The organism is Streptomyces sp. NBC_01264 (assembly GCF_026340675.1).
In the GTDB taxonomy this organism is placed as follows: domain Bacteria; phylum Actinomycetota; class Actinomycetes; order Streptomycetales; family Streptomycetaceae; genus Streptomyces.
On record NZ_JAPEOX010000002.1, the window covers coordinates 916464 to 1140231 of the forward strand.

Sequence of the window (223768 nt, forward strand, 5' to 3'; positions counted from 1 at the left end):
TTCGGGCGGCGCCGGATCTTCGTGCTCGGGGTGGTGTGGTTCGCGGCAGGCTCCCTGCTGTGCGGGATCGCGCCGAACGCCGGGGTGCTCATCGCCGCCCGCGCCCTTCAGGGCATCGGCGGGGCGCTGCTCACACCCGGTTCCCTCGCGCTGATCCAGGGGTCCATCCATGCGGACGACCGGGCCCGGGCGGTGGGCCTGTGGTCGGGGTTCGGCGGGGTGGGCGCCGCCGTGGGGCCGTTCCTGGGCGGCTGGCTGGTGGACGGGCCCGGCTGGCGCTGGGTGTTCCTGCTGAACGTGCCGGTGGCCGCGCTCTGTGTCCCGGTCGCGCTGCGGCACGTACCGGAATCGCGGGATCCGGCGGCGCACGGGCGGTTCGACGTGGCCGGGGCGGTCCTCGGCGCGGCCTCGCTCGCACTGGTGACCTATGCGCTCATCGAGGCCCGGTCGGGCACCGCGCTCGTGGCGGGCGCCGCCGTGGGCGGCGTCCTGCTGGCCGGGATCTTCGTGGTGGTCGAGCGGCGGCGGGCCGATCCGATGGTCCCGCCGGACATCTTCTCCTCGCGCCAGTTCACCGCCGTCAACCTGGTCACCCTGTGCGTGTACGCGGCCTTCGGCGGGTTCTTCTTCCTCGTGGTGCTCCAGCTCCAGGTCGTGTCCGGGTACTCGGCCCTGGCCGCCGGGGCCGCCCTGCTGCCCACCACGGCCCTGATGCTGCTGCTGTCGGCCCGCTCCGCGCAGCTCGGGGAGCGGATCGGCCCCCGGATCCCGCTGACCGCGGGGCCGCTGCTGTGCGCGGCGGGGATGCTGCTGATGCTGCGGGTGGGCCGGGAGGCCTCGTACGTGGGGGACGTGCTGCCGGCGCTGCTCGTGATGGGCCTGGGCATGGCGGCCCTGGTGGCCCCGCTGACGGCGGCCGTGCTGTCCTCGGTGGACGCCGGGCGGGCGGGTCTGGCCAGCGGCATCAACAACGCGGCGGCGCGCGCCGCCGTGCTCCTCGCGGTGGCCGCGCTGCCGCTGCTGGCCGGGATGGGGCCGGACGCGTACCTCTCGGCCGGCGCCTTCGACTCGGCCTTCGGGCGGGCGATGTTCTGGTGCGCGGGGGTGCTGGTGGCCGGAGCGGCCGTGGCCTGGGCGACCGTACGATCTCCCGCGCCCTGGGCCTGTCACCCGCAGTGCCGTACGAACTGCGCGGTCACCGCTCCGCCGCTCGAACCCCCGGGAGCGGCGGAGCGGTGATCAACCGGCGCCTACCAGGGGCTCGGCGCCGGCGGGGCGACGACCGGCGGGCGGTCGTCGCAGGTGATGGTGTTGGGGAGTTCCCAGCCGGCCAGCCAGGGGCCCGTGGTACCGCCGCCGTCGTTGCCGCCGCGGTCGACGAGGGTGAACTCTGAGCCGGTGGCGGGGAAGTTGAAGGAGCCGCAGTTGTTGACGCCGACGGCGCCCACGTTGCGGGCGTCGACGTTCTCGAAGCTCGCCGAGCCGGCCACCCGGGCGCTGACCACGGAGGTGCCGGTGCCGTCGACGCGGACGTCCTTGAAGTGGACGTTCTCGATGCTGACCTTGTCCTTCACCGGCCAGTCGCTGACCAGCATGATCGCGTTGTAGGTGCTGTCCAGGAAGGAGTTGCCGGTGACCTGGATGTCGGCCTGGTCGATGCTGCGGTCCAGGGCGTAGAACCAGATCGCGCCGAGGCCGATCTTCCAGTTGAGCTCGTACGTGCCCGCGCGCACGGTGGTGTTGCCCTCGATCCGCAGGCTGCCGGTGAAGGGTTCGGCGCCGAAGCGGGAGCCCACGTGCAGGGCGCTGCCCTCGCGCACCGGATCGGCCACGAGGTTGCCGGTGACGGTGGTGTCGGCGCCGCCGTAGATCGCGATGCCGTTGGCCAGGGTGGGGCTCTGCACGGTGTTGTGGTCGAAGGTGTTGCGGGCGTTCGTGGTCTTCTCCGCCCACATGGCGAGGCCGTCGTCGCCCGTGTTGCGGACGAAGTTGTCCTGGACGAGGGAGTCGGTGACTCCGGTGTGGAAGTTCAGGCCGTCGGCGATCTGGTCGGTGATGACGTTGCGGGTGACCTTCACGTTGCTCATCGGGCCGTCGAACCAGAGGCCGACCTTGGTGTGGTGGATGTAGAGGGAGTCGACGGTGGAATCGCTCATCGCGCCGCCGACCCCGTTGACCTGGTCGGTGTCCACGCGTTCGCGGACGTCGCCCTCGATGGCGAAGCGGGAGAGGTGGACGTTCCGGCTGCCGCCGTCCGCGGCCTCCTTGCCGTAGAAGCCGACGCCCTTGCCCTTGACGGTGGTGTACCAGCTGCCGGCCCCGGTGACGGTGACCCCGTCCACGATGATGTGGCGGTTGACCTGGTAGGTGCCCGGCGGCAGGTAGACCGGGAGCCGGTGGCGCTTGGCGAAGGCGATGGCCCGGTCGATGGCGTCGGCGGAGTCCCGGCGGCCCGTCGGGTCGGCGCCGAAGAGGAGGGCGTTCGCGGCGGCCGCCTCCACGTGCGGGGCGCCGACGCGCTGCGAGTCGAGCAGGTCGATCACCGTCCAGGCGGCGGGGCTCCCGGCCGGGACGGTGAGGCGGACCTTGTCGCCCGCCCGGTAGGTGCGGCCCAGGAGCAGGCGCTGCTCGTCGTACATGTGGGTGGGCCGGAAGGGCTTGGCGATGACCGGGGCCGGGGTCGTGGCGGCCGGGACGCAGCCGCACTCGGTGATCCACCAGTCCGGGTGCAGGAGATCGGCCTGCGGGTCGTTGGTGAAGGGGTACTGGTTGTACACCCAGGAGTACTGCGAGGTCAGCGTCATGGAGCGGCGGTTCTTGCCGTTGACGGTGACGTCGAGCGGGGTGGTGATGCCACCGCCGGCCGGGGCGTCGGGGATGCTGTAGCGGACGGTGACCGCGTCGGCCGCCGCGGGCAGGGTGAACTCCACGTACTGGCCCGGCGCCAGCTTCACCGCCTTGCGGCCGGAGGCCTCGGCGGGCAGCGAGTACGCGGTGCGGTCGGGGCCGATGAGCGTGCCGGAGGTGGCGGCGTTCTCCGCCTCCTGCTCGGCGAAGTCCACCCGGGCGCCGCGGCCCTCGGCCAGTGCGGGGTCGAGGGCGGCACGGGTGACGGCCGTGGGCGGCGCGGGGTCCGCGGCGGCGGGACGGGCCTGCGCCGCGCCCGCGCCCAGGGCGCCGAGGCCGAGGGCGGACGCGGTGAGCGCCGCCAGGACGGCGGCGGCCCGTGCGGGGGCGGCTCTTCTGCTTGCTGCGCCGGCTGCGGCTCGGCTGGCGGGGAGGCTTGCGGCTCTTCTTGGGGGCATGGCCGGGACAGTAGAACCCCGCACACAAACACGGCAAGAGTCGTGCAGGATCCTTCTCCATCTTGTCGAGTTTTTCCATTGTTCCGTGGTGTGGCAGACGTCGGCACCTCGATCTACCGTGGGATCGGGAGGGCCCCATGTGCTGGAGCGCGACGGCCGATCTGACGGCGGGTACGGTCATCACCGCCGTCGGGATCGCCTGCCTGGCCCGCACCCGGCGCGCCCGGGACCTGCCCGTCGCGGCGCTCCCGCTGATCCTGGGCGCGCACCAGCTGATCGAAGCCGCCGTCTGGCGCTCCGGCGGCGGCTGCGGCCCGGCCACCACGGCCTGGGCGGTGATCGCCCTCCCGCTGCTGCCCGTATGGGTGCCGCTCGGGGTGCTGCTCGCCGCTGCGCCCGAGCTCAGGCCCCGCCTGCTCCTGCCCGTCGCCGCCGGACTCGCCACCGGCGCGTACCTCGCGTACTGCCTGGCGACCCGCCCGGTGAGCGCCGAGATCCGCGGCCACACCCTCGGGTACGGCGTGAACGTTCCGTGGATGCCGCTGGCCCTGGCGGGCTATCTGTTCGCCACACTGGGCGCCCTGCTCCTCTCGGGCGACCGCCGGCTGCGCGTCCTCGGCCTCCTGCTGGCGGTCGGGGCCCTGGTCTGTGCCGCGCTGTGGAGGCTGGAGTTCGCCTCCACCTGGTGCGCCTTCGCGGCGGCCGCATCGACGCTGATCCTGGTCTGGACCGGCGGCCGCGCGCGTTCCCCTTCTGTACGCGAGGGCGCCGGACAGGGCGCGCCGCACCTGTAACACCGGCCCGGGCGCCGAACAGGAGCGTCGGCCGAAGGTAAAAAGATTCGGCCGCCGATCACGGGCCCACCTTGCGGTTTGTCGCTTTTCGGCCTGGGGGCCCACGGGATGCAGCCACGACGGAGTGGCTGGGTGCGCGCCGGGCCCCGGCGGCCCGCCGCAGCGCGAGGTTCCGTAACGCGTTCGACTTCTGACGTGGCGGATTCGAGCGCACGCACCTCGCCCGCGAACCTCTCGACCGGGCCTCGGCAGTCACTCCGGGATGACCGGTCATCCACAGCGGGTGGTCGTTCCCAGCGTCCGATGGGACCTTCACGCCGCTTCCGGGAGCCGCGATCCAAGGCGGCCCGCGGCCGTCGCCGACGAAATACGCCTTGACGTATCTAGTGACTTCGCAAGCACTCGGCAGTAGAACTCGTTCTCATTCCGCCTAGAGTGAGGAAGCTCACATGAGCGACAAAGGCCTGCACAAAACGAACCAGAACGGCGTCTCCCGCCGAGGATTTCTCGGTAGAACTGGTTCCATCCTGGGTGCAATGGCCCTCGCCGGTCAGATCGCCCCGTCCCAGGCCCAGGCCGCCACGGCCGGCGCGGCCGCCGCCGGCCCGATCGACAACGGAGCACACGTACCGGCCCTCGTGATCGGTACCGGGTACGGCGGCTCCGTCGCCGCCCTGCGGCTCGCCCAGGCCGGGGTCGACGTCCACATGATCGAAATGGGCATGGCCTGGGACACCCCCGGCTCGGACGGCAAGATCTTCTGTAACACGACCAAGCCGGACTACCGCGCCTACTGGCTCCGGACCAAGACCAAGGCGCCGCTCAGCAACTTCCTCGGCTTCCCCATCGACTCGGCCGTCCCGCGCTACACCGGCATCCTGGATGCCGAGGAGATGGGCGGGATCATCGTCTACCAGGGCCGCGGCGTGGGCGGCGGATCCCTGGTCAACGGCGGTATGGCGGTCACCCCGAAGCGCGAGAACTTCGGCGCCGTGCTCCCGACCGTGAACGCGGACGAGATGTACAACACCTACTACCCGCGCGCCAACGCGGGTCTCGGCGTCGGCCTCATCGACCCGGCCTGGTTCGACACCGTCGACTGCTACCAGTTCGCCCGCGTCGGCCGCAAGCACGCCCAGCGCGCCGGATTCCCCTTCGTCTTCGTCCCGGACGTATACGACTGGGACTACATGAAGCAGGAGGCGGCCGGGACCGTCCCCAAGTCCGCGGTCGCCGGGGAGATCCTCTACGGCAACAACGCCGGCAAGAAGTCCCTCCAGAAGACCTACATCGCCCAGGCCAAGGCCACCGGCAAGGTCACCATCTCGCCCCTGCACAAGGTGACTTCGGTCTCCCCCGCATCCGGCGGCGGGTACACGGTCGTCATCGACCAGATCAACACCACGGGCGACACCGTGGGCACCAAGACCGTCGTCGCGGACAAGGTGTTCTTCGCGGCCGGCAGCGTCGGCACCAGCAAGCTGCTCGTCCGGCTCAAGGCCACTGGCGCCCTGCCCAACCTGAACAACGAGATCGGCAAGGGCTGGGGCGACAACGGCAACGTCATGTGCGGCCGGGCCAACCACATGTGGGACGCGACCGGCAAGGTGCAGGCCTCCATCCCCTGCGGAGGCATCGACAACTGGGACGCCGGCGGCGCGTTCGCCGAGGTGGCCCCGCTCCCGACCGGCATCGAGACCTACGCCTCGTTCTACCTGTCGATCACGAAGAACCCGAACCGCGCGGAGTTCACGTACAACGCCGCGACGGGCGGGGTCGAGCTGAACTGGCAGACGGCGTGGAAGCAGCCGTCCATCGACATGGCGAAGACCATCTTCGACAAGATCAACAAGAAGGAGGGGACGATCTACCGGACCGACCTCTTCGGCACCAACAAGATCTGGGGCGACCACCTCACCTACCACCCCCTCGGCGGCGCCATCCTGGACAAGGCCACCGACAACTACGGCCGTCTGCACGGCTACACGGGCCTGTACGTCATCGACGGCGCGCTGATCCCCGGCAACACCAGCGTCAACCCGTTCGTCACCATCACGGCGCTCGCCGAGCGCAACATCGAGAAGATCATCGCGACCGACCTCTAGGGGCGGCGGACAGCACGAAGGCCGGGGCCGTCGGATTCTCCGACGGCCCCGGACCCGTGTGCCCACCGCACGCGCTCCGCGCACGGTGGACCGCTCTCAGTGGCCCGGCAGCACGCAGACGCTGTCGAGGCCGAGCACGTGGTTGAGCCGGCCGAAGGCCAGCCAGGAGCCGATGCTCATGGTCAGCTCCACGATCTCCACCTGGCTGTAGCGTGCCGTCATCCGGTCCCAGAACTCCTCGTCCAGGCCGTGGTGGTCCAGGCAGTACCGCTCCGCGTACTCCGCCGCGAGCCGGGTGCGCTCGTCGAAGCGGTCCGTGGTGCGCCACTCGGTGACGGCCTCGGGGAACTCGTCCTCGACCTTCTCCCCGTCCCTGTCGGTGCGCCAGTCCAGGCAGAGGATGCAGCCGTTGATCTGCGCGACGCGCAGCCGCGCAGCCTCGAACTCCCGCAGCCCCAGGGTGGTGTGGGCGTACACCGAGAGGGAGAAGTTGGCGGCGGCCATGCCGATGCCGGGTACCAGGTCGCCCCACACGTACTCGATGGGGTGCTGGCCTTCGGGTATGTCGATCCTCATGGCAGTTTCCTTCCGAGTTTGCCGACGGCGGGGCGCAGGGGGACGTCCAGGGCGTCGTAGAGCCCCGGTTCGGCCTCGACCAGCCAGTCGATGGCTCCGACGAGGCGTCCGACGGCGGTGGCGTTGCCGCCGGCGGAGCGGTTCTCGCCCTCGTCGGTGGCCTCGATGGTGACCTCGATGTGCGGGCGGCCCTCGATGACGACCCGGTGGGCGCCGTCGCCGCCGTCGGGCGGGCTCGGCCAGTCGGGGGCGCAGGAGGCGTGGATGCGGGTGACGTGCTCGATGACGATGCGGGGTTCGCCCTCGACGATCCCCTGCACCTCGAAGCGGATGGCGCCCTGGGTGCCGCCCTCGAACTCGCCCATCGTGCGCGTGGTGACGGTGGTGTCGAGGGCGCGGCGCTCCACGGTCTCGCGGATGTCGTCGAGTTCGACGCCCAGCGCCCGGGCCATCATCCGTATCTGCCCGCCCCACACCATGCTCGGGATCGACGGCATGAGCATCATCGGCTCGTAGTCCATGGGCTGGCCCATGCCGATGAGGTAGCGGACGGAGTCCGGCTGGTCGTAGGTGGAGTAGTCGAAGATCTCCTGGCAGCGGATGACGTCGATACGGGTGCCGAGCCCGCTGAGCAGCAGCGGGAGCACGTCGTTGCCCCAGCCGGGGTCGACGCCGGAGGCGAAGAGCGAACCGCCGCCCTCCGCGACCGCGGCGGTCACCGGATCGAGGAACTCCGGTGGGGCGCTGCGGTAGTCGTAGAGCGGATAGAGGGCGGGGCTCACGACGACGGCCCCGGAGCGGATCGCCCGGGTGATGTCGGCGAGCGCGTCGTCGGGGCGGATGTCGCCCGACGCCGCGTAGACGACCGCCCGCGGACGGGCCGCGAGCACCGCCTCGATGTCGTCGGTGGCCGCTACGCCCGTCTCGTAGTCGAGTTCGCCGAGTTCACCGGCGTCGCGGCCGACCTTTTCCGGATTGTGGACGATGACGGCGGCCAACTTCAGCGCCGGATGGGCCTCTACGGCACGGATGGCCAAACGGCCGACGTTGCCGGTACCCCAGACAACCGTGGAAATCATGCGCGGAGGGTAGCTTCAGGACCTGTAGGTTCCTAGAGCCGTGTACGGAAATTCCGGCCCGCTGTCACTGGTTTTGCGCACCCAGCACGAACAGCAGGTAGACGAAGAACGCGAACAGGTGACCTACGAACAAGTAGGCGATGAGCCGGATGATGAGACCGCGCGGAAACTTCGACTGCTGGGTCTGCGGGGTTTGCTGGGGCTGCGGGGTTGGCTGGTGCTGCGGGGTCTGTTGCGCCTGCTGGGTCTGCTGCGTCTCGGGCATGGCGTACGGGCTCCTCGCCTATCGGTGGTGTGTGGTCGTACCGGTCCCGCCGCCGAGGCACAGACCGGCCAGGCTGCTCTGCAGCAGGGTGTGGACGAACAGCAGCTCCGCCCCGGCGGCCGAGGCCGCTCCGATCCGGTGCGCGGTGAGCGAGTCGAAGTGCGCGCTGTCCCCGGGCTCCAGCAGGTACTCGGTCTCCCCCAGGTGCAGCCGCAGCCGCCCCTGCAGCACGTACAGCCACTCCTCCCCGGGATGTACGCGGACCAGCTCGCCCTGGCTGCGGCCGTGGGGGACGTGCACGCGCAGCGCCTGCATCCCGCGGCCGGAGCCGCCGGCCTGCCAGTACGTCCAGCCGTCCGCCTCGCGGGCGCCCGGACCGCCGGCCCGTACGATGGGATCGGCTACGGCCGGGGTCTCCCCGAGCAGTTCCGAGACGGTGGTGCCGTAGGTGCGGGCGAGTCCCAGCAGCAGCGGCAGTGAGGGCTGGCGGCGGCCGGTCTCCAGCCGCGACAGGTGCGCCGGCGAGAGCCGGGCCCGGGCGGCGGCGGCCTCCAGGGTGAGTCCGGCCCGGCGGCGCAGATCGCGCAGCTGTGGGGCCACGGTGGGCAGCTCGGCTTCGGGGGCGGGGCCGCCCGGGGCGCCGGGGTCGGGAGCGCCGGGGTCTGGGTCGGCCGCTTCGTCGGGGCCGGGGGCAGGACCGGTTGTCATGCCCCGATTGAGCCAGACCTTTACCTCTCTGGCAATCCGCCTTGCCTCTGAGGCAAATACCCCCCCCCCCCCCCCCCATCCACCCTCACTCCGTGCCGAGCACCGTCTCCACGGTGTCGGCGTCCTGCGCCCGCTTGTCGGGGCGGTGGCGCAGGACGCGGGCGAAGCGCAGGGCGACCCCGGCCGGGTAGCGCGGGGAGCGCTGCAGGCCGTCGTAGGCGATCTCCACCACCAGTTCGGGGCGCACCCGGACCGTGTAGCCGTCGTCCTCGACCGCGAGCTCTCCGAGCCGCCCGGTCTGCCAGCGCAGCATCTCGTCGGTCAGGCCCTTGAAGGTCTTGCCGAGCATCGCGTAGCCGCCGTCGGCGGTCCGGGCGCCGAGGTGGAGATTGGACAGCAGGCCGGTGCGGCGGCCGTGGCCCCGCTCGACGGCGAGCACCACCAGGTCCAGGGTGTGCACCGGTTTCACCTTGAGCCAGTGTTTGCCGCGCCGGCCGGCCGCGTAGGTGGAGTCGAGGGCCTTGAACATGACGCCCTCGTGCCCCCGGCCCAGGGTCCGCGTCCAGAACTCCTCCGCCTCGGCCGCCTGCGCCGCCGGGTCCTCGACCACGAGCCGGCCGACCCGGAACTCCTCCGGTACCAGGGCGGTGAGCGCCGCGTACCGTTCGCGCACCGGCAGGTCGAGCAGTACGCGGTCCCCCGCCACCAGCACGTCGAAGAAGTAGGGGACGACCGGCAGGGTCCGCCGGGCGGCCTCGACGTCGGTGCGGGAGCCCACCCGGCTCGCCACCTCCTGGAACGGCACCGGCCGCCCGTCCGCCGCGGAGCGCCCGATGACCTCGCCGTCGAGGATGAACCGCTCCCCCGGAAAGGACCGGGCCAGCTCGGCCACCTCCGACAGCCGGTCGGTGATCTCGTCGAGGGAGCGCGTGTACAGCCGTACGTCGTCCCCTTCGCGGTGGACCTGCACCCGGATCCCGTCGAGCTTCTCCTCCACCGCGCACGGCCCGAGCGCGGCCAGCGCCGCGGCGACCGACTTGGCGGTGTTCGCCAGCATGGGCTGTACGGGCTGCCCCACGCGCAGAGTGACCCCGCGCAGGGCCGCCTCCCCGTCGGCGAGCACGGCCGCCGCCACCCGGGGCAGGGACCCGTCGAGCATCGCGGCCCGGCGCAGGGCGGCGGCGGGCACCCCGGCCGCGGCGGCCACCCCTTCCAGGGCCACGGCGTCGAGCGCGCCCTGGCGCACCTCCCCGCCGAGCAGGCTGCGCAGGAACCGCTGCTCGTCCGCGGTGGCGGCGCCGAGCAGCGCGTCCAGGATCCGGCGGCGTTCGGCCTGGGAGCCGGCCCCGGCCACGGCGGCGAGCCGGGTGACGGCCTCGTCGACGGCGGTCACGGTCAGGGTGGGTCCGGCGGCCGGTTCGACCTCCCCGGCGAGCGCGCGCCACCCGATCCCCGGACGCCCCTGCGGAAGCCTCCCGGCCAGGTAGGAGACGACCAGCGCCGCTTCCTCGGGCGACGCGACGGCGAACAACTCCGCGAGCCGCCCGATCTTCCCCGACCGGGCGGAGGTCCCGGCAACCTCCCGCGACACCCGCGCAACCTCGACCAACAGCATGCGGCCATCCTCCCGCCCCACCCCGACCACCGCAGCCCGGGGGCCCGAGTCGGGCTCGGCCGGTGGGCCGGGTCGGGTCGTGTACCGCAGGTGCGGTATGCCGACCGGACGGTGTAGTCCTTCAGGACGTCCGCAGTTCAGCCTGGGGGAGCGCGGCCACCGGCGGCCTGGCGCTTAGGGTTCCCGTATGAAGCTCCGACTGCCCCGGCGCCGCCGAAGCCGCCTGCTCGCGGGCGCCGCCGCGCTCGCCGTCGTCGCGGGGGCGGGCACCCTCACGGCCACCGCCGCGGCCGGCGACGCCCCGTCCGTGCGCCGCGAGGACAAGGTCCTCGACATGCCCGGCGCCGGGATCGACATCTCGTACTTCACCAGTGGGGACACCTCGGGGGACGGTGGGGCGAAACGTCCCGCCGTGCTCCTCGCCCACGGTTTCGGCGGCAGCAAGGAGGACATGCGCCCGCAGGCCGAGCGCCTCGCGCGCGACGGCTACGCCGTACTGACCTGGTCCGCGCGCGGATTCGGCCGCTCCGGCGGGAAGATCGGCCTGAACGACCCCGAGTACGAGGTCAAGGACGTCTCCCGGCTGATCGACTGGATCGCCGCCCGGCCCGGGGTGCGGCTCGACGCGGCGGGAGATCCGCGCGTCGGAATCGCGGGCGGCTCCTACGGCGGGGCGATCTCCCTGCTCGCGGCCGGCAACGACCCGCGCGTCGACGCCATCGCCCCCTCGATCACCTACTGGAACCTCGCGGACTCCCTCTTCCCGAACGGCGTCTTCAAGAAGCTGTGGGCGGGACTCTTCTTCACCACCGGTTCGGCGAGCGGGCTGCAGCCGGGCGCCTCCGCCCAGGGCGCCGCCCCGCGGGCGACCCCGCAGGCGACCCCGCCCGCACCAGGCTGCGGACGCTTCCAGCCGGAGCTGTGCGCCATGTACGAGCGGGTCGCGGTGGCCGGCAAGCCCGACCCCGAGGCCCGGGCACTGCTGGAGCGGCGCAGTCCCTCGGCGGTCGGCGGCGCGATCAAGGTGCCGACCCTGATCACGCAGGGCCAGGACGACTCCCTCTTCCCGCTGGACCAGGCCGACGCGATGGCCCGGGCCATCGCCGCCAACGGCGCGCCCGTCTCCGTGGACTGGGCGGCCGGCGGCCACGACGGGGGCATGCGCGAGGCGGACCGCGTCGAGGACCGGACGAAGTCCTGGTTCGACCGGTACCTGAAGGGCGACACGTCCGTGGACACCGGTACCGCCTTCCGCGTCTCGCGCTCCGGCGGCATCGACTCCACCGACGGCCAGGTCACCCTGCGCGGAGCGAGCGGCTCCACCTATCCCGGGCTGGTGTCCGGGCCGCGCGAGTTCGCGCTGACCGGCCGGGAGCAGACCTTCGCCAACCCGGCCGGCGGGGCCCCGCCCGCGCTGTCCGCGCTGCCCGGCATCGGCGGGCAGCTCGCCGCCCTCGGAGGCGGCCTCTCGCTGGACTTCCCCGGGCAGAACGCCCGGTTCGACTCGGAGCCGCTGACCTCCGAGACCCGGATCACCGGGACCCCGACCATCACCCTGAAGGTGAGGTCTACAGCTGCGGACGGTTCGGCCGTCCTGTTCGGCAAGGTGTACGACGTCAGCCCCGACGGACGCCAGCAGGTGCTGCCGAGCCAGCTGGTGGCCCCGATCCGGGTGGAGGACGCGCAGCAGGACAAGACCGTGGAGCTGCGGCTGCCCGCGATCGACCACGCGGTCGAGGCCGGGCACCGGCTGCGGCTCGTCGTCGCCGCCACCGACCTCGGCTACGCCTCCCCGGCCGCGCCGGCGACCTACACCGTCTCGGCGCAGGGCCCCCTGGCCGTGCCCGTCGCGGGCGGGGTGCGCACGGCGTCCTCCGGGCTGCCCGCCTGGACCTGGTGGATGCCGCTCGGAGCCGCGCTGCTGGCCGCGGCGCTGGTGGGGATCCGCAGGACCGGCGGCCGCCGGCCGGGCGGCACGCCTAAGGGCGGGGCACGGGCGGGCGCGGCGCAGCCGGACCCGGCGCTGGCCGACGTACCGCTGGAGATCACCGGGCTGACCAAGCGCTATGCGAAGGCGCAGGACCGGTACGCCGTACGGGACCTGTCCTTCCGGGTGGAGAAGGGCCAGGTGCTCGGCCTGCTCGGACCCAACGGCGCGGGCAAGACCACGACCCTGCGGATGCTGATGGGCCTGATCACTCCGGATGCCGGGGAGATCCGGGTCTTCGGACACCAGGTGCGGGCCGGCGCGCCCGTGCTCTCGCGGGTCGGGGCGTTCGTGGAGGGTGCCGGCTTCCTGCCGCACCTGACCGGGCGCGCCAACCTGGAGCTGTACTGGCAGGCCACGGGCCGCCCCGCCGCCGACTCCCACATGGAGGAGGCCCTGGACATCGCCGGGCTCGGCGACGCGCTGGAGCGGGCGGTACGCACGTACTCGCAGGGCATGCGCCAGCGCCTCGCGATCGCGCAGGCCATGCTCGGCATGCCGGACCTGCTGATCCTCGACGAACCGACCAACGGTCTGGACCCGCCGCAGATCCGCGAGATGCGCGACGTGATGATCCGGTACGCGGCCGGCGGGCGGACGGTCATCGTCTCCAGCCACCTGCTGTCGGAGGTCGAGCAGTCCTGCACGCACCTGGTGGTCATGGACCGCGGCCGGCTCGTCCAGGCGGGCGAGGTCGCCGAGATCACCGGCGGCGGGGACGTCCTGCTGGTGTCGCTGGCGCGGCCGGTGGACGAGTCGGCCGTCGGGAAGATCGCCGCGTTGGAGGGAGTGGAGTCCGTGGCGCGCGCCGAGGACGGTCTGCTCGTACGGCTGGACGGCGCGAGCGCCGCCGAGCTGATCGCCGAACTCGTACGGCTGGAGGTGCCGGTCTCTGGAGTGGGGCCGCACCGGCGGCTCGAAGACGCGTTCCTCACCCTGATCGGAGGCGCGGCATGAACACCGTGACGGATGTGGACGCGAACGGGAACGGGAACGGGGCCACCGGCGCGGCCTCGCCCGCGAACGGCGACGTGACGCCGGACGGCATCGGCCGCGAGGTCGCCCACGGCTACCGGGCGAACCGGACGCTGCCGCTGCGCGTGGAGGCGCTGCGGCAGTGGCGCCGACGGCGGACGCTGGTGATGGGCGGGATCCTGGCCGCGCTGCCCTTCATCCTGATGATCGCCTTCGCGGTCGGCGGCGGCCCCGGCAGCCGCGGCGGCGACGACGGCCGGATCACCCTCATCGACACGGCGACGGCCTCGGGCGCGAACTTCGCGGCCACCTGCCTGTTCGTGTCGGCCGGGTTCCTGCTGGTGGTGCCGGTGGCGCTGTTCTGCGGGGACACGGTGGCCTCCGAGGCGAGCTGGTCCTCGCTGCGCTACCTGCTGGCCTCCCCCGTGCCCAGGGCACGACTGCTGTGGAGCAAGCTGGTGGTGGCCCTCGGGTTCAGCCTGGCCGCGATGGTGCTGCTGCCGCTGGTGGCGCTCGCCGCGGGTACGGCGGCCTACGGATGGGGTCCGCTGGAGCTCCCCGCGGGCGGCTCGCTGCCGGCCGGGGACACGGTCGGGCGGCTCGCGATCGCCGTGGCCTTCGTCTTCGTGTCGCAGCTGGTCACGGCCGGGCTGGCGTTCTGGCTGTCGACGCGGACGGACGCGCCGCTGGGTGCGGTGGGCGGGGCGGTCGGGCTGACGATCGTCGGGAACGTGCTGGACGCGGTGACGGCCCTGGGCTCCTGGCGGGAGTTCCTGCCGGCGCACTGGCAGTTCGCCTGGGCCGACGCCTTGCAGCCGCAGCTCGAATGGGGCGGGATGATCAAGGGAACGGTGGTGTCGGTGTCGTACGCCGTGGTGCTGTTCGCGCTGGCGTTCCGCGGGTTCGCGCGCAAGGACATCGTGTCCTGAGGCTGCGGGACTGCGGCCGCGGGACTGAGGCCGCGTGCCTGAGGCTGCGCGCCGGAGGCCGCGGCTACCGCCGAACGGGACCGTGCTCCGACGCGCGGTCCCGTTCGGCCGTCGGGTGCCAACTCGGACGGCCCCGCGTGAGCCTGCCGCCCCTGCGGCCCGTACCCCCCAAGAATCGCCCTCGGTCAGGACGTACGGACGCGTCCGAACGGCACCGAGGGGTACGACCCGATGGACAGAGCAGGACTTCCGCCTCGCAGGTTCGTGCTGACGGGAGGCCTCACGGCCGCCGCGGCCCTGCTCACGGGATGCTCGGCGAAGAGCACCCCGAAGCGGACGACGACGGCCGCGCCGGAGCCCAGGCCGAGCACCCCCGAGGGCGCGTACAGCCGCCTGATGGAGGGCAACAAGCGCTGGGTGAGCGGCAGCCTCAACCACCCCGACCGGGATCCGGACCGCCGTGAGCTGGTGGCGCAGGCGCAGGATCCGTACGGCGTGATCCTGGCGTGCATCGACTCCCGGGTGCCGCCTGAGCTGCTCTTCGACACCGGGCTCGGCGACCTGTTCGTCCTGCGTACGGGCGGGCAGGCGGTCGGCCCGGTGGTGACCGGGTCGGTGGAGTTCGGGCCGATGACGGCGGGCACTCCGCTGATCCTGGTCCTCGGGCACCAGCGCTGCGGGGCCATCGACGCCTCGTACAAGGCGTTGCGGGACGGCGACCCGCTGCCCGGCAACCTGCGGGCGATCGAGAAGGCGCTGGTGCCGGCGTACGAGCTGACGGTCAAGGACCCGGGCTCCGACCCGGTCGACACGATGATCCGCAACCAGATCAAGGTGACGGCGGACGAACTGCGGGCCAACGCGGATCTGGCCCCCCTGGTGGCGAAGGGCTCGCTGGCCGTGGTCGGCGGCTACTACTCGCTGGACACCGGCCAGGTGGAGGTCCTGTCCGGGGCGCCGACGGGCACGGCTTCCGCCAGCCCGTCGGCGAGTACGTCGGCCTCGGCATCGGCGTCCGCGTCCGGATCCGCGTCCCCGTCGGAGTCCGCTTCCGGGAGTCCGTCGCCCGACGCGTCCTGAAGGCGGGACCGAGGCAGGACTCCGGTCAGCCGGCGGTAGCCGCCGCGACGGCGTCGACCTCCGCGAGGAGTTCGGCGTCGAGCGGCCGGTCGGCGACGGCCGCGTTGGCCCGTACCTGCTCGGCGGAGGTGGCGCCCGCGATGACGGAGGCGCAGCCGGGCTGGGCGGAGAGCCAGCCGATGGCGAGTTCCAGCACGGTGCGGCCGTGCTTGTCGCCGAGCGCCACCAGGGCTTCCACGATGTCGAGGCGCTCGTCGGTGAGGTAGGCGTCGCGGCCTTCGAGGCGGGAGCCCGCGGGGACGGGCGCGCCCCGGCGGATCTTTCCGGTCAGCAGCCCGTTGGCCAGCGGGAAGTACGGCAGCACGCCCACTCCGTAGTGGAGGGCGGCCGGGACGAGCTCGCGCTCCGCCGACCGCTGGAGCAGCGACCATTCGTTCTGGGCCGACACGAAGGGCGCCGCGCCGGTCTCGCGGGCCACGTGGGCGGCTTCGGCGAGCTGCCATCCGCTGAAGTTGGAGTGCCCGATGTAGCGGATCTTGCCCTCGGTGACGAGATCGGTGAGCGCCGCGAGCGTCTCGGCCATGGGAACGTCCGGGTCGGGGCTGTGGAGTTGGTAGAGGTCGATGTAGTCGGTCCCCAGGCGGGTCAGGGACGCTTCGACCGCGCGCCGGATGTAGGCGCGGCCGGCGCGGGAGCCGGCGGCGGGTCCGTAGCCCATGTCCACGCCGGCGAAGCCGAACTTGGTGGCGAGGACGACCTGGTCCCGGCGCCCCTTGAGGGCCTCGCCGAGATGGCTTTCGGAGCCTCCGGCGCCCCCGTAGATGTCGGCGGTGTCGAGGAGGGTGATGCCCGCGTCCAGTGCGGCGTCGACGACGGTACGGGTGGCCCTGGCGTCGAGGCGGCCGCCGAAATTGTTGCAGCCGAGCCCGATCGCCGAGACCTTGAGACCTGAACTGCCCAGGGTGAGATGGCGCATTCTTTCGTTCCTCCGCAGTCGTCCGGCACGTGATCGGCAGGACGGCAGTGTAGATCGCCGCAGGGCCCCGGAACGGGAGCGGGCATCCGCGGGGGCTCCTCCAAGCTCCGCCTCCAGCGCCGGGGAAGGTCCCGGGCGGGTGCCTTCAGAAGAGGTCGGCGAGCCGCTTTCCGATGGCCCGGCCCCTCGTCCACGGAGCAGACCGCGAGGTCCCGGTCGGCCGCGACGGCCGCCTCGCCCGGTTCGGGGGTGGCGTAGAAGTTCACGCGATCGCAAAAGACCTCGCGGATGTCGGCGCCGGTGGCCGGAGATCGAGGAACCGGGCGAGGCCACGTCGACCGGATTCGATCGAATCGATCGTTTCGGCTTTCTGTGGTGGAATCGAGCGGCACGCGCACCACGGACCAGGCACCACGGACCAGGCACACCGCAGGGGGATCCTTGAGACCACATGTCGACCAGCGCCAGGCCCGGGTGCTCGCCCTCGTCCGGGCGCGGGGCAGTGCCCGGGTGGCTGAACTCGCCGGGGAGCTGGGCATATCCCCCGTGACCCTGCGGCGGGACGTCGAGGCGATGGCGGCGCGGGGCGAGATCCGGCGGATGCACGGGGTGATCAGCCGACTGGAGGCCGACCCGGCGGGCGCCGAGCTCCGGACCCCGGCTGACGTGAAGACCGGCGCCGCGGACACGGGCACGGAACGGGGCGCCGCCGGGCTGGTGATCGGGATGGTCGTGCCGACCACCGAGTACTACTTCGCGGACGTGGTCCGGGGGGCCCGCGAGGCGGTCGAGGCAAGGGGCGCGCGGCTCACCGTAGGACTGACCCGGTACCTCGTGGGCGAGGACCGCACGCAGGCGGACCGGTTGCTGTCGACGGGGGCCGACGGGCTGCTCCTGACCCCGAACTGGCAGGCCGGATCGCCCGGCCCCGGCGAAGGGGCGTGGACGGCCGAACTGCCGGTGCCCACCGTCCTGGTGGAGCGGTGGGCACCGCCTGGGCATCCGGCGGCCTCCCTGGACCGGGTCGCTTCCGACCACGCGGACGGCGCGGCGCGAGCCGTACGGCACCTGTCGGAACTGGGCCACAAGCGGATCGCGCTGGCCAGCCGCGAGACCCCGACGTCGGGGCGGCTGCGGACGGGCTTCGCGGCGGCCGTGGCCACCCTCGGGCTGGAGCCGGCCCCTGCCTGGCCCGCCGCCGGGACGGCGCCGCTCGCCGAGGCCGAGGCCTTCGCGCGGACCCTTGACTACTTGTGCGCGGCGGTGGCCGAGGGTGGTGTGACCGCCGCCCTGATCCACAGCGACACGGACGCGATCATGCTGATCCCGCGGCTCCAGGCACGGGGGGTGCGGGTGCCGGAGGACCTGGCGGTGATCACGTACGACGACGAGGTGGCCGAGCTGGCCGACGTCCCGCTGTCGGCGGTGGCTCCGGCCAAGCGCGAGGTGGGGGCTCGGGCGGCCGGAATGCTGCTGGACCGGCTGGAGGACCGCGGGGCGGGGCGCGAAGGGCCGCGGCAGCATCTGGACCTGCTTCCCCGGCTGACCGTCCGCCCGTAGCCCGGGATCCGCATCGGATCCTGCGCTGGTTCCCCTCTCCCCTTGCCAGATGTGCGTTTTGAGTGTGCGTTTCGATCGAATCATCGATGCGCCCTTGACGACATGATCGTCCGAGCAAAAGGATGAGGCTCGCGAACAACTCCGGGGCCGCCTCTTTGGGGAGTGGCGGCCCCGGGGCCCTTCGCCCGTGGGGCCCGGCTCGCTCCCGCCCGCGTACCGTCCCGCCCCGTGGCGCCCCCGTGTCGTTCCCGGCGCCGCGGCCGGGGTTTGTGACCATCGGGACTCCGGATCTCACCGCAGGAGCCGTCAAGTGACCCACCCCGCACCCGACTCCGCCCCCTCCTCCCCCTCCTCTCCTCTCTCCGCGCCGCCCCGCCGGCCGGTCACCGTGCTCGCCATGAGCTCCGGTACCCGGGCCGCCGTCCTGGGCGACCGGATCCTTCCGGAGCTGGTCCGCGTCGCCGATGTGGACCCCGCACTCCTCGTCACCGACTTCGGCCCGGCCTGCTCCGAGGAGGCCCTGCGCCGGCGGCTGGCCGTGGCGGAGGTTCTGTTCACCGGGTGGGGTTGCCCTCCCCTGGACGCGCGGGCGCTGGAGCTGATGCCGGAGCTCCGGGCGGTCGTGCACACCGCCGGAAGCGTCAAACACCATGTCACCCCGGCCTGTTGGGAACGTGGGCTGCTCGTCTCCAGCTCGGCCGCCGTGAACGCGCTACCGGTCGCGGAGTACACGCTCGCCGCCATCCTCTTCTCCAACAAGCGCGTACTGGACTCCGCACACGCCTACCGGGTGGACCGCGGCCACATCGACCCGCTGCGCCACTACCCCGCCGTCGGCAACTTCCGCCGTACCGTCGGCCTGGTCGGCGCCTCCCTCATCGGCCGGCGCGTGCTGGAACTGCTGCGCCCCTTCGACCTCCGGGTGCTCGTGCACGATCCGTACGCCGATCCGGCCGGGCTCGACGCCCTCGGTGCCGAGGCCGTCACCCTGGACGAACTGCTCTCCCGCAGCGACGTGGTGAGCCTGCACGCCCCCGAACTGCCGCAGACCCGCCATCTCCTGGACGCGTCCCGCCTGGCCCTGATGCCGGACGGGGCCACCCTGGTGAACACCGCGCGCGGCTCGCTCGTCGACACCGCGGCGCTGACCGCGGAGCTGGTCTCCGGCCGGCTGCACGCCGTGCTCGACCACACCGAGCCGGAGGTGCTGCCCGCCGACTCTCCGCTGTACGACCTGCCCAACGTGCTGCTCACCCCGCACATGGCCGGTTCCCTGGGCGGAGAACTGGACCGACTGGCGGCATCGGCCGTCGAGGAACTCGCCCGCTACGCCCGGGGCCTCGACTTCCACCACCCCGTCGACCCCACCCGGCTCACCTACTCCGCCTAGGCCGTCTCGCACTCCGCCGCGCGGACCAGTCGCTCCAAGTGCTCCCGGCCCGGCCCGAGCCGCTCCGGGAGGTCGGTGGCGCCGGGGTACCAGCGCTTTTCGTACTCCCAGCAGAGCCAGCCGTGCCGCGGTGCGAGGGCCGCCGCCTCGGCGAGCGGTAGTGCGCCCTCGCCGAGCCCCAGCGGGGTCAGCTCCTGCGCTGACGCCACGTCCTTGACCTGTACGTACCCCAGGTGCCCGGCCAGGGCTCCGCTCGACTCGGCCGGGGACTCGCCCCCGAGCCAGGTGTGCAGTACGTCCCACAGTGCGCCCGCGCCCGGATGCCCGACCCGGTCGAGGACCCGGGCCGTGGCGGCCGCGGTGCGGTGCGAGTCGTGGGTCTCCAGCAGGATCCGCACCCCGTGCCGCTCGGCGAACGGCGCGGCGGCCCGGAGCCTGCGGACCGCGTGGTCGTCGGCGTCGGCCGGGGGCTGGTCGCCGCCGCCGGGGAAGACCCGTACGTAGGGGGCTTCGAGGTCGGCGGCGAGCTGGACCAGCGCCTGGATCTCGGCGAGGACGGGCTCGTCGGGGCCGGGCGCGGCCACCCGGGCGTAGCCCGCGACGCCGAGGACGGCGACGCCCGCGGAGGTCAGGGTGCGCAGGCCGGCGGCACGGTCGGCGGCGGAGCTGGCGGGGTGCAGGGGCTCCTCGGGGTGGGCCCGCAGTTCGAGGCCCTGGTAGCCGTGCGCGGCGGCGAGGCCGGCGCTGCGCTCCAGCGGGGTGCCGGGCAGGCCGAGGGTGGAGAAGGCGTACCTCACGGGCGGCCCCCTTCGGCGGTGACGGCGGGCGGCGGCGCGGTGGAGGCGCGCACCGTCAGTTCGGCGGGGAGCGTGGTGATGCCGCCCGGGGGCAGCGCTCGGCGGCCCGTGACGAGCTGGGCCGCGAGCACCCCGGCTTCGCGCAGCGGCAGCCGGACGGTGGTGAGGGCGGGGGCGGTGTCGACGCAGACGGGCAGGTCGTCGAAGCCCGCGACGGAGACGTCCTCGGGTATCCGCAGGCCGGCCTCGCGCAGGGCCGCGGCGACGCCGGTGGCGACGGTGTCGTTGGCGGCGGCCACGGCGGTGAAGGGCGCTCCGCGGCGGAGCAGTTCACGGGTGGCGTCGTATCCGGCGGAGCGCTCGAACCCGGCGTGCACGGTGAGCCCGGCGCAGTGCGCGGGCAGCGCGGGGTCGTGCTCGCGCAGGGCGTCCTGGTGTCCGGCGAGGCGCTCCCGTGTGGTGCTCAGTCCGGGCGGGCCGGCCACGTAGGCGATGTGCCGGTGGCCGAGCGTGAGCAGGTGTTCGGTGAGCCGGAAGGCGCCGCCCCGGTCGTCGAACATGACGGTGGCGACGGGGAGTCCGGCGGGCATGGGCAGCGGGGGCCGTCCGCACAGCACCACCGGGGCGCCGGTGGCCGCGATGCGGGCCAGGCGGGCGGCGAGCGCCCGGGTGTGGTCCGGCTCCTCCACGGCGCCGCCGGTCAGGACGACCCCGCCGGCCCGCTGGCCCTCCAGGAGGGCGAGGTAGTCGAGTTCGGCGGCGGGGGCGCCCTCGGTGTTGCAGACGACGGCGAGCCGGCGCGGGCCGCCCTGTCCGCCGGGGGCCAGTGCGCTCTGCAGGGATCCGGCGAGGATCCCGAAGAAGCTGTCGGCGACGTCGTGGACGAGGACGCCGATCAGGTCCGAGGTCGCGGCGGCGAGGGCCCGCGCGGGGCCGTTCGCGATGTAGCCGAGGTCTTCGACCGCCCGCTCCACCCGGGTCCTGGTGCCGCCCGCCACCGGGTATCCGCCGTTGAGCACGCGCGAGACCGTGGCGGGCGATACGCCCGCGTGCGCCGCCACTTCGGCGAGTGTGACCGCCATCATCCCCTCCTTCCGATCCGTCCCGGGTCATCGTCTCACCCGGTGGGTGCATCTCCATAGTCGCCGAGGAGGAAAGCGCTTTCTATCACCCGTTAGAGTCTTGCGACCCGGCTGGCGGCGGCTCTAGCCTGATCTCAGAGAAAGCGCTTTCTATCCGTTTTCTCGGCAGCTCAGCACAGGAACACGCAACAAGACGAAGGAGGGGACACCGTGCAGCGCAGGACGATCAAGATCGCCATGAACGGCGTCACCGGGCGGATGGGATACCGCCAGCACCTGGTCCGCTCCCTGCTCGCACTGCGCGAGCAGGGAGGGCTCGACCTCGGCGACGGCACGGTGCTGTGGCCGGAGCCGGTGCTGGTCGGACGCCGCGAGGAGGCCCTGCGGGCCATCGCGGAGCGGCACGGCCTGGAGCACGTGAGCACGGACCTGACCGCGGTGCTGGCCGATCCCGAGGTCGAGATCTACTTCGACGCCCAGGTCACCAGTGCCCGCGAGGCGGCCGTGCGGCAGGCCGTGGCGGCCGGCAAGCACGTGTACTGCGAGAAGCCCACCGCCCTGACCTTCGAGTCCTCGCTCGAGATCGCGCGACTGGCCGACGCGGCCGGCGTCAAGCACGGGGTGGTACAGGACAAGCTGTTCCTGCCGGGCCTGCTGAAGCTCAAGCGGCTCATCGACGGCGGCTTCTTCGGCGAGATCCTGTCCGTGCGCGGGGAGTTCGGCTACTGGGTCTTCGAGGGGGACTGGCAGTCCGCCCAGCGTCCCTCGTGGAACTACCGCTCCCAGGACGGCGGCGGCATCGTCGCCGACATGTTCCCGCACTGGGAGTACCTGCTGCACGAGCTGTTCGGCCGGGTCCGCACGGTGCAGGCGCTGACGCGCACCCACATCGGCCGCCGCTGGGACGAGGAGGGCAAGCCGTACGAGGCCACCGCGGACGACGCGGCGTACGGGATCTTCGAGCTGGAGGGGGGCGCCGTCGCGCAGATCAACTCCTCCTGGGCGGTGCGGGTCAACCGTGACGAGCTCGTGGAGTTCCAGGTGGACGGGACGCACGGCTCGGCGGTCGCCGGGCTGCGCGGCTGCCGGATCCAGCACCGCGCGGCGACTCCGAAGCCGGTGTGGAACCCGGACCTGCCCCTGACCGAGACCTTCCGCGACCAGTGGCAGGAGGTCCCGGACAACACCCCCGCCGACAACGGCTTCAAAGCCCAGTGGGAGCTCTTCCTGCGCCATGTCGTACGGGACGAGCCCTGGCAGTGGGACCTGCTGGCCGGGGCCCGCGGCGTGCAGCTGGCCGATCTCGGGCTCCGCTCCTCGGCGGAGGGCCGGCGGCTCGAGGTCCCGGAGGTGGCGTTGTGAGCATCCGGCTCCCCTCGGCGGACGGCGGGCTGCGCCTCCACGCGCCGGTCACCGCTCCGCTGGCGCCGCTCACCTGCGGCCCGGCCCGCAGCCGCACCTTCTACTCGGCCGCGCACGTGGTGGCCGACCCCCTCGCCGCCTCGGCCGAATCCGGACCGGTGATCGACTGGGAGTCCACGCTGGCCTTCCGGCACACGCTGTGGGCGCAGGGGCTCGGGGTCGCCGAGGCCATGGACACGGCGCAGCGCGGGATGGGCCTGGACTGGCCCGGCGCGGCGGAGCTGATCCGCCGTTCGACCGCCGAAGCCCGGTCGGTGGGCGGCCGGATCGTCTGCGGGGCGGGCACCGACCAGCTGGCTCCGGACACCACGCATTCCCTGGCCGCCGTCACCGCGGCGTACGAGGAGCAGCTGGCGCACGTGGAGCAGTGCGGAGCGACGGCCGTGCTGATGGCCTCCCGGGCCCTGGCCGCGGCGGCGCGCGACCCGGAGGACTACCTGGAGGTGTACGGGAGGCTGCTGCGGCAGAGCTCCCGGCCGGTGGTCCTGCACTGGCTGGGGCCGATGTTCGACCCCGCGCTGGAGGGGTACTGGGGGCACGCCGATCTGGACGAGGCCACGGACGTCTTCCTGAAGATCATTTCGGAGTGTCCGGAGAAGGTCTACGGCATCAAGGTCTCGTTGCTCGACGCGGGGCGCGAGGTGGACATCCGGCGGCGGCTACCCTCGGGCGTGCGCTGCTACACGGGCGACGATTACCACTATCCGGAGCTGATCGCCGGGGACGGCGAGCTGGCCAGCGACGCCCTGCTGGGGATCTTCGACCCGATCGCCCCGATCGCGGCGCGGGCGGCGCTCGCCCTCGACCGGGACGACACGGCCGGATTCCGGGAGCTGCTGGATCCGACGGTGGCGCTGTCCCGGCACCTGTTCGCTCCGCCCACCCGGTACTACAAGACGGGTGTCGTGTTCCTGGCCTGGCTCGCGGGACACCAGGAGCACTTCGCGATGGTGGGCGGGCTGCACTCGGCCCGCTCGCTCCCCCATCTGGCCACCGCCTACGAACTGGCGGACGACCTCGGCCTGTTCCCTGACCCGGAGCTCGCCGAGGCCCGGATGCGACAGCTGCTGGCGCTGCACGGGGTCTCCTCGTGAGCCCGGCGCCGGCGCCCGCCCGGTTCAGCCTGAACCAGGAGACGATCCGCCAGTGGTCGCTTCCCGAGCTGGTGGCCGGGTGTACCGCGGCCGGGGTCGGCGCGGTCGGGCTGTGGCGCGATCCCGTCCAGCGGTTCGGGGTGCGGGAGACCGCGAAGCTGGTCGCCGGGGCCGGACTGCGCGTCAGCTCGCTGTGCCGGGGCGGCTTCTTCACCGCCGCCGATCCGGTCGGGCGGGCGGCCGCCCTCGAGGACAACCGCCGTGCCGTGGAGGAGGCAGCCGAGCTCGGCGCCGACACGCTGGTCCTGGTGTCGGGCGGCCTGCCAGACGGCGACCGGGACCTGGTGGGTGCCCGGCGGCGGATCGTCGACATCCTGGGCGACCTGGTCCCGTACGCCGCCGGGCTCGGGGTGCGTCTGGGGATCGAGCCGCTGCACCCGATGTACGCGGCGGACCGCTGCGTGGTCTCCACCCTCGGTCAGGCCCTGGACATCGCCGAGGAGTTCCCGGCGTCGCGGGTGGGCGTGGTCGTCGACTCCTACCACCTGTGGTGGGACGAGCGGCTGCCCGCCGAGGTCCGGCGGGCCGGAGAGGCCGGGCGGATCGTGTCCGTCCAGGTGGCCGACTGGGTGACCCCCCTGCCCGAGGGCGTGCTGCTGGGGCGGGGGCAGCTGGGCGACGGCTCGATCGATCTGCGGGCCTTCCGGGAGCTGACCGACTCCGCGGGGTACCAGGGGCCGGTCGAGGTCGAGATCTTCAATCCCGGACTGTGGGCCCGCGACGGCGCAGAGGTGCTGCGGGAGGTGATCGACCGCTACCGCGAGCACGTCGCATGAGGTGAAGGGGGGGTGCGTGACCGAAGTAACCGAAGTAGCCGAATTACACGGGGGCCGCCGCGTTTCGGGCGAATCAGCGTTTCAGTCAAAGGAGACTGTGATGACAGATGTGTGGAGCCGTCGTGCCTTCCTCACGGCGGTCGGCGGCAGCGTCGTGCTGCTCGGTAGCCCCGTCCTCCCGGCGACCGCCGGGACGGTGACCTCGGTGCACGCCGCCATGCGCGCGGTGTGGCAGGGCCTCGTCCTGGGGACCGTGTCCTCCCCCACCGCGGAGCCGTTCCGCACCCGGCTGGCCGCGCTGGGTGCGCAAGCCGGGCAGTGGCGTTCCTCGATGGCCCCGGCGACCGGTTCGCTCTGGCCCGACCAGGTCTTCACCACCGACCCCGAGTGGATGGCCCAGAGCTACTACCGGCTGCGGACCATGGCCGAGGCCTACGTCAGACCGGGGACGGGGCTCACCGGTGACGCCGCGCTGCGTACGGCCGTGCTGACCGGGCTGGACCATCTCCACGCCCAGGTCTACAACGCCAACCAGACGCGGTACGGAAACTGGTGGTGCTGGCAGATCGGCGCCCCCCAGGCGCTGCTCGACACCGTCGTCCTGATGTACGGCCAGCTCTCGGCGGCCCAGCTCACCGCCTACTGCGCGGCCGTGGACCACTTCGTACCGGATTCCTCGGTCGGCTCGTACACGGGAACCAGTACGGGAGCGAACCGGGTGGACCTGTGCCGGGTGCTCGCGCTGCGCGGTGTGGTCGGCGGCGACGACGACGCGAAGATCGCCCTGGCCCGGAACGCGCTCACGCCGGTGTTCCCGTACGTCACCTCAGGCGACGGGCTCTACTGGGACGGCTCCTTCATCCAGCACACCTACGTCGCGTACACCGGCTCGTACGGCTCGGTCATGCTCGGCGGACTGGGCATGCTGTTCGGCCTGCTGAAGGGAACGGCCTGGGAGGTGACGGACCCCGGCGCTCAGATCGTCTTCGACGCGGTGGAGCACGCGTGGGCGCCGTTCCTCTACAACGGGCTGATGATGGACGCCGTATCGGGGCGGGCCCCCAGCCGGGGGGTCCAACTGGCCGATCCCCTGCAGGCGCAGCTCGACGACCACACCCGCGGGCACTCGGTCCTCGCCGCGATCCTGCTCCTCGCCGAGGGTGCGTCCGCCGCCGAGCGGACGCGCTGGCGCGGACTGGTGAAGGGCTGGACGGCGCGGGACTACTACAGCCCCCCGCTGACGGACGTCACCCAGAGCCTGTCGGCCCTGGCCCGCCTCGCGGAGGTCGCGGCGGACGGCACGGTCGCGGCGGCGCCCGAGCCGGTGGCGCACCGGCTGTTCCCCTCGATGGACCGGGCCACCCACCGCAGGCCGGCGTGGGCGGCCTCCCTGTCCATGGCCTCGAAGCGGATCACGCACTACGAGACGGGCAACGGGGAGAACCTGCGCGGCTGGCACACGGGCAGCGGCATGCTCTCCTGGTGGGGCTCCACGTCCGGGAACGGCCAGTACTCGGACGCGTTCTGGCCCACGGTCAACCCCTACCGGCTGCCCGGGACCACCGTCTCCCGCAAGGCACTGGCCGACGGAGCCGGGGGCGACTGGGGCGCCTCCCGGCCGGACGCCACCTGGGTCGGCGGCACCACCGACGGGGAGTTCGCCTCGGTGGGCCAGCACCTGAAGGGGCTGGGCAGCACCCTCACGGCCCGCAAGTCCTGGTTCTTCCTCGACGACACGGTCGTCTGCCTGGGCGCCGGGATCAGCTCCACGGACGGCGCCGCGGTCGACACGGTCATCGACAACCGGAATCTGGGTGCGACGGGCGCCCACGCCCTGACCGTGGGCGGCACGGTCCAGCCGGCCACCCTGGGCTGGACCGCCTCCTTCCCCGGGCCCGGCTGGGCACATCTGGCGGGCTTCGGCGGCTATGTGATGTCGGGTTCGGGCACCTTCCGGGCGCTGCGCGAGGCCCGCACCGGCCGGTGGAGCGACATCAACCGGAGCGCTTCCACCACGGCCCTCACCCGGCGCTATCTGACCCTCTGGTACGACCACGGGACGAACCCGACCGCCGGCGGCTACGTCTACCAGCTGATGCCGGGCGCCTCGGCCGCCCAGACCTCGGCGCGGTCCGCCGCGACGGGATGGCTCACGGTGCTCGCCAACAACACGACCGCCCAGGGGGTGACGGTGGGCTCGCTCGGCTTCACCGGGGTGAACTTCTGGCAGCCCGCGACGATCGGCGCCCTGCAGGCGAGTGCGCCGTGTTCGGTCACGGTGCGGGAGCCCGGCGACGGCACGGCCGTGGTCTGCGTCTCGGACCCGACGCGCACCCTGTCGGGACTGACCCTCGTGTGGAACCGGCCCGTCACCCAGGTGCTGTCCCAGCCGGGGAGCGTGGTCTCGGCGAGCACCGGGGCCTCGCTCCAGCTCGGCTTCGGCAGCCTCACCGCCCTGGAGGGGGCGAGCCAGGTGGTGAGGGTGAAGCTGGGGTGACCCGCAGGCCCGGGCCACCTGACCCCCGGTTCGGTCTGATCCCCGGGCGCCCGCGGGGCGGCAAAAGCTGAGCCCACAGGGTGACATAGCGTGCCCTGTATGGATCAGGAGCACATATCCGGGGACGGCGAAGGCGCGGGAAGGCGGCGGTTCCTCGCTCTGGCGACGGGGGCCGCGGCCACCGCCGCCGGGCTGGGGGCCGTGGCCGGCTGCGCGAACGGGGACGCCGGGAAGCCGGACGGAGCGGGCGGTACGGACGGGGCGGGGCCCGGCGGGAGCCGGGAGCCGTCCGGCCCCCCGGGGGAAGAAGGAGGGGCCGCACGGCTTCGATGTCCGGGCCGAGAACGCCCGCCCGGGGAACGCCGACTGGCAGGTCTCCAAGGCCGGCCCGGCCCGCGCCGTCGAGGGCTTCGCCGACCGGGTCAGCGTGCTGCCCGGCGAGTCCTTCGGCCTGTACGTCTCCACCACCGCGCCCCGGTTCACCGTCTCCGCGTACCGCATGGGCTGGTACGGCGGCGCCCGGGCCCGCCTGATCTGGCGCTCCGAGGCCCTGCCCGGGGTGCGCCAGCCCGACCACACGGTGGACGCCTCGACCCGTACGGTCCGCACCCGGTGGGCCCGTAGCACCACCGTGGAGACCAAGGACTGGCCCGAGGGCTGCTACCTGCTGCGCCTCGACGCACAGGGCGGCGAGGGCCAGCGGTTCGTCCCGGTCACCGTGCGGTCCGCCGCCACGGCCGGACGTACCGTCGTGGTCAACGCGGTGGCGACCTGGCAGGCGTACAACCGCTGGGGCGGCTAAGGCAGTTACGACGGCCCCAGCGGCGGATACGCCTCGCGCTCGCTCGCCGTGACCTTCGACCGGCCCTACGAGTACGACGACGGCGCAGGTCTCTTCCTGGTGTACGAGGCTCCGCTGCTCGCGCTCGCCGAGCGGCTCGGCATCCCCCTGGCGTACACGACGACCACCGACGTGGCCCGCGAGAAGCGGCTGCTGGAGGGCGCTTCGGCGGTCCTCTCCCTCGGCCACGACGAGTACTGGTCGCCGGAGCAGCGGGCCCACGTCACGGCGGCCCGGGACGCGGGCACCAACGTCGCGATCCTGGGCGCGAACTGCTGCTACCGCCGGATCCGGCTGGAGGCCTCCGAGCTCGGGCCGGACCGTACGGTGGTCTGCTACAAGTCCTCCTACGCGCAGGATCCCGGCGTCAAGCGCGGCCACCCCGCCACCGTCGACTTCCGTTTCCCGCCGGGCGCCGACGCGGAGAGCTCGCTGCTCGGCGTGATCTACGACGGCTACCCGGTGGACGCCCCGTACGTGGTGACCAACCCGGGCCACTGGCTGTTCGAGGGCACCGGCGCGAAGGCCGGCGACAGCTTCCCGCACCTGGTCGGCGTGGAGTACGACAAGGTCGACACCGGTTTCACGACTCCGCGCCCGATCGAGATCCTGGCCCACTCCCCCGTGGTCTGCGAGGGCCGTCCCAGCCACCAGGACACGGCGTACTACACGACGCCGAACGGCGCCGCCGTCTTCGCGACGGGGACGATGCGCTGGGTGGAGGCACTCGACGCGAAGGGCGACGGGCGCAGCGGAGCCAACCACGGTCTGGACGCGCGCTCGGGCGCCCTGACCACCCGGGTGACGGAGAACCTGCTCCGCGCCTTCGCGGCCGGCCCGGCGGGGCGGACGCATCCGGCGCGGGACAACGTGAAGGCGGTGTACGGGGGGTAGACCCGGACCCGGACCCCGCGCCGAACGCACTGGACTCCACCCGTAAGGGATGTTTAGGATCATGTCGCGGCATCGCGTGTCGGTCACCGGCCGGGTGAGGCATGGAGGTGCCGAGATGTGCCTTTCGGAGGCATCCATTCATGACGGTTCAGCTCAACCACACGATCATCCAGTCCCGTGACCGCCGGGAGTCGGCCGAATTCCTGGCGTACCTCCTCAATCTGGAGGTCGGAGCCCCCTGGGGCCCCTTCATCCCGATCGAGATCGCCAACGGCGTCACCCTGGACTTCGCGAACATCCCCGCCGAGTCCATCACCCCGCAGCACTACGCGTTCCTCGTCTCCGAGGCCGAGTTCGACGAGGCCTTCGAGAAGATCAAGCGGGCGAGGATCACCTACTTCGCCGACCCGCACGGGCAGCGCCTCGGCGAGATCAACCACAACGACGGCGGCCGCGGCGTCTACTTCGAGGACCCCTCGGGCCACGGGATGGAACTGATCACCGTCCCGTACGGCGGCTTCAAGAAGTAGGCCCGCCCCGCCCAGCCCCCGGCGCTCCGTTCAGTCGAGCATGCGCCGCATGACCCACTCCGGCAGCGCCGGGTTCCGGGCCGCCGCCCGGGCCGTCTCCTCGTCGGCGAGCAGCCCGGCCAGCGCGGGCACGGGGAGCCACGGATGTTCCGCGGCTTCCCGGCGCACCGACGGGGACGGGTCGCCGAGCAGCCGCAGCGCCGACTCCCCGGACAGCCGGGGGTCGGTCGCCGCCCGGGCCCGGACCTCCTCGTCCTCGTCCCGGCTGAAGCGTTCCACCAGCTCCGCCGTGGAGTCGGGGTCGTCCAGCGCCAGCTGCCGCAGCCGCCGGTCGGGGTCCTCGGTGTAGCGGAGCAGGTTCCGGCCGGGGAAGTTCGGGTGGCCGTAGGGGCGGTTCGGCGTCGAGAAGCTGCCGGTCCACCAGGTGAACACCTCCAGCAGCATGTCCGCCGGGGCGTCGTCGCACCGCTCGGCGAGGAACAGTCGCACGGTCCGGTCCTCGTCCCGGGCCAGCCGTTCCACCACGTCGGCCGGCAGCCGCCGGGCCATCGCCACGCTGCCGCGCAGCACGGGGTGGACCGAGCCGGCGAGCCGCCGCATGGCCTCGGGATCACCGTGCAGGGCCGTCACCCACGGGGCCGGGCGGAGCATGCCGTCCGGTTCCAGTCCCGCCAGGAGGCCGGCCCGCTCCTCCTCTGTCAGCTCGGGCCTCACCGATACGGCGAGGCGTACGGCGTGCTCCGGATCGGCGGCGAGTGCGGCGACCTGCCCGGGGTCAGGTACGGGTTGCGCGCGAGGCAGCAGCGCCAGGTGGTGTCTTTGTCGGCGCCGAGGCGGAGCACCAGTTCCGGTGCCAGCCTCCGGGTCTGCACGAGTTCGAAGGTCAGCCGTGCCCGGTCGAAGAGCGCGCAGGTGACGGGGATCTCCTCGTGCCGGGCCAGGCCCACCGCGGTCCGCACGGCTTCCGCGGGGTCCGCGGCCAGGCGGGCGCGGACCCCGTCGTCGAAGCCCGCCCAGCCGGCCTCCACCGCCGCCGCGCGCACGCCGGCCGCCGGGTCTTCGGTCAGGGCCCGCAGCAGCCGCTGCGGCATCGAGGCCAGGCTCGCGGCGGCCGCCCGCACCTCGTCGGAGCCGGCCGCGGCCAGCGCCTCGTAGACATCCGGCGCGGGCCGTCCCCCGGCGGCCTCCGCCGCGTACGCCAGCTGGTACCGGCGCCGCTCGGACGGCTCTCCCCGTACGAGCCGGGACCACTGTTCGGTGGTGAGCGTGACGCAAGTCCGGGTGCCGGTCCGGGAGAAGCGCAGCGTGGTGCCCCGGTGCTCGGCCAGGCCGGCGCGCACGCCCCAGGCGGGGTGTGCGATCGCCGCCTCCACCACCGCCTGCGGCAGGTCCGCCCGGTACAGCAGCTGGTCACTGATGCCGAGCATCGCCACCAGGATCCCGTCGGGCGCGGCGCGGTTCATGCTCAGGCCCTCCAGGCGCTCCTGGCGCAGCCGTGGGCCCACGGCCTCCCCGAACTCCAGCCCGTCCCGGCCCGCCGTCACGCCACTACCCCGTTCGCTCCCCATCCTCAGGAAGGTAGACGATGTTCGGCGCGCCCGTCGTCGGGTGGGTGCCGATGCGGGTGCGGACCCCGTAGACCTCGGCCAGCAGGGATTCCGTCAGCACCTCCGCCGGGGTGCCGGAGGCGACGACGCGGCCGTCCGCCAGGACGTACAGGCGGTCGCAGTACATCGCCGCCAGGTTGAGGTCGTGCAGGACCAACAGGGCGGTGGCCGGCAGGGCACGGACCAGGCCGAGGATCTCCAGCTGGTAGCGGATGTCCAGGTGGTTGGTCGGTTCGTCCAGGGCGAGCAGGCCCGGGTCCTGGACGAGGGCGCGGGCCACCAGGGCCCGCTGGCGCTCGCCGCCCGAGAGCCCGTCGAAGCGGCGGCCCACGAGGGCGGCCGCGCCGACGGTCTCCAGGGCCCGCGCCACGCGGCGTACGTCGTCGGGTCCGTCCTGCTCCCAGAACCGTTTGTGCGGGCTGCGCCCCATGGCCACCACCTCGCGCACGGTCAGCCCGAAGGTGCCGGCCGCGTCCTGGGGCACCACCGCCACCCGCCGGGCGCGGTCCTTGACGCCCAGCGAGGCGGCGTCCACCCCGTCCAGCAGGACGCGTCCGCCGGTCGGGCGCAGGGTTCCGTAGACGCAGCGCAGCAGGGTCGTCTTGCCACTGCCGTTGGGGCCGACGACTCCGACCGTCTCGCCCGGGCGGGCGGTGAGGTCGATCCCGTGCAGCAGCGGCCGTCCGTCGATCTCGTACCGCACGCCCTCGACGGCGAGGTCCGTCGCCTCCGCCTCCATCCTTGCCCCCGCCATCGGACCGGCCGGCCGTCGCGCCCTCATCCCACGACCCCTTCGGTACGGGTGGACCTGCGCAGCATCCACAGGAAGAACGGGCCGCCGACGAGCGCCGTGACCACGCCCACCGGTATCTCCTCCGGTGCGGCGGCGGTACGGGCGATCAGGTCGGCCAGGGTCAGGAACACCGCCCCGCCCAGCGCGGCCACGGGCAGCAGCGCCCGGTGCCCGGCGCCGACGACCATCCGGGCTGCGTGCGGGACCATCAGCCCCACGAAGCCGATGGCCCCGCTGTAGGCCACCAGTACGCCGATGACGAGCGAGGCGAGGACGAAGACGGCGGCCCGGAACCGGGCCGTGTCCAGGCCGAGCGTGCGGGCGCCCTCCTCCCCCGCGAGCAGCAGGTCCAGCGGCCGGGCCAGGGCGACGAGCAGTCCGGTGCCCAGGAGCAGCGCCCCGGCGGGCAGGGCCAGTTCGCTCCAGCGTGCCCCGCCGAGCCCGCCGAGGGTCCAGAACAGCACGGTGCGCACCTGGTCGGGATGGGCGGCCAGCACCAGGACCAGGCTGGTCAGGGCGGACAGCACGTACTGGACGGCGACTCCGGCGAGGATCAGCCGGCCGGTGGTCATGGTGCCGCCGCGCCGGGCCATCGCGTAGACGGCGACGAGTGCGCCCATCGACCCGGCGAACGCGGCGAGCGGTACGGCGCTCCCGCCCGCGAAGCCGAGGAATCCGGCGCCGAGGACGATCACCAGCACCGCCCCGGCCGAGGCCCCGGAGGAGGCCCCGAGCAGGAACGGGTCGGCGAGCGGATTGCGTACGAGTGCCTGCAGCACGGTTCCCGCGACGGCGAGCCCCGCACCGACGACGGCCCCGAGCAGGACGCGCGGTATGCGGACGTCCCACACGATCGCCCCGAAGGCGCCCGATCCGGCCCGGGGCCCCGGGCCGGCGAGCACGATGTCGAGCACCCGGCCCGGGGGGATCCGTACGGGCCCGAGGACGAGCCCCGCCAGGGCCGACGCGGCCAGGGCGGCGGCGAGCAGGGCCAGTACGACCGGGGTACGGGTGAACGCGCGGGCGGCCCGGAGCCTCACGCGGCGTCGGGGTGGAGCTGGCCGCCCAGCGATTCGACGGCGTCGGCGACGCGTACGCCGAGCACGGCGGAGGACAGCGGCAGCACGACGAACCGCCGGTTCCTGACCGCGGGCACCTGCGCCAGCGCCGGGTCGTTCAGCAGGCGCTGCTTCTTGGCTTCGACGGTGGTGCCGCCGTAGTCGTAGATGAGGACGACCTCGGGCTTGCGCTCGATGACCTTCTCCCACGACACGTCGCCGAAGGTGTCGTCGAGATCGGCGAACACGTTCGTCCCGCCCGCGAGCGCGACGATCTCGTTGCCGATGCCGTTGCCGCCGGAGGTGAAGGCGGAGGCCTCGCCCGAGTCGTAGACGAAGACGGTCGGCCTGGCCTTATCCTTCACGCGCGCGCTGACGGCGTCGATGCGGCGCCGTTCGTCCGCGATGAGCTTCTCGCCGCGCTCGGGCACGCCGAAGGTCCGTGCCACCTCGGTGATTTCGGTCCTGAGCTGGTCGAGGCCGACCTTGCCCTTGGTGCAGTACTCCACGCTGAGGCGGGAGTTGATGCCGGACTGCGCGAGTCCCTCGCGATCGCGGCCCTGCGCCTTGTCGAAGGCGCTGGAGTAACCCCCGTACACGAAGTCGGGGTTGGCGCCAAGGAGGACCTCCTTGGAGGGGTACTCCTTCGCCAGCACCTTGATCTTGTCGTACGCGGGCCGGTAGGCGGGCAGTACGGCGTCGTCCAGGTAGGCCGTCCCGACCGTCCTCCCCTCCAGCCCGAGGGCCAGGAGGATCTCGGTGGCGTGCTGGTTCATCGCGACCGCACGCTGCGGCGGTGCCTGATAGGTGCTGGTGACACCGCAGTTGGTGACCGAGTACGGAAATCCGGGCGCGGAGCCCGCGCCGGCGTTCGCCTTCGCGTCCTGCGCCGCGGGGGATCCTCCGCACGCGGCCAGCGGTATCAGGAGGGGGACGGGCACGAGCGCGCGCAGCAGCGCACGGGGGTACGAAGGCAAGGTGGAGCCTCTCCGGGGGATCCGCGTCCCCTGGTCGAACCGAAAGAGGCGGTGCGTCAGTGTCTGACTCCCGGGTCCCCGCGCGGGGACGTCCGGTCACAGTGGCGGGACCGCACCGGATTCGCACCGGTTTCCTGTCCTGCACCGCCTGGATGACCCGGCCCAGTCTGCCAGACGGGTGAGGTCAGTGTTTCGCGCGCGACGCGCCGGCCGTCCGGGAGGCGAGGGCCCGCAGCGCCTCGTCCGAGGGGGATCCGGGCTCCGCCGTGTAGAGGTAGAGGGTCTGGGTGGGGTCGTCCGGGAAGGTGAGGTTTTCGTATTCCAGGGCCAGTTCGCCGACGAGGGGGTGCCTGAACCGCTTGGTTCCGTGGGTGTGTTCGAGCACGTCGTGGCCGGCCCACCAACGCCGGAAGTCCCTGTCGAGCGCGCTGAGTTCCTCGACGAGCGGACCCAGCCCGGGATCGTACGGGTGCCTGCCCGCGTAGAACCGCAGCGCGGCGACGGCTCCGCGCGCGGCGCCCTCCCAGTCGGCGAGGAGCTCGCGTGCGGCGGGGTCGCGGAAGAGGAACCGCGCCAGATTGCGGCCGCGCCGATCCGGCGCGCCCGGCTCCGGGGTTGGGGGCTCCGGAGTGTGGGGCTCCGGGGTGTGGGGCTCTGCCGCGCCGAAGCCGGTGTACAGGGCCTCGGCGAGCCGGTTCGCGGCCAGGACCTCGAGCCGGCGCCCCACGATCATCGCCGGAGTGCCGTCGTCCAGGGCGTCCAACACCCGGTGCAGCCCAGCCCGCACCAGCTGCGGGCCGACGGCCTCAGCGGGGCCGCGGGCGCCGTCCGGCTCACCGGCCGCACGCCCGGGACCGGGGGCCGGCGCCCGCTGGGACCGCGCCAGGTCGAAGAGGTGGGACCGCTCGGTGGCATCGAGCCTGAGCGCCCGCGCCACGGCGTCGAGGACCTCGTCGGAGACGTGCAGGGTGCGCCCCTGCTCCAGCCGCGTGTAGTAGTCGACGCTGACCCCCGCAAGCTGCGCGACCTCCTCGCGCCGCAGCCCGGGCACCCGCCGCCTTCCCGGGTGGGAGGCGGCCCCCACCTCCTCGGGACCGATCCGGGCGCGCCGGGAACGCAGGAAGTCCCGCAGGTCGGAACGGGGCTCGCGCCCAGCGGTAGCGGTCATCCCCCCAGGCTAGGCCTTCTCCCCGGCTTCCTCCGGCACCTCCGGCACCTCCGGCCCCTCCGCACCGGGCCGCCACCACCCGGCGGCCCCACGCCCGCTGCGCACCGTGTCACAGCCCGGTCACAGCGGCCCCACAGGACCCGGCCCCGGGCCACCATGGCCCGATGCGCAGACACCACGTGATCATCGCCCTCTCCGCCGCCGGCATCCTCGCCCTCACCGGGTGCGGCAGCGACTCCGGGGCACCGAACGCCGACAAGCCCTCCGCCTCGACCGTGCCGAGCGCCGCCCCGAGCAGCAGTCCCAGCGCCGATCCCAGCGCGGCCCGCCCCGACAGCGGCCTCCCGCCGAGCCCCGCACCCGCGCAGCGCGCCGCCTACCTGGCCGCGCTGAACGCCATCGACCCCGAGATCGTCAACGGCAAGGACGACAAGGCCGTCTCGCGCGGCCTCGACCAGTGCCAGTCCATGAAGGGCGAGAAGGACCCGGCCGAGCGGGTGTCCGGCGCGAACCAGCGCTTCATCGGCCCCAACCACCCGAACGGCTTCGGCCCCGTGAAGTCCGGCCTGATCGTCGCGGCCGTCCAGACCAACCTCTGCCCCACGTACTGAGCCCTCCTGCGGCGCGCACCCCGAACGGGCCCGAGGAGCCACAAGGGGCCGGAGCTTGGCCCGGACCTGTCCCGTTGTCAGACCCCCGCCCTAGGTTGCTCAGGTGATGATTCCCGATGCGTTCAGCCGCCGGGTCGCAGAGGCCGCGGCTGCCGATGTCCGGCTGGCGAGGGTTCGGCTCGACGGTGCCGGTCAGTGGTTGACCACCATCGGCCAGGTGGCCACGGCGCCGCTCGCCGCGGAGGTCTGGGTCTTCGACGAGGATCTCGCCCGGGTGCTCCTGGTTCGTCACCGGTGGCGCGGCTGGGTTCCGCCGGGCGGGCGCGTCGAGCCGGGTGAAACGCCCCGGGAGGGAGCACGTCGCGAGCTCTTCGAGGAGACCGGCATCGCGGTGGAGCTGCTGCCCGAACCCGCGGCGGCGACGGTGCGTTCCTACGGTACGGAGTGGGCGGCGACTCTCGGGCTGTCGTTCGCCGCGATCGCGAGTGCGGCAACGCCTCTGGTCACGGAGCGCGGACAGCCGGCGGCCTGGACGCCCTTGAAGGAGGAGTGGTCCGGCTACTTCCCCGGGGACGCGTCACGGGTCCGGCAGCATGCCCGATGGCTGAGCGGGACGACAGCCATCGGGCATTGATCAAGGCGTGTCCGAATCCGACGTGTCTTCTTCGGCCTTGAAGGTACGAAACCCACGGCGGTGGTAGTTGGGCAGCGCGTTCGGGCTGTCCGCCGACGACGTGTGCAGCCACACCCGGCGCACGCCCGGCACCAGATTCCAGCCCTGCCGGATCGCGAGCGTCAGCGCATGACCGCCGAGCCCCTTCCCGGTGAACTCAGGCAGGAGCCCGAACGACCTGATCTCGACGTCGGCACCCGGGTGGAGGTCGTAGCAGACCATGCCGGCCGGCTCGTCGGCCAAGGTCAGCAGCCAGCAGGTCCGGTCCGGACGCTCGGTGAACCACGCCTGCCACTCCTGTGGGCTCCGGCGGGCGCTGCGCCACTGGTACGGCGCGCCGATCCTGGCCATCAGGCCGGGAACCAGCGACAGGTCCGCGCCCACCGCGGCGAGCGCGAGTTCCGGTACCGGAACACCGGGCACGAGTTGACCGGGGTCCGTCATCGCTACATACGTCACGGTCTTCGTCACCCGAGGCAGGCTACGCGCGGGAAAGACGAGAGGGACCCCCGGAGCGTTCTCCGGGAGTCCCTCTTCCATGAAGTACCTGGTCAAGCTTGGCAAGGGTGGCAGGGCTCGAACCTACGACAACCGGTTTTGGAGACCGGTGCTCTACCAACTGAGCTACACCCCTTCGGTGAGACCAACCATGCCACGGCGTACATCGAAGATCCACTGAATTCGGTGGTCAACCGCCGGGAATCTCGTCCCGGGTCCGCCCCGGCCGCCCCGGCCGCGGTGCGGGTCGCGAGCGGCGCGTGCGCGGAGGATCGTGGAGGGGGTGAGGAAGGGTGCGGCGTCATCAGGTTCGGTCCGGCGCCGACCGGCACGACCGGCCGGGCGGCGCCCGCGCGGGCTCGCCGCGCTCGCCGTGCTGACGGCCGCGCTGCTCCTCGGGCCCGCCCTCCCCGGCGCCGGCGCAGGTCCGGCCGTCGCCCCGAGGCCGGGGGCCTCCGGCGAGACCGTGTCCCTCACCGGGAGCGACCCCGGCGAGCGGCTCGACGTGACGCTGACCGGGGTGGCCGACCCGGCGGGGCCCGCGCCCGGCGGCGCGGACCGGCTGGTCTCCGTAGAGCTGCGTCTGGAGAACACCGGGACCGCCGTGTACGAGGACTCCCCGGCCGCCGCGACTCATCTGCTGGACTCCGAGGGGCGCCGGTTCACCGGCCTGAGCGCGTCGGCGGAAGCCGGTGCGGCCGGGGCACCCGACGCGGCCGACGCGGCCGGGGCCGTCTTCCCCGACACCGTCACCCTCGACCCCGGCTCCACGGCGACCGGATCCGTCGCCTTCCGGGTACCGGGGGACGCGGGCCTCGCCGCGGTCCAGTTCGCGCTCGACGGCGGCCTCGCCAACGATGTCGGGCAGTGGAGCCTGTCCTGATCCGGGCGAGTCGAACACCCTCCCGTCCGGACCGAGTTGCCCCACCCCCTTGACCCGCTGTGGTCCAGACCAATAGTTTCCGCATGCACAGCGCACGCGCCCCGGCACCACTCACCGCATCCGCAAAGGAAGCCCATGCGCCGCAGCATGCTCGGCAGGCTGGCCGTCGCCGCCTGCTCCCTCTCCCTGCTGACCGCCTTCGCCCCCGCCCATGACGGATCCGGGCACGGACGCTCGTACAAGAAGGTCGGCTACTTCACCCAATGGGGCGTCTACGGACGGGACTTCCAGGTCCAGGACCTGGAGAAGAACGGCAGCGCGAGCAAGCTCACGCACATCAACTACGCCTTCGGCAACATCAGCGCGGACGGCAAGTGCTTCACCGGCAACATCCCCGGTGAGGCCGACGCGTGGGCCGACTACGTCCGGCCGCTGGACGCCGAGAACTCGGTCGACGGCGTCGCCGACGACTGGGTGCAGCCGCTCGCCGGCAACTTCAACCAGCTCCGCGAGCTCAAGGCCAAGCACCCCGACCTCAAGGTCCTGCTCTCCCTGGGTGGTTGGAGCTGGTCCACGCACTTCTCGGACGCCGCGCTCACCCCGGCCTCCCGCAAGGCCCTCGTGTCCTCCTGCATCGACCTGTACATCAAGGGCAACCTCCCGCAGGACGGCACCCGCGGCGGTGCGGGTTCGGCCGCCGGGATCTTCGACGGGTTCGACATCGACTGGGAGTGGCCCGGCTCCTCGGGCGACACCGACACCACCTACCGCCCCGAGGACAAGAAGAACTTCACCGCGCTGGTGAGCGAGTTCCGCACGCAGCTCGACGACTACGCGCGCAGCCAGAAGCGGAAGGCGAAGTACGAGCTGTCCGCCTTCGTCCCGACCGCCCCCGCCAAGATCGACGCGGGCTTCGACGTCCGCCGGATCATGCGCGACCTGGACTTCGTGACCCTCCAGGGCTACGACTTCCACGTCTCCGGCGAGGCGACCACCGCCCAGCAGTCCGCGCTCTACGCGAGGAACGACTTCAGCGTCGACGGCACCGTGGACGCCTGGGAGCGGCGCGGCGCGCCCGCGCACAAGCTCGTGATGGGCATGCCGTTCTACGGACAGGGCTGGACCGGCGTCAGCGGTGGCGGGGACGGCATGGGGCAGCCCGCGACAGGGCCGGCTCCGGCCGCCTGGGCCAACGGGTACGCGGACTACAAGGAGCTCAAGCAGCTCGCGGCTTCGGGTAGTTACAAGCTCCACCGGGACCGCCGCAACGGCAGTGCCTGGCTGTTCGACGGCACCACCCTGTGGACGTACGACGACCCGCAGGTGCTGCGCACCAAGACCCGGTACATCCGCGAGGAGGGCCTCGGCGGCGCGATGTTCTGGTCGCTCGACGCGGACACCGCCGACGGTGAGCTGATGACCGCGGTCGACGAGGGCCTGCGCGGCCACTGACGTCCCCGCTCCCGAACAGCGCCGCCGGACCGCGGAAAACGACCCGGTCCGGCGGCGCCCCAACCCTTACGCTCCCCCGAATGAAGACGAAAACGGTAGGGGCGGTCAACGCGCTCACCTCCCGCTGGGCCGGACACGCGGCGGCGGACGGCACGGACACGGTGTTCACCGCCGCCGGGGTCTGGCCGCTGCTGGCCCTCCTCGCGGACGGCGCCGCCGGCCCCGCCCGGACCGAGCTGGAGCAGGCCCTCGGCATACCCGCCGACACCGCGGCCGAGGCCGCCCGGGAACTGCTGACCGCCCTGGACAGCGTACGGGGCCTGCGCGCGGCCACCGGCCTGTGGACGCGGCGGGACCTTCCGCTGGAGGCGGCCTGGTCGGCCCGGCTGCCCGCCGGGACCCGGGCCACCCTCAGCGGAGACGAGGACACCGACCGCAAGGCCCTGGACGCCTGGGCCACCGAACGCACCGACGGCCTGGTCGAGAAGATGCCGGTCCCCGTCGACGAGGAGACGCGCTTCGTGCTCGCCTCCGCCCTCACCCTGCGCACGCGGTGGATCCAGCCCTTCGAGGCCTGGACGACCGAGATCGGCGAAGGCCCCTGGGCTGGGCGGGAGGTGCAGGGCCTGAGCCGCAGTACGACCCTCCTCGACCGGGTCCGCGTGGCCCGGGCGCCCGGCGGCCCGGTGACCCTGCTGGAGGTGGTGGGCGACGGCGGGGTGGACGTCCACCTCGTCCTGGGCGAGCCGCAGGCCCCGCCGGGCCCCACCCTCCAGGCGGGCATCGCGGCCGTCACCCGGGCGATCCCGTCCACGGGCGCGAGCCTGCTGCCCGAGGGGAACCCGGGGCCGGGACTGCACATCCGGAGCGTCCGTTCGGAGAGCCGCGAACACCGGCTGCGGATCCACACGGTGGCCTTCGAGGTGGAGGCGGACAACGATCTCCTCGACCCGGCCCGGCTGTTCGGCCTGGAGAGCGCCCGCTCCACTCGGACCGGCCACTTTCCGGGCATCAGTGGCGAACCGCTCGCCGTCGGCTCCGCCGGGCAGTCGGCCGTGGCGCGCTTCCACTCCGAGGGTTTCGAAGCCGCCGCCGTGACGGCGTTCGCGGCGGCCGCCGGCTGCGCGGAGCCCCGGCTGAGGTACCGGGTCAGGCAGGCTCAGGTGGCCTTCCACCGCCCCTTCGGCTTCCTCGCCGTCCACCGGACCTCGCGCCTGGTGCTCGCCGCGGGCTGGGTGGCGGACGCCCTGCCGCCCGAGGAGTGGGACCACGAGGCGGAGGAGGCTGCGTACTGGGCGAACCTCGATGCCGAGAAATCGGATTGAGGAACAGGATGGACGGGACGGACGGGACGGAACGGTCCCGCTCCGCCCCGCCCTTCCCCGTACGCTCCGTTCCATGGACAACTCGACGGTGGAGGCGGTCAACCGCCTGACGGCACGGTGGGCGGCACAGTGGTCCGCGCGGTCCGAGGACGGGGCCGCGGCCGAAGGCACGGTCTTCACCGCCGCCGGGGTCTGGCCGCTGCTGGCCCTCCTCGCGGACGGCGCCGCCGGCCCCGCCCGTACCGAACTCCGGGAAACCCTCGGCATCCCCGCCGACACGGCGGCCGAGGCCGCCCGCGCGCTGCTGACCGCCCTGGACGGCGTACGGGGCCTGCGCGCGGCCACCGGCCTGTGGGCGCGGCGGGACCTTCCGCTGGAGGCGGCCTGGTCGGCCCGGCTGCCCGCCGGGACCCGGGCCACCCTCAGCGGAGACGAGGACACCGACCGCAAGGCCCTGGACGCCTGGGCCACCGAGCACACCGGCGGCCTCGTAGAGCGGATGCCGGTCGAGGCCGGTCCGCACATCCAGCTGGTCCTCGCCTCCGCGCTCGCGCTGAACCTGACCTGGGAACAGCCCTTCTCCGAACGGCAGGTGCGGCCGGCGCACGGCCCGTGGAGCGGGCGCGACCTGCGCGGGCTGGCCGTCACGCACGCCTTCCCCGAGCGGCTCCGGGTGGCCCGGGGGCCCTCCGGCCCGGTCACCCTGCTCCGCGTTCCCGGCGGTCCCGGCGCGCACGGCGCCCTCGGCGTGGACGTGCACCTGTTGCTCGGGGAGTCCGGGGCCGCGCCCGGGGACGTTCTGACGACCGGGATAGCCGAGGTCACCGGCGCGCTCGCCGCCTCGACCGCGAGGGAGCTTCCCGACGGCGCCGCGGGTCCCGGACTGTCGCTCAGCACCGTGGACTCCACCAGCCCCGACCCGGTGGCTCGGATCGCCACGGTGGCCTTCGACATCCGCGCCGAACACGATCTGCTCCTCCACTCCGAGCTGTTCGGGCTCACCTCCGCGGCCGCCCGCCCCGGCCACTTCCCCGGCATGTCCGCCGTCCCGCTCGCGGTCGGCTCCGCCCGCCAGTCGGCCGTGGCCCGCTTCCACGCCGAGGGGTTCGAGGCCGCGGCCGTCACCGCCGTCGGCATGTTCCGCGGGGCCGCGCGGGTGCGCTCGTACCGGGTCCGGCAGGCCGAGTTCGAGGTGGACCGGCCCTTCGGCTTCCTCGCCGTCGACCGGCGGTCCGGTCTCGTGCTGTTCGCGGGCTGGATCACCGACCCCGATATCCTCACCCGATGACTTCCGACAAGATCACCGCAGCCGACTCCGGCACCTGGCTCCTCGGCGACCTCCCGGTCCGCCGCATCGGGTTCGGAGCGATGCGTCTCACCCACCTCGCCGACGGCTCCCCCAGCGACCGGGACCGGGTGACCGGGGTGCTGAGGCGGGCGGTCGAGCTGGGCGTCAACCACATCGACACGGCCGCCTTCTACTTCTCCGCGACCCGCTCCGCCAACGAGCTCATCAACCGGGCCCTCGCCCCGTACGGCGACGAGCTGGTCATCACCACCAAGGTCGGGCCGGGCCGCGATGCCGCCGGCGACTGGTGGTGGGCCGCGCCCGGGCAGCTGCGCGGGCAGGTCGAGGAGAACCTGCGCCAGCTCGGCCGCGACCACCTGGACGTGGTCAACCTGCGCGTCCCGCGCCAGGCGGAGACCGGTTCGATCGCCGAGCACTTCGGCGCGCTCGCCGAGCTGCGCACCGCCGGGCTGATCCGGCACCTGGGCGTGTCCAACGTACGGCCGGACCACCTCGCCGAGGCGCGGGCCATCGCGCCCGTGGTCTGCGTGCAGAACGCGTACGGGATCGGTTCGCCGGCCGAGGAGCACGCCTTCCTCGACGCGTGCGGCGAGCAGGGCATCGCGTTCGTCCCCTTCTTCGCGATCGCGGGCGCGGGCAAGGAGGCCGGAGGGGTCACCGAGGAGGGTCCGGAGGTACGGGATCTCGCGCGGGCCCACGGGGTGTCCCCGGCCCAGCTCCGCCTGGCGTGGACGCTGAGCCGGGGCGCGCACGTCCTCGCCATCCCCGGCACCGGGAACCCGGACCACCTGGCCGAGAACGTCGCCGCCGGCGCCCTGCGGCTGTCCGCCGAGGACACCGCCCGGCTCGAAGCCGCGTAGGCCGTCCCTTTCGGATCCTGCCGGGCGGCGTCCCGCTCCCTACCGCTCGTGGACCGAGCCGTCGGCGAGGGTGTCGGCCCGGTGGGCGGCCGCCAGGGCGGCCGTCTCGGTGAAGTGCGGGACGCGGCCGGTGCCGCCGCGGCCGGACACGGAGAGGGAGGCGGCCGCCATCGCGTACGCGACGGAGTCCGCGAGGCTGTCGCCGAGGGCGAGCCGGGCGGTGGCGGTGCCGGTGAAGCAGTCCCCGGCGCCGGTCGCGTCGACCGGATCGGGATTGACCGGAACGGGGAGGTACGCCGCCCGCGTGCCGTCGTCCAGCAGCAGCCGGTCGGCGCCCGCGGTGACCGCGACGGTTCGGGCGCCCAGGGCCCGGTAGCGGGCGGCGGCCTCGGCCGGGTCGTCGGTGTCGACCATGGCCAGCGCGTCGGCCGGGCAGGAGGTCTTCAGCAGCCCGGCCAGCGGGGCGATGCGGGCCAGCAGTGTCCGGGCGTCGTCCCGACCGGTCAGCCGGGAGCGGAAGTTGGGATCGTAGGAGAGGTGCCCGCCGGCCGCGTGCACGGTCTCGGCGGCGAGCAGGACGGCCTCGCGGCTGCTGGGCGACAGGGCGCCGGTGATGCCGCTGGTGATGAGGGCCTTGGAGCTCGTCAGCAACTCCCGCCAGGACTCCACGTGTTCCACCGAGAGGGTGGATCCGGCGCTGCCGGTGCGCCAGTACACGAACTCGCGGTCGCCCTCGGTGTCGGCGCACAGCAGATAGGCGCCGTTCGGGCGCGGGGAGCGGCGTACGTGGGAGACGTCCACGCCCAGTTCGGCGGCGCGGGCCAGCAGCGGGACGCTCAGCTCGTCCTCGCCGACCACGGCGAGCAGGGCGGTGCGGGCTCCGGCGGCGACTGCGGCGGCCGCGGCGTTGAGGGCGTCCCCGGAGAAGGAGACACGGGCGGGGGTTCCGTCGGCGGCGTCCCGCAGGGCCGTCCCGGTGTGGATCTCGACGAGGACCTCGCCGAGGACGAGGACGTCGTACCCCTGCGTCCCGCTCGTGGCCACGGCGGCCCCGGTCCCGATGCCGGCCCCGCTCACGGCCGGGGCTCCGTGCCCGCGCAGGAGCCGCAGCAGGGCTGGGCGAGGTCGGTGAAGACGGCGGCCAGTTCGCCCGGGTCGGCGGGCAGGCCGCTGCCTATCCCGACGGCGGCGGCCCCGGCGGCGAGCCAGTCGCGGACCTCGCCCGGCGCGATCCCGCCGGTCGGGATGATCAGGGCGTCGGGGAGGACCGCCTTGAGGGAGCGGATGAAGGCGGACCCGCCCACGTGGGCAGGGAACACCTTCGCCGCGCCGCCCGCACGGACCGCGGAGGCGATCTCGCCGGGGGTGAAGCCGCCCTCGATGAAGACGGCCCCGCGCTCCAGGGCGACCTCGCGGACCTCGGGAGCCGGGTACGGGGAGATGAGGAAGGCGGCGCCCGCGTCGAGCGCGGTCCGCGCGGCCACCGCGGTGGTGACGGTGCCGACTCCGATGACGGCGGGCCGTCCCCGCGCGTCGGTGAGCGGCACGGTGCGGGCCACGGCCTCGGCCCAGCCGGGGGTGGAGGTGGTGAGTTCCACGGCGCGGCAGCCCGCGGCGAGCAGGGCGGTGGCCTGGCGGACGGCCTCGTCCGCGTCGGCGTTGCGCAGGACCGGCAGCAGGCGCTGCGCGGTGATGGCCGCATACGGGTGACAGGACAAAGCAGCCTCCATTTGTTCCACCTAATGGAACTTGGTATCGTGTAACGGAACTTATGATGCAGACCATACCCACCTCGGGAGACCCGTTGTCCATGGATGGAAGGCCCGAGAACCCGGAGGGCGAAAGCCCGGCCCGCGGAGGCCGGACCTCCGCGGCGGGTACGGCGCTCGAGAAGTCGATGCGGATCCTGGAGGCCGTGGCCGCGCCCGGCGGCCCGCACCGGCTCACCGATGTCATGGCGGCGGCGGCCGTGCCGAAGTCGAGCACCTTCCGCATCCTGGCCTCGCTGATCGAGCAGGGCTTCGTACGCTCCGAGGGCGAGAGCCGCTACGGCGTCGGCCCCCGGCTGCGCGGGCTGTCCGCCCTGGTCAGCGGCGGGGAGCCGGCCAGCATCGAGCAGATCCTGCGGGAACTGCAGGAGGCCACCGGACAGGCGGTCCACCTCGCGCTGCACAGCGGGGAGACCATCACCTACATCCGGAAGCTGGAGAGCGAGCAGCAGCCCTTCCAGACGACCTCGCGGATCGGCATGCGGATGCCGCTGCACACGACCGCGATCGGCAAGAGCATCCTGGCCGCGCTCCCCGCGGCCGAGGCCCGCGAGCTGGTCGCGGCGGCCGGGCTGCCCCGGCGCACGCCCCACACGCTCACGACGCGGCGGGCCCTGGAGGCGGAGCTGGAGGGGGTGCGGGGGCGGGGTTTCGCCGTGGACGACGAGGAGAACGAGGCGACCATCCGCTGCATCGGCGCCGCGATCCTCGACACCGGCGGCCGGCCGATCGGCGGAGTCAGCATCACCACCGTCACGTTCCTGGTCTCCCGCACGGAGATCGAGGCCTACGCGCCCGCCCTGCTCGCCGCCACCCGGGCACTGGCCCCGCTGCTCTAGGCCCGGTCGGCGGTACGAGCCCGGCCGGCGGCCCGGTCCAGCAGTTCCCGGGCCGTCCGCAGGTGCCGGTGGCCCGGTTCCAGGACGGACTCGGCCCGCGCCAGGGCGCCGGTCAGTACCTCCGCGGCCTCGGGAGCCCGGTCCCGGGCGAGCAGGGCGCGGGCCCATTCCAGGCGGGAGTAGAACGCGTGCGGGTGGTCCTCGCCGAGCACCCTGGTCCGGTCCGCGGTGAGCTCCGCCCAGGCCTGCGCCGCCTCGGCGGTGCGCCCAGCACGGGCAGCCAACGCCGCCATGCTGCTCCGGACGGCGAGGGTGTGCGGATCGTCGGGCCCGATCCCCTCGGCGGCCTCCGCCTCGGCCAGCAGCTCCCCCAACGCGGCTTCCGCGGCAGCCGGTTCCCCCGGCCGGAACCAGATCAGACTGCGCCGGGTCGCCAGCACCTGCGGGTGCCCGGCGCCCTGGACCCGCAAGCGGTCGGCCAGCAGCCCTTCCAACTGCTGGGCTGCCGCGCGGGGGTCGCCGCCCTCTCCGGTGAAGTAGGCGAGCTGGTGACGCGCCGCCAGGGTGTCCGGGTTGTCGGGCCCCAGTACCTCCAGGGCATCCACGAGCAGCTCCGCGAACTGGGCCGCCGCGGCCAGGTGGTTCCCGGACTCTCCTACGAAGAAGGCCAGTTGATGCCGCGCTGCCAAGGTGTCGGGGTGCGTGGGCCCGAGCCGGCCGGCACGCCGGCGGGCGATCCCGGCGAGATCTGCGGCGGCCCGGCGCGGTTTCCCGGAGTCCCCGATGGCGGTGGCGAGCGGGAGTTCGGCGCCGGGGACGCCGCCGCGCGAGGCGAGGCCGAGGGCCTCGACGGCCCGCGCGAGGCGGCCGTCCTGATGGGCGACGAGCCCCATGTCGTAGGCGTCGGCCGGTTCCACCAGGGCGAGCAGCCCGCGCCACAGGTGGTCGGGCACCGGACCACTGCCCGGCGCGTTCAACAGGTAGTCGAACGCGGTGAATCCGGCTCCGAAGTTGCCGATGAGCAGTCCGCTCGTGGCGTAGGCGGCGGCGCAGGCCCACTCCATGGCCTCGGCGAACGGCTCGGGCTGGAGGTCCCCGCCGCCGCGGGCCGCCAGGTAGGGGGCGTGCAGCTCGCGCAGCCACGCGCGGCTCACCGGGCGGCGCAGTCCGGCCCGGCGGCAGTCCACCGCCGCCGCGACCACGGCCGCGCCGCGCGGATTGGCGCCCGGGGCCCAGGCGTTCTCCCAGGCCGCCAGGAGTTCCGGTCCGGCCGCCAGCACCTCGGCGACCCCGAACCGCTCGCCCGCGCGCAGCGCGGCCCCGATGCGCGGATCGCCCCGGTGGGCGGCGGCCCGGCCGCGCTCCGCGCTGGACCAGTGCCGGGGCAGCCGGATGACTGCCGCCTGGTGGAGCAGGTCGCGCTGGGCCCGCCAGGCATCCCGGTCGGATCCGGTGAGCCGGCTCTCCTCGCGGGCGTCGTAGCGCCGGTACTCCTGGACCCGCATGGTCGCGATGACCACCGCCGTGCGCAGGGAGGCCAGTTGCGCGGCGTTGAGGCCGCCCGCGCCGAGGTGGTCCTCCAGGTCGTCCAGCCACAGCACGGCGCGGCGCCGCCGCCCGGCGATCCGTACGGCTTCGGGCAGTGCGGCGCGGGAGAGCGGGCGGACGAAGGCGTGCCGGGGGTAGCGGGTGCGGGCCACCTCGTAGGCGAGCCGCGTCTTGCCCGCCGTGGACTCCCCCACCACGAGGACGAACCGCGTCCGGTCCAGGGCCGCGCGCAGCCCCGGTTCGGCGTCGCGCCGGATGTACGCGGGCGGGTCCGCGGGGGCCTCCGCCGGGTGGGCTCCGGCCAGTTCGGGGCGGTCCACCTGGCGCAGCAGCGGAATCCGGCCCGCCGCCGTGCGCAGCAGCTGCCCGGCGGCCCGGGGGTCGGCACCCTCGCCGGGAGGCCGCATCCGCTCGGCGGCGAGTCCGGACAGCGTGGTGACGGCCGCGCCGATCCCGGCGGCCCAGGGCCCCGAGGTCCACACCGCCGCCAGCGCCACCGCACCTGCTCCGAGCCCTACCGAACCGAGGTATCCGGCCCAGCCCCTCGCCCGGCCGGATCCCCTCAAGAGCAACGCCGACATGCCGCCCCCAACACGTCCCGTGGGACCACATTGTGCCCCGGACCCGGCCGGGGGAACCCCAACGGGATGACGGGCGGCGGATGTTCGTCAGTACGTGACGAAGACGCGGCGGGCCGGGCCGTCCACCCGGACCCGGCCCCCGACGGGGATCACGAGCTGCGGGTCGGTGTGCCCGAGGTCCACGTCGAAGACGGCCATGGTGCCGGGGGCGTAGTCGGCGAGGGCCCGCAGGACGGCCTCGCGCTGTTCGCGGCGGTAGCGCTCCCGCTCCTCGGCCCCGTGGGGCTTCTCGAAGGACCAGCTCTTCGCCCGGCCCATCAGAAGGGCGGGGAACTGCCGGAGCAGTCCGCGCTCCCCCATGCCGCGCAGGATCCAGTAGACCTCTTGGGCGCGCGGCATGTCCTCCGAGGTCTCCAGGAACTCCTCCCGGAGTCGGCGCAGCCCCAGTTCGTAGGGCTGCGGGAAGAGCCCGGGCAGACCGGCCGAAGGCGAGAGCACCGCGACGCGGTCTCCGGGGCAGGGCTTGGCGGGGTAGCGGGGATCCTTCATCCGATGATCCTACGAGGGGTCCCGACCGCAGCCGAACCGGTCTTCCCGGGGCCATGGCCCCTCTCGCCCTCTCACCCCCGCGCCCCCTCGCCCCTCTCACCGGAGGCGGCCGTGTGATCGAATCGGTGGCATGACCACCGAGTTGATACCCGTCGCCGATGGAGGCCGCATCTGGGCCGAGCGGGCCGGCGACGGCCCCCCGCTCGTCCTGCTCCACGGATCGGTCCACGACAGCCGCCTGTGGGACCGCGTCTTCGCCACCTTGGCACGACACCGCACCGTGGTGCGTTACGACGCCCGCGGCCATGGCCGCTCGACGCCTCCGACCGGGCCCTTCCGTTACGAGGACGACCTGCTGGCGGTCCTGGACCGGTTCGACTTCCGGACCGCGGGGCTCGTCGGGTTGAGCATGGGGGGCGAGGTCGCGCTCGACTTCGCCCTGGAACACCCGGAGCGGGTCCGGTCGCTGACGCTGATCGCGGCGTCCGCCGGTGGGCACGAGTGGCCCCGGAGTCCCGAGACGGACGCGTACGCCGCGGCACGCCGCGGATCGGTCGGCCGTCGCACCGCCGAGCTGGAGCTAGCGCTCTGGGCGAGCCTGGGCGACCGGGCCCCCGGTTTCGAGGTCATCGAGCCCATGGTGCGGGAGAACGCCGAAGCCGGAGCCGCCGCGGAGAAGGGACACGCCCTCGACCCGGCCGAGGACGCGGTCGGCGGTCTGGACCGGATCGGGGTTCCGACCGTGGTCGCCGTCGGTGATCACGACCACCCCGAGATCCGCGTCATCGCCGATCGCCTCGCCGACGGCATCCCCGGCGCGCGGCTGGAGGTGGTCGTCGGCGCCGATCACTACCTGCCGCTGCGGGCTCCCGGGCGACTCCTCGAACTCCTCCTCCGGATTCCCCAAACTTCCCTATCAGAAGGCATCCTCACCTCTTAGGGTAGGATCCGGATGTATGAGTGACGAAGGACGCGAGCTCTACTCGGTCGGCGAGGTCGCCGAGCTGCTCGGGCTGCACGTGCGCACCGTCCGGAACTACGTGCGCGACGGCCGGCTCAAAGCCGTCCGGATCGGCAAGCAGTACCGGATCAGCCGGGCGGACTTCGAGGCCCTGACGAGCCGCCCCGCCCCCGCCGCCGCCGAGGATCCCGGTGCCACCGGGGAGACCCCGCGGCGGCACGTGGAGGTGTCGAGCATCGTGCAGATCGACGCGATCGGCCCCGACGCGGCGAGCCGGCTCGCGAACCTCGTCACGGCGAGCGCGCAGTCCCCGCGGGCCACCCCGGCGGCCCTGCGCGTCCAGACGGTCTACGACAAGGAGCGGGCCCGTATGAAGATCGTGATCCTCGGCGACGCCGCCACCACCGCCGATCTGCTGAACCTGGTCGATGGGGTGCTCGGCCCGGGCAACGGCATGGGGAACGACCTCGACACCCACGACGCGGCGGGGGCGCACCATGGCTGACCTCCTCGTGGAACACCACGGCGTGCCGGTCCTGGTCTGCGCCGCCGACGGCCCGCCGGTCGCCACCGAGCAGGACGCGCTCGACCAGCTCATCGGCGGCGCCTTCTACCGGACCGACATCGTCGCCGTCCCGGTGGAACGCCTGGACGCCGGCTTCTTCGACCTGCGCAGCGGGCTCGCCGGGGCCATCATGCAGAAGTTCGTGAACTATCACGTCCGCCTGGTGGTCGTGGGCGACCTCTCGCACCACCTGGAGGCCAGTACGGCCCTGCGCGATCTCGTACGGGAGTCGAACGAGGGCCGCCACATCTGGTTCCTGCCCGACCTGGACGCCCTGGCCGCCCGCCTCGCCCCGGCCGGCGAAACGGGCCCGGGCACTCCGGATTCCGCATCCGCGGAATCGTTCGGCGGATAAGCGTTATCGAAGTCCCCCTCGACGGTCTCCCAGGTATTGGGCATCATCGAGCGCCGGTACGGACAGGGACTTTTCTATGAGCACTCAGCACACGGCAGCGCTGGTCGCCGCGGCCCGCGCGGGCGACCCCCGCGCGCAGGACGACCTGGTCAGCGCCTATCTGCCGCTGGTCTACAACATCGTCGGGCGGGCCCTGAACGGGTCCGTCGACGTGGACGACGTGGTCCAGGACACGATGCTGCGGGCACTCGACGGGCTGGGCGGCCTGCGCGACGACCACAGCTTCCGGTCCTGGCTGGTCGCGATCGCCATGAACCGGGTCCGCGCCCACTGGCAGGCCCGGCGCAGCGCCCCCGGCGAAAGCGGCCTCGAAGCCGCCTGGGAGCTCGCCGATCCGGGCGCCGACTTCGTGGACCTGACCGTCCTACGGCTCCAGCTGGAGGGCCAGCGGCGCGAGACGGCCCGTGCCACGCGCTGGCTGGAGCCCGACGACCGGGCGCTGCTGTCCCTGTGGTGGCTGGAGTGCGCCGGGGAGCTGACGCGCGCGGAGATGGCGCAGGCCCTGGAGCTGTCCCCGCAGCACACCGCGGTACGGGTGCAGCGGATGAAGGCACAGCTGGAGGCGGCCCGGGTGGTGGAGCGGGCGCTGGGCGCCCAGCCGCCCTGCGAGGAGCTGCGGGCGATGGCGGGGAGCTGGGACGGCCTGCCGTCGGCCCTGTGGCGCAAGCGAATAGCCCGCCACGCCCGAGAGTGCCTGCACTGCGCCGGTCTGTGGAACGGCCTGGTCCCGGCCGAAGGGCTGCTGGCCGGGCTGGCGCTGCTGCCGGTCTCGGCGGCGCTGGTCGCGGGCGTACGGGCCGCCCTGGACTCCGGCTTCACCTCCGCGGGCCTGGCCACCACGGCTTCGGCGTACGGCGCTGGCGGTGGAACGGGCGGGGACGGGACCAGTGGCACAGGCGGTGACGCGAGCGCCGGAGGCGGCGAAGCGCAGTTCGCCGTCACCCCCGGCCCCGGCGACGGGCGTGCCTCGCTGCGCAAGTTGCGGCGCACCCGCGGCCGGCGCCGGGTGATCGGCGGGGCGGTGCTCGCCGCCTGTGTCGTGGGAGGCGGGCTGACCTACCTCGGCACCCGGCCCGGCACCGACCCCGTCGAGGCACCTCCGGCCGCGCTCGTGGCACCGGAATCGGGGACCGCGCTGTCCCCGGAGCCGGCCTCCCCCACCCCGAGCCTCTCGGTGTCCGCCTCCCCGAGCACCTCGGCGAGCCCCGGCCCGAGCCCCACGCCGACGCCGAGTCCGACGCCCACGCCCACCCCGAAGCCCAGCCCGAAGACCACCCCGCCGAAGAAGCCCGCTCCCGCCCCGCCGGGCGGCAGCACCGCCGCCCAGGTGATATCCCTGGTCAACTCCGAGCGCGCGAAGGCCGGCTGCGGGCCGCTCAAGGAGGACGCGCAGCTGCGTACGGCCGCCCAGGGACACTCCGACGACATGGCGCGGCGGGACTTCTTCTCGCACACCAACCCGGACGGCGCGGACCCGGGCAAGCGGACCACCGCCGCCGGGTACCGCTGGTCCACCTACGGGGAGAACATCGCCCTGGGCCAGCGGACCGCGGCCCAGGTGATGGATTCCTGGATGAAGAGCCAGGGCCACCGCGAGAACATCCTCAACTGCTCCTTCAAGGACATCGGCGTGGGCATCCACCAGGGCGCCGGCGGCCCGTGGTGGACGCAGAACTTCGGCGCCCGGATGTAGCACCTCCCGGCCCGGCCCCGCTGCCCCGCACCGCGCTCCACCGCGTCCACCACCCCCGCCCACCCGATCTCCCCGCAATGATTCAAAATGGGGGCAAGATAGGAGCTGGAAGCAAACCGGCAGATCACGGCGGAGGTGGGGCGCATCAGCAGGCAGAAGCTCCGTCCGCACCAGCGCGAGGCCGTCGACGCCGCCGTGCGGGCGCTGGAACTGCCCGCCGGGCGCAGGGTCCCACGGACCGGGCTCCGTACGCAGGTCATCATGGCGACGGGCTCCGGCAAGTCGCTGGTCGCCGTGCACACGGCCGAGGAACTGCGGGCCGGCCGGGTGCTGGTGCTGGTGCCCTCGCTGGACCTCCTCGTGCAGACCGCGGCGGCCTGGCGCGAGGGCGGCCGCACCGGCCGCGCCTTCGCCGTGTGCTCGCTGCGCGCCGAGGACGCGGGGGTGCCCACCACCACCGACCCGGCCGAACTGGCCGGCTGGGCGGGCCCGCCCGTCGTCCGGGTCACGGTGTACGCCACCTACGCCTCGCTCGGCCTGGGCACCATCGAGCGCGCGCACCGCGAGGGGCTGCCCGGCTGGGACCTGGTCGTGGTCGACGAGGCGCACCGGACCTCGGGACGCATCGGCAAGCCCTGGGCGGTGGTGCACGACAACGTCCGGATCCCCTCGGTCCGCCGGCTGTACATGACGGCCACGCCCCGGGTCTGGCAGGACGGCGAGGATCCCGGGTCCGCCGAGGGCGAGGAGCCCGGCGAGGGCTCCGACCGGCCGGAGGCGGTGCGCGGCCGGGGCGACCTGGTGGCCTCCATGGAGGACGATCCGGACGGGCCGTTCGGCGCGCGCTGCTACACCCTGACCCTCTCGGAGGCCGTCGACCGGGGCATCTGCGCGCCCTATCGGGTGGTCTGCGTGGACGTCAGCGATCCGGAGTTCCAGGCGGCCGTGCTGCTCGGCCCGGACGGGCGCTCCGACGCCGTGCGCGGGGTGCGGCTCGCGGCGCTCCAGACGGCGCTGGTGACGGCGGCCGTGAAGCAGGGGTTCCGGCGCACGCTGGTCTTCCACCACCTGACCAAGGAGGCCGAGGCCTTCGCGGCCGGTCTGCCGGCGGTCGCCGACCGGCTGCGCACGGCGAGTTGGGCCCCGCGGCCGGTGTACCCCCGTACCGTCTGGGCGGACTGGCTGTGCGGGCAGCACACCGCGGCGCACCGGCGCCGGGTGCTGGGCGCCTTCGCGGACGAGCGGATCGCGGACAAGGCCTTCCTGGGCAGCGTCCGGGTGCTGGGCGAGGGGGTGGACACCAAGGAGTGCGACTCGGTCTTCTGGGCCGACGTGCGGGGTTCCATGCCCGACCTGGTGCAGGCCGTCGGCCGGGCGCTGCGCATCCGGCCCGGGGAGGGCAAGGTCGCCTCGCTCGTGGTGCCGGTGCTGCTGGGGCCGGGCGAGTCCCCCGAGACGATGCTGACCTCACGGGCGTACGGGGACCTCGCGCGGCTGCTGGAGGCGCTACGGGCCCACGACACCCGGCTCGTCGAATCCCTGGCGCAGCCCCAGGCCCCGAGCCGGCGCACGGCGCAGGGCGCGGCGGAGGCCGTGGGCGGTTCCGGTCTGCGCGGCGGCGCGCAGTCCCTGCTGAGCTTCTCCACCCCGCGCGACCCGGCGCTGCTGGCCGCCTTCGTCCGGCTGCGCGTCCTGCACCCGGAGCACGAGCACTGGCGGCGCGGGGTGGAGGCCGCCCGGATCTACGCCGGGCTCGCCGGTGACCTCAAGGTGCCGTTCGCGTTCAAGGTGCCCGCGGACGGGGGCGCGGGGGCCGACACGCCCGCGCCCGCGGACGGGGGCACGGAGGCCGAGACGCCCACGCCCGCCGCGGAGGACCGGGAAGCCGGGGCCCTGTGGCCGCCGGGGCTGGCCCGGTTCCCGCTCGGCCAGTGGATCGCGGATGCCCGGCGCACGTACCGCCGCGGGGCGCTCGGCCACCGCCGGGTGGCGCAGCTCGACGAACTGGGCATGGTGTGGAGCCACTTCGACGTGGCGTTCGAGGGGGGGCTCGCGGCGGCGAGCGGCTGGGCGGCCGAGCACGGTCACCTGCTGCCTCCCGTGGACGCCACCTGGCGCGGCGCCCCGGTCGGGGTCTGGGTCAAGAACCAGCGGGCGGCGGCCCGCCGAAAGGGCCCGGGCGCCCTGTCCGAGGAGCGCCGGGAGGCCCTGGAGGCCGTCGACGCCTCCTGGTGTCCGTCCTGGGAGATCTCCTGGCAGCGGGCCTTCCACCTGACCCGGGTCCACCTGGACGCGGGCGGCCGGCTCCCGGCGCGCCCCGGGGAGGCCGTGGTCCAGGGCGAGGACCTCGGCGTGTGGCTGCGCGGCCAGCGCGCGTCCTGGGAGCGCCTGGCCTGGGCCCAGCGCTGGCTGCTGGAGCACACCCTCGGGGTGGTCCCGGCCGAGGGCGCGGACCGGCCGAAGCCCCGGGTGGCCCATGCCGACGCGTGGGCCGCCCATCTGGAGGCGGCCCGGCGGTTCCACGAGCGCGAGCGGCACCTGCGGGTGCCCCGTACGCACGTGGAGCGGGTCGGCGACCGGGACCTGCGGCTCGGCTCCTGGATCGCCAACCAGCGCTCCCGCGCCGCGTCCCTCACCCGGGAGCGGACGGCGGCGCTGACGGAGCTGGGGATGCGCTGGTCGGCGTCCTGAGCGCCGGACCCGTCCCGTCGGCCGTCAGTGGTGGAAGCCGGACCGGGGCGGCGCCGCGGGCGTGGGCTGCGGGTGCGCGACCAGGTGTTCCACGGCGCCCCGCAGGTCGGAGACGAGCAGTGCGATCTGGTCCCGGGTCACCCCGTGCCGGATCAGGACCCGCTGGATGACCGTGTCGTCGCGTTCGGCGGGCAGCGGGTACGAGGGCACCTGCCAGCCGCGCATGCGGAGCCGGTCGGAGAGGTCGTAGAGGGTGAAGCCCGCTCCCTGCGGATCGGTGAGCCGGTAGGAGACGGCGGGCAGCGCGCCCTGGCCGTCGTAGAGGAGGGTGAAGGGGCCGATGGTCTCGATCTCCCGGGCCAGGTACTGGGCGGTGTCGGCGCAGGCCTGCTGGACCCGGCGGTAGCCGCCCCGGCCCAGTCGCAGGAACAGGTAGTACTGGGCGATGATCTCGCCGCCCGGCCGGGAGAAGTTGAGGGCGAAGGTGGGCATGTCCCCGCCGAGGTAGTCCACGGAGAAGACGAGGTCGGCCGGCAGCAGATCGGCGGTGCGCCAGACGATCCAGCCGACGCCCAGCGGGGCGAGGCCGTACTTGTGCCCGGAGGTGTTGACGGAGGCCACGCGCGGCAGCCGGAAGTCCCAGACCACGTCGGGGTGGAGGAAGGGGGCCACGAAGCCGCCGCTGGCGGCGTCCACGTGGATCGGGATGTCCCAGCCCCTCTCGGCCTGGATCCGGTCGAGTTCGGCGGCGATCTCGGCGACGGGCTCGTAGACGCAGGTGTAGGTGACCCCGAGGATGGCGACGACGCCGATGGTGTTCTCGTCGACGTTCGCGGCGAGCTGCTCGGGGCTCAGGCCGGTGGCTCCGGGCAGCAGGGGGAGCTGGCGGAGCTCGACGTCGAAGTACCGGGCGAACTTCTCCCAGCAGACCTGGACGGGCCCGCACACCAGGTTCGGCCGGTCGGTGGGCAGTCCGGCGGCGCGTCGGCGCTCGCGCCAGCGCCACTTGAGGGCGAGGCCGCCGAGCATGGCGGCCTCGCTGGAGCCTGTGGTGGAGCAGCCGGTGCCGGTGGTGCCGGAGGGGGCGTTCCACAGGTCGGCCAGGATGTTGACGCAGCGGGCCTCGATCTCGGCCGTCTGCGGGTACTCGTCCTTGTCGATCATGTTCTTGTCGAGGCACTCGTTCATCAGCCGGTGGACCCCGTCGTCCGACCAGGTGGTGCAGAAGGTGGCCAGGTTCTGGGCGGCGTTGCCGTCGAGGAGCAGCTCGTTGTGGAGGAGCTCGTAGACCACCTCGGAGGGCGAGTGGTCCTCGGGCATCCGGTACTTGGGGAGGATCTCGCCGCTGAGGACGGACGCGAACACGTCCGTCTCGGCGTCGCGGGCACGCAGGTCCTTCGTCTCATGGAGAGCCATATCGGGACTATAACGGGATGGATAGGGATCTAACCTGACAGATCATCCTGAAGTCGTCTTCAGGATGCTTCAGGGAGGATTCAGGAGGGCCTCCGAGAGTGGAGTCATCACCAGCCGGTGAGACAGCCGCTCGGGAGGGCCCCATGAACGTCCGCACGACCGCCACCGCGAAGACCCCGGCCACCGCCCGCCGCCGCCTGCCGGCCGCCGCCCTCGTGGCCGGGGCCCTCGTCCTCTCACTGACCGCCTGCGGCGGCGCGGGCTCCGACCCCGGCGTGGACAAGGCCCGCGCCGCCGGCAACGCGGCCCCGGCCGCGGCCGCGGCCGCCGTACCCCCCACCGCCCCCGAATCGCCCGCGACGGCTCCGGAGCGGGGCCCCGCCGAACAGGGCGGGCCCAAGACCTCCCGCGCCCAGGCCATGGCGACCGCCGAGAAGGCGGTGCCCGGCGGCAGGATCACGGACGTGGAGCTGGAGACCGAGGACGGCACCCAGGTCTGGGAGATCGACGTCATGACCGCCGAGCCCCGCGTGCACAACCTCACCGTGGACGCGGCCACCGGCGCGCTGCTGGGCAACCGGGCCGACCGGATGCCGGATCGCGCGCGCCAGTACCTGGAGATCCCGCTCGCCGAACTGGACGCCGCGAGCGTGGACCGGGAGGACGCCGTCCGCACCGCCGTGGCGAAGGCCGGCGGGGGCTTCGTCCGCGAACTGTCCATCGAGGGCACCGAGGCCAGGCCGCTGTGGCAGATCGAGGTCAGTGACGGCTCCGTCCGGCACGAGATCGACATCGACGCGAAGACGGGCGAGGTGACCAGCCACCAGAAGGAGTCGAAGTGACCCCTCACCAATAGGTAGGATCCGGACAATAGGCAGCATATTGATCGTCGAGGACGAGGTCTCCCTGACCTCCGTCCTGCGCCGCGGATTCGAGGCCGAGGGGCTCCGGGTCGACGTGGCCCACGACGGGCACGAGGGCCTGCGGCTCGCGCTCACCGGCGCCCACGACGCGATCGTCCTCGACGTGATGCTGCCCGGCCTCGACGGACACCGCGTGTGCCGGACCGTACGGGCCGCCGGTCTCTGGACGCCGATCCTGATGCTGACCGCCCGGGACAGCGAGTACGACGAGGCCGAGGGCCTCGACACCGGCGCCGACGACTACCTCACGAAGCCCTTCTCCTACCTGGTGCTCCAGGCGCGCCTGCGCGCCCTGCTGCGCCGCGGGGGCGCCGCCCGGCCGGCCGTCGTCGAGGCGGGCGACCTCGTCCTGGAGCCCGACAGCAAGAGGTGCACGCGGGCCGGGCCGAGATCCCGCTCACCGCCAAGGAGTTCGACCTCCTCGCGGTGCTCGCGCGGCGTCCGGGGGTCACGGTCTCCAAGGGCGCACTGCTGGAGGAGGTCTGGGACCTGCCCGCGGACAGCGATCCGAACGTGGTGGAGGTGCACGTGAGCGCGCTGCGCCGCAAGCTCCAGGACCCCTTCGGGGACACCGCGCCGCCCCTGCTGCACACCGCCCGCGGGATCGGCTACCGCCTCGTCCCGCGGCCCGCCGCGACCCCGTGAAGCGCCGGCGGCGGCGACTGCCCCGACTCCCCGGATTCTCCCGGCTCCCCGGCCTCCCCCGGTCCCCCCGGCTTCCCCGATTCCGGCTCCCGCTCGGCTCGGTCCGTGTGCGGACCACCCTCGGCGCCGTCGCCATCGTCACCGTCGCCCTGCTCGCCGCGTGCGCGGGTCTGCTCGGCGTGATCCGCCACGGGCTGGTGGGCTCCGCCGAGCGCACCGCGCTGACCCGCGCCGAGGCCGTCGCCGCGGTGACCGGGTCGGGGCGGCTCGTCGACCGCCTCGCCGTACCCGAGGGTGAGGACAGCCTGCTCCAAGTGGTCACCGACGACGGCCGGATCCTCGCCGCGAGCCACAATCTGGCCGCCCGCGGCCCCGTGGCCTCCTTCGAGCCCGCCGAAGGCCACGACGCGGCCGCCCGCAGCCTGGACCTGGCACTGCGCCCCGATCCCCGGCCCCACCCCTTCCGGATCGCCGCCGTCCGGGCGGCGACCGCCCACGGCTCCGGGGCCACCGTGTACGCCGGCACCAGTCTGGAGACCGCCCGGTACACCCAGGACCTGATCCTGCGTTCCATGGTCCCCGGCATCCCGCTGCTGCTCCTGCTCGTGGCCGCCGTCACCTGGCGCTCCACCGGCCGGGCCCTGCGTCCGGTGGAGGCGATCCGCACCGAGGTCGCGGAAATCACCGAGCGGGACCTGGGCCGCCGGGTACCGGTCCCGGCCTCGCGCGACGAGGTCGCCCGGCTCTCCCGGACGGTGAACTCCACGCTGGACCGGCTGGAGGAGTCCATATACCGCCAGCGCCGGTTCATCGCCGACGCCTCGCACGAGCTGCGCAATCCCATCGCCGCGCTGCGCGCGCACGTCGAGGTGGGGATCGCCCATCCTCGGCTCCTGCACGGCGGTGAGCTGCTGGACGACGTGATCCGGGTCCAGCAACTCGCCGACGACCTGCTGACGCTGGCCCGCCTCGATGCGGGCCGGGCCCCCGAGCGGACCGTCCTCGATCTGCGCGAACTCGTACGGGACACCGTGGCGCGGCGCCCCGAGGGGCGGGTGCCGGTGTCGGTGGAGGCCACCGGGCCGGTCCTGGTCCGCGGCAACCGGGGGCAGTTGGCCCGGGTGCTGGACAACCTCCTCGACAACGCCCAGCGGCACGCCCGCGAGGCCGTCGCGGTGACCGTCGACGCCGGGCCCGCCGGGCCCGGCGGACTCGGCGGACTCGGCGGACTCGGCGGACTCGGCGGACTCGGCGGACTCGCTGAGCCCGGTGAGCACGGTGAGCCCGGCAGGCCCGGAGAGCCCGCCGGGGTCCTCCTGGAGGTCCGCGACGACGGCGCCGGGGTCCCGGAGGCGGACCGGGAGCGGATCTTCACCCGCTTCACCCGGCTCGACGCCTCGCGCAGCCGGGACGCGGGCGGGACCGGGCTCGGGCTGGCCATCGCGCGGGACATCGCCTCGGCGCACGGGGGCACGCTGGACGCCGGACCGGGCCCCGGAGGGCGGTTCACCCTGCGGCTTCCGGCCGACTCCGCGATGTGACCCCTCCCATAGCCACCCCGTGCGACCGAAGGATTTCCGGTCAGTTAAGCTTTTTCACGCAGGTCTTCCCGTCCGGGTGGTTGGAGCCAGTCCGGACGGGAAGATCATCCAACTAGTTCGACCGGCAACTTATCCGCGCATGTCTGGATAACAGCCCTCCGTTCTCCGCGCCCTGATACCTCTTCAGGCCATGAACAAGATCACCCGCCGACAGGCCTTAAGCGCCACCGCCGGCGCACTCACCGCCCTCGGCCTCGCCGGCGCCACCGCGCACGCAGCCGTCACCGGATCCCGTACCGCCGGCCCCGCAAGCCCCGCGGGCACCATCGACGAGGTCTACCAGGGCCGCCGCATACGGATCGTCCCCACCTCGGGCGGCGGGGACGGCCACGGTGGCCACCACGGCGGCCACCAGTCCCCCGGCCAGCCGACCGTCCTCATAGACGGCCGCGAACTGCACGTGATGCGGAACGCCGACGGCAGCTGGATCAGCGTGGTCAACCACTACGAGACCTTCTCCGGCCCGCTCCCGCTCGCCCGCGCCGCCGTGCGCGAGCTCCAGGGCGCCACCCTCGTCCCGATGGGCGGCATGTGATGACGATCCGCAAGAACCAGGCCACGCTCACCCCCGAGGAGAAGCGGGCGTTCGTCGCGGCGCTCCTCGAACTGAAGCGCACCGGCCGCTACGACCGCTTCGTCACCACGCACAACGGCTTCATCATGAGCGACACCGACTCCGGTGACCGGGTCGGCCACCGCTCCCCCTCCTTCCTGCCCTGGCACCGCCGGTTTCTGCTGGAGTTCGAGGCCGCGCTGCAGGCGGTGGATCCGTCGGTGGCCCTGCCCTACTGGGACTGGACGGCCGACCGGACCGCCCGCTCCTCCCTCTGGGCCGCCGACTTCCTCGGCGGCACCGGACGGGCCCGGGACGGGCAGGTGCTCGACGGACCGTTCGCGTACGCGGCGGGCAAGTGGGAGATAGCCGTACGGGTGGACGGGCGCTCGTACCTGCGCCGCGCACTCGGCACCGGCGTGGCCCAACTGCCGACCAGGGCCGAGGTGGACTCCGTCCTCGCGATGCCGGTGTACGACGCGGCCCCGTGGAACAGTTCCTCCGGCGGCTTCCGCAACAACCTGGAGGGCTGGCGCGGGGCCAACCTGCACAACCGGGTGCACGTGTGGGTGGGCGGCCAGATGGCCACCGGGGTCTCCCCCAACGACCCGGTGTTCTGGATGCACCACGCCTTCATCGACAAGCTGTGGGCCGACTGGCAGGCACTGCACCCGCAGTCGGCCTACCTGCCGGCCGCGGGCACCCCGAACGTCGTGGACCTGAACGACACCATGCGGCCGTGGAACGACGTGACCCCGGCCGACATGCTGGACCACCGGAAGTTCTACACCTTCGACACCGAGCCGGCGGCGGCGGCCGCCGGGGCCGCAGCCAGCCAGCGGTAGTGCAGTTCGGGGCGGCCGACCTGGCCGTACCGGGGGGTGCGGTCCGCGCGGCCGGTGTCCACCAGGTGCTCCAGGTACCGGCGGGCGGTGATCCGGGAGATCCCGGCCGCCTCGGCCGTCCCGCCCGCGGTCAGCCCCTCGGGGGCCGCCCGCAGCAGCGCGGCGACCCGCTCCAGGGTCGGGCCGCCGATCCCCTTGGGCAGTTCGGCCGGCCGGGGTGAGCGCAGGGCCGCCATCGCGCGGTCCACATCGTCCTGGCCGGCCGCCTCGCCCGCCGCGGTCGCGCGGAACTCCGCATAGCGCAGGAGCCGTTCGCGCAGGGTGGGGAAGGCGAAGGGCTTCAGTACGTACTGCACCACCCCGAGCGAGACGCTCTCGCGGACGACCCCCAGGTCCCGCGCCGAGGTCACCACGATCACGTCCGCCGGGTGCCCGGCGGCGCGCAGGCCGCGCGCGAAGCGCAGCCCGTGCCCGTCGGGCAGGGTCAGGTCGAGCAGCAGCAGGTCGATCCGGGTCCGGTCCAGGACGCGGGTGGCCTCGGCGAGGGAGTGCACGACCGCGACGGCGGTGAAGCCGGGCACCCGCCCGACGTACAGCGCGTGCGCGTCGGCGGCCACCGGATCGTCCTCGACGACGAGGACCCGCACCTCGGGCGTGCTCATGCCTCCCCTTCCCCGCGCGGCTCCCTGCGCGCCGGCAGCCGTACGGTGAACCGCGCGCCCCCGTCGGGCAGTTGCTCGGCGTCCGCACTTCCGCCGTGCCGGTGGGCCACCTGCCGCACCAGCGCGAGGCCCAGGCCCCGCCCCTCACCCTTGCCCGACCAGCCGCGCCGGAACACGTCGGCGCCCTCGGGAAGTCCGGGACCGTTGTCCGCCACGCCGATCAGCACCCCGCGCCCGTGGGGGCCGGTGGGGCCGTCGGGGCCGATGGTGACGGAAATCCGGCCGCCGGGCACGCCGGTGAGAGCGTCGACGGCGTTGTCGACGAGGTTCCCCAGCACGGTGACCAGGTCCCGAGCGGGCGGGCCGCCGGGCCCGGCGTCGATGGCTCCGCTGTCCGGGGTGACGACCAGCTCGACCCCCCGCTCGTGGGCCTGAGCGGCCTTGCCGAGCAGCAGGGCGACGAGCACGGGCTCGCCGACGGCGGCGATCACCTCGTCGGTCAGGGCCTGGGCGAGGGACAGTTCGGCGGTGGCGAACTCCACCGCTTCGCGGCTGCGGCCGAGTTCGATGAGCGAGACCACGGTGTGCAGCCGGTTGGCCGCCTCGTGGGCCTGCGCGCGCAGCGCCCGGGTGAATCCGCGTTCCTGGTCCAGTTCCCCGGTCAGCGACAGCAGTTCGGTGTGGTCGCGCAGGGTGATCACGGTGCCGCGGCGGCCACCGCCGGCGACGGGCGCGCTGTTGAGCACGAGCACCCGGTCCGCCGTCAGATGGACCTCGTCCACCCGGGGCCGGTCGGCGAGCAGGGCCCCGGTGAGCGGGGCGGGCAGGCCGAGGTCGGCGACCCCGGTCCCCTTGATCTCCCCGCGCAGGCCGAGGAGTTCGCGGCCGGCGTCGTTGACGAGGGTGATCCGGCGGCGGCCGTCGAGCATCAGCAGCCCTTCGCGGACCCCGTGCAGGGCCGCCTGGTGGTAGTCGTACATCCGGCTCAGCTCGGCGGCGTTCATCCCGTGGGTGTGGCGGCGCAGCCGGGCGTTGATGACGTAGGTGCCCGCCCCGCCGAGGGCCAGGGCCCCGCCGGCCATCCAGGCGAGGGCGGAGAGCCGCGCGGCGAGGCGGGCGCTGACCGCGCGGACGGTGATGCCGGCGGCGACCATGCCGATGACCCGGCCGTCGTCGGTGATCGGGGTGACCACGCGGAGGGAGGGGCCGAGGGTGCCGGTGTAGGTCTCGCTGAAGGTCTCGCCCCGCAGGGCGGGGGCGGTGTTGCCGAGGAAGCGTTCGCCGATGCGCATCGGGTCGGGGTGGGTCCAGCGCCGTCCGTCCGGAGCCATGATCGTCACGAAGTCCACGCCCGCGTCCACGCGGACCCGCTCCGCGTAGGGCTGCAGGACCTCGCGACCGCTCCCCCGCGCCGCGTCCCGGACCGACGGGGAGTCCGCGACCGCGCGGGCCACCGCTCCGGTCTGGCGCCGGGCGGCCTCCTCGGCCTGGTCGCGGGCGGTCGCGTAGGCGAAGACGGCGCACCCGGCGACGACCGCGGCGACCAGCACCACCTGCATGGCGAAGAGCTGGCCGGCGAGGCTGCGCGGCGGCCGGAGGAAGCGGAACATGGCGCTCAGTGTGCACCCGGGCGTGAACTCAATGAACGCAAGGGTGACCGGGGTCACAGGGCGGGCGATGGTCCTCCCGGGACGCCTTCGCCATCAGGGAGGCGAAGGGCACTACCAGGAGGCATCGTGGCCGCCAGACGCGACAAGACGCATTATCTGTACATCGCGGTGATCGGGGCGGTGCTGCTCGGCATCGCCGTCGGCTTCGCCGCACCCGGCACGGCCGTGGAGCTCAAGCCGCTGGGCACCGGGTTCGTCAACCTCATCAAGATGATGATCTCGCCCGTGATCTTCTGCACGATCGTGCTGGGCATCGGCTCGGTGCGCAAGGCCGCCAAGGTCGGCGCGGTGGGCGGGCTGGCGCTCGGCTACTTCATGGTGATGTCCACGGTGGCGCTGGCCATCGGGCTGCTCGTGGGCAACCTGCTGGAGCCCGGCAGCGGGCTGCACCTGACCGAGGCGGCCCGGCACGCCGGTGAGGCGCAGGCGAAGGCGGGCGGAGCGGAGAGCACGGTCGAGTTCCTGCTGGGGATCATCCCGACCACGCTGGTGTCCGCCTTCACCGGGGGCGAGGTGCTCCAGACGCTGCTGGTGGCACTGCTCTGCGGGTTCGCGCTCCAGGCCATGGGCACGGCGGGCGAGCCGGTGCTGCGCGGGATCGGGCACGTGCAGAAGCTGGTGTTCCGCGTGCTCGCCATGATCATGTGGGCGGCGCCGGTGGGCGCCTTCGGCGCGATCGCGGCGGTGGTCGGGGCGACCGGGATGGACGCCCTCACCTCCCTCGCGGTCATCATGATCGGGTTCTACACGACCTGCCTGCTGTTCGTCTTCGTGGTCCTGGGCACGCTGCTGCGCCTGTGTACGGGGATCAGCGTCTTCTCCCTGCTGCGCTACCTGGGCCGGGAGTTCCTGCTGATCCTGTCCACCTCCTCCTCGGAATCGGCGCTGCCCCGGCTGATCGCGAAGATGGAGCACGTGGGCGTCTCGCGGCCGGTCGTCGGCATCACGGTCCCGACGGGCTACTCCTTCAACCTGGACGGGACCGCGATCTATCTGACGATGTCCTCGCTCTTCGTCGCGGAGGCGATGGGCAAGCCGCTGGCGCTGGGCGAGCAGATCTCCCTGCTGCTGTTCATGATCGTGGCCTCGAAGGGTGCTGCCGGGGTCACGGGCGCGGGACTGGCCACGCTCGCCGGAGGACTGCAGTCGCACCGGCCTGAACTCGTCGACGGCGTCGGCCTGATCGTGGGCATCGACCGGTTCATGAGCGAGGCCAGGGCGCTGACGAACTTCGCCGGCAACGCGATCGCGACCGTGCTGATCGGCACCTGGACGAAGGAGTTCGACCGGGCCCGGGCCACCGAAGTCCTCGCGGGACGCCTGCCGTTCGACGAGAGCACGCTCACCGACGACGGGCACGAGCAGGCCGCGGACCTGCCCGCCCAGCCGGGCGTCGCCAAGGACGGCGTCCCCGTCTGACGGGAACGTCCGGCGGACCGGCCGGACAGGGCTCGCCCCCACGGTGCCCAGCCCGGCCGGTCCCGACACCTCGGGCGGGAGTCTTTTTTCAGCCAAGATCGCATCAACCGTCTAGCTGTAAAAGGTACTTCCATATCGGGGCACGCTTCTGACATCTTGCGTCCACCACTCGTTTCGTACGGCCCGGTAGGTGCCACCCGCACCGCCGGGCCGTCTTCGGAGGACGCATTGATACCCCACATATCCAGCCGACCTCGACGCACCCTCGTACTGGCGGCCGCCCTGGCCGCCCTGGCCTTCGGGGCCCCGGCCGCGATCGCCGGCACGGCGCCCGTCTCCCCGGCGGGCATCCCCGGCACCTCCGCCCCCGCCAAGGCTCAGGCCCCGGCGCCGACTTCCCAGAGTGCGACCTGGGCTGCCGGCACCCGCGCCTACGTGGTGATCACCGCCGCGGGTGACAGCTCCGCGGTCCGTTCGGCCGTCACGGCGAACGGCGGCACGGTCTTCTCGTACTACGACCAGATCGGCGTGATCGTCGCCCACTCGACCTCCTCGACCTTCGCCGCCACCATGCGCGGGGTCAGCGGGGTCCAGAAGGTCGGCGCGACGCGCACCTCGGACGTACCGGCCGACGCCTACAACCCGGCGCTGCCCGCCAACCCGTCCCAGTCGACGACCCCCGCGGGCGAGCCCGTACGGGCCGACATGAGCCAGATCAAGGCCGACCAGGCCTGGGCCGTGACCACCGGCTCGGCCTCCGTCAAGGTCGGCATCCTGGACACCGGCGTCGACGACCAGCACCAGGACCTGGCGCCGAACTTCAACGCCGCGGACTCGGCCTCCTGCGCCTACGGCAAGGCCGACACCCGGGCCGGCGCCTGGCGCGACGTGGACACCCACGGCACGCACGTGGCCGGCTCCGTGGCCGCCGCGAAGAACGGCAAGGGCGTCGTCGGCGTGGCCCCGGGCGTGAAGATTTCCTCGGTCCGCGTGGCCGAGCCGGGCACCTCCTTGTTCTTCGCAGAGAACACCATCTGCGCCTTCGTGTGGTCCGGCGACCACGGTTTCAAGGTCACCAACAACAGCTATTACACGGACCCGTGGCAGTTCAACTGCCCGGACAACATCGACCAGGCCGCGATCATCGAGGGCGTCAAGCGCGCCCAGGAGTACGCGGAGAGCAAGGGCTCGCTCCAGGTCGCCGCGGCGGGCAACGAGAACTACGACCTCGCCAACAAGACCACCGACTCGGCGAGCCCCAACGACTCGACGCCGACCACCCGGACCATCACCAACGCCTGCCTCGACATCCCGACCGAGCTTCCGGGCGTGGTCACGGTCGCGGCCAACGGCACCGGGACCACCAAGGCCTCGTTCTCCAACTTCGGCCAGGGCGTCATCGACGTCGCGGCGCCGGGCAGCAACGTCTACTCCACCGCTCCGGGCGGCGGTTACAGCACCAAGAGCGGCACCTCGATGGCCACCCCGCACGTCGTGGGCGTCGCGGCGCTCATCGCCAGTGCCAACCCGACCTTCACCCCGGCGCAGATCCGCACCGCGCTGGCCACCCAGGCCAACGACACCGCCTGCCCGTCGGACACGCGCTGCAAGGGCACCACGGCCAACAACGGGTTCTTCGGCGAGGGCCAGGTCGACGCGCTGAAGGCGGTCGGCGGCTCGACCCCGCCTCCCGGCAAGTACTTCGAGAACCTTAACGACGTCGCGATCACCGACAACGCGACCGTGAACAGCGCCATCACCGTCAGCGGGGTGACCGGCAACGCGCCGGCCACCCTCAAGGTGGGCGTGGACATCAAGCACACCTACATCGGTGACCTCAAGGTCGACCTCGTGGCTCCGGACGGTTCCGTCTACGTCCTCAGCAACCGGGCCGGCGGCAGCACGGACAACATCATCCAGACCTTCACGGTCAACGCCTCCTCCGAGGTCGCGAACGGCGTCTGGACCCTCCGTGTGAACGACAACGCCAACTCGGACACCGGCAAGATCGACGCCTGGAACCTGACCTTCTGATCCTCGGGCCCTCCGGCCTTCCGATCAGTGGCGCCACGGGGGCCATCGGGGAGCGGTACGCCGCACCCCGGTGGCCCCTTGGGCCCGTCGGCGGCCTACGTGGTCCGCAGGACGCAGTCCCCGCACAGTCCGCCGCCGGGCACCTTGTAATAGAGGCAGCAGCTGCGGCGCACGAACGCCACCCCGAGGCCGGGTTCGTGGACGAAGGTGCCGGTCCCTCCGAGCGGACCCCCGTCGGCGAGCAGCCCGGCGGCCAGCAGCGCGGCCGTCTCCCCCGGCACCCGGTCCGTGAGCACCCGGACGGCGCCGACCAGCCCGGAGGCGGCATTGCCGCGCAGCACCTGCGGCGAGACGCCGAACCGCTCGCGCAGCGCCGTGTCGAGCACCGCGAGGTTGCCGAGCACGGAGTCCGCGAGGGCCCGCTCCGGGGTTTCCCCGGGGAACTCGGCGGGCTCGGGCAGCCACAGCTCCAGCGACCCCGCGCCGGGCAGCCGCCACCACAGGCCGCCGGGCCCGAGGTCCGGCACCCGCCCCGACAGCACGGCGCAGCCGAGGGCGAGCGACCAGAGCCGCGGGACGATCCCGAACTGCGCGGTCGAAGCCGCCACCCGGCCGGGTCCGGTCCCGATCCGCCGCCCGACCTCGCCGACGTAGGCCTCCAGCTGGTCCCCGTACAGCTCGTCGAGGGGCCGGAAACCGGGCCCGGGCGGTTCCTTCCCGTACGCCACGGTGAAGAAGGGGCCGACGGAGCGCAGCTCCCGCAGTACGCCGTCCACCTCAGGCTCCGTAGCCGTCGTCGGGCAGGCTCGGGTCCGGCTCCGGACAGGAGCGGTGGTGCAGTCCGTACGTGCCCGCCTTCTCCATGGGCCAGTCCGCCGTGGCCGGATCCTCGTCGTCGGGCGCGAGGAAGACGAACTCGGCGACGATGCCGGGAGCCGGGTCGGTCAGGAGGGTGCGCTGGTCCGGCAGTGTGGGCGACCACTGCGTGCGCCAGGTGATTCCGGCGGCCGTGAGGGCGGCGGTGAACCGCGATTCGGTGACCGGCGCGGTCACGCCGTATCCCGGTGCGCGGCCGGTCCCCGGGATCTCCAGCCCGTCGCGCCAGACGGGTACGAACATCCGGTCCAGCAGCCGGCACCGGCAGAAGACGATCTCCAGACCGCCGTAGCCGAACCAGTGGGGCCAGCGCTGATCGGCCTGGATCCGCCCCGACCACTCGGGCTCCCCCTTCGCCGCGATGAGATCGGGCAGCCGGGCACCGACGAAGAAGTCGCCGAACCTGCCGGTGGCGGCGAGGCGGGCGAGGTCGGTCGACAAGGGATCCATCCGTGCATGATCCCAGGCCGCCCGCGCGCGTCCCGGGCCGGGGAGCGGTGGGGTCCTGCGGGGGCGGCGGTGCGCACATGCCACGGCCCGCGGGATCCGGAGGATCCGCGGGCCGTGGGGTCGGCTTGCCGGGGCTCAGGCCTGGGTGAAGGCCGCGACCTCGAAGTCGGACATGTCGAGGCCGCCCTGCTTGGTGTCGTCGTTGGCGAAGACGAAGGACTCGATCGGGACGTCCCGCTCGGCGCTGAGCTGGGCCACCAGCTCCTGGAGGACCACCGTCTCCAGGACCACCCGGACCGCGTCCGGGACCTCGGGGAGGCGGACGACCGACAGGCTGTCCGCGGGCTCCACCTCGGCCGTGGTCATCAGCAGCGTGAGGTGGCCGGCGCCCGCCAGCGAGCGGGCCAGCTCGATCTCGCGGCCGTCACCGTAGACGAGGTGGAGGGTATTGCCCGCCGACTCCATCTCGCCGTGCAGGTAGTTGCGGGTCGCCGAGTGCGCCGCGGTCATCCGCACCACCTCGCGCAGCAGCAGCGAGCCCTCCTCGGCGGAGGCCCGGGAGGCCCCGGCCGCCACGCCGTCGGAGGCGATGCAGCGGGCGCCGCGCTCCCGCAGGCCCGCCACCACCTCGGTGGCCTGCGAGTGGATCGCAGTGGTCTGCTCGGCGATCTCGCCCCACGGGTCGCCCGCGCGGCCCGCGACGGCCCCGGCGATCAGGTCGAGGGCGACGATGGTGCCGGTGTAGCCGATGGTCGAGGCGTACGAGTCGGGCTCGTTGCCGAGGTCCACGGTGAGGTCCGCGAGGTCGCCGAGCGGCGAGGGGACCACGTTGAGCAGCGCGGTCTTCGTGATGCCCGGGGCGGCGCACTCGAAGGCGGCGATGGTCTCGGAGCTGCGGCCGCCCTGGGAGACGGCGATCAGGCAGTCGGTGTCGAAGCCGGCGGTGCCGGTCTCGATCTCGCTGGACAGCACGCGCTGGGTGACGATCCCTGCTTCGCGGAGCTGCTGGACGGGGACGGCGAGGGCGGCGTACGAGGCTCCGATGCCGGTGAACAGGGGGCGCTCGGCGGCGCGCAGCCCGGCGAGCTCCGGGGAGGCGAGCTGGGTACGGACGCGGTCGGCGATCCGGGCGAGGGCTGCGCCCTGGTCGGCCTGGCCTTCGAGGAACGTGATGCGGGATCCGGACATGGTGGGGGGTCCTTAGCGGAGTGTGCGGGTCGCGGGCCCCCGCCGGTTCGGGCGGGCGGGGGCGGGCGATCGGGCGGGGCGGTCGGGCGGAGCGGGGCCGGTCGGCCGGCCGGCCGGCCGGGGGGAACGGCCGGCCCCGGCTCAGGAGGCGTGGGCCTTGCTCAGGAGGTGCGGGCCTTGCTCAGAGGCGTGGGCCCTGCTCAGGAAGTGGGCCCTGCTCAGGAGGCGTCGGCCTTGGTGAGCGGATTGCCTTCCTCGTCGCGTTCGCGGCCCGGGGTGGGAAGGTCGAACTTCACGATCGCCCAGCGGAAGAGCACGTAGTAGATGGCGGCGAAGGCCAGGCCGATCGGGATGAGCATCCAGGGCTTGGTGGCGATGCCGTAGTTCACGATGTAGTCAATGGCGCCGGAGGAGAAGCCGAAGCCGTCGCGGATGCCGAGGGCGTAGCAGACGGCCATCGAGACGCCGAAGAGGAAGGCGTGGATCGCGTAGAGGAGGGGAGCCACGAACATGAAGGCGAATTCGATGGGCTCGGTCACGCCGGTGACGAAGGAGGTCAGGGCGACCGAGATCATCATGCCCTTGACCATGGTCCGGTTCTCGGGGCGGGCGGTGTGCGCGATGGCCATGGCGGCCGCCGGGAGCGCGAACATGTAGATCGGGAAGCCGCCGGTCATGAACTGGCCCGCGGTCGGGTCGCCGGCGAGGAAGCGGGCGATGTCCCCGTGCACCTCGGTGCCGGTGGTCGGGTTGACGAAGGAGCCCGCCTCGAACCAGGGGAAGACCGAGAAGAAGTGGTGCATGCCGATCGGGATGAGGGCCCGGACGACGAGGCCGAAGAGGCCCGCGCCCCAGGCGCCGGTGCCGACCAGCCACTCACCGAAGTGGAAGAACCAGCCGCCGACGGTCGGCCAGACCACTCCGAATACCACTCCCATGCCGACACCCGCGAAGGCGCTCAGGATGGGGACGAGGCGGCGGCCGCCGAAGAAGCCGAGCCACTCGGGCAGCTTGGTCCGGCTGAAGCGCTGGTAGAGGAGGGCCGCGACGATGCCCATCACGATGCCGCCGAGGACCTTGGCGTCGAGCGGCTCGCCGTCCACGCCCTTGGGGAAGGCGGGGCTGGCGAGTACCGCCTTGAAGACCAGGTAGCCGACCACGGCGGCGAGTGCGGTGGAGCCGTCCGACTTCTTGGCGAAGCCGATGGCCACGCCGACCGCGAAGAGCAGGGGCAGGTTGGCGAAGACGGTGTCGCCGGCCGCCGCCAGGACCATGGCGAGCTTCTGGATGAGCACGGGGAAGTTCTCCCGGCCCAGCAGGTCGGCGCCGCCGAGCCGGGTCAGCAGGGCCGCGGCCGGCAGCGTGGCCACGGGCAGCATGAGGCTGCGGCCGATGCGCTGCAGGACCGGCATGACCCGGCCCGGCTTCTTTCCGGCTGCCGGCGCGGTGGCCGGGACTGTGGCCGTACTCATCTGGTGCTCCTCGTCGAGCGGGGTGGTGGGGACGACTCGAAGGTAACCAGTGGTTTTGGATTGGTCAACGGTGGTCTCTTGTGGTCTTTAAGAAAATATCAAGATGAGGTCGTAGGTCCCGGATCAGCAGGGACTGAAGCCGAATCAAAGTGGTAGTAAGTGGTATGGTTTGCCCCATGACCGACGACGCTGCCATCGCCGACGCTTCCTCCTCGATCGCGGCGAACTCCCGCGCCGCGGACCCCCTGTGGGCCCAGGCCGCGGACCGCATCCGCGAGGAGATCGCCCGCCGCGGGCTGTCCGAGGGCAGCAAGCTGCCGCCCGAGCGCGAGCTGTGCACCCGGCTGGACGTCTCGCGCGTCACCTTGCGCCGCGCGCTCGCCCGGCTCGTCGAACAGGGCCTGGTCACCGCGTCCCACGGGCGCGGCTGGTTCGTCGCGGCGCCGGTGGCCCCCACACCCGCCCGCGAGTGGCCCAAGGACCTGGAGTCCTTCACCGCCACCGCGCGGCGCAAGCACATGCGCGCCAGCTCGGTGGTCCTGCGCCACGACACCGTCACCGCGTCCCTGGACGACGCCGACCGACTCGACGTGCCCGCCGGCACCCCGCTCCTGCGCCTGGAGCGGGTCCGGCTGCTCAACGACGTCCGGATCGCCGTCGACCGGACCCTGGTCGTCGCCGAACTCGCGCCCGACCTCGCCCGCGCCGACTTCCGCGAGACCTCCCTCTTCGAGGAACTGCGCCGCTGGGGCGTCGAACCCGACCGCGCCGAGGCCACCATCGAGGCGCGCAACGCCGACGGGGAACTCGCCGACCACCTGGGCATCGCCGAGGGCGCGCCCGTACTCGTACTCGACCAGACGGTGTACACCAAGGACCAGCGGCCGCTGCTGCTGTCCACGGTGGAGTACAGCGGGGACCGCTACCGGCTGCGCACCACCCTGCAGACAGACTGACACCGTCCGGCCGGCACGCGGTAGCCCCGTTCGTCACCCACCGGGAGCCCCCTTCGGCACCCCCCCGGGAGCCCCGTTCGACACCCGTCGGGGCAGCCGAAAGCCCCGGCCCGGGGCGGTCGTCCGCCCCCGTCCGGGGCCCGGTGGTGCCGCGGGTCCGCTCCCGGCCCGCGCGTGCCGGTCAGATCCCCGCGAGGAACTCCAGCAGCGCCCGGTTGAAGGCCTCCGGCTGTTCCACGCCCGGCAGGTGCCCGGCCCGCTCCACCACGGCGAGCACCGAGTGCGGGACCAGCGCGTGCAGGGACTCGGCCTCGGCCACCGGGGTGTAGACGTCGTCCCGGCCGACCACGATCAGGCAGGGCACCTCGGCCGGCAGCCCCGCGAGCACCGGGGCGTAGTCGGGCCGCTCGGCCCGCCCGCGCAGGGCGGCGGCCGCGCCCTCGGGGTCGGTGGCGTACATCATCGCGGCGACCCGGGCCGCGGCCTCCGGCAATCCGGTCACGTTGTACGGGGCGAGCATCTTGTCGATGACCTCGTCGGTATAGGGCTTCATTCCCTCCGCGAGGAGCCTCTCGGCGAGTCCGAGTCGGAAGATTTTGCCGTCTTCCGTTTCCGGCGGGGCGGAGGTGTCGGAGAGGACGAGGGCCCGCACGCGACCCGGGTGGCCGAGCCGCATCTCCATGGCGATCTGGCCGCCCATGGACACACCGCCGACGACCGCTTGTTCGACGTCCAGATGGTCGAGGAGAGTCACCAGATCGTCGGCGAAGTCCGCGAGCAGCGTCTTGCCCGGGAGCACCGGGCTTTCCCCGTATCCCCGCAGGTCAGGGGTAATCACGCGGTAACCGGCCGTGGTCAGTGCGGCCGTCTGGGGGGCCCACATCGAGTGGTTGAACGGATGTCCGTGGATCAGGATTACGGGGGTCCCGTCGCGGGGACCCAAGTCCTCGAAAAAGAGTGTCACGCCATTGCCAATTTGGGGGTTCATGGAAGGACTCTAAGGGGCTACATTGAGCCACTCGCGTTCACCTGACAGCCCGTTGCCTTTCACCCGTGTTTTGCACTGGGGGCGACGTCAGGGACGCAGACTGTGCAACCACCCCACCGCCTAGAAGGACCGAAGGCTCCGTGCCCGTACCCGTACTCCTCGCCGGCCGCTCCGTGCGGCTTGAGCCCCTCGCCCCCCACCACACCGAGGCCTTGGCCCTGGCCGGGGCCGAGGATCGTACGACTTACGCCTTCACCCCCGTACCGCACGGGTTGCAGGCGTCACACGAGTACATCGACCGTGCCCTCGCCGATCAGGCGGCGGGTCGATCGCTCCCGTTCGTGGTGGTCAGAGCCGCCGACGGCCGGGTCGTCGGTTCGACCCGGTTCCTGGAACTCGACTACTGGCAGGGGCCGCTGGTGTGGCCCGCCGTGCCGGGAGTCCCGTTCGGCGATCCGGCGACGGCGATCCCCGATGCCGCCGAGATCGGCAATACCTGGCTGTCCCCCGCGGCCCAGGGCACCGGCATCAACACCGAGGCGAAGCTGCTCATGCTCCGCCATGCCTTCGAGACCTGGGGGGTCCGGCGGATCTCGCTCCGCGCGGACGCCCGCAACGGACGCTCGCGCGCCGCGATGGAACGGCTCGGGTTCACCAGCGAGGGGGTCCGCAGGGCCCATTCGCGGGGTCTGGACGGTGCCGTGCGCAGTACGGCCTTCTACTCGATCCTCGACGAGGAGTGGCCGACCGTGCGGTCGGTCATCGAGCTGCGGATGTCGGCCGCGGCGCAGCGCAAGCGGCGCCGCAAGACCCTCATCCCGGCGTAACGCTCCTTCTCGGGCCTTCCCCGAGAATCCGAGCGCCCCTGCCCCGCCCCCTCTTCCCGGTGTCAGCCGAGGAAGGCGGGGGCGAGGGCCGAGGTCATCAGCCGGGCCGGGGCCCCGCCGCCGTCGGCGGGCAGGGAGTACAGGTCGGCGCCGAAGTCCCCGGGCAGCGAGTAGACGACCGTCTTGTCGTCGGCCCACACCACCTGGTCGTCGACGCTGCGCTCCTCGGCGAGCGGTGCCTCGGCCATCGTGGCGAGGTCGAGGACGTACAGCCGCCACGGAGCGTCCGGCGACAGGCCGGGCACCCGCTTCTTGAACACCAGCCGGGTCCCGTCGGGCGACAGGGACGGGCATTCCAGGTTCTCGCGCAGCGTGGTCACCGTGCGCGCCGCGAGGTCGCCGCGGACCAGGTGGGTCCGGCCGCTGGTGGCGAGCGTCGCGTAGAAGGTCCGCTCGTCGGCGGCGAAGGTGACGCCCCAGAAGTTGACGTCCGCGTTGCGGTACGTCTTGCCGTCCTTGTGAATGGTGAAGTCCTCCAGCGAGGCGTCGTACGTCCCGCTGCGCAGGTCCAGCAGGGAGGTCCGGGTCGAGAAGTTCGTGCCGGCGTAGGAATCCCCTCCCACGAACACGGTCCAGGCGACCAGGTGGCCGCCGGGCGAGACCCGGGCCCGGGTCGGGATGCCGGCCAGCGGGCGGGAGGCGACCTCCTCGAGCCGGGAGTCGAGGACCACCGCCTTGTAGCCGTCCTGCACCCCGGCCTTGTCGGCCTGGAGGCAGATCCCGGTGCCTGCCGCCGCGTGGAGGCGCAGGCAGCTCACCCCGGAGGCGGTACGCGGACCTTCGGGTGCGCCGGCCGCCGCGGTGGCGAGCTCGTCGCGGTGCGGCCCCCAGGCCATGTTCCGGAAGACGATCCGGCGGCCTGCGCCACCCGCGGCGAGGGACACCTCGCCGCGGGTGATCGCCGGCCCGCCGGTCTGGACCCGGTCCTTCTCCCCGGCCCGCGCGGAGGCCCGTACGACGGCGAGCGCACCGACGGCGGCGAGCAGGACGACGGCGGAGACCAGGATCAGGATCCGGCGCTGGAGGGGCATGGGTGGGGGCCCTTTCGGAGACGGCGGGGGACGGGGGATCGGCGCGGCGGCGGTTGCCGCGCGGTCAGGACGTGACGACGTCAGGACGTCACCACGTCACGACGTCACCACGTCACGACGTCACGACGTCACGACGTCACGACCTGAGGACGTCAGGACGTCCAGATCCCCGTGATGTCCTTGGCGGTGGCCGCGTTCCCGGCGTGGGTGGTGAGGCCGGCCAGGCCTTCCAGCGTGCGCAGCACGTCGTAGTGGTTGTAGGTGGTGGAGGTGCTGGAGCCGGGGGTCACGGACTGGCCGTAGAACACGGTCGGGATCTTGTTGCCGGCCAGCCGGTTGTCCTCGTCGAAGGTGACGACGAGCAGGCTGTTGTGGGTCTTGGCCCAGTCCGCGTAGGCCTTGACCTTGTTCTTGAGCCAGGTGTCTCCGGTGCCGACGGAGCAGTCGTGCATGTCGTTGCAGAGGTCCGGGACGACGAAGGACACCCGGGGCAGGGTGGTGAAGTCCGTGGGGAACTGGGTCATCGTCTTGGCGGTGCCGGTGGGCACGTTGGAGAACGCGAACCAGGGGTTGTGCTTGCGCGCGTACTTGCCGCTGGAGCAGGTGGTGGAACCCGCGCTGGGCAGACCCTCGTTGTAGCTGCCCCAGGTCTTGCCCGCGGCGATCAGCTCGGAGGCCAGGTTGGGCGCGGAGCTGAAGCCTGGCGTGTAGCAGCTGTCGCCGGTCACGCCCTGGTTCGAGCCCGAGAAGAGCTGGAGGTAGTTGGGCTGGCTCGGGTGCGTGATCCCGTACGAGGCGCTGAGGTTGGCTCCCCCGGCCTTGAGGGAGTTGATGTACGGGGCGCTGGAGCTGCCGATGACCTGGCTGTAGGCGTGGTTCTCGAAGACCACGACGACTATGTGGTCGGGTGTGGGCAGACCGGCCGCGTGGGCGGGCTGGGCGGCGCCGATGCCCGCCCACAGGGCGGCGCCGGCGGCGGTGACGCCCAGGGCGGTGGCGAGGGCCGTCTTGCGGCGGAACCGTAAACGGGACATGCCGGACACGGAATGTACCTCCGGGTGGGGGGTCTGGGGGCTGCGCGGAGGTACCGTACCGAGCGGCATGTGCACAGGCCAGGGATAGTCGGCGAACAGATCGGGAACTCCGCGGACCCATCGCGCGCCGGGCAACGTGCTCCCCTCCGGAACACCAAGAGACGTAAAAATCGGGAACCCTTGAGCACGTACGCTCATCTTTCGATCGAAAGCAGTCCCAACCCCGCCCCCACGGGGCAGCACCAGCCGGAGAGCAACCGCACATGTCGCACGCACCCGACGGACAGCAGCAGCCGTACCGTTCGGAAGGGCCTTACCAGCAGCCGTACCGCTCGGAAGGGCCTTACCAGCAGCCCTACCAGCAGCAGTACCGCCCTCCGCAGCCCGAGGAGCCGCGGCAGCCCGAGGAGCCGCGCCGGCCGTCCCGGGTCCGGCGGTGGGTGATCGCGGGTGCCTCCGTGCTCGCACTGGCGGCCGTCGCCTCGCTCGTGATGAGCCACTACGAGATACCGCCCTTCACCGACAAGGGCGAGTCCGTCTCCTTCGGGCAGCTCCCGCCGTCCGGCTCCGCCGGGGGCGACACTGGTGGAGCGGCGCTCCCCACGCCCCCGCCGCACTCGAAGATGTCGATGCCCACCGGACCGGCGGCCGACTTCAAGAACGCGATGACCCTGCCCGACGGCACGCACGTCGCCGTCACCACGATCACCGGCAAGAAGTCCGGGTTCAAGGGCAAGGTCTGGGTGTGGGCGCCCAAGGAGTACGGCGACCCGAAGTTCGCCAAGAGCGGCTTCCCGGTCATGATCGCGCTGCCCGGCGGCGCCGGTTACCCGAACAACTACTGGATGGGCACCGACCTGGGCCTCCAGAGCAGCATCAGCAAGTGGTACGCCGCGGGGAAGAGCAAGCCCTTCCTCCTGGCCATGCCGGTGCTGAACCCGGGCCCGGACGACAAGGGCATCTACTGGGACGCCTCCGACATCCCGGGCCAGCCCAAGATGGACACCTGGCTCACCGACGACGTCCCCGACCTGATGCGGCAGAACTTCCGCACGGTCAAGTCCCGTGACGGGTGGGCCTACATGGGCTCCTCCACCGGCGGCTTCGCCAGCCTCAAGGCCGTGCTGAAGTACCCGGAGAAGTTCAAGGCCGCGATCTGCTCCGGCCCGGACATCCTGCCCGACTCCCCCCTGTGGAAGGGTCACGACAAGGAGAAGGCGGAGAACAACCCCGAGCTGCTCGCCAAAGCGCTGATCGCCAAGAAGGGCAGCCCGGACGTCTACCTCGCCTTCCAGGTCGGCACCAACGAGAACAACAAGAACACCCTGCCGAACGTGAAGAAGTTCGTCGCCACCTACGGCAAGGGGCCGATCCACACCGACCTGAAGATCATCCAGGGCGGCCAGCACAACGCCAAGACCTACGTGCCCAACATGGGCGAGGGGCCCATCCAGTTCATCAGCAAGGTCATGGAAGGCCCCGTCGAGTAGTCACCCCTCAGGTCGCCCCGCCGACCTGGACGGGCTCCTCGGGCTTCTGCCCCTCGCGCCCCGGCTCCTCGTGCCCCGGCCCGCCGAACACCTTCGGCGGGCCGTCGCCGTTCCAGGGCGACCAGCCGGGATCCCCGTCGACGGCGAAGCGCACCCAGGCCGCGTGCATCTCCCCGGCGAGCTCCCGCGGGGCGTCCGGCCCGGCCAGCCAGGAGGCCTCGGGCACCTCCAGGGTGTCGAAGACGAAGCCCAGTTCCAGGGCGTGGCAGGACCCGAGGCCCGGTACGCCGGAAGGCCAGGCGAACTCGTACACGAAGCTCGGCGCGCTCCGCCCGGCGGCGCCCGCCAGCGCCCGCAGCGGATCGCGCAGCAGCCGGTCGGTGAGCAGGTGGCCGAGGAGGTCGGCCGGTCCCGCGCCGGGCCGCTCGGCGCGCAGGGCCCGTACGGCGGCCCGGTCCTTGCCGGACCGGATCCGGCCCAGGGCCACGGACAGCGGTCCCAGCCGGTCCAGCAGCCGCATCGCGCCGGTCGGGGCCAGCCAGAGCCGGTACTCCTCGGCGGTCCAGCCCAGGAGCAGCGGTACGTCGCCCCGCGCGGCCGCCGCTCCGAGCGGATCGGGCCGCAGCGTCCCGGGGTCCGCGACCAGGCCGAAGGCGGGGCCGCCGAGCAGCGGGGAGGAGCGGCGCAGTACGGCCGCCTGGGCGGCGAGCAGATCGGGCAGGGCGGCCCCGGTGAAGGCCTCGGCGGTGGCGGGGATCCTGAGCAGTGCGGCCATCCGCCGGACCATGGTGCGCACCCGGTCCCGCGCCAGCACCTCGGGGGCTCCGCTCTGCAGGACGGCCTGCCGGAAGAGGCCCGCCGCACGGGGTGCGGCGAGCAGGGCGCCGATGCTGATGGCCCCGGCGGACTCGCCGAAGACGGTGACCCGGCCGGGGTCGCCGCCGAAGGCCGCGATGTTGTCCCGTACCCAGGCCAGGGCGGCGATCTGGTCGAGCAGCCCGCGGTTGGCGGGTGCGTCGGGGAAGAGGCCGTAGCCGAGGACGCCCAGGCGGTAGTTGACGGAGACGAGCACCACGCCATCACGGGCGAAGGCGGAGCCGTCGTAGACGGGGACGGCCGAGGAGCCACAGGTGAGGGCGCCGCCGTGGATCCACACCATGACCGGCAGCCGGGCTCCGGGCGCCGGCTCGGGGGTCCACACATTGAGGTTCAGGCAGTCCTCCCCGGGGACCTCGGGGTCCGGGAGCAGCGCGGCGAACGCCTCGGGGTAGGGCACCTTGGGCGCGGTGGGGCCGTACGCGCCGGCGTCGCGCACCCCGTCCCAGGCCTCGGGCGGCTCCGGCGCGGCGAACCGGCGGGCTCCGACGGGCGGGGCGGCGTAGGGGATGCCCCGGAAGACGGCGATGCCGCCCGGCCCGGTCCTGCCCTCGACCTCGCCGTGGGCGGTCCGGACCCGGGGACGGGAGCGGGGAAGGTCCCGGTCCGGGGTCTCGCTCGCCGCTGCGGCCATCACGTCCTCCTGGGGGCTCCTGGGGCCGGCGCTCCTGCTGCCGGGGCTCCTAGTGTCCGCAAGTCCCACCTGCCTCGCGACGCCCGGCACGCGCCAGGGCTACTGGACCGAGTGATCCGCACCGCGCCGGTCGCACGGTCGCACAGGCATGCGCGGGGTGACAAGGCGTAACCCGGCCCCGGGCGCGCCGGGTTGGGCGGGGCATGCGACCACTGTCTCTCCCCCACACCATGCGGAGCCTCGTCCGCACCGGATCGGTCCCCCTCCTGCTCCTCGCGGCCACGGCCGCGACGGCGGCCGGAGCGGTGGCCGGCGCCGACGCGTACGCGGCCGACGGCCCGACCGCCGCCCTCGGGACCCCGACGGCCGTCGGGCCCGCCTTCCAGTACCTCGGTACGGACGACCGCCCGCACGGCATCGACTCCCCCAAGGGCTGCGTGGAGGCCCTGGGCGGCGGCGGGCGGGCGGTGACCAACAAGACCGGGAGCTCGGTGGCCCTGTACCGGGAGCCGGGCTGCGTGGGCACACCGGTGGAGGTGCTGGCGCCGGGCGCGGTCAAGCCGGTGCCCCGGTACTTCTCCTCCGCCCGCTTCTCGGCCCCCTCGTAGTCCGGAACCGGCGGGTGGTCCGAAACTCCGGGCGTCCGAAACCTCCGGGCGTTCCGGAACCTCCGGGTGGTCCGCGATCGGGCGGTCCGCGATCACCGGCGGCCCAGCGGCCGTGACCCTTGGGCGCTCCCCGCGTTGTATGCCATGTCAAACGCCGCAGCTTCGGTTCTCTGCGGCACCCCCATTCCTTTCTAGGAGATCTTGATGTCGCGTATCGCGAAGGCATTCGTCATCACCGCTGCCGCCGGTAGCGCCCTGGCCGCCGGTGCGGGTCTGGCGGCTGCCGATGCCGGAGCGTCCGGTGCGGCCGTCGGCTCCCCCGGTGTCCTGTCGGGCAACCTGCTCCAGGTTCCGGTGCACGTCCCGCTCAACGTCTGCGGCAACACCGTCAACGTGATCGGCCTGCTGAACCCGGCGTTCGGCAACACCTGCATCAACGCGTCGGGCCACGACGGCGGCCACCACACCGAGGGCAACTACGGCGGCTGAATCGCCTGGTGACCCCGAAGGGCCCCCGCCGAACGGCGGGGGCCCTTCCTCGTGTTCCCGGCCGGGTGTCACTCGTAGCGGTAGAGCCCCTGGTGGCCGAGCATCTCGCGCGGGGTGACGTCCCACGGCGGCATCGGGTCGTCGAGGGCGATCACCCGGCCGCGCTGGAGGTCACCGGGTGCGAGCGGGGCGGCGGGCAGGTAGCCGGAGGCCGGGTGCCGCTGCTGCCACCGGTCCCAGAGCAGGTCCACGAAGGCGTGGTGCAGCCAGAAGGCCGGGTCGTTGGGGGCCGTGCCGCCGGTCATGTGGCCGCCGATCCACTGGTGCACCTTGTTGTGGTTGCGCCACTTCTCGCTCTTCGGGGCGGCCCAGCCCTCCAGTTTGTTGCGGAAGCCGCCGCGCCCGGCCGTCGAGTCCCAGGGCGAGCTGTCGTACAGCGGGTCGTCGATCGCCCATTGGAGCTCGGCCGGGGTCGGCAGGCTGATCGGGTTCTGCGGGCGGCCCAGGTTGCGGGTCAGGAAGGCGGCCTCGGTGATGCCGACCGTGACCGTCCAGTTGCCCTTGGCGTAGGCGAACGGGCCGGTCATCACCTGGCGGTCGGTCGCGCGGCCGGTCCCGCCGAGGAAGTCCTCCGCCCACAGGGAGGAGGCCGGGCTGTTGTCGGTGGTCCAGTCCCAGTACGGGATGGTGACGCCCGGGTCGACGGTCTGCAGCTGGCGCTCGAACTCCAGCAGGTAGCGCCGGTGCCAGGGGAAGAAGGACGGCGACATGTGCCCGACGCGCAGTTTGCGGTCCCGGTCGGGGACGAAGTACTTGTCGTGGGTGCGGACGAACCCGTCGTAGGTGCCGTTGCGCTTGAGCTCGATCACGGCCGCCGTGAACCGCTTCTTCTGCGCGCTGGTCAGGTTCTTCTGGTTCTGCCGGGTGTACACGCCCCGCTACTCCTGTCGCCCGTGGTGCGCGGCGGCGAACGCCAGCTGGGTGGTGCCCAGTTCGTCGACGGCCGCGCGGGCGAGCTCCAGCGGGGTCGCGTAGGACTGGAAGTGGTTGATCCCGCTCAGGTACGTGCCGTCGGAGCGGCGCATGACGTGCAGGGCGCGGCCGTCGATGCGGACGGAGGTCCACGCCGGGTCGACGGCGATGTGCCGGCCGCGGTACGTCTCCTCGACCGCCGGGGTCAGCGGGGCCGGTGTGAGCGTCTGCCGGGGACGGCGGGCGCGCAGTACGGGGGCCAGCGCCGCCGCGGTGCCGGCGAACACGGCCGCGGTGAAGGCCGTACGGAGGACCGCGCGGCGGGTGAGTGGTGCGGCGGGTGCTGCGTACATACGGTCTCCCTCGCTCGGTGGCCCATGGCTACGGGTCTAACGCGGCGCGGCGGGCGAGGTCACCGGGGAGCCCCCCGCCGCTTCATGTGTTTGTAGGAGGAGACGGCCTCGGGCGGCGGCACGGATCACCCGGTGAGCCCAGCCGGACGCGCGGATCCGGCGGCCCCGTGTGTCCCATGGGACACACGCACGTCGTCTCGTGCCTGGTCCCCGGGAGTGCCATGAGTGTGCCGTCCGATCTCCCCGACGAAGTGCCCGCACCGGGTCGGTCGGGTGGGTCCCGCGCCGGGCGGATCGTCCTGAGCTCGGTCTCGGCGGTGCTGATCACGCTCACGTGCGTCCTCGTGCCGGTCTCCCTGCTCACCGTCTGGGTGCACGACATCGTGCTGGACACCGGCCGCTACGTGTCCACGGTCGCCCCCCTCGCCTCGGATCCGGCGATCGAGGCGGCGGCCGTCCACCGGATCACCGAAGCCGCCGACGTCCGGGTCGACGGTGCTCGGGTCACCGCCGACCTGGCGACGTGGCTCGAAGCCCAGGGGCTGCCGCCCCGCGTGGGGACGGCGGTCAAGGCGCTGGGGCCGCAGCTGGACTCGGCCGCCGACGCGGCCGTATCCAAGGTGGCGACCCGGTTCGTCGAGAGCGACCGGTTCGAGACCGTGTGGACCACCGCCAACCGCGCCGCCCACGGCGCGGTGGTGCACGCGCTGACCGGCGAGGGCCGCGGGGCGGTGGGAGTGGAGGGGGGCACCGTCACCCTCGATGTCGGCGCCGCCGTCGAGAAGGTCAAACAGGACCTCGTGGAGGCCGGCCTGTCCCCGGCCGAGAAGATCCCCGATGTCGACAAGCAGATGGTGCTCTTCCAGTCCGAGAAGCTGGGGAAGATCCGGGGTGCGGTCCACCTGCTCGACGTCGTCGGCAACTGGCTGCCCGTGCTCACGGTCGTCCTCGGTGCCGTGGGAGTACTGCTCGCCCGGCGCCGTCGCCGGGCCCTGGTGACCACCGTGCTGTGCGCGGCCGGCGCCTGCCTGCTCGTCGCCATCGCTCTGGCCGTCGCCCGCCGGTACTACCTCGACCACCTCCCGGAACAGGTCCAGTCACCGGCCGCGGCCTCGGCGGTCTTCGACACGCTCGTACGGTTCCTGCGCGCCGGCCTGCGCACCGCGATCGTCCTCGGGATCGTCGTGGCGCTCGGCGCCTACCTCTCCGGCGCGGGCCGCCTCCCGCGCGGCGTGCGCGGCCGAGCCGAGCGCGCGGCCGACTCCGCCGCCGGGTGGGGCGCCGCCCACGGAGTGCGCACCGGACGGGCCGGCACCTGGGTACAGGACCGTCGGCGCCCGCTCACCATCGGCGTGCTCCTCGTGCTCGCGCTCGTGTTCGCGCTGTGGAACCACCCGACGGTGCTCACCGTCCTGCTGCTGGTCCTCGTCCTGCTGGCCGTGCTCGCCGTCCTCTCCCTGCTCGCGGCCGCTGGCCGCCACGGCGACCGAGCCGACCGCGCCGGACGGCCGTAGCCGCGCGGCGTCACGGCGTCACGGCGTCACAGGGTCCACGGGCGTACGGAGCCAGGCCGCCGGGAGCGGTTCGCGGGCCACCACGTACCCGACGGCGATGGCGAGGGTGACCACGATGAAGAACGCGATGAGCCAGGACAGCAGGACGAAGACCGAGCCGAGGCTGCCGAACTGCTGCAGGCTGCGATCCACGGCATGGGGCATGTAGACCCTCGACGCCACCGTCAGGACCTGCTCCCCGAACCCCGCCAGCAGCGCACCGGGCAGCAGCGGCAGCCACGGGATCCGGGAGCCGAGCAGCAGGTGCTGCGTCCACCACCACAGCAGTGTTCCGCTGACCGCGGCGAGGGTGAAACCGGTGATCCGGCTGGTGCCGAACGCCGTCTGCACCAGCCCCTGGAACAGCAGGGCGACGAGCCAGACGACGAGCCAGGCCAGCCACCGCCAGGCGGCGACCCGGGCCTTGGACTTGGGCAGGTGCCAGGAGCGCTCGCACGTCTTCTGAAGGGCCCGGCTGCACGCGGTCGCCGACAGCAGCGTCACCACGATTCCCACCCCGCCGGTGCTCGCGACGGCCGCGACATCGGTGGCAGAGTAGACCGACTGCACCTGGTCCAGCGTGGCGTCCGAGAGCCCCAGTGTCGTACGGATGGACGTGACCAGCTGTTGCTGGAGCCAGTCGGGTGCGAGTGCCGCGATGACGAAGACGGCCGGTACCGTGCCGAGGAAGGCCTGGGCCGCCAGCCTGGTCGCGCAGTCCAGCACCCTGACCGCCGCGAGCTGCTCCAGGAGCCGGCTCAGCAGCGGGGTGTGCTTGCGCATCCACCCGGGGACGAGGCGCAGGTGAGGGATCGTCTCCGGTCCGGACACGGTGGGACTCCTCGGGGCGCGGTTCCCGGCGGTCGTGACCGCCCTTCCCGAGAACAATGACGGAAGAGCCCGCCTCCGGCACGTCGCCAGGCGGTCAGACGTCAGGCGGTCAGGCGATCAGGCGATCAGGCCTCGGACGTCAGGCCGCGGTGCGCTGGAGCCTGGGCAGGTGCAGATCGCGGAAGATCGCGGTCATGCGCAGGGCGAAGACCAAGGAGGCCGACACGACGATGTTGGCGGTGTCCTGGACGCCGGCCCAGTGGAGGCCGAGGTAGGAGAGCGCCCCGGCGAGGGCGGCGGTCGCGTACACCTCTTCGCGCAACAGCAGCGGCGGGAACTCCCCGCAGAGCACGTCGCGGACGACCTCGCCGGTGACGCCCGTCAGGACGGCCAGGATGAGCACGGCGACGGGGGTGACGTGCGCGTCGATGGCGGCGCGGGCGCCGATCACGGTGACCACGGCGAGGCCCACGGCGTCGACGACCATGAGCGCACGCTGCGGGAGCTCCCAGCGGCGCAGGTAGAGCATGGTGGCGACGGCCACGGACCCGATGAGGACGAGCAGGAGCCAGTCGTGCGTCCAGTAGAGCGGGTGCCGGTCGAGGATGAGGTCGCGCAGGGTCCCGCCGGAGATGCTGGCCGCGAAGGCCAGGACGAGCCCGCCGAAGGGGTCCATGTTGGCGCGGTGGGCGGCGAGGACGCCGGAGGCGGCGAAGGCGGCGATGCCGAGGAGGTAGAGGGCGTGCAGCATGGCGCCTCCTTCGAGGGGTGGAGCGGGGGGACCCGTCGAGGCTGCCGGATCCGCCCGGATGCCCGCATCGGCCGTTCGGCCAGAACGGCGGCGCCGGCGCTGCCCCGGACCGGACCGGACCGTCAGACGTCGTCGCCGAGCCGGTCGCGCTGGATGCGGTGCGCGAGGGTGCGGCGTACGGAGGCCGGGGCGTCCGTGGTGGCCCCCGAGGGGACGTCGAGGCCGCGGCTGATCGCGTCGTAGGCCTCCCGGTAGCCGCCGGGCAGCTCCTCCCGGTGCAGCCTCAGGTCCTCCTCGACGAGGCGGCGCAGCTCGTCCACGTCCCGGGGGGTGAAGCGCTTCTTCCCCCGGGCGACGGCATCGACGTGGCGGGCGCAGCGCGCGGTGTCCGGGCAGGCCGCGGCGATCTCCTCGGCCAGGCCCCACAGGCGCCCTTCCAGCCACGGCGCGTCGCCCTGGTCGAGGGAGAGCCCGATCGGCGGGAGCGGCTCCTCCGCCTTGTACTTCGCCACCTGCTTGGACACGGCGGGCTGGCTCATGTCGGTGAGCTGGGCGATCTTGTCCTGGGTCCAGCCGAAGCCGGCGAACACCTTGATCATCTCGGTGCGCAGCTTGCGCATCTCCTCGCCCGCGCGGATGACCTCGTTCATCTCCGCGAGCATCCGCCCGGCCTGCTCCTCCGTCAGCGACTCGGGAATCCGGCGCACACCCTCTTCACCTGTCATAGCTCGGTTATACACCGGAAGCGCGACACGGGGACAGGCTTCATAACCAGGTTGTACAACCGGGTTATGAGTGGCAGGCTGCACCCATGCCCACCTTTTGCGCACCCGATGGAACCCGGCTCGCCTACCGCACGACCGGAGAAGGCGACCCGCTCGTCTGCATCCCCGGAGGACCTACGGACGCCCGCTACCTCGGCGATCTCGGCGGCCTGTCCCGCCACCGCCGGCTGATCCTCCTCGACCTGCGCGGCACCGGCCGCTCGGCCGTTCCCGAGGACACCGCCTCCTACCGCTGTGACCGGCTCGTCGACGACGTGGAGGCGCTGCGCGAGCACCTCGGGCTCGCCCGGATCGATCTGCTCGCCCACTCCGCCGGGGCGAACATCGCTCTGGGGTACGCGGCCCGGTATCCCGACGCCCTCGGCAAGCTCGCCCTGATCGGCCCCGGCACCCGGGCCGTGGGAATCGAGATCACCGGCGGGACGCGGCTCGAACTGGCACGGCTCCGCAAGGACGAGCCCTGGTTCCCGGCCGCGTTCGCCGCCCTGGAGGCCGTCTCCGCGGGCACCGGCAGCGACTGGGACGCCCTCGCCCCCTTCTTCTGCGGCCGCTGGGACGGCGCCGCGCGGGAGCACCACGCCGCCGGCCTGCCGGTCAACCGGGAGGCCGTGGCCCACTTCGGCGCCGACGGCGCCTTCACCCCGCCGGCCACCCGGGCGGCGCTCGCCTCCTTCGCGGCGCCCGTCCTGCTGCTCACCGGGGAGTTCGACCTGAACAGCCCCCCGCGCTCGACGGCCGAGCTGGCGGGACTGTTCCCCGACGCCACGCTCTCGGTGCAGCCCGGAGCGGGCCACTACCCCTGGGTCGACGATGCCGGACGGTTCGCGCGGGCCGTCTCGGCGTTCCTGGGGTAATGGCCCGGGCAGACCCCCTACGGCGCCGGGAGTTCCGCGAAGTCCGCGACCAGGCCCCGGTGGTGGCCGGCCGTACCCAGGGCCAGGGAGTCGGCCTTGGCGCGCTTGAGGTACAGGTGCGCCGGGTGCTCCCAGGTCATGCCGATGCCGCCGTGGAGCTGTACGCACTCCTCCGCGGCCCGGACCGCCACGCCCGAGCAGTAGGCCTGGGCCACCGCCACCGTGAGCGGCGCGTCGGCGGCGCCGGTCGCGAGGGCGTCGGCCGCGGCACGGGCCGCCGCGCGGGCGGAGGCCACGTCGAGCCACAGCCGGGCCAGGCGGTGCTTGACGGCCTGGAAGGAGCCGAGGGGGCGGTTGAACTGGTGGCGGGTGCGCAGGTACGCCACCGTCTCCGTCAGGCACCACTCGGCGGTCCCGAGCTGTTCCGAAGCCAGCAGCCCGGCCCCCGAGAGCAGTGCTCCGGCGATGGCCGCGCGGGCGGTGGCCGGATCGGCGAGCCGGGTTCCGGCGGCTCCGTCGAGGTGGACGGCGGCCAGCGGGCGGGTCAGGTCCAGCGCCACGAGCGGGGTCCGAGAGACCCCGGCCGCGCCGGCCGGGACGGCGTACAGCCCGGTGTCGGCCAGGACCAGCAGCACGTCCGCGCAGACGGCGTCGGCGACGGAGCCGACGCTCCCGCCGAGCGAGCCACCGCCGGAGTCCCGGACCGGTGTCGGCAGGGGGGCGCCCGGGGCCAGGGTCAGGGGCAGTGCGGGCACGCAGACGCGGCGGCCCGCCGCGAGCTCCCGCAGGAGGTCGGCGGCCTCGGCGCTCTCGCAGCCGAGCAGGATCTCCGTCGCCAGGACCGCGCTCGTGAGGTACGGAACGGGCGCGGCGGCCCGGCCGAGCTCCTCGAGGACCACGGCCGCCTCCCGGTGGCCCGCCCCCTGTCCGCCCAGCTTCTCCGGTACGAGGAGTCCCGCCGTGCCGATGTCGGCGGCGAGCACCCGCCACAGTTCGGGGTCGTGGGGCGCGCCCGTCTCGATCCGGGCGAGGACGGCCGCGGGGGCGCAGCGGGCGGCGAGCAGGGACCGTACCGCCGTGCGGAGTTCCTCCTCGGTCTCGGAGTACAGCAGGTCCAGCGGGGCTGCCGCGGGAGAGCTCATCGGGCCAGGTCCTTCCACGCGAGGTCCTTGTCGTCGCGCGGCTCGGCGGGCAGGCCGAGGACGCGTTCGGCGACGATGTTGAGGAGGATTTCGCTGGTGCCGCCCTCGATGCTGTTGCCCTTGGCGCGCAGGTAGCGGTAGCCGGCGTCGCGGCCGGTGAAATCGACGATCTCGGGGCGGCGCAGGGTCCAGTCCTCGTACAACAGGCCTTCCTCGCCGAGGAGTTCCACCTCCAGCCCGCTGATCTCCTGGTTGAGGCGGGCGAAGGTCAGCTTCATGCCCGAGCCCTCGGGGCCGGGCTGGCCCTGGGCGAGCTGCTGGCGCAGCCGCTCCCCGGTCAGCCGGGCGACCTCGGCCTCGACCCACAGCTCCAGCAGTCGCCCGTGCAGGTCGTGCGTCCGCAGCTCCGGCCGCTCGCGCCAGGCGGTGGCGACCGGGGCGATCATTCCGCCCTCGCGCGGGATCCGCATGCCGCCGATGGAGACGCGTTCGTTCATCAGGGTGGTGCGGGCCACGGCCCAGCCCTGGCCCACCTCGCCGAGGCGGTGGGCGTCGGGGATCCGGACGCCGGTGAGGAAGACCTCGTTGAACTCGGCCTCGCCGGTGATCTGGCGCAGCGGACGCACCTCGACTCCGGGCGCGGTCATATCGCACAGGAAGTAGGTGATGCCCTGGTGCTTGGGCAGCGCCGGGTCGGTGCGGGCGATCAGGATGGCCCAGCGGGCGGTGTGGGCGCTGGAGGTCCACACCTTCTGGCCGTCCACCACCCAGTCTCCTCCCTCACCCCCCTCGCGTACCGCACGGGTGCCGAGGGCCGCCAGGTCGGAGCCGGCGCCGGGCTCGCTGAAGAGCTGGCACCACACCTCCTCGCCGAGCCACAGGGGGCGCAGGAAGCGCCGCTTCTGCTCCTCGGTGCCGTACGCGAGGATCGTGGGCGCGGCCATGCCGAGGCCGATGCCGATCCGGCGGGGGTCGTTGTCGGGAGCCCCGGCCGCCTCCAGCTCGGCGTCCACGACGGCCTGCAGCGAGCGGGGCGCGCCGAGGCCGCCGAGGCCTTCGGGGTAGTGCACCCAGGCGAGTCCGGCGTCGAAGCGGGCCCGCAGGAACTCCGCGGGTGCGGTGGTGGCGGGCGGGTGTGCGGAGAGCAACTCCCGTACGCGGACGCGAAGGTGCTCGGCGGTGAGCGCGGCGGCCGTCATCGGGACCCCCCTGCGGGCGAGGCGGGCAGCGTGGCGTCCAGGGCCGGTACGACGACCAGCCGGCCGGTGGTGGTCCCGTCGGCGAGGCGCTGCACCGCGTCCGCGGCTCCGGCGAGCGGTACCCGCTCGCTGACCAGCGGCTTGATGGATCCGTCGGCGGCGAGCCGGGTGAGCTCGGCGTGGCAGGCGGCGATCGCGGCCGGGTCCTTGGCGGCGTACAGGCCCCAGTGGAGGCCGAGGATCGCGTAGTTCTTGACGAGGGCGTGGTTCAGCGCGGGGGCGGGGATGGTGCCGCTCGCGAAGCCGACGACGATGATCCGGCCCTCGAAGGCCACGCACTTGGCCGAGGCGGCGTAGGCCTCGCCGCCGACCGGGTCGTAGACCACGTCGGCCCCGCGTCCGCCGGTGAACTCCTTGACGCGGGCCACCAGTTCCTCACTGGTGCGGTCGATGACGAGGTCGCAGCCGAGCTCCTCGGCGGCGCGCACCTTGGCCTTGCCGCCGACGACCCCGATGACGGTGGCCCCGGCGGCCTTGCCGAGCTGGACGGCGGCGCTGCCGACCCCGCCGGCGGCGGCGTGCACCAGGAGGGTCTCCCCGGCCTGGATCCGGGCCCGGCGGTGCAGACCGAACCAGCCCGTCTGGTAGCCGATGTGCAGCGCGGCCGCCTCGGCGTCGTCGAGGGTGTCCGGGGCGGGGAGCAGGGCGCGCGCGGGGGCGGTGACGTACTCGGCGAAACCGCCGTGCGGCAGGCTCGGGTTGGCGATGACGCGGCGGCCGTCGTCGGTCTCGCCGCAGATCTCGACGCCGGGGGTGAAGGGCAGCGGCGGGCGGATCTGGTACTGGCCGCGCACGAGCAGCGCGTCGGGGAAGTTGACGTTGGCGGCGAGCACCTTGAGCCTCACCTCACCCTCGCCGGGCACCGGTTCGGGAACCTCTTCGAGGCACATGGCCTCGCGGGGCTCGCCGGGGGTGTGTACTCGCCATGCCTGCATCCGGGGCCTCCAGCCGCCGACGGGAACCACGCTCGCGGGCATACTAAGCGGTCGCTTGCATCCTGGGAACCAGTCGGCGCCACCGGGAACGAACCCATCCGGAACGACACGCGCCTCGACGGTGCCCGCCCCCGCCCCACTCGGGCAACATATGGCAGGCGCACGTCATGATCGGATATGACGTGCCACGGGGGCCCCACCATGCGGACGGGGCGAACTTCTTTGGGGGAAGCACCACATGACGAGAAGCATGTCAGCCGCCGCGGTCGCCGCCGCCGTCCTCGCGGGACTGATCACGGCCGCCGGTCCGGCCCCGGCCGCACAGGCCGCGGCCACCGCGTGCGCGCCGGAGGCCGTCCGCCTTCCGAGCCTGCCCGACGGCCCCTGGAGCGACGCCGGCTCCGTCGAAGGCCTCGGGGCCGCAGGCCTCTCGGTCGGCCGGAGCCGGGGCCTGCCCGCGTACTGGACCGCCGACCGCGCGGTGCACGCCGTACCGATGCCCGCCGGATTCCAGAGCGGCACGGTCGCGGACGTCAACGCCAAGGGCCTGATGACCGGCACCTTGGAGCGCACCTCGGACAGCGCGCGGGCCGTCTTCACCTACCGTGCGGGCGACGCGGCGGTCCGGCTGCTGACCGGCACCGCCACCCGCACGGGCGCCGGGGAGGTCAACGACGCCGGCCACGTCGTCGGGATGGACGCCGGCACGGCCAAGGAGTGGGTGAACGGAGCCGTCGTGCGCGAGCTGCCGGTCCCCGCCGACGCGCACGCCGGCACCAGGATCGTTTCGCTGGACGGCATCAACAAGCGCGGGGACGTCCTCGGAACCGCTCAGACGAGGTACGACGACCTGGAGAACGACCGGATCGTCGACTTCACCTTCCCGGTCGTGTGGCCGGCCGGCGGCGGCTACCCGCCGTTCGGCCTCCCCGTCTGGACCGAGACGGACTGGACCGTGGGCACCCAGGCCACCGGCATCGACGACAAGGGCCGCGTCGTCGGGTTCGAGCAGGAGAACCACCGGGACGTACGGCGCCGGACCCCGGCCGTCTGGAAGAAGCCGTACGACGCCCTGCCTTCCAGCCCCGCACTGGTCACCGGCTACGAGAACCTCATCCTCGACGCGATCAGCCCGACCACGAACGTGACGGTCGGCACGGCCGTCACCTCCGTCGAGGGCTACGCGCGCTACGTGCGGGCCGCGTACTGGCCCGGCACGGGCGCCCCGCTGGTGCTGCCGGACCCGGCGGGCGCGAGCTCCGACGTCAACACCGAGGCCCACTCCGTCTCGGACGACGACCGGGTGGGCGGCTCCTTCCGCGACCTGACCGCCGGGACGAGCAGCGCGATGATCTGGACGTGCGCGGGCAAGCAGGCCTACGCCCCGAAGAAGTAGCACGGGAAACCGAACCCGGCACGGGCATGGCGGTCTCGGCGCCCGCACGCTATCGATGGGCCGCATGGAGACCCCCACGCGCGGCCTGCCCGCGCCGCCCCCGCTCGGTTCCGCCGCCCTGCCGCCCGGCACGTTCACCGGCCGGGCGGTGCTCGTGACCGGCGGCGGGACCGGGCTGGGCAAGGCCATCGCCACCGAGTTCGCCCGGCTCGGGGCGGACCTGGTGATCGCCGGCCGCCGGATCGAGCAGTTGAAGTCGGCTCAGGACGAGCTGGCGGCCGTCCCCGGCGCGGGCCGGGTGACGGCCGCCGTCTGCGACATCCGCGACCCCGAGCGGGTCGCCGAGGTCTTCGACGCCGCCGGGGCGGCCTTCGGCGGGGTCCCGGACGTGCTCGTCAACAACGCGGCCGCCAACTTCCCCTCCCCCGCAGAGGATCTGTCCCCCAACGCCTGGCGCGCGGTGGTCGACATCACCCTGACCGGCACCTGGTTCGTGACCCGGGAGTTCGGCCGCCGCCACCTCGCCGCGGGCAGCGCCGGGTCCATCGTGAACATCGGCGCCTCGTACGCCTGGACCGGCGGGCCGGGCTACGCGCACAGCGCCGCCGCCAAGGCCGGGGTGAAGAACCTCGTCGAGACCCTCGCCGTCGAGTGGGGCCCGTACGGCATACAGATCAACGGCCTGGTCCCGGGGCTGTTCCCGCACGCGGACATGACCGAGGACATCCGCGGCGGCCTGGAGCGGGCCGCCCCGGACGACAAGGACACCAGGCAGCCCGCCCTGCGGGTCGGGGCGCCGCGCGAACTGGGCTGGGCGGCCACCTTCCTGGCCTCGCCCTACGCCCGGTACATCACCGGGCACACCCTGGTGGTCGACGGGGCGAACTGGCAGCGGCGCTCGCTGGTCAATCCCGAAGTGGTCACGGTGCGTGACCAGTTGGGGAGGGGGCCGTTCGTCCCCTGACCCAGGAGGCCCGGCGCTCAGGCCCGGCGGTCCGGCCCGTTACGCCATATCGGCGCGATGCGCCATGGCGCGGTCGTGTGGCACCCTGACGCCGTCTACATCCCCTGTCCAGCCCCCGGAGGTGTTGCGGTGAGCACGGTGAGCACGGGCCGCCCGTCGTTGACGGCACGGCGCAGGGAGGCCACGTGGTACGAGATCGCGGAGGCGGCCGCCGACCTGTTCTCCGAGCGGGGGTTCGAGGCCACCACGGTCGACGACATCGCGCGGGCGGCCGGCATCTCGCTGCGCACCTTCTACCGGTACTGCCCGACGAAGGAGGACGCGCTGACCCCGGTCCTGACCGCCGGCGTCTCCACCCTGGTCGAGGAACTCGCCCTGCGCCCCGCGTCGGAGCCCCTCACCGAAGCGGTCCAGGCCGCCTTCACCACCGCCACCGCGGGCACGCGCTACGAGGGGCCGGGCCAGACGGCCCGCCTGATCCAGGTGATGGGCGGCGTCCCCGAGATCCGCATGCGCTGGCTCGCGGCCGCGCGCGCCATGCAGGACCGGCTGGTGCCGGTCCTGGCGGTCCGCACGGGGCGCCCCGCATCCGCCCTGGAGACCCGCGTCCTGGCGGCCGTGCTCATCGACGCCGTCACCGTCGCCCTCGAACACTGGGCCGCCGAAGGCGGCCACGAACCCCTCCCCGCCGTATCGGCGCGCGCGCTCGCCCTCCTGCGCCTGGAGGAGTAGCCGGGGGCCCCGCTGTCAGTGGTCCCGGCCATGATGGCCTGCATGTCCTTCGCTGATCTGACCCTTGACCGGTGGCGCTCGTTCGACCTGCCGCAGGCCCTGCACTTCGCCCGGGAAGCCGCCGCTTCGGTGGACGGCCGGGTGAGCCTGGTCGACACCACCGAACACCTCGGCGGCCCGCTCCACCGCGTACGCGTCGAACGGGACGGGCAGGAGTTCGCCCTGGTACCCGGGGGAACGGCCCGCCTCGGCTTCGACCTGGACGCCTGGGAGCCGACGCCGGAGCAGACCGCCGACTTCGAGCAGAGCCTGGCCGAGGAGTACGGCTACGGTCCCGATCTCAAGTCGCACCTCGCCGAGTTGTTGAGCCCGCCCCGCACCGTCACCCTCGCGACGGTGTTGATGGCCGTGGCCAACGAGCCGCTCGCCGAACCGCCCGCCGGGATGCCCGCGGTGCTCGCGGGGCGCGGACTGCGGCTGCCCGGCGCCGACGAGTGGGAGCACGCCTGCGGGGCCGATGCGCGCACCCTCTTCCGGTGGGGCGACACCTGCCCGATCGCCGAACCGTCCTACGGCGCCGGTACGTTCGCTCCGCGGTGCGAGCCCAACGCCTTCGGGCTGCGCATCGCCCACGACTCGTACGCCGCCGAGATCGGCGCCGATCCGGGCGCCGTGCACGGCGGGGACGGTGGCGAGTCCGTGTGCGGCGGGTACGGGGACCTGTGGGCCTGGCTGACGCTGGCCACGGCGAACCGCAACCCGGCGATGGCCGAGTTCGTGTACGGCCCGGAGGGCGAGTACGCCTGGGAGGCTTTCTCCGTACGGCCGGTGCTCGACCTCCGCTGAAGTCCCGCACTCGGCCTCCGGTGACGTCCCGCGAGCTCAGCCTCCGCTGAAGTGCGGGGGCCGGCGCTGCGCCTTGGCCGCGTACCCCTCGCGGGAGTCCTCGGAGGTGAGGGTGAGGGCCGCCGTCATCGCCACCCGGTCCAGGGCCGCGGGCAGGGCGGCGTCCGCGTAGGAGTCGATCGCGCGCTTGATGCCCTGGACGGCGAGCGGGGCGTTGGCCGCGATCTCCGCCGCGAGCGCCCGGGCGTCCTTGTCCAATTCCTCCACAGGGAGCACCTGTTGGACCAGACCCAGGCGCTCCGCCGTCCCGGCGTCGATGCGGCGGCCGGTCAGCGCCAGGAACTTGGCCCAGCCGGCGCCCGCCTCGCGGGCGATGCGCAGGTCGCCGCCCGCATCCACCGCGACGCCCAACTGGGCCTCGGGCAGGGCGAACACGGCGTCCTGGGCCGCCACCCGGATGTCCGCCATCAGGGCCAGTTCGAAGCCGAAGCCCAGGCAGTAGCCCTGCACCGCGGCCACGACCGGCTGCGGCAACCGGGCCAGGACGGCGAAGCGTTCGTGGACCCAGCGGATGCCCTCGTAGTAGTTGCGGTTGCGCTCCGCCGCCGAGGCCCCGGTGATCGCGCCGCCCGGGGCCGTCACGTCGATGCCCGCGCAGAACGCCCGCCCCTCGGCCCGCAGCAGGACCACCCGCACGGCGGGGTCGAAGCGGATCCGGTCCGCCAGCAGGCCGAGCTGGCGCGTGGACTCCCAGCTCCAGCCGTTGAGCTTCTCCGGCCGGCAGAGGGTGAGTTCCGCGATCCCGTCCGCGACGTCCAGACGGATCCGTTCCTCACCCTCCGCGATCTCCGTGCTCAGGGTGTCGATCACGCGGACACCCTAAGCGTGTCCGCCTAGCGCGGGAAGACCTCGAACGGCACCGCCGGCCGGCCCCCGAACCGGGGGGCCGCCTGCTGGGCGTTGCCCGTCAGGAAGGTGCGTACGTACGTCTCCGGGTCCTCGTCCGTCAGCGCGGCGATGTACGCCTTGTGCTCCATCAGGGATTTCACCGACCGCTCCAGGCCGGGGCCGGCGTCGGCCGCGTGCGTGGGCGTCGTGGTGCCGGACACCGCGACCCAGCGCACCCCGTTCCACGGTTCCAGGCCCTGTTCCGTGAGGAGTTCGGGGAAGATCCAGCGGTTGCCAGCGTCGCCCGCCGCGTCCAGGGTGGCCCGGCCGACCGCCTTGTGGTCGGGGGTGTTCCAGTAGCCGCCGCCCTCGGCCCCGCCCCAGGTGTCGCGGTGGTTCATCGTGATCACCAGCTCGGGGCGGTGGCGCCGGATGGCGGCGGCGATGTCCCGGCGCAGGTCCAGGCTGTACTCCAGGACCCCGTCGCGGTGGTCGAGGAACTCCACCGTGGGGACGCCGACGACGGCCGCGCTCGCGCGCTGCTCCGCTTCGCGCAGCGGGGCGCACGCGGCCGGGTCGATGGTGTCGATGCCGGCCTCGCCGCGCGTGGCGAGCAGGTAGACGACCTCGCGGCCGCCGTCGGTCCAGTCCGCGATGGCCGCGGCGCAGCCGTACTCCAGGTCGTCCGGGTGTGCCACGACGGCCAGCGCACGCTGCCAGTCGGTGGGCATGGGCTCCAAGGGCGCGGGCCCGTGCTGTTGTTCGCTCATGGGTCGCACAATAGGCGAATGGACAGTCAGGAGCCGGTGGTGGCCCTGCTCGACGCCTCCGGGTCGTTCTTCGAGCCCGCGGTCACGGCCTTCCCGGGGGCGGACGCCGCCGCCTGGGAGCGGGCCGCGCTGCTGGATCCGGGCGCGGCCGGGCCGGACGGCTCCTGGCGGCTGGACTTCCGGTGCTTCGCCGGGCCCGGCCGGGTGGCCGCTGGGTGCTGGTCGACGCGGGGGTCGGCCCGGAACGGGGTCCGGCGGCCGGCTGGGCCCCGGTGCCGGGCCGGCTGCCCGCCGCGCTCGGGGAGGCCGGGATCGCCCCGGCCGACGTGGAGGCGGTGGTCCTGACCCACCTGCACGAGGACCACACCGGCTGGACGCAGGACGAGGCCGGGCTGCCGTTCTTCCCCGACGCCCGGTACCTCGTACAGAGCGCGGAAGTGGCCGCCCTGGACCGGGCGGATCCCGTGTGGGACTGGACGGTGGCCCCGCTGCGGGCCGCCGGCCGGCTCCAGGAGGTGGCCGGGGAGCACCGGCTCGCTCCGGGCATCACCCTGCTGCCCACGCCCGGGCACACGCCCGGCCACCAGTCGGTGCTGGTGGAAGGGGCTGCCGGGCCGGGCGGAGCGGTCCCGGGCCGGGGCCGGGACGTGCTGATCACCGGTGACGTCCTGGTCCACGCGGTGCAGCTGGCCGATCCGGCGGTCCCGTACTCCCACGAACGCGACCGGGCCGCCGCCCGCGCCTCGCGCGAGGAACTCCTGGCCCTGGCCGTCCGCCGCCGCGCCCTGCTGGCCACGGCGCACCTGACCCGGGCCTTCGTGGAGCCGCCGGGGCCTTGAGGCGGGCGCGGTCAGGCCTCGCGTACGAGTGCCAGCAACCGGTCCAGGACGCGCGGGCCGCCGGCGCGGACCCCGTCGTGCTCGAACTCGTCCGTCACCCAGGTCCGCAGACCGCGGATCGCCCCGGCGGTGGCCAGGGAGTGCGCGGTGTCCACGTACATGTCGTCGTGGTAGACGGCCGCGGCGACCGGCACCTCGTTCTCGGCGAGCCGCGCCGGGTCGTACAGCGGGGTCCAGCCGGTGCGGGCCGTGAGCAGCTCGGCGGTCTCGCGCAGCGGGGCGAGCGCCGGGTCGCAGTCGAAGTGCCAGGGGTGGATGGTCTCTCCGGTGAAGTACAGCGGCTCCGCCCCCGCGAGGGTCTTCGCGGCATCGAACCGCGGGTGGCCGGAGCGGACCTTCTCGGCGGCCCAGCCGATGGGCGCACCCGGGTCCTGCGCGTAGATCGCCTCGTGCATCAGGGCGTAGAGGGGGTGCCCGGCGAAGGAGAGCTGTCCGTGCACGGCCTCCAAAAAGGCGTCGGAGAGCGCGGGCCCGGCCGGGGTGGGGACGAAGGCGTCCTCCAGCAGGTAGTGCAGCTGGTGGCTGCCGTCCGAGCCGCCCAGGAGCAGGCCGAGGGACTGGAAGGCCTCGGCCGTCAGCAGGTATCCGCCGGGGAGTTCGGCCGGGCGCTCGAGCAGGTGGGCGGCGATGCGGCGGGCGCGCTCCACGTCCATGGGGTAGCGGGCGTAGTGCGCCCGGTTCTTGCGTGCGACCCGGGGGTACGCGGCCTCGTACACCTCGGTGGCGGTGGCGTCGAGGGAGGGCAGCCCGCCGGTGATGAGGGCGGCGGTCAGCCCCTCGGGGGCGGCGCCCAGGTAGTGGGTGACGCAGAAGCCGCCGAAGCTCTGGCCGAGGACCGTCCAGGGCGCTCCGCCGGTGAGCAGCGGGCGGATGGTCTCGGCGTCGCGCACGATGGAGTCGGCGCGGAAGTGGGCGAGGTACTCGGCCTGCTGCGCGGGGCCGCCGCGCAGCGGCAGGGTCTGCCGGTTGGCCGGGGTGGAGCGCCCGGTCCCGCGCTGGTCGAGCAGCAGGACCCGGTACTCGGCGAGGGCCCGCTCCAGCCAGGCCTGCCGACCGACGAACCTGCGGGCGCCGAAGCCGGGTCCGCCCTCCAGGTAGAGCAGCCAGGGCAGGGACTCCGGGTCCTTGCCGGTGGCGACCAGTTCGCGGGCGTACAGCTCGATCCGCTCGCCGTCGGGGCGGGCGTGGTCGAGGGGGACGGCGAAGTGGTGGTCGGTGAGGACGACTCCGGGCTGGCGGTAGCTGCCGGCGGCGGCGTTCTCGTGGGGCACGGGGTTCACGGGAGGTCCCTGGGGTCGGCGCGGTGCGGTGGTGTGCGCGGCAGCCGTCCCGGGGCCGGTGGGTGAGGACGACCGGGGCGGCGGGCCCGACCGAGCTTACGCGAGGCCCCCGGCCGGGGGCGGGGCCCCGGGGCTCCCCTCGGATGGCCCGATGAGCGCTTCGACCCCGTCCAGCATCCGGGCGAGCCCGAACTCGAACAGCGTGCCGAGTTCGAGCTCGAACCGCTCCCCTTCGAAGAGGGTGGACAGGACCGGGAAGGAGCCGGCGGTCTGGATCGATTCCATCCGCGGTTCGTTGGCGGCCAGCCATTCCTCGGGGGTCATGCCGGTGTCCTGCCGGGCCTGCGACTCCAGCTCCACGGCCGCCGCGACGCCCTGGGCGTACCCGAGGAGGGCGAGGTGGGTGTGGAGGATCTGGGCCGGTGTCAGCCCCAGGCCGGTCAGGGCGCCGAGGACCCGCTCGGTGTACCGCATCGCGTGGGGCGAGGCCATCGGCCGGGTGAGCCCGGCCGTGGCTCGCGCCAGCCAGGGATGGCGCTCGCACAGGCCCCACAACCACCGCACCTCCTGCTCCAGCTGCGCACGCCAGCCGGGCGGTCGCGGCCCCGGCGGCTCCGCGCTGAACACCGTCTCCGACATCAGCCGTACGAGTTCGCCCTTGCTCGGAACGTGGCGGTAGAGCGCCATGGTGGAGACGCCGAAGTCGGTGGCGACGCGGCGCATGGACAGTGCGGCGAGCCCTTCGCCGTCGACGAGGGCGATCGCGGTGCGGATGATGCGGTCCCGGGTCAGTCCGTGAGGGGGAGCCGGGGGTCGCTCTCGTCCCGGCTCGGCGACGACGGTGCCGACACCGGGTACGGGCCGCACCAGACCCTCCTGGTTCAGGGTGGCGAGCGCCTTCGTCGCGGTCGCCATGGCGACCCCCCACTCCTGGGTGATCCGCCGGGTGGAAGGGATGCGGGCACCGGGTGCGAGCTCGCCCGAGGTGATCCGCCGACGGATGTCGCCGGCGATGCGGAGGTAGGGCGGTTCCATGGCCATGAGTGCACTGTACTAGTGCACTCCCACAGCGTTCAGGCAGTTCCAAGGCCTGTGTTGGCGGAGTGCACTAGGCATGTGTTTGCGGCGCACACCTTGGTCCCGGTCTCCTGCCGTTCATGGACAACACGCCAAGCCCCCGCGCGGGGCGCAAGGAATGGACCGCCCTCGGGGTCCTGATGCTGCCCCTGCTCCTCGTCTCGATGGACGTCTCGGTCCTGTACTTCGCGATCCCCTACATCAGCCGGGACCTGGAGCCCAGCGCGACGCAGCAGTTGTGGATCCTGGACATGTACGGCTTCGTCCTCGCCGGGCTCCTCGTCACGATGGGCGCCCTCGGTGACCGGATCGGCCGGCGCACGCTGGTGCTCGCGGGAGCGGCGGTCTTCGGAGCGGCCTCGGTCGCGGCCGCGTACGCGTCCTCGGCCGAACTGCTCATCGCCGTGCGCGCGCTGCTGGGGCTGGGCGGCGCCGCCCTGATGCCCTCGACGCTCGCCCTGATCCGCAATCTCTTCCACGACGAGGAACAGCGGGGCAGGGCGGTGACCCTGTGGACCGCCGTCATGACGACGGGCATCTCGCTGGGGCCCGTGGTCAGCGGTCTGCTGCTGGAGCACTTCTGGTGGGGCGCGGTCTTCCTGATCAACCTGCCCGCGATGGTGCTGCTGCTCGTGCTGGTGCCGTTCCTGGTAACGGAGTTCAAGTCGGCGAAGCGCGAGCCCTTCGACCTGCCGAGCGCGGTGCTGTCGCTCGGCGCGGTGCTCCTGGTCATCTACGGCATCAAGGAATGGGCCCGGCACGGGTACGAGCCGCTGCCCACGCTCGCCATCGGCACGGGGCTCGTGTTGGGCTTCGTCTTCGTCTTGCGGCAACAGCACCTCGCGCATCCGATGATCGACCTCGGCCTTCTCGGCCGGCGCAGCTTCGGCGGCCCGGTGTTCGTCAGTCTCCTCGCGATGTTCGCCACGGTCGGGATGGCGGTCTTCCTCACCCAGTACCTGCAGTCGGTCCTCGGCATGAGGCCGTTCAACGCCGCGCTGTGGAGCCTTGTTCCGGCCGCCGGAGTGGCCGTCGCGGCCCCGGTCGGAGCCGTCCTCGCCCAACGCGTCGACCGTGCGTACGTCATGGGCGGCGGTTTCCTCCTCTCCGGGTGCGGCTTCCTCTGGCTGACCCAGGTGCGCACGGACTCGGCGCTCTGGTTCACCCTCGCGGGCGCCTCCCTGTACGTGGGCGGCCTCGTCGCCGCCATGACCCTCGCCAACGAACTCGCCCTCGGCGCGGCCCCGCCGGAGCGGGCCGGATCAGCCGCGGCCGTGGTGGAGTCGGGCCAGGAGCTCGGCGGAGCATTGGGCATGGCGATCCTCGGATCCGTCGGGGCGGCGGTCTACAGCCGGGACATGGCGGGGGCGCTGCCCGCCGGCGTGCCGCAGGCCGAAGCCGTACGCGAAACGCTCGGCGGCGCTGTGGCCGCCGCATCCCAGCTGCCCGGAGGGGCCGCGGATGCCGTACTGACGGCCGCGCGCGACGCCTTCACGCACGGGATGAGCTTCGCGGCCGTGGGCGCGGCCGTCACCATGACCGGCGCCGCCTTCTTCTCGTTCACCTGGCTGAGGGGCGTGGGCACGGCGGGACGCCCGGCACCCTCACCTGCCGCCCCGCCGTCCGCCACCCGCACACCCTGACGGCCGGCCTCAGCGGGCGTCGCGCCACCAGTAGCGCCCGACGACGAGCTCCTCCAGCGAGCGGAGCCGGTCCGCCGCCATGCGCGCGTGGACCTCGGGGCGTTCCAGTACGACACGGAGATCGGCCGCGAGGTGGGTCGCTTCGCGGACCTCGCAGCCTGCCCGAAGGGTGTCCGGAGGGGTTCCCGTCGCACGGGCGACGACGTCGAGGAGGGTCTCCATGTGCGGTCCGCTGAACCGGATCAGGAAGAACCAGTCGTCGACGGGGTCCCCGAAGCGGGCCCATTCGAAGTCCAGCAGGGCCGTCACGTTCCCGGCGTGCGCGAGCCAGTTGTCCCAGTGGCAGTCCGCGTGGACGGGGACGGCCGTACGGGCGTGCGGGGGCGCGTCCCGCGCGATCGCCCTCAGCCCGTCGAGCAGGTGGGTAGGTACGGTTCCGTGGCGGTCGCGCTCGGCGAGGCCCTCGATCTCGGCGAGGAACGCGGCCCGACCGGTGAACCCTCCGTGGTCGAGGGTTTCCCGCAGCGTCCGGTCGGCCTCGCCCTGGGGCACCCAGGCGTGGAGCCGGCCGAGCCGTTCGACCGCCTGCTCGGCCAACGCGCGCGCGGTCGCCCCGTCCACGCCCGGCATGCCCATGCTGGGAGCCGTCCCCGGCACGCGGGCGTAGCAGGCAAAGCGGACGTCGCCCGTCTCCAGCCGGTGGGTCCCGCTGTCGAGCAGCGGGGCCGTGAGCCCGGCGGGCAGGTGGGGCGCGAGCGCGATCTCCCGGTTCAGCCGCGTGTGGGAGGCCGCATCGATGATCTTGACGACCACGTCCGGGCCCCCGTACACGTGGTGGGAGCCGCTCGCGGCGGTGGCCATGGGGCCGGGATCGCGCCCCAGGGCCGCCGCCGCGATCGCACGGGCGGCGGCGCGGGCCCGCCCCGGGTCGGCCATCGGCGCGCGGGCGGTCAGCGGCCCTTCGGTGGTCACAGGTCCCTCGGCCGTCATAGGCCCCTCGGTCGTCACAGGTCCCTCGGTGGCCACCGGGCCGCCGGCGGTCACAGGGCCGTGGGTGGTCACAGGGCCGTGCGCGCTCAGAACTCGACCACCGAACGGAGGACCTCGCCGCGTTCCATGCGGGCGAAGGCCGCCTCGACCCCGTCCAGTGCGATCCGCTCGGAGACGAACGCGTCGAGGTCGAGCCTGCCTTGCAGGTAGAGGTCGATGAGCAGCGGGAAGTCCCGCTCGGGCAGGCAGTCCCCGTACCAGGAGGACTTCAGGGCGCCGCCGCGTCCGAAGACGTCCAGCAGCGGGAGTTCGAGCCGCATCTCCGGCGTCGGGACGCCGACCAGCACCACCGTGCCGGCCAGGTCGCGTGCGTAGAACGCCTGCTTGTACGTCTCGGGGCGGCCGACGGCCTCGATGACCACGTCGGCCCCGTTGCCGCCGGTCAGTTCCTGGATGGCCTTGACCACGTCCTGCGTACCGCCGTTGACGGTGTGCGTGGCGCCGAGTCCCCGCGCCCACTCCAGCTTCCGGTCGTCCAGGTCCACGGCGATGATGCGGGAGGCTCCGGCCAGCCTGGCCCCGGCGACGGCGGCGTTGCCCACTCCCCCGCAGCCGATGACGGCCACGGAGTCGCCTCGGCCGACGTTGCCGGTGTTCAGGGCGGCGCCCAGGCCGGCCATCGCCCCGCAGCCGAGCAGCCCGGCGGCGGCCGGCGAGGCGGCCGGGTCCACCTTGGTGCACTGGCCTGCGGCCACCAGGGTCTTCTCGGCGAAGGCACCGATACCGAGGGCCGGGGAGAGCGGGGTGCCGTCCTCCAGGGTCATGGGCTGGGTGGCGTTGTGCGTGTTGAAGCAGTACCAGGGGCGGCCTCGCTTGCAGGCCCGGCAGTCGCCGCACACCGCGCGCCAGTTGAGGACGACGAAGTCGCCGGGGGCGACGGAGGTGACGTCCGGGCCGACCGATTCGACGACCCCGGCGGCCTCGTGGCCGAGCAGGAAGGGGAACTCGTCGTTGATGCCGCCCTCCCGGTAGTGCAGGTCGGTGTGGCAGACCCCGCAGGCCTGGACCCGTACGAGCGCCTCGCCGGGGCCCGGATCGGGCACGAGGATCGTCGTCGTCTCCACCGGTGCGCCCTTGCTCCGGGCGATGACCCCTCGTACGCGATGCGTCACGTGCTACCCCGATCTCGATCATGGCTTCTTCGACTGAACCCGGAGGTCCCGCGAGGGTTCCGCGAGGTTTCCGCCGGTCCCGCCAACGTACACGCGCAGTCCCTTGTGCGGGAGTTGCCCCGCGTCCCAGCGCGGTGCGCCGGGCGCCGTGGCGTGCGGTCCGGTGGGCTGCGTGCCGGCCAGGGCGGGGCGGCCCGACCCGACCCGGCCCGGCCCGGCCCGGCCCGGCCCCGGCACGAAAATCCCGTGCGGGGCCGGTGCGGCCGCTGGTCCACTACGCGCATGGACAACGCCCCGAACGCCGAAACCCCGCCCCGCGACCCCTGGCTCGCGTACTTCGCCGACCGCGGGCACACGGGTGTCCGCCGGATCGGCGCCGGTTCCGAGGGCGTCGTCTACGGGCTGGGCGGGGGCCGGGCCGCCAAGGTGTGGAGCGGTCGGCCGCCGGCCGGGCTCGAGCTCAGTCGTCAGGTGTACGCGGACATGGCGCGGCATCAGCTGCCCTTCGACACCCCGGAGATCTTCGACGTAGAGGACCACGAGGGCGTCCTGGTGACGTACGAGCGCGAGCTGCCCGGAGCCCCGATGAGGGTCGACTCCGCACACGCCGACTACGAGCGCGAGCTGCCCGCGAAGCAGAGCGAGACGCTGCTCTCCGTTCTGCGCGGTCTGGCCTCCGTTCCCGGCACCGAGGCCATGCGCCGGCTGACCGTCCAGGGTGACGACCGTCCGCTGTGGCGGGATCACGACTCCTTCCGCGACGCCCTCGCGGCCCTGGTCCAGCGGGCCGCGGCCCGGCACGGCGACGCCCTGGCCGCTTGCGTACCGGACTTCGGGGCGGGAGTGGAACGGACGCACGAGGCACTGCGCTCGCTCCCCGACGCGCCGGTGACCGCGATCCACGGCGACCTCGTACCGCCCGACATCCACACCGACGCGGCCGGCCGGCCCGTCGCCGTGCTCGACTTCGGCTTCTGCACCACCGCGGGCGACCCGGCCTTCGAGGCCGCGGTGACCGCTGCCGTCTGGGACATGTACGGGCCGTATGCCGAGGAGCACACCACGGAGCTCTCCCGGCTCTTCGCCCACGAGCTCGGCTACCCGCCGGCGACCCTCACCACCTATCAGGCGGCGTACGCCCTCGTGACCTACGACCTCTTCGGCCTGGACGAACGCGACGGCCACTTCCGGTGGTGCGCGCAGCAGCTGCGCCGCAACGCCGTGTTCGGTGGTGCGGCCTAGACCTGCTGCCGACCGGACAGTTCGAGCGGCAGCGCCGCCCGCAGGGCCGCGCCGAAGGCGGCCACGGCGGGGTGGGCGGCGGCGCCGCTGCGGAAGGCCACGTGGGTGCGGCGCTCCACGGCGAGACGGGTGAGCGCGACGGCCGGATCCGCGGGCCCGGTGATCCCGAGCTGCGGCACCACGGCCACCCCCTGGCCGGCCGCGACCAGGGCGAGCACGGTGGCGAACTCGTCCACCTGGTGGCGGATCCTCGGCACGAACCCGGCGTCCTCGCAGGCCCGTACGGTCATGGCGTGGCAGAGGGTGCCGGGTGTGGCGGTGATCCAGGGTGCGTCGGCATGCGTACGGAGCAACGCGCGCTGCCCGGCTCCGCCCGCCCCGGCGATCCCGGCCGGATCCCCCGTGCGCCCGGAGCCCCCGGGCGCCCGCTCCGGCGCCGCCAGGTACATCGCCTCGCGGTAGAGGGGTTCCGTGGCCAGCCCGGGCTCCTGCGGCGCGGGGAGGAAGTCGTAGGCGTGGATCAGCGCCACGTCCAGGTCTCCGGCGCGCAGCCCGTCCGCCACCGCCGCCGGGTCGGTCTCGGCCACCATCGGCTCCAGCCCCGGGTGCCGGCGGGCCAGCTCGGCGAGGGCCGCCGGGACGACGGCCCTGGTCGCGGTGGGGAAGGAGCCGATCCGCAGCGCTCCGGCCAGTCCGCCGCGGGCCTCCGCGAGCTCGGCGTCGGCCCGCTCCAGCAGCTCCAGCACCGCGTCGGCGTGCCGGACCAGGTTCTGACCGGCGGCCGTGAGCCGGACCCCGCGGCCGGTGCGTTCCAGCAGGGGCAGACCGGACTCGCGTTCGAGGACCGAGAGCTGCTGGGACACCGCCGAAGGGCTGAAGGAGAGCACCTCGGCCACCGCGGCGATGGTCCCCCGGTGGGCGAGTTCGCGCAGGAGGCGCAGGCGTCGTACATCGAGCATCGGATCAGCTTACGGTTCGGATAAGAAACGCGAACTGGATTCGATGCTCGGCACGGGCGAGGCTCGACCCATGACCAGGACACGCAGGACCTCGCCCCCCACCGCCCCGTACACCCCGCAGGGGATCCACGTACCGCTGATCACCCCCTTCACCGCCGACGACGAGGTCGCCTCCGACGCCCTGGAGGCGCTCGCCCACGAGGTGCTCGACGCGGGGGCCACCGGAATCGTGGCGCTGGGCACCACCGGCGAGCCGGCCGCCCTCGACGAGGCCGAGCGCGACCTCGTCACCGAGGTCTGCGCCCGGGTCTGCCGGGAGCGCGGCGCGGCGCTGACCGTGGGCGCCGGGGCGAGCGGGACCCGGGCCGCCGAGGAGTCGCTCGGCCGGCTGAAGCGGTGGCCCGAGGTGCGGGCCGCGCTGGTGACCGTGCCCGCGTTCGTGCGGCCCGCGGCCGCCGGTGTGCTGGCGCATTTCGAGCGGCTGGCGCGGGTGAGCCCCGTACCGCTGATCGTCTACCACGTCCCGTACCGCACCGGGCAGCCGCTGGACGCGGCCCTGCTGCGGGAGATCGGGGCGCTGCCCGGGGTGGCCGGGGTCAAGTACGCCGTCGGCGCGCTCGACGGGGAAGCGGTCGCGCTGCTCGGTGATCTGCCGGACGGTTTCGCGGTGCTGGCCGGCGACGACGCCTTCCTGTCGCCCCTGCTCGCGCTCGGCGCGGCGGGCGGGGTCCTCGCCTCGGCCCATCTCGCCACGGCGCGGTTCACCGAGCTCGCGGCCGCCTGGCGGGCGGGCGACACGGACCGGGCGCGCGCCCTGGGCCACGCGCTGGCCCGGCTCTCCGCGACCCTCTTCGCCGAGCCCAACCCGTCGGTGACCAAGGGGGTGTTGTACGCGCAGGGCCGCATCCCGAGCCCTGCCGTACGCCTCCCCCTGCTGCCCGCGGGCACGGAATCGGTCGCGGCGGCGGTGCGGGAACTGGCGCACCTGACCTGATCGACGACGCCCTCGCCCCCACCACCCCACCACCCCTCACCGGGCGCCGGGCGCCGGTCTCGGGGCGCTCGCGGCGCCGCCCGAGCGCTCGAGGTCACTCGGTGGGGGTGAGTGAGCGCAGGTCGGCGTCCAGCATCCGGATCAGCTCACCGACCCGTCCGCCGCCGCTCGGGGCCGCCGGGAAGCGTGTCAGCACGTCGACGAGGACCGGTGTCGCACGGTGCACCGCCTGCTCGACGTGCGCGCCGCCAACGCCCCGATCGTCGTCGGCGAGGAGTTCGGCCGCTCTGGCCGCGTGGGCGCCGGCTCCGAGGATGTGCTTCACCTGGGTGGCCTTGGCCAGGGGGTGCAGGTAGGCGGCGCCTGCCGCGGACATCGCTGCCCGGGCGGCCTCGCGCGCAGCCTCGGAGTCGGCGCTCTTGGCGGCCTTGAGCGCCGCCCACGCCCGGTCGCGCAGCGCCTTCCCCCGCTCGCCGCCCCGCGCGAACTGCCACGCGGCGCCGATGGCCTCGCGAGGCCGCGCATCGTCCGGCTGACCGTCCTCGAACACCCCGAGCACCACTTCCGCGCACGCCGCGGCGAATGCGGTGACCTCACGAAGGTCTTCCTTGCTCAGGGCGATCTCGCCCGCTTCCCCTGTCATGACTCCATCCTCGGCCATCGCGCCGGCCCGGCCCATCCGCCCGTCCATCCGCCCGCCCATCCCGCGAGGGACGAGGTCGGCAGGCTCGCACGCGAGGGACGATTGACCCGGGATGGGCGATTCGCCGCCAACGGGTGGGTCGCCCGAATCGGCCCCGGCGACGGGCGACTTGCCCGAATTGAGCCATGGCCCGCCGGCCCGTGATGTGAGTCACGCCGAAGGCATCAACATCACTTCCCCGAGAAGGGCGATTCCCTTTTCCCGGTTGGATATTCGGGAATTCCCCTAGATCTTTTCAAGGTCGCCCGTCGGCCCGAATGCGGGAAGTTGATCTCCGGGGCGAATTCGTGTCTTGTTCCGGCCCGTCGGACTCACCTACGGTCACCTCGTTCCCGGTGGTCAGCTGCCGAATCCGGTCACCGCCAGGGGCTCTTCCGTACCCCACACGTGAGGAATTCCGCCATGCCCGCATCGGGAAAGCACCGCCGGCCGAAGCAGCACCACGCACTCACCCGCAAGCTGGCCCTCGCCGGTACGGGCAGCGCGGCGCTGGCCCTCCCGCTGATCAGCGCGACCACGGCCGGCGCGGCCGAGGTGGCCGTCGCCCCCACGACGTATTCCGTGGTCAGCGGCGACACCCTGAGCAAGATCGCCGCTGAGCACTCCATCGGTGGTGGCTGGCAGAAGCTCTACGAGGCCAACAAGGGCATCGTCGGCGCCGACCCCTCGGCGATCCGCCCCGGCCTGAAACTGAACCTCACCACGGCCGCCGCCCCCGCCGCCGCACCGGCCGCGGCCAAGGCCGCCACCGGCTACGCGAACAACCTCGACGGCTGGATCCGCGAGTCGCTCGACGTCATGGCGCAGCACGGAATTCCCGGGAGCTACGAAGGAATTCACCGCAACGTCATGCGCGAATCCTCGGGGAATCCGATGGCCATCAACAACTGGGACTCCAACGCCGCGGCGGGCATCCCCTCGAAGGGGCTCCTCCAGGTCATCGACCCGACCTTCAAGGCCTATCACGTCCCCGGCACCCCGATGGACTCGTACGACCCGGTCGCCAACATCACGGCCGCCTGCAACTACGCGGCGGCCCGCTACGGTTCGATCGACAATGTCAACGGCGCCTACTGAACCAGCTTGCGGTACGCCGCCCCCAGCTCGCTCACGTCCACGGAGGCGTGCACGACGGGGCCGGCCCCGTCCGCCCCGGCGGGCAGGTGCTTGAACAACAGGTCGAGCACGGCCTGGCTCAACTCGGCCTTGACCGCCTCGGTCCGGCCCGGCAGCAGGCCGATCTGCACATGGACCAGCGCGGATCCGGGCGCCCCGTCGGCCACGTATACGTCGTCCGGACACCGGAAGCGCGTCTTGCAGTTCGCGACGGTGGCGGCCGCGACCTCGGCGGTCAACGCGTGCAGGGCCGACGCGAATCCATGCCGGTCGAAGGTGTCGGACAAGTTCGCCGAATAGTCGACGGTGATCTGCGGCACAGGGCGCTCCGGTTGGCTCGGCGACCCGGCCCCGGCAGGGCCGCATCGCGTGGTGACGGATGACGGACGGCGAGCGGCGCGCACGGCGCGCCCCTCCCGCGGTTCAGTCCAGACCGTACCGTCGCGCGGACTCCTCCTCCTGCGCCAGCCGGTGCATGGCCTTCAGTACCGGCTGGACGAGGACGACCGCGGCCACCGCCGTCTCGACCTTCTCCTCCTCGGAGGGGTAGGTCTCCATGAAGTCGAAGTCGCGCACGGCCGCCCGGTGCATCAACTCGGCGTACGGGGCCATCATTTCGGCATCCCACGGATAGCCGAGCCGCAGGAGGGTGGACACCGCCGACACGAGCGAGCGGTGGACGGGGGACAACTCCCCCACCTCGCGCGCCGACGACCAGCCGAGCATCTCCAGCAGCCGGTCCACTTCGCGCCGTGCGGTGATCACCGCCGGGTCCTCGCCGTCCGGTTCGGGCCCCTGCGGCAGGGCCCACAGCGCGGCGCCGATCCGCATCGTGCGCCCCAGGGACTCGTCGTCCACGTGCGCGAGCACGTCCCGGGCCGTGGCCACCGGGATCCCGCCGACCTGGATCAGGGCGCGGACCAGCCGCAGCCGCCGCAGATGCCCTTCGCCGTAGTCGGCGGTCGTCGCGCTGACCCGGCGGCCCGGAGCCAACAGGCCCTCCCGGAGGTAGTACTTGATCGTCGCGGTGGAGACGCCACTGCGTTCGCTCAACTCCGCCAGCCGCATCGCTTGAACCTTCCCTTGGAGAGTCCGGCTATCCAAGCATGCGCGGGAAGGGCTCTGCACCTGCGTCGCGGCGCCGTCAGCTCTTGTAGACCTTCTTGATCTTGAAGTCGGTGCCCGCGAGAACGTAGCCGCCCTGGCCGTACGGGTCGTTGAAGTACGGGCGGATCGCGGGAGCGCCGAGCCAGGGGTTCACGATGAGGTAGCGCGTGCTCGGGATCTCGACGCCGAGCTCCTTCTTCGCCTCGTCCATCAGCGCGGGGAGACGGTCCCAGTCGAGTGCGGCCATGTCCATGAGCTCGGCCTTGACGGTACCCGCCGGGCCGGTGCGCTGGGCGACGCCGCCGCGGTACTGCCAGGAGTCGACGGTCCTGGCTCCGGGTGCGGTGGGGATGTCGGCGAGCACGTACTCGTCGTAGACCTTCATGTCGACGAAGGTGGTGGTACCCGTCTGCTGCTTGAGGGCCTCGACGGCGGTACGGATGCCGGCCGGGTCGATCAGGCTGCCCTTCGGCGGGGCGGCCGGCTTCGACGAGCTCGCCTTCGGGGTGGGGGTGGGCGTCAGGGCCACGGCGGTGCCCTGGGCCGGAGAGGCCGGTCCCGACGCGGACGGGGTGCGCGAGGACTGCGTGTCACCGCCCTTGCCCGCGGCGTCTCCGGCATTCCCGTCGGGCAGCCATGCGACGAGGCCGACGACGCCTGCGGTCAGGACCACCGCGAGGACTCCGGCGAGCAGGGCCGGCCGGCGGCTCCGGCGCGGGGCGGGCGGCGCGGGGAAAGTCACGGGGACGGTGGACGCGTACGGGTTGCCCGCGCCCGGAACGAACGGCGTCGGCGGTGGGGTGTGCGCGGGGCCCATGGCGAGCCCGGGGGCCGGGGTCGCCGGCCCGAAGCTCCCGACGCTCCCGAAGCCGCCCGGGACGACCGGCGGTACCGCCGGGGTGGCGCCACCGAGAGCACTGCTCGCACCACGGAGCAGCGCTTCCAGCTCCTCGGCGTCGGGCCGCACGGAGAGGTCCCGTACCAGCAGCCGTTCCAGTACGGGCCCCAGCGGGCCGGACCTGACCGGCGCGGGGATCGGCTCGTCGAGCACCGCGACCACGGTGGCCAGACTGGTGGCCCGGCGCAGCGGGTGCACCCCCTCGGCGGCCACGTAGAGCAGCATCCCGAGCGACCACAGGTCGGAGGCGGCCAGCCCCTCCGCGCCGCGCGCCCGCTCGGGGGCTATGTACTCCGGCGAGCCGATCAGCGCACCGGTCGAGGTCAGCCCGGTCGCGCCGTGCAGGGCGGCGATCCCGAAGTCGGTGAGCACCGCGGAGCCGTTGGGGCGCAGGAGCACGTTGGCCGGTTTCACGTCGCGGTGCAGCACCCCCTCCGCGTGCGCGGCCCGCAGCGCGGAGAGCAGGTCCAGCCCGAGGCGCAGCACGTCCGCCACCGGCAGCGGTCCGCCCTCCAGCCGGTCGGCCAGGGAGCCACCCCTGACGAGCTCCATCACGATCCACGGATGGCCGTCCGAGCCGGGCTCGGACTCCACGATGTGGTGGATGGTGACCACGTTCGGGTGGGCGAGCCGGGCGAGGGCGCGGGCCTCCCGGACGGCCCGTTCGCGCAGTTGGACGACGAGCCCGGGCTGCGCGGCGGCGGTCGCCGGGTCCGGCGGCCGCACCTCCTTGAGGGCGACCTCCCGGTCCAGCGCGATGTCGCGGGCGCGCCACACCGTCCCCATCCCGCCACTGCCCAGGGGCCGCGCGAGTTCGAAGCGCCCGTCGATCAACCGTCTGCCGGCCTCACTGCTGTCCATGGCCGGTCATCGTAGGCGCCACCACCGACGCCGGCGTACCCGTACCGGGACGTGGACAACGCGGGCACGGGCGCGGGCGGTACGCGGCGTGGGCCGCACCCGGCGTGGGCCGCACCCGGCGTGGGTAGTGTGCCTGCCCGATGTCACCGAGCGCCAAGGCCGTCCGGCCCGGAAGGAGGTGGAACGGTGCCCGCATGGCTCCCGCCCGCCGAGTACGTCAAGACGATCGCTCCGGCCACCTCTTACGCCTGCCTCTACTTCACCGACACCGCCGGCCGCCCGGTGCAGCTCCGTGCGACGTACTCCACGGAGACCTGGCAGTGGCCGGGCGGGAACATGGACCACGGCGAGACCCCGTGGGAGTGCGCGCTCCGGGAGTGCCTGGAGGAGACGGGCATCGCCTTCGGGGGCGAGCGGAAGCTGCTGGGAACGCAGTTCATCGCCCACCGGGGGGAGGCATGGCCCGCGAACCACATCGGCTTCCTCTTCGACGGCGGCACCCTCACCGACGAACAGATCGCCGCCATCGTCCTGGACCCCGAGGAGCACAGCGAGGTACGGGTCCACTCGGTGCGGGAGTGGGAGGCGCTGATGAGCCCCGCGAACTTCGCCCGCCTGCGGGAGATCGACGCCGCCCGGCGCACCGGCACGGTGGCCTACATGGAGCCCTGACCCGGCCCGCCGGTCAGTTGCGGGAGTTGCCGAAGAGCAGCCGGTAGGCGATGAGGAGGACCAGCGAGCCCGCGATGGCGGAGCCCCAGGTCGCGAGGTCGAAGAAGTCGTTCTGGATCGACCGGTTCAGGAACTTCGCCGAGAGCCAGCCGCCGGTGAAGGCGCCGGCGATGCCGATGAGGGTGGTGCCTATCAGGCCGCCCGGGTCACGGCCGGGCAGCAGGACCTTGGCGATCCCGCCCGCCAGCAGTCCGAGGATGATCCAGCCGATGATGCCCATGCCCGTTCACTCCGCTCGCTGTGCGCGCCTCGTCGTGCGCGCGACGTCCGTTGAGGTCTCACGGGGAGAGACGCGTGAACAGGCGAAACGGTTCTCAGACGGGCCGGCGGGACCCGGCGGCGGGCCTGAGGACGGCGATCGCGACCAGGCCCAGCACCGCGGCTCCGGCGACTCCCGCCGCTCCCGGCGCCAGGAATCCGCCACGGGAGCGCCAGGACAGTACCGACAGCGTCGACTGGGCGGAGGCGAACGAGCCCGCGCTCAGCACGGATCCCACCGAGACGGCCGACAGGGCCGAGCCGATCGAGCCGATCGACAGCACGCTCCCGACCGAACCGATGGAGAGGATCGAGCCCACCGAACCGATGGAGAGGATCGAGCCCTGGGAGCGGATCGAGAGGAACGAACCGTGGTCGACAACCATGCGGCTCATGCTGCCACACCGGCCATGGGCACGGACTGAGGCGCGGACTGAGGCACGGACTGAGCGGGAACGCCCGCAGTCTGCTGCGGGGTCCGCGTGAGCAACAGCACGCCCCGGGCCGCCGCGAGCGCCCCCGCCACGGCCAGCAGGACCCCGAAGGCGCCTCCTTGGATCCGCTCGCCCAGCAGGATCATCCCGATCGCGGCCGCGGCCAGCGGGTTGGTCAGGTTCACCACCGCGAGCGGGGCCCCCAGGCCTCCCCGGTAGGCCCGCTGGGACAGGAGCATCCCGCCGACCGCGAAGACCACCACGAGCAGCGCCACCGAGACGACCCGGACGCTGAGCAGGGACCCGCCCCGGCCGCCCGCCACGGCGACGGTCTGGGTCAGGGCGGAGGCCGCCGCGGAGGCCAGCCCGGACGCCGTCGCGTGGCGCAGCCCCGAGCGGGTGTCGCTCCGCGCGGTCAGCAGCATGATCACCGCGGCCGTGGCTCCGGATACGGCGAGCGCCTCGGCCAGGGTCAGGGTCTCGTCGGGGGACGGGCCGGAGGCGGGCAGCAGGAGCAGGCCGAGGCCGACGACGGTGGCCAGGGTCCCGCGCCATTCGCTGGCCACGACCCGCCGCCCGGCGCCGCGCGCACCGAGCGGTACGGCGGCGACGAGGGTGAGCGCGCCGAGCGGCTGGACCAGCGTGAGCGGCCCGTACCGCAGGGCGGCGGCGTGCAGCAGCGCGGCGGCGGCGTTCAGGCCCGCGGACCACCACCAGGCGCCGTTGCCGAGCAGCGCCGCGGTGCTGCGGGCGACCGCGCGGCGGGCGAGGCGTTCCTGGGCGACGGCCGCGGCCGCGTAGGTGACGGCCGCCGCGAGGCAGAGCAGGACGGCGAGGAGCGTGGCGTTCACCGGACCGCTCCTACGGGCTCCACTGGCCCTGCGGGCCTCGGCGTCGGCGTCGAGGTCGGCGCCGGGGCACCGGGGCCCGCACCCGTCGGCACGGGCTCCGCCGCGGACCGCGGGACCGGCACGCTCCGCCGGGCGATGAGCGACCGGCCGGCGCGCGACCGGCCGACCGGGCGCGGGACGAGGAGCGGGGCGGCCCCGAGGAGCAGCGTGGCGACGACGGCGTCGAGCCAGTAGTGGTTGGCCGTGCCGACGACCACGAGCAGGGTCACCAGCGGGTGCAGCAGCCACAGGCCGCGCCACCGGGAGGAGGTCGCGGCGATCATGCCGAGGGCCAGCATCAGCGCCCATCCGAAGTGCAGCGAGGGCATCGCGGCGAACTGGTTGGCCATCGTGTCGGCGGCGGGCGCGGCCCCGTAGACGGTCGGTCCGTAGACCTGGCCGGTGTCGACCAGGTGCGCCGCGCCCAGCATCCGCGGGGGTGCGAGGGGGAAGGCCAGGTGGATGACGAGGGCCGCGCCGGTCAGGACGGCCAGGACCCGGCGGGTCCAGAGGTAGTGCGCGGGGCGGCGCAGGTAGAGCCAGACCAGGAAGAGCACGGTGGCGGGGAAGTGCACGGCCGCGTAGTAGGTGTTCGCGGTGTGCACCAGGGCGTCGCTGTGCAGGAGCAGGCGCTGGACCAGGCCTTCGCCGGGCAGGTGCAGGGTGCGCTCGGCGTCCCAGACCCGGGCGGCGTTGCGGAAGGCCTCGTCCGTGCGTCCGGTGGCGAGCGTACGGCCGAACTTGTAGACGGCGAAGAGGCCCACGACGAGCAGCAGCTCGCGTATCAGGCGGCGGCGGGCGCCCGGCCCCGTACCGGCCCCGGCGGGTGTGGTGTGGGAGGTCATCCCCCGGTCTCGCTTCCTGTACACAGCTACGGCTCACAATCGACACACCAGTGTATCGATACATTCTCGTATCGATACGAGTGTGTACCGATACGCTCGCGTTCCCGTAGACTTTCACTAGAGCCCACTGCCCTGCGACCGAAAAAAATCGGCCATCATGACAAGGGCCCGCCCGGCCACACCGCCCGGCCACACCGGCCGGCACGCACGATCGAGGAGAGCCGCCCCATGACGTCGCCGACGCCGGAAGCCGCCCCGGCCCCCGCGCGCCGCTCGAAGATCACACCGGAGCGGGAGCAGCAGCTCTACGACGCCGTGCTGGAGCAGTTGCGCGAGGACGGCTACGAGGCGCTGACCATGGAGAAGATCGCCGCCCGGGCCACCTGCGGGAAGTCCACGCTCTACCGGCAGTGGAAGACCAAACCGCAGCTCGTCGCCGCCGCCCTGCGTGCGGACCGGCGCGGCACCCTCGCCGCGGTGGACACCGGAACCCTGGCGGGCGACCTGCGCGAGGCCGCCCGGATCGCCGCCTGCACCTCGGGGAACGACACCCGGCTCATGCAGGCCCTCGGGCACGCGGTGCTGAGCGACGAGGAGCTGAAGGCGGCCCTGCGCGAGGCTCTGGTGGGGCCGGAGCTGGCGGCGTTCGACGCGATGGTGGAGCGGGCCGTGGACCGGGGCGAGCTCGCCCCCGAACACCCCGCCGTGGAGTTCCTGCCCGCGCAGCTGATGGGCGTGCTGCGCATCCGGCCCGTGCTGGAGGGCCGCTTCGCCGACGCCGAGTACCTCGTACGGTTCGTCGACGCCTGCCTCCTGCCGGCGCTGGGCACGGCCCCGCCGGAAGCGGACCGGGCCCCCTGAACCAGCGGGCCGCCGTCCCCGATGACCGGACGGTGACCCGCTCGCGCTGCCTCGTGGGGACGGTGGCAGCGCAGCCCCCGGGCCGGACGGCGGGCACTCCCTCGCGGAGTGACCGCCGACCGGTCCGTGCGGCTTTCCCGTGCGGCTGCCCGCGCGGCGTCCTCGCGGCCGCCCGCGGCGGCCGGGTCAGCTCCGGGCCGCGCCCATCGCCCGGGCGAACTCCTCCGGGTCGGCGTCGAAGCCCCGTACCGTCGGGTCGATCGACCAGACCCCCGCCGCGTCGCGGGTGAACTCGGCGACCGTGACCGCGCTCACCGTGCCGAAGCCGGTGAGGTCGTCCACGGCGAGATCGGTGTAGCCCTCCCTGATGCGCAGCCCCTTGCCGGCGACCTCGGCGAAGGTCAGGGCCGGGCCGCCAGCCGCCCGCTGGATCACCACGCCCACCACGACCCGGTTCAGCTCCTCCGCGATCCGGTTCAGTTCGACGGTCATGACCTCGTCGAAACCCAGCCCGAGCCCGGTCCTGCTGTCCCGGTTCAGCGTGATGGTGCCGTCGGGCGACCGGCTGCCGAAGTGCACCAGGTGGACGGGCTCCCCGTACGGGTCCGCGGCGGTGTAGACCGCGGCGAGCAGGTCGAGGTCGTGGACGGGCGCTCCCGCCGGGCTGGGATCCCACCGCAGCGCGATCTCCACCTTGGCCAGGCCCTTGCTTACTCCACTCACCGAACTCCCCCTCCGAACACCGTGCGTTGCCCTGCCATGCTGTCACGGGTCCCGCCCCGGGGCTCGAACGACCGTACGTTCCAGGCCAGTCCGGGGACGTGACGGCGGCGACCGGCAAGGGCAGCGGGTTCGGCGGGGGCGGTCGGTGCGCCGCCGGTTACCAGTCCCCGTCCTGTACGGGCTTCCCCGGCCGGGGCGCGTTCCCCAGGGGCGCGATCTGACCGGGGGCCGGTTCCACCCACGGGGCCTCGTCGGCGCCGAGCCATTCCCCCACCGGCTGCACCTGGCCGAGGGTGCCGGAGGGAGCGAGGTCGGCGGCGGCATCGTCGGCGTCGTAGTAGTCGAACCACGGCAGCCCGGCCTTGGTGTAGGCGGCCCGGTCCACGGGCGAGGGCGGCGGCTCCTCACCGGTGATCCGGCGCCACGCGGGCGGGGTCACCAGGTGGACGAAGACCCGCGCGGCCGGCTCGGACGCCCAGTCCTTCGCCTTACGGTCGTCGCGGTACACCTCCTGCCGCATCGAGCCGCCGACACCGAGCCCCATCGCCGGCGCCGCCTGCGGGGCCGGCCCGCCGGCCGACCGCCGCAGCGGCCCCGCGGCCGGGGCCGGGGCCGCGGGGGCTCCGGGAGGCCCGCCCACGAGCCCGCCCGGCGCCGGGGCCGCCATCTGCGGCGGCGCCGGCATCCCCGCGGCCGCTCCGTAGCCGCCCGCGTAGCCACCACCCGCGTAGCCACCGCCCGGACTGCTCCCCGGCGGCAGGACCCCGTACGGGACACCGCCGCGGGGAGCCCCGGCCGCACGTGCCCGCTCGCGCTCCTCCTCCCGCCACCGCGCCAGCGCCTTCGCGCCGAGCGGGAAGGCCTGGAGCTGCACGCCGCCCGCGGTCTCCTCGCCGGTGACCTGGCCCTCCACCGTGGCGCCGAGCCCCAGCGGGACGGCGACGAACTGGCGGACCGTGCCCGTGCCCGAATTGATCCCGTCCAGCCACGGCTGGCGCGGCAGCACGAGGTAGTTCTGCGGCCGGCGGCCGAGCGCGCCCGTCCACCGCTCGCCGGAGACGGCGCACACCTTGCCGACACCGACCTGGAGCGCGGTGGGCTCCCGGGTACCGCCGAAGCTGAGCCACATCGCCTCGCGCAGGTACACGGGGAGCATCACCCCGCCCTTGGCGAGCCAGTCCGCCGGAACCGTGTCCGGATAGTCCTCCACCCGCCGCAGCGGAAACTCCCCCAGCCCCGGGGGCAGATTGTGTGTACCGCTCTCCGGCAGCCGCAGCGTCCGCATGAAACGGACCTGCGCCCCCTCGCCCAGCAGCAGTGCGTTCCCCTCGACCCGTACTCCGCTTTCGGCCACCGACCGGCCCCTCTCCCGTTCAAAGCCGGATTCGCAGCAGGATCTGCCGCCGTTCCGGATCGTGACCCTCAAGATTTGCTCAGATGTCGTGACACTGCGCCCGACGAGTTCCTAGCTTCCTCATATACGCGTCCACCAGCCTCCGCGGTTCCCCGCGCCCCGGCCCGGTCCCGGTGCGCTCCGCGCGCTCCCGCGCGGCTCCGCCAGCCCGCGGCATCGCGTATCCGCGTACCCCAGGAAAGAGTGCAGCATGAAGGTTCCCCAGGCCGGCGTGATCGCGGCAGTGATCGGTCTCTCCCTGACCGCATCGGCGTGCGGCGGTGCCGACGACAAGGGGCCCCTCGCCGTCGGCATCAAGTTCGACCAGCCGGGCGTCGGCATGCGGGAGCCCGACGGCACCTTCACCGGTTTCGACGTGGACGTGGCGAGGTACGTCGCCAAGGAGCTCGGCTACCCGAAGGACAAGATCGTCTTCAAGGAGGTCCTCAGCAACGACCGCGAGCTCCTGATCGAGTACAACGAGGTCGACATCGTGGTGGCCAGCTACTCGATCAACGCCAAGCGCAAGCAGAAGGTCGACTTCGCGGGCCCGTACTTCCTCGCGCACCAGGACCTGATGGTCCGCGCCGACGACCCCACCATCACCAAGGCCGAGGACCTCAACAACGCCAATAAGCGGCTGTGTTCGGTGACCGGCTCGACCTCGGCGGAGAACGTCAGGAAGAACCTGGCCCCCAAGGCGAGCCTCCTGGAACTCGGCGGCTACTCCGAGTGCGTCGTCGCCCTCAAGGAGGGCCTGGTCGACGCCCTGACCACGGACAACTCCATCCTGGCCGGCTTCGCCGCCCGCAAGGGCAACGAGGGCAAGTTCCGGCTGATCGGGCTGAGCCTGAGCAGCGAGAACTACGGCATCGGGATGAAGAAGGGCAGCGGCGAGCTCCAGGTCAAGATCAACAAGGCGATCCGCAAGATGGTCGAGGACGGCACCTGGGAAGCGGCCGTGAAGAAGAACTTCGGCACGGGCTACAAGTACGAGGCGGCGCCCGCCATCACGACGAGCAACTGACGCCCGTCGAGGCGGCGGCCGGGTGAGTGGCCGGAACCCGCCATCGGCCCCTCACCCCGGGCGATGATCCGCCCGGCTTCGACCGACTCCGCACGATTTCTCGCGGCTTCGCCCGGCCCCTACCGACTCCGGCGGGCCCGGCGCCTCGCGGCGCCGGGGCCGCGCCGGCGGGCGCTCAGCGGCCCGAGACGGGGGCCTTGGCATGCAGTACGGTCAGGAACTCCCGCATCCAGGCGGAGTGGTCGGGCCACGCGCGGGCCGACACCAGCGTGCCGTCGACCACGGCCTCGGAGTCCTCGAACACGGCGCCGGACGCCTTCATGTCCAGCTCCAGCGCCGGATAGGCCGTGACCCGGCGGCCGTCGAGCGCTCCGGCCGCGGCGGTGATCAGGGGGCCGTGGCAGATCTGCGCGATCGGCTTGTCCTCGCCGGCGAAGGCCGCCAGGATCCGCCGCACCTCGGGATCGTTGCGCAGGTACTCCGGGGCGCGTCCGCCGGGAACGACCAGCGCCACGTACTCCCCCGGGTCCACGTCGGCGAAGGCGATGTCCGCGGGCCAGGTGTAGCCGGGCTTCTCGGTGTAGGTGTCGAAGCCGTCCTCGAAGTCGTGCACGACGAACCGCAGCTTCTTCACCGCCGGCGCCGCGATGTGGACCTCGTACCCCTCCTCGATCAAGCGCTGGTAGGGGTAGAGGACTTCCAGAGATTCCGCCGCGTCGCCGGTCACGATGAGGATCTTCGGTGCCATGGGCTGCTCCTGGTAGGGCTGTTCACGGTGTGGCCTCCGTCACCGTGCCCGCGCCGCCCGCTCCTGCATAGGGAATCTTGCGCCATTCACCCGCATGACGCGCGTAGAAAATCCTGACTCCCGACACACGCTTTTCACCTGTAGGGCACATGACAATGTGAACCTCGCTCTGCCACCTGATGCCCCGCCAATTCCCCGGGCGGGAGCGGTGCGTGTGGAGAGGTACCCCCACGTGATGAGAATCTCGCGCCTTACTCCCTGGGCAGCCGGCCTCGCGGCCACGGCCCTGATACTGGTCCCGGCCTCCGCCTCGGCCGGCCAGCGGACCACGGCCGCTTCCCCCGCGGCGGCCTCGGCCTCCGCCGTCGACACCTACTACGCCGCCGCCGAGGGCAAGACCGGCGCCGCGCTCAAGACGGCGCTGCACAACATCATCAAGACCCAGTCCAGGGTGACGTACGACGGCGTGTGGAACGCCCTGAAGGTCACCGACCAGGACCCCGCGAACCCCAACAACGTCATCCTGGTCTACTCGGGCCGTTCACAGTCGAAGTCCACCAACGGCGGCGGCGTCAACGACTGGAACCGCGAGCACGTCTGGGCCAAGAGCCACGGCGACTTCGGCACCGCCACCGGCCCCGGGACCGACCTGCACCACCTCAGGCCCGAGGACGTCACGGTCAACAGCACCCGCGGGAACAAGGACTTCGACCTGGGCGGCGGTCCGGTCTCCGAGGCCCCCGGCAGTCTGACAGACTCCGACTCCTTCGAACCGCGCAACGCGGTCAAGGGCGATGTCGCGCGCATGCTGCTGTACATGGCCGTGCGCTACGACGGCGGTGACGGCTTCGCCGACCTGGAGATGAACGACAAGGTCAACAACGGCAGCGCGCCCCTCTTCGGCAAGATCAGCGTCCTGAAGCAGTGGAACCTGCAGGACCCGCCGGACGCCTTCGAGCAGCGCCGCAACCAGGTGATCTACGACACCTACCAGCACAACCGCAACCCGTTCATCGACCACCCGGAGTGGGTCAACTCCATCTGGTAGAAGCGGAGGAGGACCCTACTGCGCGCCGAGGGCCATCCACTTCCCCGGTTCCGCGAGCGGCTCGAAGCCGGCCTTCGCGTACACCGCGTGGGCGTCCGCGGTCGCCAGCAGGATCCTGCGCAGCCCGTACGGGGCGAGGTGGTCCCGTACCGCCCCCGCCAGGGCGGTGCCGAGCCCCTTGCCCCGTACGCCCCGGTCCACGTACACGTCGCAGAGCCAGGCGAAGGTCGCGCGGTCGGTGACGACGCGCGCGTAGGCCACCTGGAGGCCGGACACGGCGTCGTAGATCCCGTAGTTGAGCGACCCCTCGATGGCGGCGTCCTGCTTCTCCCGGCTGCGCCCGAGCGCCCAGTAGGAGTCCTCGGACAGCCACCGGTGGATCAGCTCCCGGTCGAGGCGACCGGGGTCGGTGGAGATCTCGTAGCCCTCGGGGGAAGGCAGTGCGCTGTCGTTCATGACCGCATCCAAGCAGAGCGGACGGGCTCCGGCCAGGGGGTTCCGGCAGCCGATACGCCGATACGTGGCCGCTACAGCCGGTCGGCCAGGGCCTTGAAGGCCGGCCAGTCCAGGGCCGGAGTGCGGGAGTCCCAGACCTTCTGGGACAGGGCGGCGAGGGGGAGCCGGATGCCGGCCGCGACCCGGGCCTGGGTCTGGGCTCCGGCCAGATCGCAGCAGGACGGCGAGGCGCGCGCCCGGGATCTCGCGCAGGTATTCCAGCGGCGGCCGGGCCCCGTTCTCCTTGCCGGTCCAGTACTCGACCTGGATGTCCCGGGCCGGCTGGGCGATCCCACCGGTGAAGAAGCCGTCGTTCCAGGCCGCCGGGGCGCGGCCCGCCGAACGGACCATGGCCGCGCGGTCGTTCAGCCAGCCCGTCGCCAGGTCCTGCACCCGCGCGGTGGGCCCGTACCGCTGCCGGGCGGCGGCCCTGAGCTGCGGGAAGGAGGTCTGCGGATCGCAGTGGACCAGGGCCCGGTACTCGTCCGCGCCCACGTTCCAGATCGCACCGGGGAACAACGGCAGGTACTCGCGCAGGAGTTCGTCGACGAGTTTCGCCGCCGCCGGATCCGCGATGTCGACCGCCCCCTTGACCGCCCGGCCCTGGACGTCGCGCAGCCGGTCCTCGATCCAGTCAGGGGTGAAGTGCTTGCGGGCGATGTCGAGGTTGAGCCCGCGCTGCGGCTTGGCCGGGGCGTCGCGCACGGTGCCCTCCGGGGCCGAACCGCCGCCGCTTACCTCCTGTTTGAGGGTGCGTGCCGTAGAACACCCCGGCCTGGTCGGGTCCGGTGATGCGGACCTGCGCGTCGCTGACGGTGAGGGTGTACGACTCGGGGGTGCCGGAGCCCTTCGCCCCGAGGGCGAGCTCCACGTCGCCCTCGGGCGGGGTGGCCGACTCGGCGAATCCGATGCGCAGTTCCCCGGCGAGCAGCTTGCCCTCGTCCGCCAGGGCCGCACTGTCGCCCGGCGGCACGACGACCCGCGCCTCGGGGCCGGGCCGCCAGCCGGGGCCGTGGGCCGGCACGTGTTCGCGTACGGCGGGAACGGTGCGCGGGGTTGTGGACAGCGGGAAGGCAGGCGTCGGCTGGGGCGCCGGGGCCCGCGGGGTGGTCGGGGTCGCATCGGGGGCCGTCGCGATGACGTGGCTGCGCCCGTACTGCTTCGCCTTCCGCATCATGCGCCTGTCCCCCGCACCAACGGCACGGGGGACAGCGGTGCGCGACCCGGGCGCGAGGGGTCAGGCGAGGACGCCGAGCGCGGACTCGGCGAACCCGTGGTCCTGGGCCGGGGCTCCGCCGCCGACGCCGATGGCTCCGACCAGCCGGCCGTCGCGGTGGACCGGGAGCCCGCCCGCGATGAACAGCAGCGGCCGGTCCAGGGCGGTGGGCAGGGTGTGGAAGGGGCCGCCGGGCTGGACGGCGTCGACGAGGTCGGCGGTCGGGGCGTCGAGCTGCAGCGCGGTGAAGGCCTTGCGGGTGCTGGTCTCGCCCGAGATCAGGACGGCCCGGTCGTCGCGCCGGAAGGCGAGCGGGTGGCCGCCCGCGTCGAGCACGGTGACGCTCACGGCGACCCCGGCCGCTCCGGCGGCGGCCGTGGCAGCGACGACGAGCGCCTCGGCGTCGGCGGTGGTCAGGGGGGCTACGGCGGTACGGGTGGGGGTGGACATGCGGGACTCCTGTGAGGCGTGTGCGTGTGGGGGGTACGGGGGTGGTGGTGGATCAGTGGTGGGCCGGGACGGCGGCACTCGCCGGGACGGCGGCACTCGCCGGGGCTCCGGCCGAGGCGCCGGCCGCGATGACCCGGCTGCCTCCTTCGCCGCCCGCACGGGTCCCCGTACGCCGTTCCAGCGCGCCGGAAACCAGGGCGAGGGCGAGGGCCGAGGCGGCCAGTGCCGCGCCGACCCAGTTCGGGGCGGTCCAGCCGAGTCCGGCGGCGATGACGAGTCCGCCGAGCCAGGCGGCGAGGGCGTTGCCCAGGTTGAAGGCGCCGATGTTGACGGCGGAGGCCAGGGTCGGGGCGCCGGCGGCCTGGTCGAGGACCCTCTTCTGGAGCGGAGGCACGGTGGCGAAGCCGAGGGCCCCGATGAGGAAGAGGGTGACGCCGGCTCCGGCCCGGGTGTGGGCGGTGAGGGTGAAGGCGGCCAGGACCACGGCGAGCGCGCCCAGGGAGGTGTACAGCATCGGCATCAGCGCGCGGTCGGCGAAGCGTCCGCCGACGAGGTTGCCCGCGACCATGCCGAGGCCGAGGAGGACGAGCAGCCAGGTGACGGAGGTGTCGGCGAAACCGGCGACGTTCGTCATCATCGGGGTGATGTAGGTGATGGCGGCGAAGACCCCGCCGAAGCCGAGGACGGTCATCCCCATGGCCAGGAGCACCTGGACGTTGCGGAACGCGGCCAGCTCGTGGCGGATCCGTACGCCCTGGGGGCGCGGCAGGTCGGGGACGAGCCGTGCGATGCCGAGCAGGCCGAGGAGGCCGAGCGAGGCGACGATCAGGAAGGTGACCCGCCAGCCGAGGTGCTGGCCGACGAGGGTGCCGAGCGGGACGCCGACGACGTTCGCCACGGTGAGGCCGGTGAACATCATGGCGATGGCTCCGGCCTTCTTCTCGGGGGCGACCAGCTCGGCCGCGACGACCGCGCCGATGCCGAAGAAGGCGCCGTGGGCGAGGGAGGCCACGACCCGTCCGGCGAGCATGACGCCGAAGGCGGGGGCCAGCGCGGAGACCACGTTGCCCACGATGAACAGGCCCATGAGCAGCATCAGCATGCGCTTGCGGGGGATGCGGGTGCCGAGCACGGTCATCAGCGGGGCGCCGAGGACCACTCCGAGGGCGTAGCCGGTGACCAGGAAGCCGGCGGTGGGGATCGAGACGCCGTACGTGCCGGCGACCTCGGGGAGCAGGCCCATGATCACGAATTCGGTGGTGCCGATCCCGAAGGCGCCGATGGCGAGTGCGAGGAGTGCGAGAGGCATGAGGGGTGCCCTTCAGGAGCTACAGGGGCTTCAGGGGGGAAGTGGCGGGGCCGGGCGATTGCCACAGCGGGTTGCCTGCGTCCACATTAATTGCAGACGCGGGATATTTGCAAGCGCGGGCAATTGCAGACGTGCCCTATCCTGGAGTCACACGCCTTCGAGGAGGAAGCCATGACGGCCACGGACAGCGCACTCACCGCCCTCTCCCAGGGCTGGTGCGCCCTCTCCCTCCTGCACGGGCGGATCGAGGCGCACATCGAGCGCGCGCTCCAGGCGGGGCACGACCTGAGCGTGCGCGAGTACTCCCTGCTCGACGTCCTCAGCCGCCAGCACAGCGGCCCGGGCGGCCACCTGCGCATGCACCAGGTCGCGGACTCGGTGGTGCTCAGCCAGAGCGCGACGACCCGGCTGGTCAGCCGGCTGGAGGACCGCGGGCTGCTGAGCCGCTACCTGTGCGACACCGACCGCCGGGGCATCTACACCGAGGTCAGCCCGACCGGTCTCGCGCTCCTGGCCGAGGCCCGCCCCACCAACGACACCGCCCTGCGCGAGGCGCTGGACGAGGCGGCGCTCAATCCGGAACTCGCCCCGCTGGTGGCCGCGGTGAAGAACACTCCGGAGGGGGTCCGATCCCTCTAGAGGCGGTCAGAGACGGCCTAGACCCGCTGGGCCAGTACCTGTCCCGGCCAGGTGCCGGAGAGGAACGGGTCGGTGCGGGTGAAGCCGTTGCGCTCGTAGTACGCGACCAGTTCGCCCGTACCGCCCGCCCAGCAGTCGACCCGCAGCAGCTCCACTCCGGCCCGCCTGGTCTCCTCCACGGCCCGGGCCAGCAGGGCGGCGCCGATGCCCAGTCCGGCGTGGCGCCGGTCGGAGAGCAGCAGGCGGACGTACCGCTCGGGTTCCCCGGCGGGTGGGATCATCGGCATCTTCGGGCTGGGCCCGGTGTCCAGCACCAGGGCTCCGACGGGTACCCCGTCCAACTCCGCGACGTACGGGGAGTTCTCGGTGGCGTACCCCTGGACCCGCTCCACCCCGCCGGGAATCCGGGAGTACGGGGTCGTGCCCCACTGCTCGGTGTTCCCACGGGCGTTCATCCAGGCCACCGCGGAGTCGAGCATGTCCAGAATGGCCGGTACGTCCGCCGGGCCGCCCGGCCGGATCCGTATGCCGTGTGTGCTGTCGTTCATGGGGCGAGCGTAAACGGTCGGCTCCGGGGGCCTTTCGGGGGTTGAGCAGGCCGCCCGTTCACGGGGTTTCGCGGCCGAGGGAGTCCAGGACGGAGAGTTCGCCGGCGGAGAGGCGCAGAGAGCCCGCGGCCACGTTCTGTGCGAGGTGGTCGGGGTTGCCGGTCCCGGGGATGGCCAGGACGTGGGGGCCCTGGTGCAGGGTCCACGCCAGCCGGACCTGGGCCGTGCTCACCTGGTGGGCACTCGCGATGGTGTGCACCTCCGGACTGTTGTCGGTGATCGCGCCACCCTCGCGTCCGGCGCCGGCGATCGAGTAGAACGGCACGAACGCGATGCGCTGTTCGCCGCAGGTGCGCAGGAGTTCCCCTTGATCGGGCGATCCGCCGATGCCGTACATGTTCTGGACGCAGACCACGGGCGCGATGCTCCGCGCCTCGGCGAGGTGGTGGGGGCGGATGTTGGAAAGTCCCAGATGCCGGATGAGCCCGGCCTCGCGCAGTTCGGCGAGTGCGCCGAAGCGTTCCGCGATGGAATCGGCGCCGACGATGCGCAGGTTCACCACGTCGAGGTGGTCGCGGCCGAGCTGGCGCAGGTTCTCCTCGACCTGGCCGCGCAGCTGCGCGGGGGTGGCGTGCGGCAGCCAGTGGCCTGCGGGATCGCGGCCCGGTCCCACCTTGGTGGTGATGACGAGTTCGTCCGGGTAGGGGGCCAGGGCGCGGTTGATCAGCTCGTTGGCGGAGCGCAGCGGGGAGAAGTAGAACGCGGCGGTGTCGATGTGGTTCACGCCCAGCTCGACGGCGCGGCGCAGCACGTCGATCGCCCGGTCGCGGTCGCGCGGGACGGCGGCGGCCGCGAACGCCGCGCCGTGCTGGGGCAACCGCATCGCGCCGAAGCCGATGCGGTTGACCGTCAGGTCGCCGAGCTCGAAGGTGCCCGATGCGGCCGCGGTGATCGTCTGTGAAGTCATGGCGGGATGATCGCCCTCCGCTATGCTGGCCCGCCATTGATTCACCCATGACTGAATCCATTGAGGAGTGGTCGCCCTGGCGGAGCTGGCGTTCTCGGCGGACGATCTGGCGCAGGTGAGGTTCGCCGTCTCACCGATGTGGGAGATCGCGCCCAGTTTCCGGCTGCTGACGTCCGCCGCCGCGCATCCGGTCCACCGGCCCTGGGTCGATCAGGTACGGCCGCGTCTGCTGGCCGCCGGGCTGGACCGGGGCTGGGTCTCCGAGCTGATCCCGCCCTCCGGCTACGTCCCGGACTTCCTCAATCCGGCCCCCGCCACGCCGGCCCCCACGCCGGCGGCGGAGCGGGATGCGATCCTCCGTTCGCCCGCCGCCCGGGTACGGCAGGACCTCGACCACCTGGCCCGCCACCAGGGCGGTCTCGGCCCCCGGCTGCGGACCCTGCGTGCCGACCCGCAGCTCCGCATGGCCAAGGTCGTCGAGGAGATCGCAACGTACTGGGAGCTGGCACTCGGCCCCTACTGGGCGCGGATCCGGGAAGTGCTGGACGCGGATGTCTTCCACCGGGCCCGCATCGTCGCCGAACACGGTGCGGGCCACCTCCTGAACCACCTGCACACCTCGGTGAGCTGGGACGACAATGGGCTGCGGCTGGCCCGCCGAAAGCAGCCGCTGCATCGCGAAACGGCCGGTACGGGACTTCTGCTGATCCCCTCGTCCTTCACCGGACCAGGTCTGCGCACGCGGACGACGCCACCGGACCCACCCCAACTCGCCTATCAGGCGCGCGGTGTCGGCTCGCTGTGGAACCGACGGCCCGTCACCCGGGCCGCTGCCCTCGCAGCCGTGCTCGGTCGCTCGCGGACCTTGCTGCTGACCGAACTGGAGACCCCGGCCTCCACGACACAGCTGGCCCGCCGCACCGGACTCTCCCCGGCCGGGGTGTCCCAGTACCTCACGGCGCTGCGCGACGCGGGCCTGGTCAGCGCCCACCGCGCCGGCCGCTCGGTCCTCTACGCCCGCACCGCCGCGGCCGAAACCCTCCTCGAAGCCGCTACCGGCTGAGGACGGCCCCGAAAGGGGCTACGGAGCCGGCCGCTGAACGCTGTCCCGGTGCGTTCCCCCCGCGCCCAGCCCACGGTACTCCGTGGGCGTGAGTCCGTACGCCTCGCGGAAGGAGCGGCTGAAGACCTCGGGTCCGCTGAAGCCCCAGCGGGCGGCGATGGACTGGACCCGGTGGGCGGCGAGTTCGGGGCGGATCAGGTCGGTGCGGCACTGTTCCAGGCGGCGTCGGCGGATCCGGGACCGGACGCTCTCCCCCTGCCCCTGGAAGAGCTGGTGGAGGCCGCGCACCGAGATGTTGTGGCGGGCCGCGATGGTGGGCGGTGCCAACTCCGGGTCGGCGAGGTTGTGCTCGATGAAGGCGTGGATCCGCCGCAGGAGCACCTCCGCACGGGCCTCGGAGGGGATCCGGTCCTCCGCGTCCAGATGCTGGGCCAGGCAGGCCGTGGCGAGGTCGACGGCGACCGCGCCGAGCCGGGCCAGTTCCCGGGGCTCGCATTCGGCGGCGTGGTCCTCCAGGGCGGTCATGAAGGAGGCCAGGATCGCCGCGATGCCGCGGTCACCCGGGATACGTCGGGCCAGCAGCCGTTCCAACCGCTCGGGGCGCAGGGGCAGTACGTCCCGGGGGAGCATGAGGATCGTCGCCCGGACCTGGCCGCCGTCCTCGTGCATCACGTTGTCGGAGGGCCGCGAGGTGTCCCACAGCATGAGGTCACCGCCTCCGACCGTGCACGTGTTGCGGTGCTGGGACATCGAGGTGACGCCCTTGCGCAGCAGGGCCAGTTGGTACTGCTCCGGATCGCCACGGCGGATCAGCGCGGGGGTGCGCCGCGAACGCAGCGGCGACAGGGCGAACTTGGACGCGCGCAGGGGACCGAGGTCCACGACGGCTGCCTCGCCCCGGAACTCGGCCGGCCGCTCGCTGCTGAGCGCCGCCGGCATCACCTCACGGGAGATGATGTCGGCGTACCAGTCGAACCGCTCCCCCGCCGGGACCCCGCCCGACGACACCGCTGACCACATCCCGCGCCCCCGTCCGCATGCTTCGACAGGATCCAAGGATGCGGCCAACTGATCTGCGTCGGCGCATGGTTGCGGCCCGCGTGGCGCCCCGAACAGGCGGTTCTCCCCTCTCAGCGAGGCGCCCGCGAAGCCGTGGGCGGCGGGGACGAGGCCGGGGGCGGCGAGACGGCCGCCGACGTGCCCGGTGGAGCGGAGGGGGAGGAACTCGGCCGTGGCGCGCCCGTACCGGACGGTGCCCGTGACGGGCTCGCGGTGGGTACGGAGGAGGGCGAAGGCGAAGGCGAGATCCGCGACGGGGACGGGGACGGCGACGCGGGCGGGGCAACGGACGGGGACGGCCCGTCCGGAACCGGCCGCGGAGCCGAGCCCGTCGGCGAGGGCGACGGCGGCGCGGCCGGCGGCGCCGGTACCGGGCCCGGGCGGACCGGAGAGTCCGGTGCCAGTACGGCGTACCCCACCACCACCGCGGCGGCCGCCGCCAGCCCCGCCAGGGGCAGCGCGAAACCGCGCGGCCAGGCCCACGGCAGTCGTCGGGCCCCGAGCCCCGGCGGCTGCGCCGGACGCAGTTCGCGCACGGTGATCCCGGCCGCGCGGGCGGCCAGGGCCTGCCGCAGCCGGTACTCGACCGGCCGCCCGGCCGGTGCCCCGGAGGGCTCGTTCATCCCGGACGGCCCGGAAGGCGGCGCCTGTCCACGCGTCATATCCGACCCTCCAGAATCCGTTCCAGCGCGTCCAGCCCACGGCTCGCGTTCGATTTGACCGCCCCCCGGCTGATCCCCAGCGTCTCGGCTATCTCCGCCTCGCTGAGGTCCGCCCAGTAGCGCAGCACCAGGACCTGCCGCCGCCTCGGCGTCAGCCGCCCCAGCGCGGCGAGGACCTCGCGGTGCGCCTCGTCGAGGACCACGGAGGCCTCGGCGGAGGGTACGTCGGCGGGTGCCTGCGGGGTCCACGCACGGGCGGTCCGGCGGCGGCGCAGTACGGAGCGGGCCGTGTTGACGACGGCGGTGCGCAGGTAGCCCAGCGCGTTGTCCACCTCCGTGATCCGCTCGCCGTGGCGCCGGTACAAGGCCGTGAAGGCGTCCTGGACCACGTCCTCGGCGGTGCCCAGATCGTCCACCAGCAGCACCGCCAGCCGGACCATCGGCAGCCGGTGGGCGTGGTAGAGCTCGGTCACGGTGGGCGGCGGGCCGCCCGGCTCGCCGGGGTGGCCGTACGTGTAGCCGTGCCGGTACGGCTCCGTCGGCGCGGGCGGGGCCTGCGCGGCCGAGGAGCGCTCACGGCGCAGCAGGAACGACCACAAGCCCCGCCACGGTCGGTCGAAACCGGTCGCGGCGGGGCCCAGGGATGGTGCGAGGTGGAGCACGGTGGTCCTCAGCCGTTGGCGCGGCGCCGCAGGGTGTACAGGGTCGCGGCCCCGGCGGTGATCAGCACGGCGGCCCCGGCGCCGAGTGCGGCATTGGTGGCGGAGGAGCCAGTATGCGCGAGCTCGGATCCGCCGGACGAGGAGGGGGCGGGGCTGGGAGCCGCGCTGGGGACGGCGGTCGGCTTCCCGCTCGGCACAACGGTCGGGGCAGCGCTCGCCGACGTGCTCGGGCGCGCGCTGGGGGTCGCGGTCGGCGGCCGGCTCACCGAGGGAGCCGGGGCCGAAGGGGCCACGCTCGGCGCCGTGCTGGGCGTGGGCGTCGCCGGTGCGGGCGCGGCCACGGTGGGCGAGGCGGAGGGCGCCCCTGCTGCTGCGGAGGCCGGCCCGGCCAGCGCGAGGGCCGCGCCGGCGGCGGCGACGGCGAGGGCCGCCGTCCTGCGGACGGACAGCGGGGAGCGCTTCAGGTTCTTCACGGTGGTTCTCCACGGTCGGCTGCGGGGCGCGGGATCACGCCCTCACCCCCGCACGACGCGCGAGTGCCCGGGAGGTTGCCGCCGGTTCCGAAAAACTTTTCGCGGATGTCCTGAACGGCCCCGCGCACGGCCCCCCCACGGCCCTCCGGCATCACCCCCGAAGCCGCCCGCTCAGACCAGGCGCGGGTCCATCGACCCCCGCGACCCCCGCGACCCCCGTTGCCCTCGTGCCTCCCGCAGCCGCCGCAGGGCCGTGCCGATGACGGCCACGCCCTCCTCGATCTCCCCCGCCGTGCCCGCCGCGTAGCCGAGGACCAGGCCCGGAGCCCCCGGGGTCACCCGGTGCCAGGACAACGGATGCGCCTTCACCCCGAGGTCCAGGGCCGCGGCCGCGAGAGCGGTGTCGTCGAGGCCGGCGAGCCCGGTGGGTTCGCCGTCGAAGGTGACCATCAGGTGCAGCCCGGCCGCCGCCCCGTGCACCCGCGCGCCCGGTAGTTCAGCGCCGATCGCGCGGAGCATCGCGTCCCGGCGGGCCCGGTGGCGCCGGCGTACGAAGCGCAGGTGGCGTTCCAGCTCCCCCGAGGCCATCAGCCGGGCCAGCACCAGCTGGGCGAGGACGGGATTGCCGAGGTCGGCGTAGCGCTTGGCCTCGATGACGGCGTCCAGCCGGCGCGGCGGGACCAGCAGCCAGCCCAGGCGCAGGGCGGGGGCGAGGAGTTTGGAGACGCTTCCGGTGTAGCAGACGGCGTCCGGGAGCAGGGCCCGCAGCGCGGGGACGGGGGCGCGGTCGTAGCGGTGTTCGGCGTCGTAGTCGTCCTCGATGACGACTCCCCCGGCCGCTGCCCAGCCGAGCAGCTCGCGGCGGCGTTCCCCGTCGAGGACGACCCCGGTCGGGAACTGGTGCGCCGGTGTCAGCACCACCGCCTGGGCCGGGCCGGCCGTCAGGGCGGCGGTTTCGATGCCGCCCGCGTCCACCGGTACGGGCAGGAGTTCCATGCCTCCGTGCACCAGTTGCTGCCGCGCCCCCAGCGAGCCGGGATCCTCCACGGCCACGCGCCGTACGCCCTCCGCGCGCAGCACCTGGGCCAGCAGTCCGAGCGCCTGGGCCACGCCCGCCACCACGACCACCTCGTCGGGGGCGGCCCGGATCCCGCGGTTGAGGGCGAGCCAGCCGACGATCGCCTCGCGCAGCGCGGGGGCGCCCTGCGGGTTCCCGTAGCCGAAGTCGGCGGGGGTGAGCTCGGCCAGGACCCGGCGCTCCGCCTGGAGCCAGGCCGTACGCGGGAACGCCGTCAGGTCGGGCGCCCCGGGCGAGAGGTCGATCCGGGACGGGGCGGCGCGCAGCGCGTCGACGAGGCCGCCGCGCGGGCCCGGGGTGAACGGGCCGGCCCGATCAGGGACTCCGGACCGGGCGGTCCCCGACCGGGCAGGCCCGGACCGGGGCAGCCGCTCGGTCACCGGGGCGGCCACCACCACGGTCCCCGCGCGGCCGCGGCCGGCCACCTGGCCGGTCTCCGCCAGCCGCTGGTACGCCTCGGTGACCAGCCCCCGGGAGACCCCGAGCTCGGCGGCGAGGACACGGCTGGCCGGGAGCCGGCTGCCGACGGCGAGCCTGCCGTCGGCGATGGCGGCACGCAGCCGGTCGGCGAGCCACTCGGTCCGGCCGCCGGCGGGGGCCCGCCCGATGTCGAGCTGGAGGAAGTCCGACCCGGCTGTCCGGAGGATGGCCGGCCCGGCTGTTTCGGACCCCTTGACGGCGCTTCCTTTGGACCTGTCCACAGGTCCATTGTGGCCCCAGGCTCGAGGTATGAGCACCTCACCTCCTCCCTCTCCTCCCCCTCCCTCCACTCCCCGCCCTTCGGCCCGGCACGTGCGCGACCTCGCCCCCGGCATCGTCGGCATGGTCCTCGTCGGCAGCAGCGTCACCCTCTCCCGTTCCCTCGTGGACGCCCCGCTCTTCGGCGTGCAGGCCGTCCGGTACGCGCTGGCCGCGCTGCTCCTGTACGGCCTGGCCCGCGGCGCCCGGGTACCGATCAGGGCCCCGCGCGGCCGGGAGTGGCTGTGGCTGGGCGGGGTCGCCGCGACCGGGCTGGTGCTGTTCAACGTGGCCGTCGTACGGGGCGTCGCGCACGCGGAGCCGGCCGTCATCGCCGTCGCCGTGGCCTGCGCACCGGTCCTGCTCGGGGTGATCGGTCCGCTGCTGGAGGGCCGCGGGCCCAGCCGCCGGGTGCTGCTGGCCGCTCCGGTGGTCGTCACCGGGGCGGTGCTGGTGGAGGGAACGGGCCGGACGGACGCGGCCGGGGTCGGATGGGCCGCGCTCGCGCTGGGCTGCGAGGCCGGATTCACCCTGCTCGCGGTGCCGGTGCTGAGACGTCACGGGGCGTGGGGGGTGTCGCTGCACGCGGTGTGGATGGGCGCGGTGATGCTGGCGGTGCTCACGGTGTGCGTCGAGGGGCCCGCGGAGCTCGTGACCGTGAGCCCGCGCCAGTGGGCCGCCGCCGGCTACCTCGCCGTGATGGTGACCGCGGTGGCCTTCCTCCTCTGGTACCGCACGGTGGCCGCAGTGGGCTCCGGCCGGGCCGGGCTGCTCACCGGGGTGGCCCCGCTCGCGGCGGCGGGCGCGGGAGCCGTCACCGGCGGCGGGGTGCCGGAGCCGGCGGTGTGGCTGGGCCTGGCCGTGGTGGTCGCCGGGCTGGCGGCCGGACTCAGGCCGGAGCGGGGCCCGGGCGGTCCGGCGGGCGTCCTGTCCGCGCCGGTCACGCCGCCCGCGCCCGCCATGTCCGTCATGCCGGTCACGTCAGCCACGCCAGCCACATCTGCCACACCCGTCACACGAAAGCCTCGTAGCGCCCATGAGTCCACGGCCCCTTGAGCACTCCCCGCCTTGTGGATCACAATCCGCAGATGGGAACGCCTCCGTACAGCAGCTGGATGCGGTACTTCTCGCCGACCGCCAACCACCGCCGGCTCGGGCTGGTGTGCCTCGGTGTGGGGGTGCAGCAGGGTGAGCTGCCGGTGGTCGGCCCGCGCGTGCTCGACCACCACGTCGCGGTGGTGGTCTGCGCCGGCCGGGGCTGGTTCAGCCACGGCGGGCGGGCCCCGCAGCCCGTGACGGCCCCGGCGCTGCTGTGGCTCGTGCCCGGGGTGGAGCACCACTACGGCCCCGATCCGCGGACCGGCTGGGACGAGTGCTTCGTGGATTTCGCCGGCCACAGCGTGGAGGCGTACACCGACCTCGGCTACCTCACCCCCGACCGGCCGCTGGTACCGCTCAGCGACACGGCCGGGGTGCGGCACGTGGTCGACGGGATCGTCCGGGCGGCCCGGCTCGGCGGCCCCCTGCTGGAGGTGGAGGCCGCCGCGGCCGTGCACGCGCTGCTCGTCGCGCTGCGCTACGCCCGGGCCGGGGTGTCGCGGCAGGGGGACACCGTGATGGACACCCTGGCCCGGGACGCGCTGCTGCCGATCTCGGTGGCCGACCACGCCGCCCGGCTCGGGATGAGCCTCCCCGAACTGCGCGGGGCGGTGCGGGGCAGTACCGGGGAGGGGGTCAAGGAGTACCTCCTCGGCATCCGCCTGAGCCGGGCGAAGGAGCTGCTGGCCCGGACCGACCTGCCGGTCGCCGGGGTCGCCCGGCGGGTCGGTTACGCGGACGCCGCCTACTTCAGCAGGCTGTTCAGCCGCCGGGTGGGCATGGCGCCCGTCCGGTTCCGTCAGCAGCAGTCGGTGCAGCAGCAGTCGCCGCGTCGGCTCCTCTCGCCACCGGAGGCGATACCGCAGGCGGGCGTCACGGCAGGTAGCCGACGTTGAGTTCCGCGACCGCCGTCCACGGATTGCCCGAAACCTCGCTCGTGGCCTTGAGCTTGACGTAGCGGGCGGTGCGCGCCGTGAAGGTCACGTCCTGCTGCGCCGTGGTGTTGGCGAAGGTGCCCGAGGCCGCCGCGGTCCCCCAGGTGACCCCGTCCGTGGACGTGAGCACCTGGTAGGCGGCGATGCGGCCGTTGCTCTGCGTCTGCCGGGGCAGGTAGTGCAGGGCGGAGACGTTGTACGAGGCCCCGAGGTCGAGGGTGATCTCGTGCGGCATCGGCGCGGTGGCCTGGTACCACTGGGTGTGCCAGATGGTGGCGCTGTCCCCGTCGAGCACGTTGGCCGCGGCGCCGTTCTCGCCCGCGGTCTCCTGGCTGTCGACGGCCTTGACGCTCATCTGCGTCTGCGGGACAAGAAGTTCACCGCCGGTCCCGGAGCCGAGGTCGTCGACGGCGAGGTCGTCGAGGATGAAGTCGGCCTCGTTGTGGGAGCCTTCGCCGGTGACCTTCCGTACGCCGATCCAGGCGTCGGTGCCCGCGGTGAAGGTCTTGGTGAAGGTGGTGGCCGTCCGGGCCTGGTTCAGCGCGGTGGCCGTCTCGGTGCTGCCGGAGCCGGTGATGAACTGGTAGTCCCCGCTGAAGCCGTTCTCGTAGCTGAAGGTGACCTTGTACGAGCGGCCGGGCGTCAGCCGCAGGGTCTGCGGGAGGGTGCGGTAGACCAGGCCCTGCCGCTCCTCGTGCGACTTCAGCGAGTTCTGCCCGCTGATCACGTCGTCGACCAGCTTCCCGCTCCAACCCGCTTGGGTGTACGGGGCGTTGCGCTGGGCGATGTGGGTGCGCGGGTCGGTGGCGGAGCCGCCGGCGCCGCCGAAGGCGAAGGGGCCCCAGCCCGCGTCGACGTTCTCGAAGTCCTCGGTGAACCAGTGGCCGTTCAGCGGGGTGCGGGCGGAGCGGACGACCCGTACGTCGTCCAGGTAGACGGTGCCCGGCCCGGAGGCCGCGGACAGTTTGAGGGTGGCCGTCGACTGCCCCGCGGGGACGTCGAAGAGCACCTTCATCCGCTGCATCTTGGTGCCGTTCTTCTCACTGCCGCCGAGGCTGTTGGTCAGTGTCGAGGAGTCGGCGTAGACGGAGGCGGCCGTGCCTCCGGCCGGGGTCACGCCCAGGGTGGCGGCGCGTCCTGCCGGGGTGGTGACCCAGACGGAGGCGGCGTAGGTGCCGGGGGCGAGCCCGGTGAGCTGCTGGGAGACGGCGGGCGCGGTGCTCGGGGCCATCGTGAGCTCGTTCTGCCCCTGGGAGTTGCGGGTGACGGCGGCGCCGGTCCCGGTGACGCTCCAGGTGTTCAGGTTGCCGGAGAAGAAGGAGGGGTCCTTGACGGGGGCGCCCTCGCCCCAGTTCGGGTCGGCCTGGGCGGGAGCGGCTCCGTTGGTCACGACGTAGGCGGTCTTCGCGGCGGCGTCGATGGTGACCTGCCCGCCGGTGACGGCCAGGTCACCGACGAGCTGGCGGCCGGTGTCGGTCAGCTTGTACAGCTTGGGCGAGGACCAGCCGGCCGGGAGGGTCCAGGTGGTGGAGGCTGCCTTGTCGTTCCAGTGGTAGAGCTTGCCGTCGCGCGGGAGCAGGTAGGCGGAGCCGTCGAGGACGGTGCGGCCGGCCGTGGTGATCTTGCGGGTGTTCCCCGAGGTGGTGACGGTGGTGCCGTTGACGAGGGTGACCGCATTGGCGGTCCACTTCACGATCGGCGATTCCTGGAGGTACTTGGTCGGCAGGTTGGTCGCGAAGGTGGTGCTGAGGAAGGAGGTGAAGTCCCGCTTGCCCTGCCAGCCCTCGTAGGCGGTGATCTCGGCGCCGCCGAGCAGCGGGTTGGCGGCGATCCAGTCGTCCTTGGTGTGGTTGGCGATGAAGCGGGCGATGTTCGAGTTGATGCCCTTGAGGTCGCTGCCGCCGTAGTTGACGTCGGTGGCCCAGTGGTGCCAGAGGGACTGCCCGGTCATCGAGGCGGGGAACTCGGTGGCGAGCTGGAAGCCGAGGCCGCCGATCTCGCGTTCGAGCTTGCGCGAGACGTAGCCGTCGCCGTACCAGACATCCACGTAGAGGAAGTCCAGGCCGGGCGCCGCCGCCTTGAGGTCCTGGAACCGCTTGAGGCGCTCGCCGGACTGGCCGTCCTTGCGGGTGTCCACGTAGTACGACTGGTCGAGCCAGTCCCAGCCGAGCCCGCCGGTCTGGTGCGCCGGGTCGAAGGTGGCCGAGACCGGGTACTCCTCGGTGGCGTTGACGTGGACGCCGAAGTCGGCGTTGTAGGTGTGGCCGACGGTGGTGAGGGTGTTCAGGTCGGTGGCCCCGCCGAGCTTGGAGCCGATGTTCTTGTAGTCCATGTGGGCCGAGTCGTGGCCCTCGGAGGCGTACCCCTTGAGCAGGACGAACTGGCCGAGGCCGTCGGTGGCGAGGTTGACCCGCTTGGTCTCGTCGAGGGTCTCGGAGAAGGGATGGGTGGCCGCAGAGGCGAAGTTGAAGGGGATGCGCTGCACGACCCGGTCGGCGGTGTGCTGCCAGCCGGTGGGAGCGGTCCAGATGTCGCGGTAGGCGACCGCCGCGTCCTGCCAGTCCACGGTGGAGTCGGCGTTGCGGTCGGCCGTGATCGCGACGCGGACGTAGGGCAGCGGCTCGGTGTCGGTGTCGGCGGCGCCCGAGGAACGGTAGAGCCAGGATCCGCTCCACAGGCCGGCCCGGCGGTAGGTTCCCTTGTCGGTGACCTGCTTGCTGATCCGGCCGTTCTCGCTCGCGGTGCCGCCGGAGGGGGCGTCGTAGTACGAGTTGGAGTCGATGGCCGCGGCCAGCTTGCCGGTGTTGGCCAGCCCGTACATCACGGTCGTGGCGGCGGCGTCCACCGGTGTGCTCGCGGTGATCGGGGTGAAGGTGTCCCCGGTACCGGTGGTGGCGGTGTGCATCTTCGCGGTGGAGAGCGCGGCGCCCGCCTGGCTGCTGCGGACGCTGACGAGGTTGTGGTTGGGGATGGCGAAGCTGCGTACGCGCAGGGCGGCCGTGTCCTCGATCGCCGTGACCTTGAACTCCACCACCGAACCGGTCACCGAGAGCCGGGACTTGATGGTCACTCCGGAGAAGGCCAGTGCGTAGTCCACGCCGGAGGCGGAGGGGGTGGCGGTGACGGTGGGCGTGTAGGTGGTTCCGTTGACGACGATCGCGCCGATGGTGTCCTCGTTGCCGTTCAGCACGTCCCCGGTGGCGGTGCGGGTGTAGCTGATGACGCGGGGGAAGGCGCTGTCCACGCTGACGGACAGCTCCGGCGAGGTGATCGTCAGGGGGGTGGCCGCCACGGCGGGGGCAGCGGGCACGGCCACGACCAAGGTGGCGACCAGACCAGCCACCGCGGCTGCGGCCGGCCAGAGGGGGGTTCGCATCGGACCTCCGGGAGTCGGCGCTTCCTGGGCGGAAGACCGCACACCGTGGAGGCCGGCGGTCCGCTCACTGACCTGACAGCCTGCGTACCGCGGCCCGGCAGGCCCATGGACAAAGCCGCACCCCGTCGTGGACTTCTGTGACGGGTGGGGTCAGTGGGCGCACACTTCGGCCCGCCCGGAAGGAGCGTCGCTCCCCGGCCCGGCGGCGACCGCGGGCGAGCGGGCGGGGCAGCGCGCCCGAGCGGGGTGCCGGACAGCGCGCGCCCGAGCGCGATGCCCGCCGCGGGCACGCCGGAGAGCCGCCCGTGGGCGGCTCCCGTGCCGGTCCCCGCGGGTTCCTGTGCGGTCAGGTGCTCGCCGGCACCAGAACGACCGCCGTCCCGTACGCGCACACCTCGGTGCCGAGGTCGGCCGCGTCGGTCACGTCGAACCGCATCATGAGCACGGCGTTCGCACCGCGCGCCTTCGCCTGCTCGATGAGACGGTCCATCGCCTGGTTGCGGGTCTCCACCAGCGTCTTGGTGAGACCCTTCAGCTCGCCGCCGATCATGGATTTCAGGCCCGCGCCGATCTGGCTGCCCAGGTGGCGGGAGCGCACGGTGAGGCCGAAGACCTCTCCGATGACCTGCTCGACCCGGTAGCCCGGGACGTCGTTCGTCGTGACCACCATGACACCGGTCTGCTGCGCGCCGGGACCGCCGCCGTAATCCTCGATACCCATGCCATCCACTCTGGCGGCGCCGTGCGGTGCCCGCATCCGGAGGCGGGGCGGGGACAGGGCCGGGACAGGGCCGGGACAGGGGCCGGGACAGGGGCCGGGATACGGAGCAACCCCGGTGGCGCCCTCGACCCCACCCGCATATTGCGCATATCGGGCGACGTCACGGTGCGTCAGCGGGCCCGGGAGGCCCTCCGTCGCCATAGTCGTCCCTGGCGACCGCCTGGTTGCCGCCCCGCGCCGCGAAACGCGGCCGGGCAGACGCTTTCTCGGAGGAGCCGGCTCATGCTGAAGCCCACCAGGACCATCCTCGCCCTCACCGCCGGAAGCCTGGTGCTCGGCCTGGTCGGGGCGGGCACGGCCGTCGCGGCCGACCACTCGGAGCCCCGCGGCCAGGTCCTGACCACCCCCCTCGACGAGAACGACGAGGACGGCTTCGGCGAGGACGACGAGTACGGCAAGCGCAAGCACGCCCGCGGCGTCGTCACCTCCCGCGGCCCGCTGACCGTCCGCAGCCGGCCGACCACCCACTCCCACAAGGTGGGCCGGCTGCACCCGCACGAGAAGGTCGCCATCGCGTGCAAGACGCGCGGCGAGCGGGTCGACGGGAACAACCTCTGGTACCTGCTGAAGGAGCGGGACGAGCGGGACGAGCGGGACGAGCGGGACGAGCGCGACGAGCGCGACGAGCGCGACGAGCGCGACGAGCGCGACGAGCGCGACGAGGACCGCAAGGCCGCGATGATGCCGAAGTCGGCGAAGTCCGCGAAGTCCGCGGCCGCCCGGGACGGCGACGACAACTGGGTCGCCGCCCGCTACGTCAAGAACCTGGGCGAGGTCCGCTACTGCCGCGCCTAGGCGCCATCCCGTCCTGGAGCCGGCCTAGAGCCGTCCCAGAACCGGCCTAGAGCCGTGTCTCCGGGCGTACGGTCCGCGGTCCCACGCACCGCGCACCGTACGCCCGTACCCGTGTCCGCAGTTCCCGGTCCGCCGTGACCACGACGCACCCGCCGCGCTCCGAGTAGGCGGCCGCCAGCTCCACGATGCGGTCGTCGCCGCTGCCCGGCGCCTCGTCCACCCGTACGCCGGGCACCGATGCGACGCCCCGGGCCGCGCCCTCGACGACGAGGACGATCTCCTCACCCTCCTCGCGCAGCGCCAGCCGGTCGCGCAGCCGCTCGGCGGCGCCGCGCCGGTCGCGCCACCAGCCGTCCGGCACGGACCCGACGACGTTGGCACCGTCCACGATCAGTACGTTCGGCTCGTCCACCGCTCCAGTATGGCGAGCCGGGCAGGCCTCTCCGCACCCGCGGGCGCCGCGCCTACGGCTGGTGGCGGCGCAGGTTGGCGGCGAGGACCCGGTCGAGCGTGCGGTCGGACAGGATCCGGCCCAGGCGCACGATCAGGGCCGCGTCCCGGCCGGCGGTGTAGCGGGTACGCGGCCTGGGCGTCGTCACGGCCTTCGCGATGACCAGGGCGGCGGCGTCGGCGGTGAGGCCCGAAGCGGTGCCGGAGGCCATGAGCTCGTTGTTCGCCCGGACCATGTCCCCGTACCGCTCCTCCTGCTCCGGCGTCATCCGTGCCGACAAGCGGTTGGCCGTCTCCACCCCCCGTGCGGCCATCTCCGTACGGACACCGCCGGGCTCGACCACGACCACCCGCACGCCCAGCGGAGCGACCTCCCGGCGGAGCGAGTCGCTGACCGCCTCCAGGGCGAACTTCGAGCCGGCGTAGGCGCCGTACGTGGCCATGGCGAATTTGCCGCCGACCGAGCTGATGTTGACCACCCGGCCCTTGGCGCGCAGCAGCGCGGGCAGGAGTACCTGGGTGACGGCGATGTGGCCGAACAGGTTGACTTCGAACACCCGGCGCCACTCGGCCAGGGGCAGGGCTTCGACCGGGCCGTTGACCTGGATGCCCGCATTGTTGACGAGCGCGTGCAGCGCGCGCGGGTCGCTCTCGACCCGCGCGGCGAGTGCCTCCACGTGCTCGGGCTCGGTGATGTCGAGGATGAGCGGCTCGATGCCCGTCGACCGGATGGCGTCCGCGTCGCGGTCGCGCCGCACTCCGGCCAGGACGTGGAATCCCCGACGGGCGAGTTCACGGGCGGCCGACGCGCCCATGCCCGTGGAGGCTCCGGTCACGACGACCAGCTTCTGGGTTTCAGATGACGTTGTCACCTCATTGACGGTACCAGTCCGGATGACAACGTCAACCGGATGTAGGATCGGGCCCATGGTCACCCGTGCGCAATCCGCCGCCCTCACCCGCCGCGCGCTGCTCGACGCGGCCGCCGAGCTCCTCGACCTCGGCGGACCCGAGGCGGTCACCCTGCGCGAGGTGGGCGCGCGGGCGGGCGTGAGCCGGGGGGCGCCGTACCGCCATTTCACGGGCAAGGACAGCCTGCTGACCGTCGTCGCGACCGAGGCCTGGGAACGGATCGCCGACCGGGTCCACGCCCTGCGGACCGACCCGTCCCTGTCCGCGTCCGACAGGGTGCGCGGCGCGTTGCGCACCCTCACCGGCGTCGGCCGGGAGCAGCCGCACCTGTACCAGATGCTGTTCCGGCGCCCCGGACACCGCCCGGAGGAACTGGGTGAAGGGCTCGATCAGGTCCGGCGCGGGCTGTGCGCGCCGACGGACGACCCGGTGGCGGAGCGCCTGCGCGCGGCCGGGCGGTTCCAGCGCGAGTTCATGGTCGTGGTCGCCGGACTCGTCGGGGAGGCCCGCTCACGGCACTACGGCGCCCTGCTGCTCGCGGGCGCCCACGGCATCGCGGAGATGGAGCTCAGCGGCCACCTCGACGCGGGCAGTCTGGACACCTCTTCCGACGGGCTCGTCGACACGCTCGTCCGCATGGTCACGGACGTCGGCGAGGCGACGTAGCACGACCCGCGCCCACTGGACGTATTGCCGAGTAGAGGCCGAGCAGAGAGCGAGCACCGCCATGGACCGCCTTCCCCCGGACCCCAGGACGCTTCACCCGATGGCCGGCCAGCCGCGCGTGGTCCTGCTGAAGCCCCTGGTGACCTCGCCGCTGATCGAGGTCGGGGAGTACTCCTACTACGACGACCCGGACGACCCGACCGCGTTCGAGACCCGCAACGTGCTCTACCACTACGGGCCGGAGCGACTGGTCATCGGGAAGTTCTGCGCTCTGGGCACCGGGGTGCGCTTCATCATGAACGGCGCCAACCACCGCATGGACGGCCCCTCCACCTTCCCGTTCCCCATCATGGGAGGGTCCTGGGCAGACCGCTTCGACCTGCTCGCCGGGCTGCCGGGCCGGGGCGACACCGTCGTCGGCAACGACGTCTGGTTCGGCTACCACACCATGGTCATGCCCGGTGTGCGCATCGGGCACGGCGCCGTCATCGCTTCCGGCGCCGTGGTCGTGGACGACGTCCCCGACTACGCGATCGTCGGCGGCAACCCCGCCAAGCCCATCCGCACCCGGTACGAAGAGACCGATGTCGCCCGTCTGCTCGAACTCGCCTGGTGGGACTGGCCCGTGGCGCACCTCACCGAGCACATCCGGACGGTCATGACCGGCACGGTCGACGCCCTCGAGGCGATCGCCCCGAGGGCCGTCTGAACCGGTCTAGAAGTCCCCGTAGTTGACCTGCCAGGTCGCCAGCCCCATCCGGCGCCAGATGGCCACCACGCGGTCCCGGTCGTCCAGGGAGACCCGGACCGCGTACCGGTGGCGCACGTGCGCGTTGAACAGCTCCGCCTTGACGATGTCGTCGCGGCGCGTGTCACCCGCAGCCCGCATCCACAGCTCGTCGTACGGGACTTCGTGCTCCCGCAGCCAGGCCTCGGTCGGCTCCCGGTGCTCCTCCCCGCGCCCGGACAGCAGCACGATGGTGTCGCCGTCGGACCGCCGGAAGGAGTCCAGCGCATCGCGCACCGGCGCGTTCAGCGTGTCGAGGCCGCAGCGCGTGAAGTCGTACGGGTTGCGGTCGCCGGTCATCGCGAGCGTGCCGTCGATATCGCACATCACGGCCGTGGGCAGCGCCGGGTCGGGGACGTACGGGGACACGTCCGGCTGGTCGTTGAGCCAGTCCGTGGTGAGCCGCCAGCCGCCCTTCTTCGCCTTCGCGTGCTTGTCCGCGAGTATCCGGATGATCTCCTCGCCGACCTGGCGCTCGCGCGCGGCGTCGCGCCGCAGGCACTCCTCCACGGGCACGTCGGTGTAGTCGTGCACCACGAAGGTGGCCCGTCCCGCGACGGCCGCCTTGAGCCGCTTGGGGATGTAGGAGGTCAGGTGGGTGTTGTCGACGACCACGTCGAACCCGCCCTCGACGGCCGCGCTGACGGCCGCGTCCTGGATGTCCAGCACGGTCTGCTCGTGCTTGTACGAGCGCCCGCGCTCCGGGTCCGGCACGTCGAGCATGGCCCGCAGGTCGTCGAGGTTGACGCGGCGCATCCGGCCGCCGGACTCCGCCTGGAGGGCGCGCGCGGCGGTGGTCTTCCCGGAGGCAGGCAGCCCCGTCATGATGTGGACCACCGGGAGCGCGGGAGGCTCGGCGGGCGCTGCCGGGGACACGGCGGCCTCGGTCTCGGGTGTTTCGGACACGGGTTCAGTTCTCCTCGTCGTGCGTGAAGGGGTCGGAGGTCTCGGGCCGCACCTGCCGCCAGGTGATCAGCTCGGTCGACCTGCCGTCGAGGCGCTGGAAGAGCGCGCCGCGGACCCCGCCGTCGCGGACCGTCGTCTTGGCGGCGCGGGCGAACGCGCCCCGGTCGCCGGCCAGATGGGCCAGCGAGGCGTACGCCTCGTCGATGGCGCGCTCGCGGAGCACGGCCTCGGTCTCCAGGCGTTCGATCACCGAGCGCACCCAGTGGTCGAACTCGTCGGGCACCTGCTCCAGCAGGGCGTCCAGCGGCTTGCCGCCCGAGGCCTCGATGTCGGCGACGGTGCAGTTCAGGCCCTGGGCGAGCTGCTTGAGGGGCAGGCCGGCGAAGCGCTGGATGCCGTGGCCGCGCCAGATGTCCCGCTCGGTCACGCCGGTGAGCACCTTGTGGAGGCGTACGTACTCGGCGATCTTCGCCTTGGCCCGGACGCCCGAGGCGAAGCGCAGGACGAAGCCCTCCGCGTCGGTGCCGGTCGCGGGAGCGCCGCCCGGCAGGGTGCTGGAGCCGGTCAGCGCGAGCAGTTCGCCCAGCGGCATGGCGGGCCACACCTTGACCACGGAGCCGATGTCCTGCCAGTGGCCGGCGGCCTCGGCGAGCGGCACCTCGGCGCCGTCCGCTCCGTACGCGGCGAGCAGGACCAGGTCGCGGCGGTCCCCGTAGTCCACGACGATGCGGTTCTGCGGGTACACGATCTCCGCGAGGTAGGTGGTGCCGGGGACCAGCGCGGAGGTGTCGCGTCCGTCGAGGCGGCGCTGGGCCCAGACGGCCTGCGTGCTGGTGAAGGAGCCCCTGGAGGCGGCCCGCCACTTCCCGGCGTAGTGGAAGAGCACTCCGAGACTGCCGTCGACCTTGTCGTACACCTCGAACGGCTCGTCCGGCAGGGCAGGCGCGTAGGACCGGCCCGACTCGTGCTCGCCGACGTTGAAGAACTTGGGCAGCGGCAGCGCGACGACCTCGCCGGTGACGTCGTCGGCGACGAGTCCGCGGCAGCGCGTGGTGACCTGGTTCCAGACCTGCTCGTACTGGGCGGTCCGGGTGTAGCTGTAGAGCGACAACGGCAGCTCGGGGTGTGCCTTGCGGGCCACGTGTCCGGCGTCGATGGCCTCGGTCAGCGCCTGCGCGGGCATCAGGTCGTGCAGAGTCAGGCGGTCCTGGCTCATGGGGTTCCTCCCGGTTCGAGATGCCTCATTCTCAGGTGCGGGAGGACCTGGCCGAAACCGAATATCTGCCCGTTACCGCAGGTCCTTCGCCCTGTCCGGGCCTTCGCCGCCCAGCCGGTTGATGTCGCGCGGCCGCAGGACCCGCTGGGTGTCCGCGCCGCCGGGCCCGGCCGCCGCGACGGCGATCATGGCGCGGCCCAGTGCCCCGGTGGTGGTGACCAGGTGGGGTGCGAAGCGCCGCAGGACCGGGAACAGCGGCGCGGTGACGGCGTAAGCGGCGCGGTAGAGCGGGGTCTTGGAGGGGATGCCGCGGTCCGGCTGCACGATCCCCGGCCGGAACATGTACGCCTCGAAGGGGAGCTTCAGCAGGTCGTTCTCGGTCTTCCCCTTGACCCGGGCCCACATGGAGCGGCCGCTCTCGGTGCTGTCGGTGCCCTCGCCGGACACGTAGGCGAAGGTGAGCCGCGGGTTGGCGGCCGCGAGCGGGCGGGCGGCGGCGAGCGTCAGATCGTAGGTGATCCGCCGGTACTCCTCCTCCTTCATGCGGAAGGAGGAGATGCCCAGGCAGAAGAAGCACGCGTCGTACGAGGCCAGGTCCGGCCCGCCGGGCTGCGACAGGTCGGTCGGATCGGCCCGGACGAGCTCGCGCAGCTTGGGGTGGGACACGGCAAGGGGGCTGCGGCCGATCGCGAGCACGCTGTCGACGGAGTCGTCGCGCAGGCACTCGCGCAGCACGCCCCGGCCGATCATGCCGGTCGCGCCGAAGAGGATGACGTTCACGGGCCCAGCCTAGAAGTCGTGGCGCGGCTCAGTGGGAGACGCACAGCTCGTTGCCCTCGGGATCGGCGAGGGTGGTCCAGACGGAGGGGCCCTGGTTGCCTTCGTGCAGGTGCACGGCCCCCTTGGCGAGGAGCCGCTCGACCAGGGCCCGCGGGTCGTCCTCGCCGGTGCGGACGTCGAGGTGCATGCGGTTCTTGACGGTCTTGGGCTCCTCGATGAGCTGGAAGAGGATGCGGGGCGCCCGTTCGAGGCCCTCGGGGTGGCGGATCCCCTGGCCGGCCTTCCAGACGAGGACGCCCCGGTGGGTGGTGGTGTCCTCCTCGGTCGCCCGCCCGGCGGCGATCATCTCGCGGATGAACTCCTCGTCGCTGGGCTCGACCTCCCATCCGAGGGCCTCGGCCCACCAGTCGGCGAGGGCGTGCGGTGTGGCGGAATCGACGGTCACCTGAAATGTGTAGGCCATGCCCGGACCCTACTGATCACCTCTGACAACCCGCCACCGGAAGGGCCCGGTGCGCGGCATCGTGCGCACCGGGCCCTCGGTCAGGTCGCGGGGGGCAGGGTCAACCGGCGCTCACCTCCTCTCCCTCCGGCGCGGCCTCCTCCGGCATCCAGGACGGCTTCTTGAAACGCTCCAGGACCAGCGGCGCCGAACTGAAGATCACGGCGCCCGCGGCGACCAGGCCCACGTACAGTCCCGTACTGCCGATGGGCAGTTGGGCCGGCGGGACGAAGGCCAGGACGAAGGCGAAGGCGACGGCGAGGAAGCCGAGGCCGCCCACCAGCCAGATGCCGGGCTTCCCGCCGGGGATGCGGAAGGCGCGCGGCAGGTCGGGCTGGGTGTGGCGGAGCCGGATGGCCGACGCGTACAGCAGCATGTACACGATGATGTACAGGCTGACGGCATCGCCGAGATCAGGAAGAAGACGGTCGAGACGTTGTCCACGACCAGGTAAAGCGAGGACAGCAGGGCCACCACGACGACCTGGACGAGCAGGATGTTCTTCTGGACTCCGGCCTTGTTGGTCTTCTGCATGAAGGGCGGCAGGAGCCCGTCGCGGGCGGTGGCCAGCACGCCGCGGCTGGGGCCGGTGATCCAGGCGAGCACCCCGCCGAGGGCTCCGTAGCAGATCAGTACGGCGAGCACCCGCACCGGCCAGCCGACGTGCATCAGGCCGGTGGTGGCGTGCGTGAGGGCGTCGAAGACACCGGTGTTGATGTCGATGTCCTGGTACGGGAGGATGCCCGCCACGGCGAGCGCGCCGAGGGTGAAGATCACGAAGGACAGCCCGGCGGCGACCATGATGACGACCGGGTAGCCGCGCTTGGCGTCCTTCAGCTCGGTCGCGTGCACAGCCTGGGACTCGACGCCGGCGAAGTTCAGCAGGATCCCGGCCAGGAAGGACAGGCTGGACAGACCCGTCAGGTACGGCAGCCAGCGCGGGCTGGAGTGCCCGTGCGAGACGACGGCGACGGCGTGGTCGGTGGCGGTGGACCAGCCGGCGGCGTGGCCGGTGACCAGCCAGGCCAGGCAGAGGGCGATGAGGACGACGCCGGGGACGACGGTGCCCAGGAGGAAGCCGTACTTGGTGACCCTGCTGGCGAAGTGGGTGCTCACCAGGGCCGCCCCGGTGCACAGGCAGAAGGCCACGACGATGAAGAGCCCGACGTAGACGTTGTTCGTGGCGAGGTCGGGGCGGCCGATGGCGAAGGCCGCGGCGGTCGCGGCGAAGGTGAGGCCGGTGGGGTACCAGACGATGTTCTGGACCCAGGTCAGGAAGATGGCGACGAATCCGGTGGGCTTGCCGAAGGCCTCGCCGACCCAGACGTAGAGTCCGCCGGCGCGGTGGCCGAAGGCGCCGCCGAGCGCGGCGGCGACCAGTCCGGCGGGAACGAGGAAGAGCAGGGTGGAGAAGCCGATGTAGGCGAACATCGTCATCTCCTCCTTGGCCATCATCGGGAGCCCGCGCAGGCTGGTGACGATGGACGCCGCGGTCATGAGGCCGAGGGTGGAGACGGTCAGGTACTTCTTCTGCGCGGGGGCTACCGCCCCGCTTTGCGGCGGGCCGAGGCGCGGGACGGGGGGTGAGGGACGTGTGAGCGGCACGGTGTCCTCCTCAGAAGATCGACAGGCCGCCGGTGGCCGCGAAGGTCTCCAAGGCGACGGTGGCGGAGACGGAGTTGCCCTTGACGTCGAGGCCGGGGCCCCAGGCGACGGCGGCGCACCGGTCGGGGACCACGGCGAGGATGCCGCCTCCGACTCCGCTCTTGCAGGGCAGCCCGACGCGGTAGGCGAACTCGCCCGCCTCGTCGTAGGTGCCGCAGGTGAGCATGAGCGCGTTGATCCGCCGGGCTTCGGCACGGCGGATCAGCCGGGTCCCGTCGGCGCGCTCGCCGTGCCGGGCGAACAGCAGCCCCGCGCGGGCGAGTTCGGCTGCGGTGACCATGATGGAGCACTGCCTGAAGTAGTGGTCCAGCACCTCGGGGACGGGGCCGAGCATGTTGTCGAAGTCGGCCATCAGGTAGGCGAGGGCCCTGTTCCGGTCCCCGGTACGGGCCTCCGACCCCTCGGTGACCCCGTCCAGGTGGAGGTACGGGTTCCCGGTCTCGGCGCGCAGCAGCCCGCGTACGGCCTCGAAGGCGTCGCCCGTGTACTGGAGCAGCTGGTCGGTGACGACGATGGCTCCGGGGTTGATGAACGGGTTGCGGGGGACGCCGAGTTCCAGTTCGAGCTGGATCAGGGAGTTGAAGGGTTCCCCCGACGGTTCGCGGTGGACCCGGTTCCAGATCATCTTGTCGTCGTGCGCGAGGACGAGGGCGAGGGAGAAGAGCTTGGAGATGCTCTCCAGCGCGAAAGGCACGTCCGCGTCACCGCCGGAGTGGAAGTCCCCCTCCACCGTGGCGATGGCGAAGCCGAACTGGCGGGGGTCGACCCTTCCCAGGTCGGGGATGTAGTCGGCCACCTTGCCCGCACCGATGTGCGGGGCCACCGCGCTCATCACCCGGCGGGTGATCTCCGCGTAGTCGGGGCGCTCTCGAAGGCGGCCATCACGCGACCTGCTCCGCCCGGATGCCGACCGGGCTCAGCTCGGCGACCGCACGACGGATGTCGGCGAGCAGCAGGTGGGCCTTGTCGCGGCTGATCTCGCGGCGGACCAGGATCCGGTGGATCACGGTGGGGGCGCCGGCGCAGGGCAGCGGGTACGCGGCCACCTGCCAGCCCCGCTGACGCAGCCGGTCGGAGAGCTCGTACAGGGTGAAGGGGCTCCTCCCGGGATCGGCGAGGGTGTAGGAGACTCCGGGCAGGGCTCCCTTCCCGTCGTACAGGATCCGGAACTGTCCCATCGCCGCCATCTCTTCGCCCAGGTAGCGGGCGGTGTCGGCGGCGGCCTGCTGGATCCGGCGGTATCCCTCGCGACCGAGGTGGACCAGCAGGTAGTACTGGGCGATGATCTCGCCCCCGGGCCGGGAGAAGTTCAGGGCGAAGGTGGGCATGTCCCCGCCGAGGTAGTCGACCCGGAAGATCAGCTCGGGCGGGAGCAGCTCGGCGGTGCGCCAGACGATCCAGCCGACCCCGAGGGGAGCGAGGCCGTACTTGTGGCCGGAGCTGCTGATCGAGCTGACGCGTGCGATCTCGAAGTCCCAGAGCAGGTCCGGCTGGATGAAGGGGGCGACGAAGCCGCCGCTGGCGGCGTCCACGTGGAGGGGGACGTCCAGTCCGGTGTCGCGCTGGATGGCGTCGAGTTCGGCGGCGATCTCGGCGACGGGCTCGTAGTCACAGGTGAAGGTGACGCCGAGGATCGCGACGACGCCGATCGTGTTCTCGTCCACGTGGGCGCGCAGCTGTTCGGGACGCAGCCCCGTGGCGCCGGGCAGCAGCTCCATTTGGCGCAGCTCCACGTCGAAGTAGCGGGCGAACTTCTCCCAGCAGACCTGGACGGGGCCGCAGACCAGGTTCGGCCGGTCGGTGGGCAGTCCGGCGGCCCGGCGGGCCTTGCGCCAGCGGGTCTTGAGGGCGAGACCGCCGAGCATGCAGGCCTCGCTGGAGCCGGTGGTGGAGCAGCCGATTGCGGATTCGGGCTCGGGCGCGTGCCACAGGTCGGCGAGCATCGTCACGCACCGCTCCTCGATGGCCGCGGTCTGCGGGTACTCGGCCTTGTCGATCATGTTCTTGGCGAGGTTCTCGTCCATCAGCTTGCGGACCTGGGGCTCGGCCCAGGTGCTGCAGAAGGTGGCGAGGTTCTGCTCGGCGTTGCCGTCGAGTTCGAGCTCGTCGCGGATGAGGGTGTACACGGCGTCCGGATCCGACGGTTCGTCGGGAATCCGGTGTTCGGGCAGGGCGCGCCGGGCGAATTCACCCGCATAGACGTCACTGAATCGCAGGGCGCCCTCAGGGGCACTGGTGGATGAGTCCGACATGGAAGTTCCTTACCTGGAATCCCGATTCGAGGGCTGGGCCTTCTTGGACCTCTGCGGGTCGCTCCTTCGATCATGCGCCGGGGGTCGCTAGCATTTCTGCGGGACAAAGCCCCTTCCATGCCGTTCTCTTTCGGGGTGTGCGGGTCCCCTCGCTTCCGGCGGAGTTCCCGTACCCACCTGACACGGACCGGCCCGCGCCATGACCGGAGGCACCCCTTGACCTCCAGCCCCCCAAAGCGGCGCGGGATCCTGCCGCCGCTGGCCGACCTGCTGTTCCCGCCGAGGACGGACGGCTCGGTGGCTCCGCACGGAGTGCTGCCGCCGCTGCTGATCGTCCTCACCTTCGTCAGCGGTGTGGTCGACGCGGTGAGCTACCTGGGGCTCGACCACGTCTTCGTGGCCAACATGACGGGGAACGTGGTCTTCCTCGGCTTCGCGATCGCCGGGGACCGCTCCCTGTCCGCCCCCGATTCCCTGCTGGCCCTCGGCGCCTTCCTGGCCGGGGCGGCGGCCGCCGGGCGGCTGCGGCGGAGCACCGGGGCGGCCGTGATGTTCGCGCCGCTGGTGGCGGTGCAGACCGTGCTGGTGGGCGGGGCGCTCGCCCTCACCGCGTTCGACGCCTGGCCGCCGGGTGTCATCGCCCTGCTCGCCCTCGGCATGGGTCTGCAGAACGCCGTCGTGCACCGGCTCGCCGTACCCGATCTCACCACCACCGTCGTCACCAGGGCCCTGACCGGACTGGCGGCCGACCCGTGGGGGCCGGGACCGCTCCGCCGCCTCGTGACGGTCGTGGCCCTGCTCCTCGGGGCCCTCACCGGCGGCGTGCTGACGCTTCACCACGGGACCGTGTGGGCGCTGGCCTTGGCCGTGGCCCTGCTGGCCTGCGTAGCCCTCTCGCCGCGATGGGACGGCACCGGGCGGCGGCCGTAGGGGTCGGCCCCTTACGGCGGGGGCCCGCTCACGTCTTACGGCGGGGGCCCGCTCACGTCCGCGGCCGGACCCTCCCGCGCTCCGCGAGGAACGCCGCGAAGGTCAGCGCCGACGCCCCGACCGCCACCCACAGCAGCACCGTACCGAGGGGCCTCAGCCATCCCACCCCGCTCGAGACGGCCGCCGAGAGGCAGGCGGTCGCGGTCATGCCCAGCGGAAAGACGCTCGCCCAGCGCCGGACGTCGTAGCGGGGTCGCGGCCGGACCGCTTCGGCCACGAGCAGCACGGCGTACCAGGCCAGGGAGAGGCCCAGGGTCACCAGGGTGACGGTACGCAGCCCCGCGTGCACCCATCCCGTCCACAGCGGTGACGCCGTGAGCCCGGATCCGGCCAGGGCGGTGATGGAGAGCGCCCCGCCGGCCACCCAGTGGTCACCCGCGCCCGAGACCACCTGGCGGAAGTCGAAGCGCGCGAGCGCCTCGGCGTAGAGCAGCAGTCCCAGGCAGAAGGCGGCCAGCGCGGCCCGGCCGAGCCAGTCGTGGCCGGTGGGGGCGGCCAGGGTGGACGCCAGGACGGCGAGTCCCTGGGTGGCCACGCAGACGAGGAACGCCGCGCCGGGCATCCGGTAGCCCCAGTGCCGCAGCACGGCGACGAGCAGGCCCGGCCAGAGCGCGGCGGCCAGTGCCAGCAGCCCGAGGGCCACGGGCTGCCATCCCAGGAGGGAGAGCCGGTTGCCGAGCACGGCCGTGGCGGCCACGGCGGTGAGGGCGGCCGGGGTGTCGGCCTCGGCACGGAACCGGCGGCGGTCACCCAGGAGCCGGGCGGCGAAGTCCGCGGCGAGGACCAGCCACAGCGCGGCGGAGACGGCCAGCGCGGCGATCGACAGCACGTCGCGGCCGATCAGGTGCAGCCCGGCCGAGATGATCCCGGCCGCCATGACGGCCGCGCCCGCGGCCGGCGACAGCTCGGCCCACCACCGGGCACCCGTAAGGACTCGCACCCTGCCAAGGGACACCACCACAGCGGGCCGGGCCGCCGCGACGCGCCATCGCCGGGCCCGCGATGACCCTTCCGGGCGCGGCGAACAGCCCCTTCCCCGCCATTCGATATCCGATCTTCCGATCCTATTTCCGCGCGCGGGAAGGGGAATGACCAGCACATTTATGACAACAGGGCCGCATTCTCCGCGTTATCCCGACACGCCCATAACCAGGCGGAATTGAAACGATTCCCGAGCACTGTCGTCGTCAACGCGCCGCCGATTCACGGGCCCTTCAGGGCCCTCTCTTTTTGCACATGGGAGAATGAAATGCAGGCCTTGGCAACGGAGCCCGCACGCCAGGCTCCTCCCGCCCAACCCGCCAGCTTCATCCAGGAAGCACTGCGCGGTGTCGCCCAGGTCGATTTCATGCCGAGCGCCATCACCGGCATCTTCTTCCTGGCGGCCCTCGCCGCCGCCGGCTGGCAGTACGCCCTCTACGGCCTCCTCGGTGCGGTCGTCGGCACGGGCACCGCCTACGCGTTCGGCATCGACCGGGAGATCGTCTCGGCCGGACTGCGCGGCTTCAACGGCACTCTCGTGTCACTCGGGTTCGCCGTCTTCCTCGGGTGGGACCACCTGTCGACGCTGCTGCTCGCGATCGGGGGCAGCATCACCGTGGTGGTCGTCACCTCGGCGCTGGCCACCGTCCTCGGCACCTGGAACATCCCCACCTTCACCGTGCCGTTCTGCATCATCGCGAGCGTCATGACCATCGCGGCGCCCAGCTTCTCCCGGGTCTGGCACACCGGCCCCGACCTGGCCGCGCTGCCCGCGGCCGCCAGCGGCACCACGGCGCTGGACTGGGGCCAGCTGTGGCGCGCCTTCTTCGCCAACGTCGGCCAGATCTTCTTCATGCCGCAGTGGTACGTCGGCCTGATCTTCCTCGCCGGCATCTTCGTGGCCAGCCGGGTCGCCGGGGTCATGGCCTGCGTCGGCAGCGTCACGGCCATCTTCGTGGCCTGGGCGATGGGTTCGCCGTCCGACGCCGTCTCGCAGGGGCTCATGGGCTACAGCAGCGTGCTCGTCGCGATGGCCCTGTGCGGCGTCTTCCTCGTCCGCTCCGCCTGGAGCTTCGCGTTCGCCGTCCTGGGCGCCGCGGCGGCGACCGGACTCACGGCCGCGATGACCGCCTTCTTCGACCCCTTCGGCGGCCACACCTTCACCTGGCCGTTCGTCCTGACCACGGTCGTCTTCGTCGCCGCCGTCCCCCAGATCCCCCGGCTGCGACGGACCTGACACCGCCTCAGCCGGGGCCGCCGCACCAGGAGCACCCGAACCACCTTGAGAGCCGAAAGTGAGTGACCGATGAATCTCGCTCCCCGTGAGATGGACAAGCTCTGGATCTACGTCGTGGCCGACCTGGCCCGCAAGCGGCGGGACCGGGGCGTCAAGCTCAACTACAGCGAGGCCTGTGCCCTGATCAGCGAGGGCATCCTCGAAGGCGCCCGTGACGGCAGGACCGTCGCCGAATGCATGGAGCTCGGCAAGCAGATCGTCTCCGCCGCCGACGTCATGAAGGGCGTACGGGAGATGCTTCCGCTGCTCCAGGTCGAGGCCGCCTTCGTGGACGGCACCAAGCTCGTCTCCTGCCACGACCCCGTCGGCGCCTGAGCGGTGGCGGCCATCGCACCCGAACGGCCCGGCCGGGCACCGGAGTCGGCTGCCTCGGTCGTCCTGGCCGGCGGTCACGAGGGCGGCGCCGCCGCGGGGGGTGTGCACCCCGGCCGGCCGCTGTCCGAAGCGGTGCGTGCGGCCCTCGCCGCCTCGCCCGAGCCGGTGTGCGTGGTCCCGATGACCCTGGGGCGCGACCCCGGACTGATCGCCGACTGCGCCCGCGCCCTGCGCTGGCTGAGCCGGGAGGAGGGGCCCGGGAGGCTCGTGCTGGCGCCCCCCTTCGCCACCGTCGACCACCTGACCGCATGGCTCCGTACCGCCGCCCTCAAGGCGGTGCGCGAGGCTCCCGGCACCTCCGCCGTTCTGGTCACCGCGCCCGCCGCGGGTCCCTTCGAGGACGCCGATCTGTTCCGGGTGGCCCGGCTGGTGCGCCAGTACGGGCACCACCGCTGGGTCGAGGTGGCCTTCGACGGCGGCGACCCGGACCTGGCGGAGGGCGCGGAGCGGTGCCGCCGGCTCGGCGCGGGCCACGTCTCCCTGGTGCGGGCCGCGTTCGCCCCGCCCGCCGCACTCCCGGCCGGGGTCCTGGACACCGGTCCGCTGCTCTCCGACGCGGCGATCGCCCAGGTCGTACGGGCCCGCACGCAGGAGGCGCTGCACCGGCTGGCCCACGGGCAGGACGGCGTGAGCGAGGGCCTGGACGCCGAGCACGGGCACGGGTACGCGCATTCCCACGGCCCGGGCGGCGACCACGACCACGCGGACCCGGACGCCCACCACACGCACGCCCACGCTCACGGCCACGGCGAGGGCCACCGGCACGCGCACGGCCGGGGTCACGGCCACCCGCACGGCCATTCCCCCCACTGAACCGAAGGAAGGGAAGTACCACCATGTCAGGTGGCGTCTCATACCTCTACGGCGAAGGCACCGTAGAGATCAACGCCGGCCGCCGCAAGGCCAAGGTCACCGTCTCCAACACCGGTGACCGTGCCGTCCAGGTCGGCTCGCACTACCACTTCTTCGAGGTCAACCGAGCCCTCGACTTCGACCGCAACGCCGCCTACGGCATGCACCTCGACCTCCCCGCCGGCACCGGCGTCCGCTTCGAGCCGGGCGACACCCGCGAGGTCGAACTGACCGCGTACAGCGGCCACGGCCGGCTGATCGGCTTCAGCTCCCTCGTCAACGGCGGACTCGGCTCCACCGACACCCGCGTCCGCGCCATGAACCGGGCCGTCGAGCTCGGCTTCCTGGGAGCCCGGGCGGAGTCCGCCCAGCAGGCCGCGGCCGCGCAGGCCGCCGCGTCGGCCGTGGAGGCCCCGAAGAAGCCCGCGTCGAAGACGGCCTCCAAGCCCGCCTCCAAGCCCGCTGCCAAGCCGGCCGCCAAGCCCGCCGCCAAGGCACCGGCCAAGACCGCGGCCGCCAAGAAGGCCAAGACCTCCAAGAAGGGCGACAAGTAGCGATGGCTGTCCTGAGCCGCAAGCAGTACACCGACCTGTTCGGGCCGACCGTCGGAGACCGCTTCCACCTGGCGGACACCAACCTGGTCATCGAGGTCGAGAAGGACCACAACGAGGGCCACTACGGCGACGAGGCCGTCTACGGCGGTGGCAAGGGCATCCGCGACGGCATGGCGCAGGACCCGCAGGCCACCAACCTCCAGGGGGCGCTGGACCTGGTCATCACCAACGTGGTGGTCATGGACGCGATCCTGGGTGTGGTCAAGGGCGACCTCGGCATCAAGGACGGGTTCATCGCGGGTCTCGGCAAGTCCGGCAACCCGCACACCCAGTCGGGCGTCCACCCCAAGCTGGTCATCGGGCCCGGCACCGAGGTCATCTCCGGCGAGCACATGATCGCCACGGCCGGCGGCATCGACAGCCACATCCACTTCATCGCCCCGCAGCAGGCCGAGCACGGCCTGTCCAACGGCATCACCACCCTCATCGGCGGCGGCACCGGCCCCTCCGACGGCACCAACGGCACCACGTGCACCCCCGGCCCGTGGAACATCGGCCGGATGTACCAGGGGCGGTTTCCATCGGTGGTCGCGACTCCTGAAAGGAGCCGGTCCTATGCAGAGGCATCCGCCGAACCGTTTGCCGCTGTCTGTGCCGAAGAGGTACTTCGAACTGCGTAGAGGTGGCCTGAAAGGGGCTGCCGCTGCCCGCCAGGTGGGCGTATCCACCAGCGCTGGCTCGCTGTGGTTCATCAAGGCTGGACGCATGCTCCTGCCCGATGTGCCCATCGACGACCGCTACCTCACCCAAAACGACCGCATCGCGATCGCAGAAGGACTGCTCGCCGGCCGTACTCCCGGGCAGATCAGCCAGGAGATCGGCAAGCACCGCTCCACCGTCTACCGGGAGATCTCCCGAGGCCGCTGCCCCGGTGGTGCCTACTCCCCGTGGTGGTCGCACAACCAGGCCATCCTGCGCCGACGCCGCCCCAAAGAGGAGAAGTTCCAGACCAGCAACGAACTGCGTGCCTTCGTCAACGACAAGCTGGGGCAGCGCTGGTCACCGCAGCAGATCACCCGTCACCTCGCCCGCACCCATCCTGGCCAGACCGACATGAACGCCTGCCCGGAGACCATCTACCGCGCCCTCTACCGCGGACTCCTGGACAAGCGCACCGCCCGGCTGAGGACCCGGCGCTCCCGCCGCAAGAAGCAGCGCCGCGGCATACCGTCCAAGAACGCCATCCCGAACATGCGGCCGGTCCACACCCGCCCCCGCGAGGCAGAGGCCAGACAACGAGCAGGGCACTGGGAGGGCGACCTCATCGTCGGAAAGGCACAGGCCTCCGCGATCGGCACCCTGGTCGACCGTGCCACCCGCTACGTCCGGCTCATCCACCTGCCCCAAGGCTGGAAAGCTCCGCAGGTCCGCGACGCGCTCGTCGCCCAGACCGCCGCCTGGCCCGCCTCGCTGCGGCGCACGCTCACCTGGGACCAGGGCCAAGAGCTCTACCACCATGAGGAAATAGAGGACCTCACCGGATTCCGGATCTACTTCTGCGACCCCCACTCGCCCTGGCAGCGAGGCACCAACGAGAACACAAACGGACTGCGCCGCGAGTACTTCCCGAAAGGCACGAACCTCTACCACTACACCGCCCGCGACCTCGCGCAAGTCGAACGTGAGCTCAACGAGCGCCCCCGTCTGGTCCTCGGAGACCGAACACCGGCCGAGGCCATGAGACGCTGGTCAAGAGAACTCGCCTACTGCTGAGTCGCAACGATCAGTGGAAACCGCCAGGCGTCCGAGGACCTGCCGGTCAACGTCGGCCTGCTCGGCAAGGGCAACGGCTCGCTGCCGGAAGCCCTGATCGAGCAGGTCGAGGCGGGCGTCTGCGGACTGAAGGTGCACGAGGACTGGGGCACCACCCCGGCCGCGCTGAGCAAGGCCCTGGACGTGGCCGACGCCTACGACGTACAGGTCGCGGTGCACACGGACACCCTGAACGAGTCCGGCTTCTTCGAGGACACCCGCTCGGCCATCGACGGGCGCACCATCCACACCTTCCACACCGAGGGCGCGGGCGGCGGCCACGCCCCCGACATCATGCGGGTGGCCGGCGAGCCCAACGTCCTGCCGTCCTCGACCAACCCGACGCTCCCGTACACGGTGAACTCGGTCGACGAGCTCCTCGACATGGTGATGGTCTGTCACCACCTGTCGCACGACATCCCGGAGGACGTCTCCTTCGCCGACTCGCGCGTGCGCGCCGAGACGATCGCCGCCGAGACCGTGCTGCACGACGGGGGGGCATCTCGATCTTCTCCTCCGACTCCCAGGCCATGGGCCGCATCGGCGAGTCCTGGACCCGCGCCTTCCAGACCGCGCACCACTGCAAGGACCAGCGCGGCAAGCTCGACGGCGACACCGAGCGCAACGACAACTTCCGCGCGCTGCGCTACCTCGCGAAGATCACGATCAACCCGGCGATCGCCACGGGCACCGCCGAGCACATCGGCTCCCTGGAGACGGGCAAGCTCGCCGACGTCGTGCTGTGGCCGATCGGCTCCTTCGCCGCCAAGCCGAAGATGGTCATCAAGGGCGGACTGATCAACTGGGCGCTCATGGGCGACCCGAACGCCTCGCTGCCGACCCCGCAACCGGTCTACTACCGCCCTATGTTCGGCGCGTACGGCAAGGCCAAACAGGCCACCCGGGTCTCCTTCATGTCGCAGGCCGCGATCGAGCTCGGCGTGCCGCAGAAGCTGGGCCTGGACAGCAAGGTCCTGCCGGTGAGGCACTGCCGCGCCGTCGGCAAGCAGCACATGGTCCGCAACGACGCCCTCCCGGTCATCACCGTCGACCCGGAGACCTACAAGGTCACCCTCGACGGGGTACCGGCCACCATCGAGCCGGCCCGCGAACTGCCCCTGAACCACCTGTTCTACCTGGCATGAGCACTGCCGCCAACTCCGCCGTGGCCGGCCCCGCGGCCGTGAACCCGGTACAGGCCCTGCGGGTGAGCCTCCAGCTCACCGACTCGGCCTTCCCCAGCGGCTTCTACACCCTCTCCCACGGCCTGGAGGGCTACGCCCAGGCCAAGGCCGTGACCCCGGAGGGCGTACCGGTACTCCTGGCCGACCTGCTGCGGTACGCGGTGGGGCCCTCCGACGCCACCGCGCTGGCGCTGGCCCACCGGGCCGCGCTGGCCGGTGACTGGGAGGCCCTGGCCGAGACGGACCGGCGGCTGAACGCGGCCAAGCTGAACGGGGGGCTGCGCCGCGCCGCCACCCGTACCGGCCGCCAGCTGCTGGACATGGCCCGCGAATGCGTGGGCGGGGAGCCCCTGGAGCGGTACGCGGAACTCGTGGCCGACAGGCGGGCTCCCGGCTCGCAGGCCGTGGCCGCCGGGGTCGCGTACGCGGCCGCGGGAGTCCCGGCCGAACAGGCCGTGGTCAGCGACCTGTTCGCCTACTCGGCCAGTTTCACCGGGGCCGCACTGCGGCTGCGGCTCACGGATCACCGCAAGGCCCAGGTGATCCTGCGCGGGATCGCACCCGTCATCGAGGAGGTGGCGGGGGCGGCCCTGCGCCGCGAACTCGCCGATCTCGGCGGGTGCGTTCCGATGGCCGACGTGATGTCGGGCCGTCACGAGCGGGCGGAGGCCCGGCTGTTCGCGACCTAGGCCTCCCGCCTCTCCCTCTTATCAAGCCGTCTTCTACTTGAGGTGTGTGATTTTGATGACCGAGGACCACGTCCTGCGCGTCGGCATCGGCGGCCCCGTCGGTTCCGGCAAGACGGCACTGATCGAGGCCCTGGTGCCCGTGCTCATCGCGCGCGGCCACCGGCCCGCCGTGATCACGAACGACATCTACACCCAGGAGGACGCCCGCCAGGTCCGCCGCACCCTGGCCGGCGTGCTCGATCCCGAGCGCGTCGTGGGCGTGGAGACCGGCGCCTGCCCGCACACCGCCGTGCGCGACGACCCGACGATGAACCTGGCCGCGGGCGCGGAGATGCTGGAGCGGTTCCCCGATGTCGACACCCTGCTCTACGAGTCGGGCGGCGACAACCTCACCCTCACCTTCAGCCCGGTCCTGGTCGACCTCTTCCTCTTCGTCCTGGACACCGCCGAGGGCGAGAAGATGCCCCGCAAGCGCGGTCCGGGCATCACCGAGTCCGACATGCTCGTGATCAACAAGATCGACATCGCCCAGTACGTCCGCTGCGACATCGGCGTCATGGAGTCCGACGCGCACCGCGTGCGCGAGGGCCGCCCCGTGGTCCTGACCAACTGCCTGACCGGGCAGGGCCTGGAGGACGTGGCCAACTTCATCGACACCTTCCGCCGGGTCCCGGCGTGACCCTCGTGGCGGCCGCCCCCCTCCCGACGGGCCCCGTCCCGACGGGCCCCGTCCCGGCAGGCCCCGTTCCGGCAGGCCGCCTGCCGGCCGCCCCCCGGCCGGCCGCTCCCTCGCCGCCCCGCGTCCGGCTGGATCCCGCGCACTACGAACCCCCGCGCATCCCGCACGAAGTGCTCCGGCACTCCTCGGTGCCCGACACCCTCGCTGTCGGGCGCCCCGGCAAGGTCGGCCTGCTGGAACTGGCCTTCGAGCGGGTCGGCGGCCGGACGGAGCTGGTGCGGCACTACCAGAAGTCCCCGCTCCAGATCATGCGGCCGCTCTACTTCGACCCGTACCGCCCCGACCTGCCCGTCACCTTCCTGATGTCCACGGGCGGCGGGGTCATCCAGGCCGACCGGCTGCGCACCGATCTGTCCTTCGGCCCCGGCACCGCGGCGCACGTCACCACGCAGGCGGCCACCAAGGTCTACCGGATGGAGCACGACTACGCCGTCGCCCAGACCTTCCTGACCGCCGGCCCGGACGCGTACGTCGAATACCTGCCGGACCCGGTCATCCCCTACGTCGACTCCCGCTTCTACCAGCGCACGGTGATCACCGCCGACCCCACGGCCACCGTCCTGGCGAGCGAGACCGTCCTGTCCGGCCGGCTCGCGCGCGGGGAGCGCAACGCCTACCAGGTCTTCGCCTCCGACTTCGAACTGCGCCGACCGGACGGCGAGTTGGTGGCACTGGACACCGTACGGCTGGAGCCGGGCGGGACCGGCGGCCGCTCCGGCTCCGGCTCCGTTGACGGGCCTGCCGTACTGGCCGGTCATTCGGTGATGGCCTGCTTCTTCGCGGTCAGCCCGCTCGCCCCCGCCCGCGAGCTCGCCGACCTGCTGGACGCGATCCTGGCCGGGCGCGGGCTCGCGTACGGGGTCAGCGTGCTGCCGCAGGACTGCGGGGCCTGGGTGCGGGTGCTCGGGGAGCACACCGAGGCCGTGACCCGGGCGCTCGGGGCCGCCTGGGACGCGGTGCGGCGCAGGCTGATCGGCGTACCCGCCCCGGACCTGCGCAAGACCTGAACTCCTCACTCCCTCAAGCCTGTTCACGACCAGAGAGAGCTCCACCAGATGCCCAGTGGCTACGATACGGGTAATACCGCCTGGATGATGGCGAGCACCGCCATGGTGCTGCTGATGACCCCCGGCCTCGCCTTCTTCTACGGGGGCATGGTCCAAACCAAGCACGTGCTCGTGATGCTCAAGATGAGCTTCGCCTGCCTGTCGCTGGTGACCATCCTGTGGGTCGCGGTCGGTTACTCCCTCGCCTTCGGCAAGGACTCCGGCGGCGGCATGATCGGCAATCTCGACCACGCCTTCTTCCGCGGCATCGGAATGGACTCCCTGCACGGATCCATCCCGACCGTGATCTTCGCCTGTTTCCAGATGTCCTTCGCGATCATCACGGTGGCGCTGATCAGCGGCTCGATCGCGGGCCGCGCCACCATGAAGGGGTGGCTGGTCTTCGTCGTCGCCTGGACCATGCTGGTCTACGTGCCCACCGCGCACTGGGTGTTCGCCCCCGACGGCTGGATCAACAAGTCCCTGGGCGCGCTCGACTACGCCGGCGGCCTGCCGGTCGAGCTCAGCTCGGGCGCCTCGGGGCTCGCGGTGGCCATCGTGCTGCGCAAGCGCAAGGACTTCGAGCGCGAGACGATCCGCCCCCACAACCTGCCCCTGGTCGTCATCGGTCTGGCGCTGCTGTGGTTCGGCTGGTTCGGTTTCAACGCGGGCTCCGCGCTCCAGGTCGAGGGCAGCGCCCCGACCACCTTCTTCAACACCCAACTGGCCGCCGCGGGCGCGATGATCGGCTGGCCGATCATCGAGAAGTGGCGCCTGGGTCACGTGGAGATGCTGGGCGTGGCCTCGGCGGCGGTCGCCGGCATGGTGGCCATCACCCCGGCCTGCGGCGAGGTCTCCCCGGTCGGCGCGCTGATCATCGGGTTCACCGCCGGTGTGGTCTGCTGCTTCGCCATCAACATGAAGTTCAAGATCGGCGTCGACGACACCCTCGACGTGGTCGGCGTGCACGGCTGGGGCGGCATCGTCGGCGTCCTCTCCATCGGCTTCTTCGCGACGGCCGCGATGAGCGGCAAGAAGGGCCTCTTCTACGGGGGCGGCCTGGACCAGCTCTGGCGTCAGGCCGTCGGCGTCCTGGCGGTGGGGTGCTTCACCTTCGCGATGACCTGGCTCATCGCCAAGGTGATCGACAAGGCCGTCGGCTTCCGCACCTCGGAGGAGTACGAGAACGTACCCGGCCGGGAGGAGGAGGTCGCCTACGACAACGCGACCCTGGACGAGATCCGCGACCGGATCGGCGGAGCCGGGGCCGCGCCCCGCGAACCCGCCGCGGTGGGCGCCTCCAAGGCCGCGGCGGAGCAGCAGGACGCCGCGCTGCTCGCCGAGATCGTATCCGTACTGGACCGACGAGAGCGTGACAAGTGACCGCGCACACGATTGCCGCAACCCTCTCGGCGGTCTCCGCCGCACCCGCCGTCGCCGACTCCGGCAACGCGTCCTGGCTGATGATGGCCACGGCCCTGGTGCTGCTGATGGCTCACGGGGTGGCCTTCTTCTACGGCGGCATGGTCCGCACGGGCCAGATCGTCGCCATGCTGAAGATGATCTTCTTCTGCATGGTGATCGTCACCGTCCTCTGGTTCGCGATCGGATACTCCCTGGCCTTCGGCCCGGACGCCGGCGGGCTCGGGGTCATCGGCACGCTCGACCACGCCTTCCTGCGCGGGATCGCCAACCGCTCGCTGACCGGCTCCGTGCCCACGGTCACCTTCGTGGTGTTCCACCTGTCCTTCGCGGTCGTCACCGTGGCGCTGATCGCCGGTTCCATCGCGGGCCGCGCGAAGATGGGCGGCTGGATCGCCTTCGTCATCGCGTGGACCCTGCTGGTCTACATCCCCATGGCCCACTGGGTGTTCGACCCGGCCGGCTGGGTCGCCAAGCAGCTCGGCGCCGTCGACTTCTCCGGCGGCACGGTCGTGGAGATCGGATCGGGGGCCGCCGGACTCGCCCTCGCGATCGTCGCGGGCAAGCGGGCGGACTTCGACCGCCAGGGCATCCGGCCGCACAACCTGCCGCTCGTGGTCATCGGCCTCTCGCTCATGTGGTTCGGCTGGTTCGGCTTCAACACCGGCTCCTCCCTGGAGACTCCGGGCGGCGCGGCGATGGCCTTCCTCAACAGCCAGCTCGCGGCGGGCGCCGCGATGGCCGGCTGGGCGGTGACCAGTTGGTGGCGCACCCGGCAGGTCGGCCTGCTCGACATGTGCATGGGCGCCGTCACGGGACTGGTCGCCATGACCCTGCTGGCCGGCGGGGTGAGCCCGGTATGGGCCACCGTCATCGGCTTCCTCGCCGGGCTGACCTGCGCGTTCGCGATCAGCTGGAAGTACCGGCTGGGCGTGGACGACACCCTGGACGTGGTGGGCATCCACGGCTGGGGCGGCATCGTCGGGATGGTCATGGCCGGCCTCTGCGCGACCGGGACCCTGACGGGCCACAAGGGCCTCTTCTACGGCGGCTCCTGGGACCTGCTGAGCAAGCAGCTCACCGCCACGGTGGTGCTCGGCCTGTTCTCGTTCGTGATGACCGCACTGATCGGCAAGGCCATCGAGGTCACCATCGGGTTGCGCCAGCCCGGCGGAATGGTGGAGAAGGAGCAGGCCTACGCCGACGCCCTCTCCGACAACCTCGAGGAACTGTCGATCGGCGACTCCCGCGCCGAGGGGATCGGCGAGGAGCCGGAGAGCGCCTCCGCCCTGGTCGCCCGGCTGCGCGAGGTCCTGCTGACCGCCCCGACGGGCGGCGGAGACCGGCAGGGCGGCGACGACCGCGGCTGAACCCGGCCGCACCCGGGCCCCGGCCCCGGACCCCGCCTGGCGACACGGCCGGGGCCGGGGCCGGGTCATGCCGCCCGCCGGACCAGCTCCCCCGCGTCCAGGGGCCGCCGCCACACGATGCGGCGGCGAACGGCGTTCAGGTCGGCCCGCAAGGGGCCGGGCGGCACCGCCAGTACGGGACAGGGTGCGTGCCTCAGGCAGTACCGGGACACCGAGGGCCGCAGCGCGCGCAGCAGCGGGCCGCGCGGTCCCGTACCGACCACGAGCAGGTCGCCGGGGCCGCGGTCGCCGGAGGCGCGGTCGTCGGAGCCGCGGTCGTTGGAGGCGCGGTCGTTGGAGGCGCGGACGGCGCCCACCAGGGCCGCGCCCGGGGTGCCCCGTACCGCCAGCCCGACCAGGGTCACGCCCGCCGGAGAGCCGCCGAAGGCGGTGTCGAGCACCTCCCGCAACCGCTCGACCGCCGCGTCCCGCGAGGCGGTGAGCAGCGGGGGCCCTCCCCCGCCGCGCCGGGCACCCGGTCCGCCGAGCGGCGGCTGCCAGGCCAGTACGGCCCACAGTTCCGCCTCCCGCGCCCGCGCCTCGGCGTGCGCCGCGTGCAATGCCGTCAGGCTCCCGAGGGATCCGTACACCCCCACCACGACCCGTCCCCGCACTGTGCCGTCCTCCCCGTCCGCCGATCCGTCCGCTCCATGGAACGGCGGCGAAGGGGCCTTCGGCCCTCCCCCTCACGGACTCCTGACGGACCCCTGACGCGGGGCGCGAAAGCCCTGACGGGTCCCTGACGCGGGGGCCCGGCGCCCGTGCGGTCAGCCGGTGAAGCCGAGGCCGCGGAGCGCCTCCTCGATGCGCGCGCGGTGCTGCTCCTCCCAGGCGTCCAGGGACTCCCCCGCCTCCTTGGCCAGCTTGGCCAGGGCGGCCCGCAGGATCTCGTCCTGCCGGGCGGCCGGGGTGACCACGACGCCCTCCTCGTCGGCGACCACGATGTCACCGGGGTGCACCGTCACTCCGCCGACCCGGACCGGCCCGCCGAGCGAGCCGAGCTTCTTCTTGGCCCCCGGGACGGGGACGACCCCGCGGGCGAAGACGGGGAAGCCCGCTTCGCGCACCTCCCCGAGATCCCGCAGGAGTCCGTCGAGCACGAACGCGGCGATGCCCCGGCGTTGGGCGACGGCGCACACGTTGCCGCCGGCGAGCGCGTGGTCCAGGTCACCCGATTCCACGACGATGACCGAACCGGGCTCGGCGCGGTAGATGGCCGCGTGCAGCATCAGGTTGTCCCCGGGCTCGCACCGCACCGTGTACGCGGGTCCCGCGACGCGCGGCGCGTCCCACAGCGGGCGGATGCCGATGTCCATGACCTGCTCGCGGCCCAGGAGGTCGGCGAGGGTGGTGGGCGGGACGCCCTTGAAACCGTTGTCCATGTCAGTCCTTGCTCTCGGTGCCGGCACCGAGATCGTAGGACGGGCGCCTCCGCTGTCGGCGAACCGGCCTCCGCTGTGGGCGAAGCCGCCTCGGCATCCGGCGCGAGGGGTGGTTGGCTGGCGCGATGGAAATTCTTGTTCTGGGCGGAACGGCATGGCTGGGCCGGGAGTTGTCGCGGCAGGCGATCGAGCGGGGCCACCGGGTGACGTGCCTGGCGCGCGGCGAGAGCGGCGGCGTCACGGACGGGGCGAGACTGGTGTCGGCCGACCGGCGCGCTCCTTCGGCGTACGGACCCCTCCTGGACCGTACATGGGATGCGGTCTTCGAGGTGTCCTGGCAGCCGGGGTTCGTACGCGGGGCACTGACCGCGCTCGCCGGCCGGACCGGGCACTGGACCTACATATCCTCCGTCAGCGCCTACGCCTCCCACGCCGAGGTCGATGCCGACGAGTCCGCGGCCCTCCTGGCCCCTGTCGACGCGGACGAGGCCGACCGTTCGGTGTACGGCGAGGCCAAGGTCGCCTGCGAGCAGGCCTCCACGGCCGCCGTCGGCGACCGGCTCCTGATCGCCCGGGCCGGCCTGATCGGCGGCCCGGGCGATCACAGCGACCGCACCGGCTACTGGGCTGCCCGCGCCGCGGCCGATCCGGTGGGGCCGATGCTGGTCCCCGACGAACCGGACCTCGCCACCCAGGCCGTCGACGTACGGGACCTCGCCCACTGGCTCCTCGACTGCGCGGCGAACGGCACCACCGGCACCTACAACGCGGTCGGCCCGGTGCTTCCGCTCGCGCGGTGGATCGAACTGTCCCGCGCGGCGGGGGGCCACACCGGTCCGGTGGTCCCCGCCGACTCCGCATGGCTGCTCGCCCACGGCGTGGCCGAGTACATGGGGCCCGGTTCGCTGCCGATGTGGGTGGTGGAGAAGGGCTGGGAGGGCTGGGCGTCGCGGAGCGGTGCGGCGGCCCGCGCGGCGGGCCTGCGCCACCGTCCCCGGGCCGAGCTGCTGGCCGACACCCTGGGCTGGGAGCGCGCGCAGGGCCTGGACCGGACCAGGCGCGCGGGCCTCGGCCGCGAACGCGAACGCGAACTGCTCGCGCTGCTCGCGTCCGAGGCCGGCTGAGACCCGGAGCCCTGAGCCCGATGCCCTGGGCCCGCAGGCCCGGGCCGGGGCCCGGACGGGCCCGGGCCCCGGCCCGTCCGGGCTACCGCGTGTGCTCCGCCGGGTATCCCGCGGAGGCGATCGCCGCGATGACGGCGGCCGGGTCGACGGGCCGGTCCGTATCGACCACGGTCCGGCCCGTCCGCAGGCTCGTCGCGCTGGCGACCACTCCCGCCAGCTCCTCCACCTCGTCGTCGATCAGCAGGCCGCAGCTGTTGCAGTGCATGCCGGTCACGGTGAACTCCATGCGCTCCTTCACGAGGCGCCCTCCTGGCTCTCGAAGGTGATCCGGCCGCCGTACATGCCCATGCCGCAGCTGTACTCCAGCGTGCCCGGCTGCCGGGCGCCCAGGTCGATGCCGGTGGTCCCGGTCGTGGGGAGGATCTTCTGGACGCCGAGGTCGGGGATGACGAAGGCGCGGACGCAGCCCCCCGTCCCCCGCGTGGCGACGACCAGGGTGGTGGGGACACCGGCCTTCGCCGTGACGGCGGCCGGGGCGTACGCGTTCGTAAGGGCCCGGATGGTCACCGTCTGCGTGCCGTCCGGGTGGAGCACCACCGTCTCGGCCGCCACCTCGGCGGCGACCGCCGCCGGGGCCCCGGCGGGCCACCAGCCGCCGAGCCGCAGCCCGCTGCCGAGCGTCCACACCGCGACGAGCAGCACGACGACGGCGGTCGCCAGGGTCAGCCGCCCCTGCCACAGCCGGGCGGCGGAGCGCAGGAAGAAGCCGAGGGCGGCGAAGAGCGGGCCGGTCCCCAGGACGAAGCCGGCCATGACGGCCGCTCCCGCGAGCGGGCCGCCGGACGTGACGGCGAGGAGCTCGACGCTCAGGGTCACCCCGCAGGGGATCAGCACGGTCAGGAAGCCGAGTACGGCCGGTGTGGTGACGGCCGTGCGACGGGCCGACCGGCGGACCCGCCGGCCCCAGGAGGCGGGCGTGCGCGGCACGAAGCGGCGTACCGCACGCACTCCGAACATGTCGAGGGCGAACAGGACCATCAGTACGCCCGCGCACAGCATCAGCACGGCCCGGGTGCGCGGACCGGGCTGGACCGCGGCTCCGATCAGGCCGAGGGCGGCGCCGAGGAGGGTGTGGGACAGGAGCTTGGCGCCGAGGAAGGCCCCGACGGGGGCGAAGAGGCCGCTGCGCCGCCACCTCTCCTCGGGCCACTCGGTGGACCGGCGGCCGACGGCCCCGGCGAGCAGACCTCCCTGGACGGCGGCGCAGGAGGCGCCGCCGGCGAACAGACCGGTGGAGAGACCGGTGACGAACAACGCGGTGGATGAAGCCATGGGGAAGGGACTCCCTGTACGTCGCAGGTGCGGCAGTGGATCAGGACACGGCGAAGCACCCCGGCCGTCCGGCGTGCGGGCGGGTACGGGTGCGGGACCGGTCAGGTCCGTTCGACGCAGAGGGAGTCGAGGTCGGGCGCTCTCGGACGGGAGCACTCCGGGGGCGGCGCGGGGCCCGTGCGGCCGTGAGCCACCGACGCGGTCCCCCATATGGCGGAACCGGCGAGATCTCCTGCCGGACCGGCCTGCACCGTGGGCGCGTACGCCGAGGCCAGCGGGCAGTCCTGCCCCGAGGCGGAGCAGCCCCCGTCGGTACCCGTGCCCGTGACCGCGCCCGCGTGGGCGGCGTGCTCCGGGGTCCCGCCGATCCCGGTCATCCCGGGCATGCCTGCCATCCCGGCCATGGCGGGCGCTCCGGCCGGGTGCCGCGCGCCATCGGGATGCGTGAACAGCCCGCCGCACACGAGCAGCACCACCGCCACCACGCCCGCGGCGGCGGCCGAGGCGCGGCGAAGGGCGGGTATGGGCTGCATGTCCGCGATGCTACGACAGCCGCCCGGGGCCCTCCCGGACCGGGGCGGTGCATTCCCGTCCGACACCCGTCACGCCGACCGCTCCGCCGTTAATGTGTGGCCATGGAGACCCCCACCACCGCACGGGTGACGTCCACCGGCGCCCCCGGCGACAGGGCCTGAGGCCCCGCCATGGACGCACCCCCCCACGGCGCCTGGCTGCGGACCGGGATCAGCCGGGACGGCGGCCCGCTCCGGGAAACCGAACACGTCGTGTGGCTCCAGACCGACACCCTGTACGCGGACAGCCGCGGGTTCGCCGGAACCACCTCGTACGACGGCGTCCGGGTCACCTTCCACCACCACGTGGGCGCCCCCGGCCACGACGTCGGAGTGCTGCGTCCCGACGGCAACCGCCTGGTCGAGATGGGCACCAACCCCGACGGCAGCACCTTCCTGGAGGTGTGGTCCCCGCTGCCGTTCGCCCAGGGCCCCACCGGCTGCTGGTTCGCCGCGGGGACCCAGACCGTGCGGGTGGGCAGCCACGTGGTGCACGTCGACGCCGCCGGGCACGGCACGCACCACGTCCTCCTGCGCACCGACCCCGTCCCGTCCGGGCCGCCGCCCGCGCCGCAGGACCAGGCCGACCAGGCCGACTGGACGGACGGGGCTCAGCCGGACTAGCCCGCCTGGCCCCCTCCGGTGTCCGCGGCGCCGGCCGTACGGGCCTGCGCGCGGCCGAGCAGTTCCGCCAGGCCCCGCCGGGTGGCGGCCACGACCACGCGGTCCTGCGGCCGCAGGACGTGGCCCGGGCGCAGGTCCCAGACCAGGGCGGGCTTCCGGGCGTCGTCGTGGCCCGGCCGCGTCGCGAGGTCGGGGCGGCGGTTGCCCGGGGCGGTGGTGTCCAGGGCGATCACCCGCCAGGCACCGGGCCTGAACGATTCCTCGATGGTGCGGCCCTCCAGCAGGGGATGGCCGGCCACCTCCAGCACCGCGAACACGAGCACCCTGCGCTCCACCGGGATGGCGCCGAGCACGCGGCGGCCCATCATCGCCCCGGCGAACGCGGGCGCGGCCAGATGGGAGACGCTGCGGCTCCGGGTGAGGGCCGCCGGGTGGGCCTCGCGCAGGGTGCGGTAGACCGCGGTGGCGAACTCGTTGTCGTACAGCCGCATCACCACCCGTACGTCGGGCTTCACCGAGCGGGCGTAGAGCGCGGCCTCCAGGTTGGTGGTGTCCGAGCTGGTCACCGCCAGCAGGGCGTGGGCGCGGTGGATCCGGGCCGCCTCCAGGACCCCTTCGTCGGTGACGTCGCCGACCACGACGGGCACGTGCAGGCGGCGCGCGAGGGCGATCCCGCGGGCCAGGGGGTCGGACTCCACGCACACCACGGGAATCCCCAGCTCCCGCAGCCGCGCGAGCACCCGGGCACCGATCTTGCCGAGGCCGAGCAGCACGACGTGGCCGGAGAGCCCGCGCGGCGGCCTGCGCAGAGCCGTCGCGGTGCGGAAGGCGCCCAGTGCTTCGAGGGCCGCCGCGACCAGGATGGGCAGCAGGAGCAGTCCGACGAACCCGGCCAGGATCTGCAGGAGTTGGCGCTCGGGCGGCTGGTCGAGCGCGGGGTCGTTGATCGCGAAGACGTCGAGCAGGGTCAGGTAGACGGCGTGCAGCGGGGTGTCCCCCGTGACCAGGGAGGAGGCCACGGCAAGGGCGCCGACGGCTGCCGCGATCCCGGCGAGCGACCAGCGCAGCCTGCGGGAGAACAGTGAACCGACCGGCAGGGAGACCTGGTTGAGCCGGCGGCCGTCCGGCGCGGGCGTGGCGTGGGAGACCGCCTCGAGCGCGACGATCCCGCGCCCGGTCGCGGCCGCCACGGACCGGTCGTCCGGGAGCAGTTGCGGACCGCGGTCCCCGCCGATCTCCGATCCGTCCTCGCCGGCCGGATCGACGGAGGTGGCGGACAGCAGGGCCAGGGTGCACAGGCCCGGGTCGGCGACCTGCCCCCGGCCTGGGGGCGTGCGTTCCACCGCCCGCAGGAGCAGACCGTCGGCCTGGATCACCTTGCTGGTGCCCGCGACGGCGGAGGCGGCGAGCGCGGGGGCGGCCGTGTCCGCGTCGGAGAGCACGGTCGTGGCGGAGTCCAGCGCGCTCAGGTCGATGCCGGGTTCCGCGACGAGCGCGGACTGGTCGAGCAACTCCTCGAGGTGCTGGCCGAGTTTGCGGTTGTAGAGGCGGATGACGAGCCGCAGTCTGGGGTTCAGCCGCCGGGCCACGAGGGCGGCCCGTACGTTCGTCTCGTCGTCCTCGTAGACGAGCGCCAGCGCCGCGGCCCGGGCGACCCCGACGGCGGTCAGGGCCACTTCGTCGGGGGCGGGAGCCTCCAGCACCCGCAGTTCCGGTACGAGCTCCTCCCCCGCGGCGGCCCGGTCCCCGGCGGCCGTACGGATCCGCGCGGCCGGGAACCGCCCCAGCAGAGCGCGACCGGCCCCGGCCCGGACACGGTTCCGGTCCTGCACGGGGCCCGTCCCGGGGCGCACCTCGCGGGCGGCGGGCACGACCAGCGTCACCCGCTCCTCGTACACGTCGCGGAGCTCCGCGGCCAGTCGGTGGGCGAGGCCGTCGTCCCCGCACACGACCATCAGGTCGGCGGATTCGGTCTGTTGAGGATGCGCGGAAGGAGAGGACACCTCCCCAGCATGCCGTGCCGGCCGCTCCGGCCCGTCGGCGCCCGTACGTCAGTGGATGACGGTGAAGCTGCGCCAGGGCAGGGCTTCGGGGGCGGTGACGTTCGAGAGGGTCGTGGCCACGTAGGTGCCGTCGCCCCGGTCGAGCTTGCGGCAGTCCTCCGTCTGGTACAGGACCACGTCCACGAGGGTGTTGTTCTCCACGTGCGTCGCCCCCTCGGGCAGGGCGATCCTGTGGCAGCCCTTGACCGAGGTGTTGCTGTAGCTCACCTCGACCGGCGAGTCGTGGCCGCGGAACTCGAGCATCCCGACGGTGCTCCGGCCCAGGCCCGAGCAGGCGGTGGCCGTCAGCAGCAGCGCTGCCGTTCCCGCGATGATGCTGATACGCCTGCTGTGGGACATGGCGCGGTCCTCGTCTGTGCGGTGATGGCGTCCTAGGCACAGACTGCCCCGGCACGGCGCGAGCGGCTCCCGCTGCTCCGCCGTCCGGGTGAACGGCTCAGGCCCGGGCCAGCGCGTCGGTGACGAAACGCGCGGCGCGGTCCAGGGCCGCGTCGGCCTCGTCCAGCATGCCCTCGAAGACCTGGAAGACGTGGGGGACGTCGGCGGTGACGTCGAGCTGGACGCCGACCCCGGCCGCGGCCGCCCGGACGGCGAACCGGGTGGAGTCGTCCAGCAGGACCTCGTTGGATCCGGCCTGGAGGAGCAGCGGGGGCAGCCCGGTCAGGTCGGCGTGCAGGGCCGGGCTCAGCAGCGGCTGCGCGGGGTCCTGCCCGGCCAGGTAGTGGCCGAAGACGACGGCCAGTTCCGCGCGGGTGAAGAGCGGGTCGGCGTCGTGCTTCGTGGTCATGGACTCGCCCGAGAGGGTGGCGTCCAGGCCCGGCGAGAAGGCGACCGCGGCGGCCGGCATCGGCAGGCCGGCCTCGCGGGCGGCCAGCAGGGTGGTGACGGCGATTCCGCCGCCGGCGGAGTCCCCGGCCAGGACGATCCCCTCGGCCGCGGCGCCCTGCTCCAGCAGGTCGCGGTAGGCGGCGAGCCCGTCCTCGACGGCCGCGGGGAAGGGGTGCTCCGGGGCGAGCCGGTAGTCCACCGAGACGGCGCGGACCCCGGTCCGGCGCACCAGTGCGGCGGTGAGCCGCAGGGCGGTGTCGGGCGAGCCGGCGACCCAGGCCCCGCCGTGGAAGTAGAGGATCGTCCCGGTGGCGGCGTCACCCTCGGGCTCGACGGTCAGGGCGGGGAGCCCGCCGAGGACGGAGGGGGTGACGGCCACCCCGGCCGGAGCCGGGCCCGCGGTCATCTGGGCCTCGAAGTCCTTGCGCAGCCGCTCCGGCGGGAGGCTGCCGTCGAAGGGGGCCTGCCGCATCAGGGTGTCGACGGCCGTGCGCTGTGCCGTGCTCATGGGATCCTCCAGTGGAAGCGATGTTCTTCACCAGGAACTACATTCCTAGGAATATCATTCCCGAGAATCTGGAGCACGGCATGACCGACCCGGCGCAGGTGTTCATGGACCTCGTCCGCTACGAGACCAGGCTCTACAACGCGCTGGGCGAACGGCTGCGCGCGGAGCACGGCGTGACGATGGGCCAGTTCGAGTTCCTGCGCATCATCGACGGCCGGGAGGGCTGCCGGGTCAACGACCTGGCCGAGGAGGCAGCCATCACCGTCGGGGCGACCAGCAAGGGGGTGGACCGGCTGGAGGCCCTCGGCTGGGTGGTCCGGCGACCCCATCCCGCCAACCGCCGCTCGTCCCTGCTGGAGCTGACCCCCGAAGGCCGCGAACGGCTGGCCGCCGCCACGCCCACGTTCGAGGACGGCCTGCGTTCCTGGCTCACCGGGCCGCTGACGGCCGGCTCGCTGGAGGGGTTCGCCGCCACCCTCGCCCTGCTGCGCGGCACGCTGCAGGACGCCTCGGCGGGCACGCCCGCCGGCTAGCCGGCAAGGGAAACGGCCCGGGCCGGCCGCGGGGAGCGCGGCCGGCCCGGGCCGGATGCCGGGATCAGACGAGGTCGAACCGGTCCAGCTTCATCACCTTGTCCCAGGCGGCGACGAAGTCCTTGACGAACTTCTCCGTGGCGTCGTCGCTCGCGTAGACCTCCGCGAGCGCGCGCAGCTCGGAGTTCGAGCCGAAGACCAGGTCGACCCGGCTGCCGGTCCACTTGACCTTGCCCGTGGCGTCGTCGCGGGCCTCGAAGGTGTTCGCGTCCTCGGAGGTCGGCTTCCAGGTCGTCCCCAGGTCGAGCAGGTTGACGAAGAAGTCGTTGGTGAGCGACCCGGGGGTCGCGGTGAGGACGCCGAGCGGCGACTGCTGGTGGTTCGCCCCGAGCACCCGCAGGCCGCCCACCAGGACGGTCATCTCGGGGGCGCTGAGGTTCAGCAGGTTCGCCTTGTCGAGCAGCAGGTACTCGGCCGGCAGGCGGTTGCCCTTGCCGAGGTAGTTGCGGAACCCGTCGGCGAGGGGCTCCAGTGCGGCGAAGGACTCCACGTCGGTCTGCTCCTGCGAGGCGTCCACGCGGCCCGGAGCGAACGGCACCCGGATCTCGACGCCGGCGTCCTTGGCGGCCTGCTCGACGCCCGCACCGCCCGCGAGGACGATCAGGTCGGCCAGCGAGATCTCCTTGCCGCCGCTCTGCGCCGAGTTGAAGGAACCCCGGATCCCTTCCAGGGTGCGCAGCACGGTGGCGAGCTCGTCGGGGTTGTTCACCTCCCACCCGCTCTGCGGCTGCAGGCGGATGCGCGCACCGTTGGCGCCGCCGCGCTTGTCGCTGCCGCGGAAGGAGGAGGCCGCGGCCCAGGCGGTGGAGACGAGCTGGGACACCGAGAGGTCCGAGGCGAGGACCTTGGCCTTCAGGGCGGCCACGTCCGCGTCGTCGACGAGCGAGTGGGTCAGCGCGGGGAGCGGGTCCTGCCACAGCAGGACCTCGGAGGGGACCTCCGGGCCGAGGTAGCGGACGATCGGGCCCATGTCGCGGTGGGTGAGCTTGTACCAGGCGCGGGCGAAGGCGTCCGCGAACTCGGCCGGGTTCTCGTGGAAGCGCCGCGAGATCTGCTCGTAGGCCGGGTCGATGCGCAGCGAGAGGTCGGTCGTGAGCATCGTCGGGGCGTGCGTCTTCGACGGGTCGTGCGCATCGGGTACGGTGCCCGCCCCCGCGCCGCCCTTCGGCCGCCACTGGTGGGCTCCGGCGGGGCTCTTGAACAGCTCCCACTCGTAGCCGAAGAGGATGTCGAAGAAGGTGTTGTCCCAGGTGATCGGGGTGTTCGTCCAGATCCCCTCCAGACCGCTGGTGATGGCGTCGCCGCCCTTGCCGGTACCGAAGGAGTTGGCCCAGCCCAGGCCCTGCGCCTCGATCGGGGCGGCCTCGGGGTCGTCGCCGACGCTCTCCGCCGGACCCGCGCCGTGGGTCTTGCCGAAGGTGTGGCCGCCCGCGATCAGGGCGACGGTCTCCTCGTCGTTCATCGCCATCCGGCGGAACGTCTCGCGGATGTCGCGCGCCGCGGCGAGCGGGTCCGGGGTGCCGTTCGGGCCTTCCGGGTTGACGTAGATGAGGCCCATCTGGACGGCGCCGAGAGGGTTCTCCAGCTCGCGGTCGCCGGTGTAGCGCTCGTCGTCGAGCCAGGTGCTCTCGGGACCCCAGTAGACGTCCTCGTCCGGCTCCCAGACGTCGGCGCGGCCACCGGCGAAGCCGAAGGTCTCGAAGCCCATCGTCTCCAGGGCGACGTTGCCGGTGAGGATCATGAGGTCGGCCCAGGAGAGGCTCTGGCCGTACTTCTTCTTCACCGGCCACAGCAGGCGGCGCGCCTTGTCGAGGTTGCCGTTGTCCGGCCAGCTGTTGAGGGGGGCGAACCGCTGCTGGCCGGCTCCGGCGCCGCCGCGGCCGTCGCTGATCCGGTAGGTGCCGGCGCTGTGCCACGCCATACGGATCATGAACGGGCCGTAGTGGCCGAAGTCGGCGGGCCACCAGTCCTGCGAGCTGGTCAGCACCTCGGCGATGTCGCGCTTGACCGCGGGGAGGTCGAGCGTGCCGAACGCCGCGGCGTAGTCGAATTCCTCGCCGAGGGGGTTGGCCACGGCGGGGTTCTTGGCGAGGATCTTCAGGTTGAGCCGATCCGGCCACCACTGGCGGTTTCCGCCGCCCTGGGTCGGGTGCGGGGCCCGCTCGTGCGCGACCGGGCAGCCACCGCCGCCCTCCGCCTTCGCGTCGGTGACGATTGCGTCATGGTTCTCAGACATGGGAATCCTTCCGGACCGGACCGGGGGTCACGGTGATCAGGAACTGCATGCGATGGAACATTTTTGGGGCACGGGACCCGGTGGCGGGCCCCGGTTTCACGGTCGTCCTGACACCGGGACGCTCACCGTCGCGGACGGTCTCACGTCCAGTCTCGCGCTGCTCCGGACCGTTCCTGTCCCTTGGCTATCAACACAACCGATCCTACGATGGACGCAATCCAAGTCAAGAACGACACCAAGCCCGCATCCAGTCGGATCCCGGACCGTAGGCGGTAAATTCCGGGGGCGTCCCGCCGACCTGCCCCGCCCCCTGTCGAATGTGACCCCTCCGAATCCGAAAGAGTGGTGGCCGATATGAGTGACCTGCTGGAGCGGCTGCGCGAGCGCGGCTGGCGGATGACCTCCCAGCGGCGTGTCGTCGCGGAGGTGCTCGACGGTGACCACGTGCACCTCACGGCCGACGAGGTGCACGCCCGCGCCGTGGAGCGGCTGCCCGAGATCTCCCGGGCCACCGTGTACAACGCCCTGGGCGAGCTGGTCTCCCTCGGCGAGGTCATGGAGGTCACCACCGACGGCCGGGCCAAACGCTACGACCCCAACGCGCACCACCCGCACCAGCACCTGGTGTGCTCCGGCTGCGGCCTGATCCGCGACGTCCACCCCACCGGCGACCCGCTGGCCGGCCTCCCGACCGAGGACCGGTTCGGTTTCACGGTGTCCGGGGTCGAGGTCACCTACCGGGGGCTCTGCGCCTCCTGCGCGTGAGACGGCCCGGGCCCGCCGCACGGAGCGGCGGGCCCGGCCCGAATTCGCCCGTACGGGACCTCGCCCGCGGTGCCCGAGGTGGACGCGGGTCCGGCCCGGAGGCCCACCCGGACACCCTCCGGCCGGACACCGTCCGGCCCGGCGTCAGCCCAATTGGATGTCGGAATCCGGCTGGGCGACCTTGAACAGCGCGCGGGCGATCACCGCGGCGTCCTCGTCCGTGAGGTGCGCGGAGAAGTGCTTCTGGATGCTGCGCATGTAGACCGGGGCCGTCGCCCGGTGGGCCTCGGCCCCCGCCGGGGTGATCACGGCCCAGGAGGCCCGTTTGTCGTGCGGGTCGGGCAGCTTGTCCACGAGGCCGGCGCGCACCATCTCGTCGATCAGGCGGCTGACCCGGGTGCGGCTGAGCACCACCCGGTTGGCCACCTCCTGCATGCGTAGCCCGTGCTCCCCGGCCGCCTTGAGTTCGAGCAGTACGTCGTACCACGTCAAGGGGATCCGGCCGTCGCGCTGCACGTCGCTCTCGATGGCGCGTACGGCGGCGTTGTGCGCGAGGAGCATCGCCCGCCACGCCTCGAGTCGATCATCCCGTTCGGTCACGTCGCGATCCTACTCCCATTGCGTGCGCCCGCACACACTTGCTAAGGTGCGTGCGTACGCACTTATTGCTCCTTGATTTTCGGAGGCTGGCACATGGCGGTTCAGAACCTCTCCCGCGACGAGGTCAAGCAGAAGCTCGACAGCGGCAAGGCCGCGGTCGTCGAGGCCCTGCCCGAGCAGTACTACAAGGAGGCGCACCTGCCGGGAGCGCTGCTCCTGCCCGTCGACGACGTCGACACGCTGGCCCCCGGCCTGCTGCCCGACAAGGACGCCGAGGTCATCGTCTACTGCACCGGTACGACCTGCTCCAACTCGGGAATCGCGGCCGAGCGGCTCGCGGAGCTCGGCTACTCGAAGGTCTTCACCTACAAGGACGGCAAGGAGGACTGGATCGGGGGCGGGCTCCCGACCGAGTCCGGCGTCTGAGCGGTACACCCCCACACGAGCAGGAGGAACGGGCGATGACCAGGAGCGCGACATCCCCGACCCGCACCGTGGACGGGGTCGAACTCCCGGCCGTGGGTGACTGGAAGGTCGACCCGGGACACGCCGAGGTCGGATTCCTCGGCCGGCACTTCATGCTCACGAAGGTGCGCGGCCGGTTCACCGGCGTCGACGCCACCGTCTACATCGGCGAGCGGCCCGAGGACAGCAAGGTCACCGCGGTGATCGACATGGCCAGTGTCAACAGCGGGGACACGGCCCGGGACGACCACCTGCGGTCCGCCGAGTTCTTCGACGTGGCCGAGCACCCCCGGGCGACGTTCACCTCGACGTCGGTGAGCTGGAACGGTACGAGCGGCACGCTCGCCAGCGATCTCACGATCAAGGGGTTCACCCGTCGCGTCGAGCTCGACGTCGACTACCTGGGCCACGCCAAGGACCCGTGGGGCAACGACCGCACGGTGTTCTCGGCCCGCGGCAGGATCAACCGCGAGGACTGGGGCCTGACCTGGAACATGGCCCTGGAGACCGGCGGGTTCCTGGTCTCCAAGGAGATCGAGCTCTCGCTGGAGATCGAGGCGGTCAGGGAGGTCTGACGTCCCGCACGTCGACCCGATGGTCCCGGTACGGCCACCGCCGTACCGGGACCGCCCCTGCCCGCGGCGGCGTCCCGGCCAGGGCTCCCGGTCAGGGCTCCCGGTCAGGCCTCCAGGACCCGCCGCACTACCTCGCCGAGCGCCCCCCGGATCCGCCCGGGGGTGAACTCGGCTCTGCGCAAAGCCTGCTGGAGGTCCGCGTCGACCATGGCGAGCAGCAGGTGCGAGGTGCCCTGGGCGTCCAGCTCCGGGCGCGCCTCGGCCAGCAGGACGGACAGGTGGCGCTGCCACAGGCAGTAGGAGGCGATCCGGTACCGGACGCCGGGCGCGGTGGTCTCGGAGAGCCGCACCAGCTCCAGGTTCGCGTCGAGCAGGTCCAGGTACGTGTCGAAGAAGGCGGTGATCCGCGTGCTCGCGTCGGCTCCGGGCCCCAGGGGCGGCGGCCCGAACAGCATCCTGCTCTGGAGCTCGCTCTCCTGGGTGTCGAGCAGGGCCACGGCGAGCCCGGACTTGCTTCCGAACCGGCGGAACAGCGTTCCCTTGCCCACGCCCGCGCGTGACGCGATGGCGTCGAGGGACACGTTCGCGACGCCGTGCTCCCCGAAGAGTTCGGCGGCGACCGCCAGGATGCGGTCACGGTTCCGTGCCGCGTCCGCCCGCTCGCGGACCGGCTTCCGGATGAGCTCGGTCACCTAACCCCCAACTGCCCTTCTTCGCCGTTCGTTTGCTTGCCCGCGTGAACACGATGTGTCAGGGTCGTCGCCGAAACGGACCGCAGTCCGCTTACGGGGGACCACCATGACACAGCTCAAGGGCCGCCGCACTGCGTTCCCTTCAGGAGCCGGCCGCCCACGGCAGATTTCGGCCGGCCCGACCGCCGGCTGATCCCGCCCACCGCGAGCACAGTGAGTGCGCCCGAGCGCGCACCACTCCCCCTGGCACGCACGCCCTCGACCGGAGGAAGCATGACCACGCACCCCAGCCCGACCAGCCCGGACCACCAGCTCCTCGACCTGACCCAGCACGAGATCCAGGCGCTGCGCACCAGGTTCAACCTCGCCGACGCCCACACCCACCAGCAGCAGTCGGACAGCCAGCGTCAGATCGTCGCCCGGCTGCCCGAGCTCTGGTACGAGGCGGAGCGCGGACTGCAGGCGACGGCCGAGGAGCGCTTCGTCGAGGCCTTCTTCACCCTGCACCGCCAGGACACCGCCCTGGCCAAGAACAAGACCCTGCTGTCGTACGCCGCCTCGATCTCGACGATGGTCGCCGGCATGTACCTCAAGCAGCAGCGCAAGTCGGTCACGCTGGTGGAGCCCTGCTTCGACAACCTCTACGACGTCCTGAACAACATGGGCGTACCGATGTACCCGATCGAGGAGTCGGCGCTCCACGACCCGGACCGGATCTACTCCGAGCTCAAGCGCCTGGTCCGCACCGACGCCCTGTTCCTCGTCGACCCGAGCAACCCCACCGGCTTCACGCTGCTCCAGCACGGCCGCAAGGGCTTCGAAGAGGTGATCCGCTTCTGCAAGGACCACAACAAGCTGCTGGTCATCGACTTCTGCTTCGCCTCGTTCACGCTCTACGACGAGAAGCTCGCCCGCTTCGACATCTACGAGCTGCTCGAAGGCTCCGGCATCTCCTACCTGGCCATCGAGGACACGGGCAAGACCTGGCCCGTCCAGGACGCCAAGGCAGCCATGATCACGGCCAGCGACGACATCCGCGAGGACGTCTACAACCTGCACACCAGCGTGCTGCTCAACGTCTCGCCCTTCGTGCTCACCATGCTGACCCAGTACGTCCAGGACTCCACCCGCGATCAGCTCGGCTCCGTCCGCGAGGTGCTCACCACCAACCGCGAGGCGATACGCAAGGCGATCGACGGCACGATCCTGGAGTACCAGGAGCCCGTCGCCGGAGTGAGCGTCGCCTGGGCGCGCATCGCCCACCCGGAGCTGACCGCGACCGAACTGCAGCGGCTCCTGGCCGAGGCCGAGGTGTACGTCCTGCCCGGCCGGTTCTTCTACTGGAGCCAGCCGGACCGCGGCGAGGCCTTCGTCCGGTTCGCCCTCGCCCGCGATCCGCAGGTGTTCTCCGACGCCATGGCCCGGATGCGCGAGGTGCTCGACCGCCATGCCGTCTGACACGACCGCCCCCTACGAGTACTCCGACGAGTACGCCGATGCCGCGCTCTTCCTCGGCATGAACAGCGAGGACGAGGACGTACGCCGTGCTTGCAAGGCCTTCTTCGTGGAACGGCTCGACGGCCGGATCGTCATGAGCCTGGAGCAGGTGGGCCGCTGCGACGACATCATCTGGGGCTTCTCCCGCGAACTCCAGGACACCTACTACCCGTTCATGGACAACCTGCACACCGTGATGGACATCCACCGGCTCGGCTACGAGGAGGCCGACGTCCTGCGCGCCTCCGACCCGGAGCTGCCCCGGTCCCTGCCGGTGCACGAGCGGCTGCTCCTCGGCATGGTCGAGGGCCGCAAGGGGCTGCTGCACACGGCAAGTCCGCGCCTCACGGCCACGACCGGCCTCGCGCTGCGCGCCGTGGCCGGCGCCGACGGGCCGGAAGCCGTCTTCCCCGAGCCGCTGGAAGGCCTCTACCAGCAGTCCCTCGCCCTGCGCGTGCCGGCCGAAGCCCTGTGACGGAGGACCGATGATCACCGGAACGACCACCGCGCTCGTCACCCCGGTCGACGCGGCGGGAGAGATCGACGAGAAGAGCATGGCCCGCCTGATCGCCTCCGTACGGCCCTACGCGGACGCCCTGTTGCCGGCGCTGAGCACCGGCGAGGGGGGCTCCCTGTCGGACCGGCAGTGGCGGGACACGCTGACCGCCGCCGTCCGGTACGCCGACGGCTTACCGGTCCTCGCCGGCATCCTGCGGCCCACCACGGCCGGGGCCCTCGCCCTCGCCCATAGCGCGGGCGGACTCGGCGCCGCCGCGGTCGTGGTCACCACCCCGTACGGGGCGGACGTGACCCAGGAGGAGATGTACCGCCACTTCGAGACCGTGGCCGGGGCCGGACTGCCCGTGATCGTCTACCACGAGTCGGCCGTGTCCGGGAACGGCCTCGCACTCGACACCCTGCTCCGCGTCTGCGCGCTGCCGGGGGTGGCCGGGGTCAAGGACTCCGCCGGGGAGCCCGGGTTCACCCGCGCGCTGATCGCCGCCGGCCCGGGCGTGCCCGTGGTCCAGGGGCTCGAACACCTGCTGCTGGACTCCGGACCCGTCGACGGCTGGATCGTCGCCCTGGGCAACGTCGAACCGGAGCTCTGCCAGGCCCTGTTGACCGACCGCGGCGAGGAGCGGGCGGCGCAGTTGCGCTCCGCGTACGCACGGTACGGCCTGGACCGCGACGACTGGTACCGCTCCCTGAAGACCGAACTGCTGCGGCGCGCCGTGATCGAGACCGACCGGGAGGTCCCGTGCTGAACGTGACACCGAAGCCCGAAGACAGCGCACAAAGGCGGCTGTTCCTCCACAACCGCACCCTGCAGAGCTCCGCGGTCCTCACCCGGATCGAGGAGCTGGAGGCGGACTGGATCGAGCCCCTCGTCGGGGACCTGGCCGACCGCACCTCCCCGCTCGCCGGCCGCGCCGAATGGAAGGAACGCCTCGACGGACTACTGGTCCTGGAACGCGAGGGCAGCCCGGCCGGCAGCTATCTCGCCGAGAAGGCCACCCGGGAGCAGTTCGCCCACATGGTAAGGGAGTTCGCGCTCGACGGACTGACCGAGGCGCAGAACTTCTTCCCGGCGGTGCCCCGGCTGCCGATCCGCGCGCAGATGGCCGTGATGCGGGTGCTCATCGACGAGTTCGGCTGCGGCAACCTCCAGCAGACCCACTCCAAGCTCTACCTCGACCTGCTCGCCGAACTGGGTCTCCCCCAGGAGCTGGAGAGCTTCCTCGACACCACCGCCGACGAGACGTACGCGTTCCTCAACGTCTTCTACTGGCTCACCCAGCGCGCCGCGGACGTCGAGTACTTCCTCGGCGCCCTCGCCTACCTGGAGGCGAGCATCCCCGACGCCTTCACGGTGCAGGCCCGCGCCTGCGCCCGGCTCGGGATCGAGCAGGGCAGGTACTACACCGAGCACCTGCACATCGACACCTTCCACCTGCGGGAGATGCAGACCGCGATCAAGGAGTACGAAGCGGCGCGCGGACTCGACGCGACGAAGCTCTGGATCGGGGCGCAGCTGCTGTCCGGGCTGATCGGGGCCGCCTTCGACGCCGCCGTCGAGCGCGCGCGGGAGGTGGCATGAGCGACGCCGTGCTGGAAGAGCTGCCGGGCGACCGGGTACGGGTCCGCGTCGCGGGCCGGGAGTTCGTGATCGACGCCGCCTGTACGCACCGGCTCGGCCGGCTCGTGCACGGTCAGGTCAATCCGCGCACCCTGCGCATCACGTGCCCGCTGCACGGCACCGGCTTCGACCTCGCCACCGGCTGCCCGGCCGCCGGCCCGGCCGCGGAGCCGCTGAAGGTCCACCACACGGGCGTGCTCGGCCAGGTGTACGAGCAGCAGGACCTCTGGCTGCCGGCCTCCGCGCGGCTCCTCGAATGGGACGACGGCTTCCACGACCTGATGCTGGGCGACCGGCTGCGCATGGCCGCGTACAAGGCGGCGATCACCGAGGCCGTGCGGCCCGGCGCCACCGTACTGGACCTGGGCACCAGTACGGGCATCCTGGCCCAGTGGGCACTGGAGGCGGGGGCGGCCCGGGTCTACGGCATCGACCTCAACGAGAAGATCCTGCGGACCGCGACGCGCAGGCTCACCGAAGCCGGGTTCGGGAGCCGTTTCCATCCGTTGCGCGGGTTCTCCTTCGACATCGAGCTGCCCGAGCGGGTGGACCTGATCATCTCCGAGATCATGGGCAACCTCGCCGACAACGAGAACTGCGTCGCGATCCTCGACGACGCCCGCAGCCGCTTCCTGCGGCCGGGCGGCGCGATGCTTCCGGTGGCCGTGGAGAGCTATCTCGTACCGGTCACCGCGGAGGCGGCGCACGGCGCGGTGCGCGACGGGAGGCCGCAGGACGCCGGGAGCCCGGCCGAGTTCGCCGAGCTGCTGAAGGGGCGCGGGGCACGGGACGCCTTCGACCTCTACTACGACGCGATCATCCCGGTGGGCGGCCAGCTCTCGGCGCCGCGGCTCCTGCGCCGGTACGCCTTCGAGGGGACGCACGGCGCTCAGGAGACCTCGTTCGAGGTTCCGCTCGTGTACACCGTCCAGCGGGCGGGGCTGTTCACCGGCTTCAAGGGCTACTTCGTGGCGACCCTCTCGGACACGGTGGCCCTGGACATCTCCGGTGACGACGTCGCGGCGCACGATCCGCGGGCCCGTACGACCTCGGACAGCTGGAAGCACGCCTACCTGCCGGTCCGCGACGCCGTGCCGGTGCGGCCGGGCGACCGGATCGCGCTCACCTTCTCCAGACGGCACCCGGCCGGCATCGGATCCGGATCCTTCGGACAGGTCTACGGCTGGGAGGGCTCGGTCGTCTCCGGGGACGTCACCGTGGCCCGGTTCTCGCACAGCACCCGGCCCGACCAGGAAGGCTGAAGCCCGTGACCACGACGACCCCGGCGAACGCAGCGGCCACGACCGGCACGACGGGCAGCCCGCTCACGGACCCGCGGCTGCCCGCGACGCCCGGCACGATCAGCGTCTACACCGATCTGAACTGCTCCTTCGCCCACGTGGCTGTGCACCGGCTGCACGAGACCCGGCGCGAGCTGGGTCTGGAGGGACGGATCCGGTTCGACTTCCGGGCCTTCCCCCTGGAGCTGTTCAACCGGGAGGTCAACGCCCGCCCCGGAGTCGACTCCGAGATCTCGGTGCTCGGCGCGCTCGAACCGGAGGCCGGCTGGCGCCTGTGGCAGGGGCCCGACTGGACCTACCCGGTCACCACCCTGCCCGCGCTCGAAGCGGTGCACGCGGCCAAGTCCCAGTCCATGGAGGCCAGTGAGCGGCTCGACCGCGCCCTGCGCCGGGCCTTCTGGGCGGAGGGCCGCTGCATCTCGATGCGCCACGTCATCCTGGACGTGGCCGCCGCGACGGGCGCCGTGCAGGTGGACGAGCTCGCGCACGCCCTCGACACGGGCTCGGCGCGAGCGGCCGTGACGGCCCAGTACGAGTCGGCGCGCGAGGGCCGGGTCAACTGCAGCCCGCACGTGTTCCTCCACGACGGCACCGACATGGCCAACCCCGGCATCGAGGCGCGCTGGGTGAACAGCGACTTCGGGGAGGGGTTCCCCGTGATCGACCGGGACCGCCCGGAGGTGTACGCGGAACTCCTCGCGCACGCAGCCCGGTTGCTCTGAGCCTCGCCCCGGGGCCGGGCCCGTCCGTACGACGGGCCCGGCTGTTCTTCAGACGTGGCCCTTCATCAGACGCGGTCGGCCGCGATCAGGACGTACTGGAAGGAGCCGTCCTTGTAGGACTCGATGAACGCCTCCTCGATGCCGGTGACCAGCGAGGACGTGGCCCTCAGCTCCCAGTAGGGCAGGGTCGCGGGGGTCAGGTCGATGACGGCCTGCGGTACGAGGCGGTTGTCCGCCATGGCCTTCAGGTACTCCCGGCGGGAGTGGATGTTGCACTCGAAGTGGGCGTTGATCTGGGAGACCCACTTCGAGGGCTGGCCGTACCGCGGGTTCCAGCAGCCGGTGATGGTCACGTACCGGCCGCCGACCTTCAGGACGCGGGAGTGCTCGGCGAACAGGTCGTCCAGGTCGACGTACATGCTCGACTCGTTGTTCCAGGACGCCGTGGCCTGGCCGGTCTCGAAGGGCGTGCCGAGCATGTTGCAGACACGGGCCCGGACGTGGTCGTCGATCCCGAGGTCGCGGGCGCGCTGGTTGGCGAAGTCGGCCTGCTTCGCCGAGAGGGTGACGCCCTCGACCTTGGAGCCGAAGCGCTGGTGGGCCATCACCATCGAGCCGCCGCGGCCGCAGCCGGCGTCCACGAGCGTGTCCTCGCGGCCGATGGGACCGAGGTGGTCCAGGAGGAGTTCGGCCTGCGCCGACTCCAGCCGGTGCAGTTCGGCGACCAGCCTCTTCTCGTACGCGCTGTCGGCCGTGTCGCCGAGGGCGGCGTGGTCGACGTCCCCGATGCCGTAGTGGTGGTGGTAGAGGCCGTCCACGTCGCCGAGGCGCAGGTTCACGGGCCTGGCCTCGTTGTTCCAGTAGCGGGCGATGTCCCCCTGGTAGGGGGTCGCCGGCCCGGGAATGATCACGGTGCCGGGGGTGGTGCCGTTGGCGCCGGTGGTCACGTCAATGCTGGTCACGAATAGGTCCGTCCTTACCAGAAGTCGGGCAGGCTGTAGCGATAGGTATTGGTCTGGTGCCAGTAGTGGTTGCCGTCGACCCATACGGCGACTCCCCGCAGGAAGCGCAGCACGCTCGGGACGGGGCAGGCCGCGGCCAGGGCGGCGGCCTCCGCTTCGAAGGCGTGCATGAGGTCGTTGTGGACCTCGACCGCCTTCAGATAGCCCTCCTTGTCGGAGGCCCCCTCCCGGTCGGCGATCACCACGGGAAGGTTCATGTGCCGCCCCGGGGCGGCCAGTTCCTTGGTGTAGGAGTAGAGGTCGTTGACGATGGTGGTGGCGTTGCCGGCGAGTGCGATGACCCGCTGCATGGCCGCCTGGGCATGTAGATCGGCCGGGAGCTCGTACCCCCCGACGGTGTCGGTGATGGTGGGGCAGGGGCGGAAGTTGTTGAACTGCCGCATGGCCAGGTACTCCCACACCTCGGGGACGTACTCCGTCTGGCTCCAGGCCGCCTCGGCGAGGTACCCCAGGTGCAGCCGGGCCATGTCGTGCCGGTAGCGGTCCGCCTGCGAGGGGCTGGCCTGGCGGAGGAAGTACTCCATGGCTGAGCGGTAGGCGCGTCGGGGCGCGTCCGACCCGAGCGACTCCGCCCACGCGGGCTCGTACTCCTTCGTCGTGTGGAGGGGGTCGATCGCGGTGTGCGCCAGCAGGAGCCGTCCGCCGAGGCCGATGGGCGAGCCGCCGTGGTCCTCGCAGTAGCAGTCGTCCACCGCGTTCTCGGCGACCATCAGCCGGGTGGCGACCATCAGGTGCTCGATGGTGGGGGCGTCGGGGTGGCAGGCCACCATGTAGCGCCCGACGTGGAAGCCGTCGAACTGGTTCTCCCAGGCGTCGGGGAACAGATCGACCTCCTCCACCGCCCAGGCCTTGATCCGGCGGCTGGCCTCCTCCACCCGCACCGGGTCGGGCTCGGGCACGGGGTGGAAGTAGAGGCCCGGGATCGGGTTTCCGGCCGCGGGGGCCGCCGGCTCCGGAGCCGGCGCGGGGGGTGCTTCCCGGCGGGCCGGGTGCAGGCCCTCCGTGCCCAGTCCGCTGGGTCCGCCCAGGAGCCGTCGCAGGGCGGCGCTCGGGGCGGGCGGAGCGGGCGGCTGCGACGGGACGGGCAGGGTGGGCAGGCCTCCCGATGCGGGGACCTTGACGCTGCCGAGGACGTGGGCCCCGAACTGGGCAGCGGCGCCGGGCAGGCTCGACTGCAGAGGGGAAGGCCCGGGCTCGGGCATCCGTGACTCCTTGGTGAGGTGGGTGTTCTGTCCCGGATCCCGGGCGCGCTCGGCCGGCCCGGGAGGGTCCGGGCTGTCGTCGTACGGGTCCGCCGGCCGGTCAGTCGCTGCGGCGGGCGATCTGGACGTTCTCCAGGACGCCGAGGGCGTCGGGCACCAGGATCGCGGCGGAGTAGTAGGTGGTGACCAGGTAGGAGATGATCGACTTCTCGTCGATGCCCATGAAACGGACCGACAGGCCCGGCTCGTACTCCTCCGGCAGGCCGGTCTGGCGCAGTCCGATGACGCCCTGGTTGTCCTCGCCGGTACGCATGGCGAGGATGGAGCTGGTGTTCTCCTTGGTGATGGGGATCTTGTTGCAGGGCAGGATCGGGACCCCGCGCCAGGCCGGGACCTGCTGTCCGCCCACGTCCACGTGGTCCGGGTAGAGGCCGCGGGCGTTCATCTCACGGCCGATCGCCGCGATCGTGCGGGGGTGGGCGAGGAAGAGCTTGGTGCCGCGGCGGCGGCAGAGCAGCTCGTCCATGTCGTCCGGGGTGGGCGGGCCGGAGTGGGTCTGGATCCGCTGCTTGAAGGCGGCGTTGTGGAGCAGGCCGAACTCCCGGTTGTTCACCAGCTCGTGTTCCTGGCGTTCGCGCAACGCCTCGATGGTGAGCCGGAGTTGCTCCTCGGTCTGGTTCATCGGCCCGTTGTAGAGGTCGGCGACCCTCGTGTGCACCCGCAGGACGGTCTGGGCGATGGAGAGTTCGTACTCGCGCGGCTTCGATTCGTAGTCGACGAAGGTGCCGGGCAGTTCAGCCTCACCGATGTGGCCGGCCGACATCGCGATCTCGGCCTCGCCGTGCTTGTTCTGCCGCTGCAGGGGCAGCGAGCTGAACCGCTGGATGTGCTCCTGGAGGTGCGGCGCCCCGGACACGATGCCGCCGAAGTCGGCGCGGGAGAGCGTGAGCAGGGTGCCGGGGGTCTCGGCGGTGGCCGTGTAGTCCCACCGGGCGTCGGAGTCCAGCAGGGCGTTCTCGCCGAACCGGTCGCCGTCGGCGAGCACCGCGACGGAGATCTCGTCGCCGTACTTGCCCGCGGAGGTCTGGCTGATCCGGCCGTGGGCGATCAAGTGGATCTGCTCGGCGGGGGCGCCCCGCTCGACCAGCACCTCGCCGGCCCGGAAATCGCGCTGGACGCACCGGCCGGCGATCGCCGTCAGCACTTCCTCGTCGTCGAAGCCGCGCAGCAGGGCGAGTTCGCCGAGTTCGCGCGGGATCACCTGGACACGGGCACCGTCCTGGACGAACTCGATGCTCCCGTCGCCGACGGTGTAGCTCAGCCGGCGGTTCACCCGGTAGGCGCCGCCCTTGGTCTCCACCCAGGGCAGCATCCTCAGCAGCCAGCGGGAGGTGATCTCCTGCATCTGCGGGGCGGACTTGGTCGTGGTGGCAAGGTTGCGGGCGGCCGACGTGCCCAGGCTGGACTGCTTGGGCGGATCCAGCTGTGCTTCCGGGCTGGTGTCAACGGTCATCGGTCGGGCTCTCCTTTATCAGCGGGGAAAGAAGGGCGAACGTCTGCGCGTCCGTCCAGATCCCGGGGAACCGTAACGGCGGAGATCCCGGGCCCACCGTGAAAAAACGTTGCCGTTGCTTCGTTCCAGTGATCCTTCACCTCGGAGGGTTTGATCGGCGGACCAACGATTTCCAGCCGGGCCGCGCGGCCCCGCCGACCGCGGGTGATCCGTCGGGTCAGGCGTACATGTCCTTCTCGTCGTACGAGGGCCCGTAGTAGCGCTCCAGCTCCTCCAGGGACTCGTGCGTGCGCTCCAGGCTCTTGGAGATCCGCGCCCGGGACGGGGCGGCTTCCGGGTTCCAGGTCTCCGGCTTCCACAGGGCGGAGCGCACGAAGGCCCTGGAGCAATGGAAATAGGCCTGCTCGACCTCCACGAGGAGGGCCAGGGCCGGGCGGTGCCCCTTGACGGTCAGGTCGTCGAAGAAGGGAGCGTCGCGCAGCAGCCGGGCCCGGCCGTTGATGCGCAGGGAGTCTCCGCGGCCCGGAATGAGGAAGAGCAGACCGACGTGGGGGTTGGTGAGGATGTTGCGGTAGCTGTCCGCACGGCGGTTTCCGGGGCGGTCCGGGATCACGAGGGTGGTGTCGTCCAGGACCTTGGCGAAGCCGGCCGGGTCGCCCTTGGGCGAGACGTCGCAGCTGCCGTCGGCGGCGGAGGTGGAGATCAGGCAGAGCGGGGAACGTGCGAGCCACTCCACGTGGTGCTCGTGGAGGGTCCGCCGCTCCTTGCCCAGGGCAACCGCGGTCGGCTCGCCGAGGAGCTCGCGCAGTTCCCCCTCGGTGGTGATCTCCTCGTACGCCCCTGTGTCCGCAGCCATTGCCCCGCCCCCGCATCCGTGTCCGCGGCCATACCCGCCGCCCCACCGCGACTATGCCACTGGTTTCGCGTACGAAGGAGGACCCCTCCCGAGCGGCGGTCTTCATTGAATCGTCCTAATGGGTGCTTGACCGATCAACCTTCGGCACGTAACTTCGACCGCACCAACTCGTGAGCCACTGGAAGGGGGCGAAGCCGGATGTCCACCATCTCCGCACCGCTTCGCCTCACCCACCAGACCGCTTGGGCTCCGGGTCGAGTCGCACACGGCTGCTGAAGCGGCCCTTCCCCGGCGTGCCCTTCGCGCGGCCCCGGGGGTTTTTCGTTCCACCGTCTCCTCACCACCCCTGTCATCTCTCACGGCACTTCGTTGCGTGCCGAATCGTCGCGCTCCCGGTTTGTCGAGCTGCGACCACTGAACGAGAAAGCTCCTGCACATGGCGACTAGGACAGCCCGATCGACCGCGCCCCGAAACGAGGACGCACCGTGGTAGCGGCGCGCATCACCGTCAACGGCAAGGAAACACCGATCGCTCCGGCCGCGGCCCACACCACGGTGCTGGACTTCCTGCGCGACCGCGGCCTCACCGGCACCAAGGAGGGCTGCGCCGAGGGTGAATGCGGCGCCTGTTCGGTGCTCGTGGCCCGGCCCGGGGTGAACAAGCCCACCGACTGGGTGGCGGTCAACGCCTGCCTGGTTCCGGCCCTGGCGCTCGACGGCCAGGAGGTCATCACCTCCGAGGGCCTCGCCACCGTCGACGAATCCGGCGCGGCCACGGCGCTGCACCCCGTACAGGAGGAGATGGCCGTCCGCGGCGGCTCCCAATGCGGTTACTGCACACCGGGGTTCATCTGCAGCATGGCCTCCGAGTACTACCGGCCGGACCGCTGCGCCCACGGGGACACGGCTCACGACGCCGCATCCGACGCCGACGCCGACGCCGAGGACGGTCCGAACGGCTTCGATCTGCACGCGCTGAGCGGGAACCTCTGCCGCTGCACCGGCTACCGCCCCATCCGCGACGCGGCGTTCGCCGTCGGCTCGCCCGCCGAGGACGACGTCCTGGCGCAGCGTCGCGAGCAGGCCCCGCCCGAGGCCGCCGCCACCGAATACACCCGGGACGACAGCGCGTTCCTGCGCCCCGGCACCCTCGCGGAGACGGTGCGGCTGCTGCGCGAGCGGCCCGGGGCCGTGGTGGTGGCCGGCAGCACCGACTGGGGCGTGGAAGTGAACATCCGCTCCCGCCGGGCGGATTGCGTGATCGCCGTCGACCGGCTGCCCGAACTGCGGGAGCTGCGCGTCGAATCGGATCACATCGAGATCGGCGCGGCGCAGACGCTCACCGAGATCGAACGCCGCCTCGACGGCAGCGTCCCGCTCCTGGCGGAGCTGTTCCCGCAGTTCGCGTCCCGGCTCATCCGCAACAGTGCGACCCTCGGCGGCAACCTCGGTACCGGCTCCCCCATCGGTGACAGTCCGCCGGTGCTGCTCGCGCTGGAGGCCTCGCTGCTGCTGGCCGGCCCCGACGGAGAGCGCGAGGTCCCCCTGGCCGAGTACTTCACCGGCTACCGGCAGAGCGTGCGCCGTCCCGGGGAACTGATCCGCGCGGTGCGCGTCCCGCTGCCGCTGTCGCCCGTCACGGCCTTCCACAAGATCGCCAAGCGGCGCTTCGACGACATCTCCAGCGTGGCGGTCGCCTTCGCCCTCGACATCGAGGACGGGATCGTCCGCAAGGCGCGCATCGGCCTGGGCGGCGTGGCCGCCACCCCGATCCGCGCCCTCACCACCGAGGCCGCCCTGGAGGGCAGGGCCTGGACGGCGGAGACCGTCGAGGCCGCGGCCCGGATCCTGCGGGCCGAGGGCACCCCGATGGACGACCACCGTGCCAGCGCCCTCTACCGCTCCGCGATGCTCGGCCAGAGCCTGAACAAGCTGTACGCGCAAACCACCGAGGCGGTGTCGTCATGAGCCAGTTGTCCGAGCGTCCCGAAAAGCCCGTCGTCGGTCTGTCGATGCCGCACGAGAGTGCCAACCTGCACGTCACCGGAGCGGCGCTCTACACCGACGACCTGGTCCACCGTACGAAGGACGTCCTGCACGCCTACCCGGTCCAGGTCATGAAGGCCCACGGCAGGATCACGGCGCTGCGCACCGAGCCCGCGCTCGCCGTGCCGGGCGTGGTCCGCGTACTGACCGGGGCCGACGTGCCCGGCGTCAACGACGCCGGGATGAAGCACGACGAACCGCTGTTCCCCGACACGGTCATGTTCCACGGCCACGCGGTCGCCTGGGTCCTGGGCGAGACCGTGGAGGCGGCCCGGCTCGGTGCGGCGGCCGTCGAGGTGGAGCTCGACGAACTGCCCTCCGTGATCACCCTGCGGGAGGCGATCGAGACCGGGAGCTTCCACGGCGCCCGGCCGCTGATGGTGACCGGAGACGTGGACGCCGGTTTCGAGGACTCCGCGCACGTGTTCACCGGGGAGTTCCAGTTCTCCGACCAGGAGCACTTCTACCTCGAGACGCACGCGGCGCTCGCCCTCCTGGACGAGAACGGGCAGATGTTCGTCCAGAGCAGCACCCAGCACCCGTCGGAGACCCAGGAGATCGTCGCCCACGTACTCGGCCTGCACAGCCACGAGGTGACCGTGCAGTGCCTGCGGATGGGCGGCGGCTTCGGCGGCAAGGAGATGCAGCCGCACGGGTTCGCGGCCGTCGCCGCGCTCGGCGCCAAGCTCACCGGCCGGCCGGTCCGGGTACGGCTCAACCGGACCCAGGACCTGACCATGTCCGGCAAGCGCCACGGGTTCCACGCCACGTGGCGGATCGGCTTCGACGCCGAGGGCCGCATCCAGGCCCTGGACGCCACGCTGACCGCCGACGGCGGCTGGAGCCTGGACCTGTCCGAGCCCGTGGTGGCCCGCGCGCTGTGCCACATCGACAACACCTACTGGATCCCCAACGCGCGCGTCGCCGGCCGGATCGCCAAGACCAACAAGGTCTCCAACACGGCCTTCCGCGGTTTCGGCGGACCCCAGGGCATGCTGGTGATCGAGGACATCATGGGCCGGTGCGCGCCGCTGCTCGGCCTGGATCCGATGGAGCTGCGCGAGCGCAATTTCTACCGGCAGGGCCAGTCGACGCCGTACGGTCAGCCGGTCCCCCACCCCGAGCGGATCTCCCTCATCTGGCAGCAGGTCCGGGAGGACGCCGCCCTGGCCGAGCGGGGGCGCGAGATCGCGGCCTTCAACGCCGCGCACCCGAACACCAAGCGGGCGCTCGCGATGACCGGGATCAAGTTCGGCATCTCCTTCAACCTCACCGCCTTCAACCAGGCCGGTGCGCTGGTCCTGGTCTACAAGGACGGCTCCGTCCTGATCAACCACGGCGGCACCGAGATGGGCCAGGGCCTGCACACCAAGATGCTGCAGGTGGCGGCCACCACGCTCGGCATCCCGCTGCACAAGGTGCGCCTCGCCCCGACGCGCACCGACAAGGTGCCCAACACCTCCGCCACCGCCGCCAGTGCGGGCGCGGACCTCAACGGCGCCGCGGTGAAGAACGCCTGCGAGCAGATCCGCGAGCGGCTGCTCCAGGTGGCCGGCACGCAGCTGGGTACGAACGCCTCGGACGTGCGCATCGTCGAGGGCGTCGCGCGCGCCCTGGGCGTCGACAAGGAACTGGCCTGGGACGACCTGGTGCGCACCGCGTACTTCCAGCGGGTCCAGCTCTCGGCGGCCGGCTTCTACCGGACCGAGGGCCTGCACTGGGACGCGAAGGCGTTCCACGGCTCGCCGTTCAAGTACTTCTCCTACGGGGCCGCCGCGACCGAGGTGGAAGTGGACGGCTTCACCGGCGCGTACCGGATCCGGCGGGTGGACATCGTCCACGATGTCGGCGACAGCCTCTCGCCGATGATCGACATCGGTCAGGTCGAGGGCGGTTTCGTCCAGGGCGCGGGCTGGCTGACGCTGGAGGACATGCGCTGGGACTCCGGCGACGGCCCGCACCGCGGCCGTCTGCTGACCCAGGCGGCCAGCACCTACAAGCTGCCGAGCTTCTCGGAGATGCCCGAGGAGTTCAACGTCAGGCTGATGGAGAACGCCACGGAGGAGGGCGCGGTCTACGGGTCCAAGGCGGTCGGTGAGCCCCCGCTGATGCTGGCCTTCTCGGTGCGCGAGGCCCTGCGGCAGGCGGCCGCGGAGTTCGGGCCGGCCGGAAGCAGCGTGGAGCTCGCCTCGCCGGCCACACCGGAGGCGGTGTACTGGGCGATCGAGGGAGCCCGCCGGGGCGGGTCGGCGTCCGAGGGCGGCGCGGCCCTCCCCGATACCGAAGCCGGTGCGGGTGCCGGTTCCGAAGCCGATGCAAGCGCTTTGAGCAATGTCTGACATGAGCTGGGTCGCCGCGGTCGCGCGGTTGCGGGCACGCCGGGAACCCGGCGTGCTCGTCACCGTCGCGACCGTGCGCGGCCACGCGCCCCGGCGGGCCGGTGCCAAGCTCGTCGTGGGACGGACCGAGACCTGGGGGTCGATCGGCGGCGGCAACATCGAGGCCGTCGCCATCGACCGGGCGCGCGAGCTGAGCGGCGCGGCCGATCCGGAGCCGGAGCTGATGGAGTTCGCCCTGAACGACAAGGTCACCGGCCCGCACGGCGTGCAGTGCTGCGGCGGAGCCGTCACCGTGCTGCTCGAACCGCTGCCGGTGGTCCAGGCGGTGGCCGTCTTCGGTGTCGGGCACGTCGGGCTGGAGCTGGCGCGCATCCTGGCCCGCCAGGACCTGGACCTGCACCTGGTCGACAGCCGCCCCGACATGCTCACCGGGGAACGGCTCGGTGTGCTCGGCGACGCGGTGGCGCAGGTCCACGTGCACCACACCCCGCTGCTACCGGAGACGGTGCTCGGGGAGCTGCCGCCCGGCACCCACGTCCTGATCATGACGCACGATCACGCCGAGGACGCCGCACTGTGCGACGCCGCCCTGCGCACCGACGGTCTCGGCTCGATCGGTCTGATCGGCTCCTCCGCGAAGTGGGCGCGGTTCCGCCATCGCCTGGCCACCGAGGGCGGTCATGACGCCGGCACCATCGACCGGATCACTACCCCGATCGGGCTGACCGAGATCACGGGCAAGGAGCCCGCCACGATCGCGGTGAGCGTCGCGGCGGACCTGCTCCGCACCTTCGAACGGGACCGCCACTGGGCGGTCCCGAACACCATCGCCGAAGTGGCGTACCCGACGGTCGCCGGCGGCGCGTGAGTCCTCGCGGGCGCACGCGCCGGCGGCGGCCGGGCCGGGCGGCTCCGTACGCTCAGTTCGCGGCGGCCCGCACCGGGCGCCTGAGCAGGTAGCCGGCCGCGCCCACGACGAGTACCGCCATGCAGGCGATGAACACCAGTCCCGCGCCCTCCAGCCCGAGGGGGCCCTCCAGGAGGCCCACCCCGATCACGGGCACCGAGATGCCGGTGTACGCCACCAGGAACAGCGTGGAGATCACGGCTGCCCGCTGGCCGGCGGGGGACGCACCGGCCACCGCGGACAGGGCCCCGCGGAAGGCCAGCCCCTGCCCGACTCCGCCGACGAGGGCGCTCAGCACCACCAGCGCCAGCTGGTCCCGGAACAGTGCGCCGGCGAGCAGCGCCAGCCCGGCGAGGAGCACGGCGCAGCCCAGCGGCAGCGAGCGCTCCACCCCGACGCGGCCGACGGCCAGTTGCCCGGCGATCGAGGCGAAGAAGGCGAGGGCGACCACCAGCCCGCTGACGGCCCGGTTGTGCACGTCCAGGGACTCCGCGAGGAGGGCCGGGCTGACGGAGGTGAACACCCCGAAGAGGGCGAAGCCCACGAACGCGGCGGTCGCGGCCGGTCCGAACACCGCCCGCACCTGCGGGGGCAGAGCGGGCCGCTGCGGTCGTACGGTGCTCAGCGGGCGCCGCTCGCGCACCGTCTCCGGGAGCACCAGCAGGACGACGGCCGCGCCCGCCACGAGCGCGAGGTGCACGACGAACGGCAGGTACAGCGGCCAGGAGGCGTACTGCGCGAGGATTCCGGCGAGCAGCGGGCCGCAGCCCAGTCCGCCCATGTTGGCGGCCGTCGCGACGAACGTGGCCCGTGAGGCGCCGCCGGGTGGTGCCAGCTCCATCACGTACGCCGTGGCGGCCCCGGTGAACAGGCCGGCGGACAGACCCGACAGCAGCCGTCCCGCGTAGAGCCAGGGCATTCCGTCGGCGCACAGGAAGCAGACGGCGCTCGCCGCGGCGAAGCCCAGCCCCGCCAGCAGCACCGGCCGCCGGCCCACGGCGTCGGAGGCGTTGCCCGCCAGCAACAGGACGCCGATCACCCCGAAGGCGTACACGGCGTACACCACGGTCACCATCAGGGCGGAGAAGCCGAATTTCTCCTGGTAGAGCCCGTAGAGGGGGGTCGGCAGCGTGGTGCCCGCCATGCACACGGCGAACACCGCCCCGCTCAGCAGGGTCGGGCGCCACCCTTTTCGATCACCGTCCATGGCGCGACCGTATCCCGCGGGGGTACGGGGTTCCTGTCGGGGGCTCGTGCAGGTGTCAGTACACCAGCTTGTAGGTCACGTCTTTGGGGACGGGGGCCGGCGCCGTGTCGGTGTAGAGGAGCCGGATCGTGGTGAAGCGCCGGAGGTCGGGATGGTCGGGCCAGGCCTGCGGATTCCCCAGGGTCACCCTGACCGGGTAGCGGCGGAAGTGGCCGGCCGCGCAGTACGGGCGGCAGTCGTTCACCATGTCGGTGCCGGTGGCCGTGGCGCTGCTCGGCCCCCAGGTCTTCCAGCGGAGCCGGACGAGCCGGTTGTTCCCGTCGCCGCAGGCGAGGAGGTACTCCGCGGGGCGCACCTGCGCCTGCTCGAAGCAGTCGACCACCACGACCGGATCCTGTGGGTCCACCGACCGGGCCGATGGTGCGCCGCCGGAGTGCGCGGATGCCGGGAGCACGGCGGCCGTCATCGCGGCCACCGCGCACAGCAGGGTGGCCGTCCGCACCCTGCGCAGGGATGCCCGTGTGCGGCGGCCACCTGCGGAAACGTTCACGGAAGACCTTCCTTGCCCTGCCACTGTGCCCGCCGGCGGCAGCGCCGGGGTGTTTCCAGCTTCCCCCACGGGGGTGGAGCCCGCACCCGCGAAGCGCGCGGGTGCGGGCAGCGGGTCACTTGCGGAGCAGCGCGCAGACGAAGTCCTCCTGGACCGCCCGGACCTGTTCGAGCAGGTCCGGGTTGATGGTGAGGGAGGTCTGCGTGGTGATCGAGAAGGTCAGCGAGCGCCGGCCGTCCGCCGTGGCCGCGACGAGCTGCGTGTAGCCGGCCGTGTTGCCGGTGTGGCCGTAGACCGTTCCGCAGCGGGTGGTGTAGCGGAAGATCCCCAGGCCCGCCTCGGTGCGGCCGGGACCGGGGGGCTGGGACAGGGCGCCCGGGATGAACCGGAACTGCTGGCGCCGGGTGCGCTCCGAGACGAGGGCGCCGCCCGCGTAGCCCCGGATGAACGCGGTCAGGTCCTTCGGCGTCGAGACGATCCCTCCGGAGGCCCAGGCTCCCGAGGCGCCCACGGCCTCGCTGACGTCGACGGGGCCTTCCTGCGGATCGATCTGGTAGCCGTGCAGGAAGGGGGTGGGCAGCCGGTAGCCCTGGGGCAGGCTGGTGGCCCGCAGGCCCAGCGGCTCGTAGACGAGCTCGCGCAGCAGCGTCTCGTACCGGCGTCCGGTGGCGGCCTCGGCCATGAGGGCGACGGCGATGTTGTCAGAGTTGGAGTACGCGTAGCGGCTGCCCGGTTCGAAGGCCAGGTCCTCGTCGGCGACGAACTCCAGCAGACGGCGGGAGTCGAAGCGGTGGCGGGGGTCCTCAGAGATGATGTCGATGAACCCCTGGGAGGACGAGTAGTCGGGCAACCCGCTGGTGTGATCGAGGAGTTGACGCAACGTCACCGCGTGCCACTGCTCCGGCTGCCCGGGCAGCACCTCGCCGATCGTGTCGTCGAGGTGCAGCCGTCCGCGGTCGACGAGGGTGAGGGCCACCGCTCCGCTGAAGGCCTTGGCGACGCTGGCGATCCGCATGTGGTCCGTGGCCCGCGGCGGCAGGCCGCTCTCCACGTCGGCCACGCCCGCCCGGTAGACCTCCGTGCGGTCGCCGTCGCGCAGGACGGCGATGACCCCGGGGGGCCCGTCGGGCCGCTCCACCAGATCTCGCAGTTCCTGGTGGAGCGCGGCTCCTGGGGGCGGATTGCGGTCCGCTCCGGCCTGCGCGGGCTGCACGGTGACGGCGAGCAGGGCGCCGCACACGGCGGTGGCGGCGGCCAGGCGCAGGGACGGGCGGATCCGACCGGAGTGGCCGTGCGGGCGTGGGGACACGGAGGTACCTCCCGGGGAGACGGACGCGGTGGCCCACGATGACAGGGGCCCCACCACCTCCGGCGGCGACACGGCCGCAGGCTGGTGAGCCGTGGCCCATCCGGCCCTGCCGGGCCCGGCCACCGGCCGCCCGCTATCGGCTGCCTCCTCCCGGCTGCCTGCTACCAGACGGGAATGGGCGCGGGCGCCTCCGTGCCGAGGTCCGGTGCGTCACGCAGTTCCACGGTGGTCCCGGGCCGGTGGAGTTCGAGGATCACCAGGGTGTTCTCGCCGGAGCGCCACAGGGGACCCGGTGCGTACAGCGTCTTCTGCGGGCCGCGCTCCCAGAACCTGCCCAGGGCGAAGCCGTTCAGCCAGACCATGCCCTTGGTCCACCCGGGGAGGGCGATGAACGCGTCGGCCGGGGAGTCCAGTTCGACGGTGACATGGTGGAAGGACGCGCCCGCCGCGAACTCGCCGTCGCCGAAGGCGAGTCCGGTCAGGTCGTCGAGGGGCAGCGGCCTGATCTCCCAGCCGAACTGGTACTGGTTGTCCAGCCTCACCCCGTCGCGGATGCCCTTGCGATCGGCCAGCAGGGGCCCGTAGTTGATCCGGCCCTGGTTCTCGACCAGGATGTCGAGCTCCGCTCCCCCGTCGGGCACGGAGACGGTCAGGGCCGCGAGCGGCTCGTCCCGCTCCAGGAGCCCGATCTCCCTTCCGTCCAGGAAGACCTGGGCCCGGTCGGCCAGCCCGTCGATGCGCAGCGCCGCCTCGGGCAGGGGTCCCCGTAGACGGGTGCGGTAGTGGATCAGGCCCAGGGACTGGCCGGCTTCCTCCATGGTCAGGGGTTCGACGTGGTGCACGGGCTTGGAGAGCACGTCCAGGGAGTCGGCCAGCGAGACGCGTCCGTCCACCGGGAGCAGCTGCGGAACCACGCGCGGGGGCAGTGCGGGGGGTTCATGGGTGACGGGGGTGGTGTGACGGCCGATGACCTCGCGGAAGAGGTGGAACTTCCGGGTGAGTTCGCCGGCCTCGCCGACGGGGGCGTCGTAGTCGTAGCTGGTCACGTCGGGCTGGTAGGTGGTGCCGTCGTGGTTGGCGCCGTTCCACCAGCCGAAGTTGGTGCCTCCGTGTCCCATGTAGATGTTCACCGAGGCGCCCGCGGCGAGCAGGCTGTCCAGGGTGGCGGCGGCGTCCTGCGGGTCACGCGTGTGGTGGGGCTCGCCCCAGTGGTCGAACCAGCCGTGCCAGTACTCCACACAGACCAGCGGCCCTTCCGGCTGGTACGTGCGCAGGGTGGCGAGGGAGCTCTCGGGGCGCGAGCCGAAGGTCCCGGTGGTCAGGACACCGGGGATGCGGCCGCCGAGCTGGAACCCGTGGTCGGCGCCGTCCGTGGTGAACAGCAGGCAGTCCAGGCCCCGTCGGACCAGGCCGTCGCGGAGGTGCTCCAGATAGCCGGTGTCGTTGCCGAAGCTGCCGTACTCGTTCTCCACGCCCACCGCCACCACCGGTCCGCCACGGCTGCCGAGGAGGGGGACCAGTACGGGTGCCAGGGTGTCGAACCACGCGTCCACCGCGGCCAGGTACGCGGGGTCGCGGCGGCGGAGCCGCATCGTGCGGTCGGCCAGCAGCCATCCGGGCAGTCCGCCGAAGTCCCATTCGGCGCAGATGTAGGGGCCCGGCCGGACGATGACGTCGAGGCCGAGGTCTCCGGCGGTGCGGATGAAGGCCGCGACGTCGTTCGGCCCGTCGAAGGTGAACGTGCCGGGGCTGGGCTCGTGGACGTTCCAGGCCACGTAGGTCTCGATGGTGTTCACGCCCATCGCGCGCAGGCGCAGCAGGCGGTCGGCCCAGAGGCCGGGGTGCACCCGGAAGTAGTGGATGGCCGCGGAGACGATGCGGTGCGGGCGGCCGTTGCGCAGGAAGCCCGTCGCGTCCGTGGTCAGCGTCGTGATCGGATCCGCGGTCTGGTGCGCGATCGGGCTCGCGGCCTGGCTCGCGATCGGCGGGTGCGGTGGCTTCACGTGTGCGCTCTCTTTCGGTGACTTCCGGTGGTGCTCGACCCGTCGGCCGACAGGGGCTCCGAGGAAGGAAGACCTTACATAGAAAGCGCTTTCTACGGGCCCCTGATCACGCTAGGCTGAAGCAGCCCGAGGGGTCAAGGGAGATCGCGCATGCGGGAGCGGGTGGAGGAGCGGCACAAGAGGGCGCTGCGGCTCGTCCGGGAGCACGGAAGCGTGCGGATCCGCGACCTCGCCACCTCCCTCGGCATCTCCGTGGAAACCGCCCGGCGGGACGTCGCGGCGCTCTCCGACGCGGGGCTCGTCCGGCGACTGCACGGGTCGGCCCTGTGGCCGACGGCGCGCCTGAGCCCCCGCGAAGCACGCCTGGCCCGCACCGCGCCTCCGCTCGCGCCCGGCGGGCTCGTGCTCGGGATGGTGGTCCCGGCGGTCGGGTACTTCTATCCGTCGGTCATTCGCGGCGCCCGCGACGCGGCTGCCGATGTCGGCGCCCGGCTGCTCGTCGCGACCACCGAGTACGACCGGGATCAGGACAGGGCGCACATCGAGACGCTCCTCGACGCGGGCGCCATCGGCCTTCTCCTCACCCCCAGCTGGGGCATGAACGGTCCGGACTCCGGGGACCTCCAGGAGCTCGCGGACCTGCCGGTCCCCGCCGTGCTGGTGGAGCGGCAGGTGCCGGCGGGCTCGCCCGGGGCGGAGATCGACCGGGTCGGCTCGGCCCATGCCGACGGCGCCGCCGCCGGCGTCCGCCATCTGGCGGCCCTCGGCCATCGCCGCGTGGCCCTGCTCTCACGCGCCACGCACACCGCGCCCGCCCTGCGGCAGGGGTACCGCGCGGCGGTCGGCTCCCTCGGCCTGCCCGAGGACGACCTGTCCCCGGCCGAAGGGCCCGGACCGGGCGGGACCGATCGCCACTTCGAGCGGGACCTCGACCGGCTGCTCCGCCTCGCCGCCGCGGGCGAGGTGCGCGCCGCGCTCGTACACCCCGACTCCGCGGCGATCGGCCTGCTCCGGCGGCTGACCGCGCGCGGCCTGCGCGTACCGGAGGACTTCTCGATCGTCTGCTACGACGACGAGTTGGCCACACTGGCGGACGTGCCGCTGACCTCGGTCGGGCCCGTGAAGCATGCGGTCGGGGAAGCGGCGCTGAATCTGCTGGTGCGCCGGATGGAGAACCCCGGGGCCGAGAGTTCGCACGTCGCCCTGCTGCCGCGGCTGAGGGTGCGGGAGTCCTGCGGCGCCCCCTGACCACAGTGGTACCGGCTCGCCTCCGGGGCCGGCCGACCCCGACGGCGGCTCGATGGCGGCTCGGCGGCGGCTCAACGACTGCTCGACGACTGCTTGGTGACCGCTTCTTGACCGAATGGGAGCGGAGCATTGACTTCCGGTCACCGGAATCGAAGTCTGGCCAACCAGCGGGACCGACCGCCGCACGAGATCCAGCCGCACCAGATGTGAGCCGCACCAGATCCGCCGCGTGAGATTCCACCGCGCGGGATTCCACCGCACCAGATTGGGTCCTCCATGACTGCTTCCGCCTGGCCCCGTCGTACCTTCCTGCACGCAGCGGGAGGCAGCGCCCTCGCGCTGGGGCTCACGGGGTGGACGTCCCTCCCGGCCACGGCTGCCGAAACCGCCGCCACCGCGGAGGAGTTCGCCGGACTGCGAGCGAAATGGCGGGACCTGATCCTGGGCACCGGGTTCAGCCCGACGGCCGAACCCTTCAGGACGCTGCTCGCCAACCTCGGTACCACAGCACGCGGTTACCTCTCCACGATGTCCCCCGCCGCCGGCTCCCTGTGGCCCGGCCTGATCTGGACCGACCCGGACCCGGACCTCGACGCGGAGTCGTACGCCTTCTCCGCCCGGGTGAACGACAGTTACACCAGGCTGAGCGTCATGGCCCAGGCCTTCTGCCAGCCCGGGACCGGCCTCACCGGCGACACCGCCCTGCTCGAAGCGGTCGTCACCGGACTCGAACACCTCCATGCCGAGGTGTACCACCCGGCCACCGTCCCGTACGGCAACTGGTGGAACTGGCAGATCGGCTCCCCGCAGGCCCTCATGGACACCTGCGTACTGATCCACGACCACCTGACGCAGAACCAGAAGGACAGGTTCTGCGCGGCCGTGGACCACTTCCTGCCCGATTCGGCCGTGGCCGCGTACACCGGAACCAGTACCGGCGCGAACCGGGTCGACCTGTGCCGCGGCATCATCCTGCGCGGGGTCATCGGCGAGAACCCCGACAAGATCGCCCTGGCCGCCCGGGCCCTGACCCCCGTCTTCCCGTACGTCACCACCGGCGACGGCTTCTACGCCGACGGCTCGTTCATCCAGCACACCTCCGTCCCGTACATCGGCGGCTACGGCTCGGTGCTGCACGACGGCGTGGGCCGGATCCTCGCGCTGCTGCGCGGATCCACCTGGGAGCTGAACGACCCCAACACCCAGCTCTTCCTCGACACCGTCGAAACGGCCGTCGCACCGTTCATCTACAACGGCCTGATGATGGACAACGTCTCCTCCCGGGGCATCAGCCGGCAGGGCACCAACGACCACCTGCGCGCCCACGGGCTCCTCGCCACCCTCGTCCTCCTCGGCCAGGGAGCCTCCCCGGAGGAGAACGCGCGGTGGCGCGCCATGGTCAAGGGCTGGCTCCGGCGCGACTACCACTACCCCGCCCTCGCGAACCCGGGCCTCAGCCTGATCCGCGCGTCCTTGCTGCAGGGCCTGCAGGACGACACCTCGGTCACCGCGGCTCCCGAGCCCGTCGGGCACCGACTGTTCCACCACATGGACCGGGTCACCCACCGGCGCCGCGACTGGGCGGCCTCGGTCAGCATGGCGTCGCGGCGCATCGCGCACTACGAGTTCGGCAACGGCGAGCACGCCCGCGGCTACCACACCGGCGCCGGGTGGCTGTCCTGGTGGGGCAGCGACTTCGGCCTGGAGCAGTACTCCGACGCGTACTGGCCCACGGTGGACCCGTACCGGCTGCCCGGCATCACCGCCTCCCGCAAGCCCCTCGCCGACGGGCAGGGCGGCAACTGGGGCGGTCCCCGTCCGGACGCGGCCTGGGTCGGCGGCACCACCGACGGCGAGTTCGGCGCCACGGGCCAGCACCTCAAGGGCCTCGCGAGCACGATGAGCGCCAGGAAGTCCTGGTTCTGGCTGGACGACTCCATCGTCTGCCTCGGCGCCGGCATCGGCTCCACCGACGGCCTCCCCGTCGAGACCACCGTCGACAACCGGCACCTCGGAACCACCGGCGCCCCCGCCCTGACCGTCGACGGCAGGCGACAGCCCGCGGCGCAGGGCTGGTCGGCCACCTTCGAGGACGCGGGGTGGGCCCACATCGAGGGCCAGGCCGGCTACGTCTTCCCCGGCGGCGCCAAGGTCTGCGCCGTACGCGAGGAACGCACCGGCGCCTGGAAGGACATCAACACCGGCGGGTCCGCCGACCCGGTCACCCGCCGCTACCTGACCCTGTTCACCGACCACGGCACCGACCCCACCGACGCCGGTTACGCCTACGTGCTCCTGCCGGGCGCGAGCGCCCGGACCACCGAGCACCGCTCCTGCGACCGGGGCTGGCTGAAGATCCTCGCCAACACCGCGGACCAGCAGGGCGTACGCGTACCGAAGCTCGGCTTCACCGCCGTCAACTTCTGGACGCCGGGCACCGTGGACAAGATCACCACGAACGCCCCCGCCTCCGTCCTGATCCGCGAGAACCGGAACGGAACCGCGACCGTCGTCGTCTCGGACCCCGCCCGGCAGGCGACCTCGCTGGAGGTCAGGTGGAACCGCCGCGTCTCCCGGATCCTCTCCAAGGCGCCCACCGTCACCGCGGCCACCACCGGCCACGCCCTGACCCTCGCCTTCGGCGACCTCACGGCCCAGGCCGGGGCGCCGCAGACCGTCACCGTCCGACTCGGCTGAACCGCCGGCGAGGGGCCCGGCCCGCCGCGGGTGGGCCCCTCAGACGGGTTGACAACGTTGCCAGCCCCCTACTTCCCGCATCCCCCCACTCCCCACTCCCCAGGAGGACTCCATGCAGCCAAGCAACGTCCGACTCCTCGCCCCCACCGCCATGGCCGCCGCGCTCACCTTCGCGACGACCTCACCCGCGCACACCTCGGTCGAATGGAACGGCGACGCGGACAACGGAGGGACCGCCGTCTTCGCCACGGTCGTCTGCGACGACCCCTCGTACGTCTACCAGCCCGACTGGAACGACGGCCGCGGCAAGATCTTCGCGTTCACCAAAGCGGTGGGTTCCGAACGCTGCGAGGGACTCGGCATCGCCGGCCGGACCCTCACGGACGGCAGAACGTACTGGTTCGGCTGGGAGTCCATGACCAAGACGGGGAACGCGCAGACCGTGTTCCAGTGGAAGTCGTGGGGCACCGATGCGGAGCAGGACCAGAACTACCCCGTGCTGATGAAGGTGGAGGACAGCCTGCTGAAGATCTGGTACGTCGCACCGGGCGAGCAATGGATCGCCGCCGGGAGCGTCCCCTGGACCCCCGGCACCTGGAACAAGATCGAGCTGGGCATCGACGCCCGGTCGTCCACCAGCGGTTCCTTCGCCCTCTACGTCAACGGCCGACTGGTGGTCGACCGGCACGACGTGCGGACCTGGGACCTCAAGGGCAACGTACCGCGCTGGGGGACGTACGGCTCGACCATCACCGGTGCCGAGTCGGTCAACTGGGTCGACGGCCTCACGATGGGCACCACGCGCGACGACGTCGACTAGGTCGTCAAGAAGCCGGTCTTGCGCACCGTGAGGGACCCGGCCAGGACCACGATGACGCCCTGGCGTCGCGCGACGTACCGGAAGGAGTCGTACGTGGTCGCGCGCCAGGTGTCGGGGGCCACTTGTTCGCAGGGGCCCGAGTCGCGCTGCGTGCTCCCGGACACCACCTCGCACGCGTTCGGAGGTGCGAAGCCGGGCAGTTGAGGTGCGACGGTCACCCGGATGCCGAGCCGCTCACGGTCGGCGGCGCCGACCGGAACCGAGGACGGCAGGATCAGGTACCCGAACGTACCGCTGTACTGGTCGGCCTCGGCGAAGTACAACCGGTAGCCGTCCAGCTCGGTGGCCAGCAACGGCACCTGTGCGAAAGCGAGTTGCCGCTCCCGGTACCCCGATACCTGCCGCTCGCCGAGCACGCCCGCCAGCGCCCACAGCAGTACGAGGACCCCCGCGAGCACCCCCCAGCGCCGGAGGGAGCCGACACCGGGAAGCGCGACGGCGGCCGCGACCGCGTACGCCGCCGCCAGCACGGGCGGAGCGGCGAACAGAACCCAGGGGCCCCAGCTACCCGCCCGCGCGGACAGGACCGCCGCCAGCACGCCCAGCAACGCGCCCACACCGGCCACCCGCCAGGCAGGACGGACGCCGACCAGACGCAACACCACCCACCCGACCAGAGCAGCGACGACGGGTACGGCCGCCATCAGCATGAAGAAGACCCACAGGCACCCCCAGCCCTCGCTCCGGCAGAAGTCATCGAGGTCCCAGGGCAGTACCACCACCAGGACCAACAGACCACCCAGCAGCGCGCCCACGCCGGCGGACCGGATCAACAGCCCACGCAATGCAGGGCCGTTGATCCGACCCGCCCCGCCGCCCCGTTCCTCCACCGTCACGCCCACACCCGCGTCCCCCTCGATGAAGGTCCGTCCAGATCACCCATCGTGGAGCCGCCGCCGTGCACACGCCATGAGTACGGATACTCATCCGCCCGCCCCGGGTATCCGCCGGCGAGGACGGGAGGAGCGGGCACCGGCATCGCCGTTCGGCACCAACCAGGCCGCCTCCGAGGACTTCCGTGTCGGTGAGGCGGGCCGCGCCGAAGCGATCGCCGCCGAAGGCGGTCTGGAGCCGGACATAGCCAGACTGGAAGGCTTCTGCACGGACACCGAGCAGAACGGGCTAGGTATAAAACTGCCGGACGTTGGTTACACATGGGTCTCCGAGTAGACGGAGGTCCGCCATGCCCCCTTCACCGCAACAGCGGCAAGACCGTCAGGCCCAGCACCGCCTGGGGGTCCTGCGATACGCCGAAGAAGTCACGGGGAACGTTGCGCTGACCTGCCGGTACTACGGCATCAGCCGGACTTGCTTCTACAAGTGGCAGCGCCGATACGAGGACGACGGCCTCGACGGCCTGCGCGACCGGTCCAGCAAGCCGCATCACTGTCCTCACGCCACCGAGGACGACGTGGTGAACAAGATCGTCTACCTGCGGCAGCGCTACCACTTCGGTCCCATGAAGATCAAGATGTACCTCAAGCGGTACCACGACATCGACATCGCCTGTTCAGCCGTCTACCGCATCCTCAAGAAGCTCGGGCTGAACCGCCTGCCGGCCTCCCAGCGCTACCAGCGGCACGACAAGCGCTACACCCGCTACGAGAAGCAGCTGCCCGGCAACCGCGTGCAGATCGACGTCAAGTTCATCGAACCAATCGGTCTCCCCGAGCAGGCTCCAGCGACAGTGCCGGTGACCGGGCCACCTCCCAAACGGCGACGCCGGGCGAAGTACTACCAGTTCACCGCCATCGATGACTGCACCCGGCTGCGGGTCCTGCGGATCTACCCGCGGTGCGACCAAAAGACCGCCGTCCAGTTCCTCGACTACGTCCTCGAGCGCCTGCCGTTCCGCATCGAAGTCATCCAGACCGACAACGGCGCGGAGTTCCAGTCCGCCTTCCACTGGCACGTCCTCGACAAGGGCATCGCCCACACCTACATCAAACCCGCATCACCGCACCTCAACGGCAAAGTCGAACGCTCCCACCGCATCGACGCCGAGGAGTTCTACCGCATGCTCGATGGCATCGTCATCGACGACACAGGCGTCTTCAACGACAAGCTGCGAGAGTGGGAGGACTACTACAACTACCACCGCCCCCACGGCGCCCTCGGCGGCCAGACACCCTACGAACGCCTCAAGCAGAAAACCGAGGCCCCGGTGTAATCAAGCTCCGGCAGTCACACACCTAGCCCTCATGCTGACCAACGATCCGGCGCTGTGGACAGCACCGGGACCTGGCCGCCGGGCCACTCGTGATCACGAGTTCAGGTTGCCGAGTGCTACGCGTCTCGGTCGGCGAAGTCGGGGAGTTCGGTGGACAGGAGCTCTTCGGCGCCGTGGTCGAGGAGGTGCTGCATCTCGGTGGAACGGGGCAGCATGGTCTTCTCGTAGACGCGGACGGCCTCTTCGATGCTGCTGCTGCCGACCACCGCGAGGGCGAGTTCGCAGGCGTCGAGCATGGCGAGGTTGACGCCGACTCCGAGCGGGGGCATGAGATGGGCGGCGTCGCCGAGGAGGGTGACGGTGGGGTTGTGGTCCCAGACGCGGACGTGGTCGCCGCTGTTGCGCTGGGCGAAGAGCCCGCGTTCGCCGTCGGCCGCGGCGCCGCCGCCCTGGCCGACGAGTGCGGCGATCTCGGGGTGGCGGGTTTCGACCTCGTGGAACCAGGCTTCGAGGAAGCTGACGCCGGTGTACGCGGGGAGGGCCGGGGAGATGGCTCGGCGGACCTTGGACCAGGCGCCGTCGGCGCCGATGACGAGGTCGGCCTCGACGGTGGTGCCGTCGGCGAAGTGCACCTGGCGCGGCCTCTCATCGAGGCCTTCGACGGACCACAGGGTGTGGCCCCAGCGGACGGTGCCGGGTTCCAGCGAGTCCAGCAGCAGGGTGCGGAGGCGCCTCGGTCGATCTCCGGCTTGAAGCGTTCGCCCTCCTCTGGGGTGTGGTGGAAGAGGAGGGCGCCGGCCGGGTCCAGCTGGCGCATCTCCTGTCCCTCGGGGCGGGAGAGCCGGAAGAACTCCTCCAGGAGTCCGGCTTCGCGTAGGGCGATCTGGCCGTTGTCCTCGTGCAGGTCGAGGGTGCCGCCCTGGTCGCGGGCGTCGGGACCGCTCTCGCGGTCGTAGACGGTGACGGCGACGCCGTGGCGTTGGAGGATGCGGGCGCAGGTCAGGCCGCCGGGACCGGCGCCGATGACGGCGATCCGGGGTGCGGGTGCGGGTGCGGGTGTGGTCGTGTTCATGGTGGCGCTCCGTCCGTACGGTCGGCAGTGCTGCCGTGCGTAGAGGTGTGGGGTGTGGCGTGTGGGGTGTCAGCCGGCCTGGGCTACGGCGGTCTTCTCGGGAGTGGCCGCGGGTGCGGGCGGGCCGGCCTTCTTCAGCGGGACTTCGATGACGAAGAGCGCGGCGACGAAGGCGAGGGCGCAGACGATCGCGGCGGTGAGGAAGATGTGGCCGGTGCCGTCCGTCACCGCGGTGAGGTAGGCGTCCTTGGATCCGGCGGGCAGGTTCCGCAGGGCGCCCGGGCCGGTGTCCCCGCCGGCCGGCAGGGTGGGCTCGACGGCGCGGGTGAACAGCGAGCCGAAGACGGCGACGCCGAGCGAACCGCCCAGGGTGCGGAAGAGGTTGACCGAGCTCATGGCCGCGCCCATGTCGCGCAGGGACACGCTGTTCTGGGCGATGGTGCCGGCCATCTGCATCGTGAAGCCGAGGCCGATGCCGACGAGGACCATGTAGAGGCTGGTCAGCAGGGATGAGGTGTGGGCGTCCATGGTGGCCAGCAGGCCGAGGCCGGCGGCCAGGAACAGGGTGCCGACGACGGGGAACATCTTGTACTTCCCGGTGGCGGACATGATCTTCCCCGCGATGGTCGAGACGATCACGACGGGGATCATCATCGGGAGCATCAGCAGCCCGGAGTTGGTGGCCGAGGCGCCCTGGACGGTCTGCTGGAACAGCGGCAGGTAGAGGCCCGCGCCGAACATGACCACGCCTGCGGCGAGGAGCATGACCATCGCGAGCGGGTAGTTCCGGTGTCCCGTGAAGACGCTCAGCGGAAGCAGCGGCTCACTGACCCGCCTCTCGACCAGGACGAACAGGGCCAGGCCCACGAGTGCGGTGGCGCCGAGGGACAGGATCTGCCAGGAGCCCCAGGCGTAGGTGCTGCCGGCCCAGGTAGCGGCCAGGACGATCGCGGTGATGGAGAGGGTCAGCAGGGCGATGCCCGCCCAGTCGATCTTCGCCTGGATGCGCTGGGCGGGGATCCGGAGCTTCCGCCACAGCCACACCAGGGCGACCAGGCCGAGCGGCAGGTTGATGTAGAAGGCCCAGCGCCAGTCGAAGTGGCCGGTGACGAAGCCGCCCAGGAGCGGTCCGCCGATGGTGCCGATCGCCATGACGGAGGCGGTCATGCCCTGGTACTTGCCGCGCTCGCGCGGCGGTACGAGGGCTCCGATCAGCGCGAAGGCGCCCGCGCCGATGCCGCCGGCGCCGATGCCCTGTACGACGCGGTAGGCGATCAGCTCGCCCATCGAGCCGGAGGTCCCGCACAGGGCGGATCCGAGGATGAAGACGGCGATCGAGGCCAGGTACATGGGCTTGCGGCCGAAGAGATCACCGAATTTGCCCCAGACCGGAGTGGTGACGGCGGTGACGAGCGTGTAGGCGGTGACGACCCAGGAGATGTGCTCCAGGCCTCCCAGGTCGCCGACGATCGTGGGCATCGCGGTACTGACGACCATGTTGTCGAGCATCGACAGCAGCATCGCGAGCATGACGCCGAGCAGGACCCAGCGCACGTCCTTCGGTACGGCGGAGGGACCGGCGGAGGCGCCGGTGGAGGGGAGGGAGGCAGTCGTGGACATGACTGATCACCCCTTTCGGACACGAGGGAGGGGAAAGCGGAGGAGGCGGGGAACTGTTCCGATGCCCGCCTCCCCAGAAAAGCACAGCAGCTCAATAAGTGCAACCGCTCAACTTTCACACCCGCGCAACCAAGTCGGGCTGCAGGGATGCCCCCCTTCAGTCGCGGCCCTTCCCGCGGTAGAGATCCAGTTCGCCGTCGAGTGCGACGGCCAGGACGGTCGCGTACGGGTCCACGAGGGCGGCCGCCGGAGCGTCGATCCACAGCACCCCCGGTACGTCGCCGAGCCCGCCCGTGACCCGGTGCCCGAGTTCGGCTCCGTGCCCCAGGACGGTCACCCGCTTCACCGAGGTGCGCAGGCCGCGCAGCGAGACGGTTTCGTGCGGGGTCCCGAAGCACACCAGGTACAAGGTCCGGCCGTCCGCGGACAGGGTGCTCGGACCGTAGTGGTGCCCCGCCGGCAGGCCCGCCACCGTGCCGTACACCGCCTCCTCGTGGCGGGCCGTCCAGTCACCGAGGCCGAGCAGCCGGTCGGCCTGTTCGGACGGGATCGTGCCGTCCTCCTTGGGGCCGACGTCCAGCAACAGGTTGCCGCCCATCCCGATCGTCTCCGTGAACAACCGCACCAGCTGACCCACCGACTTGTGGTTGTCGTCGGCGTGCCGGTGGCCCCACGAGTCGTTGATCGTCAGGCACAGCTCCCACGGTCCGTCCGGAACCTCCACGGGCAGCCCCTGCTCGGGCGTCGCGTAGTCCCCGTACGAGAGCATCCGCGCGTTCAGGATCGTCTCGGGGCCGGCGGCGAGGATCTGCTCGGCCAACTCGCCCATCCGCCACTGCTCTTCGCTGCGCTCCCACTCCCCGTCGAACCACAGCAGGTCCGGCCGGTGGGCGTCGACGAGCTCCCGTACCTGGGCGTTGCGGTAGTCCAGGTAGCGCTGCCAGGCGACCGGATCCTCGCGCCCCTCGGGCGGGGCGACGAGGGGGTGGGTGCGCACGTCCTCGTTGGGCGGGTCGGTGTGCACGATGCTGGCGTAGTCGGGGTGGTTCCAGTCGGAGTGCGAGTAGTACAGGCCGACCTTGAGCCCCCGTTCGCGAAGCGCCTCCGTGTAGCCGGTGAGCAGGTCCCGGCCCGCGGGGGTGCGCTTGACGACCGTCAGACCGGATGCGGCGGAGTCCCAGAGGCAGACCCCGTCGTGGTGGCGCGCGGTGAGCACGGCGTACCGGGCGCCCGATGTCGCGAACAGCTCGGCCCAGGCCTTCGGGTCGTAGGCGGAGGCGGTGAAACCGTCCAGCTGCTTCATGTACCGCTCGTGCGAGACCTGGCCGTCGTAGAAGGACCAGGACTCCGCCACCCCGTCGACGGCGTAGATCCCCCAGTGGATGAAGATCCCGAGCTTGGCGTCGGTGAACCACTTCTGCATCGCCATGCGACACCCTCCTCGTCGATTCCGAGGTGGTCCAGAACGTGCACCACCCCTCCGCGCTGACACCCAACGCTAGGGTCGGGACGTGCCAGTTCGAATGGGCGAGGCTCACCACTGCTGGTAAATTTTCACCGTGCTCTTGATCCATTTGAACGAGCCGCCGAGGGTCGCCCTGGCCGGTGTCGGCGTGCACGGGGCGGCAGTGGCGCGGGAGGTGTTCCGACTCCCGGACCTGTGGCAGCTGCACCTGTACGGGTACGCCGGGGAATTGGTGATCGACGGGACCCCCCACCCCATCCGACCGGGTCATGTCAGCCTCGTACCGCCGGACGCTCCGGTGGAGTTCCGCTACCTGGGCCGGTCCGAGCACCTCTTCGCCCACCTGTGGCTGCCGGAGACCGGCGAGCCCAGCCCGGTGCCCGTGATGCAGGACGCGGGAGCGCAGGCTTCGGCGCTGTCCGAACTGCTCCACAACGCCATCGCGGCCGCACCCGGCTCCCCCGCCCGGGCGTCCGCCGAGATCTGGACGGCGCTCTGGCGGGTGGTCCGGCTGCCACCGCCGGTACTCCAGGGAGCCCCGCACCCGGCCGTCACCCTGGCCGTGGCGCACATCGAGGCACACCTGGCCCGGCCCCTGGCCGTACCGGACGTCGCACGGGCCGCCCAGGTCTCCCACAACCAGCTGACCCGGCTCTTCCGCGCCGAAACGGGCGACACCGTGACCGCCTACATCCGGCGGCGGCGCCTGCACCGGGCCCGGCACCTGCTGCTCGAGTCGACCCTCTCCATCCCCGCGGTCGCCGCGTCGGTCGGCATCGCCGACCTGCAAGCCTTCAACAAGGCCTGCAGGCGCGAACTGGGCGCCTCCCCCCGCGCCGTCCGCGCGACGGCGGCGTCAACCGCCGCCAAGGGGGCGCCCGTTCCGCCCGCGGTTTGAGGGCTGACGCCGGGCACTGGCATGCACACCCTGCGCTGCCGACGGGGGCGGGGCCGGGTCGAGGGCGGCCAGCGCAGGGCCCGGCAAGGGCGTTGTCGCAGGTGGCGGCTATGTTGCAGCTCGTCACTGACACGAGAGGGGGAGCCGCGATGGTGGTCGAATTGGGGTACGCGCAGGCGTGGGACACGGAGACTCGCGTCCCATGGCATCCGATATCCGTGGAGGAGGCCCGTGAGCGGGATGCCGCCGGGCTTCCGTACGTGGCCGTGTACCGGACCGCGGGCCGGGAGGCTCCGCTGGAGGTCCGGCTCGTTTCCTGGAGCGATCACTTCGTCGGGCTGTGGGTCTACGACGCGCAGGGCCGCCGTACCTACGACCTGGACATGCGGCTGCTGGACGACCCGACACGGCTGCTGCGCCGCTACGCCGTCCGCCGGCACTATCCCGGCCCCGAGATGCCGGAGTTCGATCAGGCGTGCCCGCGCATCACCGTGGAACTCTTCCCCGACGGGAGGGGTCGGCGGACGGAGCAGCCCCAGGGCGAGCGTGGGCGCACCTATGCCACCGTGCCCAGGTGCCGCGATGACGAGCGCTGGGCGGACCGGCCCGCCTTCGGTAGGTGGCCGCTGCTCTCGGCGCAGGTCCACGGGCTCACGGAGTCGTCGGTCCTCGAGATCATGGAACCGTCGGTCCTCGAGATCACCGAGTCGGCCGCGGTATCCGCGACGGCCGCCGACGGCAGCGGACCCGCTCCCGCGACCTGCTGGCGTCCGCCCCGCCCCGCGCGGCCCGGACCGATCGATGAGCTGTTCCGGCCCGGGGTTCGCGTGACCGACGGATACCACCCCGAGATGACGATCGTGGAGCCGCGTCGCACCGGCACCCTGCGCGTACCCAGCGGGCTGCTCGCCGTCTCCGGCCCGGACATCGACCACGAGGACGGCCCGCACATCACGGTTCCCGTCCCGCCCGGCGAGTACGTACTGGAGGAGTCGCGGGCCAGGCACGCCTACCACTGCGAGTGGGAGGGGAGCGAGGTCACACACACCGACACCCTGGCCGTCCGCCTGCTCGTCGGCGAGGCCCCCGCCGCGACCTGGGAGATGGCGCTCAGGCCCGGCGACGACCTCCGGCTGTTCATCGAAGACCAGATCTCCGGCTTCGACACCGACGGCGCCACCGGTTGCTTCGCCGATGCCGGAGCCTGGGAACCGCTCCTCGCGCTCTTCGAGAAGGGGCTGGTCCAAGGAGACCCGGACCTGGACCCGGACTCCTACGAGGACATCAGCGACTCCATGTACATCCTGCGCACCCGGGACCGGGCCACCGGAGCCGAGCTGGCGGCCTTCGCGACGACAGGGGACGGCACCTACCCCGTCTGGGTCGGCCGCTGCGAAGCCGGCGAAGTAGTCGCAGTCGTCGTGCTGGTGGAGGGGATGCCCGAGCTGCTCCCGGACGGCGGAACCGCTGCCGGTTCCTGACCGGCTACGCGGAGTCCCGGCGCCCGCGGGCCTCGTAGCGCAGGAAGTCGGGAAGTCGGACGGGGCCCCTCAGCCCTGCTCGCCGGCCTGCTTCGCCTTCGCCGCGATCTCTTCGAGCACTCTCTTCGGGTCTCCGCCCGGTTCCACGGCGCGGCCGATGTTGCGCTTGATCGTGTCGCTGACCGCCATCCAGGACGGGTCGTTCACCGGATAGAGCTGGGCGCTGCGCAGGGCGGTCAGGAACTCGTTGTCGGTCTTGTCCATGCCCTCGCTTCCGGCCAGGGCGCGTGAGGCGGAGACCGTGGAGGGCAACAGGTGGTAGCGGCCTGCGAAGTCCGAGAGGTTCTCGTCCTGGTAGACGAACTCCAGGAACTTGCCGATCTCCGTCCGCTTGCCGTTCTGCTTGAACGCCATCATCCAGTCGGCCACGCCCACCGTGGGCGGGGCCTCGCCGGATCCGAGGGTGCCCGAGACCGGCATCGCCACGGTCCCGACGCCCATGCCCTTGGCGCGCGCCTGGTGGTACAGCGAGGGGTACCCGTTGAGCATGCCGACCTCGCCCCGCAGGAAGGCGGCGAAGGCGTCGGCGCGGTTGAGCTGGGACGGCGGGACCGGTCCGGTGAGCCCCGGAGCGACCAGCTCGTCCTTCACCCAGTTCCACGTCTTGATGTTCTGGGCGGAGGCGAGGCTGTAGTTGCCGCTGCTGTCGGCGTATCCGCCGCCGTTGCTGAGCTCCCAGATCATCGCCTCGGCGTGGGCCTCCTCCGGTCCGAGGGGCAGGGCGTACGGATACTCCACGCCCTTGGCCTTGAGGGCTTTCGCGGCGGCCTTGAGTTCGCTCCAGGTCTTGGGGGCCCTGACGCCGGCCTTGGCGAAGAGCGCCTCGTTGTAGAAGAGGAGGCGGCTGCTCGCCACGAACGGCAGACCGTAGAGGGTGCTTCCGATGGAGCCGGAATCGGCGAGCGGTGCGAGGAAGTTCGCCTCGGCGCTGACGGAGAGCAGCTCGTCCGCGGAGTAGAGCCTGCCCTGGGCGGCGAAGTCCGAGTAGGAGCCCATGAGGGCGATGTCCGGAGCCTTGCCGTCCTTCACCCTTTCGGTGACCTCACGGTCGATGTCGGCCCACGGAAGGAGCGTGACGTCGACCTTGATGCCGGGGTTCGCGGCGGTGAACTCATCGGTCACCTTGGACCAGAAGGCCTCGGAGCTCGTGGCCGGTGTGTCCCCGTACTCGGCGGCGACGACGACCAGCGTCCCTTCGTCGCCCGCACTGCCCGGGGAGGCGCCGCATCCGGACAGCGGAACCAGCAGACCGAGTACCACCGTGGTGGCGGCCTGCCCGAGAATTCTTCGTCGCACGGGTCTGTTCCCCTGATTTTCTTCCGGGTTCCGTAACTGAGCATGGCGATCCCGGGCGGAGGGGGTGCCCGTTCAACGCCCGTTGGCCGGGATTCTCTCCACACGTTGGCTCGCTTGGTGTCACCGGACGAACATCTCTGGTGGAAGACCTAACCGAGGCCCCCTCCCCTCGTGGGTTCCGACAGGACAACAGAGCTCCTGACGCGCGTAGAACCCCTTCGAGTAGTCGGCCCCGACGAGGGCGTCGACACCGCGCGTCGACGGAGGCTGCAGGTCAGCCGCGGCGCCGGCAGGTCAGGGGGCGGGCACGGGGCCGCCCGGCCGGAACCGCTCCACGCCGACGATGTGCCGCACCTTGGTGGGGCGCACGATCACCGAGACCCGCCGTTCCCCGGGCATGAGCCACTCGTACCGCTCGCTGCCCAGGTACTTCTGCGCCAGCCGGTCCATCCGGCGGTGGGCCTCCTCGCCCTCGACGAAACGGACGACCTCGCCGCCGATCTGCACCCGGTCCAAGGGGTCGGCGTGGTCCGCGTGCGACAGGTAGACGCGGGGGTCGCGACGCAGGTTCTCTTCCTTCACCCGGCCCACCGAGGTGTTGAAGGTCAGCTCGCCCTCGCCCTCCAGGTCCACCCACATCGGGCTGACCTGCGGCGCTCCATCGGCGAACACGGTTCCGACGTACCAGATGAGGGGGGCGCGCAGTCGTGCGCGGACGGCGGCGTCGAAGGCTTCAGTCATCCCGGGAGGCTACCAGCGGGCGCACGGGGGCGACTTGAGGTCCTCCGTCGCAGCGCCGTCGGCGTCTTTGCCACAATCCCGTCATGCCGATGCCCGTACCAGTGACTCCCGACGCTCCCGCGCCCGTACGGGACCCGCTCCTCACCCAGCAGTGGCTGGACCTCGCCTTCATCCACTGGGCCGTGGAACCGGACGACGTGGCGGGACTCCTGCCGGAGGGCACCGTCCCGGACACACATGGCGGCGTCACCTACGTCGGGCTCGTCGCCTTCCGCATGCACAAGGTCGGTTGGTTCCGGTCGCCCGGGGTGCCGTACTTCGGTTCGTTCCCCGAGACCAATGTGCGCTTGTACTCACTGGACGCGCAGGGGCGCCGCGGGGTCGTCTTCCGGTCGATGGATGCCTCCCGGCTGGTCCCGGTGGTGCTGGGCCGCGTCGGCTTCCGCCTGCCGTACCTGTGGTCCCGGATGAGCGTGCGCGGTACGGGCGACGCCCTCACGTACTCCAGCTCCCGGCGGTGGCCGGGACCGCGCGGCACGTACAGCCGGATCTCCGTGAAGCCCGGCGAACGCATCGACGAGCCGACCGAGTTGGAGCATTTCCTCACCGCCCGCTGGGGCATGCACAACGCGTTTCCCGGCGAGTCCGCCTACTTGCCCAACGACCACCCGCGCTGGCCCCTGCACCGGGCCGAACTGATCACCTGCGACCAGAACCTGCTCACGGCGGCCGGGCTGACCGCACCGACCGGCCCGCCGGCCAGCGTCCTCTACTCCCCCGGCGTACCCGTCCGCCTCGGCCGCCCGTCCCTCCCCGGCCCGCGCACCGGTCGAGCCGGCAGGACCAGCCCTGCGTGAGGCGTACTCCGGCCCTTGAGGTGCCGCCGGGGCGCCGAGGGCCGGGCGGGCGGTGGGCCCGATCACCCGATGGGCCCGCTCACCGGGTGGGACCACCGGCGGCTTCCCGCCGCACGGTCTCGGCGACGCCGGACAGTGCCGCGCCGAGCTGGCGGCGCTGGACAGCGGTCAGCGGGTCGAACACGAGTCGCCGCACCTGCGCGACATGCCCCGGCGCGCTGTCGGCGACCTTCTGCCGACCGGTGTCGGTCAGCGTGGCCAGGGTGTAGCGGCCGTCGCTCGGGTCGACCCGGCGAACGATCCACTCCCGCGCCTCGAAGCGGTCCATCATTTTGGACAGCCGCGGGAGAGTGCTGTTGCAGTCCCGGGCCAACTCACTGAGCCGCATGGTGACCTGATCCGCCATCGACAGCCGGGCGAGCGCTCCGTACTCGAAGTTCGAGATGCCCGCGTCCCGCTGCAACTGGCGGTCCAGGGCGGCGGGCAGCGCGATCACGACGGTGAGGAGGTCCTGCCAGAGGTCCTGCTGCTCGGCGTCGAGCCACGACGAGGGTGCGTTCATGCGATCCACCTTACTTGCCCAGGCAAGAGATGTCTCTTGCCTGGGCACGTCATCGTCGCCTACGTTATGAGTTGCCCAGGCAAGTCAATCTCGGCTTCGAGGAGTCATCTGTGATCAAGATCAGCATCTTCCTGACCCGGCGTGCGGACCTCACTCACGCGGAATTCGTGGACTACTGACAGAAGCACACCGCGCTGATCACGAGCCTGCCGGGCGGAGAGGTCCCGGTCCGGCGCTACGGCCAGCTCCTGCCCACCGACGACGAGATCCCCGGCATCAGCACAGCCGGCTACGACGGTGTCGCCGAGGTATGGGTCGACGGCATCGCCGACGCCGCCGGCTGGTTCACCTCCGAGACGTACACCACGACGGTCGCCGCGGACGAGGAGAACTTCCTGGACCGCTCCGAGACCCGCTTCTTCTTCGCCACCGAAAGCCCGATCTTCGGATGAGGCCGTCCCGGCCGGGGCCTACGACGACCACCTCGCCCCGGTCCTGCCCCGGGCCCGCGAACAGCGGCTCTGCGCCCCCGCCGACGGGGCGCTGCCGAGCCGGTTCGTCGCCCACCCGGCGGCCGATCACTACGTGCCCCTGCCGGCCGCGGTCGGCGCCGCGAGCGATCCCCGTGGCGCCACCAGCACGATCGACCGCGTGATCATGGGAAACTCCACCCGCTCGCTGCACATGAACTGATCATTGCTCCGCGTCGCGGACCAGGAGCGCGATCTGCCCCCGGTTTTCGACCGCCAGCTTCGCGAACAGGCCCGGTGGCTGCGGCGATCACTCGTGCCGTGGCCGCCGGGGACAGCACGGGGTCCCCCTCCGCGACCGTCCGCACCGCGTCGAGAATCCGCGCCGGCGGGGTGCGCGAGGCCACCGGAGCGCCCATCGCCGGCCACGCACCGACCACGGTGTACGTCGGCCACGGCGGCCACCTGACGGAGCCGTCCGTCGCAGCGCTCAAGACCCTGTGACACCACCACCCCACCCGCTCCGCCTGGGGAACTCCTCAGCCGGTGCAGGTGATGGAGAAGGGGACCGGGTTGGAGGTGGTGCGGGTGGGGCTCTGGAGTTCCACGGCCATTCCGGTGGTCAGGGTGCCGGCCTTCGCGTAGGTCGTCAGCCGCACGGTGTCGTGCCCGGTGGGGTCGGCCTTGTCCCCGATGGACATCGTGCGCCAGTGCGGGTCCACCACCGAGCCGTCGCCGGACACCCAGCGGTACGAGATCAGGGTGGGCTCGGAGGCGGTGAAGGTCGCGGTGAAGGCCGGGGCCAGGCTCTCGGGGGTCGGGCAGCTGCCGGTGTAGGTGGTGTTCGCGCCGGCCACCGACATCCGTACGCCGCCCGAACCGGCGCCGGGATCCTCGTCGTTGCCGCCGAAGGCGTAGACCAGCCCGCCGGCGATCAGTACGCAGGCGGCCACGCCTGCCGAGACGAAGGCAGCGGTACGGCGCCGCTTGCCGGGCGGGGCGGCGGGCGCCGCGGCTGTCGGGTGTGCGGGCGCGGCGGCCGCGACCGTTGCTGCTCCTGCCGTGGCTGTCGCTGTTGCTGCCGTGGCTGCCGTGGCTGTTGCTGCCGTAGCCGTGGCGGGTTCCGCCCCGGCCGGCAGGACGCGGGCGGCCGTCGTGGTGGCGTCCGGTTCGTGGGCGATGCCCCGCAGAGCCGCGGCGGCTTCGGCGGCGGAGGTCCGCTCGGCCGGTTCCTTGCGGAGCAGCCCCGCGATGACCGGGGCGAGCGGGCCGGCCCGGGTCGCCTCCGGCGGTTCCTCGTCCACGACGGCCCGCAGGGTGCTCAGTGCGGAGTCCTGCCGGAACGGCGAGATCCCCTCCACGGCTGCGTACAGCATCACGCCGAGGGACCACAGGTCCGACTCGGGCCCCGAGGGCCGCCCCAACGCCCGCTCCGGCGGCAGGTACTCCGGGGAGCCGACCACCTCGCCGGTCATGGTCAGCGCGGTACCGCCCTCGACCACCGCGATGCCGAAGTCGCTGAGCACCACCCGGCCGTCCTCGGCGAGCAGCACGTTCGCCGGCTTCACATCGCGGTGCTCCACCCCGGCGGCGTGCGCGGCGCGCAGCGCGCTCAGCACCTCCGCGCCGATGTGCGCGGCCCGGCGCGGTGTCAGCGGCCCCTCGGCGCGCAGCAGATCGGCCAGCGACTGCCCTCGGATCAGCTCCATGACGATCCAGGGCCGGTCGTCCTCCATGACAACGTCGTGGACCGTCACCACATTGCGGTCGGGTATCCGGGCCGCCGCCCACGCCTCCCGCTCCAGCCGGCTGTACATCCGCGCGATGTCGCCGGCCCGCAGGTGGGCCGGGGCCCTGACCTCCTTCACGGCGACCTCACGGTGCAGCGTCTCGTCGCGGGCCCGCCACACGGTGCCCATCCCGCCCTCGCCGAGCCGGGACAGCAGCCGGTAGCGGCCGGCGATCAACCGTTCGGCGCCCGGTACGGCCGGGGTGGCCGCGCCCGTGGTGGTGGCAGCGAGCGTGGCGTCCGTCACGGTCTCGGAATCCTCGTTGTGCATGGGGCGGTTCTCCTCTGATCGCCTACCGACGCCGACATCACGTACGGACCGGGACCTCCGGTTCAACGGAGTGGTCGAAAATTTTCGAGAATGGTTGAACCGAACACCTTCGCCTTGGCGTGTTGCTGGCGTACGAGGAGTCAGCAGGCGTCTTATTCAAGGAGTGTGTGGCGTGCCGTCGGTCATCGTGGGAAGCACGGGCCCCTTCACCGGGCAGAGCGTGGTCCTGGGCAGCGAGCCCCTCAGTTTCGGACGCAAGAGCGACAGCGGCATCGTGATCGTCAGCGCCAGCGCCTCCCGGCTGCACGCCGAGATCCTCGTGGAGGACGCCGGTTTCGTCCTCTACGACCGGGACAGCCGCAACGGCACATTCGTCAACGACCAGCGCGTCACGCGGCACGTACTGCGTCCGAACGACTGCATCCGGATCGGCGATGAAACGTTCCTCTACGAGGCCTCGGACGTGATGGAGACGGTCATGGACCTCTCCCTCCTGGACGTGCCCCGGCCGAGCGCCGCGGACCCCGGCACCCTACGGGTCACCGTCACCGGCGGCGGCCCGGTGGGCCTCGCCTTCGCCCTGGCGCTCGACGAGATGTTGCCCGGGCGGACCGCCGTCACCGTCTACGACGGGCGCTGGACCAGGAAGGGCTCTTCGGTCGTCTGGAAGGACGAGACCCAGGGGAACTTCCGCCGCCAGCAGGTGGTGACCGTCCAGAGCAGGCAGTACCTCGCCCTGTCCGAGGAGGTGCTCGCCGCCCTCTTCGACGAGGGCGGCGCCTACTCCGAGATGTGGCCCGTGGGACCCGACTCGGTCGACGGCCGCCCGCCCCGCAACATCCGGATCGCCCACATCGAGGACCGGCTGCTGGACCTGGCCAACCGGAGGCCGTCGATCCGACTGGTCCCCAAGCGTTTCGACGCCGCGGAGGAACAGAACCGGATCACCCAGGAACACGTCCTGGTCGTCGCCGAGGGCGGCCGCTCCCGCACCCGGGAGCACTACGCCGACCGCTTCGGCGCGGCCGACGCCTCGATCTACTCCCTCGACGGCGAGCACCTCCAGGACATCGTGCTGGGGCTGCGCGTCAAGTCGAAGCTGCCGGACCCGATGAGCGTGCTGCTCACCGTGTCGCAGAACCGGTTCCTGCTCAACTCGCTGCGCGGCGAGGGCTTCCTGAACATGCGGCTCACCCGCGAGGAGACCAAGAGCGTCATCGGCATCGACCCGGTCCGCCAGGTCTTCGAGGAGTGCATCGCCGCCCGCCCCTGCCTGATGAGCCGGCAGGAGGAGGACAACGAGTTCCGCTGCCCCACCCACGGCACCCTCTTCCTGCCCGCCCTGCTGCGCGGCTCCCCGCTGTGGAAGGAGATCCGGCAGGGACTCAGCCTGTTCGGGGTGGCCGAGGAGGACCTGTCCGCGATCACCTCGTTCCGCCTGGACATGGTGCAGCGCCCGCGGTTCACCGCCCAGCTGCACCGGCCCACCCCGACCGCTCCGGGCACCTACGGATTCCTCCTGGGCGATGCGGCCAACGCCATCCACTTCTGGCCGGGCCGTGGCCTCAACAGCGGCCTGGCCTCGGCCACTTCACTGGCCCGCTCGCTCAGCCGCGCCTGGCGGGGCAAGCCGCTGCGGGACGCCGACTTCATCCGGCACGAGGCGGCGATGTCCATGCTCCAGTACCGGCACAAGAGCCGGGCCTGGAACGCCATGGTGACCACCGACGAACAGGGCGTCACCCGCGCCATCAAGGACATCATCGCGCGCAGCGCGGAGGCGGGTCGGGGTGCGGTCGCCGCCCCCGGGGCCGCCGGTGCCGCCGGTGCCGGGGACGGGAGCGACCTGGACGCGCTGCTGGACCGGATGGCCGGGATCCGCGAACGGCTCGCGCCCCGGATGCCCGGCCTGCCCGGCGACGCGGAACTCCGCTCCCACCTCGCCTCGATCGCCCCGGCCACCCTCCGCACCCTGCGGGAGAGCGGGGCCTGGGACACCCTGATCGTCGGCGGCGAGGAGGCCGACATCGACCTCTTCTACCAGTCGGACTCCCCGGTCTTCGTCCCCCGCCCGGCCGACCCCCGCAACCCCGCCCCGGTCGGCTGACGTCCCGGGACCGGGGCGGGCGGGGAGCGTCAGGCGTACGGGTCGAAGGGGATTCCTGCCGGGCTCGTGTGGTCGAGAGCCCACTGGAAGTCCCCGTCGTCGATCTTGAAGGTGGCCGAGCCGAAGCCCGCGCTGCTGAGCTTGTCGCGGTAGCCGGCCGGGTAGCCCTCCCAGCCCACGAGCCGCGGGTAGAACCAGTTGCCCGTGACGTTCTCGGCCGGCTCGTCGCCGCTGCCGGCGAAGCGGAAGCAGCGACTCGAGGCGCCGTCCTTGTGGTACACGATCTTCGGGTGGGTGCCGTCGAAGCGGATCTCCGACCGTGGGAGCGTCTGGTAGGTGTTGTGCTGGGACACCGACACGTACCGGACCTCGTTGTTGTTGATCCACACGATGACGTGTTCCCAGTCGTGGGTGTGCCCGAGGGCCGCCGGGCCGAGCGTGATCTGGTCCTTCTCGAAGTAGCTGGCGTACATGACCGCGCACCAGCCGTTGTTGCACTTCTCGCGCGAGTAGGTGTTGGCGTTGTTGAGCTGGGCGGGGTCGTGGCATTTCCCGTTGACGTCGCCGCCGAGTTTCAGGCCGGGGTTGATGGTGCCGTCGGCGCCGATGGCGGCGGTGGCGTAGCAGCCGTCGCGGTCGTAGTCGTAGGCGGGAGAGAAGGTCTGCTCCAGGCCGCCCGCGTTCTGCGGCAGCAGGGTCAGGACGTTCGCGTGGGCGGACCCGGGGATCGCGACGATGAGCGCCATCGAGCCGAGCGTGCCGAGAAGGACGTGGGCGAAGGATCTCAACTTCCGCATCGTGACTCCTTGTTGACCGGTCGTCGACGGCCTAGGGGTAGCTGGTCAGATTGGCCACGTTGGTCGTGGAGTTGGACGGGCCGCCCGTGCCGTTGGCGACGTGCCGGATGGTGCCCACCCCACCGAGGGAGACGGTCACCATGCTGGTGAAGCGCACATCGGGGTTGTTCGGCGCCTCGATGGCCCGCTCGGCGGCCACGCCCGGGTTGACGTTGAAGTAGCAGTAGCTGCCGAGCCCGTAGGCCTGGTGGCTGGTGACCGAGTTCGCGACCTTGTACGCGGCGTAGCCCTGTGTGGAGCCGTTCATCCAGGCGGCCTGGTTCGGCGGGTCGTACGGCATCTCGTTCTGGTAGAAGTACGTCCGGCCGCCGTTGCCGTTCCAGACGGTCTGGTACTTCTGGTAGTGCTCGACGAACAGGCCGTACGCGGTGACGTTGTCGCCGTTGACGATCAGTCCGGTGTCCGCGGTGTTGGTGTTCCAGCCGACGCCGCTGCCGTGGTCGGCGCGCCAGATCCAGGTGTGGTCGGCGATGACGTTGTCGCTGTTGATCACCAGGCTGGTGGTCGCCTTGCCGACGGCGGCGCCGCCGACGCGGAAGTACACGTCGTGCAGGGACGTCGGGTTCGTGGCGTGCGCGGCGGAGGAGCCGGTCGGGCCGACCTCCATCAGAGTGGGCGAGTTGGTGGTGCCCGCGTCGAAGAGGACGCCGGCGACCTTGACGCCGTCGACGTCCGCCACCTTCATCGCGGTGACGCCGTTGTCCGGGACGAAGGTGGCGAGGCCCAGACCGAGGACGACGGTGTCGGCGCGGTTCACCTGGAGCGTCTGGTTGAGGCGGTGGACGCCCGGGGTGACCAGGAGGTTCTTGCCCGCCGCCAGGGCCCCGTTGATGTCCGCGGCGCTCGCGCCGGGCTTCACGACGTAGAAGGTGTCGAGGGACAGCGAGGTACCGGACGGAGATCCGTTCGCCCAGCTGGTGCCGGTGGAGTTGGCCCGCGGGGACGGCACGAAGACCTGGTAGGCGCCGTTGCCGTCGACGTACAGGGACGGCTTCTCACGGCTGACCGGGGTCTGCGCGACCGTGGTGTGGGGCGGGCTGGGAAAGCTGGTGGCCGGGACGCCCTGGCTGCCGACGAAGACCATGTTCCAGTTGGATCCGGTCCAGCTGCCGAGCTGGGAGTTGCGCGTCAGCCACTGCTGCTGACTACCGGAGTTGACCTGCCCGTCGATCTTGCTGTCGGCGAGCAGACCGCCGCTGGACCAGCCGTTGTCGTCGAGGGCCAGATTTCCGCGCAGGTGCATCCGACGGTACGAGGCGGCCTGCGAGACCGCCCAACGGTCGCTTCCACCAGCCGGGTTGACGGACAGGTTCTCGGCGCCGCGCCAGAAGTTCTGCGTCGCGTTGCCCTGGAACCAGTCGGCCTCGGCGTGCACCGCGCCGTTGATCGTGACAGCGTCCGGGGTCAGACCGAGACCGGCCACCTGGGTGTAGAAGCCGACGTTGACGTCGGCGTTGTAGGAGCCCGGCTTGAACAGGACGGCGTAGCGCTGGGATCCGAACTGGTTGGTCTCCTGCTGCTGGAAGATCGAGGTCAGCCTGCTCTGGATCGTCGAGGACGACATGGACGGATCGAAGACGACGACGTTCGGGCCGAGGTCCGGGTTCGTGCCGGACTGGGTCACGGGGACCACCTGGAAGCGCTGGGCGGCGCTGCCGTTGCAGGTGTACTGCACGAACTGCACGCTGTCCGCCGTCGAGGCGCCGGGGTCGTCCAGACACTTGCCGCTGCTGCGGTTGACGAAGTGGTAGGCGCCGCCGCCCTCGTCGACCGGCAGCCACTGCTGGTTGGCGCCGCCTCCGTAGGTCCACAGGTGGACGGGCGCGCTGTTGGCCGTGGACACGTCGGCGACGTCCACGACCTGGCCGGTGTTGTTTCCGTTGTTGATGCGGACGTAGCCGTCGCCGGTGGCGGTGAAGCTCCACCGCTGGGCCGTGGAGCTGTTGCACGCGTACTGCTGCACGACGGTGCCGTTGGCGGTGGCGGCGGACCTGGCGTCCAGGCATCTGCCGCTCGCGGCGTTCATGACGGTGGCGAAGCCGGCGGGCAGGGCGGCGGCCGCGCTCACCGCCGCACTCGCGGGAGCGGGTGCGGCGGTGATGACGGAAGCGACGGCCGCGGTGACCAGCGCGGCCGCAGCTAATCCGCGGCCGCGCCGGAGCGCGGTGGGAGAGAAGGTGAGCACGGATTCTCCTTGCCGAACGAGTCGGCGGATGGTGGGGGGTGTCCGGATCAGCCGGTGCACGTGGCGAGGACGCGCGTGCGGTCCCAGTGGGGCGGGTTCAGGCAGCTGCGGGGAGAGGTCTGGGCATGTGCGCTCAGAGGGCCCTTCGTGGGGGACGGGCAACCGAGGCAGCGGCACCTCGTGAACAGCGGATGCTCCACACGGTGCGCCTCTGAATCCGTGAACCTAAAGGTCTGGACCTCTTTCGTCAAGAAGTGAAGTAAGTGATGAAGAAAGCGGGTTGAAACAACCGCCAGGTTTCACGGTCGTACGGGCCACTCGGGCGGGAAGGCGGCGTAGCACTACGTCCCGTGCGGTGCTGAGCGCGCGCCCTTGCAGCCGTACCCCCGAGCGCAGGTACACCGCCACTCCCCCGGCGCCCGTCTCGAATCCGACCACGGGATCACCGATGACCAGACATCCGTCGTCGATCCGGGAGAGCAGGACTTCGTGGACATCGGCCCGGTGGATCCCGAGGGCGGGGCACCGACCACGCCCTCGATGAGCGTGCAGGGGACACCGCGGCGCTGGAGGGCGACGGCGGCGGTCAGGCCGCCGGCTCCGGCTCCGGCTCCGGCTCCGGCTCCGGCTCCGGCTCCGGCTCCGGCTCCGGCTCCGGCTCCGGCTCCGGCTCCGGCTCCGACGATCAGTACCTGCTCAGGCGATGTCGACAACGACCTTCCCCTTTGAACGGCCGCGCTCCACGTACGCATGGGCCGCGGCGATGTCGACCATCGGACAGGTCTGGTCGATGACGGCCCGCACCTTGCCCTCAGCGGCCAGGCGCGCCAGCAGTTCCAGTGCAGAGGTCGATGCCCGCCGGCCCCGCCGTGGTGGCGACGTACGCACCGAGCCCCTTGCACACCTGCAGGGTGACCACGCCCGTACCGCCCGATCCGCCCTGCAGGAACACGCGCTTGCCGATGGCCCTGACGACGACGTACTCGGAGTACGTCCCCTGGTGCGACGGCCGCTAGGCGCCGAAGACGGCCTGCCCGGCCTTCAGCCCGGAGACTGCCGGGCCGACGGCCACGACGTCACCGGAGATGTCATTGCCCAGGGTCAGGGGGAATCCGGTGAGGCCGCGCAGCTTCATCAGCTTCCGGCCGTACCCACCGCGCCTGCGGCAGTCGATCGGATTGACGGAGGTGGCCCGCTGCCGGACCAGGACTTCCCCCTTGCCCGGCAGGGGCACCGGCACGTCTCGAGCCACCTCGAAGACGCCCCTGGCCGGGCCGAACCGGGTGATCTGTGCACCGAGCCGCCCACCGGCTCCCGCACCCCGGCGCGGCCGGCCGCCGGTGGACAACGGCAAGGTCATCGACACGGCCCTGAAGCTCATCGACGAGGTGGGCGCCCAGGCCCCTCGCGCGGCGGAGGGGCGGTCGTGGCGCGAAGCCGTCACGGTGGGGGCCGAGGCGTTCTACGACACGTTGCGCAAGCACCCCAATGCCCTCCCCTTGCTGGTCGCGCGCGTTCCTGTCGGTCCGAACGGTCTGGTGAACCGGGAGCGCGTCATCGGACTGCTCCTCGGCCTCGGATTTCCGGTCGATCTGGCCGCGCGCGCGTTCACGGCGATCGGGCACTTCGTCGTCGGATTCGCCATCCAGCAGCACGGCCCGGGAGCCGCCCGCCCCGAGGACCAGCCGGAGCTGCTCGACGGCCTGGAGCGCGCCAGGCAGGCGTGCGGCGACCAGTAGCGCGGCGGCGAGCGGGGGTGTTGGAGCCGCGCAGGTCCTCGGGCCGCCGCCGCGAGATCGTCACATCAGAGGGCCTTGCCGAAGTACATGAGCTCCCACAGGGCGTCTTCGGTGTGGCTGTCCACCACCACCGTGCCCTGGTAGTGCTCGATGCGCAGTTCGCCCGCGAAGCGCAGGTAGGCGCCGTCGAATCCGGCGAGTTTGGCGAGAGCCTTCTTGGGCCCCTTGATCTCGTCGGCGAGGTGTGCGGCGGTCAGATCCGTGTGGCGGGTGAAGGTGACGACGTAGCGCTCGTCGCCGTCGGTGTAGGTATAGCGGGTGACGTTGCCGACCGGCTTGCCGGTGCCCTTGTCGGTGTAGCGGCCGAGTTCCTCGAAGGTCACCTTGGTGCCGTCGTCGCCGATGACCTGGCCGTCGCGGGCCAGCATGAACACCGGCGACTCGGCGTATCCGTACGCCTTCTCGGCCGTGATGTGGGAAGCGATCACCGAGTAGGGGCCGGCCGCGCCACGCGCCCAGTACCAGTGGTGCATGAGCTTGAACATCGGGGCGTTGCCCCAGTTGTGGTCGTGGTAGCCGACACCGGTCGTGGTGCTGCCGTGCCCGTTGACGCCGTAGGTCACCTCGACCCTTCCCTGAGGAACGGACGGCAGCCAGGCGAACTGGTGCTCACTGTGCTCGCCGAAGAGCCAGAACCCCGTTTCGGGCCTCCATGCCGGAACGTCACCGGTCAGAGTGAGGTCGACTTCGATGCCTTCGACCCGGACCCGGATGGTGTAGGTGTGCAGGTCGCCGGCGAAGAGATTGTCGCCGATGCGGACCTCGCAGGTCTCGGTGGAGGCGGAGAACGTCTTGGCGTCCTGTTCGACCAGCTTGTTGATATGAGTGCCGTCGGGGAGCGTCAGGTCCACGCGGATGAGCGGGGACAGCGGCCTGCCGAGGTCGGCGAAGTCCTTGGTGTGGAAGACGACGACCAGCTTGGCACCGTCGTCCGGGTGGGCGTCGAAGTACCACCACTCGTACGTGCCGGGTCCACCGTCGGTGCGCATCCCGTCCTCACCCGGCTTGACCGCGTGGGGCTCCAGGCCGAGCCGGGCGTAGTCGTCGGGGGTGTGTGCCAGGCGGGAGGGGACGGTTCGGGTGCGGGCACCTGCTGCAGGCCGCCCTGGACGCCTTCGCGGAGGCGGGCCACGAGGGGATGTCGGTCCGCGCCCTCAGCCGGCGCCTGGGCATCAGCCACGCCCTGCTCACCGCCCGGTTCGGCTCCAAGGAGGAGCTCTGGTTCGCCGCCATGGAGCACGCCTGCACCCAAGCGGAACGCGCCTGGCGGCAGGCCACCCAAGCCCCCGTCGGCGACGACCTGGAGGCGCTGCGCGAGGGCATGATCCGCCAGGTGCTGTTCGCCGCCGCCTACCCCCAGGTGCTGCGCATCATGAACCACGAAGGGGCCATCGACAGCCCGCGCATCCGCTTCGTCATCGACCGGATCGTCAACCCGCTCCGCCCCGGCGTCGAAGGCCTCCTCGACCGCCTCGTGGCAGCCGGGCGCATCCGCGCCGTACCGTACGCCACGCTGCACTACCTGATCACCAACGGCGCCGGAGCCCAGTTCGCCCACCCCGTCGAAGCCGCACTCCTCGGCGCCCGTACGAAGCCGACCCCGGCCCAGCTGCAAGCCCACGCCGAGACCGTCGCCGACCTCCTCCTCGCAGGCATCATCACCTCACCCGGCGACGCCGGGCAGACTCCGGCGTGATCGACGTACGTGCGAATCGGCCCCGCGCCGGCCACCGCCTTGCCGTGCGCGGGCGGTACTCGGCTACGACCTGGTCGGAAGCGTGCTCGTCAGCACGGTCTGGGTGGCGATCCGGTCGTTCAGGTGGGCTAGGAGGAGGTTGGGGTCCTTCGCCGTGACGTACGCGGCGCTCAGGACGTAGGCGGTGTCGCCGCGCAGGGCGATGGAGGTGGGGTTCTGCAGGCCGTCGGCGGCGGTCAGGACGGTGGAGTGGGTCCCGTCGGGCCGGACGAGGGCGACCTCGCCGGGGCCGTTGAGGGCGGCCAGGATCTGGTCGCCGTGGCCGGTGAAGGAGAAGTCGTCGATCCCGGTCAGGCCGGTGGCCCGGGTCTGGACCGGGCCGGCGCGACCGTCGCGCAGGACGGGTATGCGCAGCACCGTGACCCGGTCGAGGTTGGTGGCCCACACCGCTCCGCCCCGGATCTTCAGCCCGTTGGCACCGAGGAATCCGGTGGAGGCCAGTTCGGGGGCGGTGGACCAGGTGCGAGGAGTGCCGCCGGTGGTGGGCACGCTGGAGATGGTGCCGAGGACGGAGTCGGTGACGTAGAGGGTCCCGGTGCTCGGGTCCAGGGCCAGGCCGTTGGGCAGCCCGGCCGCCGGGAGCGCGGCGATGCGCCGCGGTGCGCCGCCGGGGCGCAGGCGCCACAGGCCGGTCAGGTCGGCGGTGCCGGTGGCGTACAGGAAGTAGAGGGTGCCGTCGTGCGCGCGGACGATGCCGGTGGTCAGCGCGAAGCCCAGGACCGGGGTGTGGTTGCCGCCGTCGGCCGGGGCGGGCAGGGTGGCCAGGATCCGGGTGGATCCCCCGGGAGTGACGCGGGCGACCTGGCGGGCGGCGGCGAAGGTGACGTACGCACTGCCATCGGGAGCC

The 223768-nt window shown here is 72.5% G+C and carries 205 protein-coding genes, 1 tRNA gene, 10 pseudogenes and 1 riboswitch (2 of these 217 only partly in view); of the genes and pseudogenes, 101 read left to right on the forward strand and 115 right to left on the reverse strand.

The annotated features are described in order from the left end of the window. On the forward strand, nt 1-1239 hold the 3' portion of the coding sequence (locus OG435_RS37035) for an MFS transporter (RefSeq protein ID WP_266883849.1). It extends 246 nt beyond the left edge of the window; only the last 1239 of its 1485 coding nucleotides appear in the window; its start codon lies off the left edge, out of view; the stop codon is at nt 1237-1239. Nucleotides 1240-1250: 11 nt separating this feature from the next. On the opposite strand, the gene OG435_RS37040 is transcribed toward OG435_RS37035, so the two are convergent. Beyond that, complete coding sequence (locus tag OG435_RS37040; protein ID WP_266883851.1) at nt 1251-3305, reverse strand: glycosyl hydrolase family 28-related protein; 2055 nt, start codon at nt 3303-3305, stop codon at nt 1251-1253. Between the two features lie 137 nt (nt 3306-3442). On the opposite strand from OG435_RS37040, the gene OG435_RS37045 reads away from it, so the two are divergent. Beyond that, nucleotides 3443-4099, forward strand: coding sequence for a DUF6629 family protein (locus OG435_RS37045; RefSeq protein ID WP_266883853.1), 657 nt, complete (start codon nt 3443-3445; stop codon nt 4097-4099). 449 nt (nt 4100-4548) lie between these two features. Continuing rightward, nucleotides 4549-6204 (forward strand): GMC oxidoreductase, encoded by a 1656-nt coding sequence (locus tag OG435_RS37050; protein WP_266883855.1) that lies wholly within the window; start codon nt 4549-4551, stop codon nt 6202-6204. A 96-nt stretch (nt 6205-6300) separates the two neighbouring features. Here the strand turns inward: OG435_RS37050 and OG435_RS37055 are convergent, their stop codons facing one another. From OG435_RS37055 to OG435_RS37075, 5 genes are all read right to left on the reverse strand, one after another. Next, nucleotides 6301-6780, reverse strand: a complete 480-nt coding sequence (locus tag OG435_RS37055; protein ID WP_266883857.1) for a carboxymuconolactone decarboxylase family protein — start codon at nt 6778-6780, stop codon at nt 6301-6303. Beyond that, nucleotides 6777-7859 (reverse strand): NAD(P)H-dependent amine dehydrogenase family protein, encoded by a 1083-nt coding sequence (locus tag OG435_RS37060; RefSeq protein WP_266883859.1) that lies wholly within the window; start codon nt 7857-7859, stop codon nt 6777-6779. Before OG435_RS37060 ends, OG435_RS37055 begins: the two co-directional genes overlap by 4 nt. Nucleotides 7860-7923: 64 nt before the next feature. Next, the gene (locus tag OG435_RS37065; RefSeq protein ID WP_266883861.1) at nt 7924-8124 is read right to left on the reverse strand and encodes a DUF6126 family protein; all 201 of its coding nucleotides are present in this window, start codon (nt 8122-8124) and stop codon (nt 7924-7926) included. Nucleotides 8125-8142: 18 nt separating this feature from the next. Next, nucleotides 8143-8832, reverse strand: coding sequence for a helix-turn-helix domain-containing protein (locus OG435_RS37070; protein WP_266883863.1), 690 nt, complete (start codon nt 8830-8832; stop codon nt 8143-8145). Nucleotides 8833-8917: 85 nt separating this feature from the next. After that, complete coding sequence (locus tag OG435_RS37075) at nt 8918-10447, reverse strand: ATP-dependent DNA ligase (protein WP_266883865.1); 1530 nt, start codon at nt 10445-10447, stop codon at nt 8918-8920. A 187-nt stretch (nt 10448-10634) separates the two neighbouring features. Here OG435_RS37075 and OG435_RS37080 point away from each other — a divergent pair, with 187 nt between their 5' ends. From OG435_RS37080 to OG435_RS37090, 3 genes are all read left to right on the forward strand, one after another. After that, complete coding sequence (locus tag OG435_RS37080; RefSeq protein ID WP_266883867.1) at nt 10635-13391, forward strand: alpha/beta fold hydrolase; 2757 nt, start codon at nt 10635-10637, stop codon at nt 13389-13391. Continuing rightward, nucleotides 13388-14338, forward strand: coding sequence for an ABC transporter permease (locus OG435_RS37085; RefSeq protein WP_266883869.1), 951 nt, complete (start codon nt 13388-13390; stop codon nt 14336-14338). Before OG435_RS37080 ends, OG435_RS37085 begins: the two co-directional genes overlap by 4 nt. A gap of 231 nt (nt 14339-14569) precedes the next feature. Continuing rightward, the gene (locus OG435_RS37090) at nt 14570-15418 is read left to right on the forward strand and encodes a carbonic anhydrase (protein WP_266883871.1); all 849 of its coding nucleotides are present in this window, start codon (nt 14570-14572) and stop codon (nt 15416-15418) included. Between the two features lie 25 nt (nt 15419-15443). Here OG435_RS37090 and OG435_RS37095 read toward each other — a convergent pair whose 3' ends face one another. After that, complete coding sequence (locus OG435_RS37095) at nt 15444-16394, reverse strand: aldo/keto reductase (RefSeq protein ID WP_266883873.1); 951 nt, start codon at nt 16392-16394, stop codon at nt 15444-15446. A gap of 441 nt (nt 16395-16835) precedes the next feature. Between OG435_RS37095 and OG435_RS37100 the strand changes: the two genes are divergently transcribed. Both OG435_RS37100 and OG435_RS37105 read left to right on the forward strand, forming a co-directional pair. Continuing rightward, nucleotides 16836-17954: a LacI family DNA-binding transcriptional regulator gene (locus tag OG435_RS37100; protein WP_266883875.1), complete on the forward strand. Its 1119-nt coding sequence runs from the start codon at nt 16836-16838 to the stop codon at nt 17952-17954. 397 nt (nt 17955-18351) lie between these two features. After that, on the forward strand, nt 18352-19344 hold the full coding sequence (locus tag OG435_RS37105) for a hydroxyacid dehydrogenase (protein WP_266886421.1): 993 nt from the start codon (nt 18352-18354) through the stop codon (nt 19342-19344). On the opposite strand, the gene OG435_RS37110 is transcribed toward OG435_RS37105, so the two are convergent. Beyond that, nucleotides 19341-20141: a sugar phosphate isomerase/epimerase family protein gene (locus tag OG435_RS37110; RefSeq protein ID WP_266883877.1), complete on the reverse strand. Its 801-nt coding sequence runs from the start codon at nt 20139-20141 to the stop codon at nt 19341-19343. The genes OG435_RS37105 and OG435_RS37110 overlap by 4 nt on opposite strands. After that, nucleotides 20138-21223, reverse strand: coding sequence for a LacI family DNA-binding transcriptional regulator (locus OG435_RS37115; protein ID WP_266883879.1), 1086 nt, complete (start codon nt 21221-21223; stop codon nt 20138-20140). The genes OG435_RS37110 and OG435_RS37115 overlap by 4 nt, the downstream gene beginning before the upstream one ends. 237 nt (nt 21224-21460) lie before the next feature. Here OG435_RS37115 and OG435_RS37120 point away from each other — a divergent pair, with 237 nt between their 5' ends. The 6 genes and pseudogenes from OG435_RS37120 to OG435_RS37145 all read left to right on the forward strand — a co-directional run bounded on the left by OG435_RS37120 (nt 21461) and on the right by OG435_RS37145 (nt 29337). After that, the gene (locus OG435_RS37120; RefSeq protein WP_430625843.1) at nt 21461-22585 is read left to right on the forward strand and encodes a Gfo/Idh/MocA family protein; all 1125 of its coding nucleotides are present in this window, start codon (nt 21461-21463) and stop codon (nt 22583-22585) included. Continuing rightward, nucleotides 22582-23739 (forward strand): dihydrodipicolinate synthase family protein, encoded by a 1158-nt coding sequence (locus OG435_RS37125; RefSeq protein ID WP_266883883.1) that lies wholly within the window; start codon nt 22582-22584, stop codon nt 23737-23739. The genes OG435_RS37120 and OG435_RS37125 overlap by 4 nt, the downstream gene beginning before the upstream one ends. Continuing rightward, on the forward strand, nt 23736-24575 hold the full coding sequence (locus tag OG435_RS37130; RefSeq protein ID WP_266883885.1) for a sugar phosphate isomerase/epimerase family protein: 840 nt from the start codon (nt 23736-23738) through the stop codon (nt 24573-24575). The genes OG435_RS37125 and OG435_RS37130 overlap by 4 nt, the downstream gene beginning before the upstream one ends. Before the next feature lie 100 nt (nt 24576-24675). Next, nucleotides 24676-27072 carry a polysaccharide lyase 8 family protein gene (locus OG435_RS37135; protein WP_266883887.1) on the forward strand — a complete coding sequence of 799 codons (2397 nt, stop codon included), beginning with the start codon at nt 24676-24678 and terminating at the stop codon, nt 27070-27072. 499 nt (nt 27073-27571) lie between these two features. After that, nucleotides 27572-28807: pseudogene (locus tag OG435_RS37140) on the forward strand (N,N-dimethylformamidase beta subunit family domain-containing protein). A 140-nt stretch (nt 28808-28947) separates the two neighbouring features. Then, complete coding sequence (locus OG435_RS37145; RefSeq protein WP_266883889.1) at nt 28948-29337, forward strand: VOC family protein; 390 nt, start codon at nt 28948-28950, stop codon at nt 29335-29337. Nucleotides 29338-29367: 30 nt separating this feature from the next. On the opposite strand, the gene OG435_RS37150 is transcribed toward OG435_RS37145, so the two are convergent. The 6 genes from OG435_RS37150 to OG435_RS37175 form a co-directional block, all read right to left on the reverse strand. Further along, nucleotides 29368-30051, reverse strand: coding sequence for a HEAT repeat domain-containing protein (locus OG435_RS37150; protein ID WP_266883891.1), 684 nt, complete (start codon nt 30049-30051; stop codon nt 29368-29370). Then, complete coding sequence (locus tag OG435_RS37155) at nt 30048-30905, reverse strand: hypothetical protein (protein ID WP_266883893.1); 858 nt, start codon at nt 30903-30905, stop codon at nt 30048-30050. Before OG435_RS37155 ends, OG435_RS37150 begins: the two co-directional genes overlap by 4 nt. Continuing rightward, on the reverse strand, nt 30886-31725 hold the full coding sequence (locus tag OG435_RS37160; protein ID WP_430625807.1) for an ABC transporter ATP-binding protein: 840 nt from the start codon (nt 31723-31725) through the stop codon (nt 30886-30888). The genes OG435_RS37155 and OG435_RS37160 overlap by 20 nt, the downstream gene beginning before the upstream one ends. Further along, nucleotides 31722-32777 (reverse strand): FecCD family ABC transporter permease, encoded by a 1056-nt coding sequence (locus OG435_RS37165; protein ID WP_430625808.1) that lies wholly within the window; start codon nt 32775-32777, stop codon nt 31722-31724. Before OG435_RS37165 ends, OG435_RS37160 begins: the two co-directional genes overlap by 4 nt. Continuing rightward, nucleotides 32774-33772, reverse strand: a complete 999-nt coding sequence (locus OG435_RS37170; RefSeq protein WP_266883895.1) for an ABC transporter substrate-binding protein — start codon at nt 33770-33772, stop codon at nt 32774-32776. The genes OG435_RS37165 and OG435_RS37170 overlap by 4 nt, the downstream gene beginning before the upstream one ends. Nucleotides 33773-33829: 57 nt before the next feature. Next, nucleotides 33830-33909: riboswitch (cobalamin riboswitch) on the reverse strand. 47 nt (nt 33910-33956) lie between these two features. After that, entirely contained in the window at nt 33957-34940 is a 984-nt protein-coding gene (locus OG435_RS37175) for a helix-turn-helix domain-containing protein (RefSeq protein ID WP_266883897.1), read from the reverse strand. A gap of 164 nt (nt 34941-35104) precedes the next feature. On the opposite strand from OG435_RS37175, the gene OG435_RS37180 reads away from it, so the two are divergent. Then, nucleotides 35105-35551, forward strand: coding sequence for a hypothetical protein (locus OG435_RS37180; RefSeq protein WP_266883899.1), 447 nt, complete (start codon nt 35105-35107; stop codon nt 35549-35551). 106 nt (nt 35552-35657) lie between these two features. Then, on the forward strand, nt 35658-36185 hold the full coding sequence (locus tag OG435_RS37185) for an NUDIX domain-containing protein (protein ID WP_266886427.1): 528 nt from the start codon (nt 35658-35660) through the stop codon (nt 36183-36185). Here the strand turns inward: OG435_RS37185 and OG435_RS37190 are convergent, their stop codons facing one another. Both OG435_RS37190 and OG435_RS37195 read right to left on the reverse strand, forming a co-directional pair. Next, entirely contained in the window at nt 36186-36695 is a 510-nt protein-coding gene (locus OG435_RS37190) for a GNAT family N-acetyltransferase (RefSeq protein ID WP_266883901.1), read from the reverse strand. 87 nt (nt 36696-36782) lie between these two features. Next, nucleotides 36783-36858 (reverse strand) — tRNA-Trp (locus tag OG435_RS37195). A 147-nt stretch (nt 36859-37005) separates the two neighbouring features. Here OG435_RS37195 and OG435_RS37200 point away from each other — a divergent pair. From OG435_RS37200 to OG435_RS37220, 5 genes are all read left to right on the forward strand, one after another. After that, entirely contained in the window at nt 37006-37605 is a 600-nt protein-coding gene (locus OG435_RS37200; protein ID WP_266883903.1) for a hypothetical protein, read from the forward strand. Between the two features lie 135 nt (nt 37606-37740). Then, entirely contained in the window at nt 37741-39057 is a 1317-nt protein-coding gene (locus OG435_RS37205) for a glycoside hydrolase family 18 protein (protein ID WP_266883905.1), read from the forward strand. Nucleotides 39058-39137: 80 nt separating this feature from the next. Continuing rightward, nucleotides 39138-40382, forward strand: coding sequence for a serpin family protein (locus OG435_RS37210; protein ID WP_266883907.1), 1245 nt, complete (start codon nt 39138-39140; stop codon nt 40380-40382). A gap of 73 nt (nt 40383-40455) precedes the next feature. Then, nucleotides 40456-41670: a serpin family protein gene (locus OG435_RS37215; protein ID WP_266883909.1), complete on the forward strand. Its 1215-nt coding sequence runs from the start codon at nt 40456-40458 to the stop codon at nt 41668-41670. Beyond that, nucleotides 41667-42551 carry an aldo/keto reductase gene (locus OG435_RS37220; RefSeq protein WP_266883911.1) on the forward strand — a complete coding sequence of 295 codons (885 nt, stop codon included), beginning with the start codon at nt 41667-41669 and terminating at the stop codon, nt 42549-42551. The genes OG435_RS37215 and OG435_RS37220 overlap by 4 nt, the downstream gene beginning before the upstream one ends. Nucleotides 42552-42590: 39 nt before the next feature. Here the strand turns inward: OG435_RS37220 and OG435_RS37225 are convergent, their stop codons facing one another. Continuing rightward, nucleotides 42591-43628 carry a sugar kinase gene (locus OG435_RS37225; RefSeq protein ID WP_266883914.1) on the reverse strand — a complete coding sequence of 346 codons (1038 nt, stop codon included), beginning with the start codon at nt 43626-43628 and terminating at the stop codon, nt 42591-42593. Next, nucleotides 43625-44281, reverse strand: a complete 657-nt coding sequence (locus OG435_RS37230; protein WP_266883916.1) for a bifunctional 4-hydroxy-2-oxoglutarate aldolase/2-dehydro-3-deoxy-phosphogluconate aldolase — start codon at nt 44279-44281, stop codon at nt 43625-43627. Before OG435_RS37230 ends, OG435_RS37225 begins: the two co-directional genes overlap by 4 nt. 80 nt (nt 44282-44361) lie before the next feature. Here OG435_RS37230 and OG435_RS37235 point away from each other — a divergent pair, with 80 nt between their 5' ends. After that, on the forward strand, nt 44362-45159 hold the full coding sequence (locus OG435_RS37235) for an IclR family transcriptional regulator (protein WP_266883918.1): 798 nt from the start codon (nt 44362-44364) through the stop codon (nt 45157-45159). Here OG435_RS37235 and OG435_RS37240 read toward each other — a convergent pair. Together OG435_RS37240 and OG435_RS37245 are read right to left on the reverse strand one after the other, a co-directional pair. Further along, a complete protein-coding gene (locus OG435_RS37240) occupies nt 45156-47204 on the reverse strand; it encodes a tetratricopeptide repeat protein (protein ID WP_266883920.1) in 2049 nt (682 codons plus the stop codon). The genes OG435_RS37235 and OG435_RS37240 overlap by 4 nt on opposite strands. A 171-nt stretch (nt 47205-47375) precedes the next feature. Then, nucleotides 47376-47708 (reverse strand): annotated as a pseudogene (locus tag OG435_RS37245) (LD-carboxypeptidase); the annotation flags it as partial. Nucleotides 47709-47967: 259 nt separating this feature from the next. Here OG435_RS37245 and OG435_RS37250 point away from each other — a divergent pair. The 5 genes from OG435_RS37250 to OG435_RS37270 all read left to right on the forward strand — a co-directional run bounded on the left by OG435_RS37250 (nt 47968) and on the right by OG435_RS37270 (nt 54162). After that, nucleotides 47968-48777 carry an alpha/beta fold hydrolase gene (locus OG435_RS37250; protein WP_266883924.1) on the forward strand — a complete coding sequence of 270 codons (810 nt, stop codon included), beginning with the start codon at nt 47968-47970 and terminating at the stop codon, nt 48775-48777. A gap of 16 nt (nt 48778-48793) precedes the next feature. Beyond that, nucleotides 48794-49303 (forward strand): helix-turn-helix domain-containing protein, encoded by a 510-nt coding sequence (locus OG435_RS37255; RefSeq protein ID WP_266883926.1) that lies wholly within the window; start codon nt 48794-48796, stop codon nt 49301-49303. Continuing rightward, nucleotides 49296-49718 carry a DUF4180 domain-containing protein gene (locus OG435_RS37260; protein ID WP_266883928.1) on the forward strand — a complete coding sequence of 141 codons (423 nt, stop codon included), beginning with the start codon at nt 49296-49298 and terminating at the stop codon, nt 49716-49718. Before OG435_RS37255 ends, OG435_RS37260 begins: the two co-directional genes overlap by 8 nt. 76 nt (nt 49719-49794) lie before the next feature. Beyond that, nucleotides 49795-51471 carry a sigma-70 family RNA polymerase sigma factor gene (locus OG435_RS37265; RefSeq protein ID WP_266883930.1) on the forward strand — a complete coding sequence of 559 codons (1677 nt, stop codon included), beginning with the start codon at nt 49795-49797 and terminating at the stop codon, nt 51469-51471. Between the two features lie 135 nt (nt 51472-51606). Then, nucleotides 51607-54162 (forward strand): Helicase associated domain protein, encoded by a 2556-nt coding sequence (locus OG435_RS37270; protein ID WP_430625809.1) that lies wholly within the window; start codon nt 51607-51609, stop codon nt 54160-54162. A gap of 24 nt (nt 54163-54186) precedes the next feature. Here OG435_RS37270 and OG435_RS37275 read toward each other — a convergent pair whose 3' ends face one another. Next, nucleotides 54187-55578: a glutamate decarboxylase gene (locus tag OG435_RS37275; RefSeq protein WP_266883932.1), complete on the reverse strand. Its 1392-nt coding sequence runs from the start codon at nt 55576-55578 to the stop codon at nt 54187-54189. A gap of 143 nt (nt 55579-55721) precedes the next feature. Here OG435_RS37275 and OG435_RS37280 point away from each other — a divergent pair, with 143 nt between their 5' ends. From OG435_RS37280 to melC2, 5 genes and pseudogenes are all read left to right on the forward strand, one after another. Continuing rightward, a complete protein-coding gene (locus OG435_RS37280) occupies nt 55722-56420 on the forward strand; it encodes a PepSY domain-containing protein (RefSeq protein ID WP_266883934.1) in 699 nt (232 codons plus the stop codon). Between the two features lie 37 nt (nt 56421-56457). Next, nucleotides 56458-57146 (forward strand): annotated as a pseudogene (locus OG435_RS37285) (response regulator transcription factor). A gap of 107 nt (nt 57147-57253) precedes the next feature. Continuing rightward, on the forward strand, nt 57254-58687 hold the full coding sequence (locus OG435_RS37290) for a sensor histidine kinase (RefSeq protein ID WP_266883936.1): 1434 nt from the start codon (nt 57254-57256) through the stop codon (nt 58685-58687). Nucleotides 58688-58877: 190 nt separating this feature from the next. Next, complete coding sequence (melC1, locus tag OG435_RS37295) at nt 58878-59282, forward strand: apotyrosinase chaperone MelC1 (protein ID WP_266883938.1); 405 nt, start codon at nt 58878-58880, stop codon at nt 59280-59282. Continuing rightward, entirely contained in the window at nt 59282-60145 is an 864-nt protein-coding gene (gene melC2 / locus OG435_RS37300; protein ID WP_266883940.1) for a tyrosinase MelC2, read from the forward strand. The genes melC1 and melC2 overlap by 1 nt, the downstream gene beginning before the upstream one ends. Here the strand turns inward: melC2 and OG435_RS37305 are convergent. Further along, nucleotides 60085-60807, reverse strand: a complete 723-nt coding sequence (locus OG435_RS37305; RefSeq protein ID WP_266883942.1) for a response regulator — start codon at nt 60805-60807, stop codon at nt 60085-60087. The two genes, melC2 and OG435_RS37305, sit on opposite strands and share 61 nt — an antisense overlap. Beyond that, on the reverse strand, nt 60804-62417 hold the full coding sequence (locus OG435_RS37310; RefSeq protein WP_266883944.1) for a sensor histidine kinase: 1614 nt from the start codon (nt 62415-62417) through the stop codon (nt 60804-60806). Before OG435_RS37310 ends, OG435_RS37305 begins: the two co-directional genes overlap by 4 nt. 126 nt (nt 62418-62543) lie before the next feature. Here OG435_RS37310 and OG435_RS37315 point away from each other — a divergent pair, with 126 nt between their 5' ends. After that, entirely contained in the window at nt 62544-63896 is a 1353-nt protein-coding gene (locus OG435_RS37315) for a cation:dicarboxylate symporter family transporter (RefSeq protein WP_266883946.1), read from the forward strand. A 228-nt stretch (nt 63897-64124) separates the two neighbouring features. Next, nucleotides 64125-65930: a S8 family serine peptidase gene (locus tag OG435_RS37320; RefSeq protein WP_266883948.1), complete on the forward strand. Its 1806-nt coding sequence runs from the start codon at nt 64125-64127 to the stop codon at nt 65928-65930. A gap of 95 nt (nt 65931-66025) precedes the next feature. On the opposite strand, the gene OG435_RS37325 is transcribed toward OG435_RS37320, so the two are convergent. The 4 genes from OG435_RS37325 to OG435_RS37340 all read right to left on the reverse strand — a co-directional run bounded on the left by OG435_RS37325 (nt 66026) and on the right by OG435_RS37340 (nt 69916). Then, entirely contained in the window at nt 66026-66706 is a 681-nt protein-coding gene (locus tag OG435_RS37325; protein WP_430625810.1) for a (2Fe-2S)-binding protein, read from the reverse strand. A gap of 1 nt (nt 66707) precedes the next feature. Beyond that, entirely contained in the window at nt 66708-67256 is a 549-nt protein-coding gene (locus tag OG435_RS37330; RefSeq protein WP_266883950.1) for a hypothetical protein, read from the reverse strand. Nucleotides 67257-67391: 135 nt separating this feature from the next. After that, nucleotides 67392-68444: an SIS domain-containing protein gene (locus OG435_RS37335; protein ID WP_266883952.1), complete on the reverse strand. Its 1053-nt coding sequence runs from the start codon at nt 68442-68444 to the stop codon at nt 67392-67394. A 218-nt stretch (nt 68445-68662) separates the two neighbouring features. Beyond that, a complete protein-coding gene (locus OG435_RS37340) occupies nt 68663-69916 on the reverse strand; it encodes a PTS transporter subunit EIIC (RefSeq protein ID WP_266883954.1) in 1254 nt (417 codons plus the stop codon). A gap of 176 nt (nt 69917-70092) precedes the next feature. Between OG435_RS37340 and OG435_RS37345 the strand changes: the two genes are divergently transcribed. Next, nucleotides 70093-70872, forward strand: a complete 780-nt coding sequence (locus OG435_RS37345; RefSeq protein WP_266883955.1) for a GntR family transcriptional regulator — start codon at nt 70093-70095, stop codon at nt 70870-70872. A gap of 181 nt (nt 70873-71053) precedes the next feature. On the opposite strand, the gene OG435_RS37350 is transcribed toward OG435_RS37345, so the two are convergent. After that, nucleotides 71054-71860, reverse strand: a complete 807-nt coding sequence (locus OG435_RS37350) for an alpha/beta fold hydrolase (RefSeq protein WP_266883956.1) — start codon at nt 71858-71860, stop codon at nt 71054-71056. 140 nt (nt 71861-72000) lie between these two features. Between OG435_RS37350 and OG435_RS37355 the strand changes: the two genes are divergently transcribed. After that, entirely contained in the window at nt 72001-72687 is a 687-nt protein-coding gene (locus OG435_RS37355; protein ID WP_266883958.1) for a GNAT family N-acetyltransferase, read from the forward strand. Between the two features lie 62 nt (nt 72688-72749). Here the strand turns inward: OG435_RS37355 and OG435_RS37360 are convergent, their stop codons facing one another. Further along, the gene (locus OG435_RS37360) at nt 72750-73778 is read right to left on the reverse strand and encodes a TolB family protein (RefSeq protein WP_266883960.1); all 1029 of its coding nucleotides are present in this window, start codon (nt 73776-73778) and stop codon (nt 72750-72752) included. A 152-nt stretch (nt 73779-73930) separates the two neighbouring features. After that, nucleotides 73931-74812, reverse strand: coding sequence for an alkaline phosphatase family protein (locus tag OG435_RS37365; RefSeq protein ID WP_430625811.1), 882 nt, complete (start codon nt 74810-74812; stop codon nt 73931-73933). 263 nt (nt 74813-75075) lie between these two features. Here OG435_RS37365 and OG435_RS37370 point away from each other — a divergent pair, with 263 nt between their 5' ends. Further along, nucleotides 75076-76302 (forward strand): alpha/beta hydrolase, encoded by a 1227-nt coding sequence (locus OG435_RS37370; protein WP_266883964.1) that lies wholly within the window; start codon nt 75076-75078, stop codon nt 76300-76302. Nucleotides 76303-76309: 7 nt separating this feature from the next. On the opposite strand, the gene OG435_RS37375 is transcribed toward OG435_RS37370, so the two are convergent. Next, nucleotides 76310-77812 carry a carboxylesterase/lipase family protein gene (locus OG435_RS37375; protein ID WP_266883966.1) on the reverse strand — a complete coding sequence of 501 codons (1503 nt, stop codon included), beginning with the start codon at nt 77810-77812 and terminating at the stop codon, nt 76310-76312. Nucleotides 77813-78015: 203 nt separating this feature from the next. On the opposite strand from OG435_RS37375, the gene OG435_RS37380 reads away from it, so the two are divergent. Next, the gene (locus OG435_RS37380) at nt 78016-78420 is read left to right on the forward strand and encodes a hypothetical protein (protein ID WP_266883968.1); all 405 of its coding nucleotides are present in this window, start codon (nt 78016-78018) and stop codon (nt 78418-78420) included. Nucleotides 78421-78624: 204 nt separating this feature from the next. Continuing rightward, complete coding sequence (locus OG435_RS37385) at nt 78625-78909, forward strand: chaplin (RefSeq protein WP_266883970.1); 285 nt, start codon at nt 78625-78627, stop codon at nt 78907-78909. Nucleotides 78910-78977: 68 nt separating this feature from the next. On the opposite strand, the gene OG435_RS37390 is transcribed toward OG435_RS37385, so the two are convergent. Both OG435_RS37390 and OG435_RS37395 read right to left on the reverse strand, forming a co-directional pair. After that, complete coding sequence (locus OG435_RS37390; RefSeq protein WP_266883972.1) at nt 78978-79841, reverse strand: tyrosinase family protein; 864 nt, start codon at nt 79839-79841, stop codon at nt 78978-78980. A gap of 6 nt (nt 79842-79847) precedes the next feature. Beyond that, on the reverse strand, nt 79848-80234 hold the full coding sequence (locus OG435_RS37395) for a tyrosinase family oxidase copper chaperone (protein ID WP_266883974.1): 387 nt from the start codon (nt 80232-80234) through the stop codon (nt 79848-79850). 221 nt (nt 80235-80455) lie between these two features. Here OG435_RS37395 and OG435_RS37400 point away from each other — a divergent pair, with 221 nt between their 5' ends. Next, nucleotides 80456-81748: a hypothetical protein gene (locus OG435_RS37400; protein WP_266883976.1), complete on the forward strand. Its 1293-nt coding sequence runs from the start codon at nt 80456-80458 to the stop codon at nt 81746-81748. An 18-nt stretch (nt 81749-81766) separates the two neighbouring features. Here the strand turns inward: OG435_RS37400 and OG435_RS37405 are convergent, their stop codons facing one another. The 3 genes from OG435_RS37405 to OG435_RS37415 form a co-directional block, all read right to left on the reverse strand. Further along, nucleotides 81767-82618, reverse strand: coding sequence for a YhjD/YihY/BrkB family envelope integrity protein (locus OG435_RS37405; RefSeq protein ID WP_266883978.1), 852 nt, complete (start codon nt 82616-82618; stop codon nt 81767-81769). A 139-nt stretch (nt 82619-82757) separates the two neighbouring features. Next, nucleotides 82758-83369 (reverse strand): trimeric intracellular cation channel family protein, encoded by a 612-nt coding sequence (locus OG435_RS37410; RefSeq protein ID WP_266883980.1) that lies wholly within the window; start codon nt 83367-83369, stop codon nt 82758-82760. Between the two features lie 122 nt (nt 83370-83491). Further along, a complete protein-coding gene (locus OG435_RS37415) occupies nt 83492-84094 on the reverse strand; it encodes a sigma-70 family RNA polymerase sigma factor (RefSeq protein WP_266883982.1) in 603 nt (200 codons plus the stop codon). An 86-nt stretch (nt 84095-84180) separates the two neighbouring features. On the opposite strand from OG435_RS37415, the gene OG435_RS37420 reads away from it, so the two are divergent. Beyond that, nucleotides 84181-85008, forward strand: a complete 828-nt coding sequence (locus tag OG435_RS37420; RefSeq protein ID WP_266883984.1) for an alpha/beta fold hydrolase — start codon at nt 84181-84183, stop codon at nt 85006-85008. 17 nt (nt 85009-85025) lie between these two features. On the opposite strand, the gene OG435_RS37425 is transcribed toward OG435_RS37420, so the two are convergent. From OG435_RS37425 to OG435_RS37435, 3 genes are read right to left on the reverse strand one after another with little or no spacing between them, the layout of a single operon-like run. Then, entirely contained in the window at nt 85026-86150 is a 1125-nt protein-coding gene (locus tag OG435_RS37425) for an acyl-CoA dehydrogenase family protein (protein WP_266883986.1), read from the reverse strand. After that, nucleotides 86147-87349 (reverse strand): acyl-CoA dehydrogenase family protein, encoded by a 1203-nt coding sequence (locus OG435_RS37430; protein ID WP_266883988.1) that lies wholly within the window; start codon nt 87347-87349, stop codon nt 86147-86149. The genes OG435_RS37425 and OG435_RS37430 overlap by 4 nt, the downstream gene beginning before the upstream one ends. Next, nucleotides 87346-88344 (reverse strand): NADPH:quinone oxidoreductase family protein, encoded by a 999-nt coding sequence (locus OG435_RS37435; protein ID WP_266883990.1) that lies wholly within the window; start codon nt 88342-88344, stop codon nt 87346-87348. The genes OG435_RS37430 and OG435_RS37435 overlap by 4 nt, the downstream gene beginning before the upstream one ends. Nucleotides 88345-88582: 238 nt before the next feature. On the opposite strand from OG435_RS37435, the gene OG435_RS37440 reads away from it, so the two are divergent. The 4 genes from OG435_RS37440 to OG435_RS37455 all read left to right on the forward strand — a co-directional run bounded on the left by OG435_RS37440 (nt 88583) and on the right by OG435_RS37455 (nt 92282). After that, nucleotides 88583-89740 carry a hypothetical protein gene (locus tag OG435_RS37440; RefSeq protein ID WP_266883992.1) on the forward strand — a complete coding sequence of 386 codons (1158 nt, stop codon included), beginning with the start codon at nt 88583-88585 and terminating at the stop codon, nt 89738-89740. Nucleotides 89741-89804: 64 nt separating this feature from the next. Beyond that, nucleotides 89805-90704, forward strand: coding sequence for an SDR family oxidoreductase (locus OG435_RS37445; protein WP_266883994.1), 900 nt, complete (start codon nt 89805-89807; stop codon nt 90702-90704). A gap of 129 nt (nt 90705-90833) precedes the next feature. Beyond that, nucleotides 90834-91436 (forward strand): TetR family transcriptional regulator, encoded by a 603-nt coding sequence (locus tag OG435_RS37450; RefSeq protein ID WP_266883996.1) that lies wholly within the window; start codon nt 90834-90836, stop codon nt 91434-91436. 42 nt (nt 91437-91478) lie between these two features. Continuing rightward, complete coding sequence (locus OG435_RS37455; RefSeq protein WP_266883998.1) at nt 91479-92282, forward strand: hypothetical protein; 804 nt, start codon at nt 91479-91481, stop codon at nt 92280-92282. Between the two features lie 36 nt (nt 92283-92318). On the opposite strand, the gene OG435_RS37460 is transcribed toward OG435_RS37455, so the two are convergent. Next, nucleotides 92319-93152, reverse strand: a complete 834-nt coding sequence (locus tag OG435_RS37460) for an enoyl-CoA hydratase/isomerase family protein (protein ID WP_266884000.1) — start codon at nt 93150-93152, stop codon at nt 92319-92321. A gap of 23 nt (nt 93153-93175) precedes the next feature. Then, nucleotides 93176-93940, reverse strand: a complete 765-nt coding sequence (locus OG435_RS37465) for a PIG-L deacetylase family protein (protein ID WP_266884002.1) — start codon at nt 93938-93940, stop codon at nt 93176-93178. 182 nt (nt 93941-94122) lie between these two features. Between OG435_RS37465 and OG435_RS37470 the strand changes: the two genes are divergently transcribed. Then, entirely contained in the window at nt 94123-94779 is a 657-nt protein-coding gene (locus tag OG435_RS37470) for an MBL fold metallo-hydrolase (RefSeq protein ID WP_266884004.1), read from the forward strand. Nucleotides 94780-94790: 11 nt separating this feature from the next. On the opposite strand, the gene OG435_RS37475 is transcribed toward OG435_RS37470, so the two are convergent. Both OG435_RS37475 and OG435_RS37480 read right to left on the reverse strand, forming a co-directional pair. Further along, nucleotides 94791-96119 (reverse strand): alpha/beta fold hydrolase, encoded by a 1329-nt coding sequence (locus tag OG435_RS37475; protein ID WP_266884006.1) that lies wholly within the window; start codon nt 96117-96119, stop codon nt 94791-94793. 96 nt (nt 96120-96215) lie between these two features. Next, entirely contained in the window at nt 96216-97160 is a 945-nt protein-coding gene (locus OG435_RS37480) for a TetR/AcrR family transcriptional regulator C-terminal domain-containing protein (RefSeq protein ID WP_266884008.1), read from the reverse strand. A 116-nt stretch (nt 97161-97276) separates the two neighbouring features. Between OG435_RS37480 and OG435_RS37485 the strand changes: the two genes are divergently transcribed. Beyond that, nucleotides 97277-98839 (forward strand): MFS transporter, encoded by a 1563-nt coding sequence (locus OG435_RS37485; RefSeq protein WP_266884010.1) that lies wholly within the window; start codon nt 97277-97279, stop codon nt 98837-98839. A gap of 9 nt (nt 98840-98848) precedes the next feature. Here the strand turns inward: OG435_RS37485 and OG435_RS37490 are convergent, their stop codons facing one another. Together OG435_RS37490 and OG435_RS37495 are read right to left on the reverse strand one after the other, a co-directional pair. Further along, the gene (locus OG435_RS37490; protein WP_266884012.1) at nt 98849-99811 is read right to left on the reverse strand and encodes a phosphotransferase family protein; all 963 of its coding nucleotides are present in this window, start codon (nt 99809-99811) and stop codon (nt 98849-98851) included. A gap of 104 nt (nt 99812-99915) precedes the next feature. Continuing rightward, nucleotides 99916-101001, reverse strand: coding sequence for an S-(hydroxymethyl)mycothiol dehydrogenase (locus tag OG435_RS37495; protein ID WP_266884014.1), 1086 nt, complete (start codon nt 100999-101001; stop codon nt 99916-99918). A gap of 282 nt (nt 101002-101283) precedes the next feature. On the opposite strand from OG435_RS37495, the gene OG435_RS37500 reads away from it, so the two are divergent. Next, on the forward strand, nt 101284-102243 hold the full coding sequence (locus OG435_RS37500) for an aminoglycoside phosphotransferase family protein (protein WP_266884016.1): 960 nt from the start codon (nt 101284-101286) through the stop codon (nt 102241-102243). Here OG435_RS37500 and OG435_RS37505 read toward each other — a convergent pair. Then, the gene (locus OG435_RS37505; RefSeq protein WP_266884018.1) at nt 102240-103202 is read right to left on the reverse strand and encodes a LysR family transcriptional regulator; all 963 of its coding nucleotides are present in this window, start codon (nt 103200-103202) and stop codon (nt 102240-102242) included. The genes OG435_RS37500 and OG435_RS37505 overlap by 4 nt on opposite strands. Nucleotides 103203-103272: 70 nt before the next feature. Between OG435_RS37505 and OG435_RS37510 the strand changes: the two genes are divergently transcribed. Then, nucleotides 103273-104196 carry a dihydrodipicolinate synthase family protein gene (locus OG435_RS37510; protein WP_266884020.1) on the forward strand — a complete coding sequence of 308 codons (924 nt, stop codon included), beginning with the start codon at nt 103273-103275 and terminating at the stop codon, nt 104194-104196. 94 nt (nt 104197-104290) lie between these two features. Here the strand turns inward: OG435_RS37510 and OG435_RS37515 are convergent, their stop codons facing one another. Next, on the reverse strand, nt 104291-104839 hold the full coding sequence (locus OG435_RS37515; protein WP_266884022.1) for a putative immunity protein: 549 nt from the start codon (nt 104837-104839) through the stop codon (nt 104291-104293). Nucleotides 104840-105301: 462 nt separating this feature from the next. Between OG435_RS37515 and OG435_RS37520 the strand changes: the two genes are divergently transcribed. Then, a complete protein-coding gene (locus OG435_RS37520) occupies nt 105302-105976 on the forward strand; it encodes a transglycosylase SLT domain-containing protein (protein WP_266884024.1) in 675 nt (224 codons plus the stop codon). On the opposite strand, the gene OG435_RS37525 is transcribed toward OG435_RS37520, so the two are convergent. The 3 genes from OG435_RS37525 to OG435_RS37535 all read right to left on the reverse strand — a co-directional run bounded on the left by OG435_RS37525 (nt 105970) and on the right by OG435_RS37535 (nt 108881). Next, nucleotides 105970-106335: a 5-carboxymethyl-2-hydroxymuconate Delta-isomerase gene (locus OG435_RS37525; RefSeq protein ID WP_266884026.1), complete on the reverse strand. Its 366-nt coding sequence runs from the start codon at nt 106333-106335 to the stop codon at nt 105970-105972. The two genes, OG435_RS37520 and OG435_RS37525, sit on opposite strands and share 7 nt — an antisense overlap. 103 nt (nt 106336-106438) lie before the next feature. Further along, nucleotides 106439-107083: a MerR family transcriptional regulator gene (locus OG435_RS37530; RefSeq protein ID WP_266884028.1), complete on the reverse strand. Its 645-nt coding sequence runs from the start codon at nt 107081-107083 to the stop codon at nt 106439-106441. A 76-nt stretch (nt 107084-107159) separates the two neighbouring features. After that, nucleotides 107160-108881 carry a serine/threonine-protein kinase gene (locus tag OG435_RS37535; RefSeq protein WP_266884030.1) on the reverse strand — a complete coding sequence of 574 codons (1722 nt, stop codon included), beginning with the start codon at nt 108879-108881 and terminating at the stop codon, nt 107160-107162. Between the two features lie 186 nt (nt 108882-109067). Between OG435_RS37535 and OG435_RS37540 the strand changes: the two genes are divergently transcribed. Then, on the forward strand, nt 109068-109553 hold the full coding sequence (locus OG435_RS37540) for an NUDIX domain-containing protein (protein WP_266884032.1): 486 nt from the start codon (nt 109068-109070) through the stop codon (nt 109551-109553). Between the two features lie 13 nt (nt 109554-109566). Here OG435_RS37540 and OG435_RS37545 read toward each other — a convergent pair whose 3' ends face one another. The 4 genes from OG435_RS37545 to OG435_RS37560 form a co-directional block, all read right to left on the reverse strand. Next, nucleotides 109567-109833: a GlsB/YeaQ/YmgE family stress response membrane protein gene (locus tag OG435_RS37545; RefSeq protein ID WP_266884034.1), complete on the reverse strand. Its 267-nt coding sequence runs from the start codon at nt 109831-109833 to the stop codon at nt 109567-109569. A 94-nt stretch (nt 109834-109927) separates the two neighbouring features. Further along, nucleotides 109928-110266, reverse strand: a complete 339-nt coding sequence (locus OG435_RS37550) for a hypothetical protein (protein ID WP_266884036.1) — start codon at nt 110264-110266, stop codon at nt 109928-109930. Next, nucleotides 110263-111156 (reverse strand): hypothetical protein, encoded by an 894-nt coding sequence (locus tag OG435_RS37555; RefSeq protein ID WP_266884038.1) that lies wholly within the window; start codon nt 111154-111156, stop codon nt 110263-110265. The genes OG435_RS37550 and OG435_RS37555 overlap by 4 nt, the downstream gene beginning before the upstream one ends. Beyond that, nucleotides 111153-112040 (reverse strand): phosphatase PAP2 family protein, encoded by an 888-nt coding sequence (locus OG435_RS37560; RefSeq protein ID WP_266884040.1) that lies wholly within the window; start codon nt 112038-112040, stop codon nt 111153-111155. Before OG435_RS37560 ends, OG435_RS37555 begins: the two co-directional genes overlap by 4 nt. A 228-nt stretch (nt 112041-112268) precedes the next feature. On the opposite strand from OG435_RS37560, the gene OG435_RS37565 reads away from it, so the two are divergent. Beyond that, a complete protein-coding gene (locus OG435_RS37565; RefSeq protein WP_266884042.1) occupies nt 112269-112901 on the forward strand; it encodes a TetR/AcrR family transcriptional regulator in 633 nt (210 codons plus the stop codon). 186 nt (nt 112902-113087) lie between these two features. Here OG435_RS37565 and OG435_RS37570 read toward each other — a convergent pair whose 3' ends face one another. Together OG435_RS37570 and OG435_RS37575 are read right to left on the reverse strand one after the other, a co-directional pair. Then, nucleotides 113088-113624: a TerD family protein gene (locus OG435_RS37570; RefSeq protein ID WP_266884044.1), complete on the reverse strand. Its 537-nt coding sequence runs from the start codon at nt 113622-113624 to the stop codon at nt 113088-113090. Nucleotides 113625-113781: 157 nt separating this feature from the next. Beyond that, nucleotides 113782-114978, reverse strand: coding sequence for a hypothetical protein (locus OG435_RS37575; RefSeq protein ID WP_266884046.1), 1197 nt, complete (start codon nt 114976-114978; stop codon nt 113782-113784). 250 nt (nt 114979-115228) lie between these two features. Between OG435_RS37575 and OG435_RS37580 the strand changes: the two genes are divergently transcribed. After that, entirely contained in the window at nt 115229-116044 is an 816-nt protein-coding gene (locus tag OG435_RS37580; RefSeq protein ID WP_266884048.1) for a glutamate ABC transporter substrate-binding protein, read from the forward strand. A gap of 175 nt (nt 116045-116219) precedes the next feature. On the opposite strand, the gene OG435_RS37585 is transcribed toward OG435_RS37580, so the two are convergent. After that, nucleotides 116220-116792: a DJ-1/PfpI family protein gene (locus tag OG435_RS37585; RefSeq protein ID WP_266884050.1), complete on the reverse strand. Its 573-nt coding sequence runs from the start codon at nt 116790-116792 to the stop codon at nt 116220-116222. 235 nt (nt 116793-117027) lie between these two features. Here OG435_RS37585 and OG435_RS37590 point away from each other — a divergent pair, with 235 nt between their 5' ends. Beyond that, on the forward strand, nt 117028-117840 hold the full coding sequence (locus OG435_RS37590) for an endonuclease I family protein (protein WP_266884052.1): 813 nt from the start codon (nt 117028-117030) through the stop codon (nt 117838-117840). 15 nt (nt 117841-117855) lie between these two features. Here OG435_RS37590 and OG435_RS37595 read toward each other — a convergent pair whose 3' ends face one another. From OG435_RS37595 to OG435_RS37610, 4 genes and pseudogenes are all read right to left on the reverse strand, one after another. Then, a complete protein-coding gene (locus OG435_RS37595; RefSeq protein WP_266884054.1) occupies nt 117856-118296 on the reverse strand; it encodes a GNAT family N-acetyltransferase in 441 nt (146 codons plus the stop codon). Nucleotides 118297-118367: 71 nt separating this feature from the next. After that, nucleotides 118368-119509 (reverse strand): annotated as a pseudogene (locus OG435_RS37600) (glycoside hydrolase family 20 zincin-like fold domain-containing protein). Nucleotides 119510-119572: 63 nt separating this feature from the next. Continuing rightward, on the reverse strand, nt 119573-120001 hold the full coding sequence (locus OG435_RS37605; RefSeq protein ID WP_266884056.1) for a GlcG/HbpS family heme-binding protein: 429 nt from the start codon (nt 119999-120001) through the stop codon (nt 119573-119575). Between the two features lie 52 nt (nt 120002-120053). Then, complete coding sequence (locus tag OG435_RS37610) at nt 120054-121310, reverse strand: MFS transporter (protein ID WP_266884058.1); 1257 nt, start codon at nt 121308-121310, stop codon at nt 120054-120056. A 171-nt stretch (nt 121311-121481) separates the two neighbouring features. Between OG435_RS37610 and OG435_RS37615 the strand changes: the two genes are divergently transcribed. Continuing rightward, a complete protein-coding gene (locus OG435_RS37615; RefSeq protein WP_266884060.1) occupies nt 121482-121949 on the forward strand; it encodes a MarR family winged helix-turn-helix transcriptional regulator in 468 nt (155 codons plus the stop codon). Nucleotides 121950-121966: 17 nt separating this feature from the next. Here OG435_RS37615 and OG435_RS37620 read toward each other — a convergent pair whose 3' ends face one another. Further along, nucleotides 121967-122497 (reverse strand): GNAT family N-acetyltransferase, encoded by a 531-nt coding sequence (locus OG435_RS37620; protein ID WP_266884062.1) that lies wholly within the window; start codon nt 122495-122497, stop codon nt 121967-121969. Between the two features lie 58 nt (nt 122498-122555). Next, nucleotides 122556-123464, reverse strand: coding sequence for an aldo/keto reductase (locus tag OG435_RS37625; RefSeq protein ID WP_266884064.1), 909 nt, complete (start codon nt 123462-123464; stop codon nt 122556-122558). A 67-nt stretch (nt 123465-123531) separates the two neighbouring features. Between OG435_RS37625 and OG435_RS37630 the strand changes: the two genes are divergently transcribed. Beyond that, nucleotides 123532-124527: an ArsR/SmtB family transcription factor gene (locus tag OG435_RS37630; protein WP_266884066.1), complete on the forward strand. Its 996-nt coding sequence runs from the start codon at nt 123532-123534 to the stop codon at nt 124525-124527. Between the two features lie 18 nt (nt 124528-124545). On the opposite strand, the gene OG435_RS37635 is transcribed toward OG435_RS37630, so the two are convergent. From OG435_RS37635 to OG435_RS37650, 4 genes are all read right to left on the reverse strand, one after another. Beyond that, the gene (locus OG435_RS37635) at nt 124546-126069 is read right to left on the reverse strand and encodes a helix-turn-helix domain-containing protein (RefSeq protein ID WP_266884068.1); all 1524 of its coding nucleotides are present in this window, start codon (nt 126067-126069) and stop codon (nt 124546-124548) included. 175 nt (nt 126070-126244) lie between these two features. Continuing rightward, nucleotides 126245-126910 carry a SigE family RNA polymerase sigma factor gene (locus OG435_RS37640; RefSeq protein ID WP_266884070.1) on the reverse strand — a complete coding sequence of 222 codons (666 nt, stop codon included), beginning with the start codon at nt 126908-126910 and terminating at the stop codon, nt 126245-126247. An 8-nt stretch (nt 126911-126918) separates the two neighbouring features. Then, a complete protein-coding gene (locus OG435_RS37645; RefSeq protein WP_266884072.1) occupies nt 126919-127383 on the reverse strand; it encodes an LPXTG cell wall anchor domain-containing protein in 465 nt (154 codons plus the stop codon). Nucleotides 127384-127554: 171 nt separating this feature from the next. Next, nucleotides 127555-129162 (reverse strand): PLP-dependent aminotransferase family protein, encoded by a 1608-nt coding sequence (locus OG435_RS37650; protein ID WP_430625812.1) that lies wholly within the window; start codon nt 129160-129162, stop codon nt 127555-127557. A 91-nt stretch (nt 129163-129253) separates the two neighbouring features. Between OG435_RS37650 and OG435_RS37655 the strand changes: the two genes are divergently transcribed. Together OG435_RS37655 and OG435_RS37660 are read left to right on the forward strand one after the other, a co-directional pair. Then, nucleotides 129254-130255: a DMT family transporter gene (locus tag OG435_RS37655; RefSeq protein ID WP_266884074.1), complete on the forward strand. Its 1002-nt coding sequence runs from the start codon at nt 129254-129256 to the stop codon at nt 130253-130255. Between the two features lie 32 nt (nt 130256-130287). Beyond that, on the forward strand, nt 130288-131193 hold the full coding sequence (locus OG435_RS37660; protein WP_266884076.1) for a helix-turn-helix domain-containing protein: 906 nt from the start codon (nt 130288-130290) through the stop codon (nt 131191-131193). Here the strand turns inward: OG435_RS37660 and OG435_RS37665 are convergent. Beyond that, on the reverse strand, nt 131171-134608 hold the full coding sequence (locus OG435_RS37665) for an endo-alpha-N-acetylgalactosaminidase family protein (protein WP_266884078.1): 3438 nt from the start codon (nt 134606-134608) through the stop codon (nt 131171-131173). The two genes, OG435_RS37660 and OG435_RS37665, sit on opposite strands and share 23 nt — an antisense overlap. 346 nt (nt 134609-134954) lie before the next feature. After that, complete coding sequence (locus tag OG435_RS37670; RefSeq protein WP_266884080.1) at nt 134955-135329, reverse strand: YbjQ family protein; 375 nt, start codon at nt 135327-135329, stop codon at nt 134955-134957. A gap of 282 nt (nt 135330-135611) precedes the next feature. On the opposite strand from OG435_RS37670, the gene OG435_RS37675 reads away from it, so the two are divergent. Continuing rightward, nucleotides 135612-136184 carry a hypothetical protein gene (locus OG435_RS37675; protein WP_266884082.1) on the forward strand — a complete coding sequence of 191 codons (573 nt, stop codon included), beginning with the start codon at nt 135612-135614 and terminating at the stop codon, nt 136182-136184. Between the two features lie 46 nt (nt 136185-136230). Here OG435_RS37675 and OG435_RS37680 read toward each other — a convergent pair whose 3' ends face one another. Both OG435_RS37680 and OG435_RS37685 read right to left on the reverse strand, forming a co-directional pair. After that, nucleotides 136231-136596, reverse strand: coding sequence for an NTP pyrophosphohydrolase (locus OG435_RS37680; protein ID WP_266884084.1), 366 nt, complete (start codon nt 136594-136596; stop codon nt 136231-136233). A gap of 52 nt (nt 136597-136648) precedes the next feature. Next, nucleotides 136649-137506 (reverse strand): SDR family oxidoreductase, encoded by an 858-nt coding sequence (locus tag OG435_RS37685; RefSeq protein ID WP_266884086.1) that lies wholly within the window; start codon nt 137504-137506, stop codon nt 136649-136651. Nucleotides 137507-137561: 55 nt separating this feature from the next. On the opposite strand from OG435_RS37685, the gene OG435_RS37690 reads away from it, so the two are divergent. Continuing rightward, on the forward strand, nt 137562-138212 hold the full coding sequence (locus OG435_RS37690; protein ID WP_266884088.1) for a TetR/AcrR family transcriptional regulator: 651 nt from the start codon (nt 137562-137564) through the stop codon (nt 138210-138212). Between the two features lie 61 nt (nt 138213-138273). Continuing rightward, complete coding sequence (locus tag OG435_RS37695) at nt 138274-138921, forward strand: CatB-related O-acetyltransferase (RefSeq protein WP_266884090.1); 648 nt, start codon at nt 138274-138276, stop codon at nt 138919-138921. Between the two features lie 6 nt (nt 138922-138927). Here the strand turns inward: OG435_RS37695 and OG435_RS37700 are convergent, their stop codons facing one another. From OG435_RS37700 to OG435_RS37730, 8 genes and pseudogenes are all read right to left on the reverse strand, one after another. Then, the gene (locus OG435_RS37700; protein WP_266884092.1) at nt 138928-139905 is read right to left on the reverse strand and encodes an AAA family ATPase; all 978 of its coding nucleotides are present in this window, start codon (nt 139903-139905) and stop codon (nt 138928-138930) included. Nucleotides 139906-139909: 4 nt separating this feature from the next. Next, nucleotides 139910-141121: an RNA ligase gene (locus OG435_RS37705; protein ID WP_266884094.1), complete on the reverse strand. Its 1212-nt coding sequence runs from the start codon at nt 141119-141121 to the stop codon at nt 139910-139912. 72 nt (nt 141122-141193) lie between these two features. Beyond that, nucleotides 141194-141901: an epimerase gene (locus tag OG435_RS37710; protein ID WP_266884096.1), complete on the reverse strand. Its 708-nt coding sequence runs from the start codon at nt 141899-141901 to the stop codon at nt 141194-141196. 28 nt (nt 141902-141929) lie between these two features. After that, nucleotides 141930-142364, reverse strand: coding sequence for a VOC family protein (locus OG435_RS37715; protein ID WP_266884098.1), 435 nt, complete (start codon nt 142362-142364; stop codon nt 141930-141932). 274 nt (nt 142365-142638) lie between these two features. Further along, nucleotides 142639-142779, reverse strand: a pseudogene (locus tag OG435_RS50455) (hypothetical protein); the annotation flags it as partial. A 32-nt stretch (nt 142780-142811) separates the two neighbouring features. Then, a pseudogene (locus tag OG435_RS37720) lies at nt 142812-143900 on the reverse strand (amino acid permease); the annotation flags it as partial. A gap of 118 nt (nt 143901-144018) precedes the next feature. Next, a complete protein-coding gene (locus tag OG435_RS37725) occupies nt 144019-144915 on the reverse strand; it encodes a glutaminase (protein WP_266886436.1) in 897 nt (298 codons plus the stop codon). A gap of 34 nt (nt 144916-144949) precedes the next feature. Further along, nucleotides 144950-146320: a glutamate decarboxylase gene (locus OG435_RS37730; protein WP_266884102.1), complete on the reverse strand. Its 1371-nt coding sequence runs from the start codon at nt 146318-146320 to the stop codon at nt 144950-144952. A 216-nt stretch (nt 146321-146536) separates the two neighbouring features. On the opposite strand from OG435_RS37730, the gene OG435_RS37735 reads away from it, so the two are divergent. Continuing rightward, nucleotides 146537-147250 (forward strand): YoaK family protein, encoded by a 714-nt coding sequence (locus OG435_RS37735; protein WP_266884104.1) that lies wholly within the window; start codon nt 146537-146539, stop codon nt 147248-147250. A 52-nt stretch (nt 147251-147302) separates the two neighbouring features. On the opposite strand, the gene OG435_RS37740 is transcribed toward OG435_RS37735, so the two are convergent. After that, nucleotides 147303-148250, reverse strand: coding sequence for a tellurite resistance/C4-dicarboxylate transporter family protein (locus OG435_RS37740; protein WP_266884106.1), 948 nt, complete (start codon nt 148248-148250; stop codon nt 147303-147305). A gap of 309 nt (nt 148251-148559) precedes the next feature. On the opposite strand from OG435_RS37740, the gene OG435_RS37745 reads away from it, so the two are divergent. From OG435_RS37745 to OG435_RS37800, 12 genes and pseudogenes are all read left to right on the forward strand, one after another. Next, a complete protein-coding gene (locus OG435_RS37745; protein ID WP_266884108.1) occupies nt 148560-149528 on the forward strand; it encodes an urea transporter in 969 nt (322 codons plus the stop codon). 69 nt (nt 149529-149597) lie between these two features. Next, nucleotides 149598-149903 (forward strand): urease subunit gamma, encoded by a 306-nt coding sequence (locus tag OG435_RS37750; protein WP_243332378.1) that lies wholly within the window; start codon nt 149598-149600, stop codon nt 149901-149903. A gap of 3 nt (nt 149904-149906) precedes the next feature. After that, nucleotides 149907-150776 (forward strand): sirohydrochlorin chelatase, encoded by an 870-nt coding sequence (locus OG435_RS37755; protein ID WP_266884112.1) that lies wholly within the window; start codon nt 149907-149909, stop codon nt 150774-150776. 23 nt (nt 150777-150799) lie between these two features. Next, on the forward strand, nt 150800-151369 hold the full coding sequence (locus OG435_RS37760; protein ID WP_266884114.1) for an urease subunit beta: 570 nt from the start codon (nt 150800-150802) through the stop codon (nt 151367-151369). A 2-nt stretch (nt 151370-151371) separates the two neighbouring features. Further along, a pseudogene (locus OG435_RS37765) lies at nt 151372-151938 on the forward strand (amidohydrolase family protein); the annotation flags it as partial. A gap of 46 nt (nt 151939-151984) precedes the next feature. Then, nucleotides 151985-153142 (forward strand): IS30 family transposase, encoded by a 1158-nt coding sequence (locus OG435_RS37770; protein WP_430625813.1) that lies wholly within the window; start codon nt 151985-151987, stop codon nt 153140-153142. Between the two features lie 24 nt (nt 153143-153166). Beyond that, nucleotides 153167-154326 (forward strand): annotated as a pseudogene (locus OG435_RS37775) (urease subunit alpha); the annotation flags it as partial. Continuing rightward, nucleotides 154323-155054: an urease accessory protein UreF gene (locus OG435_RS37780; RefSeq protein ID WP_266884121.1), complete on the forward strand. Its 732-nt coding sequence runs from the start codon at nt 154323-154325 to the stop codon at nt 155052-155054. The pseudogene OG435_RS37775 and the gene OG435_RS37780, both read left to right, overlap by 4 nt. Nucleotides 155055-155109: 55 nt before the next feature. Next, a complete protein-coding gene (ureG, locus tag OG435_RS37785) occupies nt 155110-155733 on the forward strand; it encodes an urease accessory protein UreG (protein WP_266884123.1) in 624 nt (207 codons plus the stop codon). An 80-nt stretch (nt 155734-155813) separates the two neighbouring features. Continuing rightward, nucleotides 155814-156800: an urease accessory protein UreD gene (locus OG435_RS37790; protein WP_430625844.1), complete on the forward strand. Its 987-nt coding sequence runs from the start codon at nt 155814-155816 to the stop codon at nt 156798-156800. A 48-nt stretch (nt 156801-156848) separates the two neighbouring features. Beyond that, nucleotides 156849-158222 carry an ammonium transporter gene (locus OG435_RS37795; protein WP_266884125.1) on the forward strand — a complete coding sequence of 458 codons (1374 nt, stop codon included), beginning with the start codon at nt 156849-156851 and terminating at the stop codon, nt 158220-158222. Continuing rightward, nucleotides 158219-159631 (forward strand): ammonium transporter, encoded by a 1413-nt coding sequence (locus tag OG435_RS37800; RefSeq protein WP_266884127.1) that lies wholly within the window; start codon nt 158219-158221, stop codon nt 159629-159631. The genes OG435_RS37795 and OG435_RS37800 overlap by 4 nt, the downstream gene beginning before the upstream one ends. A 65-nt stretch (nt 159632-159696) precedes the next feature. Here the strand turns inward: OG435_RS37800 and OG435_RS37805 are convergent, their stop codons facing one another. Then, on the reverse strand, nt 159697-160284 hold the full coding sequence (locus OG435_RS37805; RefSeq protein WP_266884129.1) for a universal stress protein: 588 nt from the start codon (nt 160282-160284) through the stop codon (nt 159697-159699). Nucleotides 160285-160437: 153 nt separating this feature from the next. Next, nucleotides 160438-161052, reverse strand: a complete 615-nt coding sequence (locus OG435_RS37810) for an RraA family protein (protein WP_266884131.1) — start codon at nt 161050-161052, stop codon at nt 160438-160440. 125 nt (nt 161053-161177) lie between these two features. Here OG435_RS37810 and OG435_RS37815 point away from each other — a divergent pair, with 125 nt between their 5' ends. After that, nucleotides 161178-162176, forward strand: coding sequence for an oxidoreductase (locus OG435_RS37815; RefSeq protein WP_266884133.1), 999 nt, complete (start codon nt 161178-161180; stop codon nt 162174-162176). An 82-nt stretch (nt 162177-162258) separates the two neighbouring features. Here OG435_RS37815 and OG435_RS37820 read toward each other — a convergent pair whose 3' ends face one another. The 3 genes from OG435_RS37820 to OG435_RS37830 all read right to left on the reverse strand — a co-directional run bounded on the left by OG435_RS37820 (nt 162259) and on the right by OG435_RS37830 (nt 164041). After that, nucleotides 162259-162474, reverse strand: a complete 216-nt coding sequence (locus tag OG435_RS37820; RefSeq protein ID WP_266884135.1) for a cation transporter — start codon at nt 162472-162474, stop codon at nt 162259-162261. Further along, nucleotides 162471-163508 carry a sulfite exporter TauE/SafE family protein gene (locus OG435_RS37825; RefSeq protein ID WP_266884137.1) on the reverse strand — a complete coding sequence of 346 codons (1038 nt, stop codon included), beginning with the start codon at nt 163506-163508 and terminating at the stop codon, nt 162471-162473. The genes OG435_RS37820 and OG435_RS37825 overlap by 4 nt, the downstream gene beginning before the upstream one ends. 101 nt (nt 163509-163609) lie before the next feature. After that, entirely contained in the window at nt 163610-164041 is a 432-nt protein-coding gene (locus tag OG435_RS37830) for a hypothetical protein (protein WP_266884139.1), read from the reverse strand. Nucleotides 164042-164212: 171 nt separating this feature from the next. Here OG435_RS37830 and OG435_RS37835 point away from each other — a divergent pair, with 171 nt between their 5' ends. Then, nucleotides 164213-164704 carry a hypothetical protein gene (locus OG435_RS37835; RefSeq protein ID WP_266884141.1) on the forward strand — a complete coding sequence of 164 codons (492 nt, stop codon included), beginning with the start codon at nt 164213-164215 and terminating at the stop codon, nt 164702-164704. On the opposite strand, the gene OG435_RS37840 is transcribed toward OG435_RS37835, so the two are convergent. From OG435_RS37840 to OG435_RS37850, 3 genes are all read right to left on the reverse strand, one after another. Further along, nucleotides 164701-166659 carry a potassium channel protein gene (locus OG435_RS37840; RefSeq protein WP_266886441.1) on the reverse strand — a complete coding sequence of 653 codons (1959 nt, stop codon included), beginning with the start codon at nt 166657-166659 and terminating at the stop codon, nt 164701-164703. The genes OG435_RS37835 and OG435_RS37840 overlap by 4 nt on opposite strands. Before the next feature lie 96 nt (nt 166660-166755). Beyond that, nucleotides 166756-167106: a hypothetical protein gene (locus OG435_RS37845; RefSeq protein ID WP_266884143.1), complete on the reverse strand. Its 351-nt coding sequence runs from the start codon at nt 167104-167106 to the stop codon at nt 166756-166758. A 97-nt stretch (nt 167107-167203) separates the two neighbouring features. Next, entirely contained in the window at nt 167204-168103 is a 900-nt protein-coding gene (locus tag OG435_RS37850) for an alpha/beta hydrolase (RefSeq protein WP_266884145.1), read from the reverse strand. Nucleotides 168104-168183: 80 nt separating this feature from the next. Between OG435_RS37850 and OG435_RS37855 the strand changes: the two genes are divergently transcribed. Continuing rightward, complete coding sequence (locus tag OG435_RS37855; RefSeq protein WP_266884147.1) at nt 168184-168636, forward strand: MarR family winged helix-turn-helix transcriptional regulator; 453 nt, start codon at nt 168184-168186, stop codon at nt 168634-168636. A gap of 64 nt (nt 168637-168700) precedes the next feature. Here OG435_RS37855 and katG read toward each other — a convergent pair whose 3' ends face one another. Beyond that, complete coding sequence (gene katG / locus OG435_RS37860) at nt 168701-170932, reverse strand: catalase/peroxidase HPI (protein ID WP_266884149.1); 2232 nt, start codon at nt 170930-170932, stop codon at nt 168701-168703. Between the two features lie 354 nt (nt 170933-171286). Between katG and OG435_RS37865 the strand changes: the two genes are divergently transcribed. Then, nucleotides 171287-171697, forward strand: coding sequence for a Fur family transcriptional regulator (locus tag OG435_RS37865; protein WP_266884151.1), 411 nt, complete (start codon nt 171287-171289; stop codon nt 171695-171697). 144 nt (nt 171698-171841) lie between these two features. Here OG435_RS37865 and OG435_RS37870 read toward each other — a convergent pair whose 3' ends face one another. Next, a complete protein-coding gene (locus OG435_RS37870) occupies nt 171842-172297 on the reverse strand; it encodes a MarR family winged helix-turn-helix transcriptional regulator (protein ID WP_266884153.1) in 456 nt (151 codons plus the stop codon). A gap of 93 nt (nt 172298-172390) precedes the next feature. On the opposite strand from OG435_RS37870, the gene OG435_RS37875 reads away from it, so the two are divergent. Together OG435_RS37875 and OG435_RS37880 are read left to right on the forward strand one after the other, a co-directional pair. After that, nucleotides 172391-172723 carry a rhodanese-like domain-containing protein gene (locus OG435_RS37875; protein WP_250738296.1) on the forward strand — a complete coding sequence of 111 codons (333 nt, stop codon included), beginning with the start codon at nt 172391-172393 and terminating at the stop codon, nt 172721-172723. Between the two features lie 35 nt (nt 172724-172758). Next, nucleotides 172759-173337 (forward strand): YceI family protein, encoded by a 579-nt coding sequence (locus OG435_RS37880; RefSeq protein WP_266884156.1) that lies wholly within the window; start codon nt 172759-172761, stop codon nt 173335-173337. Nucleotides 173338-173441: 104 nt separating this feature from the next. On the opposite strand, the gene OG435_RS37885 is transcribed toward OG435_RS37880, so the two are convergent. Beyond that, entirely contained in the window at nt 173442-174029 is a 588-nt protein-coding gene (locus OG435_RS37885) for a TetR/AcrR family transcriptional regulator (RefSeq protein ID WP_266884158.1), read from the reverse strand. A gap of 273 nt (nt 174030-174302) precedes the next feature. Between OG435_RS37885 and OG435_RS37890 the strand changes: the two genes are divergently transcribed. From OG435_RS37890 to OG435_RS37915, 6 genes are read left to right on the forward strand one after another with little or no spacing between them, the layout of a single operon-like run. Further along, the gene (locus OG435_RS37890; RefSeq protein WP_266884160.1) at nt 174303-175487 is read left to right on the forward strand and encodes an aminotransferase class I/II-fold pyridoxal phosphate-dependent enzyme; all 1185 of its coding nucleotides are present in this window, start codon (nt 174303-174305) and stop codon (nt 175485-175487) included. Beyond that, nucleotides 175477-176001 (forward strand): DUF6190 family protein, encoded by a 525-nt coding sequence (locus tag OG435_RS37895; RefSeq protein ID WP_266884162.1) that lies wholly within the window; start codon nt 175477-175479, stop codon nt 175999-176001. The genes OG435_RS37890 and OG435_RS37895 overlap by 11 nt, the downstream gene beginning before the upstream one ends. Before the next feature lie 10 nt (nt 176002-176011). Continuing rightward, a complete protein-coding gene (locus tag OG435_RS37900) occupies nt 176012-176791 on the forward strand; it encodes a dihydrodipicolinate synthase family protein (protein WP_266884164.1) in 780 nt (259 codons plus the stop codon). After that, complete coding sequence (locus OG435_RS37905; RefSeq protein ID WP_266884166.1) at nt 176785-177624, forward strand: iron-containing redox enzyme family protein; 840 nt, start codon at nt 176785-176787, stop codon at nt 177622-177624. The genes OG435_RS37900 and OG435_RS37905 overlap by 7 nt, the downstream gene beginning before the upstream one ends. Continuing rightward, entirely contained in the window at nt 177621-178925 is a 1305-nt protein-coding gene (locus OG435_RS37910; RefSeq protein ID WP_266884168.1) for a methyltransferase domain-containing protein, read from the forward strand. Before OG435_RS37905 ends, OG435_RS37910 begins: the two co-directional genes overlap by 4 nt. A 5-nt stretch (nt 178926-178930) precedes the next feature. Next, nucleotides 178931-179686 (forward strand): DsbA family oxidoreductase, encoded by a 756-nt coding sequence (locus tag OG435_RS37915; protein WP_266884170.1) that lies wholly within the window; start codon nt 178931-178933, stop codon nt 179684-179686. Between the two features lie 65 nt (nt 179687-179751). Here the strand turns inward: OG435_RS37915 and OG435_RS37920 are convergent, their stop codons facing one another. The 4 genes from OG435_RS37920 to OG435_RS37935 form a co-directional block, all read right to left on the reverse strand. After that, nucleotides 179752-180648 (reverse strand): geranyl diphosphate 2-C-methyltransferase, encoded by an 897-nt coding sequence (locus OG435_RS37920; protein WP_266884172.1) that lies wholly within the window; start codon nt 180646-180648, stop codon nt 179752-179754. Between the two features lie 14 nt (nt 180649-180662). Further along, on the reverse strand, nt 180663-181910 hold the full coding sequence (locus OG435_RS37925; RefSeq protein ID WP_266884174.1) for a family 2 encapsulin nanocompartment cargo protein terpene cyclase: 1248 nt from the start codon (nt 181908-181910) through the stop codon (nt 180663-180665). Between the two features lie 100 nt (nt 181911-182010). Then, nucleotides 182011-183423: a family 2B encapsulin nanocompartment shell protein gene (locus OG435_RS37930; protein ID WP_266884176.1), complete on the reverse strand. Its 1413-nt coding sequence runs from the start codon at nt 183421-183423 to the stop codon at nt 182011-182013. Between the two features lie 217 nt (nt 183424-183640). Further along, entirely contained in the window at nt 183641-184279 is a 639-nt protein-coding gene (locus OG435_RS37935) for a pyridoxamine 5'-phosphate oxidase family protein (protein WP_266884178.1), read from the reverse strand. 486 nt (nt 184280-184765) lie between these two features. Between OG435_RS37935 and OG435_RS37940 the strand changes: the two genes are divergently transcribed. The 3 genes from OG435_RS37940 to xdhC are packed head-to-tail and all read left to right on the forward strand — an operon-like array spanning nt 184766 to nt 189532. Continuing rightward, nucleotides 184766-186247 (forward strand): xanthine dehydrogenase small subunit, encoded by a 1482-nt coding sequence (locus OG435_RS37940; protein ID WP_266884180.1) that lies wholly within the window; start codon nt 184766-184768, stop codon nt 186245-186247. Then, nucleotides 186244-188664: a xanthine dehydrogenase molybdopterin binding subunit gene (xdhB, locus tag OG435_RS37945; RefSeq protein WP_266884182.1), complete on the forward strand. Its 2421-nt coding sequence runs from the start codon at nt 186244-186246 to the stop codon at nt 188662-188664. The genes OG435_RS37940 and xdhB overlap by 4 nt, the downstream gene beginning before the upstream one ends. Before the next feature lies 1 nt (nt 188665). Continuing rightward, nucleotides 188666-189532, forward strand: coding sequence for a xanthine dehydrogenase accessory protein XdhC (gene xdhC / locus OG435_RS37950; RefSeq protein WP_266884185.1), 867 nt, complete (start codon nt 188666-188668; stop codon nt 189530-189532). Nucleotides 189533-189584: 52 nt separating this feature from the next. On the opposite strand, the gene OG435_RS37955 is transcribed toward xdhC, so the two are convergent. The 4 genes from OG435_RS37955 to OG435_RS37970 form a co-directional block, all read right to left on the reverse strand. Then, nucleotides 189585-190778 (reverse strand): MFS transporter, encoded by a 1194-nt coding sequence (locus OG435_RS37955; protein ID WP_266884187.1) that lies wholly within the window; start codon nt 190776-190778, stop codon nt 189585-189587. Nucleotides 190779-190833: 55 nt separating this feature from the next. Further along, complete coding sequence (locus OG435_RS37960) at nt 190834-191328, reverse strand: hypothetical protein (protein WP_266884189.1); 495 nt, start codon at nt 191326-191328, stop codon at nt 190834-190836. Between the two features lie 115 nt (nt 191329-191443). Next, nucleotides 191444-192637 (reverse strand): serine hydrolase domain-containing protein, encoded by a 1194-nt coding sequence (locus OG435_RS37965; protein WP_266884191.1) that lies wholly within the window; start codon nt 192635-192637, stop codon nt 191444-191446. Nucleotides 192638-192798: 161 nt separating this feature from the next. Continuing rightward, on the reverse strand, nt 192799-194640 hold the full coding sequence (locus OG435_RS37970; RefSeq protein WP_323187988.1) for a glycoside hydrolase family 35 protein: 1842 nt from the start codon (nt 194638-194640) through the stop codon (nt 192799-192801). Between the two features lie 150 nt (nt 194641-194790). Between OG435_RS37970 and OG435_RS37975 the strand changes: the two genes are divergently transcribed. The 3 genes from OG435_RS37975 (at nt 194791) to OG435_RS37985 (ending at nt 199405) form a co-directional block, all read left to right on the forward strand. After that, nucleotides 194791-195888: a substrate-binding domain-containing protein gene (locus tag OG435_RS37975; RefSeq protein WP_266884193.1), complete on the forward strand. Its 1098-nt coding sequence runs from the start codon at nt 194791-194793 to the stop codon at nt 195886-195888. A 276-nt stretch (nt 195889-196164) separates the two neighbouring features. Next, a complete protein-coding gene (locus OG435_RS37980; protein WP_266884195.1) occupies nt 196165-198585 on the forward strand; it encodes a polysaccharide lyase 8 family protein in 2421 nt (806 codons plus the stop codon). A 112-nt stretch (nt 198586-198697) separates the two neighbouring features. Further along, nucleotides 198698-199405: a heparin lyase I family protein gene (locus tag OG435_RS37985; protein ID WP_266884197.1), complete on the forward strand. Its 708-nt coding sequence runs from the start codon at nt 198698-198700 to the stop codon at nt 199403-199405. Here the strand turns inward: OG435_RS37985 and OG435_RS37990 are convergent. Then, nucleotides 199402-200238: a hypothetical protein gene (locus tag OG435_RS37990; RefSeq protein ID WP_266884199.1), complete on the reverse strand. Its 837-nt coding sequence runs from the start codon at nt 200236-200238 to the stop codon at nt 199402-199404. The genes OG435_RS37985 and OG435_RS37990 overlap by 4 nt on opposite strands. Nucleotides 200239-200374: 136 nt before the next feature. Here OG435_RS37990 and OG435_RS37995 point away from each other — a divergent pair, with 136 nt between their 5' ends. After that, nucleotides 200375-200635, forward strand: coding sequence for a hypothetical protein (locus OG435_RS37995; RefSeq protein ID WP_266884201.1), 261 nt, complete (start codon nt 200375-200377; stop codon nt 200633-200635). 13 nt (nt 200636-200648) lie between these two features. Further along, entirely contained in the window at nt 200649-201635 is a 987-nt protein-coding gene (locus OG435_RS38000; protein WP_266884203.1) for an IS481 family transposase, read from the forward strand. A gap of 116 nt (nt 201636-201751) precedes the next feature. Here the strand turns inward: OG435_RS38000 and OG435_RS38005 are convergent. The 3 genes and pseudogenes from OG435_RS38005 to OG435_RS38015 all read right to left on the reverse strand — a co-directional run bounded on the left by OG435_RS38005 (nt 201752) and on the right by OG435_RS38015 (nt 205756). After that, nucleotides 201752-202707, reverse strand: a pseudogene (locus OG435_RS38005) (FAD-dependent oxidoreductase). Nucleotides 202708-202776: 69 nt separating this feature from the next. After that, nucleotides 202777-204327 (reverse strand): MDR family MFS transporter, encoded by a 1551-nt coding sequence (locus OG435_RS38010; RefSeq protein WP_430625814.1) that lies wholly within the window; start codon nt 204325-204327, stop codon nt 202777-202779. Between the two features lie 157 nt (nt 204328-204484). Further along, the gene (locus OG435_RS38015) at nt 204485-205756 is read right to left on the reverse strand and encodes an alpha-L-fucosidase (RefSeq protein ID WP_266884205.1); all 1272 of its coding nucleotides are present in this window, start codon (nt 205754-205756) and stop codon (nt 204485-204487) included. A gap of 130 nt (nt 205757-205886) precedes the next feature. Here OG435_RS38015 and OG435_RS38020 point away from each other — a divergent pair, with 130 nt between their 5' ends. Then, nucleotides 205887-206690, forward strand: coding sequence for an AraC family transcriptional regulator (locus tag OG435_RS38020; RefSeq protein WP_266884207.1), 804 nt, complete (start codon nt 205887-205889; stop codon nt 206688-206690). A 149-nt stretch (nt 206691-206839) separates the two neighbouring features. Further along, nucleotides 206840-208171: a DUF4241 domain-containing protein gene (locus OG435_RS38025; RefSeq protein WP_266884209.1), complete on the forward strand. Its 1332-nt coding sequence runs from the start codon at nt 206840-206842 to the stop codon at nt 208169-208171. A gap of 69 nt (nt 208172-208240) precedes the next feature. On the opposite strand, the gene OG435_RS38030 is transcribed toward OG435_RS38025, so the two are convergent. Then, nucleotides 208241-209527 carry an extracellular solute-binding protein gene (locus OG435_RS38030; protein ID WP_266884211.1) on the reverse strand — a complete coding sequence of 429 codons (1287 nt, stop codon included), beginning with the start codon at nt 209525-209527 and terminating at the stop codon, nt 208241-208243. Nucleotides 209528-209821: 294 nt separating this feature from the next. Next, nucleotides 209822-210268 carry a TIGR03618 family F420-dependent PPOX class oxidoreductase gene (locus OG435_RS38035; RefSeq protein WP_266884213.1) on the reverse strand — a complete coding sequence of 149 codons (447 nt, stop codon included), beginning with the start codon at nt 210266-210268 and terminating at the stop codon, nt 209822-209824. A gap of 83 nt (nt 210269-210351) precedes the next feature. Between OG435_RS38035 and OG435_RS38040 the strand changes: the two genes are divergently transcribed. After that, nucleotides 210352-211125, forward strand: a complete 774-nt coding sequence (locus tag OG435_RS38040; protein WP_266884215.1) for a YqjF family protein — start codon at nt 210352-210354, stop codon at nt 211123-211125. 79 nt (nt 211126-211204) lie between these two features. Here the strand turns inward: OG435_RS38040 and OG435_RS38045 are convergent, their stop codons facing one another. Further along, nucleotides 211205-211687, reverse strand: a complete 483-nt coding sequence (locus tag OG435_RS38045) for a MarR family winged helix-turn-helix transcriptional regulator (RefSeq protein ID WP_266884217.1) — start codon at nt 211685-211687, stop codon at nt 211205-211207. 206 nt (nt 211688-211893) lie between these two features. On the opposite strand from OG435_RS38045, the gene OG435_RS50460 reads away from it, so the two are divergent. Next, nucleotides 211894-212139: an EthD domain-containing protein gene (locus OG435_RS50460; RefSeq protein WP_353962806.1), complete on the forward strand. Its 246-nt coding sequence runs from the start codon at nt 211894-211896 to the stop codon at nt 212137-212139. A 308-nt stretch (nt 212140-212447) separates the two neighbouring features. On the opposite strand, the pseudogene OG435_RS50825 reads toward OG435_RS50460, so the two are convergent. Together OG435_RS50825 and OG435_RS38060 are read right to left on the reverse strand one after the other, a co-directional pair. Further along, a pseudogene (locus OG435_RS50825) lies at nt 212448-212564 on the reverse strand (DNA-binding response regulator); the annotation flags it as partial. A gap of 132 nt (nt 212565-212696) precedes the next feature. Then, nucleotides 212697-214217 (reverse strand): serine/threonine-protein kinase, encoded by a 1521-nt coding sequence (locus tag OG435_RS38060; protein ID WP_266884221.1) that lies wholly within the window; start codon nt 214215-214217, stop codon nt 212697-212699. 172 nt (nt 214218-214389) lie between these two features. Between OG435_RS38060 and OG435_RS38065 the strand changes: the two genes are divergently transcribed. Beyond that, a complete protein-coding gene (locus OG435_RS38065) occupies nt 214390-216324 on the forward strand; it encodes an FHA domain-containing protein (protein ID WP_266884223.1) in 1935 nt (644 codons plus the stop codon). A 29-nt stretch (nt 216325-216353) separates the two neighbouring features. On the opposite strand, the gene OG435_RS38070 is transcribed toward OG435_RS38065, so the two are convergent. From OG435_RS38070 to OG435_RS38085, 4 genes are all read right to left on the reverse strand, one after another. Then, nucleotides 216354-217121 carry an NPP1 family protein gene (locus tag OG435_RS38070; protein ID WP_266884225.1) on the reverse strand — a complete coding sequence of 256 codons (768 nt, stop codon included), beginning with the start codon at nt 217119-217121 and terminating at the stop codon, nt 216354-216356. 31 nt (nt 217122-217152) lie between these two features. Then, a complete protein-coding gene (locus OG435_RS38075; RefSeq protein ID WP_430625815.1) occupies nt 217153-219366 on the reverse strand; it encodes an RICIN domain-containing protein in 2214 nt (737 codons plus the stop codon). A gap of 696 nt (nt 219367-220062) precedes the next feature. Further along, nucleotides 220063-220254 (reverse strand): zinc-binding dehydrogenase, encoded by a 192-nt coding sequence (locus OG435_RS38080; RefSeq protein WP_266884227.1) that lies wholly within the window; start codon nt 220252-220254, stop codon nt 220063-220065. Nucleotides 220255-220378: 124 nt separating this feature from the next. Then, nucleotides 220379-220726 carry an alcohol dehydrogenase catalytic domain-containing protein gene (locus tag OG435_RS38085; RefSeq protein WP_266884229.1) on the reverse strand — a complete coding sequence of 116 codons (348 nt, stop codon included), beginning with the start codon at nt 220724-220726 and terminating at the stop codon, nt 220379-220381. Here OG435_RS38085 and OG435_RS38090 point away from each other — a divergent pair. Continuing rightward, a complete protein-coding gene (locus OG435_RS38090) occupies nt 220707-221105 on the forward strand; it encodes a TetR/AcrR family transcriptional regulator C-terminal domain-containing protein (RefSeq protein WP_266884231.1) in 399 nt (132 codons plus the stop codon). The two genes, OG435_RS38085 and OG435_RS38090, sit on opposite strands and share 20 nt — an antisense overlap. Nucleotides 221106-221170: 65 nt before the next feature. On the opposite strand, the gene OG435_RS38095 is transcribed toward OG435_RS38090, so the two are convergent. Beyond that, nucleotides 221171-222154 (reverse strand): hydroxyneurosporene dehydrogenase, encoded by a 984-nt coding sequence (locus OG435_RS38095; protein ID WP_266884235.1) that lies wholly within the window; start codon nt 222152-222154, stop codon nt 221171-221173. Nucleotides 222155-222219: 65 nt separating this feature from the next. Between OG435_RS38095 and OG435_RS38100 the strand changes: the two genes are divergently transcribed. Then, nucleotides 222220-222861, forward strand: coding sequence for a TetR/AcrR family transcriptional regulator (locus OG435_RS38100; RefSeq protein ID WP_266884237.1), 642 nt, complete (start codon nt 222220-222222; stop codon nt 222859-222861). Between the two features lie 63 nt (nt 222862-222924). Here the strand turns inward: OG435_RS38100 and OG435_RS38105 are convergent, their stop codons facing one another. Next, nucleotides 222925-223768: the 3' portion of a hypothetical protein gene (locus OG435_RS38105; RefSeq protein WP_266884239.1), read on the reverse strand. It continues 191 nt past the right edge of the window; the window shows 844 of its 1035 coding nt (coding positions 192-1035); the start codon falls outside the window, past its right edge — the gene reads right to left on this strand; its stop codon occupies nt 222925-222927.

What these genes read in the sequence shown, in the direction of transcription:
- OG435_RS37040 (WP_266883851.1), bottom strand. Translation starts at nt 3,305, where the DNA reads ATGCCCCCAAGAAGAGCCGCAAGCCTCCCCGCCAGCCGAGCCGCAGCC.
- OG435_RS37045 (WP_266883853.1), top strand. Translation starts at nt 3,443, where the DNA reads ATGTGCTGGAGCGCGACGGCCGATCTGACGGCGGGTACGGTCATCACC.
- OG435_RS37050 (WP_266883855.1), top strand. Translation starts at nt 4,549, where the DNA reads ATGAGCGACAAAGGCCTGCACAAAACGAACCAGAACGGCGTCTCCCGC.
- OG435_RS37055 (WP_266883857.1), bottom strand. Translation starts at nt 6,780, where the DNA reads ATGAGGATCGACATACCCGAAGGCCAGCACCCCATCGAGTACGTGTGG.
- OG435_RS37060 (WP_266883859.1), bottom strand. Translation starts at nt 7,859, where the DNA reads ATGATTTCCACGGTTGTCTGGGGTACCGGCAACGTCGGCCGTTTGGCC.
- OG435_RS37065 (WP_266883861.1), bottom strand. Translation starts at nt 8,124, where the DNA reads ATGCCCGAGACGCAGCAGACCCAGCAGGCGCAACAGACCCCGCAGCAC.
- OG435_RS37070 (WP_266883863.1), bottom strand. Translation starts at nt 8,832, where the DNA reads ATGACAACCGGTCCTGCCCCCGGCCCCGACGAAGCGGCCGACCCAGAC.
- OG435_RS37075 (WP_266883865.1), bottom strand. Translation starts at nt 10,447, where the DNA reads ATGCTGTTGGTCGAGGTTGCGCGGGTGTCGCGGGAGGTTGCCGGGACC.
- OG435_RS37080 (WP_266883867.1), top strand. Translation starts at nt 10,635, where the DNA reads ATGAAGCTCCGACTGCCCCGGCGCCGCCGAAGCCGCCTGCTCGCGGGC.
- OG435_RS37085 (WP_266883869.1), top strand. Translation starts at nt 13,388, where the DNA reads ATGAACACCGTGACGGATGTGGACGCGAACGGGAACGGGAACGGGGCC.
- OG435_RS37090 (WP_266883871.1), top strand. Translation starts at nt 14,570, where the DNA reads ATGGACAGAGCAGGACTTCCGCCTCGCAGGTTCGTGCTGACGGGAGGC.
- OG435_RS37095 (WP_266883873.1), bottom strand. Translation starts at nt 16,394, where the DNA reads ATGCGCCATCTCACCCTGGGCAGTTCAGGTCTCAAGGTCTCGGCGATC.
- OG435_RS37105 (WP_266886421.1), top strand. Translation starts at nt 18,352, where the DNA reads ATGAGCTCCGGTACCCGGGCCGCCGTCCTGGGCGACCGGATCCTTCCG.
- OG435_RS37115 (WP_266883879.1), bottom strand. Translation starts at nt 21,223, where the DNA reads ATGGCGGTCACACTCGCCGAAGTGGCGGCGCACGCGGGCGTATCGCCC.
- OG435_RS37120 (WP_430625843.1), top strand. Translation starts at nt 21,461, where the DNA reads ATGAACGGCGTCACCGGGCGGATGGGATACCGCCAGCACCTGGTCCGC.
- OG435_RS37135 (WP_266883887.1), top strand. Translation starts at nt 24,676, where the DNA reads ATGACAGATGTGTGGAGCCGTCGTGCCTTCCTCACGGCGGTCGGCGGC.
- OG435_RS37145 (WP_266883889.1), top strand. Translation starts at nt 28,948, where the DNA reads ATGACGGTTCAGCTCAACCACACGATCATCCAGTCCCGTGACCGCCGG.
- OG435_RS37155 (WP_266883893.1), bottom strand. Translation starts at nt 30,905, where the DNA reads ATGGGGAGCGAACGGGGTAGTGGCGTGACGGCGGGCCGGGACGGGCTG.
- OG435_RS37160 (WP_430625807.1), bottom strand. Translation starts at nt 31,725, where the DNA reads ATGAGGGCGCGACGGCCGGCCGGTCCGATGGCGGGGGCAAGGATGGAG.
- OG435_RS37175 (WP_266883897.1), bottom strand. Translation starts at nt 34,940, where the DNA reads ATGACCGCTACCGCTGGGCGCGAGCCCCGTTCCGACCTGCGGGACTTC.
- OG435_RS37180 (WP_266883899.1), top strand. Translation starts at nt 35,105, where the DNA reads ATGCGCAGACACCACGTGATCATCGCCCTCTCCGCCGCCGGCATCCTC.
- OG435_RS37185 (WP_266886427.1), top strand. Translation starts at nt 35,658, where the DNA reads ATGATTCCCGATGCGTTCAGCCGCCGGGTCGCAGAGGCCGCGGCTGCC.
- OG435_RS37205 (WP_266883905.1), top strand. Translation starts at nt 37,741, where the DNA reads ATGCGCCGCAGCATGCTCGGCAGGCTGGCCGTCGCCGCCTGCTCCCTC.
- OG435_RS37210 (WP_266883907.1), top strand. Translation starts at nt 39,138, where the DNA reads ATGAAGACGAAAACGGTAGGGGCGGTCAACGCGCTCACCTCCCGCTGG.
- OG435_RS37215 (WP_266883909.1), top strand. Translation starts at nt 40,456, where the DNA reads ATGGACAACTCGACGGTGGAGGCGGTCAACCGCCTGACGGCACGGTGG.
- OG435_RS37220 (WP_266883911.1), top strand. Translation starts at nt 41,667, where the DNA reads ATGACTTCCGACAAGATCACCGCAGCCGACTCCGGCACCTGGCTCCTC.
- OG435_RS37230 (WP_266883916.1), bottom strand. Translation starts at nt 44,281, where the DNA reads ATGGAGGCTGCTTTGTCCTGTCACCCGTATGCGGCCATCACCGCGCAG.
- OG435_RS37235 (WP_266883918.1), top strand. Translation starts at nt 44,362, where the DNA reads ATGGATGGAAGGCCCGAGAACCCGGAGGGCGAAAGCCCGGCCCGCGGA.
- OG435_RS37250 (WP_266883924.1), top strand. Translation starts at nt 47,968, where the DNA reads ATGACCACCGAGTTGATACCCGTCGCCGATGGAGGCCGCATCTGGGCC.
- OG435_RS37255 (WP_266883926.1), top strand. Translation starts at nt 48,794, where the DNA reads ATGAGTGACGAAGGACGCGAGCTCTACTCGGTCGGCGAGGTCGCCGAG.
- OG435_RS37260 (WP_266883928.1), top strand. Translation starts at nt 49,296, where the DNA reads ATGGCTGACCTCCTCGTGGAACACCACGGCGTGCCGGTCCTGGTCTGC.
- OG435_RS37265 (WP_266883930.1), top strand. Translation starts at nt 49,795, where the DNA reads ATGAGCACTCAGCACACGGCAGCGCTGGTCGCCGCGGCCCGCGCGGGC.
- OG435_RS37275 (WP_266883932.1), bottom strand. Translation starts at nt 55,578, where the DNA reads ATGGCTCTCCATGAGACGAAGGACCTGCGTGCCCGCGACGCCGAGACG.
- OG435_RS37280 (WP_266883934.1), top strand. Translation starts at nt 55,722, where the DNA reads ATGAACGTCCGCACGACCGCCACCGCGAAGACCCCGGCCACCGCCCGC.
- melC1 (WP_266883938.1), top strand. Translation starts at nt 58,878, where the DNA reads ATGAACAAGATCACCCGCCGACAGGCCTTAAGCGCCACCGCCGGCGCA.
- melC2 (WP_266883940.1), top strand. Translation starts at nt 59,282, where the DNA reads ATGACGATCCGCAAGAACCAGGCCACGCTCACCCCCGAGGAGAAGCGG.
- OG435_RS37305 (WP_266883942.1), bottom strand. Translation starts at nt 60,807, where the DNA reads ATGAGCACGCCCGAGGTGCGGGTCCTCGTCGTCGAGGACGATCCGGTG.
- OG435_RS37310 (WP_266883944.1), bottom strand. Translation starts at nt 62,417, where the DNA reads ATGTTCCGCTTCCTCCGGCCGCCGCGCAGCCTCGCCGGCCAGCTCTTC.
- OG435_RS37330 (WP_266883950.1), bottom strand. Translation starts at nt 67,256, where the DNA reads ATGGATCCCTTGTCGACCGACCTCGCCCGCCTCGCCGCCACCGGCAGG.
- OG435_RS37335 (WP_266883952.1), bottom strand. Translation starts at nt 68,444, where the DNA reads ATGTCCGGATCCCGCATCACGTTCCTCGAAGGCCAGGCCGACCAGGGC.
- OG435_RS37340 (WP_266883954.1), bottom strand. Translation starts at nt 69,916, where the DNA reads ATGAGTACGGCCACAGTCCCGGCCACCGCGCCGGCAGCCGGAAAGAAG.
- OG435_RS37345 (WP_266883955.1), top strand. Translation starts at nt 70,093, where the DNA reads ATGACCGACGACGCTGCCATCGCCGACGCTTCCTCCTCGATCGCGGCG.
- OG435_RS37350 (WP_266883956.1), bottom strand. Translation starts at nt 71,860, where the DNA reads ATGAACCCCCAAATTGGCAATGGCGTGACACTCTTTTTCGAGGACTTG.
- OG435_RS37360 (WP_266883960.1), bottom strand. Translation starts at nt 73,778, where the DNA reads ATGCCCCTCCAGCGCCGGATCCTGATCCTGGTCTCCGCCGTCGTCCTG.
- OG435_RS37365 (WP_430625811.1), bottom strand. Translation starts at nt 74,812, where the DNA reads ATGTCCCGTTTACGGTTCCGCCGCAAGACGGCCCTCGCCACCGCCCTG.
- OG435_RS37370 (WP_266883964.1), top strand. Translation starts at nt 75,076, where the DNA reads ATGTCGCACGCACCCGACGGACAGCAGCAGCCGTACCGTTCGGAAGGG.
- OG435_RS37375 (WP_266883966.1), bottom strand. Translation starts at nt 77,812, where the DNA reads ATGGCCGCAGCGGCGAGCGAGACCCCGGACCGGGACCTTCCCCGCTCC.
- OG435_RS37380 (WP_266883968.1), top strand. Translation starts at nt 78,016, where the DNA reads ATGCGACCACTGTCTCTCCCCCACACCATGCGGAGCCTCGTCCGCACC.
- OG435_RS37385 (WP_266883970.1), top strand. Translation starts at nt 78,625, where the DNA reads ATGTCGCGTATCGCGAAGGCATTCGTCATCACCGCTGCCGCCGGTAGC.
- OG435_RS37395 (WP_266883974.1), bottom strand. Translation starts at nt 80,234, where the DNA reads ATGTACGCAGCACCCGCCGCACCACTCACCCGCCGCGCGGTCCTCCGT.
- OG435_RS37400 (WP_266883976.1), top strand. Translation starts at nt 80,456, where the DNA reads ATGAGTGTGCCGTCCGATCTCCCCGACGAAGTGCCCGCACCGGGTCGG.
- OG435_RS37410 (WP_266883980.1), bottom strand. Translation starts at nt 83,369, where the DNA reads ATGCTGCACGCCCTCTACCTCCTCGGCATCGCCGCCTTCGCCGCCTCC.
- OG435_RS37415 (WP_266883982.1), bottom strand. Translation starts at nt 84,094, where the DNA reads ATGACAGGTGAAGAGGGTGTGCGCCGGATTCCCGAGTCGCTGACGGAG.
- OG435_RS37420 (WP_266883984.1), top strand. Translation starts at nt 84,181, where the DNA reads ATGCCCACCTTTTGCGCACCCGATGGAACCCGGCTCGCCTACCGCACG.
- OG435_RS37425 (WP_266883986.1), bottom strand. Translation starts at nt 86,150, where the DNA reads ATGAGCTCTCCCGCGGCAGCCCCGCTGGACCTGCTGTACTCCGAGACC.
- OG435_RS37430 (WP_266883988.1), bottom strand. Translation starts at nt 87,349, where the DNA reads ATGACGGCCGCCGCGCTCACCGCCGAGCACCTTCGCGTCCGCGTACGG.
- OG435_RS37435 (WP_266883990.1), bottom strand. Translation starts at nt 88,344, where the DNA reads ATGCAGGCATGGCGAGTACACACCCCCGGCGAGCCCCGCGAGGCCATG.
- OG435_RS37440 (WP_266883992.1), top strand. Translation starts at nt 88,583, where the DNA reads ATGACGAGAAGCATGTCAGCCGCCGCGGTCGCCGCCGCCGTCCTCGCG.
- OG435_RS37445 (WP_266883994.1), top strand. Translation starts at nt 89,805, where the DNA reads ATGGAGACCCCCACGCGCGGCCTGCCCGCGCCGCCCCCGCTCGGTTCC.
- OG435_RS37455 (WP_266883998.1), top strand. Translation starts at nt 91,479, where the DNA reads ATGTCCTTCGCTGATCTGACCCTTGACCGGTGGCGCTCGTTCGACCTG.
- OG435_RS37465 (WP_266884002.1), bottom strand. Translation starts at nt 93,940, where the DNA reads ATGAGCGAACAACAGCACGGGCCCGCGCCCTTGGAGCCCATGCCCACC.
- OG435_RS37480 (WP_266884008.1), bottom strand. Translation starts at nt 97,160, where the DNA reads ATGGCCATGGAACCGCCCTACCTCCGCATCGCCGGCGACATCCGTCGG.
- OG435_RS37485 (WP_266884010.1), top strand. Translation starts at nt 97,277, where the DNA reads ATGGACAACACGCCAAGCCCCCGCGCGGGGCGCAAGGAATGGACCGCC.
- OG435_RS37500 (WP_266884016.1), top strand. Translation starts at nt 101,284, where the DNA reads ATGGACAACGCCCCGAACGCCGAAACCCCGCCCCGCGACCCCTGGCTC.
- OG435_RS37505 (WP_266884018.1), bottom strand. Translation starts at nt 103,202, where the DNA reads ATGCTCGATGTACGACGCCTGCGCCTCCTGCGCGAACTCGCCCACCGG.
- OG435_RS37510 (WP_266884020.1), top strand. Translation starts at nt 103,273, where the DNA reads ATGACCAGGACACGCAGGACCTCGCCCCCCACCGCCCCGTACACCCCG.
- OG435_RS37515 (WP_266884022.1), bottom strand. Translation starts at nt 104,839, where the DNA reads ATGACAGGGGAAGCGGGCGAGATCGCCCTGAGCAAGGAAGACCTTCGT.
- OG435_RS37520 (WP_266884024.1), top strand. Translation starts at nt 105,302, where the DNA reads ATGCCCGCATCGGGAAAGCACCGCCGGCCGAAGCAGCACCACGCACTC.
- OG435_RS37530 (WP_266884028.1), bottom strand. Translation starts at nt 107,083, where the DNA reads ATGCGGCTGGCGGAGTTGAGCGAACGCAGTGGCGTCTCCACCGCGACG.
- OG435_RS37535 (WP_266884030.1), bottom strand. Translation starts at nt 108,881, where the DNA reads ATGGACAGCAGTGAGGCCGGCAGACGGTTGATCGACGGGCGCTTCGAA.
- OG435_RS37545 (WP_266884034.1), bottom strand. Translation starts at nt 109,833, where the DNA reads ATGGGCATCATCGGCTGGATCATCCTCGGACTGCTGGCGGGCGGGATC.
- OG435_RS37550 (WP_266884036.1), bottom strand. Translation starts at nt 110,266, where the DNA reads ATGAGCCGCATGGTTGTCGACCACGGTTCGTTCCTCTCGATCCGCTCC.
- OG435_RS37560 (WP_266884040.1), bottom strand. Translation starts at nt 112,040, where the DNA reads ATGACCTCCCACACCACACCCGCCGGGGCCGGTACGGGGCCGGGCGCC.
- OG435_RS37565 (WP_266884042.1), top strand. Translation starts at nt 112,269, where the DNA reads ATGACGTCGCCGACGCCGGAAGCCGCCCCGGCCCCCGCGCGCCGCTCG.
- OG435_RS37580 (WP_266884048.1), top strand. Translation starts at nt 115,229, where the DNA reads ATGAAGGTTCCCCAGGCCGGCGTGATCGCGGCAGTGATCGGTCTCTCC.
- OG435_RS37585 (WP_266884050.1), bottom strand. Translation starts at nt 116,792, where the DNA reads ATGGCACCGAAGATCCTCATCGTGACCGGCGACGCGGCGGAATCTCTG.
- OG435_RS37590 (WP_266884052.1), top strand. Translation starts at nt 117,028, where the DNA reads ATGAGAATCTCGCGCCTTACTCCCTGGGCAGCCGGCCTCGCGGCCACG.
- OG435_RS37595 (WP_266884054.1), bottom strand. Translation starts at nt 118,296, where the DNA reads ATGAACGACAGCGCACTGCCTTCCCCCGAGGGCTACGAGATCTCCACC.
- OG435_RS37605 (WP_266884056.1), bottom strand. Translation starts at nt 120,001, where the DNA reads ATGTCCACCCCCACCCGTACCGCCGTAGCCCCCCTGACCACCGCCGAC.
- OG435_RS37610 (WP_266884058.1), bottom strand. Translation starts at nt 121,310, where the DNA reads ATGCCTCTCGCACTCCTCGCACTCGCCATCGGCGCCTTCGGGATCGGC.
- OG435_RS37615 (WP_266884060.1), top strand. Translation starts at nt 121,482, where the DNA reads ATGACGGCCACGGACAGCGCACTCACCGCCCTCTCCCAGGGCTGGTGC.
- OG435_RS37620 (WP_266884062.1), bottom strand. Translation starts at nt 122,497, where the DNA reads ATGAACGACAGCACACACGGCATACGGATCCGGCCGGGCGGCCCGGCG.
- OG435_RS37625 (WP_266884064.1), bottom strand. Translation starts at nt 123,464, where the DNA reads ATGACTTCACAGACGATCACCGCGGCCGCATCGGGCACCTTCGAGCTC.
- OG435_RS37660 (WP_266884076.1), top strand. Translation starts at nt 130,288, where the DNA reads ATGGGAACGCCTCCGTACAGCAGCTGGATGCGGTACTTCTCGCCGACC.
- OG435_RS37665 (WP_266884078.1), bottom strand. Translation starts at nt 134,608, where the DNA reads ATGCGAACCCCCCTCTGGCCGGCCGCAGCCGCGGTGGCTGGTCTGGTC.
- OG435_RS37670 (WP_266884080.1), bottom strand. Translation starts at nt 135,329, where the DNA reads ATGGGTATCGAGGATTACGGCGGCGGTCCCGGCGCGCAGCAGACCGGT.
- OG435_RS37675 (WP_266884082.1), top strand. Translation starts at nt 135,612, where the DNA reads ATGCTGAAGCCCACCAGGACCATCCTCGCCCTCACCGCCGGAAGCCTG.
- OG435_RS37690 (WP_266884088.1), top strand. Translation starts at nt 137,562, where the DNA reads ATGGTCACCCGTGCGCAATCCGCCGCCCTCACCCGCCGCGCGCTGCTC.
- OG435_RS37695 (WP_266884090.1), top strand. Translation starts at nt 138,274, where the DNA reads ATGGACCGCCTTCCCCCGGACCCCAGGACGCTTCACCCGATGGCCGGC.
- OG435_RS37705 (WP_266884094.1), bottom strand. Translation starts at nt 141,121, where the DNA reads ATGAGCCAGGACCGCCTGACTCTGCACGACCTGATGCCCGCGCAGGCG.
- OG435_RS37715 (WP_266884098.1), bottom strand. Translation starts at nt 142,364, where the DNA reads ATGGCCTACACATTTCAGGTGACCGTCGATTCCGCCACACCGCACGCC.
- OG435_RS37730 (WP_266884102.1), bottom strand. Translation starts at nt 146,320, where the DNA reads ATGTCGGACTCATCCACCAGTGCCCCTGAGGGCGCCCTGCGATTCAGT.
- OG435_RS37745 (WP_266884108.1), top strand. Translation starts at nt 148,560, where the DNA reads ATGCAGGCCTTGGCAACGGAGCCCGCACGCCAGGCTCCTCCCGCCCAA.
- OG435_RS37750 (WP_243332378.1), top strand. Translation starts at nt 149,598, where the DNA reads ATGAATCTCGCTCCCCGTGAGATGGACAAGCTCTGGATCTACGTCGTG.
- OG435_RS37760 (WP_266884114.1), top strand. Translation starts at nt 150,800, where the DNA reads ATGTCAGGTGGCGTCTCATACCTCTACGGCGAAGGCACCGTAGAGATC.
- OG435_RS37770 (WP_430625813.1), top strand. Translation starts at nt 151,985, where the DNA reads ATGCAGAGGCATCCGCCGAACCGTTTGCCGCTGTCTGTGCCGAAGAGG.
- OG435_RS37780 (WP_266884121.1), top strand. Translation starts at nt 154,323, where the DNA reads ATGAGCACTGCCGCCAACTCCGCCGTGGCCGGCCCCGCGGCCGTGAAC.
- ureG (WP_266884123.1), top strand. Translation starts at nt 155,110, where the DNA reads ATGACCGAGGACCACGTCCTGCGCGTCGGCATCGGCGGCCCCGTCGGT.
- OG435_RS37795 (WP_266884125.1), top strand. Translation starts at nt 156,849, where the DNA reads ATGCCCAGTGGCTACGATACGGGTAATACCGCCTGGATGATGGCGAGC.
- OG435_RS37810 (WP_266884131.1), bottom strand. Translation starts at nt 161,052, where the DNA reads ATGGACAACGGTTTCAAGGGCGTCCCGCCCACCACCCTCGCCGACCTC.
- OG435_RS37815 (WP_266884133.1), top strand. Translation starts at nt 161,178, where the DNA reads ATGGAAATTCTTGTTCTGGGCGGAACGGCATGGCTGGGCCGGGAGTTG.
- OG435_RS37825 (WP_266884137.1), bottom strand. Translation starts at nt 163,508, where the DNA reads ATGGCTTCATCCACCGCGTTGTTCGTCACCGGTCTCTCCACCGGTCTG.
- OG435_RS37830 (WP_266884139.1), bottom strand. Translation starts at nt 164,041, where the DNA reads ATGCAGCCCATACCCGCCCTTCGCCGCGCCTCGGCCGCCGCCGCGGGC.
- OG435_RS37835 (WP_266884141.1), top strand. Translation starts at nt 164,213, where the DNA reads ATGGACGCACCCCCCCACGGCGCCTGGCTGCGGACCGGGATCAGCCGG.
- OG435_RS37840 (WP_266886441.1), bottom strand. Translation starts at nt 166,659, where the DNA reads ATGGTCGTGTGCGGGGACGACGGCCTCGCCCACCGACTGGCCGCGGAG.
- OG435_RS37845 (WP_266884143.1), bottom strand. Translation starts at nt 167,106, where the DNA reads ATGTCCCACAGCAGGCGTATCAGCATCATCGCGGGAACGGCAGCGCTG.
- OG435_RS37850 (WP_266884145.1), bottom strand. Translation starts at nt 168,103, where the DNA reads ATGAGCACGGCACAGCGCACGGCCGTCGACACCCTGATGCGGCAGGCC.
- OG435_RS37855 (WP_266884147.1), top strand. Translation starts at nt 168,184, where the DNA reads ATGACCGACCCGGCGCAGGTGTTCATGGACCTCGTCCGCTACGAGACC.
- katG (WP_266884149.1), bottom strand. Translation starts at nt 170,932, where the DNA reads ATGTCTGAGAACCATGACGCAATCGTCACCGACGCGAAGGCGGAGGGC.
- OG435_RS37865 (WP_266884151.1), top strand. Translation starts at nt 171,287, where the DNA reads ATGAGTGACCTGCTGGAGCGGCTGCGCGAGCGCGGCTGGCGGATGACC.
- OG435_RS37875 (WP_250738296.1), top strand. Translation starts at nt 172,391, where the DNA reads ATGGCGGTTCAGAACCTCTCCCGCGACGAGGTCAAGCAGAAGCTCGAC.
- OG435_RS37880 (WP_266884156.1), top strand. Translation starts at nt 172,759, where the DNA reads ATGACCAGGAGCGCGACATCCCCGACCCGCACCGTGGACGGGGTCGAA.
- OG435_RS37890 (WP_266884160.1), top strand. Translation starts at nt 174,303, where the DNA reads ATGACCACGCACCCCAGCCCGACCAGCCCGGACCACCAGCTCCTCGAC.
- OG435_RS37895 (WP_266884162.1), top strand. Translation starts at nt 175,477, where the DNA reads ATGCCGTCTGACACGACCGCCCCCTACGAGTACTCCGACGAGTACGCC.
- OG435_RS37900 (WP_266884164.1), top strand. Translation starts at nt 176,012, where the DNA reads ATGATCACCGGAACGACCACCGCGCTCGTCACCCCGGTCGACGCGGCG.
- OG435_RS37910 (WP_266884168.1), top strand. Translation starts at nt 177,621, where the DNA reads ATGAGCGACGCCGTGCTGGAAGAGCTGCCGGGCGACCGGGTACGGGTC.
- OG435_RS37925 (WP_266884174.1), bottom strand. Translation starts at nt 181,910, where the DNA reads ATGCCCGAGCCCGGGCCTTCCCCTCTGCAGTCGAGCCTGCCCGGCGCC.
- OG435_RS37930 (WP_266884176.1), bottom strand. Translation starts at nt 183,423, where the DNA reads ATGACCGTTGACACCAGCCCGGAAGCACAGCTGGATCCGCCCAAGCAG.
- OG435_RS37935 (WP_266884178.1), bottom strand. Translation starts at nt 184,279, where the DNA reads ATGGCTGCGGACACAGGGGCGTACGAGGAGATCACCACCGAGGGGGAA.
- xdhB (WP_266884182.1), top strand. Translation starts at nt 186,244, where the DNA reads ATGAGCCAGTTGTCCGAGCGTCCCGAAAAGCCCGTCGTCGGTCTGTCG.
- xdhC (WP_266884185.1), top strand. Translation starts at nt 188,666, where the DNA reads ATGAGCTGGGTCGCCGCGGTCGCGCGGTTGCGGGCACGCCGGGAACCC.
- OG435_RS37955 (WP_266884187.1), bottom strand. Translation starts at nt 190,778, where the DNA reads ATGGACGGTGATCGAAAAGGGTGGCGCCCGACCCTGCTGAGCGGGGCG.
- OG435_RS37975 (WP_266884193.1), top strand. Translation starts at nt 194,791, where the DNA reads ATGCGGGAGCGGGTGGAGGAGCGGCACAAGAGGGCGCTGCGGCTCGTC.
- OG435_RS37980 (WP_266884195.1), top strand. Translation starts at nt 196,165, where the DNA reads ATGACTGCTTCCGCCTGGCCCCGTCGTACCTTCCTGCACGCAGCGGGA.
- OG435_RS37985 (WP_266884197.1), top strand. Translation starts at nt 198,698, where the DNA reads ATGCAGCCAAGCAACGTCCGACTCCTCGCCCCCACCGCCATGGCCGCC.
- OG435_RS37995 (WP_266884201.1), top strand. Translation starts at nt 200,375, where the DNA reads ATGAGTACGGATACTCATCCGCCCGCCCCGGGTATCCGCCGGCGAGGA.
- OG435_RS38000 (WP_266884203.1), top strand. Translation starts at nt 200,649, where the DNA reads ATGCCCCCTTCACCGCAACAGCGGCAAGACCGTCAGGCCCAGCACCGC.
- OG435_RS38010 (WP_430625814.1), bottom strand. Translation starts at nt 204,327, where the DNA reads ATGTCCACGACTGCCTCCCTCCCCTCCACCGGCGCCTCCGCCGGTCCC.
- OG435_RS38015 (WP_266884205.1), bottom strand. Translation starts at nt 205,756, where the DNA reads ATGGCGATGCAGAAGTGGTTCACCGACGCCAAGCTCGGGATCTTCATC.
- OG435_RS38025 (WP_266884209.1), top strand. Translation starts at nt 206,840, where the DNA reads ATGGTGGTCGAATTGGGGTACGCGCAGGCGTGGGACACGGAGACTCGC.
- OG435_RS38035 (WP_266884213.1), bottom strand. Translation starts at nt 210,268, where the DNA reads ATGACTGAAGCCTTCGACGCCGCCGTCCGCGCACGACTGCGCGCCCCC.
- OG435_RS38040 (WP_266884215.1), top strand. Translation starts at nt 210,352, where the DNA reads ATGCCGATGCCCGTACCAGTGACTCCCGACGCTCCCGCGCCCGTACGG.
- OG435_RS38045 (WP_266884217.1), bottom strand. Translation starts at nt 211,687, where the DNA reads ATGAACGCACCCTCGTCGTGGCTCGACGCCGAGCAGCAGGACCTCTGG.
- OG435_RS38060 (WP_266884221.1), bottom strand. Translation starts at nt 214,217, where the DNA reads ATGCACAACGAGGATTCCGAGACCGTGACGGACGCCACGCTCGCTGCC.
- OG435_RS38070 (WP_266884225.1), bottom strand. Translation starts at nt 217,121, where the DNA reads ATGCGGAAGTTGAGATCCTTCGCCCACGTCCTTCTCGGCACGCTCGGC.
- OG435_RS38085 (WP_266884229.1), bottom strand. Translation starts at nt 220,726, where the DNA reads ATGACCTTGCCGTTGTCCACCGGCGGCCGGCCGCGCCGGGGTGCGGGA.
- OG435_RS38095 (WP_266884235.1), bottom strand. Translation starts at nt 222,154, where the DNA reads ATGCGCACCGACGGTGGACCCGGCACGTACGAGTGGTGGTACTTCGAC.